Origin of the sequence: Streptomyces sp. NPDC053493 (assembly GCF_044544825.1) — a bacterium.
GTDB lineage: Bacteria > Actinomycetota > Actinomycetes > Streptomycetales > Streptomycetaceae > Streptomyces.
In genome coordinates this window covers 1-229,493 of sequence record NZ_JBITXS010000009.1, presented here as the reverse complement: position 1 = coordinate 229,493, position 229,493 = coordinate 1, and the positions used below count along the sequence as shown (strand labels likewise).

188 protein-coding genes, 1 tRNA gene, 1 rRNA gene, 3 pseudogenes and 1 riboswitch (1 of these 194 running past the window's edge) are annotated in these 229,493 nt (G+C 72.1%); of the genes and pseudogenes, 69 read left to right on the top strand and 124 right to left on the bottom strand.

Translation table 11 applies throughout. From position 1 onward, the window contains the following. The 3 genes in view from ACIGO8_RS25085 to ACIGO8_RS25075 are tightly spaced (at most 8 nt apart) and all read right to left on the bottom strand, a layout consistent with a single transcriptional unit that may run on beyond the window. A protein-coding gene (locus ACIGO8_RS25085) for a nucleotide disphospho-sugar-binding domain-containing protein (protein ID WP_399734780.1) crosses the window boundary here: on the bottom strand, positions 1-299 show its beginning. 919 nt of this gene lie to the left of the window's left edge; the window shows 299 of its 1,218 coding nt (coding positions 1-299); it begins with the start codon at positions 297-299; its stop codon lies beyond the left edge, outside the window. 8 nt (positions 300-307) lie between these two features. After that, positions 308-1,342: an LLM class flavin-dependent oxidoreductase gene (locus ACIGO8_RS25080; protein WP_399734777.1), complete on the bottom strand. Its 1,035-nt coding sequence runs from the start codon at positions 1,340-1,342 to the stop codon at positions 308-310. 7 nt (positions 1,343-1,349) lie between these two features. Beyond that, positions 1,350-2,351 carry a methyltransferase gene (locus ACIGO8_RS25075; protein ID WP_399734774.1) on the bottom strand — a complete coding sequence of 334 codons (1,002 nt, stop codon included), beginning with the start codon at positions 2,349-2,351 and terminating at the stop codon, positions 1,350-1,352. Between the two features lie 193 nt (positions 2,352-2,544). On the opposite strand from ACIGO8_RS25075, the gene ACIGO8_RS25070 reads away from it, so the two are divergent. The 7 genes from ACIGO8_RS25070 (at position 2,545) to ahcY (ending at position 11,885) form a co-directional block, all read left to right on the top strand. Next, on the top strand, positions 2,545-3,231 hold the full coding sequence (locus tag ACIGO8_RS25070; protein WP_399734771.1) for an SDR family NAD(P)-dependent oxidoreductase: 687 nt from the start codon (positions 2,545-2,547) through the stop codon (positions 3,229-3,231). A gap of 194 nt (positions 3,232-3,425) precedes the next feature. Further along, positions 3,426-3,773 (top strand): antibiotic biosynthesis monooxygenase family protein, encoded by a 348-nt coding sequence (locus ACIGO8_RS25065; protein ID WP_399734768.1) that lies wholly within the window; start codon positions 3,426-3,428, stop codon positions 3,771-3,773. A 117-nt stretch (positions 3,774-3,890) separates the two neighbouring features. Further along, positions 3,891-5,087 (top strand): methionine adenosyltransferase, encoded by a 1,197-nt coding sequence (gene metK, locus ACIGO8_RS25060; RefSeq protein WP_399734765.1) that lies wholly within the window; start codon positions 3,891-3,893, stop codon positions 5,085-5,087. Between the two features lie 39 nt (positions 5,088-5,126). Continuing rightward, complete coding sequence (locus tag ACIGO8_RS25055) at positions 5,127-6,113, top strand: carbohydrate kinase family protein (protein WP_399734763.1); 987 nt, start codon at positions 5,127-5,129, stop codon at positions 6,111-6,113. After that, the gene (metH, locus tag ACIGO8_RS25050) at positions 6,113-9,577 is read left to right on the top strand and encodes a methionine synthase (RefSeq protein WP_399734760.1); all 3,465 of its coding nucleotides are present in this window, start codon (positions 6,113-6,115) and stop codon (positions 9,575-9,577) included. Before ACIGO8_RS25055 ends, metH begins: the two co-directional genes overlap by 1 nt. Next, a complete protein-coding gene (gene metF / locus ACIGO8_RS25045) occupies positions 9,574-10,476 on the top strand; it encodes a methylenetetrahydrofolate reductase [NAD(P)H] (protein WP_399734757.1) in 903 nt (300 codons plus the stop codon). The genes metH and metF overlap by 4 nt, the downstream gene beginning before the upstream one ends. Positions 10,477-10,487: 11 nt before the next feature. After that, positions 10,488-11,885, top strand: coding sequence for an adenosylhomocysteinase (ahcY, locus tag ACIGO8_RS25040; protein ID WP_399734755.1), 1,398 nt, complete (start codon positions 10,488-10,490; stop codon positions 11,883-11,885). Between the two features lie 102 nt (positions 11,886-11,987). Here the strand turns inward: ahcY and ACIGO8_RS25035 are convergent, their stop codons facing one another. The 11 genes from ACIGO8_RS25035 to ACIGO8_RS24985 all read right to left on the bottom strand — a co-directional run bounded on the left by ACIGO8_RS25035 (position 11,988) and on the right by ACIGO8_RS24985 (position 20,350). Next, positions 11,988-13,631, bottom strand: coding sequence for an FAD-dependent oxidoreductase (locus tag ACIGO8_RS25035; RefSeq protein ID WP_399734752.1), 1,644 nt, complete (start codon positions 13,629-13,631; stop codon positions 11,988-11,990). A 1-nt stretch (position 13,632) separates the two neighbouring features. Then, positions 13,633-14,508: an NAD(P)-dependent oxidoreductase gene (locus ACIGO8_RS25030; RefSeq protein WP_399734749.1), complete on the bottom strand. Its 876-nt coding sequence runs from the start codon at positions 14,506-14,508 to the stop codon at positions 13,633-13,635. Between the two features lie 88 nt (positions 14,509-14,596). Further along, a complete protein-coding gene (locus tag ACIGO8_RS25025) occupies positions 14,597-14,908 on the bottom strand; it encodes an antibiotic biosynthesis monooxygenase family protein (protein WP_399734747.1) in 312 nt (103 codons plus the stop codon). Beyond that, a complete protein-coding gene (locus ACIGO8_RS25020) occupies positions 14,898-15,224 on the bottom strand; it encodes an antibiotic biosynthesis monooxygenase family protein (protein ID WP_399734744.1) in 327 nt (108 codons plus the stop codon). The genes ACIGO8_RS25025 and ACIGO8_RS25020 overlap by 11 nt, the downstream gene beginning before the upstream one ends. Beyond that, positions 15,224-15,979 carry an SDR family NAD(P)-dependent oxidoreductase gene (locus ACIGO8_RS25015; protein WP_399734741.1) on the bottom strand — a complete coding sequence of 252 codons (756 nt, stop codon included), beginning with the start codon at positions 15,977-15,979 and terminating at the stop codon, positions 15,224-15,226. Before ACIGO8_RS25015 ends, ACIGO8_RS25020 begins: the two co-directional genes overlap by 1 nt. A 28-nt stretch (positions 15,980-16,007) precedes the next feature. Next, complete coding sequence (locus tag ACIGO8_RS25010) at positions 16,008-16,469, bottom strand: anthrone oxygenase family protein (RefSeq protein WP_399734738.1); 462 nt, start codon at positions 16,467-16,469, stop codon at positions 16,008-16,010. A gap of 8 nt (positions 16,470-16,477) precedes the next feature. Further along, complete coding sequence (locus ACIGO8_RS25005) at positions 16,478-16,942, bottom strand: SRPBCC family protein (RefSeq protein WP_399734735.1); 465 nt, start codon at positions 16,940-16,942, stop codon at positions 16,478-16,480. 106 nt (positions 16,943-17,048) lie between these two features. Further along, positions 17,049-18,293 (bottom strand): ketosynthase chain-length factor, encoded by a 1,245-nt coding sequence (locus ACIGO8_RS25000; RefSeq protein ID WP_399734732.1) that lies wholly within the window; start codon positions 18,291-18,293, stop codon positions 17,049-17,051. 16 nt (positions 18,294-18,309) lie between these two features. Beyond that, a complete protein-coding gene (locus ACIGO8_RS24995) occupies positions 18,310-19,584 on the bottom strand; it encodes a beta-ketoacyl-[acyl-carrier-protein] synthase family protein (RefSeq protein WP_399734729.1) in 1,275 nt (424 codons plus the stop codon). After that, positions 19,581-20,018 carry a cupin domain-containing protein gene (locus ACIGO8_RS24990; protein ID WP_399734728.1) on the bottom strand — a complete coding sequence of 146 codons (438 nt, stop codon included), beginning with the start codon at positions 20,016-20,018 and terminating at the stop codon, positions 19,581-19,583. The genes ACIGO8_RS24995 and ACIGO8_RS24990 overlap by 4 nt, the downstream gene beginning before the upstream one ends. Next, the gene (locus ACIGO8_RS24985; protein WP_399734725.1) at positions 20,015-20,350 is read right to left on the bottom strand and encodes a TcmI family type II polyketide cyclase; all 336 of its coding nucleotides are present in this window, start codon (positions 20,348-20,350) and stop codon (positions 20,015-20,017) included. The genes ACIGO8_RS24990 and ACIGO8_RS24985 overlap by 4 nt, the downstream gene beginning before the upstream one ends. 185 nt (positions 20,351-20,535) lie before the next feature. Between ACIGO8_RS24985 and ACIGO8_RS24980 the strand changes: the two genes are divergently transcribed. Beyond that, the gene (locus ACIGO8_RS24980; RefSeq protein ID WP_399734722.1) at positions 20,536-20,916 is read left to right on the top strand and encodes a SchA/CurD-like domain-containing protein; all 381 of its coding nucleotides are present in this window, start codon (positions 20,536-20,538) and stop codon (positions 20,914-20,916) included. 95 nt (positions 20,917-21,011) lie between these two features. Here ACIGO8_RS24980 and ACIGO8_RS24975 read toward each other — a convergent pair whose 3' ends face one another. The 7 genes from ACIGO8_RS24975 to ACIGO8_RS24945 form a co-directional block, all read right to left on the bottom strand. Beyond that, entirely contained in the window at positions 21,012-21,464 is a 453-nt protein-coding gene (locus ACIGO8_RS24975; RefSeq protein WP_399734719.1) for a DUF1772 domain-containing protein, read from the bottom strand. Continuing rightward, entirely contained in the window at positions 21,461-21,850 is a 390-nt protein-coding gene (locus ACIGO8_RS24970) for a SchA/CurD-like domain-containing protein (RefSeq protein ID WP_399734716.1), read from the bottom strand. Before ACIGO8_RS24970 ends, ACIGO8_RS24975 begins: the two co-directional genes overlap by 4 nt. A gap of 55 nt (positions 21,851-21,905) precedes the next feature. Then, positions 21,906-22,166: an acyl carrier protein gene (locus ACIGO8_RS24965; protein ID WP_399735069.1), complete on the bottom strand. Its 261-nt coding sequence runs from the start codon at positions 22,164-22,166 to the stop codon at positions 21,906-21,908. A 50-nt stretch (positions 22,167-22,216) separates the two neighbouring features. After that, the gene (locus ACIGO8_RS24960; RefSeq protein ID WP_399734713.1) at positions 22,217-23,050 is read right to left on the bottom strand and encodes a BTAD domain-containing putative transcriptional regulator; all 834 of its coding nucleotides are present in this window, start codon (positions 23,048-23,050) and stop codon (positions 22,217-22,219) included. A 27-nt stretch (positions 23,051-23,077) separates the two neighbouring features. Further along, positions 23,078-23,893 (bottom strand): thioesterase II family protein, encoded by an 816-nt coding sequence (locus ACIGO8_RS24955; RefSeq protein ID WP_399734710.1) that lies wholly within the window; start codon positions 23,891-23,893, stop codon positions 23,078-23,080. Between the two features lie 65 nt (positions 23,894-23,958). Further along, positions 23,959-24,726, bottom strand: coding sequence for a 4'-phosphopantetheinyl transferase family protein (locus ACIGO8_RS24950; RefSeq protein ID WP_399734708.1), 768 nt, complete (start codon positions 24,724-24,726; stop codon positions 23,959-23,961). Between the two features lie 65 nt (positions 24,727-24,791). Continuing rightward, positions 24,792-26,513, bottom strand: a complete 1,722-nt coding sequence (locus ACIGO8_RS24945; RefSeq protein ID WP_399734705.1) for an acyl-CoA dehydrogenase — start codon at positions 26,511-26,513, stop codon at positions 24,792-24,794. A 517-nt stretch (positions 26,514-27,030) separates the two neighbouring features. On the opposite strand from ACIGO8_RS24945, the gene ACIGO8_RS24940 reads away from it, so the two are divergent. The 4 genes from ACIGO8_RS24940 (at position 27,031) to ACIGO8_RS24925 (ending at position 31,311) form a co-directional block, all read left to right on the top strand. Then, positions 27,031-27,651, top strand: coding sequence for an antibiotic biosynthesis monooxygenase (locus tag ACIGO8_RS24940; protein WP_399734702.1), 621 nt, complete (start codon positions 27,031-27,033; stop codon positions 27,649-27,651). Between the two features lie 256 nt (positions 27,652-27,907). Continuing rightward, the gene (locus ACIGO8_RS24935; protein WP_399734699.1) at positions 27,908-28,123 is read left to right on the top strand and encodes an acyl-CoA carboxylase subunit epsilon; all 216 of its coding nucleotides are present in this window, start codon (positions 27,908-27,910) and stop codon (positions 28,121-28,123) included. Between the two features lie 148 nt (positions 28,124-28,271). Continuing rightward, positions 28,272-30,017, top strand: a complete 1,746-nt coding sequence (locus ACIGO8_RS24930; RefSeq protein ID WP_399734696.1) for a fatty acyl-AMP ligase — start codon at positions 28,272-28,274, stop codon at positions 30,015-30,017. 58 nt (positions 30,018-30,075) lie between these two features. Continuing rightward, positions 30,076-31,311: an acyltransferase domain-containing protein gene (locus ACIGO8_RS24925; protein WP_399734693.1), complete on the top strand. Its 1,236-nt coding sequence runs from the start codon at positions 30,076-30,078 to the stop codon at positions 31,309-31,311. Between the two features lie 121 nt (positions 31,312-31,432). Here ACIGO8_RS24925 and ACIGO8_RS24920 read toward each other — a convergent pair whose 3' ends face one another. From ACIGO8_RS24920 to ACIGO8_RS24905, 4 genes are all read right to left on the bottom strand, one after another. Beyond that, positions 31,433-32,047 carry a DNA-binding response regulator gene (locus tag ACIGO8_RS24920; RefSeq protein ID WP_399734690.1) on the bottom strand — a complete coding sequence of 205 codons (615 nt, stop codon included), beginning with the start codon at positions 32,045-32,047 and terminating at the stop codon, positions 31,433-31,435. A 29-nt stretch (positions 32,048-32,076) separates the two neighbouring features. After that, positions 32,077-33,363, bottom strand: a complete 1,287-nt coding sequence (locus tag ACIGO8_RS24915; protein ID WP_399734688.1) for a sensor histidine kinase — start codon at positions 33,361-33,363, stop codon at positions 32,077-32,079. A 94-nt stretch (positions 33,364-33,457) separates the two neighbouring features. Beyond that, positions 33,458-35,734 carry a TOMM precursor leader peptide-binding protein gene (locus ACIGO8_RS24910; protein WP_399734685.1) on the bottom strand — a complete coding sequence of 759 codons (2,277 nt, stop codon included), beginning with the start codon at positions 35,732-35,734 and terminating at the stop codon, positions 33,458-33,460. Then, positions 35,731-35,910, bottom strand: coding sequence for a hypothetical protein (locus ACIGO8_RS24905; RefSeq protein ID WP_399734682.1), 180 nt, complete (start codon positions 35,908-35,910; stop codon positions 35,731-35,733). Before ACIGO8_RS24905 ends, ACIGO8_RS24910 begins: the two co-directional genes overlap by 4 nt. A gap of 317 nt (positions 35,911-36,227) precedes the next feature. Between ACIGO8_RS24905 and ACIGO8_RS24900 the strand changes: the two genes are divergently transcribed. From ACIGO8_RS24900 to ACIGO8_RS24880, 5 genes are all read left to right on the top strand, one after another. Next, positions 36,228-37,055: a BTAD domain-containing putative transcriptional regulator gene (locus tag ACIGO8_RS24900; RefSeq protein ID WP_399734679.1), complete on the top strand. Its 828-nt coding sequence runs from the start codon at positions 36,228-36,230 to the stop codon at positions 37,053-37,055. A gap of 271 nt (positions 37,056-37,326) precedes the next feature. Next, on the top strand, positions 37,327-38,976 hold the full coding sequence (locus ACIGO8_RS24895; protein WP_399734676.1) for an acyl-CoA carboxylase subunit beta: 1,650 nt from the start codon (positions 37,327-37,329) through the stop codon (positions 38,974-38,976). Between the two features lie 145 nt (positions 38,977-39,121). Next, positions 39,122-41,185: a hypothetical protein gene (locus tag ACIGO8_RS24890; protein ID WP_399734673.1), complete on the top strand. Its 2,064-nt coding sequence runs from the start codon at positions 39,122-39,124 to the stop codon at positions 41,183-41,185. Between the two features lie 148 nt (positions 41,186-41,333). Next, positions 41,334-41,888 (top strand): hypothetical protein, encoded by a 555-nt coding sequence (locus tag ACIGO8_RS24885; RefSeq protein ID WP_399734670.1) that lies wholly within the window; start codon positions 41,334-41,336, stop codon positions 41,886-41,888. A gap of 125 nt (positions 41,889-42,013) precedes the next feature. After that, complete coding sequence (locus ACIGO8_RS24880; protein WP_399734667.1) at positions 42,014-42,328, top strand: hypothetical protein; 315 nt, start codon at positions 42,014-42,016, stop codon at positions 42,326-42,328. Between the two features lie 786 nt (positions 42,329-43,114). On the opposite strand, the gene ACIGO8_RS24875 is transcribed toward ACIGO8_RS24880, so the two are convergent. After that, complete coding sequence (locus tag ACIGO8_RS24875) at positions 43,115-43,714, bottom strand: tyrosine-type recombinase/integrase (protein ID WP_399734665.1); 600 nt, start codon at positions 43,712-43,714, stop codon at positions 43,115-43,117. Between the two features lie 340 nt (positions 43,715-44,054). Beyond that, positions 44,055-44,525 carry a helix-turn-helix domain-containing protein gene (locus ACIGO8_RS24870; protein ID WP_399734662.1) on the bottom strand — a complete coding sequence of 157 codons (471 nt, stop codon included), beginning with the start codon at positions 44,523-44,525 and terminating at the stop codon, positions 44,055-44,057. 956 nt (positions 44,526-45,481) lie between these two features. Between ACIGO8_RS24870 and ACIGO8_RS24865 the strand changes: the two genes are divergently transcribed. Then, positions 45,482-46,042: a methyltransferase domain-containing protein gene (locus tag ACIGO8_RS24865; RefSeq protein ID WP_399734659.1), complete on the top strand. Its 561-nt coding sequence runs from the start codon at positions 45,482-45,484 to the stop codon at positions 46,040-46,042. Positions 46,043-46,191: 149 nt separating this feature from the next. Here the strand turns inward: ACIGO8_RS24865 and ACIGO8_RS24860 are convergent, their stop codons facing one another. Both ACIGO8_RS24860 and ACIGO8_RS24855 read right to left on the bottom strand, forming a co-directional pair. Then, on the bottom strand, positions 46,192-47,499 hold the full coding sequence (locus ACIGO8_RS24860; RefSeq protein ID WP_399734656.1) for a DGQHR domain-containing protein: 1,308 nt from the start codon (positions 47,497-47,499) through the stop codon (positions 46,192-46,194). A 26-nt stretch (positions 47,500-47,525) separates the two neighbouring features. After that, positions 47,526-48,041, bottom strand: a complete 516-nt coding sequence (locus ACIGO8_RS24855; RefSeq protein ID WP_399734653.1) for a GIY-YIG nuclease family protein — start codon at positions 48,039-48,041, stop codon at positions 47,526-47,528. Between the two features lie 744 nt (positions 48,042-48,785). On the opposite strand from ACIGO8_RS24855, the gene ACIGO8_RS24850 reads away from it, so the two are divergent. From ACIGO8_RS24850 to ACIGO8_RS24835, 4 genes are all read left to right on the top strand, one after another. Then, entirely contained in the window at positions 48,786-49,961 is a 1,176-nt protein-coding gene (locus ACIGO8_RS24850) for a cysteine desulfurase family protein (protein WP_399734650.1), read from the top strand. A gap of 61 nt (positions 49,962-50,022) precedes the next feature. Beyond that, a complete protein-coding gene (locus ACIGO8_RS24845; protein ID WP_399734647.1) occupies positions 50,023-51,129 on the top strand; it encodes a DUF4007 family protein in 1,107 nt (368 codons plus the stop codon). A gap of 2 nt (positions 51,130-51,131) precedes the next feature. Then, entirely contained in the window at positions 51,132-54,740 is a 3,609-nt protein-coding gene (locus ACIGO8_RS24840; RefSeq protein ID WP_399734644.1) for an ATP-binding protein, read from the top strand. Continuing rightward, the gene (locus ACIGO8_RS24835) at positions 54,737-55,573 is read left to right on the top strand and encodes a phosphoadenosine phosphosulfate reductase family protein (protein WP_399734642.1); all 837 of its coding nucleotides are present in this window, start codon (positions 54,737-54,739) and stop codon (positions 55,571-55,573) included. Before ACIGO8_RS24840 ends, ACIGO8_RS24835 begins: the two co-directional genes overlap by 4 nt. A 229-nt stretch (positions 55,574-55,802) precedes the next feature. On the opposite strand, the gene tyrS is transcribed toward ACIGO8_RS24835, so the two are convergent. The 4 genes from tyrS to ACIGO8_RS24815 all read right to left on the bottom strand — a co-directional run bounded on the left by tyrS (position 55,803) and on the right by ACIGO8_RS24815 (position 61,711). Beyond that, positions 55,803-56,660, bottom strand: a complete 858-nt coding sequence (gene tyrS, locus ACIGO8_RS24830; RefSeq protein ID WP_399734640.1) for a tyrosine--tRNA ligase — start codon at positions 56,658-56,660, stop codon at positions 55,803-55,805. A gap of 123 nt (positions 56,661-56,783) precedes the next feature. Continuing rightward, positions 56,784-57,191 carry a hypothetical protein gene (locus ACIGO8_RS24825; RefSeq protein WP_399734638.1) on the bottom strand — a complete coding sequence of 136 codons (408 nt, stop codon included), beginning with the start codon at positions 57,189-57,191 and terminating at the stop codon, positions 56,784-56,786. Continuing rightward, positions 57,188-59,320 carry an AAA family ATPase gene (locus tag ACIGO8_RS24820; protein ID WP_399734635.1) on the bottom strand — a complete coding sequence of 711 codons (2,133 nt, stop codon included), beginning with the start codon at positions 59,318-59,320 and terminating at the stop codon, positions 57,188-57,190. The genes ACIGO8_RS24825 and ACIGO8_RS24820 overlap by 4 nt, the downstream gene beginning before the upstream one ends. 231 nt (positions 59,321-59,551) lie before the next feature. After that, positions 59,552-61,711, bottom strand: a complete 2,160-nt coding sequence (locus ACIGO8_RS24815) for a DEAD/DEAH box helicase family protein (protein ID WP_399734632.1) — start codon at positions 61,709-61,711, stop codon at positions 59,552-59,554. A 574-nt stretch (positions 61,712-62,285) separates the two neighbouring features. On the opposite strand from ACIGO8_RS24815, the pseudogene ACIGO8_RS24810 reads away from it, so the two are divergent. Then, positions 62,286-62,570: pseudogene (locus ACIGO8_RS24810) on the top strand (transposase); the annotation flags it as partial. A gap of 664 nt (positions 62,571-63,234) precedes the next feature. Here ACIGO8_RS24810 and ACIGO8_RS24805 read toward each other — a convergent pair. Both ACIGO8_RS24805 and ACIGO8_RS24800 read right to left on the bottom strand, forming a co-directional pair. After that, positions 63,235-64,563 carry a class I SAM-dependent RNA methyltransferase gene (locus ACIGO8_RS24805; protein WP_399734629.1) on the bottom strand — a complete coding sequence of 443 codons (1,329 nt, stop codon included), beginning with the start codon at positions 64,561-64,563 and terminating at the stop codon, positions 63,235-63,237. 227 nt (positions 64,564-64,790) lie between these two features. Continuing rightward, positions 64,791-66,842, bottom strand: a complete 2,052-nt coding sequence (locus tag ACIGO8_RS24800; protein ID WP_399734626.1) for an APC family permease — start codon at positions 66,840-66,842, stop codon at positions 64,791-64,793. 233 nt (positions 66,843-67,075) lie between these two features. Between ACIGO8_RS24800 and ACIGO8_RS24795 the strand changes: the two genes are divergently transcribed. Together ACIGO8_RS24795 and ACIGO8_RS24790 are read left to right on the top strand one after the other, a co-directional pair. After that, positions 67,076-67,744 (top strand): TrkA family potassium uptake protein, encoded by a 669-nt coding sequence (locus tag ACIGO8_RS24795; protein WP_046911473.1) that lies wholly within the window; start codon positions 67,076-67,078, stop codon positions 67,742-67,744. Next, complete coding sequence (locus tag ACIGO8_RS24790; protein WP_399734622.1) at positions 67,744-68,421, top strand: potassium channel family protein; 678 nt, start codon at positions 67,744-67,746, stop codon at positions 68,419-68,421. The genes ACIGO8_RS24795 and ACIGO8_RS24790 overlap by 1 nt, the downstream gene beginning before the upstream one ends. A gap of 158 nt (positions 68,422-68,579) precedes the next feature. Here the strand turns inward: ACIGO8_RS24790 and ACIGO8_RS24785 are convergent, their stop codons facing one another. From ACIGO8_RS24785 to ACIGO8_RS24750, 8 genes are all read right to left on the bottom strand, one after another. Then, a complete protein-coding gene (locus tag ACIGO8_RS24785) occupies positions 68,580-69,428 on the bottom strand; it encodes a DUF3159 domain-containing protein (RefSeq protein WP_399734619.1) in 849 nt (282 codons plus the stop codon). A gap of 3 nt (positions 69,429-69,431) precedes the next feature. Continuing rightward, positions 69,432-69,830, bottom strand: a complete 399-nt coding sequence (locus ACIGO8_RS24780; protein WP_356066235.1) for an OB-fold nucleic acid binding domain-containing protein — start codon at positions 69,828-69,830, stop codon at positions 69,432-69,434. A gap of 82 nt (positions 69,831-69,912) precedes the next feature. Further along, positions 69,913-70,599, bottom strand: a complete 687-nt coding sequence (locus tag ACIGO8_RS24775) for a response regulator (RefSeq protein ID WP_399734617.1) — start codon at positions 70,597-70,599, stop codon at positions 69,913-69,915. A 78-nt stretch (positions 70,600-70,677) separates the two neighbouring features. Continuing rightward, positions 70,678-73,335, bottom strand: coding sequence for a DUF4118 domain-containing protein (locus ACIGO8_RS24770; RefSeq protein WP_399734614.1), 2,658 nt, complete (start codon positions 73,333-73,335; stop codon positions 70,678-70,680). 136 nt (positions 73,336-73,471) lie between these two features. After that, positions 73,472-74,140 carry an ABC transporter ATP-binding protein gene (locus ACIGO8_RS24765; protein WP_399735067.1) on the bottom strand — a complete coding sequence of 223 codons (669 nt, stop codon included), beginning with the start codon at positions 74,138-74,140 and terminating at the stop codon, positions 73,472-73,474. A gap of 247 nt (positions 74,141-74,387) precedes the next feature. Beyond that, positions 74,388-75,158 carry a DUF3710 domain-containing protein gene (locus ACIGO8_RS24760; RefSeq protein ID WP_399734612.1) on the bottom strand — a complete coding sequence of 257 codons (771 nt, stop codon included), beginning with the start codon at positions 75,156-75,158 and terminating at the stop codon, positions 74,388-74,390. Position 75,159: 1 nt separating this feature from the next. Then, a complete protein-coding gene (gene dut / locus ACIGO8_RS24755; protein WP_389645545.1) occupies positions 75,160-75,672 on the bottom strand; it encodes a dUTP diphosphatase in 513 nt (170 codons plus the stop codon). Continuing rightward, positions 75,672-76,256 (bottom strand): PaaI family thioesterase, encoded by a 585-nt coding sequence (locus tag ACIGO8_RS24750; RefSeq protein ID WP_399734608.1) that lies wholly within the window; start codon positions 76,254-76,256, stop codon positions 75,672-75,674. Before ACIGO8_RS24750 ends, dut begins: the two co-directional genes overlap by 1 nt. Positions 76,257-76,314: 58 nt before the next feature. On the opposite strand from ACIGO8_RS24750, the gene ACIGO8_RS24745 reads away from it, so the two are divergent. Next, positions 76,315-76,794, top strand: a complete 480-nt coding sequence (locus ACIGO8_RS24745; RefSeq protein ID WP_399734605.1) for a DUF3093 domain-containing protein — start codon at positions 76,315-76,317, stop codon at positions 76,792-76,794. Positions 76,795-76,876: 82 nt separating this feature from the next. Here ACIGO8_RS24745 and ACIGO8_RS24740 read toward each other — a convergent pair whose 3' ends face one another. The 4 genes from ACIGO8_RS24740 to ACIGO8_RS24725 form a co-directional block, all read right to left on the bottom strand. Continuing rightward, positions 76,877-77,887, bottom strand: coding sequence for a hypothetical protein (locus ACIGO8_RS24740; RefSeq protein ID WP_399734601.1), 1,011 nt, complete (start codon positions 77,885-77,887; stop codon positions 76,877-76,879). A gap of 12 nt (positions 77,888-77,899) precedes the next feature. Next, positions 77,900-78,196, bottom strand: coding sequence for a DUF4193 domain-containing protein (locus ACIGO8_RS24735; protein WP_003955561.1), 297 nt, complete (start codon positions 78,194-78,196; stop codon positions 77,900-77,902). 395 nt (positions 78,197-78,591) lie between these two features. Further along, on the bottom strand, positions 78,592-79,827 hold the full coding sequence (locus tag ACIGO8_RS24730) for a sensor histidine kinase (protein ID WP_399734599.1): 1,236 nt from the start codon (positions 79,825-79,827) through the stop codon (positions 78,592-78,594). Between the two features lie 4 nt (positions 79,828-79,831). Continuing rightward, complete coding sequence (locus tag ACIGO8_RS24725) at positions 79,832-80,485, bottom strand: response regulator transcription factor (protein ID WP_073907497.1); 654 nt, start codon at positions 80,483-80,485, stop codon at positions 79,832-79,834. Between the two features lie 392 nt (positions 80,486-80,877). On the opposite strand from ACIGO8_RS24725, the gene ACIGO8_RS24720 reads away from it, so the two are divergent. Beyond that, the gene (locus ACIGO8_RS24720) at positions 80,878-81,051 is read left to right on the top strand and encodes a hypothetical protein (RefSeq protein ID WP_399734594.1); all 174 of its coding nucleotides are present in this window, start codon (positions 80,878-80,880) and stop codon (positions 81,049-81,051) included. Between the two features lie 75 nt (positions 81,052-81,126). Here the strand turns inward: ACIGO8_RS24720 and ACIGO8_RS24715 are convergent, their stop codons facing one another. Beyond that, complete coding sequence (locus ACIGO8_RS24715; RefSeq protein ID WP_399734591.1) at positions 81,127-81,927, bottom strand: inositol monophosphatase family protein; 801 nt, start codon at positions 81,925-81,927, stop codon at positions 81,127-81,129. 13 nt (positions 81,928-81,940) lie between these two features. After that, positions 81,941-83,068: a ferrochelatase gene (locus ACIGO8_RS24710; protein WP_399734588.1), complete on the bottom strand. Its 1,128-nt coding sequence runs from the start codon at positions 83,066-83,068 to the stop codon at positions 81,941-81,943. 183 nt (positions 83,069-83,251) lie between these two features. Between ACIGO8_RS24710 and ACIGO8_RS24705 the strand changes: the two genes are divergently transcribed. Both ACIGO8_RS24705 and ACIGO8_RS24700 read left to right on the top strand, forming a co-directional pair. Then, on the top strand, positions 83,252-84,514 hold the full coding sequence (locus tag ACIGO8_RS24705; protein ID WP_399734585.1) for an MFS transporter: 1,263 nt from the start codon (positions 83,252-83,254) through the stop codon (positions 84,512-84,514). Continuing rightward, positions 84,453-85,793 carry a D-arabinono-1,4-lactone oxidase gene (locus ACIGO8_RS24700; protein ID WP_399734582.1) on the top strand — a complete coding sequence of 447 codons (1,341 nt, stop codon included), beginning with the start codon at positions 84,453-84,455 and terminating at the stop codon, positions 85,791-85,793. Before ACIGO8_RS24705 ends, ACIGO8_RS24700 begins: the two co-directional genes overlap by 62 nt. 3 nt (positions 85,794-85,796) lie before the next feature. Here the strand turns inward: ACIGO8_RS24700 and ACIGO8_RS24695 are convergent, their stop codons facing one another. Further along, a complete protein-coding gene (locus tag ACIGO8_RS24695) occupies positions 85,797-86,618 on the bottom strand; it encodes a hypothetical protein (protein ID WP_399734579.1) in 822 nt (273 codons plus the stop codon). 453 nt (positions 86,619-87,071) lie between these two features. Between ACIGO8_RS24695 and sepH the strand changes: the two genes are divergently transcribed. Further along, positions 87,072-88,127 (top strand): septation protein SepH, encoded by a 1,056-nt coding sequence (sepH, locus tag ACIGO8_RS24690; RefSeq protein ID WP_399734577.1) that lies wholly within the window; start codon positions 87,072-87,074, stop codon positions 88,125-88,127. An 89-nt stretch (positions 88,128-88,216) separates the two neighbouring features. Here sepH and ACIGO8_RS24685 read toward each other — a convergent pair whose 3' ends face one another. Further along, positions 88,217-89,044: a sulfurtransferase gene (locus ACIGO8_RS24685; RefSeq protein WP_399734574.1), complete on the bottom strand. Its 828-nt coding sequence runs from the start codon at positions 89,042-89,044 to the stop codon at positions 88,217-88,219. Between the two features lie 213 nt (positions 89,045-89,257). Between ACIGO8_RS24685 and ACIGO8_RS24680 the strand changes: the two genes are divergently transcribed. Then, positions 89,258-90,034 (top strand): VOC family protein, encoded by a 777-nt coding sequence (locus ACIGO8_RS24680; RefSeq protein WP_399734572.1) that lies wholly within the window; start codon positions 89,258-89,260, stop codon positions 90,032-90,034. 56 nt (positions 90,035-90,090) lie between these two features. On the opposite strand, the gene ACIGO8_RS24675 is transcribed toward ACIGO8_RS24680, so the two are convergent. Genes ACIGO8_RS24675 through ACIGO8_RS24665 form a run of 3 tightly spaced genes read right to left on the bottom strand, consistent with a single transcriptional unit; the run spans position 90,091 to position 95,102 of the window. After that, a complete protein-coding gene (locus tag ACIGO8_RS24675; RefSeq protein WP_399734569.1) occupies positions 90,091-91,386 on the bottom strand; it encodes a polysialyltransferase family glycosyltransferase in 1,296 nt (431 codons plus the stop codon). 2 nt (positions 91,387-91,388) lie between these two features. Further along, on the bottom strand, positions 91,389-92,354 hold the full coding sequence (locus ACIGO8_RS24670; RefSeq protein WP_399734567.1) for a glycosyltransferase family 2 protein: 966 nt from the start codon (positions 92,352-92,354) through the stop codon (positions 91,389-91,391). A gap of 39 nt (positions 92,355-92,393) precedes the next feature. Then, the gene (locus tag ACIGO8_RS24665; protein WP_399734564.1) at positions 92,394-95,102 is read right to left on the bottom strand and encodes a YfhO family protein; all 2,709 of its coding nucleotides are present in this window, start codon (positions 95,100-95,102) and stop codon (positions 92,394-92,396) included. A gap of 216 nt (positions 95,103-95,318) precedes the next feature. Here ACIGO8_RS24665 and ACIGO8_RS24660 point away from each other — a divergent pair, with 216 nt between their 5' ends. Continuing rightward, positions 95,319-96,383 carry a GlxA family transcriptional regulator gene (locus tag ACIGO8_RS24660; protein ID WP_399734562.1) on the top strand — a complete coding sequence of 355 codons (1,065 nt, stop codon included), beginning with the start codon at positions 95,319-95,321 and terminating at the stop codon, positions 96,381-96,383. Positions 96,384-96,391: 8 nt separating this feature from the next. On the opposite strand, the gene ACIGO8_RS24655 is transcribed toward ACIGO8_RS24660, so the two are convergent. The 4 genes from ACIGO8_RS24655 to ACIGO8_RS24640 all read right to left on the bottom strand — a co-directional run bounded on the left by ACIGO8_RS24655 (position 96,392) and on the right by ACIGO8_RS24640 (position 102,053). Next, positions 96,392-97,042: a thymidine kinase gene (locus ACIGO8_RS24655; protein ID WP_399734559.1), complete on the bottom strand. Its 651-nt coding sequence runs from the start codon at positions 97,040-97,042 to the stop codon at positions 96,392-96,394. Between the two features lie 75 nt (positions 97,043-97,117). After that, positions 97,118-98,323 (bottom strand): alkaline phosphatase family protein, encoded by a 1,206-nt coding sequence (locus ACIGO8_RS24650; protein WP_399734556.1) that lies wholly within the window; start codon positions 98,321-98,323, stop codon positions 97,118-97,120. Beyond that, positions 98,323-98,925 (bottom strand): DUF5998 family protein, encoded by a 603-nt coding sequence (locus tag ACIGO8_RS24645; protein WP_399734554.1) that lies wholly within the window; start codon positions 98,923-98,925, stop codon positions 98,323-98,325. Before ACIGO8_RS24645 ends, ACIGO8_RS24650 begins: the two co-directional genes overlap by 1 nt. Positions 98,926-98,978: 53 nt before the next feature. Continuing rightward, a complete protein-coding gene (locus ACIGO8_RS24640; protein ID WP_399734551.1) occupies positions 98,979-102,053 on the bottom strand; it encodes a GNAT family N-acetyltransferase in 3,075 nt (1,024 codons plus the stop codon). A gap of 175 nt (positions 102,054-102,228) precedes the next feature. Between ACIGO8_RS24640 and ACIGO8_RS24635 the strand changes: the two genes are divergently transcribed. Further along, positions 102,229-102,510, top strand: coding sequence for an HPr family phosphocarrier protein (locus ACIGO8_RS24635; RefSeq protein WP_391114908.1), 282 nt, complete (start codon positions 102,229-102,231; stop codon positions 102,508-102,510). A 229-nt stretch (positions 102,511-102,739) separates the two neighbouring features. Here ACIGO8_RS24635 and ACIGO8_RS24630 read toward each other — a convergent pair whose 3' ends face one another. From ACIGO8_RS24630 to ACIGO8_RS24615, 4 genes are all read right to left on the bottom strand, one after another. Continuing rightward, complete coding sequence (locus ACIGO8_RS24630) at positions 102,740-103,423, bottom strand: GntR family transcriptional regulator (protein ID WP_399734548.1); 684 nt, start codon at positions 103,421-103,423, stop codon at positions 102,740-102,742. A 164-nt stretch (positions 103,424-103,587) separates the two neighbouring features. Further along, entirely contained in the window at positions 103,588-104,358 is a 771-nt protein-coding gene (locus ACIGO8_RS24625) for a M23 family metallopeptidase (protein ID WP_399734546.1), read from the bottom strand. A gap of 12 nt (positions 104,359-104,370) precedes the next feature. Further along, positions 104,371-104,536: riboswitch (cyclic di-AMP (ydaO/yuaA leader) on the bottom strand. Between the two features lie 230 nt (positions 104,537-104,766). Next, entirely contained in the window at positions 104,767-106,134 is a 1,368-nt protein-coding gene (locus ACIGO8_RS24620) for a M16 family metallopeptidase (RefSeq protein ID WP_399735064.1), read from the bottom strand. Between the two features lie 26 nt (positions 106,135-106,160). Beyond that, the gene (locus tag ACIGO8_RS24615; RefSeq protein ID WP_399734543.1) at positions 106,161-107,519 is read right to left on the bottom strand and encodes a M16 family metallopeptidase; all 1,359 of its coding nucleotides are present in this window, start codon (positions 107,517-107,519) and stop codon (positions 106,161-106,163) included. 181 nt (positions 107,520-107,700) lie between these two features. Between ACIGO8_RS24615 and ACIGO8_RS24610 the strand changes: the two genes are divergently transcribed. Further along, a complete protein-coding gene (locus ACIGO8_RS24610; RefSeq protein ID WP_399734541.1) occupies positions 107,701-110,157 on the top strand; it encodes a DNA topoisomerase (ATP-hydrolyzing) subunit A in 2,457 nt (818 codons plus the stop codon). Positions 110,158-110,292: 135 nt separating this feature from the next. Here the strand turns inward: ACIGO8_RS24610 and ACIGO8_RS24605 are convergent, their stop codons facing one another. Beyond that, positions 110,293-111,048 (bottom strand): TetR/AcrR family transcriptional regulator C-terminal domain-containing protein, encoded by a 756-nt coding sequence (locus tag ACIGO8_RS24605; protein WP_399734539.1) that lies wholly within the window; start codon positions 111,046-111,048, stop codon positions 110,293-110,295. A gap of 94 nt (positions 111,049-111,142) precedes the next feature. On the opposite strand from ACIGO8_RS24605, the gene ACIGO8_RS24600 reads away from it, so the two are divergent. After that, the gene (locus tag ACIGO8_RS24600; RefSeq protein ID WP_399734536.1) at positions 111,143-112,615 is read left to right on the top strand and encodes an FAD-dependent monooxygenase; all 1,473 of its coding nucleotides are present in this window, start codon (positions 111,143-111,145) and stop codon (positions 112,613-112,615) included. A gap of 178 nt (positions 112,616-112,793) precedes the next feature. After that, positions 112,794-113,345, top strand: coding sequence for a hypothetical protein (locus ACIGO8_RS24595; protein ID WP_399734534.1), 552 nt, complete (start codon positions 112,794-112,796; stop codon positions 113,343-113,345). Here ACIGO8_RS24595 and ACIGO8_RS24590 read toward each other — a convergent pair. Further along, positions 113,309-114,355 carry a CobW family GTP-binding protein gene (locus tag ACIGO8_RS24590; RefSeq protein WP_399734531.1) on the bottom strand — a complete coding sequence of 349 codons (1,047 nt, stop codon included), beginning with the start codon at positions 114,353-114,355 and terminating at the stop codon, positions 113,309-113,311. The genes ACIGO8_RS24595 and ACIGO8_RS24590 overlap by 37 nt on opposite strands. A gap of 283 nt (positions 114,356-114,638) precedes the next feature. On the opposite strand from ACIGO8_RS24590, the gene ACIGO8_RS24585 reads away from it, so the two are divergent. Both ACIGO8_RS24585 and ACIGO8_RS24580 read left to right on the top strand, forming a co-directional pair. After that, positions 114,639-116,372, top strand: a complete 1,734-nt coding sequence (locus ACIGO8_RS24585; protein ID WP_399734528.1) for an ATP-binding protein — start codon at positions 114,639-114,641, stop codon at positions 116,370-116,372. Next, positions 116,369-117,070, top strand: coding sequence for a response regulator (locus tag ACIGO8_RS24580; protein WP_399734525.1), 702 nt, complete (start codon positions 116,369-116,371; stop codon positions 117,068-117,070). The genes ACIGO8_RS24585 and ACIGO8_RS24580 overlap by 4 nt, the downstream gene beginning before the upstream one ends. Before the next feature lie 116 nt (positions 117,071-117,186). On the opposite strand, the gene ACIGO8_RS24575 is transcribed toward ACIGO8_RS24580, so the two are convergent. From ACIGO8_RS24575 to ACIGO8_RS24565, 3 genes are all read right to left on the bottom strand, one after another. Beyond that, on the bottom strand, positions 117,187-118,779 hold the full coding sequence (locus ACIGO8_RS24575) for a cation acetate symporter (protein WP_399734522.1): 1,593 nt from the start codon (positions 118,777-118,779) through the stop codon (positions 117,187-117,189). Then, entirely contained in the window at positions 118,776-119,393 is a 618-nt protein-coding gene (locus ACIGO8_RS24570) for a DUF485 domain-containing protein (protein ID WP_399734520.1), read from the bottom strand. Before ACIGO8_RS24570 ends, ACIGO8_RS24575 begins: the two co-directional genes overlap by 4 nt. Before the next feature lie 193 nt (positions 119,394-119,586). After that, positions 119,587-121,704 (bottom strand): type IIA DNA topoisomerase subunit B, encoded by a 2,118-nt coding sequence (locus ACIGO8_RS24565; RefSeq protein WP_399734518.1) that lies wholly within the window; start codon positions 121,702-121,704, stop codon positions 119,587-119,589. 432 nt (positions 121,705-122,136) lie between these two features. Between ACIGO8_RS24565 and ACIGO8_RS24560 the strand changes: the two genes are divergently transcribed. Further along, positions 122,137-122,367 (top strand): hypothetical protein, encoded by a 231-nt coding sequence (locus tag ACIGO8_RS24560; RefSeq protein WP_189512043.1) that lies wholly within the window; start codon positions 122,137-122,139, stop codon positions 122,365-122,367. A 172-nt stretch (positions 122,368-122,539) separates the two neighbouring features. Here the strand turns inward: ACIGO8_RS24560 and ACIGO8_RS24555 are convergent, their stop codons facing one another. The 7 genes from ACIGO8_RS24555 to ACIGO8_RS24525 form a co-directional block, all read right to left on the bottom strand. Continuing rightward, positions 122,540-123,358: a serine protease gene (locus ACIGO8_RS24555; RefSeq protein ID WP_399734515.1), complete on the bottom strand. Its 819-nt coding sequence runs from the start codon at positions 123,356-123,358 to the stop codon at positions 122,540-122,542. 138 nt (positions 123,359-123,496) lie between these two features. Next, the gene (locus tag ACIGO8_RS24550) at positions 123,497-125,044 is read right to left on the bottom strand and encodes an RNA polymerase sigma factor (protein ID WP_399734512.1); all 1,548 of its coding nucleotides are present in this window, start codon (positions 125,042-125,044) and stop codon (positions 123,497-123,499) included. A 521-nt stretch (positions 125,045-125,565) separates the two neighbouring features. Beyond that, positions 125,566-126,450, bottom strand: a complete 885-nt coding sequence (locus ACIGO8_RS24545; RefSeq protein WP_399734509.1) for a FadR/GntR family transcriptional regulator — start codon at positions 126,448-126,450, stop codon at positions 125,566-125,568. A 160-nt stretch (positions 126,451-126,610) separates the two neighbouring features. Then, positions 126,611-128,431, bottom strand: coding sequence for an ATP-binding cassette domain-containing protein (locus ACIGO8_RS24540; RefSeq protein WP_399734506.1), 1,821 nt, complete (start codon positions 128,429-128,431; stop codon positions 126,611-126,613). Positions 128,432-128,551: 120 nt separating this feature from the next. Then, positions 128,552-129,322, bottom strand: coding sequence for an NUDIX domain-containing protein (locus ACIGO8_RS24535; protein ID WP_399734504.1), 771 nt, complete (start codon positions 129,320-129,322; stop codon positions 128,552-128,554). Positions 129,323-129,464: 142 nt separating this feature from the next. After that, positions 129,465-131,519 carry a glycogen debranching N-terminal domain-containing protein gene (locus ACIGO8_RS24530; protein ID WP_399734501.1) on the bottom strand — a complete coding sequence of 685 codons (2,055 nt, stop codon included), beginning with the start codon at positions 131,517-131,519 and terminating at the stop codon, positions 129,465-129,467. A gap of 265 nt (positions 131,520-131,784) precedes the next feature. Next, on the bottom strand, positions 131,785-133,275 hold the full coding sequence (locus ACIGO8_RS24525) for a DUF4192 domain-containing protein (RefSeq protein WP_399734498.1): 1,491 nt from the start codon (positions 133,273-133,275) through the stop codon (positions 131,785-131,787). A 133-nt stretch (positions 133,276-133,408) separates the two neighbouring features. Between ACIGO8_RS24525 and ACIGO8_RS24520 the strand changes: the two genes are divergently transcribed. Both ACIGO8_RS24520 and ACIGO8_RS24515 read left to right on the top strand, forming a co-directional pair. Next, positions 133,409-135,592, top strand: coding sequence for a RecQ family ATP-dependent DNA helicase (locus ACIGO8_RS24520; RefSeq protein ID WP_399734495.1), 2,184 nt, complete (start codon positions 133,409-133,411; stop codon positions 135,590-135,592). A gap of 215 nt (positions 135,593-135,807) precedes the next feature. Beyond that, positions 135,808-136,434 carry a hypothetical protein gene (locus tag ACIGO8_RS24515; protein WP_399734492.1) on the top strand — a complete coding sequence of 209 codons (627 nt, stop codon included), beginning with the start codon at positions 135,808-135,810 and terminating at the stop codon, positions 136,432-136,434. A gap of 219 nt (positions 136,435-136,653) precedes the next feature. Here the strand turns inward: ACIGO8_RS24515 and ACIGO8_RS24510 are convergent, their stop codons facing one another. The 3 genes from ACIGO8_RS24510 to ACIGO8_RS24500 form a co-directional block, all read right to left on the bottom strand. Further along, on the bottom strand, positions 136,654-137,289 hold the full coding sequence (locus ACIGO8_RS24510) for a hypothetical protein (RefSeq protein ID WP_399734490.1): 636 nt from the start codon (positions 137,287-137,289) through the stop codon (positions 136,654-136,656). 142 nt (positions 137,290-137,431) lie between these two features. Next, positions 137,432-138,142, bottom strand: coding sequence for a ribonuclease HII (locus ACIGO8_RS24505; RefSeq protein WP_399734487.1), 711 nt, complete (start codon positions 138,140-138,142; stop codon positions 137,432-137,434). Between the two features lie 149 nt (positions 138,143-138,291). After that, positions 138,292-138,975: a TetR/AcrR family transcriptional regulator gene (locus ACIGO8_RS24500; RefSeq protein ID WP_399734485.1), complete on the bottom strand. Its 684-nt coding sequence runs from the start codon at positions 138,973-138,975 to the stop codon at positions 138,292-138,294. A 134-nt stretch (positions 138,976-139,109) separates the two neighbouring features. Here ACIGO8_RS24500 and ACIGO8_RS24495 point away from each other — a divergent pair, with 134 nt between their 5' ends. Then, positions 139,110-140,663: an MFS transporter gene (locus ACIGO8_RS24495; protein ID WP_399734483.1), complete on the top strand. Its 1,554-nt coding sequence runs from the start codon at positions 139,110-139,112 to the stop codon at positions 140,661-140,663. 66 nt (positions 140,664-140,729) lie between these two features. On the opposite strand, the gene ACIGO8_RS24490 is transcribed toward ACIGO8_RS24495, so the two are convergent. The 4 genes from ACIGO8_RS24490 to ACIGO8_RS24475 all read right to left on the bottom strand — a co-directional run bounded on the left by ACIGO8_RS24490 (position 140,730) and on the right by ACIGO8_RS24475 (position 146,055). Beyond that, positions 140,730-142,304, bottom strand: a complete 1,575-nt coding sequence (locus ACIGO8_RS24490) for a DUF4153 domain-containing protein (RefSeq protein WP_399735061.1) — start codon at positions 142,302-142,304, stop codon at positions 140,730-140,732. A 517-nt stretch (positions 142,305-142,821) separates the two neighbouring features. Continuing rightward, positions 142,822-143,739, bottom strand: coding sequence for an ADP-ribosylglycohydrolase family protein (locus ACIGO8_RS24485; protein WP_399734480.1), 918 nt, complete (start codon positions 143,737-143,739; stop codon positions 142,822-142,824). Positions 143,740-143,751: 12 nt separating this feature from the next. Then, a complete protein-coding gene (locus ACIGO8_RS24480; RefSeq protein ID WP_399734477.1) occupies positions 143,752-144,411 on the bottom strand; it encodes a phosphoglycerate mutase family protein in 660 nt (219 codons plus the stop codon). A 33-nt stretch (positions 144,412-144,444) separates the two neighbouring features. Further along, positions 144,445-146,055: an ABC-F family ATP-binding cassette domain-containing protein gene (locus ACIGO8_RS24475; RefSeq protein ID WP_399734474.1), complete on the bottom strand. Its 1,611-nt coding sequence runs from the start codon at positions 146,053-146,055 to the stop codon at positions 144,445-144,447. A 99-nt stretch (positions 146,056-146,154) separates the two neighbouring features. Between ACIGO8_RS24475 and ACIGO8_RS24470 the strand changes: the two genes are divergently transcribed. Beyond that, the gene (locus ACIGO8_RS24470; protein ID WP_399734471.1) at positions 146,155-146,826 is read left to right on the top strand and encodes a TetR/AcrR family transcriptional regulator C-terminal ligand-binding domain-containing protein; all 672 of its coding nucleotides are present in this window, start codon (positions 146,155-146,157) and stop codon (positions 146,824-146,826) included. Positions 146,827-147,003: 177 nt separating this feature from the next. On the opposite strand, the gene ACIGO8_RS24465 is transcribed toward ACIGO8_RS24470, so the two are convergent. Both ACIGO8_RS24465 and ACIGO8_RS24460 read right to left on the bottom strand, forming a co-directional pair. Beyond that, entirely contained in the window at positions 147,004-147,609 is a 606-nt protein-coding gene (locus tag ACIGO8_RS24465; RefSeq protein ID WP_399734468.1) for a YdbC family protein, read from the bottom strand. A 32-nt stretch (positions 147,610-147,641) separates the two neighbouring features. Beyond that, positions 147,642-148,460, bottom strand: a complete 819-nt coding sequence (locus ACIGO8_RS24460) for an arylamine N-acetyltransferase (RefSeq protein ID WP_399734465.1) — start codon at positions 148,458-148,460, stop codon at positions 147,642-147,644. Positions 148,461-148,547: 87 nt separating this feature from the next. Between ACIGO8_RS24460 and ACIGO8_RS24455 the strand changes: the two genes are divergently transcribed. Further along, entirely contained in the window at positions 148,548-149,078 is a 531-nt protein-coding gene (locus tag ACIGO8_RS24455) for a TerD family protein (protein WP_399734462.1), read from the top strand. A gap of 163 nt (positions 149,079-149,241) precedes the next feature. Here ACIGO8_RS24455 and ACIGO8_RS24450 read toward each other — a convergent pair whose 3' ends face one another. Together ACIGO8_RS24450 and nrdR are read right to left on the bottom strand one after the other, a co-directional pair. Further along, a complete protein-coding gene (locus tag ACIGO8_RS24450) occupies positions 149,242-152,133 on the bottom strand; it encodes a vitamin B12-dependent ribonucleotide reductase (protein WP_399734459.1) in 2,892 nt (963 codons plus the stop codon). A 178-nt stretch (positions 152,134-152,311) separates the two neighbouring features. Continuing rightward, complete coding sequence (gene nrdR / locus ACIGO8_RS24445) at positions 152,312-152,821, bottom strand: transcriptional regulator NrdR (protein ID WP_399734456.1); 510 nt, start codon at positions 152,819-152,821, stop codon at positions 152,312-152,314. A gap of 469 nt (positions 152,822-153,290) precedes the next feature. Here nrdR and lexA point away from each other — a divergent pair, with 469 nt between their 5' ends. Then, the gene (gene lexA, locus ACIGO8_RS24440; protein ID WP_399734453.1) at positions 153,291-154,082 is read left to right on the top strand and encodes a transcriptional repressor LexA; all 792 of its coding nucleotides are present in this window, start codon (positions 153,291-153,293) and stop codon (positions 154,080-154,082) included. Positions 154,083-154,190: 108 nt separating this feature from the next. On the opposite strand, the gene ACIGO8_RS24435 is transcribed toward lexA, so the two are convergent. The 5 genes from ACIGO8_RS24435 to ACIGO8_RS24415 all read right to left on the bottom strand — a co-directional run bounded on the left by ACIGO8_RS24435 (position 154,191) and on the right by ACIGO8_RS24415 (position 162,237). Next, on the bottom strand, positions 154,191-156,164 hold the full coding sequence (locus ACIGO8_RS24435) for an ATP-dependent DNA helicase (RefSeq protein WP_399734451.1): 1,974 nt from the start codon (positions 156,162-156,164) through the stop codon (positions 154,191-154,193). A 50-nt stretch (positions 156,165-156,214) separates the two neighbouring features. Next, on the bottom strand, positions 156,215-158,080 hold the full coding sequence (locus ACIGO8_RS24430; RefSeq protein ID WP_399734448.1) for an IucA/IucC family protein: 1,866 nt from the start codon (positions 158,078-158,080) through the stop codon (positions 156,215-156,217). Positions 158,081-158,140: 60 nt separating this feature from the next. After that, the gene (locus ACIGO8_RS24425; RefSeq protein ID WP_399734445.1) at positions 158,141-158,851 is read right to left on the bottom strand and encodes a GNAT family N-acetyltransferase; all 711 of its coding nucleotides are present in this window, start codon (positions 158,849-158,851) and stop codon (positions 158,141-158,143) included. A gap of 64 nt (positions 158,852-158,915) precedes the next feature. After that, a complete protein-coding gene (locus tag ACIGO8_RS24420) occupies positions 158,916-160,769 on the bottom strand; it encodes an IucA/IucC family protein (RefSeq protein WP_399734443.1) in 1,854 nt (617 codons plus the stop codon). Between the two features lie 52 nt (positions 160,770-160,821). Further along, positions 160,822-162,237: a diaminobutyrate--2-oxoglutarate transaminase family protein gene (locus tag ACIGO8_RS24415; RefSeq protein ID WP_399734441.1), complete on the bottom strand. Its 1,416-nt coding sequence runs from the start codon at positions 162,235-162,237 to the stop codon at positions 160,822-160,824. Positions 162,238-162,560: 323 nt separating this feature from the next. On the opposite strand from ACIGO8_RS24415, the gene ACIGO8_RS24410 reads away from it, so the two are divergent. Both ACIGO8_RS24410 and ACIGO8_RS24405 read left to right on the top strand, forming a co-directional pair. Continuing rightward, positions 162,561-163,739 carry a trypsin-like serine peptidase gene (locus tag ACIGO8_RS24410; protein ID WP_399734438.1) on the top strand — a complete coding sequence of 393 codons (1,179 nt, stop codon included), beginning with the start codon at positions 162,561-162,563 and terminating at the stop codon, positions 163,737-163,739. A 150-nt stretch (positions 163,740-163,889) separates the two neighbouring features. Continuing rightward, positions 163,890-165,080 (top strand): trypsin-like serine peptidase, encoded by a 1,191-nt coding sequence (locus ACIGO8_RS24405; RefSeq protein WP_399734435.1) that lies wholly within the window; start codon positions 163,890-163,892, stop codon positions 165,078-165,080. Between the two features lie 129 nt (positions 165,081-165,209). Here the strand turns inward: ACIGO8_RS24405 and hflX are convergent, their stop codons facing one another. The 6 genes from hflX to miaA form a co-directional block, all read right to left on the bottom strand. Next, a complete protein-coding gene (gene hflX, locus ACIGO8_RS24400) occupies positions 165,210-166,706 on the bottom strand; it encodes a GTPase HflX (protein WP_399734432.1) in 1,497 nt (498 codons plus the stop codon). A 121-nt stretch (positions 166,707-166,827) separates the two neighbouring features. Beyond that, the gene (locus tag ACIGO8_RS24395; protein WP_399734429.1) at positions 166,828-168,360 is read right to left on the bottom strand and encodes a M1 family metallopeptidase; all 1,533 of its coding nucleotides are present in this window, start codon (positions 168,358-168,360) and stop codon (positions 166,828-166,830) included. 220 nt (positions 168,361-168,580) lie between these two features. Continuing rightward, positions 168,581-170,809 carry a RelA/SpoT family protein gene (locus tag ACIGO8_RS24390; protein WP_399734426.1) on the bottom strand — a complete coding sequence of 743 codons (2,229 nt, stop codon included), beginning with the start codon at positions 170,807-170,809 and terminating at the stop codon, positions 168,581-168,583. A gap of 140 nt (positions 170,810-170,949) precedes the next feature. Beyond that, a complete protein-coding gene (gene dapF, locus ACIGO8_RS24385) occupies positions 170,950-171,849 on the bottom strand; it encodes a diaminopimelate epimerase (protein ID WP_399734423.1) in 900 nt (299 codons plus the stop codon). Positions 171,850-172,033: 184 nt separating this feature from the next. After that, complete coding sequence (locus tag ACIGO8_RS24380; protein WP_399735059.1) at positions 172,034-172,498, bottom strand: hypothetical protein; 465 nt, start codon at positions 172,496-172,498, stop codon at positions 172,034-172,036. A 108-nt stretch (positions 172,499-172,606) separates the two neighbouring features. After that, the gene (gene miaA / locus ACIGO8_RS24375) at positions 172,607-173,545 is read right to left on the bottom strand and encodes a tRNA (adenosine(37)-N6)-dimethylallyltransferase MiaA (RefSeq protein WP_399734420.1); all 939 of its coding nucleotides are present in this window, start codon (positions 173,543-173,545) and stop codon (positions 172,607-172,609) included. A 113-nt stretch (positions 173,546-173,658) separates the two neighbouring features. On the opposite strand from miaA, the gene ACIGO8_RS24370 reads away from it, so the two are divergent. Together ACIGO8_RS24370 and ACIGO8_RS24365 are read left to right on the top strand one after the other, a co-directional pair. Then, complete coding sequence (locus ACIGO8_RS24370) at positions 173,659-173,955, top strand: hypothetical protein (protein ID WP_399734417.1); 297 nt, start codon at positions 173,659-173,661, stop codon at positions 173,953-173,955. Positions 173,956-174,026: 71 nt separating this feature from the next. Further along, positions 174,027-174,287: an antitoxin gene (locus ACIGO8_RS24365; RefSeq protein ID WP_399734414.1), complete on the top strand. Its 261-nt coding sequence runs from the start codon at positions 174,027-174,029 to the stop codon at positions 174,285-174,287. A gap of 130 nt (positions 174,288-174,417) precedes the next feature. Here the strand turns inward: ACIGO8_RS24365 and ACIGO8_RS24360 are convergent, their stop codons facing one another. The 5 genes from ACIGO8_RS24360 to ACIGO8_RS24340 form a co-directional block, all read right to left on the bottom strand. Beyond that, a complete protein-coding gene (locus tag ACIGO8_RS24360; protein ID WP_399734412.1) occupies positions 174,418-175,125 on the bottom strand; it encodes a class III extradiol dioxygenase subunit B-like domain-containing protein in 708 nt (235 codons plus the stop codon). Between the two features lie 159 nt (positions 175,126-175,284). After that, positions 175,285-176,805: a tRNA (N6-isopentenyl adenosine(37)-C2)-methylthiotransferase MiaB gene (gene miaB / locus ACIGO8_RS24355; protein ID WP_399734410.1), complete on the bottom strand. Its 1,521-nt coding sequence runs from the start codon at positions 176,803-176,805 to the stop codon at positions 175,285-175,287. 98 nt (positions 176,806-176,903) lie between these two features. Then, positions 176,904-177,569 (bottom strand): HisA/HisF-related TIM barrel protein, encoded by a 666-nt coding sequence (locus tag ACIGO8_RS24350; protein WP_399734407.1) that lies wholly within the window; start codon positions 177,567-177,569, stop codon positions 176,904-176,906. Between the two features lie 8 nt (positions 177,570-177,577). After that, the gene (locus tag ACIGO8_RS24345) at positions 177,578-178,717 is read right to left on the bottom strand and encodes a PdxA family protein (protein WP_399734404.1); all 1,140 of its coding nucleotides are present in this window, start codon (positions 178,715-178,717) and stop codon (positions 177,578-177,580) included. Then, on the bottom strand, positions 178,714-179,958 hold the full coding sequence (locus ACIGO8_RS24340) for a four-carbon acid sugar kinase family protein (RefSeq protein ID WP_399734402.1): 1,245 nt from the start codon (positions 179,956-179,958) through the stop codon (positions 178,714-178,716). The genes ACIGO8_RS24345 and ACIGO8_RS24340 overlap by 4 nt, the downstream gene beginning before the upstream one ends. A 131-nt stretch (positions 179,959-180,089) precedes the next feature. Here ACIGO8_RS24340 and ACIGO8_RS24335 point away from each other — a divergent pair, with 131 nt between their 5' ends. Continuing rightward, positions 180,090-181,076, top strand: a complete 987-nt coding sequence (locus ACIGO8_RS24335) for a LysR substrate-binding domain-containing protein (RefSeq protein ID WP_399734399.1) — start codon at positions 180,090-180,092, stop codon at positions 181,074-181,076. Between the two features lie 127 nt (positions 181,077-181,203). Beyond that, on the top strand, positions 181,204-182,202 hold the full coding sequence (locus ACIGO8_RS24330; RefSeq protein WP_399734397.1) for a TAXI family TRAP transporter solute-binding subunit: 999 nt from the start codon (positions 181,204-181,206) through the stop codon (positions 182,200-182,202). Here the strand turns inward: ACIGO8_RS24330 and ACIGO8_RS24325 are convergent. Both ACIGO8_RS24325 and ACIGO8_RS24320 read right to left on the bottom strand, forming a co-directional pair. After that, positions 182,181-183,656 (bottom strand): sensor histidine kinase, encoded by a 1,476-nt coding sequence (locus ACIGO8_RS24325; RefSeq protein WP_399734395.1) that lies wholly within the window; start codon positions 183,654-183,656, stop codon positions 182,181-182,183. The two genes, ACIGO8_RS24330 and ACIGO8_RS24325, sit on opposite strands and share 22 nt — an antisense overlap. A gap of 18 nt (positions 183,657-183,674) precedes the next feature. Further along, positions 183,675-184,379 carry a response regulator transcription factor gene (locus ACIGO8_RS24320; protein ID WP_399734392.1) on the bottom strand — a complete coding sequence of 235 codons (705 nt, stop codon included), beginning with the start codon at positions 184,377-184,379 and terminating at the stop codon, positions 183,675-183,677. A 272-nt stretch (positions 184,380-184,651) separates the two neighbouring features. Between ACIGO8_RS24320 and ACIGO8_RS24315 the strand changes: the two genes are divergently transcribed. The 8 genes from ACIGO8_RS24315 to ACIGO8_RS24280 all read left to right on the top strand — a co-directional run bounded on the left by ACIGO8_RS24315 (position 184,652) and on the right by ACIGO8_RS24280 (position 191,217). Next, the gene (locus ACIGO8_RS24315) at positions 184,652-185,437 is read left to right on the top strand and encodes an amino acid ABC transporter ATP-binding protein (protein ID WP_399734389.1); all 786 of its coding nucleotides are present in this window, start codon (positions 184,652-184,654) and stop codon (positions 185,435-185,437) included. A gap of 86 nt (positions 185,438-185,523) precedes the next feature. Beyond that, positions 185,524-186,441, top strand: a complete 918-nt coding sequence (locus ACIGO8_RS24310) for a glutamate ABC transporter substrate-binding protein (RefSeq protein WP_399734386.1) — start codon at positions 185,524-185,526, stop codon at positions 186,439-186,441. A 123-nt stretch (positions 186,442-186,564) separates the two neighbouring features. Continuing rightward, positions 186,565-187,212: an amino acid ABC transporter permease gene (locus ACIGO8_RS24305; RefSeq protein WP_399734383.1), complete on the top strand. Its 648-nt coding sequence runs from the start codon at positions 186,565-186,567 to the stop codon at positions 187,210-187,212. Beyond that, the gene (locus ACIGO8_RS24300) at positions 187,209-188,153 is read left to right on the top strand and encodes an amino acid ABC transporter permease (protein WP_399734382.1); all 945 of its coding nucleotides are present in this window, start codon (positions 187,209-187,211) and stop codon (positions 188,151-188,153) included. The genes ACIGO8_RS24305 and ACIGO8_RS24300 overlap by 4 nt, the downstream gene beginning before the upstream one ends. Before the next feature lie 169 nt (positions 188,154-188,322). Further along, positions 188,323-189,978 carry an FAD-dependent monooxygenase gene (locus tag ACIGO8_RS24295; protein WP_399734379.1) on the top strand — a complete coding sequence of 552 codons (1,656 nt, stop codon included), beginning with the start codon at positions 188,323-188,325 and terminating at the stop codon, positions 189,976-189,978. 93 nt (positions 189,979-190,071) lie between these two features. Continuing rightward, positions 190,072-190,119, top strand: coding sequence for a hypothetical protein (locus ACIGO8_RS24290; RefSeq protein WP_309506048.1), 48 nt, complete (start codon positions 190,072-190,074; stop codon positions 190,117-190,119). A gap of 70 nt (positions 190,120-190,189) precedes the next feature. Further along, entirely contained in the window at positions 190,190-190,729 is a 540-nt protein-coding gene (locus ACIGO8_RS24285; protein WP_399734376.1) for a cysteine dioxygenase, read from the top strand. A 77-nt stretch (positions 190,730-190,806) separates the two neighbouring features. Then, the gene (locus ACIGO8_RS24280; RefSeq protein WP_399734373.1) at positions 190,807-191,217 is read left to right on the top strand and encodes a rhodanese-like domain-containing protein; all 411 of its coding nucleotides are present in this window, start codon (positions 190,807-190,809) and stop codon (positions 191,215-191,217) included. A gap of 101 nt (positions 191,218-191,318) precedes the next feature. Here ACIGO8_RS24280 and recX read toward each other — a convergent pair. The 4 genes and pseudogenes from recX to ACIGO8_RS24260 form a co-directional block, all read right to left on the bottom strand. Further along, positions 191,319-192,029, bottom strand: a pseudogene (gene recX, locus ACIGO8_RS24275) (recombination regulator RecX); the annotation flags it as partial. Positions 192,030-192,099: 70 nt separating this feature from the next. Further along, positions 192,100-193,023: pseudogene (gene recA, locus ACIGO8_RS24270) on the bottom strand (recombinase RecA); the annotation flags it as partial. A 204-nt stretch (positions 193,024-193,227) separates the two neighbouring features. Then, entirely contained in the window at positions 193,228-193,668 is a 441-nt protein-coding gene (locus ACIGO8_RS24265; RefSeq protein ID WP_399734370.1) for a VOC family protein, read from the bottom strand. A gap of 65 nt (positions 193,669-193,733) precedes the next feature. Further along, positions 193,734-194,690 carry a GlxA family transcriptional regulator gene (locus ACIGO8_RS24260; RefSeq protein WP_399734367.1) on the bottom strand — a complete coding sequence of 319 codons (957 nt, stop codon included), beginning with the start codon at positions 194,688-194,690 and terminating at the stop codon, positions 193,734-193,736. A 92-nt stretch (positions 194,691-194,782) separates the two neighbouring features. Between ACIGO8_RS24260 and ACIGO8_RS24255 the strand changes: the two genes are divergently transcribed. The 5 genes from ACIGO8_RS24255 to ACIGO8_RS24235 all read left to right on the top strand — a co-directional run bounded on the left by ACIGO8_RS24255 (position 194,783) and on the right by ACIGO8_RS24235 (position 199,846). Continuing rightward, positions 194,783-195,376 carry an MBL fold metallo-hydrolase gene (locus ACIGO8_RS24255; protein WP_399734364.1) on the top strand — a complete coding sequence of 198 codons (594 nt, stop codon included), beginning with the start codon at positions 194,783-194,785 and terminating at the stop codon, positions 195,374-195,376. Between the two features lie 234 nt (positions 195,377-195,610). After that, positions 195,611-196,798, top strand: a complete 1,188-nt coding sequence (locus tag ACIGO8_RS24250) for a sensor histidine kinase (protein ID WP_399734361.1) — start codon at positions 195,611-195,613, stop codon at positions 196,796-196,798. Continuing rightward, a complete protein-coding gene (locus ACIGO8_RS24245; RefSeq protein WP_399734358.1) occupies positions 196,795-197,460 on the top strand; it encodes a response regulator in 666 nt (221 codons plus the stop codon). The genes ACIGO8_RS24250 and ACIGO8_RS24245 overlap by 4 nt, the downstream gene beginning before the upstream one ends. A 217-nt stretch (positions 197,461-197,677) precedes the next feature. Beyond that, on the top strand, positions 197,678-198,970 hold the full coding sequence (locus ACIGO8_RS24240) for a cytochrome ubiquinol oxidase subunit I (protein WP_399734355.1): 1,293 nt from the start codon (positions 197,678-197,680) through the stop codon (positions 198,968-198,970). A 96-nt stretch (positions 198,971-199,066) separates the two neighbouring features. Further along, a complete protein-coding gene (locus tag ACIGO8_RS24235) occupies positions 199,067-199,846 on the top strand; it encodes a cytochrome d ubiquinol oxidase subunit II (protein WP_399734353.1) in 780 nt (259 codons plus the stop codon). Here the strand turns inward: ACIGO8_RS24235 and ACIGO8_RS24230 are convergent. Next, positions 199,837-200,991 carry an AI-2E family transporter gene (locus ACIGO8_RS24230; protein ID WP_399735056.1) on the bottom strand — a complete coding sequence of 385 codons (1,155 nt, stop codon included), beginning with the start codon at positions 200,989-200,991 and terminating at the stop codon, positions 199,837-199,839. The genes ACIGO8_RS24235 and ACIGO8_RS24230 overlap by 10 nt on opposite strands. Before the next feature lie 394 nt (positions 200,992-201,385). Next, complete coding sequence (locus ACIGO8_RS24225; RefSeq protein ID WP_399734350.1) at positions 201,386-201,580, bottom strand: DUF3046 domain-containing protein; 195 nt, start codon at positions 201,578-201,580, stop codon at positions 201,386-201,388. A 79-nt stretch (positions 201,581-201,659) separates the two neighbouring features. On the opposite strand from ACIGO8_RS24225, the gene ACIGO8_RS24220 reads away from it, so the two are divergent. Further along, positions 201,660-202,595, top strand: a complete 936-nt coding sequence (locus ACIGO8_RS24220; protein ID WP_399734347.1) for a hypothetical protein — start codon at positions 201,660-201,662, stop codon at positions 202,593-202,595. A 19-nt stretch (positions 202,596-202,614) separates the two neighbouring features. Here the strand turns inward: ACIGO8_RS24220 and ACIGO8_RS24215 are convergent, their stop codons facing one another. The 3 genes from ACIGO8_RS24215 to ACIGO8_RS24205 form a co-directional block, all read right to left on the bottom strand. Further along, positions 202,615-202,923, bottom strand: a complete 309-nt coding sequence (locus tag ACIGO8_RS24215) for an AzlD domain-containing protein (RefSeq protein WP_399734344.1) — start codon at positions 202,921-202,923, stop codon at positions 202,615-202,617. Then, positions 202,920-203,777 (bottom strand): AzlC family ABC transporter permease, encoded by an 858-nt coding sequence (locus ACIGO8_RS24210; protein ID WP_399734342.1) that lies wholly within the window; start codon positions 203,775-203,777, stop codon positions 202,920-202,922. Before ACIGO8_RS24210 ends, ACIGO8_RS24215 begins: the two co-directional genes overlap by 4 nt. Positions 203,778-203,872: 95 nt before the next feature. After that, positions 203,873-204,886 carry an AraC family transcriptional regulator gene (locus tag ACIGO8_RS24205; RefSeq protein ID WP_399734340.1) on the bottom strand — a complete coding sequence of 338 codons (1,014 nt, stop codon included), beginning with the start codon at positions 204,884-204,886 and terminating at the stop codon, positions 203,873-203,875. A gap of 90 nt (positions 204,887-204,976) precedes the next feature. On the opposite strand from ACIGO8_RS24205, the gene ACIGO8_RS24200 reads away from it, so the two are divergent. The 3 genes from ACIGO8_RS24200 to ACIGO8_RS24190 all read left to right on the top strand — a co-directional run bounded on the left by ACIGO8_RS24200 (position 204,977) and on the right by ACIGO8_RS24190 (position 211,289). After that, a complete protein-coding gene (locus tag ACIGO8_RS24200; RefSeq protein WP_399734337.1) occupies positions 204,977-209,614 on the top strand; it encodes an ATP-dependent helicase in 4,638 nt (1,545 codons plus the stop codon). A 61-nt stretch (positions 209,615-209,675) separates the two neighbouring features. After that, complete coding sequence (locus tag ACIGO8_RS24195; RefSeq protein WP_399734334.1) at positions 209,676-210,473, top strand: Fpg/Nei family DNA glycosylase; 798 nt, start codon at positions 209,676-209,678, stop codon at positions 210,471-210,473. Positions 210,474-210,524: 51 nt separating this feature from the next. Further along, positions 210,525-211,289 (top strand): SDR family NAD(P)-dependent oxidoreductase, encoded by a 765-nt coding sequence (locus ACIGO8_RS24190; RefSeq protein WP_399734331.1) that lies wholly within the window; start codon positions 210,525-210,527, stop codon positions 211,287-211,289. Here the strand turns inward: ACIGO8_RS24190 and ACIGO8_RS24185 are convergent. From ACIGO8_RS24185 to ACIGO8_RS24140, 10 genes are all read right to left on the bottom strand, one after another. Beyond that, complete coding sequence (locus ACIGO8_RS24185; protein WP_399734329.1) at positions 211,237-211,518, bottom strand: hypothetical protein; 282 nt, start codon at positions 211,516-211,518, stop codon at positions 211,237-211,239. The genes ACIGO8_RS24190 and ACIGO8_RS24185 overlap by 53 nt on opposite strands. A gap of 95 nt (positions 211,519-211,613) precedes the next feature. Then, positions 211,614-212,084 (bottom strand): Dps family protein, encoded by a 471-nt coding sequence (locus ACIGO8_RS24180; RefSeq protein ID WP_399734326.1) that lies wholly within the window; start codon positions 212,082-212,084, stop codon positions 211,614-211,616. Between the two features lie 176 nt (positions 212,085-212,260). Continuing rightward, positions 212,261-212,644, bottom strand: coding sequence for a helix-turn-helix domain-containing protein (locus tag ACIGO8_RS24175; protein ID WP_019889909.1), 384 nt, complete (start codon positions 212,642-212,644; stop codon positions 212,261-212,263). A gap of 109 nt (positions 212,645-212,753) precedes the next feature. Then, the gene (locus ACIGO8_RS24170) at positions 212,754-213,296 is read right to left on the bottom strand and encodes a CinA family protein (RefSeq protein ID WP_399734322.1); all 543 of its coding nucleotides are present in this window, start codon (positions 213,294-213,296) and stop codon (positions 212,754-212,756) included. Beyond that, on the bottom strand, positions 213,293-214,123 hold the full coding sequence (gene pgsA / locus ACIGO8_RS24165) for a CDP-diacylglycerol--glycerol-3-phosphate 3-phosphatidyltransferase (protein WP_399734320.1): 831 nt from the start codon (positions 214,121-214,123) through the stop codon (positions 213,293-213,295). The genes ACIGO8_RS24170 and pgsA overlap by 4 nt, the downstream gene beginning before the upstream one ends. After that, positions 214,120-215,664, bottom strand: coding sequence for a 30S ribosomal protein S12 methylthiotransferase RimO (rimO, locus tag ACIGO8_RS24160; protein WP_399734317.1), 1,545 nt, complete (start codon positions 215,662-215,664; stop codon positions 214,120-214,122). Before rimO ends, pgsA begins: the two co-directional genes overlap by 4 nt. Before the next feature lie 83 nt (positions 215,665-215,747). After that, a complete protein-coding gene (locus ACIGO8_RS24155) occupies positions 215,748-216,587 on the bottom strand; it encodes a helix-turn-helix domain-containing protein (RefSeq protein ID WP_399734314.1) in 840 nt (279 codons plus the stop codon). A gap of 303 nt (positions 216,588-216,890) precedes the next feature. Next, positions 216,891-219,746, bottom strand: coding sequence for a DNA translocase FtsK (locus ACIGO8_RS24150; RefSeq protein ID WP_399734312.1), 2,856 nt, complete (start codon positions 219,744-219,746; stop codon positions 216,891-216,893). Positions 219,747-219,873: 127 nt separating this feature from the next. Then, on the bottom strand, positions 219,874-220,548 hold the full coding sequence (locus ACIGO8_RS24145; protein ID WP_399734309.1) for a two-component system response regulator: 675 nt from the start codon (positions 220,546-220,548) through the stop codon (positions 219,874-219,876). A 265-nt stretch (positions 220,549-220,813) separates the two neighbouring features. Next, complete coding sequence (locus tag ACIGO8_RS24140; protein ID WP_399734306.1) at positions 220,814-226,285, bottom strand: HAMP domain-containing protein; 5,472 nt, start codon at positions 226,283-226,285, stop codon at positions 220,814-220,816. Between the two features lie 286 nt (positions 226,286-226,571). On the opposite strand from ACIGO8_RS24140, the gene ACIGO8_RS24135 reads away from it, so the two are divergent. Next, positions 226,572-229,223 carry a SpoIIE family protein phosphatase gene (locus ACIGO8_RS24135; RefSeq protein WP_399734303.1) on the top strand — a complete coding sequence of 884 codons (2,652 nt, stop codon included), beginning with the start codon at positions 226,572-226,574 and terminating at the stop codon, positions 229,221-229,223. A 99-nt stretch (positions 229,224-229,322) separates the two neighbouring features. Here ACIGO8_RS24135 and ACIGO8_RS24130 read toward each other — a convergent pair. Together ACIGO8_RS24130 and rrf are read right to left on the bottom strand one after the other, a co-directional pair. Continuing rightward, positions 229,323-229,395 (bottom strand) — tRNA-Thr (locus ACIGO8_RS24130). Positions 229,396-229,400: 5 nt separating this feature from the next. After that, positions 229,401-229,493: ribosomal RNA gene (rrf, locus tag ACIGO8_RS24125) — 5S ribosomal RNA — on the bottom strand; the annotation flags it as partial.

The window sequence follows — 229,493 nt, the reverse complement described above, 5'->3', positions numbered from 1 at the left end:
GCGAACGCCACCAGGTCGTCCGCCATGGCGTCCGCGAGATCGGCGAAGAGCGACACCGCGCGCGGGCCGCGGCCCGCCTTCCCGGCCGACCGGCCCGGAATGTAGTCGCGGATGCGGGCCACCGCGTCCAGGTCCCGGCCGACCGGCACGAAGGGCAGGCCGGCGGAGGTGACCGGGGCCGCCAGGCCGGGCGGCGCGGCCACCCGTACCTCGTGGCCCGCCGCCCGCAGCGCCCAGGCCAGCGGCACCATGGGATAGAAGTGGGTCGGCCACGCCCAGCTGACGAACAGCACCCGCATCGCCCGGCTCACCCCTCCCGCCCCGGCAGACCGGCCTCGCGATGGGCGCGGGCCACCGTCTCCAGGACGGCGATCCGCTCCTCGGTGCTGCCGGCGTACGGCGAGATGCCCAGCGTGGTGACGCCGGCCGCCGCGTACTCGGTCAGCCGGCGCGAGATCCGGCCGGGCGGGCCGAGCAGCGAGGTGGCGTCGATGAACTCCAGCGGCACCGCGTCGGCCGCGCCCTGGAGGTCGCCGGCGACGAAACGGTCCTGGACCTCCACGGCCGCCTTCTCGTATCCCATGCCGGCGGCGAGCCGGAAGTAGAAGTTGCTCTCCCGGTCGCCGAGGCTCATGAAGCGGGCGACGTACGGCCTGATCGGCGCCGCGGCCGCCCGGACGTCCTCGCCGACCGCCGCCGGGGCGGACACGAAGGCGTCGAAGCCGTCGAGGTCACGGCCCGCCCGGCGGCGGCCGGTGCGCACCGCGTCGAGCGCCCGCTTGGCGTGGTCGGGGCTGCAGAACACCCCGACCCAGCCGTCGGCGATCTCGCCGGCCAGTTCCAGGCTGCGGGTGCCGACCGCCGCGAGATAGACCGGCAGGTCGCTCCTGACCGGGCCCGGGAGCCGGAAGGCGCCGGCGTCGCTGCCCGGCAGCGGGAGGGGATAGTGCGGCCCCTCGTTCGTCACCGGCTGCTGCGCCAGGGTGCGGCGCACGACCTCCACGTACTCCCGGGTCCTGGCGAGCGGCCGGGCGAACGGCGCACCGTGCCAGCCCTCGGTGACATGGCTGTTGGAGATGCCGAGGCCGAGGCGGAAACGCCCGCCCGACAGGCCGTCCAGCGTCGCCGCCGCCAGCGCCATGGCGACCGGGGTCCGCGCCGGGATCTGGATGACCGTGGACAGCAGGCCGATCCGGCTGGTCCGGGCGGCCACCCAGCCGAGCACCGAGATCGCGTCGGAGCGGAAGCCCTCCGGGGCGGCGGCGACGTCGAAGCCGAGCCGCTCGGCCTCCTGCGCCGTGCGGCCGCAGTCCTCGGGGACGAGGTTGATCCCGAGTCGCATGGCCGGGTCACCCTTCCTTGTGGCCGATGACCAGGGAGTCGGTGTTGCTCAGCACCTTCGCCTCGGTGCGGGTGAAGCCGGCCTCGGTCATCCAGCCGCGGCACTCCTCGACGGAGTACTCCGAGCCGCCGTGCGTGACCAGCAGCATGTCCAGGCTGATCAGCAGGTTGACCAGGTCGGCCGGCCGCTCGTCGACCATCCGGTCGTACACGAGCAGCGCGCCGCCCGGCTCGACGGCCTCGTACGCCTTGCGGATCAGGCCGAGGCGCTGCTCGGCGGACCAGTTGTGCAGCACGTGGCCCATCACGAGCACCTGGCCGGAGGGCAGCGGGTCCTGGAAGAAGTCGCCGCCGGTGAAGGAGATCCGGTCCGCGGTGCCGAGCCGCTTCATGTGGTCGTCGAAGGCGGGCGCGACGTGCGGCAGGTCGAAGACCCGGGCGGTCAGGTGCGGGTGCTCGGCGATGAGCAGCGCGGAGAGGTTGCCGCGGGCACCGCCGACGTCCACGAAGTCCGTACGGCCCGCCCACTCGAAGGCGGCGGCCAGCTTCGGGGCGACCTGGCTGTTGAGCGAGTCCATCATGGCCAGGAACTGGTCGAGGTGCTCGCGGCTGTTCGCCATCTGCGCGACGATGTCGCCGTCCTTGCCCTTGACCTGCGGCTCGCCGGTGCGCAGCGCGGCGGTGAGGTTCGTCCAGGCCGGGTAGAGCATGTTGTTGGCGCGCTCCAGGAAGCCGCCGGCGTACGAGTTCTTGCCGCGGTCCAGGAAGCGGTCGGCGGCGGCGCTGTTGCGGTAGCGGTCGCCGTCGGCCTCGAGCACGCCGAGCGTGACGAGGGCCGTGACGAAGTCACGGGCGCCGCGCGGGTGCAGACCGACGGCGTCGGACAGCTCCGGCAGCGTCAGCGGCTTCGCGGCGAGCGTGGAGAAGACGTCGAGTTCCAGTGCGCTGAGCAGGATCTTGGCATCGCAGAAGGCAGTACCGAGTCGGATGAGACCCTCGGGGCTGGACACATCCGCAGCAGAAGTGTGAGTCGTCACCGACAAGTCCTTTCTCCTGATGACGGGAACGCGTGGATGCTTCAGCACCCGCCTCGAAGCGCGCTGGAGCCGCGCTCCCGGCGCCCGCGGCACCAGCGCGAATCGAGTGGCCGGCGCGAGCATCCGGGCATCCGGGCGTCAGCCCGCCGACGAGAGGAGAGATGCGATGTCGGATCAGCGGGTGGCGCTCGTCACCGGGGCCAACCGGGGTCTGGGCCGGGCGGTGGCCGCCGAACTGCTCGGGCGCGGGCTGCGGGTGGTGGTGACCGCGCGGGACGCCGGCGCGGCGGCCGCCACCGCCCGCGAACTGGGGCCGGACGCCGAGGGTTTCGCCCTGGACGTGACCGACCCGCGCAGTGTCGGGCTGGCCCGGGATGCCGTGGGACCGGTGGACGTGCTGGTCGGCAACGCGGGTGTGCTCCTGGAGGACGGCGCGGGCGATCCGCTGTCGGTGCCGGTGGAGGTGGTGGAGCGGACGCTCGCGGTGAACCTGCTGGGCTCGTGGCGGGTGGCGCAGGCCTTCGTGCCGGGCATGGTGGAACGCGGCTGGGGCCGGGTGGTGTTCGTGTCCAGCGGCACCGGCTCCTTCAGCAACGGCCTGTTCACCGGCAGCCCGGCCTACGCGGTGTCCAAGGCGGGGCTGAACGGTCTGACGCAGATGCTCGCGGCGGCCACGGAGGGCACCGGCGTCCTGGTGAACGCGGTCAACCCGGGGCCCACCCGGACCCGGATGATGCCGCAGGGCCGGCGCAGCGCCGAGGAGGCCGCGGTGGACGTCGCGGACGCGGCGCTGCTCCCGGACGGCGGGCCGACCGGCACGTTCCGGCGGGGCGAGCAGGTGCTCGGCTGGTGAACCGCGCGGGGCGGGTCGCGGGGCGGGGGGCGGGTGATGAAGGCGGCGGGGCGGGCGGTGGGGCAGACGGTGGAGGCGGCGGAGGCGGCGGGCTGGCTCAGGCCTTGAGCCTTCCTCGATGCGGTGTCGGCACGGTGCACCGACCGGAGCCACCGAACGGACCGTACCGACCGTACCCACCGAGGAGTTTCGCCATGGACCACGGCGCAGACCCGCGCCCGCCCTTCCGGGTGCTGCTCAGGATGGAGATCCGCCCCGGCACGGAGCGGGAGTTCGAGCGCACCTGGCTCGACATCGGCACCCGGATCGCCGCCGAGCCCGCCAACCTCGGCCAGTCCCTCGTCCGGGACGTCGAGGACGACGGCGTCTACTGGGTCATCACCGACTGGACCGACGAGCCGGCCTTCCGCGCCTTCGAGACGAGCGCCGCGCACGTCGACAACCGGCGTCGGCTCCAGCCGTTCCGTACCGGCGGCGAGATGCGGCTCACCGAGGTCGTGCACCGGCTGGAACCGGTCGCCGCCGAGGCACCCGCCCGCTGAGCGTCGCCCGGCACCGCCGTACTACGCCGCACAGCGCCGTTCAGCGCCGTTCAGCGCGCCGTACAACGCCGTTCACCGCTGTCACCGCCGTCACCGACACCTCAAGGAGCATCTCCCGTGACACGTCGTCTGTTCACCTCGGAGTCGGTCACCGAGGGCCATCCCGACAAGATCGCCGACCGGATCAGCGACACGATCCTCGACGCGCTGCTCGCCCAGGACCCGCACTCCCGGGTCGCCGTGGAGACCCTGATCACCACCGGCCAGGTGCACGTGGCCGGCGAGGTCACCACCGGCGCGTACGCCGACATCGCCACCCTGGTCCGCCAGACCGTCCTCGACATCGGTTACGACTCCTCCGCGAAGGGCTTCGACGGCGCCTCCTGCGGGGTGTCGGTGTCCATCGGCGCGCAGTCGCCGGACATCGCGCAGGGCGTCGACACGGCCTACGAGGCCCGGGTCGAGGGCACCGGCGACGAGCTGGCGGCGCAGGGCGCGGGCGACCAGGGCCTGATGTTCGGCTACGCCTGCGACGACACGCCGGAGCTCATGCCGCTGCCCATCTCCCTCGCGCACCGGCTCTCCCGCCGCCTCGCCGAGGTCCGGCACGACGGCACGCTGCCGTATCTGCGGCCGGACGGGAAGACGCAGGTCACCATCGAGTACGACGGCGACAGGCCGGTCCGGCTCGACACGGTCGTCGTCTCCTCGCAGCACGCCGCCGACATCGACCTGGACGCGCTGCTGGCACCCGACATCCGTGAACTGGTCGTCGAGCCGGTCCTCCAGGGTCTGCCGATCGAGACGGAGGGCTACCGGCTGCTCGTGAACCCGACCGGCCGCTTCGAGATCGGCGGCCCGATGGGCGACGCCGGTCTCACCGGCCGGAAGATCATCGTCGACACGTACGGCGGCATGGCGCGGCACGGCGGCGGCGCGTTCTCCGGCAAGGACCCGTCGAAGGTGGACCGTTCGGCCGCCTACGCGATGCGCTGGGTCGCCAAGAACGTCGTCGCGGCCGGGCTGGCGAGGCGCTGCGAGGTGCAGGTCGCCTACGCGATCGGCAAGGCCGAGCCGGTCGGTCTCTTCGTCGAGACCTTCGGCACCGAGAGCGTCCCGCTGGAGCGGATCCAGCACGCGGTCCTGGAGGTCTTCGACCTGCGGCCGGCGGCGATCATCCGCGACCTGGACCTCAAGCGGCCCCTCTACGCGAAGACCGCCGCCTACGGCCACTTCGGCCGCGAGCTGCCGGAGTTCACCTGGGAGCGCACCGACCGCGCCGAGAAGCTGGCCGCCGCCGCGCGCGCCGTCTGACCCCACCACCCGATCCCGCAGGACCCGAGGAGGTACCCGGTGCGTATCGCTGTCACCGGCTCGATCGCCACCGACCATCTGATGACCTTTCCCGGCCGGTTCGCCGACCAGCTGATCGCCGACCGCCTGGAGAACGTCTCGCTGTCCTTCCTCGCCGACCGCATGGAGGTACGGCGCGGCGGGGTCGCGGCCAACATCGCCTTCGGGCTCGCCCGGCTCGGGCTCGGCCCCGTCCTGGTCGGCGCGGCCGGGCTCGACTTCGCCGACTACCAGGTGTGGCTGAAGCAGCACGGCGTGGTCGTCGACCACGTGCGGATCAGCGACACCCTGCACACCGCGCGCTTCGTCTGCACCACCGACCTGGACCAGAACCAGATCGCCACCTTCTACGCCGGTGCGATGGCCGAGGCCCGCGAGATCGACCTGCGGCAGGTCGTCGCCCGCACCGGGCGGCTGGAACTCGTCCTGGTCTCCCCGGACGACCCCGAGGCGATGCTCCGGCACTCCCGCGCCTGCCGCGAGCTCGGCGTGCCCTTCGCCGCCGACCCGTCGCAGCAGCTGGCGCGGCTCGACGGCGAGCAGGTGCGCGAGCTGGTGGACGGCGCGCTCTTCCTGTTCACCAACGAGTACGAGACGGCCCTGCTCCTGGAGAAGACCGGCTGGACGGAGGCCGACGTGCTGTCCCGGGTCGGCACCTGGGTCACGACGCTCGCCGAGGCCGGTGTCGCCGTCCGGCGCGCCGGCCACCCGGTGCTCACCGTGCCGGCCGTGCCGGCGCGGCAGGTCGCCGACCCGACGGGCGTCGGCGACGCCTTCCGGGCCGGTTTCCTCGCCGGGACCACCCGCGACTGGCCGCTCGAACGGTCCGCGCGGCTCGGCTGCGCGCTGGCCACCACGGTCCTGGAGTCCGTCGGCACGCAGGAGTACGCGCTGTCGGCGCGGGCCCTGCTCGACCGCCTCGCCGCCGCGTACGGCCCGCGGGCCGCCGACGAGATCGCGCCGGGACTGACGGGGGTGGCCGGCTGATGGGACGCGCACCGGAGGCGCTGCGCGAGGCCCTGGCCACCCGCGTGGTGGTGGCCGACGGCGCGATGGGCACCATGCTGCAGGCGCAGGACCCGACGCTGGACGACTTCCAGCAGCTCGAGGGCTGCAACGAGATCCTGAACCTGACCCGCCCGGACATCGTGCGGTCGGTGCACGACGCCTACTTCGACGTGGGCGTCGACTGCGTGGAGACCAACACCTTCGGCGCCAATCACGCGGCACTCGGCGAGTACGGCATCACCGACCGGATCTTCGAGCTGTCCGAGGCCGGGGCGCGCGTCGCCCGGGAGGCCGCGGACGCGCACACCGCGCGGGACGGACGAATCCGCTGGGTGCTGGGCTCGATCGGCCCGGGCACCAAGCTGCCGACCCTCGGCCATGTCACCTTCGACGTGCTCCGCGAGGGCTACCGGCAGAACGCGGCCGGGCTGATCGCGGGCGGCGCGGACGCGCTGCTCGTGGAGACCAGCCAGGACCTGCTGCAGGCGAAGGCGGCGATCCTCGGCTGCAAGCGGGCCCTGGACGAGGCCGGAGCCGACCTGCCGGTCTTCGCCCAGGTGACGGTCGAGACGACCGGCACGATGCTGCTCGGCTCCGAGATCGGGGCCGCGCTGACCGCGCTCGCGCCGCTCGGCATCGACATGATCGGCCTGAACTGCGCCACGGGCCCGGCCGAGATGAGCGAGCACCTGCGCCATCTGGCCGGGCACGCCGAGGGCCTGCTGTCGTGCATGCCGAACGCCGGTCTGCCGGTGCTCGGCAAGGACGGCGCCCACTATCCGCTGTCGCCGGCCGACCTCGCGGACGCCCATGAGGCGTTCGTACGGGACTACGGGCTGTCGCTGGTGGGCGGCTGCTGCGGCACGACTCCGGAGCACCTGCGGGCGGTGGTGGAACGGGTGCGGGGCCAGGCGCTCGCACCGCGCCGGCCGCGTCCGGAGGCCGCGGCGGCGTCGCTGTACCAGTCCGTGCCGTTCCGGCAGGACACCTCGTACCTCGCGATCGGCGAGCGGACGAACGCCAACGGTTCGAAGAAGTTCCGCGAGGCGATGCTGGCCGGTGACTGGCAGGCCTGCGTGGAGATCGCCCGCGACCAGATCCGCGAGGGCGCGCACCTGCTCGACCTGTGCGTGGACTACGTGGGCCGCGACGGTGTCGCCGACATGCGGGAGATCGCGGGTCCGCTCGCGACCGCGTCGACGCTGCCGATCGTGCTGGACTCCACCGAGCCGGACGTGCTGCGGGCCGGTCTGGAGAAGCTGGGCGGCCGCGCGGTGCTCAACTCGGTCAACTACGAGGACGGTGACGGCCCGGACACCCGCTTCGGCCGGATCGCCTCGCTGGCCCGCGAGCACGGCGCCGCGCTGATCGCGCTGACGATCGACGAGGAGGGCCAGGCGCGGACGGCGGAGAAGAAGGTCGAGATCGCCGAGCGGCTCATCGCCCAGCTCACCGGCGAGTACGGCGTGGCGGAGTCGGCGATCCTGGTGGACTGCCTGACCTTCACGCTGGGCACGGGCCAGGAGGAGTCGCGCAAGGACGGCGTCGCCACGATCGAGGCGATCCGCGAGCTGAAGCGCCGCCATCCGGACGTGCAGACGACGCTGGGCCTGTCCAACATCTCCTTCGGCCTCAACCCGGCCGCCCGCGCGGTCCTCAACTCGGTGTTCCTGGACGAGTGCGTGAAGGCCGGGCTGGACTCGGCGATCGTGCACGCGTCGAAGATCCTGCCGATCGCGCGGCTGGAGCCGGAGCAGGTCGAGGTCGCGCTCGACCTGATCTACGACCGCCGGCGGGACGGCTACGACCCGTTGCAGCGGCTGCTCGAACTCTTCGAGGGCGTGAGCACGGCCTCGGTGAGGACGTCCAGGGCCGCGGAACTCGCCGCGCTTCCGCTGGAGGAGCGGCTGAAGCGGCGGATCGTGGACGGGGAGCGGAACGGGCTGGAGGCGGACCTCGACGAGGCGCTCACGACCACCCCCGCTCTCGACATCGTCAACAACACGCTGCTCGACGGCATGAAGGTGGTCGGCGAGCTGTTCGGCTCCGGCCGGATGCAGTTGCCGTTCGTGCTCCAGTCCGCCGAGGTGATGAAGACCGCGGTGGCCCATCTGGAGCCGCACATGGAGAAGTCGGACGCGGAGGGCAAGGGCACGATCGTCCTCGCGACCGTCCGCGGCGACGTGCATGACATCGGCAAGAACCTGGTCGACATCATCCTGTCCAACAACGGCTACAACGTGGTGAACATCGGCATCAAGCAGCCGGTGTCGGCGATCCTGGAAGCCGCCGAGGAGCATGCCGCCGACGTGATCGGCATGTCGGGCCTGCTGGTGAAGTCGACCGTGATCATGAAGGAGAACCTGGAGGAGCTGAACGGCCGCGGGCTGGCCGAGCGGTTCCCGGTGATCCTGGGTGGCGCGGCGCTGACCAGGGCGTATGTCGAGCAGGACCTGCACGAGCTCTACCAGGGCGAGGTCCGTTACGCCCGCGACGCCTTCGAGGGCCTGCGCCTGATGGACGCCCTCATGGCCGTCAAGCGCGGTGACTCCGGCGCCACCCTGCCCGAACTCAAGCGACGCAGGGTCGCCACCGGAAAAACCACCCTCCGGGTCGACGAGCCGGCGTCGCCCGGCGGCCGCTCGGACGTCGCCACCGACAACCCGGTCCCGGCCCCGCCCTTCCTGGGAACGAAGGTGGTCAAGGGCGTTCAGCTGGCCGAGTACGCGTCCTGGCTGGACGAGACGGCGCTGTTCAAGGGCCAGTGGGGCCTGAAGGACAAGGAGACCATCGAGTCGGAGGGCCGGCCGCGGCTGCGGGGCTGGCTGGATCGGCTCCAGACCGACCAACTGCTGGAAGCGGCCGTCGTGTATGGCTACTTCCCGTGTGTGTCCAAGGGCGACGACCTGATCGTCCTGGACGAGGACGGAGGCGAGCGGACCCGCTTCTCCTTCCCCCGCCAGCAGCGGGGCCGCCGCCTCTGCCTGGCCGACTACTTCCGTCCCGAGGACTCCGGCGAGATCGACGTCGTCGCCCTGCAGATCGTCACCGTCGGATCCAGGATCGGCGAGGAAACGGCCCGGCTCTTCGCCGCCGACTCCTACCGCGACTACCTCGAACTGCACGGCCTGTCCGTGCAGTTGGCCGAAGCGCTGGCCGAGTACTGGCACGCCCGCGTCCGCGCCGAATGGGGCATCGCCGCCGCCGACCCGACGGGCCTGGAGGGCATGCTGCGCACCGAGTACCAGGGCTGCCGCTACTCGCTCGGCTATCCGGCCTGCCCCGACCTGGAGGACCGGGCCAAGATCGCCGAACTGCTGCGGCCCGAACGCATCGGCGTCCAGCTGTCGGAGGAGTACCAGCTGCATCCCGAGCAGTCCACCGACGCCTTCGTCGTCCACCACCCCGAGGCGACCTACTTCAACGCCGGAGGACGCGGATGACCTCACTGCGCGAGAGCCTCGCGAGCGGGACGCGCTCCTTCTCGTTCGAGTTCTTCCCGCCGAAGACGCCGAAGGGCGAGCGCACGCTGTGGGAGGCCGTCCGGCGGGTGGAGGCGCTCGCACCGACCTTCGTCTCCGTGACGTACGGCGCCGGCGGCTCCTCCCGCGACCGCACGGTGTCCATCACCGAGCGGATCCGCACCGAGACCACGCTCCGGCCGGTCGCCCACCTGACGGCCGTCGGCCACTCGACGACCGAACTGCGGCGCATCATCGGCCGTTACGCGGACGCCGGCATCCACGACGTGCTCGCGCTGCGCGGTGACCCGCCGGGCGATCCGCGCGGCGCGTGGGTGCCGCATCCCGAGGGCCTGCGCTACGCGGCCGAGCTGGTCGCCCTGCTGAAGTCCGTCGGCTCGTTCACCGTCGGCGTCGCGGCGTTCCCGGAACGCCATCCGCGGTCGTCCGACTGGGAGAGCGACATCCGGCACTTCGTCGCCAAGTGCCGGGCGGGCGCCGACTTCGCCGTCACGCAGATGTTCTTCGACCCGGAGGACTACCTGCGGCTGCGCGACCGGGTCGCGGCCGCCGGCTGCGACACGCCGGTCATCCCGGAGATCATGCCGGCGACCGGCTTCGACCAGATCCGCCGCTTCGCCGAGCTGAGCAACGCCACCTTCCCCGCGGATCTCGCCCGGCGCCTGGAGGCGGCCCGCGGCTGCCCCGAGGAAGGGCACAGGATCGGTGTCGCGCACGCGACCGCGATGGGCGAGCGGCTGCTCGCCGAGGGCGCGCCCGGCCTGCACTACATCACGCTCAACAGCTCGTCCGCCGCCGTGGAGATCCACCGCAACCTCGTTCCCGGCCGGACCTCTTCCCTGCTCACCGCTGTCCGATGACTGGAGTTGACATGCCGTCTTCCGAACCCGACTTCAAGGTCGCCGACCTGTCCCTTGCCGCGTTCGGCCGCAAGGAGATCACGCTCGCCGAGCACGAGATGCCGGGCCTGATGGCGATCCGCCGTGAGTACGCCGCCGCCCAGCCGCTGGCCGGCGCCCGGATCACCGGCTCGCTGCACATGACCGTGCAGACCGCCGTCCTCATCGAGACGCTCGTCGCCCTCGGCGCCGAGGTCCGCTGGGTCTCCTGCAACATCTTCTCCACGCAGGACCACGCGGCCGCCGCGATCGCCGCCGCCGGCATCCCCGTCTTCGCCTGGAAGGGCGAGACCCTGGAGGAGTACTGGTGGTGCACCGAACAGGCCCTGACCTGGCCCGGCGCCGACGGCCCCAACATGATCCTCGACGACGGCGGCGACGCCACGCTCCTCGTCCACCTGGGCGTCGAGTACCAGAAGACCGGCAAGCTCCCGGAGGCCTCCAACGAGGAACTCGCCGTCGTCCGCGCCCTGTTGGAGAACACGCGCCTCGACTGGTCCGCCCTCGCCGCCGGGATCCGCGGCGTGACGGAGGAGACCACCACCGGTGTCCACCGCCTCTACGAGATGATGCAGGCCGGCACGCTGCTGTTCCCGGCGATCAACGTGAACGACGCCGTGACGAAGTCGAAGTTCGACAACAAGTACGGCTGCCGCCACTCGCTCATCGACGGCATCAACCGCGCCACCGACGTCCTCATCGGCGGCAAGACCGCCGTCGTCTGCGGCTACGGCGACGTCGGCAAGGGCTGCGCCGAGTCCCTGCGCGGCCAGGGCGCCCGCGTCATCGTCACCGAGATCGACCCGATCTGCGCCCTCCAGGCGGCGATGGACGGCTACCAGGTCACCACCCTCGACGAGGTCGTCGAGACCGCCGACATCTTCATCACCACCACGGGCAACAAGGACATCATCATGGCGTCCGACATCGCCCGCATGAAGCACCAGGCGATCGTCGGCAACATCGGCCACTTCGACAACGAGATCGACATGGCCGGCCTCGCCAAGCTCCCCGGCGTCGTCAAGGACGAGGTCAAGCCCCAGGTCCACACCTGGACCTTCCCCGACGGCAAGGTCGTCATCGTCCTCTCCGAGGGCCGCCTGCTCAACCTCGGCAACGCGACCGGCCACCCGTCCTTCGTGATGTCGAACTCCTTCGCCGACCAGACCCTCGCCCAGATCGAACTCTTCACCAAGACCGCCGAGTACCCCGTGGGCGTCTACACCCTGCCCAAGCACCTCGACGAGAAGGTCGCCCGCCTCCACCTCGACTCCCTCGGCGTCAAGCTCACCACCCTCCGCCCCGAGCAGGCCGCCTACATCGGCGTCCCGGTCGAGGGCCCGTACAAGCCGGACCACTACCGCTACTGACCCGCACGGCACGCCGAAAGGCGCCGGCCGCCAAGGAGATTCCTTGGCGGCCGGCGCCTTTCCGGTGGTGCCCGCGGTGACCCGGTGGGCCCGGCGCGGACGTCAGCTCCGGGCGAGCAGGCGTATCAGCACCGCGCGCAGGGTGTCACGGGCGAAGATCGGCGCGTCCGCGCAGCGCCAGGCGACCACGCCGTCCGGCCGCACCAGGACCGCTCCGCGCGCCGTCACTCCGTACAGCTCCGGCCAGCGGTCGTCGACGTCGGTCAGCTCGGCGCCGATGCCGTGCACCGTCAGCGGCAGCTCCAGCTCGTGCGCGACGGTCCGGGCCGCCTCCTGCCAGGCCCGGTTGTCCGGACCGGTGAGCAGCACCGGCCGGTCGCCGAACAGGTCGAGCACGGACAGCTCGGCGCCGCCGCGGCGCAGCCGGAGGTGCGGGGCGCGGCCGCCGGGCCGGCCGTCGTTCTCCGCCGACCAGACGCCATGGCCGGGCAGCACGCCCTCGTCCCAGGGCGTCACCGCCGAGGAGCGGTAGCGCCAGGACAGCCACACCTGGGCGTCCTCGACGATGCCGGGATGCACGGGCTGCCGCTCGCCCTGCGTGCCGGTGAGCCGCGGCCGGTCCTGGGAGCGGAGGACGGCCTGCTCGACGGTGGCCTCGCACACCGGCCGGCGCTCCTCGTCGTAGCTGTCGAGCAGGGCGGGCCCGGCCCAGCCGTCGAGGACGGCGGCCAGCTTCCAGGCCAGGTTGTGCGCGTCCTGGATGCCGGTGCTGGAGCCGAAGCCGCCGCTCGGTGGCATCACGTGGGCGGCGTCGCCGACGAGGAAGACCCGTCCGTCCCGGAAGCGGCCCGCGGTCCTGGCCGCGCCCTCCCACGGGGAGACGGAGCGGATCCGCGGGCTCAGGCCGGGCACGCCGGCGGCCGCCCGTACGAGCGCGGCGCAGCGCTCGTCGGTGAACGAGGCGACGTCCGTCCGCTCCGGGTCGTACGCCACGTGCAGCAGCCAGTCGGAGGTGTTGTCCAGCGGCATCAGTGCGCCGCGCACCTCGTCGTTGGCGGTGTGGCACATGAGGAAGCGGCGGCCGGCGAGCTGTTCGGTGAGGTCGGCGTGGAAGTGGATGTTGACGTAGTGGCCGAGCGTCTCGCCTTTGAAGGGAATGCCGAGGGTGTCGCGGATGCCGCTGTGGGCGCCGTCGGCGGCGACGAGGTAGCGGGCCTGGATCGTGCGTTCGGTGCCCGTGACGCGGTCCCGGACCCGTGCGGTGATCCCTTCGTCCTCCTGCGTGAAGGAGACGAGTTCGGTGTGGAAGCGCAGCGCGACGCCGAGGCGTTCGGCGCGCCCGCGCAGCACGTCCTCCAGCTCGCCTTGGTGACACAGGCACCAGCCGGTCGGGGACAGCGGCCCGAGGTCGGCGCCGACGTCCATCACGTACTTCTCGTCGAGGGCGCCGAGTTCGGGACCGGCCAGGGAACGGGCGGCGATGACACCGGAGTTGCCGGCGAGCAGCCGGGCCGAGGGCATGGCGCGCAGTTCGTCCTCGACGCCGGCGGCGCGCAGCAGCTCCATCGCGCGCGGATGCACTCCGCGGGCGCGCGGGTGTCCGGACAGTTCGGGCCGCCGTTCGAGGAGCAGGCAGTCCACGCCCTGCCGGGCCAGGAAGACGGCGGCGGAGAGCCCCGCGAGCCCTCCGCCGGCCACCAGGACGTCGGTGTTCCGGAGCGTGCTCCGGGCGGTGCTCAGCACCATCTCACCCTCCTTGCCTCGGTTGGTGTTCGACGAGCACGGACGCGTCCTTGTCGCCGTCGCCGGCCGCGAGCACCTCGGCGAACCGCTCGCGCACCACGCCGAGGACGGGCATCGCGGCGCCGTGTCCGGCGGCCGCCTCCAGCGCGATCCGGATGTCCTTCTCCATGAGGGCGGACCGGAAGAACGCCGGTTCGTACGTCCGGTTGAGCATCAGATCGGCGCGGAAGCGCATCACGAGGGAGCTGAAGCCGCTCGCCGCGACGACGCCGATCAGCTGGTCGCGGTCCAGGCCGGCCGCGACGCCGTAGCCGACGGCCTCGGCGAGCGCGGCGACCTGGGCGCCGAGCAGCAGGTTCAGGATGAGCTTCAGGCTGGCCGCGGTGCCCGGGGCGCCGACGTGGACGACCTCGCTGCCGATCGCCTCGAGGACCGGACGGACCTCTTCCAGGTCTTCCGGCGCCCCGGACACGAACACCCGCAGCTCGCCCTTGCGGGCCTGCAGCGGGTTGCCGACGACACAGGCCTCCACCCGGCGCAGGCCCTTCCCGGCCAGCCGGGCGGCGGACTCGCGCGCGTAGCCGGGGGACACGGTGGAGGTGTCCACGATGAGCGTGCCCGGTTCGAGCACCGGGACCACCCGGTCGAACAGGACCTCCTCGACGGCCTTCTCGTCGCTGAGGCTGAGCAGGACGAGGCGGTGGCCCGCCGCCGCGCGCTCGGGCGCGTCGGCGAGCCGGGCGCCCGCCTCGGCGAGCGGGGCGGCCTTGGCGGCGGTCCGGTTGTGGACGGTCAGCGTGTGCCCGGTCTCCAGGAGGCGCCGGGCCATCCCGCCGCCCATGCTGCCGAGGCCGATGAACGCCAACGGACGTTCTGCCATGGTGGGTTCTCTCTCTTCCGGTCGGCCGGTCTTCCGGCAGCTGGGGGCGGGTGGGGTCGTCGGTCGGATCCGGACGCGCGCGGTGTGCTCAGTACGCGGCGTCCACCTCGTACACGGCGAACGGGGCGGCGGTGCGGGTGTCGCGGAAGGGCCGCAGCGGGGCGGTGTCCTGCCGGTGGTCGGCGCCGGCCTCCCAGGCGAGGAACGCCTCCATCGACTCCCAGCGGCTCATCACCGCGAGCGCGGACGGGTCGGCGGGGCTGCGCAGCAGCTCGTTGCCGAGCATGCCGGGCACCTTCGCCAGGCGCTCGCTCACCTGGTGGTAGGCCTCCCGGACCGCGGCGAGCTGCTCCTCGCCGTACGCGGCCTGGTAGACCACGACCCGGACCTCACCGGGCATCGGCGGCCGCCCTTCCCTTGATGCCGTGCATCACCCGCATGACGTGGAAGGAGCCGCCCTTGCGGTACGGGTGGAGGGTGGCCCGGTGTTCCAGGTGGGCCGGGCTGTTCTCGAACTCGCGGAAGCGCGGCTCGTCGACCCAGTCGCTGACGATGACGTACGTGCTGCCGGGCCCGGGTCCCTCCTCGCGGGCCAGCGACTGGCCCAGGTTGGCCGGGTGGCCGGTGACCGCCTCGGTGCCCTCGAGCCAGGCCTTCTCGAAGTCGGCCTCCTTGCCCGGCTCGATCTCCATGCGCAGCATCACCCGGAAGGTCATCAGGAGATCCCTCCGTCCACACCGATGGTGTTGCCGGTGACGTACCGGGACAGGTCGCTGGCCAGCCACAGCACGGCGCCGGACACCTCGTCGGGCGTGCCGAGCCGGCCGAGGGCGGTCTTGGCGCCGTAGCGCTCGGTCATCAGCTTCTTCTGGTCCGCGGGCAGCGCGTGGAAGTTCTCGGTCTCGATGACGCCGAGCGCGAGGATGTTGAAGCGGATGCCCTGCGGGCCGAACTCCTTGGCCAGCGAGCGGTTCAGGCCGGCCAGGGCCGCCTTGGTGGCGGTGTAGTGGGCGCGCAGCGGTATGCCGGCCTCGACGGCGCGGGAGCCGACCGTCACCACGGAGGAGCCGGCGCCGAGCAGCGGGACCGCGTGCTGGATGACGAGGTGGGCGCCGGTGACGTTGGTGGCGAAGATGCGCTGCCACTCCTCGAGCGACAGCTGGGTGTACGGGACGTGGCTGATCGCGCCGGCGTTGTTGACGAGCAGGTCGAGGCGGTCGCCGTGGCGTTCGCGGACCTCGCCGAGCAGGCCGGCGATCTCCTCGGGCCGGGACAGGTCGGCGCGCAGCACGTGGTGCTTGCCGCCGGTCTCCTTCAGTTCCCGCTCCAGGGAGGTGACGTACTCGCTCTCGCGCTGGTAGCAGGTGACGACGTCGACGCCGGCGCGGGCGAGCGCCAGGACGATGCCCCGGCCGACACCACGGGTGCCGCCGGTGACCAGGGCTTTCTTGCCCTTGAGGCCGAGATCCATGGGTGTACCTCCGTAAGCGGTAAGAGGGTCAGAGCAGGAAGCCGAGCGCCGCGCAGTTGGCGACGAGCGCCGCGATGGTGAGCAGGCTGCGGCGGCGGTTCCAGGCGCCCCAGGAGTCGCGGGTGTGCTGGAAGTCCGCCGGCAGGTCGTCCGGGTCGACGGTCCGCATCCATCGGTTGACCGGCGCGTTCTTGGTGAGCGAGATCAGCGCGGTGGCCGCGGCGAGCACGCCCGCGACGGCGAACAGCGTCCGTTCCGGCGCGGCGCCGCCGCCGACGCCCAGCGCGAGCAGCGCGTCCAGGACGACGGTGCCGAGCAGGCAGACCGGCATCGCCGGGTCGTAGCGCTGACCGAAGAACGCGTGGGCGTGCACGTAGCGGTCGGTGGGCAGCGAGGCGAGGTACGGGAAGCCGCCGAGCTGGGTGCCGAACAGGACGCCGGCGGCCAGGCCGTTGAACAGCAGCAGCAGAGGGGCGAGGACGTTCAGCACGGGTGCTCCTAGCGGGAGAGGGCGCGTGCCGCGGCCTCGACCCGCTCCTTGATGAGCTGCATCTGCACCTTGGTGTTGACGTTGAGGTGCTCGGTCATGGCCTCGTCGGTCGCCGGGGCCTGGGGCTTCATGTGGAAGTCCTGGACCCAGCGCATGCGCACGCCGCCGCCGGGCTCCTCGGTGTACTCCCAGTAGATGTTCATGTACTCGAAGGGGCCGGTCTCCACCCGCTCGGCGCGCACGGTGCGGGCGGTCGGGTCGCCGGTGCGCCTCGAGACCCAGCTCCAGACGTTGCCGTCCTCGTCCGGGTGCATGGTGAGGCGGAAGACGATCGTGTCGCCGTCGCGTTCGAGGACCTCGGCGGAGGCGTACTCGCTGAAGAGGTTCGGCCAGTTCGGGACGTCGTTGGTGATGTCCCACACCACGTCGATCGGGGCGTCGATGACGATGTGGTTGTCGGTGTGTCCAGCCATGGGAACTCCGTGGGTCGTCAGTCGTCGGTCGTGAGTCACAGGTCGTCGGAGCGTCGGTCGGTCCCGGTCGCCGGTGGTCGGTCCTCGGACCGTCCTGCGCCGCGGTTCAGCGGCCGAGCACCAGGGCCGAGGTGAAGCCGCCGTGGCCGCGCGCCAGGACCAGCGCGTGGCGCAGCGGCAGTTCCCGCGGGGCGCCGGTGACCAGGTCGATGTCGAGGCCGGGTGCCAGGTCGTGGACGTGCGCGGTGTGCGGGACGACGCCTTCGCGCAGCGCGAGCAGCGCGGTGGCCACGTCGAGCGGTGCCCCGCCGCCGTACAGCCGGCCGGTGAGCGTCTTGGGCGCGGTGACCGGGACGCCGTGCGGGCCGAAGACGGCGCTGATGACCGCCGCCTCGTCACGGTCGTCGTCGGGGACGCCGGAGGCGTCGGCGAAGACGACGTCGATGTCGGCGGGCGTGAGCCCGGCGTCGGCGAGGGCCTGTTCGACGGTACGGCGCAGGGCGCGCGGCCGTCCGGACCCGGGGGCCGGGTCGAAGCCGGCCGCGTGGCCGAGGACCCGTCCGTAGCCGTCGCCCGCGCCGCGTCCGGCGGCCGACTCGGCGCTCTCCAGGACGAGGATCGCCCCGCCCTCGCCGGGCAGGTGGCCGCTGGCCTCCGTGGTGAAGGGCAGATAGGCGCGCTCCGGGTCCGGGACGGTGGAGAGCCGGCCGGTGGTGAGCTGGGCCGTCAGGCCGTACGGGCAGAGGGAGGCGTCCGTGCCGCCGGTGACGACCAGCCGGGAGCCGCCGCGCAGCAGCCGCCTGGCCTGCGCGATGCCGTCGAGGCCGCCGGCCTGCTCGCAGGCGAGGACACCGCACGGGCCGCGCATCTTGTGCCGGATGGAGAGCTGTCCGGTGGTGGCGGCGTAGAACCAGGCGATCGACTGGTAGGCGCCGACCCAGCCGGGGTCGTGCTGGTAGAGGGCGGTCATCTCCTTCTGGCCGAACTCGGTGCCGCCGGACGACGACGAGGTGACGACGGCCATCTCGTACTCGCCGATGGCGTCGAGGTCGGCGCCGGAGTCGGCGAGGGCGGCCTCGCCGGCGGCCAGGGCGAGGTGCGTCCAGTGGTCGGTCTGGGAGATCAGCCGGCCCGGCACGCGCTCGGCCGCGTCGAAGCCGGGCACCTGCCCGGCGTGGCGCACCGGGTAGGGCGTGGGGTCGAAGCGGCCGATGCGGCCGATGCCGGACTTGCCGGCCAGGACCGAGGCCCAGTGGGCCTCGACGCCGATGCCGGTGGGCGCGAAGATGCCGAGGCCGGTCACGACGGGGGCGCCGGCGCCCTGTCCCGTGGTGGGCTTGGCGGCGGTCATGTGGGTCACTCCCCTTTCAGGCGGCGGCCGGGGCCGTGCCGGGCCGGGTGAGGACCATGGCGCTCTGGAAGCCGCCGAAGCCGCTGCCGACGGTGAGCACCGTGTCCATGGCGTGCTCCCGGGCGGTGACGGGCACGTAGTCCAGGTCGCAGAGCGGGTCCTTGGTCCTGAGGTTGGCCGTCGGCGGCACGACCTGGCGGTCGAGGGCGAGGGCGCAGGCGGCCACCTCGATGGAGCCGATCGCGCCCAGCGAGTGCCCGACCATCGACTTGATGGAGCTGACCGGGATGTCGTAGGCGTGCTGCCCCAGGCTGCGCTTGAACGCGGCCGTCTCGTGGCGGTCGTTCTGCTTGGTGCCGGAGCCGTGCGCGTTGATGTAGTCGACGGCGGTGGGGTCCAGCCTGGCCCGGTCGAGGGCGACGGTGACGGCCTCGGCGAGTTCCCGGCCGTCGGGCTTGAGACCGGTCATGTGGTAGGCGTTGCTGCGGCTGGCGAAGCCGGCGACCTCGGCGTAGATGCGGGCGCCCCGCGCGAGGGCCGCCTCCCGCTCCTCGATGACCATGACGGCGGCGCCCTCGCCGAGCACGAAGCCGTCGCGCTCGCCGTCGAAGGGCCGCGAGGCGTGCTCCGGGTCGGCGTTGTTCGGCGTGGTCGCCTTGATGGCGTCGAAGCAGGCGGAGGTGATCGGCGAGATGGGTGCGTCGGTCGCGCCGGCGATGACCACGTCGGCCGAGCCCTCCTCGATGAGCTGGACGCCGTGCCCGACGGAGTCCAGGCCCGAGGTGCAGCCGGTGGAGATCAGCGCGACCGGGCCCTCGGCGCCGGTCTCCCAGGCGACCTCGACCGCGAGGGTGGAGGGCACCATGTAGCCGTACAAGTGCGGCACGCCGTACTCGTGGTCGACGAGCCACTTCCGGCCGCTGTCGGAGAGGGTGACGTACTCCTCCTCCAGGCCCATGGTGCAGCCGACGGCGCTGCCCAGCGAGACCGCGATCCGTCCGGGGTCGAGGGACGGCAGCTCGATGCCGCTGTCCGTGACGGCCTCGCGGGCGGAGACGACGGCGAACTGGGCGGCCCGGTCCATGCGCCGGATCTGCCGGGCGGTGAGGCCGGCGGCGGCCGGGTCGAAGTCGACCTCGGCCGCGACCTGCGAGCGGAAGGGTGCCGGGTCGAACAGGGAGATCCGCCGGGTGGCCGTACGGCCCTCGGACAGCGTCCGCCAGAAGGCCTCACGGCCCACCCCGCCCGGCACGACCGCGCCGATGCCGGTGATGACGGCACGTCGGGTCACCGGGCACCGCCCACGTCCGGGTTGGCCTGCTCGGGGCGCTGCGCCGGTTCGGTGTCCACGTGGCCGAGCTCGGGGCGCGGCGCGAGCGGCGACAGGTGGAAGGCGCAACGGGCGGTGGTGTCACCGGTGTTGACGAGGCGGTGGCGTACGCCGATCGGCACGAGGAGGGAGTCGCCGGGGCCGAGCGGCACGACGTTGCGGCCGTCGAGGGTCATCTCCAGGGTGCCGTCGACGACGTGCAGGAACTCCTCGGAGTACGGGTGGTAGTGCTCGGTCACCCAGTCGCCGGGCTCCAGGGTCATGACGCCGCCGAAGCCGGAGGTGCAGCCGACCGTCTTGGGGCTGAGGGTGGTGCGTATGTCGCCGCCGCGCTTGGTGTTGGCCTCGACCTCGTCGGCGGCCACCTTCACGGTGCGGGTGATGGCGGTGGTCACTGGATCCGCCCTCCGTCCTTGGTCCAGATGTAGAAGGGCTCGGCCATCGCGTCCTTGGGCTCCTGCCAGTTCGGGTCGTAGGGCTCCACGCACTGGGCGAGCTTGGTGTTGATGTCGTCGTAGAGCGGGTGGCTGCGGGCCCGGTAGAGGTTCGGGCCGATGTCGCCGTCGGCCTCCACCAGGTGGAAGTACAGGCCGTGGAACCTGAACAGGGTGCGGCGGCTCACGCCGATCATGTGCGGCAGGTCGGTGGCGTCGGACTCCTCGAAGATCTTCGCGATGTCGTCCGTCTTGTCCGGCCGCAGCTTGGCCACGATCAGAGTGCGGTGCACGGGTCCCTCCCGATGGTCGGTGGTCACGGGAGAACGTCGCACCGCGGTCTGGAGAGCCGCTCGAAGTCCTCTCCAGCGCCGGCGGCGGTCCGGCGAGGGGACTTCGAGCGCGGCCCGAGGCGGTGCCGCTGTGCTGGCCGCCGGACCGACCGTCCCACCGACAGGCGAGGGAAAGGGCAACGGGCATGCCGTTCGCAGCGATCACGTACGACATCAAGCCGGGCTTCGAGAAGGAACTGGCGGCGATCTTCGGCGACTTCAAGCGGGTGCGCAGCAGCCGGGTCGAGGACGCCTCGGGCGAGCAGGCTGGCACGATCCTGGCCACCGCGGTCTTCCTGCGCGACGACACCCTGGTCCGGGTGATCGAGTACACCGGCGACCTGGAGGCCGTCGCCCGGCACATGGCGTCGCAGCCGGGTGTGCGCGAGGTCGAGCGGAAGCTGAAGCCGTATCTGAGCAGGCCGCGCGACACGGACACGGTGGAGGGCTTCGTGGCGACGTTCAAGCGCAGTCTGCTGAACACGGTCGCCCAGATCTCCGTACGGGACCTGCCGGCGCCGGCGTAGGGCGTATGGCACCGGCCGGCACCGGAGAACGCACCAGGCCGCACTCCCGGAGGTTCCGGGGGTGCGGCCTGGTGTGTGGGGAGCGCGGGCGGTGGTCAGAGCACGGTCAGGGCCGCCGCGTTGACCGCCAGGGCCACCACGGCCAGGACGGTGCGCAGATAGTGGTAGCGGCGCCACAGAGGACGCGGATCCTCCCAGTCCGGCGGGATGACCGCCGGGTCGGTGATCGCCTTGACGCGGCGGTTGATGGGGACGTTGCACAGGTGGGACACCCCGGACACGCCCAGCAGCAGCACCGCGCCGACCGCGAACAGCGCACGGGCGGCGTCCTCGGCCGCCACCGCGAGCACACCGTCGGCCAGGGTGCTGCTCAGCACGATGACCGGCATCGTGGGGTCCCAGTTCCGGCCCAGCAGCTGGTGCGCGTGGACGTAGGTGCCGGTCTCCATCGCGAACAGCGCGGGCAGCACGCTCAGCGCGACGGCGAACAGCACTCCGGCGGTGACACCGCTGCCGAGCACGGCCGCGACGGCCAGCACCTCGGTCATGACGCCGGGGCGCCCGCGGGGTGGGTGTCCACGGTCAGCTGGGCCACGGTGCGCATGGTGGCGTCGCGGAAGTACGCGGCGAACGCCTGCGGCGAGCTGGTGTCCCGCGGTTCGGCGAGGTAGGGCGCCAGCTCGGCCTCCGCGGTGTGGACGCCCTGCTGCGCGGCCATGTGCCGGCCGATGGCCGAGAAGTCGCCCTCGTAGTGGATGACCCGGACGACGATGTCGTCCTTCACGAACACGGCGGTGCCGAGCAGCCGGCCGGCCTGCTCGCCGCCGTCGCCGGTGAACTCGGGGCGGTCGACCCGCTGGAACTTGGCGAAGATCTCGGCGATCTCCTCCTCGTGGCCGGGTTTGACCCGGTAGGTGATGGCTGCGTAGGGCATCGGTCTTCTCCGTCGGTGTCGTACGGACAGGTGTACGGGGCCGGTGCGGCCGTGGTCAGCGGACGGCCCCGGCCCGCGGCGCCGTACCGATCAGGGCCAGCAGCATGCGCGGGGTCTCGGCCTCCATGACGGCGTCGTCGTCGAGGACGATCCCGTACTTGCGGTTGATCACGCTGGTGGCCTGGAGCAGTGCCAGGGAGTCGTAGCCGAACTCCAGGAACGGGGTGTCCAGGGCCTCCTCGCCCTCCAGCGCCATGCCCTCCTCGGGAGCGCCGACGCATTCGAGCAGGAGCGCTCCGAGCTCGGACAGGTTCATGTCAGTCACGATGCTTCCTCTCTGGGGAGACTTCGGGAGTCCTTGACGAGTCAGGTGGCTCTTGCCAGCTGCGGGCCCGGCGCGGCCGAGGGATCCAGCTCGAGCTGCGGCGAGGAGTCGAGCACCGCCCGGTGCAGATGCTCGACGCTGGGCGACGGGTCGAGCCCGAGGCTCTGGTTCAGACAGCGGCGCAGCTGCCGGTACACGGCCAGCGCGTCACTGCGGCGCCCGACCCGGTACAGCGCGAGCATCAGCTGCTCGTGCACCGCCTCGTGCAACGGATGGCGGGCGGCGAGCCCGGACAGCTCACCGACCAGCTCATGATGGCGGCCCAGCCTCAGGTCTGCCTCGATCCGGCGCTGAAGCACGCTCATCCGCGACTCGTCCAGCCGGGTGGCCTCCACCTCGAGCAGCGGCCCGCACTGGACGTCGGCGAGCGCGCGGCCGTGCCACAGGGCCAGGGCGCCGCTCAGGTACGTGGCGGCCGCCGGCCAGTCGCCCTGGCTCAGGGCCCGGTGCCCGGCCGCGGACAGCGCGTCGAACTCGTGGGCGTCGAGCAGCCCGCCGTGGATGTCGAGCCGGTAGCCGCCGGGCTCGGTGACGAGGACGCTCTTGGCGCCGTTCGGCAGGCCCTCGCCCTCGGTGCCGTCGGCGAGCGCGGCGGCGATGGCGTTGCGTATCTGCAGGATGTAGGTCTGCAGGGTGGTCTGGACGCTGCGGGGTGGATGCTCGCCCCACACCTCCTCCACCAGCGAGGCCACCGAGACGGCCTCGCCGGCCTGCAGGGCGAGCAGCGCGAAGACCTTGCGCGGTTTGACGGCGGTGAGGTGCACGGGCACTCCGGACAGGGTGGCCCGGAACGGGCCGAGCACGCTGATGTCCATGCGCGGATCTCCTTCGGGTTACGTGGATCAGCCGGCCTGGTAGGGCGTCGCGTCGGGCCGCGCCGCCTCAGGTCCTGTCGCCGCGGACCGCAGCGCCTCCCCCACCTCGCGGGGCACGTCCCTGCCCCGTACGAAGAAGTGGGTGCCGCGGACGGTCCGGAGCCGGAAACGGGTCGTCGTGCAGTGCTTCCACGCGTGCACCTCGGCCGCGGAGACCAGGGGATCGACCTCGCCCGCGAAGGCTTCGAGAGGGCACGGCAGCGCGGTCACGGGTGCGGACCGCAGGTTCTGCGCGAGAAGCAGGTCGGAGCGCAGGGTGGCGAGGGTGCCGGCCAGCCAGCCGATCCGGTTGCGCAGCGGGGCGGGGATGCTCTGCTGGTCGCCCAGGGACAGGATCAGCTGCTCGTCGGGGAGTTCGGGGCTGAGCAGGGTCTCGATCAGCGGCGCCGGGAGCTGGGGCGCCGAGCAGGCACCGACCGCGAGCAGCTCCGGCGGGCGCTGCCCGGAACGTATCCGGTGCTCCGCGAAGCGGTAGGCGACCAGGGCGCCCAGGCTGTGCCCGTAGAAGGCGTACGGCTCCTCGAGCAGCTCGCCCAGGTCCTCCTGGAGCTCCCGCATCAGCAGGTCGCCGTCGGTGATCCGTTCCTCGCGTCGCCGGGTCTCCCGGCCCGGCAGCCGCACCGGCAGCACGGACACGCCCGTGCCGATGCGGCGCTGCCAGCCGGCGAAGGTCATGGCTCCTCCGCCCGCGTGGTGGAAGCAGAACAGCCGGACACCGTCCCTGCCGGACGCCGGCCGGACCGCGAGATAGCGCTGCACCCGATCCCCCTTCGTCTGCCGCACCGTTGCTCCGCACCTTTTCGGTCAGATGCGCGATCCGAGGGTCACCGGAGGGCCTCGTTCATCACTCAACTGGCGCTGGAGCCAGGGTCCGTGAGCCTCAGCTCGCCGAAGTCCGGGTCGTGGACGGCGGCGCTGACCGTGTAGGCGTCCTCGACGAGCCAGCTGTGGAAGGACCACTCGTCCCCGGCGCCGGGTGTGCCGTCGGGGCGCAGCATGCGCACCCGCGCGTCCTCGGGCCCGAAGCCGAACTCGGTGAAGCGGAAGCGCAGTCCCTGGCCGATGGCCTTGCTGTAGGCCTCCTTCAGCGTCCACAGCCGCACCAGCTCGCGGTCGCGCCGCTCGGCCGGCACCCGCTCCAGCGCCTCCAGCTCGTGCGGGGTGCAGGCCATCGCCTCGGTGCCGAGCTCCAGCATCCGCCGGTCGGCGGGCTCGGTGTCCACGCCGATCCGCCCGAACCGGGTGAGGCCCACCACGAGCAGCCCCTCGGTATGGCTGAGCCCGACGTCCAGCTGATCGATCCCGCGCAGATACGGCCGCCCGCCCGGCTTGTACGCCAGCTCGAGCTCCCGCGGCCCGGCCCCGAGCACGGCGCCCGCCGCGGACTTCAGGAACAGCCGCGCGGCGACGAACCGGTCCCGGTTCCGCGAGGCCGGCATGCGCTCCAGGCGTGCGTGGTCCGCCCCGAGGTCCTCGGCGAGCGAGGCCGCGCCGAGGTCCGCCGGCACCCAGTCGTCGACCTCCGCGTACACCACGCAGGCCCCGTCGCCGGCCACCAGCGCGCACACCTCGTCCCAGCCTCCGCCGGGTCCGCCCTGCCGCAACGGCCGCCTCATCTGCCACCTCCTGTTTCGGGCGCCCGACGCGGGGCGCGTCTTCCGCCGTGCCGGGCCGGGGATCTCTAGCGTCCGATCGCCGTCGCGTACAGGTCGTAGCTGCGCGAGTCGTCGAAGCGGTGGAGGAGTTCGGCGAGGAGGCGGTCGGTGGACGGGGCCGGCGGGCGCGGGGAGGTGCGGTCCAGGCGGCCGGCCACGCGGCTGAGGGCGGTGGCCGCCCACGCCGGGTCGGCGAGGAAGCCGGCCGCGGGACGGTGGCGCCACACGCCGAGGCAGGCGGCTCCGGCGACCAGCAGGGCGTAACGGTCGGCCAGGGCGTAGGCGCGGGGACCGACGGCCTCGCCCAGGCCGGCGCAGCCCTCGCGCAGAGCCCGCAGCTGGTCGACGAGCACCGCGGCCGCGGCCCCGAGCGGCCCCTCGGCGTGCCGCGCCGACTCCTCCAGCGAGCCGAGCAGCGAGTCCTCCCCGCCCCGGCACGGCGCAAGCTCCGCGTCGAACGGCCGGAACAGCGGCGCGAGCCCGTCGCGGCCGCCGTCGCCGCCGGCGGCGTCCGCGGCGGCCTCGGCGGCCTCGGCGGCGGCTCCGACCGGCCGCGACAACCGCACCAGCCGGTCCACCAGCACGCCCCGGCTCGCCGACGCGCCCGCGCTGCCGAGTCCCAGCATCGGCAGGTCCCGCGCCGTCTTGTGGAAGATGCCGTAACTGCCGCCGGTCGCGTACGCCTCGGAGCCCAGCACGATCGACAGGTCGTCCATCGTCTCGTTGAGGATCGTCGGCAGCAGGTACTTGGCGACCGCGCCCAGCGTCCGGCTCTCGCCCGGCAGCACGTGCGTCGCCCGGGTCGCCACCAGCGCCAGGCAGTCGCACACCAGCAGGTCGGCGAAGGCGTTCACCAGCGCCGTGCGCGTCCGGGACGAGTGCAGCGACGCCGGGCTGCGCTGCCGGCGCGAGCGGGCGAACGCGGTCGTCGTGCGCAGGGCCGTGTCGGCGCAGCCGAGCGCCATCGACAGGCCGGCGCTGCGGGTCAGCGGAAAGACGAGCTCGGCCAGCCGGGTCCCGTCGCCCGCCGCTCCGAGCAGCCGCCCGGCCTCCAGCCGGTGGCCGTCGAAGGCGAGCCCCTGGACGGCGCAGCCGCGTACGCCGACGGTCGGGCGGCGCGGCAGCAGCCGGACGCTCCCGCCGCCGTCCCGCTCCCGCAGGGGACCGGGCACCAGGAAGGCGCTCAGCCCGTCCGGCGTGTGGGCGAACAGCACCGTCGCGTCGGCGCGGGCCGCGTTGTTGAGGGCCTCCTTGCGGCCGCTGAGGAGATAGCCGGGCCCGTCCGGCACGGCCGTGAGCCGGTTGCGCAGGAAGTCGTTGCCCTGGGGCGGCTCGGGATACGCGCACGCCATCCGCCCGTGCCCGAGCAGCAGCGCCGCCGTGTCCTGCCGCTGGCGCGCGGTGCCGGCCGCCCAGACGACGACCGCGGCGAGGTAGGAGGTGAGGCCGTAGCCGAGGCCGAGTGCCGCGTCGCGGCGGAACACCACGCGCAGCACCCGGGCCAGCGCGTCGAGCCGGTCGAGCCGGCCGCCCAGTTCCCTGGGCACGAACTCGGCGTTCAGTCCGAAGGAGTCGAGCAGCCGCTCGGCGGCCGGCAGCAACAGGCCCCGCCCGTCCGCGGCCAGGAACTGCTGGGCGCCGAGCGGATTGCCCGGGTCGTCGAGATCACCGAAGTCGTGTTCGAGCCGGGCGATGCGCTCCTGGACGGCGACCTCCGAGGAGTCGACCGCGTTCACCGTCGTCGTCATGCCATCCCTCCGTTCTCCACCCGGGGCCCGGGAGCCGTCCTCCCGCCGAGCGGCCGGCTCGGCCCGCCCGGCTCGCCCGGCCCGCTCGGCTCAAGACGCGCTCAAGGTCGTCCGGTCAGAATCCGTTCCGTCGGCTCCGCCGTCGACTCCGCCCGGCACCGGGAGAGGACTCACCGGCCGCGGAGCCGGTACGCCGGCCTGCCGGTACTGCTCCCAGAACGGGTTCTGGTCCACGGGCAGCCACATCGATCCGTAGGCCACCAGACAGGTCCACACCGCCCGGGCCAGACGTCCGAGTACGACTCGGGCGTCGGCACCGTCGGTGGGTGCGGTTGCGGGCATGTCGTGCCGTCCCTTCTGCGTACGGTCGGGACTGACCACGATCGCCGCGGCGGCTCGGCGGATCCTCGAGGAACTCTCGTGTGCGCGCGTCCGTGTGCGTTCTCGAGCGGTACTCGAGCGGGGTGTGATCGGATGCCTTGAAGTGTGCACACCGGGACGAGAAGGGGGGCCGGCGGTGTACCAGCGCGACCGAAACCCAGAGCTGACCGTGATGGGGCGCGTCCTGACCACCGCGCCTCCCGGGGAGTTCGAGCCCGAACTCCTCGCCTACGCCCGCTACCGGGAGTCCCGCCGGGGCTTCGTCTCCCGGGTGACCGCCGCCCTGACCGAGCGGCCGGGCGGCTACGTGTACCTCGACCGGTGGATCGGTCTGGACCGCCTGCTGCGGGCGGCGCATCCGGACCCGGCCGCGCCGGCGGGCCCGCGGCGGCTCGCCGCCGCCCTCCACGCGGAGGCCGAACTGATGGTCACGGTGGGGCAGATGACCGTGCAGGGCGGGCCGGCCGACGCCGCCCGGCTGCTGTTCGTGCGGGCCGTGGTGGCGGGTGACACGGAACGGTTCGAGCTGGACTTCGGCGCGCTGGTCGGCCGGTGCGTGCCCGAGGAGGGCTTCGGCGGCAGCAGTCTGCTGCGCTCGGTCGCCGACCCGTACGCCTACACGGGACTGCTGTGGTGGCGGGACGCGGCGGCCGAGGAACGGGTGCGCGCGAGCGCCGACTGGCGGGAGAGGCGGGCGCGTCTGGCGGACTCGGCCCGCCTCACCGAGGACCCGGCCCGCCCGCTCGACGAGCCCTGACCGCCCCGCGCCCTCCGCGCCCCACCGAAACCGCGCGCCCCGGCCCGTACGCCTGCCCAGACCGCGCCCCCGGCCCGTACGCCTGCCCTGACCGCCCACCCCGGCCCGTACGCCTGCCCTGACCCCGTACCCTTCCTCGCGCCCTGACGGGCACGCGCCCGGCCGCCTCGCGCGCCCGTCCCGGCCGGGCTCCCCGCGTCCCCGTCCCGACCCGTCCCCGAGGGCTTCTCCAGCGGGCGGTCGCAGCATCCGCGGCATGGACGAAGCCACTGAGAAGCCGCCCGCCTTCGTCGTCGTCCGCGGCCGGCCGGACGCCGACGAACTCGCCGCCGTGACGGCGGTCCTGCTGGCCAGACTGCGTGCGCCGGGTGCGGCGGAGGTGCCGGGCGAGGCGGCGGACACGCCGCCGAAGGCCTCCTGGGGCGCCCCGCGCCGGGCCCGGCCGCGCGTCGGCTGGACCGCGTCGGCCTGACCTTCCCGGCCGCTCCCGGGCCCCCGCACGCCTCCCCCGACCCAGCAGCGGTCGAGTCCCCTTCAAGAAGCCGTCCATACCGTGGTGTCGCGGGTGAACAGGCGCCGAGGACTGGGGCGTTCGCGCCCGTACGACACAGGGGGCCGGAATGAGCGACTACCGCACCTTTACCGAACTGATGATCGAAAGAGCCGAGCGGGAGCCCGAGCGCACCGCTCTGCTCCTGCTGCCGGACAGCGACGCACGCGGTCGCCCCGCCTCGGTTACGTACCGCGCGCTCGACGCCCAGGCCCGCCGGCTCGCCGGCCGGCTGTGTGCCGACGGCGCCACCGGGGAACCGGTGCTGCTGCTGCACGCGTCCCGGAGCCAGTTCGCGGTGTCCTTCCTGGCGTGTCTGTACGCCGGTGCGGTCGCCGTCCCGGTCCCGCCGTACGACGGCCGCAGCCACCACGAGGAGCGGGTGGCCGGGATCGTCCGGCAGACCTCGCCGAGGGTCGCGCTCACCTGCGCGGAACTCGCCCCGGACGTCTCCCGGCTGCTCGCCCGGCACGGCCACGGCTCGATCCCGTGCCTCGCCGCCGACGCGGTGTCCGGGCCGTACGGGGCCGCCGCCGAGCCGCTGCCCGAGGTCGGCCCGGACACGGTGGCCTATCTGCAGTTCTCCTCCGGCTCCACCGGCAGCCCGAACGGCGTGGTGGTCACCCACCGCAATCTGCTCGCCAACCAGCGGGCGCTGGCCGGACTGCTCGGCACCGGGCCGGACTCCCGGATCGGCGGCTGGCTGCCGTTCCACCACGACATGGGCCTGGTCGGCCAGCTGCTGCATCCCTTATGGCTGGGCGCCACCTCCGTCCTGATGTCGCCGGAGTCCTTCGTCCGCCGGCCGGTGCGCTGGCTGGAGGCGATCGGGCGGTACGGCATCGACGTGAGCGGCGCGCCCGACTTCGCGTACGACCTGTGCGTGCGGCGGGTCTCCGACGAGGAGCTGGCCGGCCTCGACCTGTCCGGCTGGCGCGTCGCGGTGTCCGGCGGCGAGCCGGTGCGGGCCGAGACGAGGCGGGCGTTCACCGAGCGGTTCGGGCGCGCGGGTCTGCGCCCGGAGGCGATGTACGCCGCGTACGGCCTGGCCGAGGCGACGCTGCTGGTCTCCGGCGGCCGGGCGGTGGACGGCGAGCGCTCGGTCGACGCCGACGCCCTGCAGCAGGGCCGGCTGGACGAGCCGAGGAGCGGGCGGCCCGCGCACACGCTGGTGTCGTGCGGCACGCTCGACGCGGCCGCCGGCCGGGTGCTGATCGTCGAGCCGGACACCCGCGAGGTGCTGCCGGACGGCCGGGTCGGCGAGATATGGGTGAACGGACCGGGTGTCGCTCCGGGCTACTGGCGCGACCGCGCGGCGAGCGCGGAGCGCTTCGGCGCCGTGACGGCCGACGGCACCGGCGGGATGCTGCGCACCGGCGACCTCGGCACGGTTCAGGACGGCCGGCTCTACGTCACCGGCCGGCTGAAGGACGTGATCATGGTCGCGGGCCGCAATCTCTATCCGCAGGACGTGGAGCGCAGTGTGCAGCGCGTCAGCGCGCTGTTCGGCACGGGATCCGCCTTCTCGGTCCCGGGGGAACGCGAACGGGTCGTCGTCGTCCAGGAGTTGCGCACACACCAGCGCTACGCCCTCGATCTGGAGGGGCTGGTGAAGGACGTACGGCGGCGTCTGAGCGAGGAGTTCGAGGTGGCGGTGGCGGGCGTCCTGCTCGTACGCCCCGGCACCGTCCGGCGCACCAGCAGCGGAAAGGTCGAGCGGGTCGCGATGCGCCGGCTGTTCCTGAACGGCGGTCTGCGACCGCTGCACCAGTATCTGGCCGATGACCTGGCCGGGACGGCGGGCCCGCGCCGTTAGCGGCGGGCGACCCGTCCGGCGGACCGCCGGCGGGAGGGAGCACAGACAGGGGGAAGATGTGAGCGGAACGGCACCGGGCGGCCCCGACGAGAGGGTCTTCGCCGCCTGGCTCTCCGAACGGGTCGCCCGATACGCGCGGCGCCGCGTCGGCGACGAGGAGGACCTGTCCCTCTGGGGACTCGACTCGGTGGCCCTGCTCAGCCTGGTGGGGGACATCGAGGCCGAGTTCGACCACCTCTTCGACCCCGCCGACATCTGGGGCCATCCGACGATCCGCGACCTGGCCCAGTACCTGGCGATGCGCCAGGGCATGTGCCGGCACTCCGGCCGGGTCAGGGCGGCGTTCGTCTTCACCGGGCAGGGCAGCCAGCATCCCCGGATGACCGCCGGGCTGCACCGCGAGCTGGCCGCCTACCGGCGCCATCTGGCCGCGGCCGACGAGGAGATCGCCCCGTATCTGGGCCGGTCGGTCGGCGAGCTGATCCTGGACGGTGATCCGCGGGTGCACCAGACGGCGCTGACCCAGCCCGCGCTGTTCGCCGTCGGCTACGCCCTGGCGATGACGCTGGTGGAGGCCGAGGGCGTGCGTCCGGTGGCCGTGCTCGGCCACGGCATCGGCGAGCTCGCGGCCGCCGTGGTCGCCGGGGCGCTGTCCCTTCCCGACGCGGCCCGGCTGGTGTGCTGTCGCGGCGCCTTCATGCAGTACCTGCCGTCCGGCGGCGGGATGATGGCGACGTGTGCCAGCCCGTTCGAGGCGGCCGACGCGGCCGCGGACGAACCGCTGGTGACCATCGGCGCGGTCAACGCGGCGCGCGCCACGGTGCTTTCCGGTCCGGTCGACGGCCTGGAGCGGGTGCGCGAACGGCTGGCCGCGGTGGGCATCGCGAGCACCTTCCTGGAGGTGACGCACGCCTTCCAGTCGCCGCTGATGGAGCCGGTGACGCCCCGCTTCGAGGCCGCGGCCCGGCATGTGTCGGGCGGGTCCGCCGTACTGCCGTACTACTCGACGGTGTACGGCCGTGAGTACGGCGAGCCGCTGACCACCTCGTACTGGACGGAGCAGATCACGGCGCCGGTACGGTTCGCCGACGCCGCCCGGCGGATGCTCGCCCAGCAGGCCCCGAGCCATGTGGTGGAGATCGGTCCCCGGGCGGTGCTCACGCCGTTCCTGCGGCGGATCGCCGGCCCGCGGGGGCCCGCGTGTCTGGCGGTGTGCCGCGGCCCGGAGAGTGACGCGGTGTATCTGGCGGGCGTGCTGTCGACGCTGGACGCGGGTCCGCTGGCGGAGGACTGACGCGACGCCGGACGAGGCGGGACGGGGGCCCGGCGCCGGACCGGCCGGGACGGGGGCCCGGCGGTCCACCACGGGTGCCGGGAGCGGCGGCCTCCGGGGCCTGCGCGGTGGTGCCGGCGCTCTACGGGATCCAGCCGGCCTCCTCGGCGATGCGGATCGCGTCGATGCGGTTACGCGCGTGGAGCTTGTCGACGATGGCCGTGAGGTAGTTCCGTACGGTGCCCTGGGTCAGATAGAGGTGATCCGCGATCTCCACGGCGTCGGCGCCGCGCGCCGCCAGCCGCAGCACCTGGGTCTCCCGGGGCGACAGCGGGTTGTCCGGCGCCTCCCAGGCGCTCAGGGCGAGTTCGGGATCGATCACCCGCTGACCGGCGGCGACCGAGCGCACCGCCTGGGCCAGTCGGGACGGCGGGGAGTCCTTGAGCAGGAAGCCCGACACCCGGGCGGCCATCGCCCGCCGTAGTGTCCCCGGCCTGCCGAGGCTGGTGAGGATGAGGGTGCGGCACTCCGGCGCCCGCTCGTGCAGCTCGCCCGCCGCGGTGAGACCGTCGACGCCCGGCAGGTCGATGTCGATGACCGCGACGTCCGGACGGGCCTGGAGCGCCGTCGGCACGATCAGGTCGCCGCGCGCCACCGAGGCGACGACCTGGAGGTCCTGTTCCAGTTCCAGCAGCGCGATCAGCGCGCCGCGGACCATGTGCACGTCCTCGGCAAGAAGGATCTTGATCAGCAGCATGTGGCTCCCCCGATGTGTCCAGTGTGCACTCAGACAGCGCGTCTGCCCGCTTCTCCGAGCCGGTCCGCCGCGCCACAGGCCGTCCGGTGTCCGTGGGCCGGCAGCAGCTCGGCCTCCTCGGCCTTCGGGGGCCGGAGCGGAGCGGTCGCCGTCAGCCGGAAGCGGTTCCCTGCGACGACTCCGGCCGTCATCTCGCCGCCGATCGCGGCGAGCCGGGCGCACAGGTTCCCGAGACCGCTGCCGCGGTCGGGGTCGTCCGGCCGGTCCGGCGCGACGACACCGTCGTTGACGAGCGCCAGCCGCACCGACTCCCCCTCGACCCGCACCGTGACGGTGCACGTCTGCACCTTGCTGTGCCTGAGCATATTGGTGACGCCCTCGCGCAGGGCGGTCGCGAGCACGGTGTCCACCAACGGGTGGAGCCTGCCGCAGTCGATGTCCACCTCCGTCTCGACGTCGGCCGCCGCCATGACCTCGGCCACCGACTCGGCCTCCGCCGTCAGCGACATGTCCCGGTAGCCGCTGGCCACCAGGCGTACGTCGGCCAGCGCCTGCCGGGCGACGCCGAGCACCGAGGCGACCTCCTCGCGGGCCCGTTCGGGATTCACCGGCACCAGACGGTGGATCAGCTCGCACTTCAGTGTGATGGCGGAGAGGCTGTAGCCGAGCAGGTCGTGCAGGTCGCGGGCGAAGCGCAGCCGTTCCTGCGTGACCGCCATCCTCGCCATCTCCGCCCGGGCGTCGTGGACTTCGCGCACCAGGTCGGTGAGCCGGGTCAGCCCGTAGATGACGAGCCCGGTCAGCGCGGTGGACACGGCGTAGTAGCCGGTCTCGAGCGCCGGGGCGCCGCCGCTGACGGACCAGCCGAGGATCGTGATCGGGACCGCGCCGTAGCAGGGCCAGGCGATCCGGCCGGGAAGCATGAGGAGAATCGATCCGGCGAGCGGTCCCGCCATGCTTCCCCAGGCGACGCCCAGCCACACCATGGGTGCGAAGGTGAGCGCCGCCTGCGTGCCGAGCACGACCGCCCTGCGCCGGCCCGACCAGCGGCGGGCCCGCGGTGAGGTGAGCAGCATCTGCACCGCGTAGAGCAGGACGACGGCGGCCGTGCACAGCACCAGGCCGGGTGTGGTGCGGACGACGTTCGAGACGTTCAGCAGGGTGACGACGCCGTATCCCGCGAAGACCACGGTGCTGATCCCCTGGGCGAACCGCGGCGCCAGCACGTCCCTGGCCCCGCCGCGACTCCTGCCTTCCTCCGGCAGGCCGTTGACGCGGATGAGGTCGTTGTCCGAAATCCGGAAACGGCCCGCCATGTGTCGACTCCTCGCGTGGATGTCGGGAGTGTGCAGGACCGAACTATAAGCCGACACCTGCCGCGTCCGGGACCTTATGGCGGCTTAACAATGACTACAGCGCGAGAGGTACGGGGTTCAGCTCCTCGTAGGGCGTTGACCGGCCAAGATGGCCGAGACGGACCGGTACGTCATAGAGCCGCCCGGGTGCGAATCTGGCGTAGAAGTGCCGTAGTCCCGGCACCAGGACCTTGACCACCGGAATCTCGACGTCCGGGCGGGTCTGGTCGAGAACCAGCAGGTCGAGGCCGTGCGCCGTGACGAGCGAGCAGATGTCCTCGACATCGGCGAGCAGGTCGCCGTTGCGTACGTACGGCCGGAACGAGCCGGGTGTACGGGCCGACTGCCCGGGATCGGGCAGGAGTTGGGGCTGCACGGGCACGGGCGGCGCCGCACCGGCGGTCGCCGGAGCCAGCAGCTGCACCATTTCGGTCACCGCCCGGCGCAGTGCGAGCCGGGGATCGAAGTGGGCCCCGAAGCCGTAGACGACGTCCGGTACGCCGTGAACATCCTGGATGTCCGTGGCGTCGGAGCCGCTGCGGCGGGAAGCCGCCACCACGACCGGGATGCCCAGATCGGAGGTGAGGTCCAGGGCCCACAGGTGGCGGCCCGCCCGTCCGAGCGCCTCGCGCAGCCCGGTCAGCCACGGCTCGTCGAAGGCGTCCAGGTCGATGCCCGGCTGGCGCAGCCGGTTGTACCACCACAGGGACACCGCGTCGCGCTCGACGAGCTCCAGGAAGCCCTGCACCAGGGCGTCCTCGAGGCTGCTGCCGGCCGCGTTGCCGTTGGAGTCGGCCCACAGCCCGTCCCGGGAGCCGCCCGGCGCGCAGTCGAAGTACAGCGTGGAGGTGGGCAGCAGCCGCTGCACACCGGCGGTGAGCGACCACACCGGCGTCCACTCGGTGGGCCGGCGCGGGTCGAAGGGCGCGCTCACGTGGTGGAAGGGGCTGTGGGAGGCGTTCCAGCGGTCCCGGTCGGCGTACTGCCGTTCATGGAACAGCTGGTACGTGTTGGGGTGGACGGCCGCGTCGCCGAGACCGGCCAGCGAGTCCGTGACGGTCGGCTCGTCGCCCTGCCGTGCACCGCAGTAACGTTCCACCGCCTCGCACAGCGCACTGGCCCGGGCCTCGGCCGCCGTCGTTCCCTTGCCCGAGCTGCGCGCCCGCAGCACCCGGTGGATCCCGGCCGGGGAATGCCCGCGCAGGGCGAGGTTGTGCCCGGAGTCGTAGGCGTGCAGGCCCTCGGGCAGCCCGCCCATGGGGCGGACCTCCGTCACGATGCCGGTGACCGGTCCGATCAGGTCCCCGTACCGCCGCAGCATCTGCTCGGCCGACAGCGCCCGGTCGTTGCTGCCCGCGCCCTCGGCCTTGGGCCGCGAGACCGGCACCACCGGCCGCCGGGTCCGCTCGGCGACCAGCGTGGGATCGCCGCAGACCGGGCACTGCGGGCGGCGCCGTACCGGATGGTGGGAGGTGCGCAGCGTGAGGCTGTCCAGGACGCACACGGCCCGCTGCTCCGGACCGCGCAGTCCCGCCAGCCACTTGGCCGTCTCCAGGACCGCGCTGTGCAGTCCGACGGCGCGCACGGCGGCCAGCGAGGGCGCCGGACGGACGCCGGGCCGGTCCAGGCCGAGGACCTGGCGCACCGACAGCTCGCCGCGGCGGTGCTCGCGCAGCCGGTGCGCCAGGCAGGACCAGCACGCGCCGTCACCGCCCGGCTCGAAGACCGGGCCGGTCCACGGCTCCGCCGCGAACGGCCTCGCCAGCAGCCACGGACGGCCCGCGGCCCGTAACCGGGCGGCGACGTCCGCGAGTTCCGGCATCAGATAGTCCTCGGCGAGGACGAGCGCGAAGTCGGCGTCGGCGTCCTCGCCGACCGGCGTGATCCCGGAGGCGCGGCACGCGGCCGCCGCCGCCGCGCCGTCCACGTCGCCGACCCGGATCAGCGCCACCGGCCGGCGGCACACCTCTCCGTCGGCCACCGCGCCGTCCAGGCCCGCGCGGTCCCAGTACGCCTCCGCCGAGTGGCGCTCGGGCGCGGCGGGCGGACCCGGCACGCCGTGGCGGTAGCCCAGGAGGTTGGCCTCCGCCAGCCGCCGCACCACCCGGCGCGCCACGTCCGCGGGCATCGACGCCGAGGCCTCCCGCAGCAGTTCGGGCAGCGTGCGGCTGCCGTCGAGCAGCTCGAACAGGGTCTCCGCGCCGGCGCCCCGCAGCGCGGTCACGTCCTCGTCGGACCACACGAACACGGCCTCTCCCGGGACGGACACGGCCCGCACGTGGCGCTTGAACGCCACGAACGGGCCGCGGGCCGGGTCCTGCCCCTCGGTCACGCACCCGCCCGGAGGTCGAGCACGGAGGAGATGCAGGTGCACCAGCTCGCGCGCCCGCCGTCCGCGCGGCTCAGGCTCTCGACGAGGATCTCCCCGAGCGGCCCGGCCGCCGGCCCGGAGTCCCCGGACCACGTCTCGGACTCGGAGAGACGAAGGATGTCTTCGGTGATGTTCATGCGTACCCCCAGTGAATGAACGAGACTGGCGGGCGGACGAGGCACTTGAGACGAGGCATCGAGAAGACGAACCGCGTCGCCCGCTTCACAACCGTCCGCGCCGGACCGGAAGGGGCCTCGGCGTCTGATTCGAAAGTCTGCTGTCCTGTTTCGAACTGCGGCAGTGCGACGCTCATCGGCGGCCCATGACATTTTCATGATTGGGGTCGTGCGCACCTCACTGGGCCCCGACCGGGCCCCGGTGCCAGTCTCATGGGCCGGACTCCGAACAGGGCCGTCACGGGGACGGACGGCCGTGGCCCAAGGGGGAGAAACGTATGGAGATCCAGATCCTGGGGTCGCTCGCCGCGCAGGAGCGCGGCGTTTCCGTGGTACCGAGCGCCGCCAAGCCCCGCCAGCTCCTCGCTCTGCTCGCCCTGCACGCCGACCGGGTGGTGTCGGTGTCCACTCTGATGGAGGAGATCTGGGGCGAGTGCATCCCGCGCAGCGCCTCCACCACGCTGCAGACGTACATCCTCCAGCTGCGCCGCCGGCTCACGCTGGCCCTCGACGGCGACGGCGGGGCCGCCGGCGACCTGGCGGGCGCGGGTCCGCGGCGCGACGCCAAGGACATCCTGGTCACCCGCTTCGGCGGCTATCTGCTCCGGGTCGAGCCGGGCCGGGTCGACGCCCACGAGTTCGAGCGGCTCGCCGCCACCGGCGGCACCGCCTTCGAGCTGGGCGACTACCGCGCCGCCTCCGACCTGCTGCGCCGCGCCCTCGCCCTCTGGCAGGGGCCCGCCCTGGTCGACGTACCGGCCGGGACGGTCCTCGAACTGGAGATCCTGCGGCTGAACGAGGAGCGCACCACCGCGCTCGAACGCCGCATCGAGGCGGACCTCCGCCTCGGCCGGCACGCCGAGGTGGTGCCCGAACTGCGCGTCCTGGCCGCCCGCAACCCGCTCCACGAGGGCTTCTGCGCCCAGCTGATGCGCGCCCTGCACCGTACGGGCGGCAGCTGGCGCGCCCTGGAGGCCTACCAGCGCCTGCGCGACTCGCTGGTCCACGAACTGGGCCTGGAGCCCTCCACGGCCCTGCAGGAACTCCACCGCGCGGTGCTGTCGGGCGACGCGGACCTGGTGCTGCACCGGGCGGCGGGCGGCTGAGGAGGCGGGGGCGGCGTCCGGCGCGCGCCGGACGCGGGGGCGGCCGGCGGCGGCGACCGGCGGCGGACGCGGCGCCGGGCGCGGCGGCAGCCGGCGGCGGGCGTCGGACGCACCGGACTCGGCATACTCGGCGGACTCGAAGGCCTCGGCGGACTCGGCGGACTCGGCGGACTCGGCGGACTCGGCGGACTCGGCGGCTCGAGGGTCCCTGTCGAGCGTTCCTCCAGGCGACGTGCCGGGAGCTTCGAGGAGCCCTCCCTACGCTGCGCCAATGACGACCTTCGACGAACTGCTCGCCCCGGCCTCGGCGCCCGCACCGGCGTCCGAGGTCGCGCCCGAGACCGCCTCCGAGACCGCCTCCGAGGCCGCACCGGATCTGGGCCGCTCCACCGACGAGCTGAGACGGCTGAAGGAGGAGCTGAGCCGGGGCCCCGATCCCGAGGCCACCCGGCGTCAGCACGCCAAGGGCAAGCTGACCGCACCCGAGCGGCTCGAACTCCTCTTCGACGAGGGCACGTTCACCGAGATCGAACCGCTGCGCCGGCACCGCGCCTCGGGCTTCGGCCTGGAGGCGCGCAAGCCGCACGGCGACGGAGTGGTGATCGGCTGGGGCCTGGTGCACGGCCGCACGGTCTTCGCGTACGCGCACGACTTCCGCGTCTTCGGCGGCGCCCTGGGCGAGGCCCACGCCGAGAAGATCCACAAGGTGATGGACCTGGCCGAGGCGGCGGGCGCTCCCGTCGTGGGCCTGAGCGACGGCGCCGGCGCGCGTATCCAGGAGGGCGTCACGGCGCTCGCCGGCTACGGCGGCATCTTCCGCCGCAACACCCGCGCCTCCGGTGTGATCCCGCAGATCAGCGTCATCCTGGGCCCGTGCGCGGGCGGCGCCGCCTACTCCCCCGCGCTCACCGACTTCGTGTTCATGGTGCGCGGCACCGCGCAGATGTTCATCACCGGCCCGGACGTGGTGCAGGCGGTGACGGGCGAGCGGATCACCCACGACGGCCTCGGCGGCGCCGACGTGCACGCCTCGCGCTCGGGCGTGTCCGGCTTCGCGTACGACGACGAGGCGGAGTGCCTGGCCGACGTCCGCCACCTGCTCTCCCTCCTGCCCGGCAACAACCGCGAACTGCCGCCCGTCGTCGCCACCGACGACCCGGCGGACCGCCGCACCGAGGCGCTGACCTCCCTGGTCCCCGCGGACCCGCAACGGGCGTACGACATCCGGGCGGTCATCGAGGAGATCGTCGACGACGGCGAGTACTTCGAGGTCCACGACGCCTGGGCCCAGAACATCGTGTGCGCCCTGACCCGCCTGGACGGCCACGTCGTCGGCGTGGTCGCCAACCAGCCCACCGCGCTCGCCGGCGTCCTCGACATCCACGGCTCGGAGAAGGCCGCCCGCTTCGTCCAGTTCTGCGACGCCTTCAACATCCCGCTGGTCACCCTGGTCGACGTGCCCGGCTTCCTGCCCGGCGTGGACCAGGAGCACAACGGCATCATCCGCCACGGCGCGAAGCTGCTCTACGCGTACTGCAACGCGACCGTGCCCCGCATCTCCCTGGTCCTGCGCAAGGCCTACGGCGGCGCCTACATCGTCATGGACTCCCGCTCGATCGGCGCGGACCTCTCCTTCGCCTGGCCGACCAACGAGATCGCGGTCATGGGCGCGGAGGGCGCGGCCAACGTCGTCTTCCGCCGCGAGATCGCCGCCTCACCCGACCCCGACTCCACCCGCGTCCGCCTGATCAAGGAGTACAAGTCCGAGCTGATGCACCCCTACTACGCCGCCGAACGCGGCCTGGTGGACGACATCATCGACCCGGCGGACACCCGCTCCACCCTGATCCGCTCCCTCGCCATGCTCCGCGCGAAGCACGCCGACCTCCCGGAACGCAAACACGGCAACCCGCCGATGTAGCCCCCGCCGCTCCCCTTCGCCCCAAGTGCACTCTTCCACCCACCCGTTGAGTTGGGCACGATTCCCACCGACCTCCCACTCTCGCCCCGCCTCTTCTGGAAGACTTGAACTCCTCAGCCGACCGGAAGCACGGGCACGGTGACACATGGACGATCTTGTCTCCTTCGACGAGCTCTTGACCCTCCTTCCCACCGGACGCTTCGTCGGCGAGGCCGGCGAAGCGTTCAGGATCGCGGAATCCAGGGACTCGTTCGTTCCACCCGACCTGAAGGTCGTGGAACGCAGCGACGCACCGAAGATCACGCTGATCTCCGCCCGGGGCGCGACCGGGAAATCGCGCCTCGCGGAGCAGGTCTCGTCCCTCAAGCAGGTGCCCCTCTGGCTGCTCGACAAGGACAAGGCGGTGAGCGGGGACGCCCTGCGGGCGCGGCTGCGGGACTACACGAGATCGTCGGACGCCCTGGAGGAACTCTCCGTGGACACGGGGCGGTTCCTCCTGGTCGACGCGCTGGACGAGGCGCGGATGCGGGTCTCGGGAGCGTCGTGGTACGAGTTCGTCCAGACGCTGCGCGAGACCTCGTCCCACAGCCACTCGCTCGTCCTGTTCGGCCGTGAACGGGTGCTCGAGGACATCTGGGCCCACCTCCCGGGCGGGAGCATCGACTGGTTCGAGATCTCCCACTTCGACGCGGAACAGCGCAACAAGTACGTGGACTTCCGGGTCGGCGACGCCCAGAACAAGGCCGGAGAGGCGTACATCGCCGCGCGCGACACGGTCATCGGCGCCCTCGCCGGAGCGGTCGAGGGCAGCGAATCCGAGTCGTTCGTCGGATACGCCCCGGTCCTCGACGCCGTCTCCCTTCTCCTGGAGAAGGGCGAGAACCTGCTGAGGATCCGCAGCGCCTTCGAGGCGGAGGTCGGCAACGGGCGCAGGATCGAGGTCCTCGAACAGATCATCCACCAACTCCTCAAGCGCGAGCAGAAGAAGGCCGACAAGCTCGCCGAGCAGCTCAACCTGTCGCCCGAGGCGATCTACACGCCGGCCGAGCAGATCGACTGGCTCGCCCGCGACCTGCTCGGTACGGCGCCTCCGGAGCTGGCCTGGTGCGAGGACTCCCTGAAAGGGGAGTACGCGAACAAGATCCGGCCCTTCGTCGAGGACCACCCGTTCCGCTCGGAGAACCGCTGGTCGAGCCCGGTCTTCTCGGCGTACATCGCCGCCGACCGCCTCGCGGACATCGCGATCCGCGAGAAGCTGCAGGAGGTGGGGGTGTCCACGGGCCTGCTCTTCGAGTTCGTCTCCGCCAAGGACGAGGAACTCCTCATCGACGAGTGGCAGTTCGCGGCACTCCACTCCTCGCTCATGGCGTCCGAGCGCCACGACGTGGAGGTCTCGGCCGGCATCTCGGGCCACGATCCGCACCTGGTGGCACCCGAGGACATCGACGAACCGACCGTGCCCGGCGAGCTGACCCTGTGGGAGAGCTCCGGGACTCCTCACGTCATCTCGTTCGAGCTCTTCCTCGACAAGGCCGGAGTGCTCGACCTGAAGGGCCCGCTGGCCTCCCTCTCCCTCACCTTCCCGTCCAAGGTCACCGTCGCCTCCTCCTCCGGCACCGCCAACTTCGGACCGGACTGCTTCATCCGCTGCAAGGACCTGCTGGTCTCCACCGACACGGTCCAGGTCTCGCTGCGCCAGAACGGCATGACGAACAGCACTCCCGACGGCGGCGCGAGCGTCACCTTCGAGGTCGCGGACCACTTCCTGTGCGAGGGACGGCTGGTCGGCAATCCGCCCAAGGACAGCTTCGAGATCCTGCTGCCCGAAGGAGTCTCCGTCGGCTACCCGTGGATCACCTACCAGCGCACCATGGAGCCCCCGGGTGCCGAACCCAACGAACGCGCCCTCCGCTTCGTCAAGATGCTGATGAACCTCGCCCGCAACCACGGCCACAAGGGAACGCCCGCCGTCTTCAACAAGAAGCTGGAGGGACGCCAGTCCATAAAAGGCGCCGAGTTCCGCAAAGTGATCTCCGTGCTCCAGAAACACGGCGTGGTGACCCTCGACGGCCCGATGATCCACCTGACACCCGACTGGGTCCCGCACCGCTTCTCCGGCAAGGAACGAGAAGGCGTCCTCACCTTCGACAGCAAACGCGACGTCTGGACCCCCATCGTCGACGCGGTGGCCCACGCCATGGGCCAGTGACGCCACTTTTCCGCATCCGGCTCCCGTGATCCGGCCGGAACGCCATCATGGCCCCATGGCCGCTCTCCGCCCCGTCCAATTGCTCAGCGCCCATGTCCGGTCCGTCCTGGGTGAGGGACCTTTCCCTCCGCCCGGTGGCTGGACTCACATGGGCGCCGTCATCTGCGATGTCAGCTTCCAGGCGCGCCGCAAGTACGAGTCGACCATCCGGCCGCGGCTCGTCCAGCTGCAGTCGGCATGGCCGGACGCCGTCACCGTCCGTGGCTTCCAGGCACGACTGGCCACGGAAGACCTCGGCGTCGCCATGAGGTTCAACAGCCCCGGCAGAGTCGCGACAGCCCATGCCCTCACCAGTTTGCTGGCCGCGCGAGGTGTCGACACCCGCGATGAACTCCACGAGTGGCTCGACCACACGGACAACCGTGCGGCCCTTCGACGGGTGAAGGGGATGGGACCGAAGAGCGTCGACTACATCGGCAACCTGGTCGGCCGGTCACAGGTCGCCGTGGACGTGCACCTTCGCGCCTTCGCTGCGGCTGCCGGCGTCCCCGGCCTCCCTTACGAGAAGCTGCGCGCCGTGTACGAGGAGACAGCGGCCTGCCTCGGCCACGAACCCGGCGGCCTGGAGCACGCCGTCTGGCGATTCCAGTCACGGCGCGCCGCCGGCGCGGCTCATGTACAGCCTGCCGCCCCGTGCACGTAACACTCCCGGCATGCTCCCACTAGTGGGGAAAACCGGGCGCGCGCAAGCCGCCGGGCGGGGCCATGATGGTCGTAGGCGCCAAGAACATGGGTGCGCGCCGCCCTGAACGAAGAGCGTGATCCGTCATGAGCATCCCTCCGGGGAGCACTCCCCCATGGCAACCACCCCCGCCTCCCCAGCAGCCCCTGCGCAAGAATCGCCGGATCTTCCTGTGGGTCTTCCTCGCCGTCCAGCTCCTCTTCCTCATCTGGCTGATCACCGGGATCGCTTCCGGCGCGGGCTCGCCTGAGGACTGTGACACGCTCGATCAGAAGACCTGCAACGATGCCGAGACCGTGGGCACCGCGATCGGCGTGGGTCTCATCCTCATCCTCTGGGCCGTCGTGGACGTCATCCTGGGCATCACGTACGCGGTGTACCGCTTCTCGAAGCGGTCGTAACCCTGTGCACCAGCCGATAGAGCCGGACCACACACGGGATCAGGTAAAGCCTCGTCGGAGGTCGAACTCCGGCCCACCGCCAGTCATGGGGGGCTCAGCCTTCCGCGTCCCGTTCCTCCTGACCCGCTCGCCGGCGGCGCGCCCGTTCGGCGATACCACTGGAGAGCTCGTCCTTCACCGAACTGGCCCTGTCGAGGGTTTCGTTGCCGAGGTTCCTGGCGGCATCGACACCCTTCGCGCCCGCCTCCAGCGCCCTGACCCTCACCTCAGCCGCCGCGACCGCCCATCGCCGCGTCTCCGACGACTGGCGACCGGACTCGATCCCGAGTCGCCTTTGCAGAAGACGCCGCCCTTGAGGCGCCACCCCTCAACTCCAGATCCAGCGAGGAGCCAGGGCCGGCCAACCCGCGCGGCAGTCGGCGTCATCGATCAGGCAATGCGCCGCTCGACAAGCCGGCGGGTCAGCGTGACTCCTACTTCACCGGCTCCAGGATCGCCACGCACTCCACGTGGTGGGTCATCGGGAAGATGTGGACCCCTGGGGTGGCGAACAAAGCCGCAGCTCAGAGCCTGTTTTCCTCTGCTCTCCGAGTGGCCGTGCGTCAAACGAGTCACCAGCGTCGGCGTGCGTCACGGGCTATCGCCACTCTTGCCGTACCGCCCTCGAGGGGTGCCCTGGCCAGGGTAGCGGAAACGGGTACGGCGCCGCCGGCCACACACGGAAAGGGGTGTGGCCGGCGGCGCCGGGGAAACGCCATGTGCGAGGTGGACGGGAGTTACCTACCGTCACCGACGGCGAGCATCCGTGGCCGGGCTCGAGTTGGCCCCCTCTGGAACGATCAGTTGGGAGTCCAGCCGCTGCCACGCTCCGAGGACCGCTTGGTGAGCATTGGGGGCGAGGTGCGCGTACCGCTGCGTGGTCTGGTAGCTCTCGCGCCCGAGCAGGTGCTGCACCTCGTACAGTGCCCCCCCCTTCTGAACCAGCCAGGACGCACAGGTGTGACGCATGGAGTGCGGCGGGTAGTGCGGAACCGGCCGGTTCGTCCCGTCAGGTTCTGTGTAGTGCGCGCGCTTGACCGCGGGCCACCATGTCTGGGTCCGCCAGTTGCCGTCGTCGAGCAACCGACCGGACCGGCCCTTGGTGACAGTGGTGAAGACGACTCCCGCGCGGTCGCGCCCGCGCATGAGGCGGGCAAGGGCGTCGAGAACGTGCTCGGGGATCGGGACCTCGCGGCGGCTCTTCGAGCTCTTCGGGTACTCCTTGATCCCTGACTTCGTGTTGACCTCCACGACGAACAGCCGACCCCGCCGCCAGTCGATGCGGTGCCTGTTGAGACCGGGCAGCTCTCCCCACCGCAGGCCGGTGTAGAAGGCGAGCAGCGCCATCGTCTGCCACGGCTCTTCGAGCTCATCGAGGATGGCGGGCCTCCTCGACGGTGAACCACTGCGGCGGCTTTACCGCCTCCCGGGGCAGGTCGATGCGCCTGCAAGGCGTCACGGAAATGAGATTCTCGTCGACCGCCGCTCGCATGATGGAGGACATCAGGTTGTAGGCCCGCCGGATCGCCGAGGCCCCCTACTTGTCCACGACCAGCTTCCGGACCCAGGACTGCACGTCCATGCGGGAAATCGCACGCACTTCCCAATAAGACCAGTACGGAGAGATATGGGTACGTATGCACGAAGCGTCTCCTCGCTGCGTATGGGGTTCCACGACGCGGGCTTTTCACCAGCGGTCGTGCCACTCCCCAAACTTGATCTTCCCCGCCTGCGGATCCTGATACGCATTCCGGCGGAGTTTCGCTTCCTGGTCCAGGCCCCACTCGCGGGCTTGCGACCGAAGGGGAAACGTTTCAGTAAACCGCTCGCCAGTATGGTTGCTGACAGTGGCCTGCCAATTTCCGGAGGCCAGCTTGCGCAGGTACGGCATATTCCCTTTCCGATTGTCTTCGGCATGACGACGGACCTCGCCACAACACGTATGGGTCGGGCTCAGCTCAGCGCGGGGCCAGGCGGCAGTGCGCCGCCGGACCAGTTCATGCACGTCCCTGCTCGGGATGCGGACACGCGAGCGCTCGTTGCCAGTGCGCAGGTCCACGACCGACAGCTCACCCGAGGAGATGTACCGGTAGACAGACCTCCGGCTGATGTCGAGAATCTGGGCAACGTGGGGGACAGAGAGCAGGGTTTCGCACATGGTCGGGTCTTTCACTTCGCCCTGGGGTTCCGACGACGCCTACGCAGTGACTGCGCAGGGCATGGTTCGGGCCGCAGCGGATATGGACAAGGAAGCCCGCACCACGCCACCGCCAAGGAGTCGGCGCGAACTACGTCAATAGTCTGGAGAATCCCCGGTTTGGCTAACCGGGGATCGTCGGTTATATGTATGCCGCCTCGCGGGTGCGAGGCGCCGTCCAGAGGAGTCAGGTGCCCAACCAGAGTGACCGCGGCGATCGCCATTGGGCCTCGTCTTCAGAAAGCACAATCCCGTCGCTGACAAGATGGTCGAGGTTTCGGGTGACTACCCTCTCCGAGCCCACCGCGCGGGCACCATGTCCGGGACTCACGCATGGGCTCGCGGCCACGCGGGCGAGGACCACTCGATGCTGGCGGTAGACATCTTGGAGAAGGTCGTCGGCGAAGAGGCCAGTCGCACAGACACAGGGACGAGTCGGGGCGGTCATGCCGCCTTGGCCAAGGGGCGGGCGCGAACCCCCTGCGCATAGCGCTGAGGGTGATCAGAAGGGGAGCCGTCAGGCGCAGAGAGACGAGAACGGGCTTGGGCAGAGGATCTCCTGAAGCGCTGGCGCAATCGAGGGCGCAGCGAGCCCGACAGCCGTGTAGAGCACCGGGGCCTTGCTGACCTAGGGTTTTCGTGGACGTTGTACGTTGACATCGTCCCAGCGCACATTCCAGTCCTTCGCGGCTCTTCTCCGTCTGCCAAGGGCGAACCTTCCGAGCGGGGTGGTGATTGGTGCCTCGAGCGGGAAACTTGCCACGGGGTCGGGCCAGCCTTGGCACGATCACACGCATGACGCCGCACCTCTCCTTGACGTCACCCAGGCTGCCGCAGTCGACGCCTACGTTGCGGTGGACGCGGCGGGCCCACCGATGCCGCGTCCCTAGTTTGACCGCGGCCGAGAGGCGTGAAGGATGTCGATCAAACGGGAGACGGCAGGCAGCCGGAAGAGGTACTGGAAGTGCCCGGTGGAGTCGGACGAAATGAAGCGCAGAGCGCTGCGCGCCGGGACCGAGGGGTTGGCCAACCTGTACGAGCAGGTCACCTTCGATGAGGTGCACCGCCAAGTGCTCCACCTGATTCCGGTTGAGCCAGCGAGAGTCTTGGAGATCGGAGCCGGCGCTGGGAGAGATGCAGCCGCCCTGTCGGCCCGGGGACACACAGTGGTTGCGGTAGAGCCCTCGGATGAGTTCCGAGGCATTGGGCAGCGCGTCCATGCCGGTCACAGAATCCAGTGGGTGAACGACAAACTGCCTGAGCTAGGCACCGTGGCTCGCCTGAATCGGCCTTTCCAACTGATCATGCTAACGGCCGTGTGGATGTTCCTTCACGGGGGCGAGCGAGATCGCGCAGTGAGCAGAATCCAAGAACTGCTAAGTGAAGGCGGCCGCCTCGGTGTGGTACTGCGCATCGGACCGGTGCCGTATCTGCGACGGAGACTGTATCTCTCGCCGCCGCTCGAGGGCTCAGCCTGATTCACGAGAGCACCCAGGCCGACTCGCTCGGGCGTCCGGACGTCACGTCAGCGAAGTTGGCCTTCAGGCGACGGCACATCGAGACACTCAACTCCCTGAGGCAGGGCAACGATCACATTGCCCTGCCTCAGGACGACGGGTCCCAACATTCAGGAGGCGTCAACCGACGGCAGATTCTTGGCGAGCTCGTCCGCGGCAATCGGGTATCGCTCGTTCTTCACGGTTCGGTACGTCCTCATCGCTCGTTCGATCTGCGCCCTGGAGTTGGGCGCCAGGTGAGCCAGCAAGAGCTCAAACAGGGCCGTGTTGTTGTCCTTGGCGGCGATCATCTTGCCCTTGCGACTGGCACTGTCAGGCGTTTCCTGCCAGACAGCGCTGAACGGGGGTGCAGACATTCGCCATTCCAGCTCGGACAGTCGCTCCAGCAGGCGCGGCCAGTCAAGGAGCCCCTGGTCAATGATGTGCCGGGCAGCACGCGCAACCTGTACCTGCACAGCAGGCCTCATGAACGGATGGCCTTCGCCGTCGCGGCCCTTCGGGGCACGCAGCTCCTTAGGCGCCGACTGTGCCTCGTAGCGTTCACGCATATTGCCGCACGCCTTGAGTAGCTCGTCGATGCGCACGGCCAGATCGTCGTAGCTCTCATCGAGCACGTCGTCTGCCGCCCGCTGCGACGTCTTGCTCATACTGTCGTGGAGTCCGAACCCGAGATCGGTGAGCAGGTCGTACAGCACACCGATCGTCGTCCAAGCGGTACCGGTTACTCCCACTTGGCGGGTGGCGAGCTTCAACTCTCCGTCTGCGCCGACCTTACTGAAGACCTGAACCACGCCGTCCTGCCGCAGGAACTCGTGATCGTCGAGAAGCCGGCGGGTCAGGATCGCGAAGCCGTCGTCCTCATCCAGAGCGATGTTCTCCTGCGCTGTCGTCTTGACCGCGTTGCGGTTGATGTTAGTGAAGAGGCGACGCGTGCGCCTCCGACCTTCTTCGTTGTCGAAGTGGGGCACGACGATGACGCTGATGTCTTCTCGGCCGAGCTCAGGATTGCGCTTCACGGCATCCTTGATCGCCTTCAGCCGGTGCTGACCGTCAAGGGCGAAGAACTGGTGGGTGCCGTCGAAGGTGAGGACGCCGAAGTTGCCGTCCATGCCGGACAGCACGTCGCTGTTCTCAGCCGTCTTCTCCATTTCCAGTGGGATGTACTCGGGCGCCCCCCCCCACGCTGCAACGATGATGGCGCCCAGGAACCGGTTCTCGTTCGTGAGCAGGTAGTTCGTGATCTCGGTGGTGCGAGCGCCTACACCGCGCTGGGTCATCGTGCCCAGGTCCTGGTTCCCACCTAGGTCATGAGCGAAGTTGATCTCTCGCGCCACTGCCGCGTAGCTCATGAGGCAGGAGTAGTACGTCCAGTTCCCAACCTTCGCTTCGAAGGCAGGAACCCACGTCTTGGAGGGCATCGTTTTCTCTTCCTACTGTGCGGTGATCAGGCTGACCAGGCGGAACGGGGACTACCGAGACGGGCTCGAAGCTTCGGCCGGCCGCGGTCGTTGAGCGGGGGGTTGTACAAGCGAATCAGCCTCTTCTCCAACCCCTCGATCCGGCTGCGCTCGGGAACCGTGGCGCACCAGAACTCCAGTGGCCGCAGCGAGAGATACCGGGTGAGACGCTGGTTGCGGTTCTCGGGCTCGGCCTGGGTCCAAAGATCCTCCGGATTGCCCCGCAGGTGGCGTCGGTAGTCCTTGTACCGCAGCCGGATCGTGTTGCCACGATCGTTGTTCGATGCACCTGCTTGCCCGATATACAACAATTGCGGGAAGCTGCCGTGCGTCGGCATCGTGCCAACGTGGAACTGGAACGGCGGCCGCCAAACGAACATGTAGAGCCCCGGATCGTCGGGCAGGGCCGGCGACAGCTCCTCCGTCGCCTGGTGGATCTCCCAGGGGCTTGCGAACTCTCTTAGGTCAGAGGCGAGTTGCTCAGAGTTCGTCGCGTCCAGCATCCGGAGCAGACCCACCTCGATCTGCAGGGCGGGGCTGTCATCCTCCCGGTACCTCTGAACGACCCGAGTGAGTGCGTCCGTACCCGAGATGCTTGAACTGGTCATGCCTGACGAGCCCCCCATGGCGTCGTAGTGGTGATCGTCAGTTTGCCAGGTGCCACTGACAAGTCATCAGGGGATGACAGGTATTGCTACCTTCAGGACAGCCGATTCACGCCACGCCGCCTCTACCGTGACGCCCCGGTCGCCCCCACCGCCAAGGCGGGGCAGCAATGGCCGAGGACAACCCTCCACACCCAGCCACTGCTCCGCCTCGCACAACGATGAGACCCTCGGCTTGATCGACCAAGAGGCACGCCAGCGCCGTTATCCACTAAATCGAATACACATTCGGGTACGGTATGGAAGCTGGCGGAGATTCTTGTGGCATCCAGCGAGCCGCCACGCCGCTCCTGGTGGACGACCGACACGAGCGCTAGCCATCCGCCAGGAGTGCAACTTTCTGCGGCAATGAGGGGCTGCCTCAGAGACCGCGTGACCATGGAAAGCGCAGGTCAGGCGTCTCTGTCGCCGTCAAACCGCAGGCGTTCCCCCCAGCCTCAGCCGACCCTTATCCACTCAAGCGGTCTCCGCGCCCTCGGGGCGTTAGATAGGATCTCAGTGCACTCCTGGTCGAAGATGAGCGCGGCCCGGCCTGAGCCGCCAGGAGTGCCCGAGGTGCACAGCGGCAAATGGGAGCGGAACATGGCAGGGGACCTGCAGGACGTAGACGTGGTGTACCTCGACTACAACGCCAGCGCTCCCCTGCGGCCAGAGGCCCTAGAGGCGACGCTCAGCGCACTGCGAAGCGTCGGCAATGCATCAAGCATGCACCACCCCGGCCGCGACGCGGCCACCCGGGTCGATGCAGCCCGCCGCAGCCTTGCTGACCTGCTGCATTGCACCCCAGGCGAGATCATCTTTACGTCTGGTGCTACAGAAGCAAACAACCTCGCTCTGCGGGCCGGCTACGCCCGCGGCGGCTTGCTGGTGACCACTGCTGCTGAGCACCTGGCCGTGGTTGAGACAGCCCGTACCGTCACATCAGAGCAGCCCGGCTCCCTGCTCATTCTTCCGGTCGACAGGGACGGCACGGTCGACCTTGAGCCTCTGGGTGCGGCGCTCGACAACCAGCGGGTGGCGCTCGTCTCCCTCATGCTGGCGAACAACGAGACCGGGGTGCTGACCGACCTGGCCCCGGTCTGTAAGGCCGCTCACGAGGTCGGCGCTCTGGTCCATACCGACGCTACACAGTTCGTCGGACGCCTCCCGCTCGACCTTGGGGAGCTCGATGTCGACCTGCTCTCCCTCTCAGCCCATAAGTTCGGCGGCCCGCAAGGTGTCGGTGCCCTCTTCGTGCGTCGTGGAACGCCCCTGCCGCACCGTCCACTACTCGTCGGCGGCGGGCACGAGCGTGGGTGGCGGGCCGGCACGCTCAATGTGGCTGGAATCACGGGGCTAGGGGCTGCTGCTCAAGCCGCTCGCCAACATCTTGCCGATGAGGTGGCCAGGGTCAGCGCATTGCGCGACGCCCTAGAAGCCGCTCTGACCGCCGAGATCGGCGACTGCTGGATCAACGGAGCCCGCGTTCCTCGTCTTCCGGGAGTAACCAGCATTACGTTCCCTGGCCTGCCTGCCGACGCAGTCCTCGCGGCCATGCCGCAGGTGGCCGCGTCCGACGGGAGTGCATGCTCGTCAGGAGCTCCTAGCCCCAGTCACGTGCTTCTCGCCATGGGGCACAGCCGTGACGACGCGGACTCCACTGTCCGCTTCTCCCTCGGCCACGCAACCACCGAACGCGACATCGAACGGGCCGCGGCTGCGGCCATCGACGCCGTTAGACACGTCCGGTCGGTCATGGCCGCGACGACCGAGCCCTGACCGGCGTTATCCCCACGCAGACACGTTCCCTCTCGATCTTGCTCTTGAAAGGCCCCCTCGCATGTCAGACAGCCGGCTCTCTGAAGCCGTGGAGCTCTCCTTTGGGCGCCACGAAACATTTGCCCCGCGTTTCGGCTGGCTGCACAAGGCGTATATGCAGGTCAAGCACGACCGTGAGATCTTCCACCGCGAGGATGCTCCTGTCCTGCTCGGCGTGGGCAAGAACATGGTGTATTCGATGCGCCACTGGTCGAAGGCGTTCAAACTCACCAAGGAGCACCCGCACGAGGACCCCTCCTACCGAGCCTTGATCGCATCTCCGACCTGGCGTGCCCGGTGGCTGCTCGACGAAGAGGGAGCAGACCCCTACCTCGAGGACACGGGCAGCTTGTGGCTGCTGCACTGGTGGTTGCTGTCGAATGACACTGAAGCCAAGTGCTGGGCGCCGAGCTGGTACATGATCTTCAACCTGGCACCCCGCTCCCGAGTCACCTCGGCGGAGATGACCAGCTTCATCACGCGCCACGTCCACGAGAACTTCGAGGAGAAGGACTGGCCCGCTGGCGAGTCCATCTCGCGAGATGTGGAATGCATGATCAAGATGTACGCACTGGACCAGGAGTTCAACCCGCTGTCGCCGGGTAGCTTCGAGGACCTTCTCATGTCCCCCTTCCGTGAACTTGGCTTGCTGGAAGGCCAGGGCAAGGGCAAGGAGCGCGCCTGGCGCTTCACAAACGGATCGCGTTCGAACCTGCCGGCGCCCGTTCTCGCGTACGCCTGTCTGGACTTCGCCGCGCGGTCCTCGGCGAACGCCGGATCCATCTCGCTGGCCCGACTCGCGCAGGACCCGGGATCTCCAGGCCGGGCATTCCGCATGCGGGAACCGGACCTGGCAAAGGCTATTGAATCTCTCGTCAGCGACCACCCGGACCTGCAGATCGTCTCGGCGCTCGGTCAGAGCAGCCTGGCCTTCTCCAAGGCTCCTCTGCCGCTTGCCTGGGACATCCTCGACGCACACTACGGACGCGTGCGCGAGCGCGAGGGATTCCCCACGCCCCAGGAATGGACCAAGAAGTACCCCGCGCTTGACTGCAACGCTCCCAAGCGGACGCGTAAGAAGATGCCCCAGCAGGTCGAGGCGCTGGACCTGATCGAGGAGATCGCGTAACCATGGCAACGAAGACCATTCAGCGCCCTCAGCAGGTCGCTCCTGTACAGCTGCCCGCGGGTATCTCCCTGGTCGGCTCGGAGCTGCGCTCCACCAACCTTGAGCGCGATGTCGAGGAGAAGCACCTCAACGACCCGTACGTGGGAGCCCGCGCGCTCGACGTACTTGATCGCGTCACCAACGCCGTGGCCAATCTCCGTCGCACGCGCGCCTGGTCGTTCACTGGTCCGTACGGTTCCGGCAAGTCCACCCTTTCGAACCTCTTCGATGCCTTCCTCGGCCACGACGAAACCCGACGTGCCGAGGCCGAGGCTGCGGTCAGGGCCAGCAACCCTGGACAGGCCGCTCGGCTCGCCCGTGTACGCGATGAGCTCAGCGACAAGGCAGGCTTCCTCGGCGCTGTTGCCACGGCTCGACGCGAACCTCTCGCCGCTACCGTGCTCCGTGCTCTCCAGACCGCGGTCGAGCGCAAGTGGAAGAAGCGGGTTCCGAAGGAAATCGGCCAGGCCCTGGCCGCCTGCGCGGAAGGCAAGGTCCCGAGCCACGAGAGCATCACCAACGCCGTCGCGGCCCTGTGTGACCGGCACCCTCTGCTCCTGATCATCGACGAGTTCGGCAAGAACCTCGAGTACTCCGCCGCTGCCGGCGACTCGGGTAGCGCCGCGAGCGACGTGTTCTTGCTGCAGATGCTAGCCGAGAGGGGCGCGGGCCCCTCGGGCATGCGGCTGTTCATGTTCACGCTGCAGCACCTTGCATTCACTGACTACGCGGCCCGTTCCAGCGCCATCCAGACCCAGGAATGGGCCAAGGTCCAGGGCCGCTTTGAAGACATCACCTTCGCTCCGAACCTCGGCGACGCAGTCCACCTGATGCGGCGGCGCCTCGATTTGACGGGCGTCTCGGAGCCGGGTCTCGAGCTCATCCGGCAGCAGGCCGACGCAGCGGCATACGCCTGGAAGCAGCACGCCCTGCGCGCCGTCGTGGATATCTCCGCGGAGATGTTCGCCGACCTCTACCCTCTGCACCCGCTCACCGCTGTCGCCGCGCCTCTGCTCGCCGCGCAGATCGGCCAGCACGACCGCAGCCTCACCGGCTTCTTGGCCAGCGACGAGCCGAACACGGTCCGCCGAGCCCTGGAGACCTTGTCGTCTGAGGCTCCTGAGCGGGCATGCACCATTCGCCTGCCGCAGCTGTACGACTACTTCTTTGCCTCAGGCCGTACGACCATCCTCGCCTCGACTAAGGCCAGCCGCTGGCTCGAGGTCGACAACCGTCTCAATGAAGCCCACGGATTGCCCACGGAGGACCAAGACGTCCTCAAGGTGATCGGCGTCCTCAACCTCATGGACGCCGACGGTGCGTTGGGCGCTACCCCGCCCATGATCCAGTTCGCGCTGAATGACCCGACGGACGCACTCGACCCGGATCGCTTCACTGCTCTGCAGGAGCGGTTGGACAGGCTTGTCGAGGATGGCTTCCTCGTTCACCGTGCCTACAGCGACGAGTACCGGGTCTGGCAGGGCACAGACGTCGACATCGATGCACGGGTTCGAGAAGTGGCCACGCGCATCGCCCCGGCCGACGTCATGAACTACTTCAGCAAGCACCTCGGGACTGTGCTCCCTGCGGCGGTCGTTGCTGGCGGACACAGCCAGCGCACCGGCATGTTGCGCTACTTTTCCACGGCGGTCAGCCACAAGAGCGAGAGGCTCAAGGGTCCTCAGGTTGTCCAGGATGCTGCTGACGGCCTGATCGTCTACCACCTTGGACCGCTGGAGACCCGCCCTGCGGTGCAGTCACCGCTGCCTGTGCTGATCGGCACCACGAAGAACCCGGAGGCCGTTCTCCAAGCAGGCATCGACCTCGTCGCGCTCGAGGAGCTCCTCGACGACGACACCATCGACCATGTCGCCACCCGCGAGATCGAGGAGCGTACAGCGCACCTGTCTCAGACCATCGGCGCCCGCTTGGACGAGGCGTTCAATCCTCTGAGCCCGCAGTCCAACTGGTACCTGTGGCACAAGGGTACTGAGGTCCAGGGTGATGACTGCGAGCCCATCGAGGCTCGCAGCTACGCCAACCTGGCGTCTCAGGCTTGCGACCGGGTATACCCGCATACCCCGCACATCCGCAACGAGATGGTGGGACGCCACCAGCTGACCAGCAACGGCGCCCGTGCCCGTCGTGAACTGCTGACTTCAATGCTGCAGCGTTCGGGCAACCCCCTGCTCGGATACGACAGGACGAAGTACACGCCTGAGCGGGCCATTTACCACGGCGTCCTGGAATACCTCGGGCTGCACCGCGCCGCCGGCGAGACTGAAGCCGGAACCGACACCACGAGCATCCTCACGCATGGTCTGTCGCGCCCCAACGCCGAGAAGAACCCCAGCATCATCAAGGCTTGGGAAGCCCTTGAGGAGGCCCTGACCGGCGCGAAGCAGGCCACGCCTATCGTCGACATCTACCAGCAGCTCATGGCACCGCCCTACGGTGTCAAGGCTGGCGTCGTTCCGATCCTTGTGGTTACCGCGCTCATCCTGCGGGCTCAGGACGTCGCCCTGTTCGAGGACGGCAACTACTGCCAGCGACTCACTCCGGAGATCGTCGAGAGGCTCAACGTCCCGTATCCGGATCGCTTCACGATCAAGGCTTCCCCCACGGGCCGCGGGCAGCGCCTCCTCGTCGTCAACAGTCTGGCCAAGGCACTCAATGTCGATACCCCGCGCTCCCGGGCTGCCCGTAACCCTGCGCTGCTCGGCGTGACTCGGGCGATGCTCGAGCGCGTCATGGTTCTGGAGCCCTATGCCCTGAAGACTCGTCGGCTGAGCGCCGAGGCGCTCGCGATCCGCGACGTGCTTTCTCAGGCCACCGACCCCGACGAGCTGGTCTTCACCTCTCTGCCCGCGGCGTTGGGCTTTGAGCCGATCGGGGCTACGGCACCTCGGGACGAAGAGGCAGCTAAGGCGTTCGTAACCAGCCTGACGGCAGCGCTCGACGATCTCACCGGTGCCGGCGCCGCCTTGCGCCAGGAGGTCGTGGCCACGATCGGCCGCGAGTTCCGTCTGCCAGCCGAGATCACCGGCCTTCGCACCGGACTCACCGAACGGCTGCTCGGTTTCGCCAACGCGCCGCTCGAGCTCAACCTGCAGGGCTTTGTCTCCCGTGTTCTCAACGAGAGCCTGCCGGACGAGGACTGGCTCGACCCGATCATCATCCGCCTGGCGAACCGAGCTCTAGGAGACTGGACCGACAAGGACGCCGCGACCTTCCCGCGTCAGGTCAAGGAGGTGGCCCGCGCGCTCGACCGTGTGAGCCACCTGTACGAAGCCCACACGGCTACCGATGAGGCCAAGGACGAGACGACCGCCTCCCGGCAGATCGACACCCATCTGCTGACGCTCACCACACCTCAGGGGACCGAGGAGCGCACCCTCATCCACGTCCCCAAGCAGTCCCGCCGGGTGGCCGACGAGCTCGTTGTCAGTGTTATCAGGCAGGCTGAAGAAGCACTGGGTCCCGACGGCGCACGAATCCTTCTCGCCGCCCTGGCCGAGCGCCTGGCCGTGCAGGACTCCGACGCGGCCCCGACGACGAAGGAGATGCTGTGACCGACACCAACAGCCCGGCGGGGCAGAAGCGCCACGTCCTCGGCCTGTCGGGAGGCAAGGACTCCTCCGCTCTCGCGATTCACATGCGTGACCGGGTGCCGGAGATGGAGTACTTCTTCTGCGATACCGGCGCCGAGCTGCCGGAGACGTACGAGTACCTCAACCGCCTTGAGGCCGCTGTCGGCAAGCCGATCGTGCGACTCAACGCGACCCGCGATTTCGACCACTGGCTCGAGGTCTACCAGGGCACGCTGCCCAGCCCTCAGATGCGCTGGTGCACCAAGAACCTGAAGCTCAAGCCCCTGGAGGAGTGGGTCGGCGATGACGAGGTGATCTCCTACGTCGCGATCCGCGCCGATGAGAACCGCCTCGGCTACGTCAGCACCAAGCCGAACATCTCCGCGGTCTTCCCCTTCCGGGAAGACGGTATCGACCGAGCGGGCGTCGACCGCATCCTCGAGGAGGCTGGCATCGGTCTGCCGGCGTACTACGAGTGGCGCACTCGCTCGGGCTGTTACTTCTGCTTCTTCCAGCGCAAGCACGAGTGGGTGGGCCTCAAGGACCGCCATCCGGAGCTGTTCGAGAAGGCCATAGCGTACGAAGAGAAGGTCAACTACCGGCGCACTGCGATGCAGGGCCGGGAGTACACCTGGTCCCAGGGCGAGTCGCTGCACGAACTGATCGCCCGCCGGGACGAGATCGAGGAAAAGCACCAGGCCGCGCTCGACCGCGCAGCCAAGCGTGTGAAGCCGAACCGCCCCCTACTTGAGATACTCGCTGACGCCCACGACGAGGATGACGACGAGGCCGGCTGCGCCGTGTGTCACCTGTAGAGCTCTTACACGTTGAAGGGCCTTGCTGATTTCGGTCTATGCCGAAGTCAGCAGGGCCCTTTCCGTTTGGATACGATTCATCAGGCAGTCTCCCCCCTTCCCGAGGTGCCCCTTTCCAAGGCATACCGCCAGATTTCTACCTGCCGAATCCTCAAATCCGCCGCGTCCAGGGCAGATCTAAGATTGCCAAATGACCAGGTGTGCCAGTAACTCAAGACTTCCATACAACTCATCGTTGACTTCTCCCCCATACGTGGGTTTGGTTGTACAGACCGAGACCTCGAAGGGGCCCAACTTGACCGAATTTGCAGTTACGCGCGACCTCGACCCGATTTTCGCGCATGAGCCGCAGAGCACACTGCAGGTCATCTCTCTGGAGGTTTAGGAGCTGGTCCACGCCGCCCAATTCGACATCGGCGGTGATGGCCACGGAGTCCATGGCCATGACGACCGAGTAGACGAACTCGGCAACGGACAGGCCCTGCCCCTCCGCGAGCCGGGTGCGGAAGTCCTCACGCTGGAGGGACATGGACACCGGCACGCGGGCCAGGATTTCCACGAGCTGGGGCAGGCTGACCCTGTTGAGCCACTCGCCGTTGAAGTGCAGATCGGCTCGCGCGAAGTCGATGAACGGCGTCACCTGCTGCTGGTAGGTGCAGAGATTCCGCGCGATGTCGTCGTCGGTGAGAGCGGGGCGCTCGGACGAGCACCCGGACGGGTCGCCGATCTTCGCTGTGACGTCACCGATGATGAAGACGACATGGTGCCCCATGCGCTGGAACCGGCTCGCGATGATGAAGACGACATGGTGCCCCATGCGCTGGAACCGGCTCGCGATGATGATCGGCACCGCATGGCCGAGGTGTACGTCGGGGGGCGTCGGGTCGATGCCGTACTTGATGACGAACTTCCGACCTGCCGCCTGGGCGGCCGTGATCTTCTCCGCGAGTGCCTCGGCTGAGGGGATCATGTTGATCGCGCGCCCTTCGACCAGGGCCGCCTGCTCCCGAGGGGAGAGGTCGGAGAGGTCGAGAGAGCGCCGGTTAGTCAAGCTGGGAAGCCACCGGTTAGTGCGCGCCGCTGCCACGAAGCGAACCATCGGAATGCACCGCCCCCGCACCCGCCCACCTCGCCGTGTCCGCGAGTTGGCATGCTGAGACTCAAAGCCTCGGACAGCCCATGGCTACTCCTGTCTGCGGCGGTCGGTCTCTCAGCCGGTGGGGACTTCGATCGCATTGAGTAGCGCCAGGATCGGTTCGTTAGCACCCAAGCAACGGTCTGCCACCCACTCAAGACCGTAGTCCGCGTAGCTGGAAGCAAGTCTGATGACTTCTCGGGGCTGCGTGAGGACCGCCTCGCCCATTTCGGCTATCGCAAGCAGCTCAAGGTGGACGATCCGCCAATCGTCACTTGCGAAGATGGTGCCATCGGCGAACTTTCGAATTTCGCTCGCACGCTGACGCTTCTGACCATGTTTGACGCCGATACACAGGCCAAGCCACCATGCATCGATCATTCGTCCGACCGGCTTGCCAGGCCCAAAAAACTGGCTGATCTTCGAATGCAGATCCGCCGGCATGGTCAGCTCAACAGACGCGTATGGGCTCATACCGCTCACGCCACAGATTCCTCTCTGAACCGCAAGCCGAGATCATTGTCATGACGCCGCGCACAGATACTACACTGCTCTCGGTGGCTGCAGCCACAGTTGCGCGAATACGGCTCATCTTCAGCCCATTTATTCACGAGATCGAGCGGGTAGTGCTGGCTACACGACAAGGTGCCGAAGGCTCCGGCCCTCTCGTCCAGGATGTCTTCCACGCCGGCGATCTCGGATCGAGTCAATAGCAGCACCACTTGGTAGGGCGTTTCATCGGGTGCCGGAGGGCGTGTAATGGCTTCCACCATGCGCTCCTTGGTGGTACCTGAGACCATCCCTAGCGGAGTGTCAATGAACCGCGGCGCGACCGTACCAGCGACTTCCATGAGCGACCATACGAATGCGAGTGTCAGCGCTCGCTGGGAGGCGCCGTTTACTTCAAAGTCAGGATCAAGGCTATTGCCATGCTGCGACGAAACAACGATATCAAAATTGCTAGTGATCGACGTCGAAGTGATGACGCCCGTGGTATCACCATTGTCAGCACCGACAATTTCTTTAAACATGCCGTCAAGACGTTTCGAGACCCGCTCGACATAGGGCCCTTCAAGCTGACCCTGCACCGCCCTCGCCAAGCTGAGGAGATCCAGTCCGACATCACGCCTAATAGCAAGATCTCGCGAGATGCCAGCATTACGCTCGGCGTTCCTTTTCTCTTCGCGCTTCTGGTCACAGTCGTACTGCGCAGTCCCGCGGCGAGTGTCCAGGTTACCTAGCTTGAAGTTGACGTCGCTCTTTTTTCGGTCGAGTTCGGTAAGCTCTTCGGTGAGCTCTCGCACCCTGGCATCGTCGATCAGGGAACGGCGCTCCTTTACTGCATGCAAAGCAGTCGTTTTACTCCGCACCGATTCCGCCAGCTTTGCGTAGTCTCCCAGGACCTCGGCGCGAACTTCCGCGAAATCCTGCCTGTTTAGACTGCGTAGTGCCCTTGCACCGTACCGTAGCTCCGTGAGTCGCTCCGCGATCGCATCTCGGTCCTGTTGCTCGGCCAGCAGCTTCGAAACCTCATCACGATGAGTCGATCCTGGGTCCAACCTCTCCCCACAGATGCAGATGCCGAGCTCAAGCCGGTCTTCCAATATCTGCGTTGAGGTCTTCGGGATCTTGCGGAGGTCCTTCAGCTCGTCCAGGCGCGTCAGGGCCTGCCTCAGCGGGGCACCCGCAAGAGTCCAGGACAGGGCTTCACTGCGCAGAAGGCCCTTCATCCTGTCGAGGTTCCTTTGCTGATAGCCCTCTACTGAAGCCAGATCTTCATTTAGCCCCTGAATCTCTTGATTGATGGCATCAAGATCACCGATGCCTCGGATGGATTCAAGCTCGCGCGCCTTACGGGCCTGATCCCTCTCGATGTTTGCGAGCCGAACTGCATGCTTTTCGTAGTCCTCGTCGATCTCTTTGAGTGCCAGTTCGAGCTTTTCGAGCTCGCCCGTGACCTTTTCCAGCTTGCCGCCGGCATCCCGGGCCGCCTTGCGGTCGAGGACGGCCTGTACCGCCTCAATGTCAAGGACTGCCGTCCGGAGCTGACGGATTCCGAGAAGGCTCTCGATCGCAAGGTGGACCTTCTCCTGCCGCACCCGAGCTTCTTGCTTGCCGGTGATGAACTTCTGAACGTCATCCCCGTTCGTGAAGAAGATGTCCACGAGCCTCTTCGGCAGCCACTGTTGTAGCCACGACTCCGGCTGGTCAAGATCCTCATCGCCTGATGCGGTGAGCTTTGACAGCTTCACAACTTCCCGGCCACGCTCCACCGATCCAGCCACCTGGGGGGTTTCCTGAACATGTCGCGTGAGCCGGTAGTGCACCGTGCCGGCCTCGTCGGTGATATGGAAATCGAGAACTACCTCGATGAATACCGGCGATCCGGCAGGTGTCGCCTTGGACGACAGCCTGATATCTGTGGGGCTGGCGACGCTCTTAAGAGCGTCCATCCCATACAAACCCCAGATAATTGCATAATGAAGGGACGTCTTACCGGACCCATTCTCGGCGCGTATGACTGTCAGTGGTTTGGCAGGATCGATCGACAATTGGATATCGACGTCTTTGAGCAGCTTGAAATTATGGACTCTGATCCGCTGGATTCTCATTGGCCGCTTCCACCACCAAGCGAGGACGCGAAACTCCCTACCTTCTCCACGCGCTTGGTGATGAGTTCCTGCCGCTGCCGACTCGTTGTCATATGCTCCTGCTGTCTCGCGATCAGATCAAGCACCTCAATGAGATCCTCATGATATCCGTCGTACCGCAGCGGAAGCTGTCTCACCTCGACGCTCGCGATTTCTCGTATTCGGGGAGTTGTTGCCATTTACAGCCCCTACCTATAGTGCGGTCTCATACTTGGCGATAATCTCGCGAGGACCGTCGTGATCGTATTCATTTTCCGCCGTATCGGCAAACTCCCGCACCCTGGCAAGCTCCCCCTTCAATACAGAACGCGCAGCTGCCGTATCAGTCCGCGGTGGGACAACCAGGAAGTCATGAAGCTCTGCGATCTTCTTCCCGGGGGATTGACGAAGGATCCTCCCTCTCCTTTGAATCCACTCCCGCCGGACAGTACTCGACGCGAGCAGGTATGCCGTGTCGGTCTGCGGAATATCCACACCTTCGTCGAGGACTTTCATCGCCGCGAGGACCTGATAGTCGCCTTTACCGAAGCGTTCAAGATATTGAGCAGCACTCGAACTGGAGGTTTCCGTGTTCGTGTACTGGTGGAAGCGGATTCCGAGTCGGCGGAGCACGCCGTTGACAAGGTGTATCTGGGATGGCCCTGGCAACGCCACTGGCTTGGCAGACGTATACATAAGTGTCCGAGCAACGTTCTCGGGCCCACCCGTTTCCAGCAGGTGCTCAAGTGTGGGAATCTTGGCCTGGGCCTGTTCAAGGACGGCTCGGCGCTTACGCAAGAGATGCTCAACGTGAGCGTCATGACCGAAGTCCTTGCCATCATCAGCCGCTATAAACCCTTTGCGCTGCAGCTGGCGCGTCAGGTCCTCGTACTCGGCCATCTCCCGCTCGGTTAGCACGACCTCGTGGACGTAATAGTTGTACGGCGTCAAGCAGCCGGCGTTGATGGCGTCCCGAAGTGTGAACTCGAAAACCGGGGCGCCGAAGAACTCGAAGAGCGCCTCTGTGCCCTCGACATCGTACTGACGAGTCGGTGTTGCCGAGAGGCCCAGACGAGCGTTGAAGCGGTGTGGCGCCTTCGCCATGAAGCCAGCCGAGCCGAGGTTGTGTACCTCGTCACCGACGAGGACAGCGTGCACCCCGTCGGGGAGCTCGGCGATGAAGCTGCGCATGTCCTCGTCTTCAGTGAACAGCTTTTGAGTGCAGAGAATGACCGCCGTGAATGGATCTCGACCAGAGAGTCCCGCCCGGACCTCCTCAAGGAGGCCGCGGCGCCGCGGGCCTGTCATAGCAATCGGTTGAAACGGCTCGACTCCAAAACCTCTGACGGCTTCTGCCCATTGCCGTAGTAAGGGTGTGCTCGGAACTATGATCACGACCAAGACGGGTCCCCGATGCCTGTCCTGCTCGTGAACTGCCGCGATCAAAGCAGTCTGTGTCTTGCCCCCACCTGTAGCGATGGCCAGAATCCCTCTAGACCCATTACCCAGGAACGCAGCCACCGCGCGGCCCTGATGGCCGAACTTGCCAGTTCGCCAATCTATTTTCTCCGGAATCGTGAGGCGTCGTGGGCCAGCCACGTCGATCCCAGGTGGGAGTGGCGGCTCAAGGCCACGTGTATGGTCGGCGTGCCAAGATCGCCAGAAATCCTCGATTGACGGGGGCGCTGCTCCGGTATTCCGACCGTCGATCGCCCGCAGCCCGTCCTTGAGTTCGACGCACAGGACGTGAGGGCTTGTATTCGCCCACTGGCTGTCCCACCGCGCCGCGAGCTTCGTCACGCGCGCTTGCGAGGCGGAACCGTCGGTCCACGGCCGGTCGACACTCATTTGTTCGCCATTGACCAGCAGGCCCCGGGCTGTTGCGTTGCCTGAGCCGTGTACCGCGGCCCAGGTTGAACCCGAACGCAACAACCACAGCTTCTTGTGGTACATCCCTTGCTTCATCAGCGCAAAGCGGACCACCAGGCGGTTGGAGGCGACGAGGTACGCAAGGCAGTCGAGGGTGTGATGGACTAGGGCATGCTGCGACAGGGAGGCCTCTTCGAGCAGTCGATCTACAGCCACCTGAATCGCTGCCTGGGGCGCTAGCGCCCCTCGGGCAAGTGCGTCCCGGTCGGCGTCGCTGATTGAGGGGCTGATAAGCAACTCAATAGTGCCCTGACTCCGCTTGAGGAACGAGGCCAGACCAGGAGCAATCTGCGCCAGGCACTGCGAACTGAAGAAGCCCGCTCCGACTCGGACATGGTCTGCCACCGCCATGGCCGGGATCAGAACTTCACCGATCAGGTCGTCCTCAGGGATGTCGTACAGAGACTCGACATCAGCGAGAGTTACTTCGAACTCGCTCGTCACTGATTCACCTTGGCGTGGACACTGGCGATGCTCTTGCCAGGAGCTAGGAGAGCCCACGCGACTGTGCCACCAGCCGCACAGCGCTCTCTCTTACCCCCCATGGCCCCTCCGACCAGCAACCCGGTTGACGCAGCCTCAAGTATACGTTCACGGTGCTCTGCGCCGCCCTGGATCGGGGTTGCTGACCTGGACACCCGATGGATCCAGAACGGTGGGGGTGCCGGATCGCTGCGCGACGCGTGAGTGAACTGGCAGGGACGCTCATGGAACTTGTCGTCATCGCCATTGGAGTCGGTGCGGCTGTGAACGGTTTCCGTGCTGCTGTCGGATCACGGGCGTGAGGACGTTGAGGCAGTCTCCGGCGTCTCCTTTGAAGGCCGTGGAGCCTGGTAGGCGGGCGGCCGCCGGGAGGCGCCGGCGAAAGGCGTCGCGGTGACGGAGTTCGACCAGCGTGTGCGCGGGAACGTCATGTCCCCGATCGCCTCTCGCAGCGCGCTGTGGTTCACCGTCTTCACCAGCCGCTTCACCATGAGGGCTTCACTGCCTTCCCGGACAGCTCGCCTGTCAGGCCAGCCGGAAGGTCCATGTGACCGCCGACGGGCACCCGGGCTACCGCTGTAAGGCGGTCTGCTCATGGCTCACCAAAGGAGCCGCACGCATCGAGCTGCACCTGGTGTCCGGCTACAGCCCGGAGCTGAACCCAGACGAGATCTTGAATGCGGACCTCAAGCTGCATGTCCACGCCTCACGCACCCGCTCAGTCGTCGACCTCGAGCACGAGATCTGCCGCTACCAACGCCAACCAGTCATCGTCCCCGGCTACTTCCACGCTCACCGCGTCCGCTACACGCTCCAGTAGAGAACTGGACCACTGCAGTTCGATATTTGCGTGTGACGTCTGCCGAGGGGGCCCGAGGGAGTCGAGGGCACCGGCCGGCCAGGGCGGCGGGAACGCAAACACACCCTGCCTGGTCCGTGCTCTTCCACAGCTGGCCAAAGCCACCGCCTCGAGGACCACGTGCCTCGTCGCCGAAGGACCGGCAGCGGTCCCGGGCGATCGAGCGCCGGGGGTCGCGGACCGCGTAGAGGCTGTAGCAGTTGGATCGGCCGCCACCCAGATCAGTCTCAGAGAACTCCACACCGCCCGTCCCTCAGCGGCCGCACCGAGCTGCCCCTCAGCCGTCCAGGCCCAACGCACCGGGATCCGAGGCTCTTTCCGAACCCAGTCAAGCGAGACTCCGCCGGCCAATTCAACTACAGAGCGTGACTGAGCGGAGAAACCAAGAAACCATGGGGGACGCTGACAGAGCAGGGCGCGTACTTTCCAGCCACGCGAAAGCCACCTCCCCCGGCGGGCAACACAGCCTGCTCTGGAGGCGGCTTTCTGCATGACTAACCGTCAGGAACCCCATCCGGCGTGCGTCAAACGTGCGTCACGCGTGCCTCACGTGCGTCAGATTTGCGTCAAGATTTCGCCCGTAACGCGCGTAGGGCACATAACGCACACTTGACGAAACCGCAGGTCAGGCGCCCTTTTCAGCAGGCTCCAGGATCGCCACGCACTCCACGTGGTGCGTCATCGGGAACAGGTCGAAGACGCGCAGTGTGCGGACGCGGTAGCCGCCGGCGCGGAAGTAGGCGAGGTCGCGGGCCAGGGCGGCCGGGTCGCAGGCGACGTAGGCGATGCGGCGGGCGCCCAGGGCGGCGAGCTGGTCGACGGTGGGCTTGCCGGCGCCGGCGCGCGGAGGGTCGAGGACGATGAGGTCGACCTCGGTGATGCCGGTGCGCGGGAGGACGGATTCGACCTTGCCCTGTTCGATGCGGACGCGCGGGAAGTGGGCCAGGTTGTGGCGGGCGTCCTCGACCGCGCGCTTGCCGGACTCGATGCCGAGGACGGCGCCCTGCTCGCCGACGCGGTCGGCGAGGGCGCCCGCGAAGAGGCCGACGCCGCAGTAGAGGTCGAGGGCGGTCTCGCCCTTGCGCGGGGTCAGGCCCTGCATGACGGCCAGCATGAGGGTCTGCGCGGCCTTCGGGTGGACCTGCCAGAAGCCGCCGTTGCCGACGCGGTAGGTGCGGTCGTCGGCGCGCTCGCGGACGAAGGGGCGGCCGTGGACGCGGTGGACGCCGCCGTCCTTCTCGCCGACGCGCAGGACGGAGACCGGCTTGTCGAGCTCCACGATGGGCAGGCGGGCGCCCGGGCGCGGGGTCAGGATGACCTGGCGGTCCTGCGAGCCGGTCGCCGCGACGGCCTCGATCGAGGCCATGCCCTCCCAGGTGCGCTTCTCGATGCCGAGTTCCGAGACGCCCTCGGCGGCGATCATGCAGTGGTCGATGACCTCGACCTCGTGCGAGCGGTGCTTGCGCAGACCGGCGTGGCCCTCGGCGTCGACCGCGTACTGCACGCGGGTCCGCCACTGCGGGACCTGCCCCGCCGGGAGCTTGTCGCCCTCGGCCGGCATGACGGTGCCGTCCCAGCCGGCCTCCTCGGGCGTGAGGCCCGCGAGCCGCTTGAGCTGCTCGGCGACGACCTCGCCCTTCAGCCGGCGCTGTGCTCCCGGCTTGGCGTGCTGCCAGTCGCAGCCGCCGCACTTGCCGGGCCCGGCGAACGGGCACGGCGCCTCGATGCGGTCCTTGGAGGCCTCCAGGATCTCGACCGCGTCGGCGCGCAGGAAGCGGGAGGTCTCCTCGCCCTCGGTCACCCGGGCCCGGACCCGCTCGCCCGGCAGCGCGTGGCGGACGAACAGGACGCGGCCCTCCTCGGTGCGGGCGATGCAGTGGCCGCCGTGGGCCACCGGGCCGACCTCGACCTCGTACTCCTCCCCGACCAGCGAGGCGACAGGGGTGTTCTGCATGGGAGACAGCTCCAGGTACGAGAGGCGAGCGACGAGAAGGTGGGCCGCCGATCAACGGCAGCCCACCAGTCTAGTTCCTGTCGGCGGTCCTCATCGACGGGGCGCTTCGGCAACCCTTTACGACGGACCTCATCGACGGGGCGTCGGGACGGGCCTTTCGGCGGCCCCCCGCAAGCGGCCACCGCCGGCCGGGCCGCCGCCGGCCGGTCGCCGTCAGCCGGTCGCCCTCAGCCGCTCTTCGTCGCCGATTCCTTCTGGCGCTTCTCCACCGGTCCGCGGCGCACCGAGCCCGGCGCGTTCCACTCCTGGCGCTTCCTCGCCCGCTTCTTCGCGGCCTCGGAGGACTGGAGCTGGTACGGCACCGAGGTCACCATCACGCCCGGCGTGAACAGCAGCCGGCCCTTGAGGCGCAGGGCGCTCTGGTTGTGCAGCAGGTGCTCGTACCAGTGGCCGACCACGTACTCCGGGATGTAGACCGAGACCGCGTCGCGCGGGCTCTCCTGGCGGAGGTTCTTCACGTACTCGACGACCGGGCGCGTGATCTCGCGGTACGGCGAGTCGAGGATCTTCAGCGGCACGTTGATGCCGCGCCGCTCCCACTCCGCCTTCAGCGCCTTCGTCTCGGCCGGGTCGACGCTCACGGTCAGCGCCTCCAGCTCGCTCGCGTGCATGAGCTTGGCGTACGCGAGCGCGCGCAGCGTGGGCTTGTGCAGCTTGGAGACGAGGACGATGGACCGGACCCGGGACGGACGGACGTACTCGTCCGGCCGCTCCTCGGCCGCCGCGATCTCCGCCGCGACGGAGTCGTAGTGCTTACGGATGGCGGTCATCGTCACGTAGAAGATCACCATGCCGAGCAGCGCGACCCAGGCGCCGTGGGTGAACTTGGTGGCGAGGACGACCACGAGGACCAGGCCGGTGAAGAAGGCGCCGAAGGCGTTGATCGCGCGGGAGCGGATCATGTGACGGCGCTTGGCCGGTTCCCGCTCGCTCGCCAGGTGGCGGTTCCAGTGCCGGACCATGCCGATCTGGCTGAGCGTGAAGGAGACGAAGACGCCGACGATGTAGAGCTGGATCAGCCGGGTCGAGTCCGCTCCGTAGATCCACACCAGCAGGGCGGCGGCGCCGGCCAGCAGCACGATGCCGTTGGAGAAGGCCAGGCGGTCGCCGCGGGTGTGGAGCTGGCGCGGCAGGTAGCGGTCCTGGGCGAGGATCGAGCCGAGGAGCGGGAAGCCGTTGTACGCCGTGTTGGCGGCCAGGAAGAGGACGAGCGCGGTGGCGGCGGCCAGCAGGATGAAGAAGAAGGTGTCCTGGCCGAAGACGGCCGCGGCGACCTGCGAGATCACCGGGTCCTGGACGTAGCCCTCGCCGACCGGCTTGCCGCCCAGCAGCAGGTCCTCGGTCGGGTTCTCGGCCATCCGGACGTCGGTCGCCATGGCCAGGAAGATGATGCCGCAGAACATGGTGACGGCCAGGCCGCCCATGAGCGCGAGCGTGGTGGCGGCGTTCTTCGACTTGGGCTTGCGGAAGGCCGGGACGCCGTTGGAGATGGCCTCGACGCCGGTGAGCGCCGCACAGCCGGAGGAGAAGGCGCGCAGCAGCAGGAAGACCAGGGCGAATCCGGCCAGGCCCTGGTGTTCGGCCTTGATCTCGAAGTCGGCGGTGGGCGCGCGCATGGTGTCGTCGAGGACGATCCCGCGCCAGGCACCCCAGATGATCATGACGAAGACGCCGAAGACGAAGACGTACGTGGGGATGGCGAAGAGGCCGCCGGACTCCTTCACGCCCCGCAGGTTCATCAGCGTCAGCAGCACGATCACCGCGATGGCGGAGGCCACCTTGTGCTCGACCACGAACGGCACCGCCGAGCCGAGGTTCTCGATGCCGGAGGCGATCGAGACGGCGACGGTGAGGACGTAGTCGACGAGCAGGGCGCTCGCGACGGTGAGTCCGGCCTTCGGCCCGAGGTTGGTGGTGGCGACCTCGTAGTCACCGCCGCCGCTCGGGTAGGCGTGCACGTTCTGCCGGTACGAGGCGACGACCGTGAACATCAGGACCACGACGGCGAGCGCGATCCACGGGCTGAAGTGGTAGGCCGACAGGCCCGCGACGGACAGGACGAGAAGGACCTCGCCCGGCGCGTACGCCACCGAGGACAGCGGGTCGGAGGCGAAGACGGGCAGGGCGATCCGCTTCGGCAGGAGGGTCTCGCCGAGCTTGTCGCTGCGCAGGGCCCGCCCGATCAGGATCCGTTTGGGCACGTCGGTCAGTTTGGACACAACAGAGGATCGTAAGCGTTCGAAAAGGGCCGCGCCGCCACGACCCCCGATCCCCACCGAATCTCCCTGGTTACCACCTCCGGTGAGGTCGCTGCCACCGTTGCCGCATAAGCTCGGACCGGACAGCACGAGCCGCTGTCCGACCGGGTAGGTGGCCGAAACTGGCCAGGAAAGTTGTGATCAGGGTGTTTTCGCAGGTCAGCAAGGCGATCAGGAGTGCGGGGTAAGGGGACGTGCACATCGTCATCATGGGCTGCGGGCGAGTGGGAGCCGCTCTCGCGCAGACCCTGGAGCAGCAGGGGCACACGGTCGCGGTCGTGGACCAGGACCCGACGGCCTTCCGCCGTCTGGGCTCGGGTTTCGGCGGACGGCGTGTCACGGGCGTGGGCTTCGACCAGGACACGCTGCGCGAGGCGGGCATCGAGGAGGCGGGCGCCTTCGCCGCGGTGAGCAGCGGCGACAACTCCAACATCATCGCGGCGCGGGTCGCGCGCGAGATGTTCGGCATCGAGAACGTGGCCGCCCGGATCTACGACCCGCGGCGCGCCGAGGTCTACCAGCGCCTGGGCATTCCCACCGTCGCGACGGTCCGCTGGACCGCCGACCAGATGCTGCGGCGGCTGCTGCCGTCCGGCGCCGAGCCGCTGTGGCGCGACCCCAGCGGCGGCGTGCAGCTGGCCGAGGTGCACACCTCCCCGGCGTGGATCGGCCACAAGGTCAGCCGCCTCCAGGAGGAGACCGGCGTGCGGGTGGCGTTTCTCACCCGGCTGGGCGAAGCGATTCTGCCGACCTCGCAGACGGTCCTGCAGGAGGGCGACCTCGTCCACGTGATGATGCGGACGGACGAGATCGACAAGGTCGAGGCGGCCTTCGCCGAGGGTCCCGAGGAGGGCGGTCACTGATGCGTGTCGCTATTGCCGGCGCGGGCGCGGTGGGCCGTTCCATCGCGGGCGAGCTGCTGGAGAACGGGCACGAGGTCCTCCTCATCGACAAGGCGCCCACCGCCATCTCGGTGGAGCGGGTGCCGCAGGCGGAGTGGCTGCTCGCCGACGCCTGCGAGATCACCTCGCTGGACGAGGCGGCGCTGCAGCGCTGCAACGTGGTCATCGCGGCGACCGGCGACGACAAGGTGAACCTCGTCGTCTCGCTGCTCGCCAAGACCGAGTACGGCGTGCCGCGCGTCGTCGCCCGGGTCAACAACCCGAAGAACGAGTGGCTGTTCAACGAGGCGTGGGGCGTGGACGTCGCCGTCTCGACGCCGCGTCTGATGTCGGCCCTGGTGGAGGAGGCGGTGAGCGTCGGCGACCTGGTCCGGCTGCTGCGCTTCAGCCACGGCGACGCCAACCTGGTGGAGCTCACGCTGCCGCCGGAGTCGGCGATCGCCGGCACCCAGGTGGGCGACGTGGCCTGGCCGCAGGACACCTCCCTCGTCACCATCATCCGCGGCTCGCGCGTGCTCACGCCGAGCGCGGAGGAGACCCTGGAGGCGGGCGACGAGCTGCTGTTCGTGGCCGCGCAGGCGCGCGAGGAGCAGCTGGAGGACCTGCTGTCGGTCCGCCGGGAGACCACCGAGTCCTGAGGGCGCGGCATCACCGCGGCCGACGCTTCGTACCGGCGTACGGGCGTACGGGAGTACGGCAAGGGGCCCGGGACCTGTGACAGGTCCCGGGCCCCTTGGCGTACGCGGAGGGCGCGGTCGGTACGGGCCGGTGCGGGTCGCGGCGGCGCGTCCGGCGATCAGGCGTCGGTACGGCCCCGGGGCTGCGCCTGGGCCTCATGGGCCTCATGGGCTTCCTGGGCCTCGGCACGCTCCTGGGCCTGGGCACCGGCCTGGAGCCCGGCCCGGCGGGCCTTCTCGGCCTTCTCCTCCGCCTCCATCTCCGCGAACACGTCGATCGGCGGCGGAGCCTTGGCGAGGAACACCCAGGTCAGATAGACCGCGAGCAGGAACGGCGGGATCTTCAGCGCGACCGACACCCAGCCGAACTTGGTCGGGTCGGCCCACCAGTACAGCGGGAAGAGGACCGCGCACTTGCCGAGCAGGATCAGGCCCCAGGCCCAGCTGGCCTTCGCGTACGCCTTCTTGCGGCCCGGGTTGCGGGTGCGCCAGGAGAGGTTCTCCTTGAAGACCGGGCCGAGGATCAGGCCGATCAGGGGCACGCCGGCGAGGGTCGTGACGATGTACGCGAGGGCGAGCCCGAGCGTGTAGAGCATGCCCGGCAGGTAGAAGTCCTTGGCGTTGCCGGTCATCATCGCGAAGACGACGCCGAAGGCCACGCCGAAGACGCCGCTGAAGGCGTGCTTGACGGTGTCGCGGCGGATCAGCCGGACGGCCACGAGCACCAGCGACACCGCGAGCGCGGCGATCGCCGACACGTGCAGGTTCTTGTTGACCGTGAAGATCGTGACGAAGAGCAGGCCGGGCACGATCGTCTCGATCATGCCGCGCACCCCGCCGAAGGCCTCGAAGAGCGCGGCCTCGGTCACCGCCTTGTCGGCCTGCGCCTGCTGGTCGGGCGCCGGCTGGGCGGCGGCCGACGGGTCGGCGGGCGACTGGTCGGTGGTCGGCTTGTCGACGGACGTCACCGGCTACTCCTGTCCGAGCGGTCGGAGCTCGTATTTGGGGTTGAAGAGGACCCGCCGGCCGTGGCTCATCGAGATGCGGCCGGAGGCGATCAGCTTGCGGCCCGGTTCGATGCCCACGATGGACCGGCGGCCCAGCCAGACGACGTCCAGCGGCGCCGTGCCGTCGAACAGCTCGGCCTCCAGCGCGGGCACCCCGGCCCTGGGACGCAGGGTGACCGTGCGCAACGTACCAGTCACCTTGACTATCTCGCGGTCGGAACAGTCGGAGATGCGCGTGCACCCCGACGCCGCGGAGTCCTCCTGGAGCTCCACCGACTCCAGTTCCTCCTGGGAGGTGGAAAGGCGGTCGAGCATACGGCGGAAGCGCCCGGCCGGCTTCTCTGTACGCGGTGCAGCACTCATACAGAAAGCGTACCGGCCCTCGTCCCCACCGAACCCGGCCCCGGACCGGCCGCGGGAGCAGGTGGGAGCGGCGCTGGCGCACTCAGTGTTCGAAGCGGTATCCCATGCCCGGTTCGGTGACGAAGTGGCGCGGATGCGACGGGTCCTGCTCCAGCTTCCGGCGCAACTGCGCCATGTACACCCGGAGGTAGTTGGTCTCGGTGCCGTACGACGGGCCCCACACCTCCTGGAGCAGCTGCTTCTGGCTCACCAGCCGGCCGCTGTTGCGGACCAGGACCTCCAGCAGGTGCCACTCGGTCGGCGTGAGGCGGACGTCCCTGCCGGCGCGGTGGACCTTCTTGGCGGCCAGGTCCACCGTGAAGTCCTCGGTCTCGACGACCACGACGCCGTCCTCGCCGCCGCCGACCGGCTCGGCCCTGCGGACCGCGGCGCGCAGCCGGGCCAGGAGCTCGTCCATACCGAAGGGCTTGGTGACGTAGTCGTCGGCGCCCGCGTCGAGCGCCTCGACCTTCTCGTCGGAGGTCTGCCGGGCGGACAGCACGAGGATCGGCACCCGGGTCCAGCCGCGCAGGCCCTTGATCACGTCGACGCCGTCCATGTCGGGCAGGCCGAGGTCGAGGACGACGACGTCGGGGTGCCGCTCGGCGGCGAGCCGGAGGGCGGTGGCGCCGTCGGGCGCCGCGTCGACCTCGTACTTGCGCGCCTTGAGGTTGATCACCAGGGCGCGGACGATCTGTGGCTCGTCGTCGACCACCAGGACCCGGGTCATGAACAGCTGCCTTTCTTTCCTTTGGTACGAGGGGTGGTACGGGACGCCGGCGTCGGCCGGCCGGGGCCGCGGCCCGGGTTACGTGAAGGTGTGCGCGGACGCCGCGGAGCCGGCGTCCTCGGGGTTCCCGGGCGGCGGCGCGGCGGCGGCCTCGGCGTCCTCGGGGTCGGCGTCCTCGGGCGGCGGCCCGGGGTTCTCGGGGCCCCCGGCAGCCTCGGCCGGCGGCCCGGCGGCGCCGCGGCGCGCCGTCGTGAGCGTGAGGACCATGGTGAGCCCGCCGCCCGGAGTGTCCTCGGCGGCGAGGGTGCCGCCCATGGCCTCCACGAATCCGCGGGCGACCGCGAGGCCGAGGCCGACGCCCGAGCCGCGCGGGGCGTCGCCGAAGCGCTGGAACGGCTCGAAGATGCCGTCCTTGCCCTCGTCGGGCACGCCGGGGCCGCGGTCGGTGACCCGCAGTTCGAGGCGCTCGCCGAGGACGCTCGCGCCGACGGCGACCGGCACTCCCTCGGGGCTGTACTTCACGGCGTTCTCGACGATGTTGGCGACGGCCCGCTCCAGCAGGCCCCGGTCCACGGCGACCATGGGCAGGGTCTCGGGGATGTCGAGTTCGACGCTGCCGTCGGGGACGCCGCCGAGGGCCATCGGGACGACCTCGTCCAGGTCGGTCGGGCGGATCAGCGGCGTGACGGTGCCGGTCTGGAGCCGGGACATGTCGAGGAGGTTCCCGACGAGGTGGTCGAGCCGGTCGGCGCCCTCCTCGATGCCTTCGAGGAGCATGGCCCGGTCCTCCTCCGACCACTCGACGTCGTCGGAGCGCAGCGAGGAGACGGATGCCTTGATGCCGGCCAGCGGCGTGCGCAGGTCGTGGCTGACGGCGGCGAGGAGCGAGGTGCGGATCTTGTTGCCCTCGGCGAGTTTGCGGGCCTCCTCGGCCTCGTCGACGAGGCGCTGGCGGTCGAGGACGACGGCGGCCTGGGCGGCGAACGCGCCGAGGACGCGCCGGTCCTCGGCGGGCAGCACCCGGCCGGAGAGGGCGAGGGCGAGGTGGTCGCCGACGGGCATGTCGACCTCGGCGTCCTCGGGCCGGGCGACGGGCCGGGGGCCGACGCTCGCCGCGCAGGTCCAGGGTTCGAGGTCGCCGGCGCGTTCGAGCAGGGCGACGGAGTCCATCGAGAAGGTCTCCCGGACCCGTTCGAGGAGGGCGTCGAGGCTGGTCTCGCCGCGCAGGACGCTGCCCGCGAGGTAGGAGAGGACCTCGGACTCGGCGCGCAGCCGGGCGGCCTGGTGGGTGCGCCGGGCGGCGAGGTCGACCACCGAGGCCACGGAGATGCCGACGCCGAAGAAGACGGCGATGGCCACGATGTTCTTGGGGTCGGCGACGGTCAGGCGGTGCAGCGGCGGGGTGAAGAACCAGTTGAGCAGGAGGGAGCCGAAGGCCGCGGAGGCGAGGGCCGGCAGGAAGCCGCCGAGCAGGGCGGAGGCGACCGTGAGGGCGAGGAACAGCAGCATGTCGTTGGCGAGCCCGAGGTCCGCGTCGACATGGGTGAGCAGCAGGCTGAGCAGCACGGGGCCGAGGACGCCGACCAGCCAGCCCCAGACGATCCGGGCGCGGCCGAGGCGGGCGCCGCGGGCGACGGGAAGGCCGCGTCCCTTGGCGGCCTCCTCGTGGGTGACGATGTGGACGTCGAGGTCGGGTCCGGAGTCGCGGGCGACGGTCTGACCGACGCCGGGGCCGAGGACGTACTGCCAGGAGCGGCGGCGGCTGGAGCCGAGGACGATCTGGGTGGCGTTGACGCCCCGGGCGAACTCCAGGAGGGCGGCGGGGATGTCGTCGCCTATGACGTGGTGGAACGTTCCGCCGAGGTCCTCGACGAGGGTCCGCTGGTCGGCCAGCTCCTTCGGGGACGCGGAGGTGAGGCCGTCGCTGCGGGAGATGTAGACGGCGAGGACCTCGCCGCCGGCGCCCTTCTCGGCGAGGCGGGTGGCGCGGCGGATGAGGGTGCGTCCCTCGGGGCCGCCGGTGAGGCCGACGACGATCCGTTCGCGGGCCTGCCAGGTGGAACGTATGTTGTGCTCGCCGCGGTACTGCCGCAGGTACTCGTCGACCCGGTCGGCGGTCCACAGCAGCGCCAGCTCGCGCAGCGCCGTCAGGTTGCCCGGCCGGAAGTAGTTGGACAGGGCCGCGTCGACCTTGTCCGGCTGGTAGACGTTGCCGTGCGCCATGCGCCGGCGCAGGGCCTGCGGCGACATGTCGACCAGCTCGATCTGGTCGGCGCGGCGGACGACCTCGTCGGGGACGGTCTCGCGCTGCCGCACGCCGGTGATCGCCTCGACCACGTCGCCCAGCGATTCGAGGTGCTGGATGTTGACGGTCGACACGACGTCGATCCCGGCGGCGAGCAGCTCCTCCACGTCCTGCCAGCGCTTGGCATTCCGCGAGCCGGGCACGTTGGTGTGGGCGAGCTCGTCGACGAGGGCGACGGCGGGCCGGCGGGCCAGGACGCCGGCGATGTCCATCTCGGGAAAGGTGCCGCCCCGGTACTCGATCGCGCGGCGCGGGACCTGCTCGAGTCCGTTCAGCATCACCTCGGTACGCGGCCGCCCGTGGTGCTCCACGAACGCCACCACGCAGTCCGTGCCCCGCTCGACGCGCCGATGCCCCTCGGAGAGCATCGCGTACGTCTTGCCGACGCCCGGTGCCGCTCCCAGGTAGATCCGTAGTGTCCCGCGTCCCATGGCTCGACCTTACGTCCAGCCAAAACGCCATCCCGCCCGCTCCGCACCCCCCGCCGCCGTCTTGACGTGATCCTGATGCCGCGAGGCTCCCGGCCCTCCGCGTCCTCCGACGAGGTCTCCGCTCCCCCGGCTCCGTTCAGTGTTCGATGATCTCGCCGTCGCGCAGCTCCAGCACGCGGTCGGCGAGGCCCAGGAGCTGGTGGTCGTGGGTGGCGACGAGGGCGGTGCAGCCCTCGCTGCGGACGACGGCGCGGAGGAGTTCCATGACGGCGAGGCCGGTTTCGGCGTCGAGTTGGCCGGTGGGTTCGTCGGCGATCAGCAGGGCCGGGCGGTTGGCGAGGGCGCGGGCGATGGCGACTCGCTGCTGCTGGCCGCCGGAGAGCTCTCCGGGGCGCTGGGCGGCGTGGTCGGCGAGGCCCACCAGGGCGAGCAGGAGGGCGACCCGCTCCTCGCGCTCCTTGGGGTCGGCCTTGCGCAGTCGCATCGGCACGCCGACGTTCTCCGCGGCGGTCAGGATCGGTATGAGGCCGAAGGACTGGAAGATGAAGCCGATGCGGTCGCGGCGCAGCTCCAGGAGGCCGTCCTCGCCCAGGTCGGCGAGGTCGGTGCCGTCGATGACGATGCGGCCCTGGTCGGCGCTGTCGAGGCCGCCCACGAGGTTGAGCAGCGTGGTCTTGCCGGAGCCCGACCGTCCCTTGAGGGCGACCAGCTCGCCGCGCGTGATGTCGAAGGAGACGCCGCGCAGGGCGTGGACGGCGGCGGCGCCCGTCCCGTACGAGCGGTGGACGTTCTCCACGCGGACCATGGGCGCGCCGGCCGGGTCCTCGACGACGGCCGTGCCGGTCCGCGCCTTGCTCTCACTCACCGTGATTCCCCCCTGGTTCGAACCTGTGCGCCGTCAGTATGTGCCGAGAGCGCGCGGCGCTGCCAGGCCTGTGGATAACCCGGGAGAAGCCGGAGGGCCGCGGAACGCGGAAAGCCCGGTGGGCCGCTCCCGTCGGGGAGCGGCCCACCGGGCCCTGCTCGCGTGCGCCGGCCGGGGCCGGCGGATGTCAGCGGATCTCGGAGATCTCCGGACCGCGCTGCAGCTGGCCCATGCCGCCCGAGAAGCGGGAGCCGGCCTGGTCCTCCTGCTGCACGCCGTCCGGCACCATCTGCGCGTCGTTGGGCAGCTTGAGGACGATCGGGTCGCGCGGGGCCATCGGGCCCTCGCCGCGGACGACCACGGTGTCGCGGACGATCTGCTCGAGCAGACCGGCGGCCTCGGGCTGCACCGCGCCCTGCCCGGAGATCACTCCGCGCAGGAACCAGCGCGGCCCGTCGACACCGACGAAGCGCACCAGCTGGACGCCGCGGTTGCCGTCCGGCAGCTGCACCGGGACCTGGGCGCGCAGCTCCCAGCCGAGCGGGCCCTCGACCTCCTCGATGGCGCCGCCCTGCTGGACGATGCCGCCGGCGATCTCGTCGCGGACCTCGCCCCAGATGCCTTCCTTCTTCGGCGCGGCGAACGCCTGGAGCTGCACGGCGCTGTCGCGCAGCACGACGGTGGCCGCGACGATCGCGTCGCCCGCCACCTCCACCCGGAGCTCCATGCCCTCGACACCGGGCACGAAGAGGCCGCCGAGGTCGACGCGGCCTTCCTCGGGCTTGCTGACCTCGGAGATGTCCCAGGGACCGTCGGGCCGGGGCGCCGGCGGAAGGTTCACCCGGCGCGACCCCTCGGCCGCGTCGGCCGCGTCCTCGGCGTCCACCGCGTCGACGACCTGCTCGGCCTCGCCCGCTGCGTCCTGAGCGGCACCGCTCTTCTTGCGACGTCCGAACACGTCACTGTCCTTCCCGGTCGGATACGACCGAAGCGTATCGATTCCCACCCGTTGTGCCGTCCACGGCGGCGTGACCGCCGGTGGACCCGAAGCCCCCCTCGGCCCGCGCGGAGCCGGGAAGCTCCGCGACCTCGTGGAAGCGCACCTTCTCGACCTGCTGGACGACCAGCTGGGCGATCCGGTCGAACCGTTCGAACCGCACGCTCTCACGCGGGTCCAGATTGACCACGATCACCTTGATCTCTCCACGGTACCCGGCATCGACCGTCCCCGGGGCATTCACGAGCGCGACGCCGCAGCGGGCCGCGAGACCGGAGCGCGGGTGGACGAAGGCGGCGTAGCCGTCGGGCAGGGCGATGGAGACGCCGGTGGGCAGGACGGCCCGCTCCCCCGGGGCGAGCTCGGCGGCCTCGGTGGTCACCAGATCGGCGCCGGCGTCGCCGGGGTGCCCGTAGGCCGGGATCGGCACCTCCGGGTCCAGGCGGCGGATGAGTACGTCGACGGGATTGCGCATCAGGGGTTCACCTCGAAGGCGCGGGCGCGCCGGACCTGGTCGGGGTCGGACATGGCGGCCTGGATCTCCTCCGGGCGGCCGTTGTCGATGAAGTGGTCGACCTTCACCTCGATGAAGAGGGCGTCGGCGCGGACGGCGACGGGGCCTTCGGGCCCGCCGATCCGGCCGACGGCGGTCGAGTAGATCTTGCGGCCGTGCACGGCGGTGACCTCGGCCTCCAGGTGGAGCACGGTGCCGACCGGGACGGGCCGTACGAAGTCGGTCTCCAGACGCCCGGTCACGGCGATGACCCGCAGCAGCCAGTTGAGCGAGCCGAGGGTCTCGTCGAGCGCGGTGGCGAGCACGCCGCCGTGCGCGAGGCCCGGGGCGCCCTGGTGGTCGGGGGTCACGGTGAACTCGGCGGTGACGGTCACGCCCTCGCCCGCGCGCGCCTCGAGGTGCAGCCCGTGGGGCTGCCCGCCGCCGCACCCGAAGCAGTACTCGTAGTGCGCACCGAGCAGCTCGCCGGGGGCGGGCGCGTCCGGGTGGCGTACCGGCGGTATGGCGTCGGCCGGCGGGGTGAGAGCGGCAGATGTTCCAGTCACAGGCGCAGACCTTACCCGCGCGGCCGGGCGGCGGTCGCGCCGTGCCAAGCTTGAGGGCATGCAGCAGCCTTCCGCGCCCTCGACCGTGCCCCGTTTCGACGAGCGTCTGACGGCGCCCCGTAGCTGGTGGGTGATCGTGGCGCTGCTCGGTCTGTCGGGCGGTCTGATCATGTTCCCGCTGGGGACGGTGCCGACGCTGGGCGGTGTGATCGCGGCGGCGGCGCTGGCCGCGGCGGCGGTCTCCTCCTACGGGTCGGCCCGGATCCGGGTGGTGGCCGGTTCGCTGGTGGCGGGTGACGCGCGGATTCCGGTGTCGGCGCTGGGCGCGCCGGAGGTCCTGGACGCGGAGGAGGCGCGCGCCTGGCGCACGTACAAGGCCGATCCGCGCGCCTTCATGCTGATGCGCAGTTACGTCGCGACGGCCCTGCGCGTCGAGGTGACGGATCCGGCGGACCCGACGCCGTACGTGTATCTGTCCAGCCGTGACCCGAAGGCGCTGGCGAAGGCCCTGGAGGCGGCCCGTTCCGAGGTCTCCTAGCCGGGCCTGGGCCGGGCCTGGGCCCGGCCTCCCCCGCGAGGCCCGGAGGCGGCCGGGAGCCGCCTCGAGGGGCCCGGGAGGGCTAGAAGTCGATGTCCTTGGGGTTCTCCGGCTGCTCCAGGGCGGGCTGGTGGCCGAGGGCGTGCCAGGGGATCTGCCGGGCGCGCAGGTCCTTGCGGATGTGCGCGGCGAGCTTTCTGGTGTCGCGCCGGTTCATGACGGCACCGACGGCGGCGCCCACCAGGAACGGCGTGAGGTTCGGCAGGTTGCGCACCAGGCGCTTGGTGATCTGCTGGCGCAGTTCGCGCTTGAGCTGGCCGCCGAGGGCCGCGTTGACGGTGGTGGGCTTGGTGGGGTCGATGCCGCGCTCCTCCGCCCAGGAGGTCAGATACGCGGTCGAGCGCTGGGCGAGCGTGCCGGGCGGCCGCTGGCCGTAGACCTCGTGCAGCTCGGCGATGAGCTTGAGCTCGACGGCGGCGACGCCGGTGATCTCCGCGGCCAGCTCGGCGGGCATCGCGGGCGGCACGGGCAGCATGGCCGCGGCGCCGATGCCGGCGCCGACGGTGGCGCTGGCGTGGGCCGCGCCGGCCACCAGCTTGTCGGCCAGTTGTTCGGGGCCGAGTCCGGGGAACTGCCGTCGCAGGGTGTCGAGGTCCCGTACGGGCACGCGCGGGGCGATCTCGATGACGCGGTCGACGAGATAGCCGAGCCCTGCCTTGGCGCCCTGACCGCCACGCCTGACTCCGCGCCGTACGGCCTCGATGCGGGCGCTGTCGAGCTTGATGCGGTCGAGCTGGACGCGTGCGGGGTTGGCCACGCGCTTGAGGACGCCGCCCTTGCGGGTGTCGTCCGGGGTGCCCGGGGCGGGCTGGTCCGGGTCGGGCCCGGGTCCGGTCCGGGGCGCGTCCGCTGCTTCGAGCGAGGCCGTGGGGCCTCGCCCGTCGTCACGTGCGCCAGGGGTGGGCAGGGGGGCGGAGTGCGCGGCCGAGGGAGCGTCGTGAACGCCCTCCGCCGGGCCCGAGCCGCCCTGGTACGCCTCCGGCCTCCCGGGGAGCCGGAGCCGCCGCTTCCGAGACGGTGTGTCGCCTGCCACGGCCACTCGATCTCAGTCGCAGTCGCGGCAGATCGGCTGGCCGTTCTTCTCCCGAGCCAGCTGGCTGCGGTGGTGCACCAGGAAGCAGCTCATGCAGGTGAACTCGTCAGCCTGCTTGGGCAGGACCCGGACGGCCAGCTCCTCGTTCGAAAGGTCGGCGCCCGGGAGCTCCAGGCCCTCGGCGGCCTCGAACTCGTCGACGTCGACGGTCGAGGTCGACTTGTCGTTGCGCCGGGCCTTCAGTTCTTCAAGGCTGTCCGAGTCGACGTCGTCGTCGGTCTTGCGTGGGGTGTCGTAATCCGTTGCCATGTCGCTCTCCCCCTCTGGGTGGTTTGCGGTGTCTCCAGCGCACGTAACGCGTGAGAGGCCGGACTTGTGCCCGACCCGAGGCGGAGATTTTGCCTCACATCAAGGTCTGTTACTCAATCGACACCCAATCCGCCCTCTCACGAGTGAGCGGCTTTGGGTGGCGAACCGGACCGTACACGGTCCTGCGGCGCTCCCTCACAGGTGCCACCCCGTGTACTTCCCGTCATTCAGACCCCCGGAAACCCGGACTTTTCCGGGTTTTCCGAAGGAATTCGCGATCACGGAGAGTGGAGAGCCGGACACTCGGCCCTGTGATCGATCACACAGGACCGTCTCAGAAATGAGCACCGGAGATTTCGCGCAAGGCGAACAAATCCGGTCGCTCGTGCGGCGTGTCACATCGGCAGAGTGACGCGCATCACGAGGCCTCCGCCCTCGCGGGGCTCCGCGATGATACGGCCGCCGTGGGCCCGCGCGACGGACCGCGCGATCGACAGGCCGAGGCCGACGCCCTTGTCGCTCCCGGTGCGCTCCTGCCGGAGCCGCCGGAATGGCTCGAAAAGGTTGTCGATCTCGTACGCCGGGACCACGGGCCCCGTGTTCGAGACCACCAGGACCGCCTGGCCGTTCCCGGTGTCGGTGGTGACCTCGACCCAGCCGCCGTCCGCGACGTTGTACCGCACGGCGTTCTGCACCAGATTCAGGGCGATCCGCTCCAGCAGGACGCCGTTGCCCTGCACCACGGCCGGCGCCCGCTCGCCGCGGAACCCCACGCCCTTGGCCTCGGCCTCGGCGTGCACCTGGTCCATGGCCCGCGAGGCGACCTCGGCCAGGTCGACCGACTTGCGCTCGACGATCTCGTTGTCGCTGCGGGCCAGCAGCAGCAGGCCCTCGACCAGCTGCTCGCTGCGCTCGTTGGTGGCGAGCAGGGTCTTGCCAAGCTGCTGGAGCTCCACCGGCGCCCCGGGGTCCGAGAGCTGGACCTCCAGCAGCGTGCGGTTGATCGCGAGCGGCGTGCGCAGCTCGTGGGAGGCGTTGGCGACGAAGCGCTGCTGGGCGCTGAAGGCCCGCTCCAGGCGTTCCAGCATCTCGTCGAAGGTGTCGGCGAGCTCCTTGAGCTCGTCGTCCGGCCCGTCCAGCTCGATCCGCCGGGACAGATCCGTTCCGGCCACCTGGCGGGCGGTGCGGGTGATCCGGCCGAGCGGGGACAGCACGCGTCCGGCCATCGCGTAACCGAAGGCGAAGGCGATGATGCTGAGGCCGAGAAGGGCGAAGAGGGAGCGGCGCAGCAGGTCGTCCAGGGCGAGGTCGCTCTGGTGCCGCAGGCACATGGAGACGGCGTTGTTCAGCTGCTCGCCGGTGGACTTGTCGGGCAGCTGGCACCAGTCCGTGGTGGCCGTGACGGTGCCGCTGACCACCTTGAAGGGCAGGTCGGCGGTGGTGTCCCTCAGGGCCTGGGCGGTGAACAGATAGATGATCGCCAGGAGCAGGATGCCGGCGATCAGGAACATCCCGCCGTAGAGCAGGGTGAGCCTTATCCGGATGGTCGGACGCAGCAGCGGCCGGACCGGGGTCCTGGGGTCCCAGGTCGGCTTCGGAGGCGCGTGCAGGATCGACGGGGACTGGGGCATCGGGTCAGATCCGGTATCCCGAGCCGGGAACGGTGACGATGACGGGCGGCTCGCCGAGCTTGCGGCGCAGGGTCATCACGGTGACGCGTACGACGTTGGTGAACGGGTCGGTGTTCTCGTCCCAGGCCTTCTCGAGGAGCTGCTCGGCCGAGACGACGGCGCCCTCGCTGCGCATGAGGACCTCCAGGACCGCGAACTCCTTGGGCGCCAGCTGGACCTCCTTGCCGTCGCGGAAGACCTCGCGGCGGTTGGGGTCGAGCTTGATGCCGGCCCGCTCCAGGACGGGCGGCAGGGGGACGCTGGTGCGGCGGCCGAGGGCGCGCACGCGGGCGGTGAGCTCGGTGAAGGCGAAGGGCTTGGGCAGATAGTCGTCGGCGCCCAGCTCCAGGCCCTCGACGCGGTCGCTGACGTCGCCGGACGCGGTCAGCATCAGGACGCGGGTGGGCATGCCGAGCTCGACGATCTTGCGGCAGACGTCGTCGCCGTGGACCAGCGGGAGGTCGCGGTCGAGGACGACGACGTCGTAGTCGTTGACGCCGACGCGTTCCAGGGCGGCGGCGCCGTCGTACACGACGTCGACCGCCATGGCCTCCCGGCGCAGGCCGGTGGCCACCGCATCCGCGAGCAGCTGCTCGTCCTCGACGACGAGTACGCGCACGTCCGTAAGTCCTTTCCTGGGCCCCGGTCCGCGCAAGGGGCTGCGCGCGGGCGGGGCGGTTTCACGCACTGACTGTGCGTGTCCATCCTGCCCCGAACGCGCGTAAACCGGCTGTAAGGCGGCGGTACGGAGGAGCCCGGGACCAGGTGGGAGGCGGGTCCGGGCGGGCCGCGACGGGGGCCGGTGGGGCGGGAGGGGAAGAATTCACCTGATTCGCGCGTGAGTTGAGGTTTCCGTCCGGGAGGGGGTGGGGAGGACGACTGCACACCCCGCGATCACGCCCCGTAGGTGGCGCCCGCCACCTACTGCTCTCTGTCCCCCAGAGGTAGCGGTGCGTGATCCATCACCCCCGGCACTCCCCGTGCCACCGACCCACGACGAGGGGGCGCACGATGGACGCTTTCACCGCTGGACTGCTGCACCGCATCAGGACCACGCAGTCGGACCTCACGCGCGCTCGTGAGACGGGCGACGACTTCCTCGCGGAGGTCGAGCAGGCCGAGCTCGACGACCTGCACCGCCTGGCCGCCGAACACGGCGTGGAGGTCGGCGCGGCCCGCGCCTGACCCCGTGGACGCGGAAGGGCCCCCGGAGCCGTCGGCTCCGGGGGCCCTTCCGCGTCGGCACGGGGCCGGCGGCCGTCAGTCGTGCCAGGCGCCCTCGGCCTCCAGGAAGTCCTGCAGCGGCGCGAAGAGGCCCGGCGAGGCCGCCAGGGTCAGCTCGCCGGAGGGACGCTCGCCCGGCCGGCCGCCGGTGAGGGCGCCGGCCTCGCGCGCGACGAGGTCGCCCGCGGCGAGGTCCCAGGGGTTGAGGCCGCGCTCGTAGTACGCGTCGAGGCGGCCGGCGGCGACGTCGCACAGGTCGATGGCGGCGGAGCCGGCGCGGCGGATGTCGCGGACCTGCGGCAGAAGGCGCCGGACGATGTCGGCCTGGTGGGCGCGGCGGGTCTGGACGTAGGCGAAGCCGGTGGCGACGAGGGCCTGGTCGAGCTGCGGCGAGGGCCGGACGGCGAGGCGCCGGTCGCCGAGCCAGGCGCCGCCGCCGAGGACCGCGTGGAAGGTCTCGCCGCGCAGCGGGACCTCGACGACGCCGACGACGGTCTCGCCGTCCCGCTCAGCGGCGATGGACACGGCCCAGGTCGGCAGCCCGTAGAGGTAGTTCACGGTGCCGTCCAGCGGGTCGATGACCCAGCGCACGCCGCTGGTGCCGGGGCTCGCCGCGCCCTCCTCGCCGAGCAGCCCGTCGTCGGGCCGGTGCTCGGCGAGGAAGCCGGTGATGAGCTTCTCGGCTGCGATGTCCATCTCGGTGACGACGTCGACCGCGCTCGACTTGGTCTTCGCGACGGTCAGGTCGTCCGGTCGCCCGTCGCGCAGCAGGGCGCCGGCCCGGCGGCCCGCCTCCAGGGCGAGGTCGAGGAGTTCGGCAAGCACGGGATCGGTCACGGGTGCGCTCTCCTTACGCGTACGGGCTGTCGGCGCCGGCGGCCGCGGGCCGCTCGGCCCGCGCGGGGCAGCAGCCGATCGGGCAGAGGTCGTGGGAGGGTCCGAGCGCGCCGAGGGCGCAGCGTTCGGCGCGTGCGCCCCGCTCGTTCGCGGCGCGCTCCAGGACGAGCTCGCGCACGGCCGCGGCGAAGCGCGGGTCGGCGCCGACGGTGGCCGAGCGCCGTACCGGCAGCCCGAGCTCGGCGGCCTTGGCGGTGGCCTCGGTGTCGAGGTCGTACAGGACCTCCATGTGGTCCGAGACGAAGCCGATCGGCACCATGACGACGGCCGGCGCCCCGGCGCCGTGCAGCGTCTCCAGGTGGTCGCAGATGTCCGGCTCCAGCCACGGGATGTGCGGGGCGCCGCTGCGGGACTGGTAGACGAGCTGCCAGGGGTGTTCGACGCCGGTCTCCTCGCGGACGGCGTCGGCGATCAGCCGGGCCACGTCGAGGTGCTGCCTGACGTAGGCGCCGCCGTTCCCGTGCTCGGCGACGGGACCGGAGGTGTCGGCTGCGGACTCGGGGATGGAGTGGGTGGTGAAGGCCAGGTGGGCCCCGGCCCGTACGGACTCGTCCAGCTCGGCGAGCGAGGCGAGGACGCCCTCGGCCATGGGGCGGACGAAGCCGGGGTGGTTGAAGTAGTGCCGGAGCTTGTCGACGCGGGGCAGCGGCAGGCCTTCCGCCTCCAGTTCGGCGAGCGAGTCGGCGAGGTTCTCGCGATACTGGCGGCAGCCGGAGTAGGAGGCGTAGGCGCTGGTGGCGAGGACGGCGATGTGGCGCCGGCCGTCGGTGACCATCTCGCGCAGGGTGTCGGTGAGGTACGGCGCCCAGTTGCGGTTGCCCCAGTAGACCGGCAGGTCGAGGCCGGCCTCGGCGAAGTCCGCGCGCAGGGCGGCGAGGAGGGCGCGGTTCTGGTCGTTGATGGGGCTGACGCCGCCGAAGAGGAAGTAGTGCTGCCCCACCTCTTTCAGTCGTTCCTTGGGGATGCCTCGGCCGCGGGTGACGTTCTCCAGGAACGGGACCACGTCGTCCGGGCCTTCGGGGCCGCCGAAGGAGAGCAGCAGCAGGGCGTCGTACGGGGCGGGATCGAGCTCGTCGGGCATGGCACCGATCCTCCCACCCTTCGCCCGCCCCCGGCCGCGAGGCCCCCGCCCGGGACGCCGGCCGGAACCGGCCGAAAAAAGGAAGTGACCGGATCAGTTCAAAGCCGTAGGCTTTAGCTATGAATTACACGTGTTGAGCTGACACGTGCGGACGCGCATGCCTGCCCGAGCCCGGAGATCCCCTTGCCCAGTCCCTATCGCGCGATCTTCGCGGCCCCCGGCACCCGGTCCTTCTCCGTGGCCGGCTTCGTCGGCCGTATGCCGCTGTCCATGATGGGCATCGGCATCGTCACGATGATCTCGCAGGTCACCGGGCGGTACGGGCTGGCCGGCGCGCTCTCCGCGACGCTCGCGCTGTCCGCCGCCGCGCTGGGCCCGCGCATATCCCGGCTGGTCGACCGCTACGGGCAGCGCCGCGTGCTGCGTCCCGCGACCCTCATCTCGCTCGTGGCGGGCGCGGGTCTGCTGCTCTGCGTGCAGTACGAGGCCCCGGACTGGACCCTGTTCGTGTTCACGGCCTGCGTCGGCTGCGTGCCGAGCCTCGGCGCGATGACCCGCGCCCGCTGGGCGGCCATCTACCGGGGCGAGGCCCGCAAGCTGCACACCGCGTACTCGTGGGAGTCGATCGTCGACGAGGTGTGCTTCATCTTCGGGCCGATCATCTCCATCGGCCTGTCGACGAACTGGTTCCCGGAGGCCGGGCCGCTGCTGGCCGGCGTCTTCCTCGCCGTCGGCGTCTTCTGGCTGACCTCGCAGCGCGCCACCGAGCCCGCCCCGCACCCGCGCGAGACGCACTCCGGCGGCTCGGCGCTGCGCTCTCCCGGCCTGCAGGTCCTCACGCTCGCCTTCGTCGCCACCGGCGCCATCTTCGGCTCCGTGGACGTGGTGACCGTCGCCTTCGCCGAGGAGCAGGGCCACAAGGGCGCGGCAAGTCTGGTTCTGGCCGTCTACGCGCTGGGCTCCTGCCTCGCCGGCGCGGTCTTCGGTCTGCTGCACCTCAAGGGCGAGCCGTCGGTCCGCTGGCTCGTGGGCGTCTGCGCGATGGCCGTGAGTATGATCCCCCTCCTACTGGCCGGGAACCTGCCGTTGCTGGCCGTGGCGCTCTTTGTCGCGGGCCTGTCCATCGCGCCGACGATGGTGACCACCATGGCCCTCGTCGAAGCGCACGTACCGCGCACCAAACTGACCGAGGGCATGACCTGGACAGGGACCGGGCTCGCGATCGGTGTGGCGCTCGGCTCCTCGGCCGCCGGCTGGGTGGTCGACGCGTCCGGGGCGGAGTCGGCGTACGTGGTGCCCGTGGTCTCGGGCGCGCTCGCGGTCGTGGTGGCGCTCCTGGGCACGCGCCGGCTGCGCAGGCCGGCACCGACGCGGGAGGGGCAGCGTGAGCAGGACGACCACACAGAGGTCGGGGAGCAGCGGGGCGGGGAACGCCACCTGGCGTAACTGGGCGGGGAACGTCACCTCCCGCCCGGTGCGGGAGGTGAGCCCGGCCTCCGCCGAGGAGCTCGCCGACGCCGTGCGCAAGGCGGCCGAGGACGGGCTGCGGGTGAAGACCGTCGGCACCGGCCACTCCTTCACCTCGATCGCCGCCACGGACGGGGTCCTGATCCGGCCGGGGCTGCTCACCGGCATCCGCCGGATCGACCGCGAGACCATGACCGTGACGGTGGAGTCGGGCACTCCGCTCAAGCGGCTCAACGTGGCGCTGGCCCGGGAGGGCCTGTCGCTCACGAACATGGGCGACATCATGGAGCAGACGGTCGCCGGGGCCACCTCGACCGGCACCCACGGCACCGGCCGCGACTCCGCCTCCATCGCCGCGCAGATCCGCGCGCTCGAACTGGTCACCGCCGACGGGCGCCTGCTGACCTGCTCGCCGACCGAGAACCCGGAGGTCTTCGCCGCCGCCAGGATCGGACTCGGCGCGCTCGGCGTGGTCACGGCGATCACCTTCGCCGTGGAGCCGGTCTTCCTGCTCACCGCGCGCGAGGAGCCGATGTCCTTCGACCAGGTGACCTCGGAGTTCGACGCGCTGCACGCGGAGAACGAGCACTTCGAGTTCTACTGGTTCCCGCACACCGACAACTGCAACACCAAGCGCAACAACCGCAGCGCGGGCCCGGCCGCCCCGGTCGGCAGGCTGAGCGGCTGGATCGAGGACGAGTTCCTCTCCAACGGCGTGTTCCAGCTCGCCTGCTCGCTGGGCAAGGCGGTGCCGCCGGTCATCCCGTCGCTGGCGAAGGTCTCCAGCCGGGCCCTGTCCGCCCGTACGTACACCGACATCCCGTACAAGGTCTTCACCTCGCCGCGCCGGGTCCGCTTCCTGGAGATGGAGTACGCGCTGCCGCGTGAGGCGGCGGTGGCGGCGCTGCGCGAGCTGAAGGCGACGGTCGAGCGCTCGCCGCTGAAGGTGAGCTTCCCGGTGGAGGTGCGCACGGCGCCGGCGGACGACATCGCGCTGTCCACGGCGTCGGGCCGGGAGACCGCGTACATCGCCGTGCACCTGTACAAGGGCACGCCGCACCGCGGCTACTTCACGGCGGTGGAGCGCATCATGACCGCGCACGGCGGCCGGCCGCACTGGGGCAAGGTCCACACCAGGGACGCCGCCTACTTCGAGAAGGTCTATCCGCGCTTCGCCGAGTTCACGGCGCTGCGGGACCGCCTCGACCCGGAGCGCCGCTTCGGCAACGACTATCTGCGCCGGGTCCTGGGCGACTGACGGTCACTCGGCCGGCGTGACCGGCCGGCCGGCCGCGTCGGTGGCGGACGGAGTGGTCGGAGGCGAGGACGGGGAGGGCGGCGGGGTCGTGGCGCCGTCGGTGGGCCGGGTGGAACCGGACGGCGCGGGCGTGGGCGTCGCGGTGCCGTCCGGCGTGGCGGTGCCGGTCCCGGGCGTGCGGCCCGGAACCGGTGTGCCCGTCCCGCCCGTTCGCTTCCCCGCTCCGCCGCCGGCGCTCGGTGGGGCGGCCGGCGTGCCGTCACCGGACGGCCGCTGCTCGCCCTTTCCCGCGCCGCCGCCGGCAGCGCCGTCGGCCTGGCCGCGGACCGCCGAGCCGAAGGTGGTGCTGCCCTTGGTGCCGCCGAGGTCCTGCCCCGAGGTCAGCTCGTAGGCGGTGATGCCGCCCATCGCGAGCAGGAAGACCACGGCCGCGCCGAGGACGGGTCGCTTCCAGCCACGCATCCGGGTGCCGTGCGTGGTCGGCTCGCCGAACTCCCCGCCGGGCCTTTCCTCGTACGGGACAGGTTCGACGTGCTTGACGGGCTCGGCGCACCTGGGGAGCCTGCCCGGCTTTCCGGCGGCGGCCGTGGCCCCGCGCATCTGCTCGCCGGTGCGCTTGAGGAGGTGCTGGAGGACCGGGCCGCCGCAGGTGGCGATGACACTGATCACACCGGCGCCGAGGATGGTGCCGTAGACGCCCAGCGTGGAGGCGAGTTTGGCGGCGAGCACCGCGGCGAGGGCACTGCCCGAAACCTGAGCCACACTCAGGTCGAATCGTTTCTTCTCCGGTGTGGCCTCCGTGCCGGCGTCCGGCGTGTGACGCATGTCCAACCCCTGCTTGTTCATTCGTTCCACCATGCACCCACAAGGGACATATGGGCGTAGGGATTAGTTCCGTTTCTGGCGTTTCTGTGAAGAGCGACACGCGGCCGCGGGCAGCACGGAGACTCAACTCCCGTACGGCCCGAGAAGTTGGGCGGCGCGCCGGTCCACCCAGGTGGCCCGAATGGAGTACTGTGGCGAGCCCTGGGGCCGGATTCCCTCGCGGGTGTCCGGAATCGACGGAAGGGGGCCGAAGGTGGCACTCGAACCGGCGGCGCCACGGCACCGCACGGGACCCGCGACACAGCGTGACGGCCGGTCACTCAGCGTCGCAATCAGGTAACCGTGCCATAACGGCGTCCCAGGGTCCATGCCCGACACGCCGGGCAACTCGGCAGGGTTGTGGCAGGCTGCACCCGGGCAGGCCACACTCGACTAGCGGAAGCAGCGACGCACGTGACGTCGGCAGGCACCACCCGGGAGGTTCCCATGCCCGAACTGCGTGTCGTGGCCGTCTCGAACGACGGCACACGACTGGTGCTGAAGGCTGCTGACAGCACGGAGTACACGCTTCCGATCGACGAGCGGCTGCGGGCCGCCGTGCGCAACGACCGCGCGCGCCTCGGGCAGATCGAGATCGAGGTGGAGAGCCACCTCCGCCCCCGCGACATCCAGGCACGGATACGTGCCGGTGCGACCGCGGAGGAGGTCGCCCAGCTCGCCGGCATCCCGGTCGACCGCGTGCGGCGCTTCGAGGGCCCGGTGCTCGCCGAACGCGCCTTCATGGCCGAGCGCGCCCGCAAGACTCCCGTACGCCGGCCCGGCGAGAACACCGGCCCCCAGCTCGGCGAGGCGGTGCAGGAGCGTCTGCTGCTGCGCGGCGCCGAGAAGGACACCGTGCAGTGGGACTCCTGGCGCCGTGACGACGGCACCTGGGAGGTCCTCCTCGTCTACCGCGTCGCGGGCGAGGTGCACACGGCGAGCTGGACCTACGACCCGCCGCGGCGGCTGGTGCAGGCCGTCGACGACGAGGCACGGGCGCTGATCGGCGAGACCGACGACACGCTCGCCGCCGTGCCGGAGCCCAGCTTCCCGTTCGTGCCGCGGATCGCCCGGCTGCCCCGGGACCGGCCGCTGGACCGCGCGCTCGACCGCCAGATGGACCGGACGCCCGTCCCGGCGCCCGAGCCGGAGGAGGAGCGCGACTCGCTCACCAGCCTCCTGGAGGCGGTGCCGAGCTTCCGCGGCGACATGGTGGTCCCCGAACCCGACGGCACCGAGCCCTCCGACGAGGTCGAGGCCGAGGAGCCGCCGGCACCGGCGGCCTCCGCGGGCGCCGGCTCCGCCTACGCCGACGTGCTGATGCCCCGCGCCGTCTCCGGTCACCGCGACCGGCTCATCGGCACCACCGACCGCCAGGCCGAGGCGGACGGCGTCCGCCCGGGCCGCCGGGCGGCGGTGCCCAGCTGGGACGAGATCGTCTTCGGCACGCGGCGCAAGAAGCAGGAGTAGCCCGGGCGCCTGGCGGCGAAAGCCGCGCCCGGCAGACCGAGGGCCCGCACCGGTTCGGTGCGGGCCCTCGGTCTGTCGGTGCGCCGGGGCTACTGCGGGTCCGGGCCCGTGGCCACCGGCCGGGCCGGGTCGGCGGACCATTCGGACCAGGAGCCGGCATAGAGGGCGGCGGGGAGACCCGCGAGGGTGAGGGCGAGGACCTCGTGGGCGCCGGAGACGCCCGAGCCGCAGTAGACGCCCACCTCCGTGCCCTCCGTGGCGCCCAGGGCCGCGAAACGGGCCGCCAGGGCCTCGGCAGGCAGGAAGCGGCCGTCCGCGGCCACGTTCTCCGTCGTCGGGGCCGACAGGGCGCCCGGGATGTGGCCGCCGACCCGGTCGATGGGCTCCACGTCGCCCCGGTAGCGCTCCGCGGCGCGCGCGTCGAGCAGCACGCCCGAGCGGGCCAGGGCCGCCGCGCCGTCCGCGTCGAGCAGACCCAGAGCGCCCGGCCGGGGCTCGAAGTCGCCCGGCGCCGGCTCCGGCACGTCCTTGGACAGCTCACCCGTCCAGGCCGCCAGGCCGCCGTCGAGGACCCGGACGTCCGGGTGACCGGCCCAGCGCAGCAGCCACCACGCCCGCGCCGCGCCCCACCCGAGGCCGCCGTCGTAGACGACGACCGGCGTGTCCGCCGAGACACCCGCGCGGCGCATCGCCGCGCCGAACGCGGTCACGTCCGGCAGCGGGTGGCGGCCGCCGCTCCCGGGCGGGCCCGCGAGTTCGGTGTCCAGGTCCACGTACACGGCTCCGGGCAGGTGCCCGGCCTCGTACTCGGGCCGTCCGGGCGGGCCGCCGAGGGTCCAGCGGACGTCCAGGAGCACCGGCGGCCGCGACCCGTTCGATTCGCTCACGAGTTCGCTTGCGGAGATGATGGGCTTCATGGGTGCCATCCTCGCTCAGCGCGCGCCCTGAGAACGGGCCCGCTTCGGGAATCGTCCGGGGCGCGCGGCCCGCTCCGCGGTGCAACCATCTCCACGGGACGTACCACCGGCCCATGTGTACGACGGGCGGACGGCGGGCAGGGACCCGCCGGAGAGCCGCCGTACGGCCCGCCGGCCCCACCTCGTACGTCCACTGGCGAGGAGAGAGTGACGATGACCGAGGCGACTCGGCGCACACCCGGTACACCCTGTTGGGTGAGCTTGATGGTGCACGGACTTGACGCGACGCAGGAGTTCTACGCGGCGCTGTTCGGCTGGGAGTTCGTGCCCGGGCCGCAGCAGCTCGGCCCGTACGTGCGCGCGCTGCTGGACGGCCGGGAGGTGGCGGGCATCGGTCAGCTGCCGCCGGACCGGCATCTGCCGATCGCCTGGACCACGTATCTGGCCACGGACGACGCCGACGAGACGGCCGAGACGATCCGCTGCTGCGGCGGCACCGTCGCGGTCGGCCCGCTCGACGCGGGCGAGGCCGGGCGCATGGCGATCTGCTCCGACCCGGCGGGCGCCGTCTTCGGCGTCTGGGAGGCCGAGGCCCACCACGGCACCGCGGCGGCCGGCCCGTCCGGGACGCCGGTCTGGAACGAGCTGCTCACGTACGAGACGGGCTCGGTCGGCAAGTTCTACCGCTCGGTCTTCGGCTACGAGGCCGAGCCCGTCGTCTCCGCCGACTTCGACTATCTGACGCTCCACCTCGACGGCCGCCCGGTCGCCTCGCTGCACGGCGTCGGCACGGCGCTGCCGCGGGACCGGGGCGCGCACTGGATGACGTACTTCGAGGTCGACGACGTGGACGCGGCCGCCCGTCTGGTCGTCGAGCTGGGCGGCCAGGTGCTGCGCCCGCCGCGCGAGGGCACGGCGGGCCGGCTCGTCCTGGTGACGGACCCGGAGGGCGCGGTCTTCACCCTCGTACGGTCGGCGGACCGCGCCTAGGGACCCGGGGGCCGCTGAGGCACGGGACCTGGCCCCATGGGCCCAGGTCCCGTGCCCTAGACCCGGGCGGGCGTGCGGAGGCCGAGTTCGGCGAGGCGTTCGGCCGGGAAGTGGAGATCGCCGCCGTGCTCCCGTTCCGCCAGGTAGCGGACGGTCTCGGCGCGCAGCCCCGGGTGGGCGGTCGGCCGCATGCAGTAGCCCACGGCCCTGACCAGCGGCGCCAGGCTCGCGGGCGCGGCGCCGGGCACGGCGGGCTCGGCGGCGCTCTCCAGGTCCGGCACGAGGTGCTCGACGACCGTCAGCGGGACGCGGTTGCTGTTCTCGTACGGGGTGAGCCGGGACAGCACGGTCCCGGTGCCCACGCGCGCGACGGGCACGCCGAAGTAGACGGCGGCGGTGAGCAGGGCGGTGGAGAAGCAGCCCACGACGAGCTGCGGCCGGCACCGCTCGTAGAAGGTCTCGGCGAGCAGCGGCCCGTCCAGGACGGTGAGGGTGACGCCCGTGCGGGAGGCCTCCTCCTGCAGGGCGGTCGAGTAGCTCGCGGGCGCCGTCGGGTGCGGCTTGAAGACGACCGAGCGGTGCCCGGCCGCGGCGGCGCCGCGCAGCATCCGCACGTGCAGGTCCTCTTCCTCCTCGGCGGTGAGGATGCCGAGGACGGCGAGGTACTGGCCGAGCAGCAGCGCGGTGGGCGCGGCCTCGGCGGCCGCGGCGAGCCGGGCCTCGTCGTCCGGGCCGGCCGCGGCGGCGATCTCGCGCAGCACCGCCCGGAAGGCGTCGTCGGGGACGAGCTCGGCGCCGACGCCGTACTCGGTGAGCAGCAGCGGGCGCAGTCCCGGCACCAGGTCGAGGTGGAGGACCCGGCGGATGCGGCAGGCGATCGACTGGGGCAGCTCGTCGCGGGTGGGGCCGTAGCTCATCAGCCCGTCGGCGTAGACCTGGACGGCGCTCTCGGCGAAGACGGCGGCCAGCGCCTTGGCCGGGTTGACCTGGATGGACTCGACGACGAGTTCGACGGTGGCGGATCCCAGTCCCCAGGCGGTGCGCAGGACGCGCTGCCAGAGCGGGGACTCCTCGGGGCGCGGCGCCCAGGAGCTGGGGTGGTGCGGGTGGACGGCCTCGTTCCAGTCGACGACCTCGTCGAAGCGGGCGGCGATCCGCTCGTAGCCGGTCATGGCGTCGAGGCGGACGGCGGTCTCGGGGATCTCGGCATTGTTCGAGACGAGCAGCAGGCGCCGCGCGTGGCCGGGGTCGCCGAACTGGCCCGCGTCGACCGCCGCGGCCACCGTGGCCGCGCCGTAGAGCGTCGACACCTGGAAGATCTGCACGCGGTCCGTGGGATCCGTGGTCGGCATGGTCAGGCGGCCTTTCCGGTGTCGCGCAGGCTCCGCAGGAGGGTGCTGCGCGGGATGTCCATGGTCGCGAGGGTCTCGTCGAGGACCGGCTGCGGCATCCTCCGCAGCGCCTCGGTGACGTCGCGCCGCAGCCGCTTGGCGACGGCCGGCTCGTACTGGTCGGCCTTCGCCGTGTGGAAGGCGATCATGGCGCAGTAGGTGCGGACGGCCTTCGGCAGGAACCGGTCGGCGTCGCGGTCCCGCGCCACCTCGTCGAGCAGCAGGTCGTAGGAGGGAATGAAGTCCAGCTGACGGTGGTCGGTGATCTGGGTCAGCGAGGTGGTGACACCGCGGCGGTAAAAGACTCCGTGCAGGGAAAGGGCCGCGTAGGTGCGGGCGGTGAGGTGGAGCCGCCAGATCCAGAGGCGGTCCTCCGCGGTGCGCAGTTTCGTCTCGAAGCGCGAGGCGCCGTTCTCGAAGAGCCGCGCGCTGTAGACGCCGAACGGCACGAACGGGTAGTCAACCATCGTCACCATGCTGGACGGGGCGATCCCGTCCCTCGGGTCCATGACGGTGTCGCGTTCCTTCGCCGGCGCGTAGCGGATCTGCCGGGTGCGCCCGGTCGACAGGACGTGGTCGGTGCGGGCGAAGTCGCAGCCCAGACGGTGGATGCCGGCCGTCATGGCGCGCAGATGGCCGGGCGCGTACCAGTCGTCGCCGTCGAGGAAGGTGAGGTAGTCGCCGCTCGCCGCGTCGATTCCGGTGTTACGTGCCTGGGCGACGCCGAGATTGGTCTCGTGCCGGATCACGGTGGCCTGCGGAATGCGGTCCTTCCAGCGGTCGAGGAGATCAGGCGTCTCGTCGGTGGAGTGGTCGTCGATCAGCAGGAACTCGGTGTCCGCATCCGCGTTGTCGGCGAGGCTGCGCAGGGTGTCGGGGGCGTAGGGCCCGACATTGTGGAAGGGCACGACGACGGACAGTTTCGGCACTCGGGAATCCCCTACTCGCGTTCGTTACTGGCGGGCAGACTAGGCGGCGCTTTTCTCCGCCGTACGAGCCGCGCGTGCACGGACGGTGAACTCTTCCCGTCCCGCGGGTTCGCGGGTGGGACGGCGCCGGTGGAGCAGTGCGGTGGCCAGGAGGGCGGCGAGGGCCGCGGCGCCGACCGCGCCGCCGAGCCGGAGGCCGGGCGGGCGGAAGGAGCAGGTCACGGTGGTGGCCCGGCCGTCGAGCGGGACGGCGAGCAGGCCGAGGCGGCTGTGCGCGGGGGCGAGCGGAGCGTCGCCGGCCGCGCAGCGCCAGCCGGAGATCCTCGGGACGGCCAGGACGGCGGTGCCGGTGCTGCCGGCGGGCAGTTCGGCGGTGATCGAGTGGCCGGTGGTACGCACGGAGGTGGCGCCGGTGGCGGTGAGCTGCCGTACGGCGCCGGCGAGCCGTTCCGGTACGAGGCAGCCGACGGGGCGGGCGGGCAGCTTGAGGCGGGGCTTGGCCTCGGCCTTGGGCCGCAGGTCGATGCGTACGGAGGTGGAGGCGGTGGCGGAGGAGGCGGCAGTGGTGGAGGCGGTGGTCGCGGCCGGGACGGTGCCGAGGCGCTGCATGGGAGCGAGGACGGAGGGCAGCTTGCCGGCGAAGTCGACGGCCGGGCCTCCGTCGAGGGCGGCGGTGCCCTGGTACTCGGGCGCCCAGAACCAGACCTCGGAGCCGGCGGGGCAGCGCACGCTGAGGGTCGAGGTGCCGTCCGGTGCGTCCGTACGGCTCGGGGCGGTCGGCACGTCGTACACCTGGTGGCCGAGGAGCTGCTCCTGGCGGGCGAAGGCGGAGTCGGCCGGGCCGGGCGGGCCGGGCGGTGTGCTCGGCCGGACGGTGACGAGCGGCGGCACGGGCGTGTCGGTGACGGTGACGGCCGCCTCGGGGAGCCGGTCGAGCGCGAGCGGGGCCTTCGGGACCGAGCGCATCCGGGTGCCGATGGCGAAGATGGCGTCGGTGACGGGCTGGTCGAGGCTGACCGGGTGCCGGCCCTTGGCGTAGAAGCCGAAGCCGAGCCCGGCGAGGGTGCGGGAGTACGTGTCGGCGGTGAGGCTGCTGTAGTAGTCGGCGCCCTCTCCGCCGACGAGCAGCACGTCGTTGCCGCCCGGCACCTCGCCGGGATCGGTGCGGTGGCGCGGCCAGGCGTCCTTCTCGGCGACCGCGCGGGTCATGTCGGTGTGCCAGGGCCCGATCCGGGGCGCCCAGGAGACCTTGCTCAGCTGCTGTTCCTCGATGCGCTTGCCGGTGACGAGGGTCTCGCCGGCCTGCGCGGCGAGCAGCAGTCCGACGGCGAGGACGGGCAGCAGACGGCCTGCCGGGCGGCGGCCGGCGAGCAGGCCGGCCACGGCGGCGAGTGCCGCCAGGCCCAGGGCGGCGGCGAGCGCCGGATAGGTCCAGCGGTCGATGTCGGGGCTGTCCCCGGCGGCCCGGGCGGCGAACGCGAGCAGTCCGGCGCCGCCGAGCAGCGCGGCCGGCCGGGGCAGCCCCTGGGCGGTGGACAGCCAGGCCGCCATGAGCAGCAGCCCGCACAGGACGAAGGTCTGGCGGTACGGGATGCCGTTGGGTGAGGCGCCGGCGTGCCAGAGCAGATGGGTCGGCTCCCACTGGAGGGAGAGCGTGACGAGGACGATCGCCACGGCCCAGACGGTGCGGACGCGGGCCGCGACGGCGCTGTTGAAGGGCAGGGTGAGCGCGAGGGCCAGGGCGGGCGTCCCGATGAAGAGCGCGGGAGTGGCGACGCTCGCGGTGGCCGGGAGGAGGCGGGCGAGGACGTCGGTCCAGTCGGCGGCGGCGAACGGGGTGGGCGGGGTCGGGTCGGCGACCTTGGTGGCGAGGTAGATGACGACGACGAGCGGTGCGGCGAGTCCGACGCCGATGAGGACCGTCCGGGCGGCCCGCAGCAGCGCCGCGAGCCGCGGGCGGCCCGGGGCGCGGGCTTCGTCCGTGCGTGGTCCGTCGGCGCGCCCTGCGTCGGCTCGGGCGGTGGCGGCGCGGAGCGCTTCCGCGCCGGTGTCGTCGGTGGTGAGGAGCCGGATCACGAGGACGACCGCGGCGCCGAGGGTGGCCATGTAGGCGGTGTAGAAGTTGGCGAACCAGACGACGGCGACGACCAGCGGCCCGAGCACCGGCCGGCGTCCCTTGCGGGCCCACTCCCCCACCAGGCACAGCAGCGGGAAGGCGACCAGGCCGTCGAGCCACATCGGCACGGTCGCGCCGTAGTTGAAGGTCCAGCCGGACAGGGCGTACGCGGTGCCGAGGACGGCGGCGACCGGCCAGGGCCCGCGCCGCAGCGTGAGCAGCAGGGCCGCCATGGCGGCGCCCGCCGTGGAGATCTTGACGGTGGTGATCACGTACAGCGCGAGTTCGGTGCGGTCGGCCGGGAAGAGCACCACGAGCAGGTCGAAGGGGCTGCTCAAATAGGTGCCGAAGTCGCCGAGGAAGTTGGAGCCGAAGCCCGAGCTCCAGTTGAGGAAGAGGTCGCCGTGGGTCTCTCCGACGAGCAGCTTCCTCCAGTAGGCGTGGAACGGGAGGTACTGCTGGCCCAGGTCGACGATGTTGCGGGTGCGCGGGCCGAAGGGATAGCTGCCCGCGAGCCGGCCGGCGAGGCAGAACAGCAGGCCGGTGAGCAGGGCCGCGCCGGCCGCCGCCCGCAGCCGCGGCCCGCGCCGCGGCCGGGACGGGAGGAGCTCGGTCTCGGCTGCGGGTGGCACACGTCCTCCTGAGGCGGCGGGGAGCTGGGCGGCTGGCGGCTGTGATCGTCGTAGAAACGCATTACCGCCGAGGCGTGCGACCTCCGTCCGATCGGGAGAAGGTCCCTGAGCGCACCTCAGGTGAACAGCCGGTGCCTCCGCCCGCCGTCGGCCCGCCGTCGGCCGGGCGCCACCCGCGCCGTCGCCGCCGTGACGCGCTCACCTACGATGCAGCTCATGAGCACCGTCGGCCGTCTTGTCGTCATCGTCCTCTTCGAGGGCGTCGACCTGCTCGACGTCACCGGCCCGCCGGAGGTGTTCGCCCTGCTGCGGCGCGAGACGGACGACGCGAGCGGCTACGAGGTCGTCCTCGCCGCGCGGTCCATGGACCCGGTCACCACCTCCGCGGGTGTCCGCGTCCTGCCCGACCTCACCTTCGAGGAGGCGGCCGGGCGGAGCATCGACACCCTGATGGTGCCCGGTGCGGTCGAGGTGGACGGCGAACGGCGGGTGCGCGCCCTCGTCGATCCCGAGGTCGTCGGCTGGGTGAAGCGGCTCGCCGGGCGGACCCGGCGGGTCACCTCCGTCTGCGTCGGCGCGCACCTGCTGGCCGCCGCCGGGCTGCTCGACGGCAGGCGCGCCACCACCCACTGGTCGACTGCGCCCCAACTGGCCGCCGACCATCCTGCGGTGGAGGTCGACGCCGACCCGATCTTCATCCGGGACGGCGACGTGTGGACCGGCGCCGGCATCAGCTCGTGCCTGGACCTGTCACTCGCCCTCGTCGCCGACGACTTCGGCGAGACCACGGCGCTGCGGGTGGCCCGGCAGCTCGTGATGTATCTGAAGCGGCCCAGCGGGCAGAGCCAGTTCAGCGTGCCGCTCGAACCGGTGTCGACCACGCGCCGGGTCGAGGACCTGCGGCACCACATCACACGCAACCTCGGCTCCCGGCTCACGCTCACCGATCTCGCCGCGGCCGCGCACGTCAGCGAGCGGCAGCTGACCCGTATCTTCAAGGCCGAACTCGGCACCACGCCGAGCGCCTACGTCGAGTCGGCCCGGGTGGAGCGGGCGCGCAATCTGCTGGAGTCCACGGACGCGACACTCGAACGCATCACGACGACCTGCGGGTTCGGCACCACGGACACGCTCATCCGGGCGTTCCGGCGCCGCCTCGACACGACGCCGATGGAGTACCGGCGCCGTTTCCGGGCCGTGCCGGACGGGTCCGTTGTGCCGGAAGTCGCGGAAGCTCCCGCCGTGCCGGCGGCCCTCCCCGACGCGCCCGACGTGCCGTAGGACGCGGTTCAGGACGTCTCGGCGACCGGCAGGACGTCCGGCGAGAGCGCCGCGGCGCGGGCGGTGGCGGCCGTCATCCGGCGCCGGTGGTGCCGGCGGCACAGCACCTCGTAGCCGACCTGGTCGCCCGCGTTGACGTCGCCGACGACGACCTGCGCGCCCTCGACGACCATCACCCCGCCCACGGTGCGCGCGTTGTGCGTGGCGCGGGCTCCGCACCAGCACAGGGCCTCGACCTGGAGGACCTCCACCCGGTCGGCGAGTTCGACGAGCCGCTGCGAGCCGGGGAACAGCTTGGAACGGAAGTCGGTGGTGATGCCGAAGGCGAAGACGTCGAGTTCGAGGTCGTCGACCACCCGCGCCAGCTGGTCGATCTGCTCGGGCGCGAGGAACTGGGCCTCGTCGGCGATGACGTAGTCGCAGCGGCCGCCCTTGGACAGATGGGCGACGAGGTACGCGTAGAAGTCGAAGCCCTCGGCGGCCTCGACGGCGTCGGTGACCAGGCCGAGCCGGGAGGAGAGCTTGCCCTCGCCGGCCCGGTCGTCCCGCGTGAAGATCATGCCCTGCAGGCCGCGGGCGGAGCGGTTGTGTTCGATCTGAAGAGCGAGGGTGCTCTTTCCGCAGTCCATCGTTCCGGAGAAGAACACCAGCTCGGGCATGGGAGGTCGATGACCTTTCGCGATCAGGGGAAGGAGGGACGGGGACAGGGCGGGGCGCGGTGGCGCGCGGGTCCGTCAGGAGCGTACTTCGAGGAGCGGCACGAGCTGCTCCGCCGCCGTCATGGAGCCGTGCATGCCGGTCATGGCGGACTCGTTCGGCTCGTTGACGGAGGCCGTGATGGCGAGGTCGTCGTGGGCGGCGGCGACGACGTCGCCGATCCTGCCGTACACCCGCTCGTCGACCCGGTCACCGAACCAGCCGAGGGCGACGGCCTCGTCGCGGCTCGCCACCCAGAAGCGGTCGCCGATGACCTCGCGCCAGCAGGTGAGGACGTCCGCCTGGGCGCCGGGCACGGCGTAGACGTGGCGGGCCCGGCCCTCGCCGCCGAGGAGGGCGACGCCGGCGCGCAGCTCCCAGTCCTCGTCGAAGTCGATCCGGTGGTCCTCGTCGAAGGGGATGTCGACCATGCCGTGGTCGGCCGTCACGTAGAGGGCGGCGCGTGGCGGGAGCTGCTCGGCGAGCCGCTGCACGAGCCGGTCGACGAACATCAGCTGGCCGCGCCAGGCGTCGGAGGCGATGCCGAAGCGGTGTCCGGCGCCGTCGAGCTCGCTGTAGTACGTGTAGACGAGGGAGCGGTCGCCGGCGGCGAGCTGCTCGGCGGCGAGGTCCATCCGCTCCTCGCCGGAGAGGCGGCCGTGGAAGGTCCCGCCGCTCAGCGCGATCTTGGTGAGCGGGGTGTCCTGGAAGACCGGCGAGGAGACCTGGGCGGTGTGGATCCCGGCCTCGTGCGCGAGCTGGAAGACGGTGGGATACGGCTGCCAGACCTTCGGCGGGGTCCAGGGCTTCCAGCGGAGCTGGTTCATCAGCTCGCCGGTGTCCGGATTGCGCACGGTGTAGCCGGGCAGTCCGTGGCCGCCGGGGAAGAGGCCGGTGCCGACCGAGGCGAGCGAGGTCGCGGTGGTGGCGGGGAAGCCGGCGGTGAGGGGGCGCCCGGTGCCGCCGCGCGAGGTGGCCAGCAGCGAGGTCAGGTAGGGCGCCTCGTCGGGGTGGGCCTTGATCTGCTCCCAGCCGAGCCCGTCGATGAGGAAGACACAGTTGCGGTCGGCGGGCGTCAGCTCCGCGATCCGTGCCTCGCAGCCGGGCACGCCCTGCCCGGCGACCAGCGTCGGGAGCAGGTCGGCGAGGGAGCCGTCGCCGTAGGCGGGGACCGGCGCGGTGGCGGCGTCGAGCGGGACCGGGTCGTCCGGCCAGCCCTGGGCGACGGTGGCGGGCTGGGCCATCAGCGGCTGGCCGGGTTCGACGCGGTGGCGGAGGTGGCCTCGGAGAGCGCCTGGGCGAAGGCGAGGGTCTGCCGGACGGTGTCCGGGCCGTCGCCGGCGTCGCTGACCCGCAGGCTGAGGTCGTCGGCCGTGGAGTTGCCGGTGTAGCCGTGGTCGGCGTCGCAGTTGGGGTCGCCGCAGGCGGCCGGCTCCAGGTCGATCCGGGAGACGGCGCCCCAGCCGATGGTGAGGACGACCTCGCGGGGCAGGGTGCCCGGGGTGTACGACTCGGGGTTGGCGACGACGCGGCTGACGACGATCGAGGAGATCCGGTCGAGCTTCACGGACTCGGTCGAGGTGGTGGCGTACGGCGTCGGGGAGCTGTTGTCGGCGGACTGCTCGTCGGTGTGGCTGACGATGAACCGGTTGGCCGTGAGGACGAGGACGGTGACGTGACGGCGGACCTCGTTGGCGTCGAAGGTCGTCTCCTGGTGGACCACGTACGACGTGACGGCCTCGCCGCCGACGGCGGCCTCCACCGCCTCGGCCACGAGGGCCGGGTAGTAGCCGCTGCGCTCGATCGCCGCGCGCAGCCCCTGGGTCGTCGTACCGGTCTTCGCCATGGGCTCCATCCTACGGGGCGGCGGCGGCCCCTCCGGCCCGTCGACGGCGTCCGTCACGACAGCGTCTCGTAGCTGGGGAGGCTGCGTGGACCGAGGTCGCTGCGGGGCGGCGGCGGGGCGAGGCGGACGGTGGCGCCGAGCACGGACAGGCCGCGCGGGGCGACCACCACGGGTTCGAGGGAGACGGCGACGACCTCGGGGTGGTCGTCGACGAGCCGGGAGACCCGCAGCAACAGCTCTTCGAGGGCGGGAGTGTCGACGGGCGCGGAGCCGCGCCAGCCGAAGAGGAGCGGCGCGGTGCGGATGGAGCGGACGAGCTCGGCGGCGTCCCGGTCGGTGGCGGGCACGAGCCGGTGGGACATGTCGCCGAGGAGTTCGGAGGGCGCGCCGGCGAGGCCGAAGGAGAGGACGGCGCCGACGGCGGGGTCGATGGCGGAGCGGACGACGGTGTCGACGCCGCGCGGCACCATGGCCTGCACGACGGGCTGGAGCTCCTCGGGCTTGCCCAGCGCCTCGGTGAGCTCGGCGTAGGCGGTGCGCAGCTGCTCCTCGCCGGTGAGGTCGAGGCGTACGCCGCCGAGGTCGGGGCGGTGGCGCAGGTGGGGCGCGGTGGTCTTGAGCGCGACGGGGAAGCCGAGCCGGGCGGCGGCCCGGACGGCCTCGTCCGGGGTGGGCGCGGGCAGCGTGGGCAGGACCTCGATGCCGTACCGGCCGAGCAGTTCGCGGGCGTCCTCGGCGCCGAGGGTCACGCCGCGCGTCTCGGCGCCCTGCTCGCCGAGCACCCGCGCGATGAGCGCGGCGGCCGCGCCTTCGTCGATCCGCTCGAACTCGGGCACCCGTCCGGGCTCGGCGGCGGCCTGCCGCCGCCACTGCGCGTACCGCACGGCCTCGGCGAGCGCCCGGACGGCCCGCTCGGCGGCGGGGTAGGCGGGGATGACACCGGGCTCACGGGCGTCCTCGCGGGCGGTCTCGCGCGAGGCCTCGTCGACGGGGCCGGGTCCTTCGGCGGCGGGCCTGCGGTCGGGTCCGGGCTCGCTGGCGGGGCCGGGGCCGGGCCTGGAGCCGGGAGGGCCGAAGGGACCTGGAGCGGCGAAGGGCCCTGGCCCGGAGCCCGGAGCGGCGTGGGAGCCGGGAGCCGTGACCGGAGCCGACACCGAAGCACGGGTCCCGTCGGGGCCGGGCGTTCCGGCCGTGGCTGCGGGCGTGGTGGCCGGCGGTGCCGGGCGGGCGGGCCGGGTGCGGGCGGCGGCGGAGAGGGCCTCGGCGAGGGCGCCCATCTCGACGTGGACGACGACGACCGGCTTGGCCGGGCCGGGCGCGGCGGTCACCGCGGAGCGCAGGGCCGCGGCGAGGACCTCGCCGTCGCCCGACTCGACGGCGCCGTTCTCGCCGACCCACGGGATGGCGGTGACGACGACCGCGTCGCAGGCGTCGTCGGCGAGGGCCGCGGCGAGCGCGGCGCGGAAGTCCGCGGGTGTGGCGCCGGTGGTCAGGTCGAGGGGCCGCAGCGGCCGCAGTCCTTCGGTGAGGCAGGCGTCGTACGTGAGCAGGCCGAGGGACTCGGAGTTGCCGAGGATGGCGACGCGCGGGCCGGCGGGCAGCGGCTGGTCGGCGAGGAGGACACCGGCGTCGACCAGTTCGGTGACGGTGTCGACGCGGATGACGCCGGCCTGTCGCAACAGCGCGGACACCGTGGTGTGCGGGATGCGGGTGACCGGCACCCGGTGGCCGGGCGGGGCGCTGCCGCTGTGCCGGGCGCCCTTGACGACGACGACGGGCTTGACGGCGGCGGTCCGGCGGGCGAGCCGGGTGAACTTGCGCGGATTGCCGATGGACTCCAGGTAGAGCAGGACGACGTCGGTGGCGGGGTCGTCGTACCAGTGCTGGAGGAGGTCGTTGCCGGAGACGTCGGCGCGGTTGCCGGCCGAGAGGAAGGAAGACAGTCCGGCGCCGCGCCGGTGCAGTCCGGCGAGGAGGGCGATGCCGATGGCTCCGGACTGGGTGAACAGGCCGATCCGGCCGGCGGCCGGCATCTGCGGGGCGAGCGAGGCGTTCAGCCGGACGGACTCGGCCGTATTGATGATCCCGAAGGCGTTGGGCCCGATGACCCGCATCCCGTACGAGCGGGCCTGACGGACCAGGGCGCGCTGGCGCTCGCGACCTTCGGGGCCGCTCTCGGCGTAGCCGGCCGAGAGGACGACCAGGCCCCGGACGCCGTGCGCACCGCAGTCGGCGACGGCCTCGGGAACGCGTTCGGCGGGGACGGCGACGACGGCGAGGTCGACCGGCTCGCCGATGTCGGCGACGGAGCGGTGGGCGGGCACGCCTTCCAGCTCGTACGGTCCCGCCTCCGGCGGTCCCAGGGCCGCGTTCACGGCGTGGACGCGCCCGGTGTAGCCGGCGTCGAGGAGGTTGCGCAGCACGGTCCGGCCGACGCCGCCGGGGTGGCGGCCGGCGCCGATCACGGCGACGGAGCCGGGAGTGAGCAGCCGCTGCACGGACCGGGCCTCGGCGCGCTGCTCGCGGGCGCGCTGGACGGCGAGGGAGCGGTCGGTGGGCTCCAGGTCGAGGTGGAGGCGGACGGCGCCGTCCTCGAAGCTGCGCTTCTGGGTGTAGCCGGCGTCGGTGAAGACCTTGATCATCTTGCTGTTGGCGGGCAGCACCTCGGCGGCGAAGCGCCGGATCCCGCGTTCCCGGGCGACGGCCGCGATGTGTTCGAGCAGGGCCGAGGCCACGCCCCGTCCCTGGTGGGCGTCCTGGACGAGGAAGGCGACCTCGGCCTCGTCGGCGGGAGCGGTGGCGGGCCGTCCGTGCTCGTTGATGCGGTCGTAGCGCACGGTGGCGATGAACTCGCCGCCGACCGTCGCCGCGAGTCCCACCCGGTCCACGAAGTCGTGGTGGGTGAAGCGGTGGACGTCCTTGGCGGACAGGCGCGGGTAGGGCGCGAAGAAGCGGTAGTACTTCGACTCGTCCGAGACCTGCTCGTAGAAGCTGACCAGGCGGTCGGCGTCGTCGGTGGTGATGGGCCTGATGCGCGCGGTGCCGCCGTCCCGGAGGACCACGTCCGCTTCCCAGTGGTCGGGGTACGCGTGCTCCGGCTGACCCGACTGTTCCGACGCGCTCTGCATGGGGCCAGCCTACGGCCGGGGTACGACGGTGGCACCGGTCGCGCACGGGGTGGCCGCCGGGCAAGGTAGGGAGCACCGAAGGGCCGTCCCGCCGGGGGCCGGAGCTCGGCAGGAGCACCTCGTCACCCATGAGAGACTGGTCTAGACAACCGCTGAAAGTTGAAGGGCAACCACCATGGCTGAGCGCCGCGTCAACGTCGGCTGGGCCGAGGGCCTGCACGCCCGTCCCGCCTCCATCTTCGTCCGTGCCGCCACGGCCGCCGGCGTCCCCGTGACGATCGCCAAGGCCGAAGGCAACCCGGTCAACGCCGCTTCCATGCTCGCGGTGCTCGGCCTGGGTGCCCAGGGTGGCGAGGAGATCGTGCTCGCCTCGGACGCCGACGGCGCCGAGGTCGCGCTCGACCGCCTGGCGAAGCTGGTCGCCGAGGGTCTCGAGGAGCTTCCCGAGACCGTCTGACCCGTCTCCTCCCCGACGACGGATCGCACGAGGCCGCGTCCCGCCGGATCCCCGGCCGGGCGCGGCCTTTTCCTCACCCGCCGACCCGGGCCGGTCCCGAAAAGCCCGAGCCGGTCCCGAAAAGGCGGAAAACGACGTCGGCCGCCGAATTCAGGGCAGCACGAAACAGGGCCGGTTATCGGAAACGACGGCCCGGAATTAAGCGCCCGACTTTTATACGGCCCGGGTGTTAATTCCCCGGTCCCGCACTGTTTACGGCATGTTGCGAAACCCTCACACGCGCCCGCTCGGGCCGTTTCAGCCGGTGCAGCGGGGCCGCCCGCTCCACGTGCAGCGCGGTCAGGGCGCGGGCCCGCTCGGCGTCGCCGCGCGCGACGGCGTCCACGATGGCGCCGTGCTCGGCCCAGGCCTCCACCGGCCGGACGGCCGGCTCGACCGCGTACATCCAGTCGATCTTGTGCCGCAGCTGGGTGAGCAGCGCCGTGAGCGGCGGGCTGCCGGAGGCCTGCGCGAGGGTCTCGTGGAACCAGCCGCCGAGCGAGGCCAGATCCTCGCCGCGGCCGCGTCCGGCCCGCTCCTGACCCAGTCTGACCAGGCCGCGCAGCACCTTGAGGTGGGCCTCGGTGCGCCGCTGCGCGGCCCGGGCGGCGCCCAGCGGCTCCAGCAGCGAGCGCATGTCGAGCAGGTCGGCGGCCTCCTGCTCGGTGGGCTCGGCGACATGGGCGCCGGCGTGGCGCCGGCTGACGACGAAGCCCTCGGACTCCAGCGTGCGCAGGGCCTCGCGGACCGGGACGCGGGAGACGCCGTAACGGCGGGCGAGACGGTCCTCGGTCAGCCGGGTGCCCCGCTCGAGGACCCCGGAGACGATGTCGTCCCGGATCGCCGTGCATACCGAGTGCGCGGGAATGCGCATGTCCGACCTCCGCTTTCGTCCGCGCGAATCCCCATCGAGCGGCATCTGTCCGGCGACTCTATTGCAGGACGCCGGAATTTCCGATGCCGCCCGGTGACAGGGAATGCAAAAAGCCCCGGCTCGAACGAGCCGGGGCTTCTTCAGGCATTCGGACGCCGAGTCGGTCAGACGTCGACGCCGCGGGCGCGGAGGTAGGCGACGGGGTTGATGTCGGAGCCGTACTCCGCGGTGGTGCGCGCCTCGAAGTGGAGGTGCGGGCCGGTGGAGTTGCCGGACGAGCCGGAGACGCCGATCTGCTCGCCCGGCGTGACCGTCTGGCCGACGTGGACGTGGATGGCGGAGAGGTGGCCGTACTGGGTGTACGTGCCGTCGTTCATCCGGATGACGATGTTGTTGCCGTACGCGCCGCCCCAGCCGGCCTCGACGACGGTGCCGGAGCCGACGGAGACGACCCTGGTGCCGTAGGAGGCGTGGAAGTCGATGCCGGAGTGGTGGCCGGAGGACCAGAGCGAGCCGCCGGTCTGGTAGCCGGTGCTCACGTACGAGCCGGCGACGGGGAGCTGGAAGGAGTTGAGGCGCTTGCGCTCGGCCTCGCGGGCGGCGCGCTCCTTGGCGGCGCGGACCTCCTTGGCGCGGGCCTCGGCCTTGCGCTTCGCCTCGGCGGCGGCCTTGGCGCGGGCGGCGGCCTCGTAGGCCTCCTTCTCCTGCGCGTCGGCCTGGGCGTCGACCCGCTCGGCGAGGGACTCCTCGGTGATCACCTGGGTGAGACCGGTGTCCTCGACGGAGGTCGTCTCCGTGTCGGCGGCGAGCGCCGGGGAGGCGAGGGTGCCGATGACGCCGGTGGTGGCGAGCGTCGCCACGCCGGCGATGCCGGCGCCACGGCGCGTCAGACGGCTCGGACCACGATGCTTCCCGGTGGCACGGGTGAACGCCATGTAGTGGCTGATCCTTTCCTTCCCTCTCGCCTACCGGGTTAGCTGACGGGTTCGGAGCAGGAAGGTCTCCTACGGGCCCCTCCGCGTCGCGCGAAGGCGTCCGATTCACCCCAGGGACTGCGTACGGGTCCCCGGCTCCCCAGGCTCGCGCCTTGCGGGGACTCGGCGATGACTGTCCGTTGCCGCGGGCGCGGCGTCGTACAACGGGCGGACAGCCGGATCGACGCTAGGCGGACCTTCCGTCAATCGCCAAACAGAGCACCCACTTTGTTAGACATGCCACAGGGCATACGATCACACCCTCCAGCAATCCGGACATAAAGGAGGACCCTGGCGATCCGGTTCGCCGGGGTCCTCCTTCTCGTCGCCGTCGCGCCGACTCCTCGCTGCCACGTGACGGCGGCTCAATCAGCCGGTGGCGACGGTCACTTCACCGATGCCGAGGGCCCGCACGGGCTCCTCGATCTGCGACGCGTCGCCCACCAGGACGGTGACGAGCCGGTCCACCGGGAAGGCGTTGACGACGGCCGCGGTCGCCTCCACCGTGCCCGTCTCGGCGAGCCGCGCGTACAACCGCGCCTGGTAGTCGTCGGGGAGGTGCTGCTCGACCTGGTCGGCCAGCGTGCCGGCGACGGAGGCGGCGGTCTCGTACTTGAGCGGGGCGACGCCGACCAGGTTCTGCACGGCCACGTCCCGCTCGGCGTCCGTCAGGCCCTCGGCGGCGAGGGTGCGCAGCACCTTCCACAGGTCGTCGAGCGCCGGGCCGGTGTTGGGCGTGTCGACCGAGCCGCTGATGGCGAGCAGGGAGGCGCCGTTGCCCTCGCCGTCGGAGCGCAGCACCTGTCCGAAGGCGCGCACGCCGTAGGTGTAGCCCTTCTCCTCGCGCAGGACGCGGTCCAGGCGGGAGGTGAGGGTGCCGCCGAGGCAGTACGTGCCGAGCACCTGGGCCGCCCAGACGCGGTCGTGGCGGTCCGGGCCGACGCGGCCGATCAGCATCTGGGTCTGAACGGCGCCGGGGCGGTCCACGATGACGACCCGTCCGGTGTCGTCGGCCGTGATGGGCGGCATGGGGCGCGGCGCGGCCGGCGAGCCCGTCCAGGCGCCCAGGGTCTCGGCGAGCACCTTGTCCAGGTCGACGTCGGTGAGGTCGCCGACGACCACGGCGGTGGCGGCGGCCGGCCGCACGTGCGCGTCGAAGAAGGCGCGGACGGCGGCGGCGTCGATCGCCTCGACGGTCTCCTCGGTGCCCTGGCGGGGCCGGGACATCCGCGAGTCGGCCGGGAACAGCTCCTTGGAGAGCTGCTTGGCCGCGCGGCGGGCCGGGTTGGCCGTCTCGTGCGGGATCTCGTCGAGCCGGTTGCGCACCAGTCGCTCGATCTCGTTCTCGGCGAAGGCCGGGGCGATCAGGGCCTCGGACAGCAGGCCGAGGGCCTTGGGCAGCCGGGAGACCGGCACCTCGAGGGAGACCCGTACGCCGGGGTGGTCGGCGTGCGCGTCGAGGGTGGCGCCGCAGCGCTCCAGCTCGGCGGCGAACTCCTCGGCGGAGTGCTGGTCGGTGCCCTCGGACAGGGCCCGGGCCATGATCGTGGCCACGCCGTCCAGGCCCTTGGGCTCGGCGTCCAGCGGGGCGTCGAGGAAGATCTCGACGGCCACCACCTGCTGGCCGGGGCGGTGGCAGCGCAGCACGGTCAGGCCGTTGTCGAGCGCGCCGCGCTCCGGGGCCGGGAAGGCCCAGGGCTTGGCGGCGCCCGGCCGGGGCTGCGGGTGGAAGGTCATGCTCGTCAAAGACGCGGCAGCGTCGGTCACTGGTCCGCTCCCTCTTCCTCGTCGCTGTCGCTCTCGTCGTCGCCGTCGGGGCCGCCCACCGGCTCGTAGACGAGCACGGCGCGGTTGTCCGGGCGCAGCTGGGCCCTGGCGGCGTCCCGCACCTCTTCGGCGGTGACCTCCAGCACCCGGTTGACCGCGGTCAGGGCCAGCTGCGGGTCGCCGAACAGCACCGCGTAGCGGCAGAGTTCGTCGGCGCGGCCGGCGACCGTGCCGAGCCGGTCCAGCCACTCGCGCTCCAACTGGGCCTGGGCGCGCTCCATCTCCTCGGGCGTCGGGCCCTCGGCGGCGAACCGGGCCAGCTCCTCGTCGACGGCGGCCTCGATCCGCGGCACCTCGACGCCGCCGGAGGTCTTCACGTCCAGCCAGCCGAGCGAGGGCGCGCCGGCCAGGCGCAGCAGGCCGAAGCCGGCGGCGACGGCCGTGCGGTCGCGGCGGACCAGGCGGTTGTGGAGGCGGGAGGACTCGCCGCCGCCGAGGATGGTCAGGGCCAGGTCGGCCGCGTCGCAGGCGCGCGTGCCGTCGTGCGGCAGCCGGTAGGCGGCCATCAGCGCGCGGGCCGGCACCTCCTCCTCGACGACCTCGCGCAGCTGCTCGCCGATGATCTCGGGCAGGTCGCCGGGGCGCGGCTCGGGCTTGCCGTCGTGGCCGGGGATGGAGCCGAAGTACTTCTCGACCCAGGCGAGGGTCTGCTCCGGGTCGATGTCGCCGACCACGGAGAGCACCGCGTTGTTCGGCGCGTAGTAGGTGCGGAAGAAGTTCCGGGCGTCTTCCAGGGTGGCGGCGTCCAGGTCGGCCATGGAGCCGATCGGGGTGTGGTGGTACGGGTGGCCCTCGGGGTACGCGAGGGCGGTGAGGCGCTCGAAGGCGGTGCCGTAGGGCACGTTGTCATAGCGCTGGCGGCGCTCGTTCTTGACGACGTCGCGCTGGTTCTCCATCGAGACGTCGTCGAGGGCGGTGAGCAGCGAGCCCATGCGGTCGGCCTCCAGCCAGAGGGCGAGCTCCAGCTGGTGCGCGGGCATGGTCTCGAAGTAGTTGGTGCGCTCGAAGCTCGTGGTGCCGTTGAGCGAGCCGCCCGCGCCCTGCACCAGCTCGAAGTGGCCGTTGCCGTGGACCTGCTTCGAGCCCTGGAACATCAGGTGCTCGAAGAGGTGGGCGAGACCGGTGCGGCCCTTGACCTCGTGGCGCGAGCCGACGTCGTACCAGAGGCAGACCGCGGCGACCGGGGTCAGGTGGTCCTCGGAGAGCACCACGCGCAGGCCGTTGGCCAGCCGGTGCTCGGTCGCTGTCAGGCCGCCGGAGCCGGCCTCGGCCTCGGCCGTGTGACCCATGGGCATGTACGTCCCTTCGATCGCGATCGGGAAAAGTCCTGCCACTGTATGCAAGCGCGCCGACACCTGGCGAAGTTCCCGGACGGATCGGATGTCCCTCTTCCGGGTCGAGGTCGGCGTTGTCGGTGGCACGGTCCACAATGGTCCGCGTCAGATCAACCTTGTTGGTGAAGGAGCCGCAGCCGCGATGGCCCGCCGCAGCACGAAGACACCGCCGCCGGACGACGCGTTCGAGGAGCGAATCCTCGACATCGACGTCGTTGACGAGATGCAGGGCTCCTTCCTCGAGTACGCGTACTCGGTGATCTACTCGCGCGCGCTGCCCGACGCCCGCGACGGCCTGAAGCCCGTCCAGCGGCGCATCGTCTACCAGATGAGCGAGATGGGTCTGCGGCCGGAGCGCGGCTTCGTCAAGTGCGCCCGTGTCGTCGGCGAGGTCATGGGCAAGCTGCACCCGCACGGCGACGCGTCGATCTACGACGCGATGGTCCGCATGGCACAGCCCTTCTCCATGCGCGTGCCGCTCGTCGACGGCCACGGCAACTTCGGCTCGCTCGGCAACGACGACCCGCCGGCCGCGATGCGGTACACCGAGTCGCGGATGGCGCCGGCCGCGCTGCTGATGACGGAGTCGATCGACGAGGACACGGTCGACTTCACGCCGAACTACGACGGCCAGGAGCAGGAGCCGGTCGCGCTGCCCGCCGCGTATCCGAACCTGCTGGTCAACGGCGCGTCCGGGATCGCGGTCGGCATGGCGACCAACATGCCTCCGCACAATCTGGGCGAGGTCGTCGCGGCCGCCCGCCACCTGATCCGGCATCCGAACGCCGACCTGGAAGCGCTGATGCGCTTCGTGCCGGGCCCCGACCTGCCCACCGGCGGCCGGATCGTCGGCCTGTCCGGCATCAAGGACGCGTACGAGACGGGCCGCGGCACGTTCAAGATCCGCGCCACGGCCACCGTGGAGACGGTGACGGCCCGCCGCAAGGGCATCGTCGTCACCGAACTGCCCTTCACCGTCGGCCCGGAGAAGGTGATCTCCAAGATCAAGGACCTGGTCGGCTCGAAGAAGCTCCAGGGCATCGCCGACGTCAAGGACCTCACCGACCGCAACCACGGCCTGCGCCTGGTCATCGAGGTGAAGAACGGCTTCGTGCCGGAGGCGGTCCTGGAGCAGCTCTACAAGCTGACGCCGATGGAGGAGTCCTTCGGCATCAACAACGTGGCGCTGGTCGACGGCCAGCCGCTCACGCTCGGCCTCAAGGAGCTCCTGGAGGTCTATCTCGACCACCGCTTCGACGTGGTCCGGCGGCGCTCGGAGTTCCGCCGCGGCAAGAAGCGCGACCGGCTGCACCTGGTGGACGGCCTGCTCGTCGCGCTCCTCGACATCGACGAGGTCATCCGGCTGATCCGCGAGAGCGAGAACTCGGCGGAGGCCAAGGCGCGGCTGATGGAGCGCTTCTCACTGAGCGAGATCCAGACGCAGTACATCCTGGACACGCCGCTGCGCCGGCTCACCAAGTTCGACCGGCTGGAGCTGGAGAGCGAGCGGGACCGGCTGAACGCCGAGATCGAGGAGCTGACCCGGATCCTGGAGTCCGACGCGGAGCTGCGCAAGCTGGTCTCGGCGGAGCTGGCGGCGGTGGCGAAGAAGTTCGCGACCGACCGGCGCACGGTGCTGCTGGAGTCGGCGGGCGCGCCGGTCGCGGCCGTGTCCCTGGAGGTCGCGGACGACCCGTGCCGGGTGCTGCTCTCGTCGACCGGTCTGCTCGCCCGCACCGTGACCGAGCAGCTGCCGCCCGCGGAGGACGGCAAGCGGTCCAAGCACGACGTGATCGTCTCGTCGGTCGCGGCGACCCAGCGCGGTGACGTCGGCGTGGTGACCTCGGCCGGCCGGCTGCTGCGGCTCGCGGTGATCGACCTGCCGCAGCTGCCCGACACGGCGAGCGCGCCCAGTCTGGCGGGCGGCGCGCCGCTCGCGGAGTTCCTGTCCCTGGAGCCGGACGAGACGGTGGTCTGCCTGACCACGCTCGAGGAGGCCTCGCCGGGTCTGGCGCTCGGCACGCTGCAGGGCGTGGTCAAGCGCGTGGTGCCGGACTATCCGGCCAACAAGGACGAGCTGGAGGTCATCACGCTCAAGGAGGGTGACCGGATCGTCGGCGCGACCGAGCTGCGTACGGGCGAGGAGGACCTGGTCTTCATCACCTCCGACGCCCAGCTGCTGCGGTATCCGGCCTCCCAGGTGCGGCCGCAGGGCCGTCCGGCCGGCGGCATGGCGGGCATCAAGCTGGCGGCGGGCGCCGAGGTCGTCTCGTTCACGGCCGTGGACCCGGCCGCGGAGGCGGTGGTCTTCACGGTCGCCGGTTCCACCGGCGCCCTGGACGCCACGGCCGGCACCTCGGCGAAGCTGACGCCGTTCGACCAGTATCCGCGCAAGGGCCGGGCGACCGGCGGCGTGCGCTGCCAGCGCTTCCTGAAGGGCGAGGACGTCCTGGTGCTCGCCTGGGCGGGCGCCACGCCGGTCCGCGCCGCGCAGCAGAACGGCACTCCGGTCGAGCTTCCGGAGCCGGACCCGCGCCGTGACGGCTCGGGTACGCCGCTGCCGAAGCCGGTGGCGGTGCTGGCCGGCCCGACGAGCTAGCCGCCGGCCTTCGCGCGGCCGTACGCCTTCCCCGGAGGCCGTACGCCCACGCCGTACGGCTTCCCGTACGCCCCCTGTTCCGCGCCGTCGCGCGGGGCGGGGGGCGTCGGCGTCTCGGCGCCGGTCAGCCGCTCGTCAGGCGCCGGCCGACGGGGCCGGGGCCGCGCCGGACCGCGCCTCGGGCGGCCCGTCGGACGGGCTGCCGGTCGACGCGGCGGCCGGTCCGCCGGCCTGGGCTCCGGGGGCGTAGAGCGCCTCGATACCCGCGACGATGAGGCGGAGGCCCTCCTCGAAGCGGCTGTCGTGGTCGGTGAAGATCTCCGCGCCGGCGGCCGCCGCGAGCGGGAACTCGGCGAGGCGTTCCGCGCGCTCCTCGACGTCGAAGCCCTCGCGGGGCTGCCCCGGCGCCGGTTCGATGCCCTGTTCCTCGGTGACGAAGCCGAGCGTGTACATGTACGCGGTGGTGCTGGCCCGCACCGCCTGGCGCAGCGAGAAGCCCGCGTCGATCAGCGCCCCGAGCTGCCGCTCCATCTCCACGGCGTGGTCGGTGCCGGTGAAGCGCGCCCCGCTGTAGACCTTGGCGCCGTCGCGGAAGCGCAGCAGCCCGGCGCGCAGGCCGCGGTTGGCCGCGAGGATCCGTTCCTGCCAGCTCACGTCGCCGACCGGGCGGGCCGCCGGGTCGGCGACCATCCGCCGGTACATCGCGGTCGCCATCTCGTCGAGCAACGCCTGCTTGTTCTTGAAGTGCCAGTAGAGCGCGGGTGCCTGGACGTTCAGCTCCTGCGCGATCGCGCGCAGCGTGAGTCCGTCGAGGCCCCGTTCGTTCAACAGGCGCAGGGCCGTGTCCGCGACCTGCGCGGGATCCAGCCGGTTCGTCTTCTTGCTCGCCACCCCGTCACCGTATCCCCTTGACAGCTTAACGGCGTTAAGGAGATGCTCCACCCCTCGGAACTTAACGGCGTTAAGGAAACGAAGGAGAGCGATCATGGAGACGGACGTCGTCATCGTCGGAGCCGGCCCCACCGGACTGGTGCTCGCCATCGACCTCGCCCGCCGCGGCGCACGCGCCCTGCTCGTGGAGAAGGCCGACCGCCTCTTCCCCGGCTCGCGCGGCAAAGGCCTCCAGCCCCGCAGCCTGGAGGTCCTCGACGACCTCGGCGTGCTGCCCGCGGTCCTGGCGGCCGGATCGCTCTATCCACGGATGCGCGGCTGGGAGGGCGCCGAGCGGCTCGCCGAGTGGGACATGGTGGAGCGCTCCGAGCCGAGCGAGCAGGTCCCGTACGCGAACACCCTGCTCATCCCGCAGTCGCGCACCCAGGAGCTGCTCCACGCGCGGCTGACCGAGCTCGGCGGCGAGGTCCGCTTCGGCGCCGCGCTCACCGGCCTGCGGCAGTCCGAGGACGGCGTCGAGGCGGAGCTCTCCACGGGAGAGACGGTGCGGGCGGCCTATCTGGTGGCGGCCGACGGCGGCCGGTCCACCGTGCGCAGGACGCTCGGCGTCGGCATGACCGGTGAGACCGTCGACCCGCGTCCGATGCTGGTCGCCGACGTGCGCCTGGCTCCCGGCACCGTGGTCGACCGCGGCAACTGGCACATCTGGCCGAAGGCGCCGGGCGGCGGCGTCGCCCTGTGCCCGCTGCCCGGCGGCGACGTCTTCCAGCTGATCGTCGCCTACGAGGACGAGACGGCCGTGCCGGACAGCACGCCCGAGGCGGTGCGCCGGACCGTCGCCGAGCGGACGCCGCTCACCGAGGAGGAGGTCGTCGAGGTGCTGTGGGCCTCCGACTTCCGCCCCCGCGCGGCCATGGCGGACCGCTTCCGCGACGGCCGGGTCTTCCTCGCCGGCGACGCGGCCCACGTCCACTCACCCGCGGGCGGCCAGGGCCTCAACACCAGCGTCCAGGACGCCTACAACCTCGGCTGGAAGCTCGGCCAAGTGCTCCGGCACGGCGCTCCGCCCGCGCTCCTCGACACCTACGAGGCCGAACGGCAGCCAGTCGCCGCCGGCGTCCTCGGTCTCAGCACCCGCCTGCACCGGCAGAACACCCGGGGCGAGGGCACCCAGCGCGGCACGGAGGTCCAGCAGCTCGGCCTCGGCTACCGGGACTCGTCGCTTGCCGTGGAGACCCGGCAGGGGATCGCGGAGGACGCGTTGCGGGCCGGTGACCGCGCGCCCGACGGCCCGTACGGCGACGGACGCCTCTTCGACGTCCTGCGCGGACCGCACTTCACGCTGCTGGCCGTCGGCGTCCCGGTGCCGGAGGAGGCGGCGGACGCGGCGGCCTGGGCGGCCGGTCCGGTGCGCACGGCCCGGCTCGACGCGTACGAGCCGTACGGCACGGGCCTCTTCCTGATCCGCCCGGACGGCTACGTCGGCTGGGCCGGCCACGACGCCGACGGCCTCGGCGACTACCTGGCGATGGTGGGCGCCCGGAGCCTCTCCCCGGCGGAGGCGTAACGCGCGGCTACGCGTCCGCCTCGGGTACGCGTGCGCCTCCGGTACGCGTCCACCTCCGGTACGCGTCCACCTCCGGTACGCGTCCGCCTCCGGTACGCGTCCGCCTCCGCCGCACGGCCGAGGCGGACCGCGCCGCGGGCGGACGCGCGGCCGCGGCGGCGTCGGCCAGCGTGGACCCATGCGAGAAGACACGACACCACGCTCCCTGCCCGGCGTCCCGCGCTGGGCACGCAACGCGGCGACGGGCGCCGCCCTGACCAACGTGCCGTCGGCGCTGTGGCGCCTCGCCGTCGCCCTGGGCGTCCCGGTGGGACTCGCCCGGTCCGAGTACGACGCCATGGGCGCGCCGGGCTGGGGCTCGCTCGCCCTCCTCGCCCTGAGCCTGTTCTCCGAGCTGCTCGCGTTCCTCACGCTCGGTCTGGTCCGCGGCTGGGGCGAGACCTGGCCGCGCTGGATCCCGTACCTGCGCGGCCGGAGCGTGCCGGTCCTGCCGGTCACCGTCGCCGCCGGTCTCGGCGCCGTCGCCACGAGCGTCTACGGCGTGCTGTTCGTCTACTCGGCCTTCCACGCCGAGATGGCGGCCTCGGCCTGGGGCATCTGGCTGATCAACGCCACGTACGCGCCGCTGCTCCTGTGGGGCCCGCTGCTCGCGGCGGTCACCGTGCACTACTACCGCCGCCGCTCGGGACCGGTTCAGCCGGCGGGCTCGTCCTCGCTGCCGGGGACGTAACGCAGGACGCCCCACATGCTGCGCTCGTCGGGCACGTCCTGCGGGCCGTTCTGTTCGCAGGCGGCCAGCTGCTTGCGCAGCGCGGCGGCGTCGACACCGCTGCCGATGAGGACCAGCTGCGTCAGCCGCTCCTCGCCCGCCGGCCACGGCTCGGGACGGAAGCGCAGGAAACGCCCGACCGCGTGGACGTTGTAGCGGTTGGCGGGATCGGCGGCGCCGAAGTCGACGAAGCCCTTCAGCCGGTACAGGCCCTCGGGGCGCGAGTCCAGGAAGGCCATGAGGCGGCGCGGGTGCAGCGGCGTCGCCGTGCCGAGCGAGACGGTGTCGTAGGCGGCGTGCGGGTGGGCGTGGGCGTCGTCGTCGCCGTAGAGGATGTCCTCGATCGACATCTGGCCGGCGATCTCGCCTTCCGGCACCACCCGGTCGAAGAGCAGCTCCGGGTCGATCCGCCCGTGCGCGGCCTCGACGACCGCCGCCCGGGGCGCGAGCCCGGCGACCGTCTCCCGTACGGTACGGAGCTCCCGCGCCGCCACCCGGTCCGCCTTGTTGACGACCACGAGGTCGGCGACCGCGAGATGGCGGTCGGTCTCCGGGTGCCGCTCGCGGGTGGCGGCGAACTCGGCGGCGTCGACCACCTCGACCAGGCCGCCGTACACGACCTGCTCGTTGTCGCTGGCCAGCACCATGCGCACCAGCTCCCGCGGCTCGGCGAGACCGCTCGCCTCGATCACGATCACGTCGAGCCGGTTCTCGGGGCCGGTCAGCGCCTCCAGGTAGGTGTCGAGCTCGCTCGCGTCCACCGCGCAGCACAGGCACCCGTTGCCGAGCGAGACGGTGGAGCCGACCTGTCCGGCGACGGTCATGGCGTCGATGCCGATGTCACCGAAGTCGTTGACCATGACGCCGATCCGCGTCCCGCGCGCGCTGCGCAGCAGATGGTTGAGCAGCGTCGTCTTCCCCGCTCCGAGAAACCCGGCGAGAACGACGACGGGGATCTGCTGGGTGGTCAAGGAACGTCCCTCCGAGCCGTCGATGCCGCCGATGCCGCCGATGCCGCCGATGCCGTCAAGGCCATCGGGTCCATCGGGTCCATCGGAGCCATCGATGCGTGCGCTGTGCGAAGCTCCCAGGATAGGCAAAGCCTCTGGAGGCCCCGGGCATCGGCGCCCGCCGACGGCCCAGGCCGACGCCGTCGGGGCGGCCCCCGGCCGGGGCGGGCCACGGCTGGCGCGGGCCCCGGCCGGGGCGGGCGGCATTTCCGGTCGGAGGCGGCGGCCCCGTACCGTTTCCGCCATGAGCCCCGCACCCACCCCTCCCGCGCGGCCGTTCGTCCGCCGGCGCAGGTTCGGGTGGCCGCAGCGGGTGTTCTCGCAGGTGCTGCTGATGCAGCTGGCCATCGCGACCGGCGTGACCGTGCTCGCCACCGGCCTGTTCCTGGCCCCGCTCAGCGCCCAGCTGGACGACCAGGCCATGCGCCGCGCCCTGGCCATCGCCCAGACGACGGCCTCGCCGCGGGTCGCCGGCGAGGTGATGACCAGCCGGCCGTCCGCCCAGGGACCGGTGCAGGCGGAGGCGGAGCGCATCCGCCGGTCGACGGGCGCCGAGTACGTGGTCGTGATGGACACCCGCGGGGTGCGCTGGTCCCACACCGACCCCGCCCAGATCGGCCGGGTCGTCTCCACCGACCCGAGCGAGGCGCTCGCCGGGCACGAGGTGATGGAGATCGACAGCGGCACCCTCGGCCGCTCGGCCCGGGGCAAGGCGCCGCTGCGCGACGGCCGCGGCGAGATCGTCGGCGCGGTCTCCGTCGGCATCGAGTACGACAGCGTCCGCGACCGCCTGGTGGCCGCGATCCCCGGCCTGCTCCGCTACGCCGGCGGCGCCCTCGCGGCCGGCGCGCTCGCCGCGTACCTGATCTCCCGCAGGCTCCAGCGGCAGACCCACGACCTGGCCTTCTCCGACATCTCGGCGCTGCTCGCCGAGCGCGAGGCGATGCTGCACGGCATCCGCGAGGGCGTCGTGGCCCTCGACCGCACGGGCAGGATCCGGCTGATGAACGACGAGGCCCAGCGGCTGCTCGGGATCGGCCCGGAGGCCACCGGGCGCCCGCTGGAGGAGGTCCTCGGCGAGGGCCGTACCGCGGACGTGCTCGCGGGCCGGGCCACCGGCGAGGACCTGGTGACCGTACGCGGCAGCCGGGTGCTCGTCGCCAACCGGATGCCCACCGACGACGGCGGCGCCGTCGCCACCCTCCGCGACCGCACCGAGCTGGAACGGCTCGGCCGCGAGCTGGACTCGACCCGCGGTCTGATCGACGCCCTGCGCGCCCAGGACCACGAGCACGCCAACCGCATGCACACCCTGCTCGGCCTGCTCGAACTGGAGATGTACGAGGAGGCGGCCGAGTTCGTCACCGAGGTGGTCGGGGTGCACCGCGCCACCGCGGAGCAGGTCACCGAGAAGGTCCGCGACCCACTGCTCGCCGCGCTCCTCGTCGGCAAGGCCGCCGTCGCCGCGGAGCGGGGCGTCTCGCTGCGCATCGCTCCCGGCTCGCTGCTCCCGGACCGGCTGATCGACCCGCGCGAACTGGTCACGGTCGTCGGCAACCTCGTCGACAACGCCCTGGACGCCGCCTCGGGCACCCTCCACGCGCGCGTGGAGGTGGATCTGCGGTCCGAGGGCCGGACGGTCGTCCTGCGGGTCACCGACAGCGGTCCCGGCGTGCCCGAGGAGCGGCGCGAGCTGATCTTCACCGAGGGCTGGACGACGAAGGAGCCTCCGGCGCACGGCAAGCGCGGCCTGGGGCTGCCGCTGGTGCGCCGGCTCGCGGAGCGGCGGGGCGGCAACGCCCGGGTCACCGCGGGCGCGGACGGCGGCGCGGAGTTCACCGTGGTCCTGCCGGAGGCGCTGGGCGAGCCGGAGCCGATGGCTCCGACGGCTCCCACGGCTCCCACGGCTCCGACGGAGCTCGAGGGACCGCCGGCCGGGCGCCCTCCGGCGCCCGCGCCCGCCGGGGAGGAGCGGTGATCGGTGTCCTGGTCGTCGACGACGACCGGCGCGTGGCGCGGATCAACGCCGCCTACGTGGCCAAGGTGCCCGGCTTCGAGGTCGTGGGCCTCGCCCACTCGGCAGCCGAGGCCTTGGCCCGGACCGCCGACCTCGCCGCGTCGGGCACGCCGGTCGACCTGATCCTGCTCGACCACTACCTCCCGGACGGCAACGGACTCGCCGTCGTACGCGAACTGCGCGCCCTCGGCCGGCCGTGCGACGTGATCATGGTGACCGCGGCCCGTGACGTGGCGACCGTGCAGGCCGCCCTGCGGCACGGCGCGCTGCAGTACCTCGTGAAGCCGTTCAGCTTCGCCGGGCTGCGCGCCAAGCTGGAGGCGTACGCGGCGCTGCGCAGGACCCTGGACGGCGGCGGGGAGGCGGAACAGGCCGAGGTGGACCGGATCTTCGGGGCGTTCTCGGCCGTCTCGACGGCGCCCGAACTGCCCAAGGGCCACTCCCCCACCACGGCCGAGCTGGTGCGGCAGGTGCTGCTCGCGGCGGACGGGCCGCTGTCGGCGCAGGAGATCGCCGAGCGGGCCGGGGTGAGCCGGCAGACCGCCCAGCGCTACCTCAAGCTCCTGGAGCGGACCGGGCGGGTGCGTCTCTCGCTGCGGTACGGCGAGACGGGCCGCCCCGAGCACCGGTACGTCTGGGTCGCCTCGGCCACCGGCTGAACCCGCCCGCACCGCCCGCCTGCCATGGCCGCGCACGGCCCGCGCGGCGCACGCCGACCCCGGCCGCGCACGGCCCGCGCCGACCCCGGACGCCCGCCCGGGCAGCGCGCGCCGGCCTAGACCGCGCCGGCTCCGGTGAGCGCCCGTACCTCCGTCTCGGCGTGCTTGGCCGCGTCCGGCGGCTCGGGCGAGGTGACGGTGCCGAGCCAGCCCGCGAGGAAGCCGAGCGGGATCGAGACGAGGCCCGGGTTCTGCAGCGGGAAGAGCTGGAAGTCGGCGCCGGGGAAGAGCGCCTCGGGGCCGCCGGAGACGACCGGCGAGAACACGACCAGCAGGACCGCCGGGATCAGTCCTCCGTACACCGACCAGACCGCGCCCCGGGTGGTGAAGCGGCGCCAGAACAGCGAGTAGAGCAGCACCGGGAGGTTCGCGGAGGCGGCGACGGCGAAGGCGAGGCCGACGAGGAAGGCCACGTTGAGGTCGCGGGCGAGCAGCCCTAGGCCGATCGCGGCCGCGCCGATCCCCGCGGCGGCGAGCCGGGCCACGGTCACCTCGCTGTACCGCTTGGCGCGCCTGCGGCGCAGCGAGGCGTAGAGGTCGTGGGCGACGGAGGCGGAGGAGGCGAGCGTGATCCCGGCGACGACGGCGAGGATCGTGGCGAAGGCGACGGCCGCGACGACGGCGAAGAGCACGGTCCCGCCGGTCGATCCGGGCCCGCCGCCGAGGTCGAGGGCGAGCAGCGGGACGGCGGTGTTGCCGGCGGCGTTGGAGGCGCGGACGGCGTCGGGTCCCACGACCGCGGCGGCGCCGAAGCCGAGCACGATCGTCATCAGGTAGAAGCTGCCGATGAGGCCGATGGACCAGACGACGGACCGGCGGGCGGACCGCGCCGTGGGCACGGTGTAGAAGCGGGACAGGATGTGCGGGAGTCCGGCGGTGCCGAGGACGAGGGCGATGCCGAGGCTGACGAAGTCGACGCGGGCGGTCCAGTCGCCGCCGTAGCGCAGGCCCGGGGCGAGGAAATCCCGGCCGTGGCCGCTGCGTTCGGCGGCGGTGGTCAGCAGCCGGCCGAAGTCACCGTGGAAGTGGACCAGGACGAGGACGGTGAGGGCGACCGTGCCGGCCATGAGGAGCACGGCCTTGACGATCTGGATCCAGGTGGTGGCCCGCATGCCGCCGAGCGAGACGTACACGACCATGAGCGCGCCGACGCCGATGACCGTCCAGGAGCGGGCGGCTTCGCTGGTGCCGCCGAGCAGCAGCGCGACGAGGCTGCCGGCGCCGACCATCTGCGCCACGAGATAGAGCACGGAGACGGTCACGGACGAGGCGCCCGCGGCGATCCGTACGGGCCGTTCGGCCATCCGGGAGGCGACGACGTCGGCGAGGGTGAAGCGGCCGCAGTTGCGGACGAGTTCGGCGACGAAGAGGAGCACGACCAGCCAGGCGACGAGGAAGCCGACGGAGTAGAGCATGCCGTCGTAGCCGAAGAGGGCGATCAGGCCGGAGATGCCGAGGAAGGAGGCCGCGGACATGTAGTCGCCGGCGATGGCGAAACCGTTCTCCATGGGTGAGAAGAGCCGGCCTCCGGCGTAGAACTCCTCGGCCGAGCCGCGCCGGTTGCGACCGGCCCAGGTGGTGATCGCCAGGGTGACGGCGACGAAGGCGCTGAACAGCAGCAGCGCCAGGGTCTGGTGGTTTCCGGTCATCGCCGCACTCCCCGGGTCATCTCCTGGGTGTCCCAGCGCAGTTCGAGGGCGAGCCGGTCCCGGCGCAGTCGGGCGTGCCGGGCGTAGGCCCAGGTCAGCAGGAAGGTGGTGGCGAACTGTCCGAGCCCGGCCACCATGGCGACGTTGACCGCGCCGACGACCGGGCGGCCCATGAGGCCGGGTGCGGCGGTGGCGGCGACCACGTAGGCCAGGTACCAGAGGAGGAAGGTGAGGGCGGCCGGGAAGACGAAGCGGCGGTAGCGGCCGCGGACCTCCTGGAAGGCGGGGCTGCGCTGGACGTGCAGATAGATGTCCGCCGCGCTGTGCGCCGGGTCCTCGCCGCCCCATACCTGGCCCCCGCCCTGGACCTCGGCCTGGCTCCCGGCCTGAGCCGCGGCCTGGGCCTGGGCGGCGGCCTGGCTCCCGGCCTGGCTCCTGGCCTGGGCCTGGGCCTGGGGCTCGATCTCGGCCTCGGCCTGCGTCTGTCGGCCGACGACGGCGGGGCGCCCGTCGGACGGGTCCCCGTCGTGCTCGCCCCAGCCGGCGGCCAACTCGTCGTACCAGGGGTCGTCGATCCGCACCGCCGCGGGGTCGCGCCCTTCCTGCTTCTCCACCGGTGAACTCTCCTTGTCAGCGAACCGTTTCGGCCGCGTGCCCAAGGATGGACAGAGTGGGTTGATCCCGGACTCTTCTCCCACCTCACTTCACCCCATTAGGTGATGGCGCCCTGAACGCGCCTGACCGGCCCGTCCGACAGTCGTATCGGGCGGGCCGGTCAGGAGGGTGTCCGGCGTGGGAGGTGACGCGTCAGGCGTCGATGCGCGAGCGGTCGAGGGTGGCGGCGGAGCTGGTGATGAACTCCTTGCGCGGGGCCACGTCGTTGCCCATGAGCAGGTCGAAGACCTGCTCGGCCGCCTCCAGGTCGCCGATGTTGATCCGGCGCAGGGTGCGGTGGCGCGGGTCCATGGTGGTCTCCGCCAGCTGGTCGGCGTCCATCTCGCCGAGACCCTTGTAGCGCTGGATGGAGTCCTTGTAGCGGATGCCCTTGCGCTGGAACTCCAGCAGCGTCTGGCGCAGTTCGTTGTCCGAGTACGTGTAGACGTACTTGTCCTGGCCCTTCTTGGGCTGGACCAGCTCGATGCGGTGCAGCGGCGGGACGGCGGCGAAGACGCGGCCCTGCTCGACCATGGGCCGCATGTAGCGCTGGAACAGGGTCAGCAGCAGCGTGCGGATGTGGGAGCCGTCGACATCGGCGTCGGTCATCATGATGACCTTGCCGTAGCGGGCGGCGTCGATGTCGAAGGTGCGGCCCGAGCCCGCTCCTATGACCTGGATGATCGCTCCGCACTCGGCGTTCTTGAGCATGTCCGAGACGGAGGACTTCTGGACGTTGAGGATCTTGCCGCGGATCGGCAGCAGCGCCTGGAACTCGCTGTTGCGGGCGAGCTTGGCGGTGCCGAGCGCGGAGTCTCCCTCGACGATGAAGAGCTCGCTGCGCTCGACGTCGTCGCTGCGGCAGTCGGCGAGCTTGGCGGGCAGCGAGGAGGACTCCAGGGCGGTCTTCCTGCGCTGCGCCTCCTTGTGCTGGCGGGCCGCGATCCGGGTGCGGGCCGCGGCGACGGCCTTCTCCAGGACGGCCCGGGCCTGGGCCTTGGCGTCGCGCTTGGTGGAGGTCAGGAACGCCTTGAGCTCCTTGGCCACCACGTTGGCCACGATCCGGCGGGCCGCGGAGGTGCCGAGCACCTCCTTGGTCTGGCCTTCGAACTGCGGCTCGGCGAGGCGCACGGTGACGACGGCGGTGAGGCCCTCGAGGGCGTCGTCCTTGACGATGTCGTCCTCGGCGACGCGCAGCATCTTGCTGGCGCGCAGCACCTCGTTGACCGTCTTGGTGATCGCCTGCTCGAAGCCCGAGACGTGGGTGCCGCCCTTGGGCGTGGCGATGATGTTGACGAAGGACTTGACGGTGGTGTCGTAGCCGGTGCCCCAGCGAAGGGCGACGTCGACGCCGAGCTCGCGGGTGACCTCGGTGGGCGTCATGTGGCCGCGGTCGTCGAGGACCGGGACGGTCTCCTTGAAGGTGCCCTGGCCGGTGAGGCGCAGCACGTCGCAGACGGCCTTGTCCTGGGCGAGGAACTCGCAGAACTCGCTGATGCCGCCGTCGAAGCGGAAGGTCTCCTCGCTCTTGCCCACGCCGTCGAGGTCGCGCTCGTCGCGGACGACGATGGTGAGGCCGGGGACGAGGAAGGCGGTCTGGCGGGCGCGCTGGTGCAGGGTCTCCAGGGAGAGCTTGGCGTCCTTGAGGAAGATCTGGCGGTCGGCCCAGTACCGCACCCGGGTGCCGGTGCGGGTCTTGGGGACGCGCTTGCCCTTGAGGAGACCGCCGGAGGGGTCGAAGGGGCTGTCGGGGCCGGCCTCGGTGAACATGCCGGGGACGCCGCGGCGGAAGCTGATCGCGTGCGTGGCGCCGTTGCGGTCGACCTCGACGTCGAGGCGGGCGGAGAGCGCGTTCACCACGGAGGCGCCGACGCCGTGCAGACCGCCGGAGGCCGCGTAGGAGCCGCCGCCGAACTTTCCGCCGGCGTGCAGCTTGGTCATGACGACCTCGACGCCCGACAGTCCGGTCTTGGGCTCGACGTCCACGGGGATGCCACGGCCGTTGTCACGGACCTCGACGGAGCCGTCCTCGTGGAGGATGACGTCGATGTGGTCGCAGTAGCCGCCGAGGGCCTCGTCGACGGAGTTGTCGATGATCTCCCAGAGGCAGTGCATCAGGCCACGGCTGTCGGTGGACCCGATGTACATGCCGGGTCGCTTGCGGACGGCTTCGAGCCCTTCGAGGACGAGCAGGTGCCGAGCGGTGTAGTTGGAACCGTCACGGTCTGCGGTCAGCAGCGCACTGGACGGCACGGACGTCTCGGCGGTCACGCGGTTCGCTCCTCGCTGAATTTGAAATCTGGCCCGGTGGGGTAAGGCCCGGCCTCGGTTACCGGTCAGAGGGTACCGATGCCTGGTAGAGCCGTTGTCACGCCACCCTCCTGATTCCTCATGCTAGTCCAGAGTCGCATGGATGTTCGATCCCTCGATGGGGTGACGTGAACATCACGTTCCCTTCCAGGCATGAACCATTTAGGCTCCGGGCACGTCCTCATGAACAACCGGCAACCCGCCGGGAGGATGCGACCACACACAGCAATGCGAAACCCGTAGAGCGACGCAATACGGCTCATTCGCCGCCAACCGGCAGCAGACAGCCACCTTGGGAAAAAGTTTCGAGGAAAAGCCACGAGCGGGAACGTTTTCGGCCTGGTTGGATGTTGACCCTGGTACGACAGCTCGTCGAGCTAGAGAAGAGGCGACGTGACTACTGTTCTGACCCCCGCGAGCCCCCTGACGGCCGCTGACCGCTGCGACCGCTGCGGCGCCCAGGCGTACCTGCGTGTCGTCCTGACCAGCGGCGGTGACTTGCTCTTCTGCGCCCACCACGGGCGCAAGTTCGAGCCGGAACTCAAGAAGATCGCCGCAGAGATACAGGATGAGACGGACCGGCTCACCGACGTGCCGGCCCGCACCATGGGCGACGACCACTGACGCCTCACATCCCCGACGAGCCAGCACCGGCCCTCTGACGGACCGGCCGACGGGCGGCCGCCCCCGCAGCACAAGGGGGGTGGCCGCCCGTTGTCCTACCGTGACCGGGAGATGACGCCGCGTCACGGGACGGTCGGAAGCGACCGGGCGACCGTCGCGTCGCGGCACCGTGTCAGAGACGCTCGGGCAGCACCGCCGAGACCCGCGTGTAGACGCCGGGGCTGTTCGCCTGCCCGCAGCCGCTTCCCCAGGACACCAGGCCGATCAGCCGCCCTTGGGCCACCAGCGGCCCTCCGCTGTCTCCCTGGCAGGCGTCCCGGCCTCCGTCGGGCTCGCCGGCGCAGAGCATCGTCCGACCGCGGTAGGCGACGCCGACGCCACCGGGGTAGGCGCGCTCACAGGTCTCGTCGCTCAGCACCCGCACGCGCGCCGAGCGCAGCGACGTCGCGTACGCGCCGTTTCCGGTCGTGTCGCCCCAGCCGTACACGTCGGCCGCCTCGCCCGGAGCCTCGGCCGGATCACCCGGGGCGGCGACCTCGATCACGTACGACGCCGGCAAGGCCTTCTCCAGCGTCAGCACCGCCAGATCGCCCGCGTTGGTCGCGGGGTCGTACGCGGGGTTGATCCAGGTGTCGGAGATCCGGACCTCCTGACCACCGCGCCCGCGCAGCGAACTGCGGCCCGCGATCACATGGAAGTCCGGCAGCTGCCAGGGCTCGCCGCCCAGCACCTCACGGCCCAGGCAGTGGGCCGCGGTGAGCACCTTGGTGGGGGCCACCACCACTCCTCCGCAGAACTGCCCCGCTCGCGTACCCCCGAACCGGTCACGGCTGGCGAGCGCCACGACCCACGGCGCCTCGGTGATCTTGGCCGGCCGCCCGCCGACCACGACGCTGTCGGCGGCCGCGGGAGCCGTGGCGGCCATCGGTGCCGCCGCCACGGCGATCAGGCCCAGGGCACCGGTCACTGCACGGGCGATGGGACGACGCATGGAGCCTCCTGACTCTCCGGTGATGTCGGTTCACCCAGCGTCGTCCAGACGGGCCCCGCCTGCACCCGCTCACACGCCGAAGGGCCCGGCCCCCGTACGGGGAATCCGGGCCCTTCGTTCGTCGTTCGCCGCTCTCGATCAGTCGAGGTAGTCGCGCAGCACCTGCGAACGCGACGGGTGACGCAGCTTGGACATCGTCTTCGACTCGATCTGACGGATGCGCTCACGCGTCACGCCGTAGACCTTGCCGATCTCGTCCAGGGTCTTCGGCTGACCGTCGGTGAGGCCGAAGCGCATGGAGACGACGCCCGCCTCACGCTCGGAGAGCGTGTCGAGGACCGAGTGCAGCTGCTCCTGGAGCAGCGTGAAGCTGACCGCGTCGGCCGGGACGACGGCCTCGGAGTCCTCGATGAGGTCACCGAACTCGCTGTCGCCGTCCTCGCCCAGCGGGGTGTGCAGCGAGATCGGCTCGCGGCCGTACTTCTGGACCTCGATGACCTTCTCCGGGGTCATGTCGAGCTCCTTGGCCAGCTCCTCCGGGGTGGGCTCGCGGCCCAGGTCCTGGAGCATCTGGCGCTGCACACGGGCGAGCTTGTTGATGACCTCGACCATGTGCACCGGGATACGGATGGTGCGGGCCTGGTCGGCCATGGCGCGGGTGATCGCCTGACGGATCCACCAGGTGGCGTACGTGGAGAACTTGTAGCCCTTGGTGTAGTCGAACTTCTCGACGGCGCGGATCAGACCCAGGTTGCCCTCCTGGATCAGGTCCAGGAAGAGCATGCCGCGGCCGGTGTAGCGCTTGGCCAGCGAGACCACGAGTCGGAGGTTGGCCTCCAGCAGGTGGTTCTTGGCGCGGCGGCCGTCCTCGGCGATGATCTCCAGCTCGCGCTTGAGCTTGGGGGCCAGCTTGTCGGAGTTCGCCAGCTTGTCCTCGGCGAACAGACCGGCCTCGATGCGCTTGGCGAGCTCGACCTCCTGCTCGGCGTTGAGCAGCGGGACCTTGCCGATCTGCTTGAGGTAGTCCTTGACCGGGTCGGCGGTGGCGCCGGCGACGGCGACCTGCTGGGCCGGCGCGTCGTCCTCGTCCTCGTCGGACAGGACGAAGCCCTTGCTCTCGCCCTCGGCCTCCTCCTCGTCACCCTTGCCCGGCGCGACGTCCTCGAGCAGGTCCTCGGCCTCGAGGAGCTCTTCGTCGTCCTTCTTGGCCGTGGTCTTCTTAGCGGCCGTCTTCTTGGCCACGGTCTTCTTCGCCGCCGTCTTCTTGGCGACGGTCTTCTTGGCGGCGGCCTTCTTGGCCGGCGCGCCGGCCTCCTCGGCCGGGTCCGCGCTCTCGGCCGCCGGGGCCGCGGTGGCGGCCGAGACGGTCTTCGTCACGGTCGTCCTGGCGGTGACGGTCTTGGTGGCGGTGCGCTTGGCCGGGCTCTTCGCTGCGACGCTCTTGCGGGCGCGCTTCGGCGACTCCGCTGCACTGACCATCAGCGTCACACCCTCTTCCTCGAGGATCTGATTGAGGCTGCGCAGAACATTCTTCCACTGGGTTGGCGGAATCTGGTCAGCCTCGAAGGCCCGACGCACGTCATCGCCGGCGATCTGCCCATCAGCCTTTCCCCGCTCGATGAGCGCCATCACAGACTCGGACTCGGCGATCTCCGGCGGGAGCGTACGGGATGTGCTGGCCGACACGAACAACCTCTCGGAACGATGGAAAACGGCTTCCGGCCCCGCCCTGGATCGGGCCGGAGCCGACGACCGTCGGCCGGGAATGTGCCGACGGCGCGGGCTGGACCGGGGAACTGCACAGCGCCCAGAGCGGCGGCTGTATTCCTTCCTCGGCTGTCACCTCTTAGGTCATCGCGCGGCTTCGAGGAGTGTTACGCCCAATCTGCGTGGCCCGAGTCACACCTCATTTGCGACGAATCCGTCATCAACCATACGGAACGCCCCTTGATCACCCGCTTGATCACCGGTCGGTCACCTCTTGACCGCCGCTCGATCGCCTTCTGATCGCCAACCGATCACCGCGCGATCACGACGTGGTCGCCGCATGACCGCCGCATGATCACCTCACCGACGCCCCGCGGACGCCCGCCGACGCGTGCCGGCAGACCCCGGCGCATCCGGGGACGGCGCTGCGTCCCCGGCTCCGCCCGGGTCCGGCGGCACGCGATGCATGCGGCACGGCGCTCCTGGCCACGGCTCGTGGATCAGTGCTCGCGCGGAGCCGGCACGACGCGCTCCACCTCGGGGTGGACGGTCAGCAGCTGGCGCATGGCCGTCTCGGCGCCGAGGGCGTCGCCGGCGGCGAGCGCGTCGACGATGCGGGCGTGGTGTCCGAGGCAGCTCTCGCTCGGGCGGTCGCAGCCGGTGGCGGCGGCGCCGGAGACCTGGAGGGCGGCGCCGACGATGCCGGAGAGGTGCTCCAGCATGCGGTTGCCCGCGAGCTGGATGAGCAGCGCGTGGAACTCGGCGTCGGCGCGGGAGAAGGTGATGCCGTCGCCCTGCGCGTACGCGTGGCCCATGATCTCGACCATGTCGGAGAGGCGCTGCTGGACGTCCTCGCGGCCGTGGCCCGCGGCGAGCCGCGCGGCGAGGGGCTCGATGGTCCAGCGCAGCTCGTTGAGCTCGCGGCGCTGGTCGTCGCGCTGGGGGCCGAAGGCCCGCCACTCGATGATGTCGGGGTCCAGCAGGTTCCAGTCGCTGACCGGGCGGACCCGGGTGCCGACGTTCGGGCGGGCGCTGACCAGGCCCTTGGCCTCGAGCACGCGCAGCGACTCGCGGACCACGGTGCGCGAGACCTCGAAGCGCTGGCCGATCTCCTCGGGCACGAGCGGTCGGTCGGCGCCGAGGTCGCCGGAGACGATCATCTGGCCGAGCTGCTGGACGAGCTGGCCGTGCAGTCCGCGGCCGCGGCTGCCGGCCGCCCTGCGGCCGACCCGGCCGAGGTCCTCGGTCCCTTCCCACGCGGGCGGGCCGACACGGTCGGCTCCTGGCGCCTCCGCGTAGGGGTAGCGGTCGAGGTCGCCCGGGGCGCCGAGGCCGGACTCGACGGGGCGGGCGGGGGTCATCATCGTGTGCGCAAGGGTACTCACGCATCCTTTGTCGGCGTGGCCCCCGAGCCCCTTGAGGTCTTTGGTGAAAAGCACACGAAAGGGTGATCGGCACCCCCTACACAATTGACGATTAATGGGACATAAGCGGCAATTTTTAAGGGAGTTGCCCTCTCATCGGATTCTTTCGATCCGGATGTGATCACCAACGCGCCCGGCTGTGACGGCCGGTGAGCACATAGGCGCAGAGCAGGACCGTCAACGTGAGCGCCAGCGCCACTCCCACGGGCTGCCCGACCACCCTCAGGGCGCCCATCAGCCACCGGTCGGCGTCCGAGGACCACTCGAGGCTCGCGAACTCGCGCAGGCGCGCGGGAAGTCCCGCGACGGAGCGGCGGGGCACACCGGAGAGCAGTCGCTGCAGCGGCGGGGCGAAGGCCACCGGCACGGAGAGCACTGCGGCGACGCCGGCGGCGGCGGCCCGGAAGACCCCGGCACCGAGCACGCCGGCCCAGCCGCAGCCGATCACCAGGCCGAACCAATTGGCCGCCATGACCGCCCAGTTCCCGGGGACCGGAATCAACTCCGCGCCGTAGACGAGACGCAGCGTCCCCAGGTCGGCAGCCACGGCCAGTGCCGCGAGGGCGGCCCCGACGGCCGCCGCGACCGCGAGCTTGGCGAGGAGCAGGCCGAGGCGGCGCGGGACGGCGCCGCGCCCGCTGGTCAGGGCCGGGTAGCGGTACTCCTCGCCGAACGAGAAGGCGCCGAGCAGGCCCGCCCCGAGGGCCGCGGGCGGCAGCGGCGAGATGCCAGGCCAGCCGGCGAGGAGCGCGGGCAGCGGCGTCCGCCCGCCGCGCCCGAGCAGCACGGCGAGGGTCACGGACACCAGCAGCACGCCCGCGACGACGAGCGGCGTGGACGGCACGCCGAGCAGGCGGCGGATCTCGTAGCGCAGCGGACGGAGCGGGGAGCGGTACGGGGCACGGTGCGACCGGCGGGCGGGTGCGGCCTTCTCCGCGGCTGCGGTACGGACGGGGGCCGGTGTCTCCCCGTCGGCGGTACGGGCGGGGGCCGGCGCCTGCGGGGAAGGGTGGGTGGCGACGGTGGCGGCGGTGGCGCGGGTGGGTCCCGGTCCCGCAGGGGCAGCGGGTCCCGCGTCGCCGGTCTCCTCGGCGAGGCGGTGGAGGAGCACGCCGTTGCGGAAGGCGCTCTCGCCGACGGTGGCGCAGTCGCTGCCGTAGACGGAGAGGCGGTTGCCGCCCTCCGCGACCACCTCCACGGCGCGGCGGGCGGCGCGGGACTCCTGGGTGAGGACGGCGGCGAGCCGGGCGGCGTACGGGGTGCGCACGGCGACCCGCGGGCGCAGCCGGGTGCGCGCGAACTCGACGGCGTCCTGGTCGGCGACGAGCCGGCCGCCGTCGAGGGTGACGACCCGGTCGGCGTTGCGGGCGGCGTCCTTGGGGTCGTCGGTGGCGTAGAGGACGGTGCCGCCCTCGTCGGCGTGGGCGCGCAGGAGTTCGTACAGCCAGCCGCTCTCGCGCACGGAGAGTCCGGCGGCGGGCTCGTCGAGGAGCAGCGCGTGCGGGTCGGCCAACAGGGCGGAGGCCAGGCCGAGTCGGCGGTCCATACCGAGGGGCAGGGTGCCGATGCGCTGGTCGTGGAGGCCGGTGAGGCCCACGGCCCGGAGCATGTCGTCGGCGCGGCTGCCGGGGACTCCGGCGGCGGCGCACAGCATGCGCAGCTGGCTGCGCAGGGTGCGGGAGGGGTGGCCGGGGACGTCGCCGAGCAGGACGCCGACCTCGCGGGCGGGGTGGGCGACCTGGTGCAGCTGCCGGCCCCGGAAGTAGGTGATGCCACGGCCCGGTTCGAGCTGCAGCATCAGGCGGAGCGCGGTGGTCTTGCCCGCTCCGGCAGGTCCGAGCAGGGCGGTGACGGTGCCGGGCCGGGCCTCGAAGGTGAGATCGTCCACGGCGGGCGGGCGGTCCCGGCGGGGGGTGCTGGTGAGTCCGATGGCCTGAAGCATCGCTTCTCTCGCGGGTAGGTGAGACCGCTCCGCGGCAGGGCGGCTGTCCCAGCAAGATAACGCCACATTTCGGACTTTTGGCGCAGGGTTGGCAGCTCGGAACGCCCGGAAGGCCGCCCGTCAGACCTCGGGCCGGAGCATCGGCGGGTTGAGGAGCGTGGCTCCACCAGCGCGGAACAGCTGGGCCGGACGGCCGCCCTGACGGGTCGTGGTGCCGCCCGCCGGAACGAGGAAGCCGGGCGTGCCGGTCACCTTGCGGTGGAAGTTGCGCGGGTCGAGGGCCACTCCCCACACCGCCTCGTAGACCCGGCGGAGCTCGCCGACCGTGAACTCCGGCGGGCAGAAGGCGGTGGCCAGGGAGGAGTACTCGATCTTGGAGCGGGCCCGCTCCACGCCGTCGGCGAGGATCCGGGCGTGGTCGAAGGCGAGCGGCACCGGCGGTTGGGCCTCGGACTCGCCGCTCCCGTCCTGGCCGAGCAGCTCCTCGACGGGCGCCCAGCGCGCGCTGTTGGCGTCGCCGCCCGCCCGCGGCGCCGGCAGGTCCGGCGCGAGCGCCAGGTGCGCCACGCTGACCACCCGCATCCGCGGGTCCCGGTCGGGCGCCCCGTAGGTCGCCAGCTGCTCCAGGTGCGCACCGTTCCCGCCGGCGGGCTGCGGGGCGCCGGGGTCGTGGACGCAGAGCCCGGTCTCCTCGACCAGTTCGCGCGCGGCGGCGGCGTCGAGGTCCTCGTCGGCCCGGACGAAACCGCCCGGCAGTGCCCAGCGGCCCTGGAAGGGCGCCTCGCCCCGTTTCACGACGAGGGCGCACAGGGCGTGGCGCCGCACGGTGAGCACGACCAGATCGACGGTGACGGCGAAGGGCGGAAAGGCCGACGGGTCGTAGGGAGGCATGCCCGCGATCATAGTCGTCTTCCTGACGATAAACACGCCCGGCGGAAGGATCGGTGCCACTTCTTCTCCGGCCCCGCCCCCTCCCCCGCCCCGCTTCTTCCGCTCGCGCTCGCCGCCCGCCGTCGAAACGCCCGCCGGAGGGTCAGCCGCCCAGCTGGAGACCGGGCGCGGCCTCCTCGACCATGCCGAGCCCGAGCCGTCCGACGCGGGCCGCGAACGGTTCGCCCGCGACCAGGAGACCCGACAGCCGCACCTCGCCGAGCGGCGCGGAACGCAGCGGCTGCAGGGCGACCGTGCGGCCGGGCGCGTCCGGCCGGACGCCGACGACCGTGGTCAGCAACTGCACGCCGGCCGCGGCGGCCACCGCGGCGGGCCTGCAGGCCGCCGGGTGCGGCGTCGGCACGGCTCCGGCGGTCCGCCGCTCGCCCGCGTACATCTCCGGGAGCCGGTGACCGAAGGCCTCCGCGGCGTCGAGGATCCCGCGCAGCAGCGCCGTCGCCTCGCGCTCGTACCCGGCCGCGGCGAGCCCGGCGACGGCGACGGCCGTCTCGTGGACGCGGACCGCGCCGGACCGGTGCCCGAAGGGGTTGTAGCCCGGCTCCTTCTCGCCGAGGCCCCGCAGGCCCCAGCCGGAGTCCAGCGCCGGAGCGGCGAGCAGCCGGGCCAGCCGCTCGGTCCGCGCCTTGTCCAGGAGTCCCGGCGCGGGCCGCCCGGCGGCGGTCAGCCCGGTGTCGAGGAGGTGTGCGGCCCAGCCGCCCGGGTGGGGCAGCGGGCGGCCGTCGGGCAGGAGGGCGAGCACGGGCCGGCCGCCCGCGGGGTCGTCGAGCCAGAACCGCGCCCGGAAGCGTGCGCGCAGCGCCTCCGCCCACTCCCGCCACGCGTCCCCGCCCGGCCGGCCGCAGGCGTCGAGGAGATCCGCGCCGAGCACGGCCGCGCGGTGCGCGTGCGCCTGTGTCTCGGCCCGCGACGGCCCGGCGGGCCACGGGTCCGGCACGAAGCCGCCGTCGTCCACGCAGGCGCGCAGCCGGTCGAGGCACCGCTCCGCGACGGGAAGCAGCTCCGCGAGGTCCTGCTCCGGCAGTCCCCAGCGGTGGGCCTCGGCGAGGACGGCGGGAAAGGCGAGGGTCGCCTCGATCCCGGTGCAGCGGGGCGGCAGCAGCGGGCCCGCGTCTCTGAGCGGCCCGGGAATGCGCCCCGAATCGGGACCCGGGCCGCGGAGTTGGGTGCGGGCGAGGGCGCGCAGTGTGGTGACGGCGAGCCGGGTGCCGAGGGGCAGGGCCATCCGGGCGGCCCAGAGCGCCTCGGCGGTGACGGGCCCGCAACGCCAGGGCACTCCGGCCGCGAGGTGGACGTCGGCGGGGTGGGCGGCGTCGCGCTGGAGCAGCGCGCGCAGGTCGGCGACGGAGTTGCGCAGGAGGGGCCCGAGCCGTGGGTCGTCGCCTTCGGCGACGGCGTCGGCGACGACGTGCCCGCCGGGCCTGCCGGCGCCCGCGGGCTGTCTGCGGTCGGTCCGCTCGGGGCGGATCCGCACGGTGAGGACGAAGCGGCCTGCGGGGGCCAGCTCGGCGTCCCATCGGAGCAGTCCGGCCGCCGCCAGCGCTTCGCTGGGCGGTGGGTCGGCCGAGACGGCGACGGCGGCTCCGTCGGGGGCCGTCCAGCGCAGGCCGGTGCCGTGGACGCTCGCGGAGAGTTCGGGTCCGGGCCGGCCGCCCGCCACCGCGCCCAGGTCCGCGAGATCCGTGCCCAGAGCGAGCTCCACGGGGAGCCGAAGCGGCCGGGCCGCGGAGCTGCGCAGGGTGATCCGCTCGGTCCCGTCGGCCTCCCTGCTCCGCTCGACGACGAGTCCGGGGTCGGGTCCGGTGTCGCCGGGCGTGCGCAGGACGCCCAGGAATTCGGCGCGGTCCGCGGCGGTCGACCGGCCCTGGAGGGTGACGGGCTCACGGCCGCTGACCCGCAGGACGCAGCGGGCGAGGAGCCGCCGCCCGGCGGCGAAGACTCCTTCGAGGCCGTTGCCGGTGAGCTGTCCGTGCCGGGGGCTGAGGGTGAGGGCGGGCAGAGCGACGGCGACGAGGGTGTCGTGGACGGGGGGCAGGTCGCCGGGGCGGGCCGCACCGGCTGCCGTTCCCGGTGGCGGGCCTCCGGTGAGGGACGGGTGTCCGGCGGTGGGTCCGGAGGCCTGGGCGGGGCTGGGGGCCATGGCGGGTGTGCGGCGCTTCCTGTGCGGTCCGGTCGGCTCGGCCGCGCCCGGGGGCGAGCGTGGCGGGGCGCGCTCGGCCCGTTCCGGTCCGCGAGGTCGGCCGTGGGGCGGCGGCACGGCTCCTGCGGGACCGCCACCCAGCTGAACGCCCTCGTGTGCCGACGGGTCACGGCCCGGCCCGTCCTCGGCCGGAAGAGGCTCCTCGTCCAGGAGCCGTGCGCCGGGCGCGGCCGGGAGGAGGTGCCCACCAGGGCTCCGGTCCGCCTCATCCGCCGCTCCTCGCCCCGCGTCGTCCGGTCCGCCGCACCGCCGCGGCCCTCGGCGGCCTGGGTCCGGTGCCGCTCCGCCGGGCGGTGGCGAGGGCACGCGAGGGGCTCCGGCCGGCCCCGGCGGCGCGCATGCCCGCCTGTCGGGTGGTCCGCCGCGCGGCCTGCCGGGCCCTCTGCCGCCGGCGTTCCCGGGTGCCCTCGGAGGCCGGTGCGTGGTCCGGGCCGGCGGTCGGATCGGCCGTCGCCGCATCGGGGCCGGCTTTCTGGCTCCTTCCGGTGCCGTCGGACGCGGCTGCGGCGGAGACGCGCGCGTCACGCTCCTTGCGCAGGCACTCGCGCAGGGACTCCGGGTCGAGGCCCTCGTTGCAGGCCTGGTGGAGCAGCCGGGCGAAGAGGTAGTCGGGATCGGTCTCCAGGGCCAGTCCGAGAGCCACCCGGGCGGAGGGCTCGTCTCCGGTGGACCAGGCGACCCAGCCGGCGAGGGTCAGCGGGGCCGCCGCGTACTCCTGGTACGGCGCCACGCAGCGGCGGGACAGGGCGCGCCAGAGCCGCAGCGCCGCAGGCGCCTGCGGTCCTTCCATCCATTCGGCGGCCTGGTCGCGGGTGTCGCGGTCCTGGAGTCCGAGGATCACGGCGGCGGCCTCCTCGGGCGTCAGCAGGCCGTCGTCCCTGGCATCGGCTCCGGCCGTGCCCGCACCGGTCGCGGTCCCGCTTGCCGTCGCGGCGGCGAAGGAGTCGGGCGGTGCGGAGAAACGGTCGATGAGCCGGCGGACGAGGGCGAGGGTGGTGTCGCGGGTCTCCTGCCGTGCCAGGCCGCCCGTCGGGCCGTCGAGGATCCGCGGCACGACGACCGCGGCGGCGTCGTTCAGCGCCGCGCGCTGCGCCGCTTCGTCGCCGCCGGATCCGCGCGGCTTCAGCCGTGCCTCCATCTCCTTGAGGGTGCCGCGCACCTGGATTCCCGCGTAGGCGGCGGAGGCGGCCATCACCGACGTGCCGGACAGGGCCAGCGGTGTGCCGTCGGGCGGGCAGCAGCGGGCGTCGGGGCAGCAGTAGGAGAAGTAGAGACCGTCGGAGATGCAGAGGGCTTCGAGCACGGGAATGTCGAGCGCGCCGCAGGCGGTGCGCAGGCGCTGGGCGAAGGGCCGCAGACGCTCCATGACCCGCCGCCCGGTCTCGCCGGGCGCGGGTTCCTGGCAGAGGAAGACGACGATGGCGTCGGGGCGGTCGGCGCGGCGGGTGCAGCCCTCGACGAGGGTGTCGGCCAGGTGGTCGGCGGTGGCGGCCCATTCGTACGACGAGCTCGGGATGCCGACCCGGACCCGGCCGCCGAAGCGTCCGCGCTCGCCGTGCAGCGCGACGAGGACGACCGAGTCGCTGGGGTGGAAGCCGAGCATGAACGGCAGCGCGTCGGCCAGCTCGGCCGGGCCGCGCAGGGTGATCTGCGGAGTGGTGGACGGGCCGTGGGATTCGTGGTGGTTCGTGTTCATGGTCACGACGGTGCCGCGACCACCGCCGGTCGCGAAACCCCTGTGGATAACTCCCGCGCCGAGGGTCCGGGAGTTATCCACAGCCTCGGCGGCTCGTTCGCGCAATGTCGGAGCGATCGGGTTGCATGGAGGCATGACCAACGCAGACCGCCCCGAGGACCGCGCCGCCCTGCGCGCGGCCGCCGACTCCGTGCTCGCCCGTCTCGTCTCGGACCCGACGGGTGCGGCGAGACTCCGCGAGGACCAGTGGCGCGCCATCGAGGCGCTGGTGGCGGACAGACGCCGGGCGCTGGTCGTGCAGCGGACCGGCTGGGGCAAGTCGGCGGTGTACTTCGTCGCGACCTCGCTGCTGCGCGAGCGCGGCGCGGGCCCAACCGTGATCGTCTCCCCGCTGCTGGCGCTGATGCGCAATCAGGTGGACGCGGCCGCCCGCGCGGGCATCCGCGCCCGCACGATCAACTCGTCGAACACCGAGGAGTGGGAGACCGTCCAGCAGGAGGTGGCGGCGGGCGAGGTCGACGTGCTGCTCGTCAGTCCCGAGCGGCTCAACAATCCCGACTTCCGCGACCAGGTGCTGCCCCGCCTCGCGGCGGCCACGGGGCTGCTCGTCGTCGACGAGGCACACTGCATCTCCGACTGGGGACACGACTTCCGGCCGGACTATCGCCGGCTGCGCACGATGCTCGCCGACCTGCCGGCCGGCGTGCCGGTGCTCGCGACGACCGCCACCGCCAATGCCCGGGTGACCGCGGACGTCGCCGAGCAGCTGGGGACGGGCGTCGAGGGCGACGCGCTGGTGCTGCGCGGGCCGCTGGACCGCGAGAGCCTGAGCCTCGGCGTGGTGCGGCTGCCCGACGCGGCGCACCGCCTGGCCTGGCTGGCCGAGCACCTCGGCGAGCTGCCCGGGTCGGGCATCGTCTACACACTGACGGTGGCCGCGGCCGAGGAGGTGACCGCCCATCTGCGCCAGTGCGGTTACGCGGTCGCCTCGTACACGGGCCGGACGGAGAACGCCGACCGGCAGCAGGCCGAGGACGACCTGCTGGGCAACCGGGTCAAGGCGCTCGTGGCGACCTCGGCGCTGGGCATGGGCTTCGACAAGCCGGACCTCGGTTTCGTCGTGCACCTCGGTTCGCCGTCCTCGCCCATCGCCTACTACCAGCAGGTGGGCCGGGCCGGGCGCGGTGTGGAGCACGCGGAGGTGCTGCTCCTGCCGGGCAAGGAGGACGAGGCGATCTGGCAGTACTTCGCGTCGGTGGCCTTCCCTCCGGAGGAGCAGGTGCGCCGCACCCTGGACGTGCTGGCGCAGGCCGGCCGTCCGCTGTCCCTGCCCGCTCTCGAACCGCTGGTCGAGCTGCGCCGGACACGGCTGGAGACCATGCTCAAGGTGCTCGACGTGGACGGGGCCGTCAAGCGGGTCAAGGGCGGCTGGGAGAGCACCGGCCGCCCGTGGGTCTACGACACGGAGCGGTACGCGTGGGTGGCCCGGCAGCGGCAGGCCGAGCAGCAGGCGATGCGGGAGTACGCGGCCACGGACGGCTGTCGCATGGAGTTCCTGCGCCGTCAGCTGGACGACGAGGCCGCGGCGCCGTGCGGTCGTTGCGACAACTGCGCGGGCGTCAGGTTCGACGCGAAGGTGTCGGACGCGGCGCTCGACTCGGCGCGGGGCGAGCTGGGCCGGGCGGGCGTGGAGGTGGAGCCGCGCAAGATGTGGCCGACCGGACTCGCCGCCGTGGGCGTGGATCTGAAGGGCCGTATCCCGGCGGGTGAGCAGTCGTACGCGGGGCGGGCGCTCGGCCGTCTCTCGGACATCGGCTGGGGCAACCGTCTGCGCCCGATGCTCGCCGACTCCGCGCCGGACGCCGAGGTGACGGACGACGTGGTGCAGGCCGTGGTGCGGGTGCTCGCCGACTGGGCGAAGGGGCCCGGAGGTTGGGCCTCGGGCGCGCCGGACGCGGCGCCCCGGCCGGCCGGCGTGGTGACGGTCGCCTCGCACCGCAAGCCGCGGCTCGTGGGTTCGCTCGGCCGGCGGATCGCCGAGATCGGGCGGATGCCGCTGCTCGGTTCGGTGGAGTACGCGCCGGAGGCGGAGGAGCTGCGGATCTCCCGGACGAACAGCGCGCAGCGGGTCGTCGGTCTGCAGCGGGCCCTGGTCGTCCCGGACGAGCTGGCGCAGCGGCTGGCCGCGGCGGGCGGCCCGGTGCTGCTCGTGGACGACTACGCGGACAGCGGCTGGACGGTGGCGGTGGCGGCGAGGCTGCTGCGTCGCGCGGGGGCGGAGGGAGTGTTCCCGCTGGTGCTCGCCGTCCAGGCATGAAACGGCGAGTGAATAATGGGTAACTGGGCAGGGATATGAGAGTCATACCGGTTCATTCCCGTCAGCGGCCTCATTTGCTCGTTGCCGCCCGCGCGCGGGCCGGGAAGAATTGGGAATCCGCCCCGCACGGCCCCAACGCGGTCTGGTTGACCGTGCCGTGGTGCGCCCTCACCCGACCCTGCCCGCGGAGCGGGCGCGTATCCGAAGGGAGGATCGTGACCCTCGGATTCGCTCCGTCCTCAACCGCTCCGGTCAACTCGTCGTCCGGGTCGGCCAGCCGCCTCGCTCGGATGCTCGAACCCGCGGAATGGGCCGCGGCCGGGATCCCGTTGCTGCGCAACCCTCGTGAGGTTGTCAGCGGCCTGCACTCCCGTCACATGCCCACCCCTTCGACGGCGGTGGTGGCCGTTCTGGACCACGAGGAACGGCTCGCCGCCAGCGCCTCCTTCACCCGCAGGCCCGCTCCGGCGGACGGCTGGGAGTTCCGCAACGCGCTCCTCGCCCATCTGCGCCGGGTCATCCCGCACGACCTGCGCCGGCGTGCTCCGGTCCGCACGGCGGTGCTGCTCTACTGCCGGGACGGCGACGAGCGCTGGACCGAGGAGGACGGGGCCTGGATGTGGGGGCTGCGGGACGCCTGCACGCTCCACGGGCTGCGCTGCGGTGCGTACATCACGCTGACCCGGGGAGGCTGGCAGGTGCTCGGCGAGGGCCGGGGCGGGCGCAGGCCCGGCTCCGACTCGCGTCCGACTCCGCTGGGCGAGGACTCGGCGCTGGACCGGCTCCTGCCCCGTATCGCGAGCGGCGCTCCCGAGCCCCTGCGCCGGGCGGCCGCCCGCTGAGCGATCCCGCCCGCGGACCCGTAGGCGCACGACGACCGCACGACGACCCGTACGACCCCATACGCTCTGCAGGACGCCGTAGGACGCCGTACGACTCCACTCCGTACGGCCCTGTGCCGACGGCGTACGGCCCGCACGCGCGAGCGTCCCGACCCGCCTGCTGGGCGCCGGGAGTCCGCCCGGCCGCCCGTGGGGCGGCCGGGACGCGGACGGGCGGGGTCAGACGCCGGCGCCGAGGGCGGCGTTGACGCGCTGCGGGTCGCCGCAGACGATCAGCAGGGCCGTGGCCCGCTTCATCGCCTCGGGCAGCCGGCGGGCGACGTCCTCGTCGGAGCCGCCGTCGACCGCCACGACGACCACGGGCCGGGCGGCGGCACGGGCGACGGAGTCGGCGTGCGCGAAGAACACGTCCTCGCGGGCGTCCTGCTGGGCCCAGTAGGCGGCCTCCCCGAAGGACAGCTCGTGCGCCGCCCACGGGTGCTGCTCGCCGGTGGTGAGCACCAGCACGTCGCCGGGGGCGCGGCCGGACTCCAGGAGGAGGTCCACCGCCTCCTCGGCCGCGTCGACGGCCCCGTCGGCGGGCGCGGGGATCAGCTGGACCTGCGGCAGGGACCGCTCGTCGGAACGATTCTCCGCACGGGCCACGGCGGCCGGCTCGGCAGCGGACGGGCGCGGTACGGGCGGCGCCGGCGGTGCGGGCCTGGCCGGACCGGGGCCCGGACGACCGGGACGCGGAGAGGCCGCGGAACGCGGGCCGGGTACGGGTCGTGGGGTCGGCACGGGTCGGCCGGCGGCCGTGGTCGCGGGACCCTGGGCACTCTCGTGAATCTGAGGCTCCTCGGGGATGAGAGGCATGGGTGGATGTCTATCAAACGCCGTCGCGCGTGGCTCCGGCGGGTGGGCGCACCGTCGCGCCCCGGCTGCTGAAACGGCTCTGCCGGAGAGGTCCCTGACGGGCCTCGCCGGAGAATCCGGAACCGGTTGCAGAAGCCGGAAGTCAGAAGTCGAAGCCGAGTTGGCCCCCGCTTTCCAGAGCGGCCGCTTCGGCGGAGAGCCGGACCTTCTTGAGATGCCGCCAGCGGGGCATCGCGTCGAGGTAGGCCCAGGAGAGCCGGTGGTAGGGCGTGGGCCCACGCTCCTCCAGCGCCGCCTTGTGGACCGGGGAGGGATAGCCCGCGTTGGCCGCGAAGGCGTACGGGAGGCAGTCCGCCGCCTCGGCCTCCAGCTGGGCCATCAGCGCGTCGCGCCGCACCTTGGCGATCACGGAGGCGGCGGCGACGGCGACACAGGACTGGTCGCCCTTGATCACCGTACGGACCTGCCAGGGGCTGCCCAGGTAGTCGTGCTTGCCGTCGAGGATCACGGCGTCGGGGCGGACCGGCAGGCCCTCCAGGGCGCGGATCGCGGCCAGCCGGAGCGCCGCCGTCATGCCCAGGTCGTCGATCTCCGTGGGCGAGGCGTCGCCCAGCGCGTACGCCGTGACCCACTGCTCGAGTTCCACGGCGAGCGCGGTGCGGCGCTTCGGGGTGAGCAGTTTGGAGTCGGTGAGCCCGGCGGGCGGGCGGCGCAGGCCGGTGACGGCTGCGCACACCGTGACGGGACCGGCCCATGCCCCGCGTCCGACCTCGTCGATACCGGCAATGATCTTGGCGCCGGTGGTCGCTCGGATCGAGCGCTCGACACTGTGGGTGGGTGGTTCGTACGGCATGGCGCTGACAGGTTACGCCGCGGGACACCTCCCCCGGTACCCGGATTCCCCACGACCGTCCGCGCGGGCCCGGATCCACCGCGGCGCCGGGCCCGTACGCCTCGCGCGATCGACCGGATCCGGCCCCGCCGCAGACCGAAAACCGCTGCTTACCGGCCCGTCGCTCCGCGAGGCGCGAGTCCCCCGCTCGCGTCACCCGCCTGCGGCGCCGCGGCCTGGCGTCGCAGCAGCGGCACCATCACGTGGTCGATCATCCCGGCGATCTCCTCGTCGGTCCATTCGCTGCCGCCAACCTTCGCGCGGTACATCATCATCGCCGGGACCACGTCGTAGACCATCCCGTCGGCCGCGTCCTCGCGCACGTCGCCGCGCTCGATACCGCGCTCCACCACCTCACGCAGCAGTCGCCGGGACGGTTCGATCACTCCGGTGACGATCAGCTCGTGGAAGCGTTCGGCGGCCTCGTGATCGCATTCGTGAAGGACCGCCCGCAGCGCGATACCGGGCGTCGAGTACATCGCGGCGCGCACTCTGCGGCACAGCTGGAGCAGGTCCTCGCGCACACTGCCGTGGTCGGCGGCCTCCCGCAGGTCGGGGAGCCCCGTCATGAGCGCGTCCGCGACCAGGTCCTCCTTGGACGACCACCGGCGGTAGACCGCGGCCTTTCCGGTCTGCGCGCCGACCGCGACCCCCTCCATCGTCAGCCCGTTCCAGCCGACGGTGCCGAGCTGCTCGAGGGCGGCTTCCAGAATGGCGCGTTCCAGGACCGGGCCGCGCCGTCGCGGCGTCGCTCCGTGCGGCCGAGCGGCGGCCTCGGAGTGCGAAGTACCCATCAAAACCTCTCTGTTGAGACACGTCGGGACGCCCGGCAGTGCTCAGTGAACGGTTGCGTTCCTTGAGGGGGACTCACTACCGTGGGCGACAGTGAACGAGTGCGTTCACTAAATTCTTCCGTGGGGGATTCATAGTGACAACATCTCCGGTGGCCACCCGGACCGATCCCGGCACCGCCCGCTATCCGAATCGGCCGGGAATCGCCCTTGCCGTCATCGCCGCCTGCCAGTTGATGGTCGTGCTCGACGCCACGATCGTGAACATCGCGCTCCCGCACATCCAGGAGGCGCTCTCCTTCTCGACCACCGACCTGTCCTGGGTGCTGAGCGCGTACACCCTCACTTTCGGCGGTCTGCTGCTGCTCGGCGGTCGCGCCGGCGACATCCTCGGCCGCCGCCGGGTGTTCCTGACCGGCATCCTGGTCTTCACGCTCGCCTCCCTGCTCGGCGGCTTCGCGCAGGAGCCGTGGCAACTCCTCGCCGCCCGCGCCCTGCAGGGCGTCGGCGGCGCGATCGCCTCGCCGACCTCGCTCGCCCTCATCACCACGACGTTCCCGGAAGGCCCCGAGCGCAACCGGGCGTTCGGCGTCTTCGCGGCCGTCTCGGCCGGCGGTGGCGCGATCGGTCTGCTCGCCGGCGGCATGCTGACCTCGTGGCTCGACTGGCGCTGGGTGCTGTTCGTGAACGTCCCGATCGGCCTGCTCATCGCGTACCTGACGCCACGCTTCATCAACGAGTCCGAGCGTCACCCGGGCCGCTTCGACCTGGCCGGCGCGCTGTCCTCCACGCTCGGCATGGCCGCCCTCGTCTACGGCTTCATCCGCACCTCGGAGGAGGGCTGGAGCGACTCCCTGACGATCGGGTCGTTCGTCTCCGCCGTGGTGCTGCTCGCCGCCTTCGCCGTCGTCGAGTCGCGGGCGCGCGAGCCCATCACGCCGCTGCGGATGTTCGCCGACCGCAACCGCTCCGGCACGTACGTGATCATGCTCAGCCTGGCGGCCGCCATGTTCGGCATGTTCTTCTTCATCGTCCTGTTCGTGCAGAACGTGCTCGGCTACTCGCCGATCCGCGCCGGTGTGGCCTTCCTGCCCGTCACGCTCGCGATCGGTGTGGGCGCGGGGCTCGCCCAGCGGCTGCTGCCGGTCCTCGGCCCCAAGCCGTTCATGGTGACCGGCGCGGCGCTCACCGGCGCCGGACTGTTCTGGCTGACCTTCATCACCCCGGACAGCTCCTACGTCACCGGAGTCCTCGGTCCGATGGTCGTCTTCGGCTTCGGCATGGGCCTCAACTTCGTGACCCTGACGCTGACCGCCGTCTCCGGGGTCGGACAGCACGAGGCCGGCGCCGCCTCTGGCCTGCTCAACGCCATGCAGCAGGTGGGCGGTTCGCTCGGTCTGTCGATCCTGGTCACGGTCTTCGGGAACGCCAGCAAGGACGAGGCGAAGCAGCAGCTGCCGGACTTCCTCGCGCGGGCGACGCCGGAGCAGAAGGCCGGGTTCTTCGAGGAGCAGCAGCTGCCGGCGCCTTGGTCCCACGAGGTGCTGACGGCCGGCATCTCGACCGCGTTCACCGCCGCCGTCGTCATGGTGCTGATCGCGCTCGTCACGGCGGTGGTCGTGATCCGGGTCCGCAAGAGCGACCTGGAGGCCCTGAGCGGCAAGGCGGAGGCGGCCGGACCGGTCGCCTGACGCGGTCGGCGTGCCCTTCTCCCCGCACAGGAGGAGGGCACGCCGAGTGTTCCGTACGCGCCGAGGTCAGGGCGCGTACGGGTCGTACGGGTCGTAGGTGTCCAGGTCCGGGTCCGCGTCCGGGTCGTACTGCTCTTCCCGGCTCGGCCGGCCGCACGACACCGGCGGCGTCACCGCGTGCTCGGCGAGGATGTCCCGGGCCCGGGCCTCGGCCAGGCTGGTCGCGTACCAGCTCTCGTCCTCGTCGTCGCGCAGCCGGTCGGCGATGTCCCGGAGCGCGCAGGAGCGAAGCGGCTCGGGAAGCCGGTCGAGCGCGGGCACCGCGTCGGCCGACAGGCCCTCCAGGTAGTGCACGTCGATCTTGCCGAGCCGTTCGTGACGCTCGACGTTCTGCGCGGCGATGACGGCGTCCGGCTGGATCAGGCCGAAGACGAGGACGAAACCGGCGGCGCTGGCGGCGAGGGCACGCGGCAGCAGCCGGGCGCCCCAGATCCCGGCCGCCATGATCAGGAGGATCGCCACGCCGAGCCAGATCTCCATGGTGGTGACGGAGATCCGCAGCCGCGTCAGTCCGTACGCGTCCACGTACAGGTCCATCCGGCGCAGCGCCGAGGCGACCACGACCAGGGTGAGGACGCACAGGGTGCCGAGCACCGCCCGGACGAGCCGGCGGTCACCGGCGCCGGCGCGGGGCGCCCAGCGCAGCGCCAGGCCGATCACCGCCAGGGTGAGCAGCGTGGCCGTGAGCAGCTGCCAGAAGCCCTGGCGTGCGTACTCGGCGTAGGTCAGACCGGTCTCGCTGAGGACCTTGTCGTAGCCGCCGAAGAGCACGGTGAGCTGGATGGCGTTGAAGGCGGCGAAGAGGAGGTTCAGGACGATCAGCGGGAGCGCCCACTCCAGGCGGCCGCGCGCCGGGCCCGGCTTGAAGGCCATCTTGTCCCAGCGCAGCGGGGCCGCGGCGGTGCGGGCCACGGCGAGGGCGCCGAACAGGCCGATCAGGAAGCACAGCAGCCGCCAGGGCGCCTGGTCGAGCGAGACGTCCGGGACCAGCGAGCCGATCAGGTCGGCGAAGGCGGCGTCGGCACCGGCGAAGAGCGCGCCGAAGACGACGAGAAGCCCGGCGGCGATCAGTACGGTACGGAGCACGGGCCCCCACCGGCCCTGCGAACCGCCCGCGCGCTGACGGGCGCCGCGCCAGCCCCACATCATGCCGGTGCCGACGGAGTCGAAGAGTCCGACCGGTCCGAGCAGCATGCTGGGCCAGCCGCGGCCGCCGTGCAGGGCAAAGCCGGTGAGGCCGATGGCGGCGACGATCGCGAGGAAGGCCGGCCAGCCGGCGTCGCTGAGCGCGGGCACGGCGAGCAGCGCCGCGCCGCCGATCGCCCAGACCAGCGTCCAGGGCCGGAGACGGCGACCGGCGGCGCGGGCGGCGAAGGCCCCGGCGACGGTGGCGGGCACGGCCACGAGGAGCAGGTTCGTGCCGGCGCCGTCGCTGAGGAGGAGCGCCGCGAACAGCGCGGTGGCCAGGACCGCCCAGAGCGTGGCGGCGGTCGGGTGGGCCGGTGCCGGCGGCCTCAGCCGGCTCGGCGCGGGCTTCCTCGGCGGCGCCCAGGTCTGGTAGGCCGGGTGCGCCCCGTACATCCCGGGCGGCGGCCCGCCCGGGAAACCGGCCCGCGCGGGCGCGTACGGGGTCGCCGCGGCGGGCCCGACGGTGCCGCGCGGCGCGGCGGACGCGGACGGGGTGGCCGCGGCAGCCGGCTGCTGCGCCTTCGGCGCGGCGTCCTTGGGCGCCGCACCGGGCACGGCGTCCTCGGGCGCGGCCGCACCGGGCACGGCGTCGGCAGCCTTCTGCGCGCCGTCGCGTTTCTGGGCGGCGTCGCCCTTGGGCGCGTCGTTGCCCTTCGGCGCGGCGTCGTCCTTGGGCGCGGCGTCCTTCGGTGGTACGGCGTCCTTGGGCGGCTCGGCGGACGGTGTGTCGGTCACGGGACCCCCTCCCGGCCCGGTCCGCGCGGCCAGGGGCCTGAAGTGGCCTGAATCGGCGGTTCCGGGTGTCTCGTCGGCACGCTGTTGTCATGATCAGCGCTGCGGAGTGGCCGACTCTAACGGCGCCGGGCCCCGTTGAACCGCCCCGCCCGCACCTGTGGCAGGACCGTGACAGTCAGCCCTGGTGACGCGGCCGGGTGGGCAGCCAGTCGGGCAGGTCCTCGGTCTGCTCCAGCCACGCGGCGGGCGGAGTGCCGCCGGGGCCGGCGGCGACGACGCCGGCGGCGATGGCGCAGGTGGTGTCCACGTCACCGCCGACATTGGCCGTCGTCCAGAACATCCGCTCGAAGTCGCCGAGCGCCCGGGCGGCGGACCAGAGCGCGAACGGGACGGTGTCGTGCGCGCTGGTGCGCCGGCCGCTGCCGAGGACCGCCGCGACGGTGCCGGGGTCGCCGTAGTCGAGCATGTCGCGGGCCCGGCGCAACCCGGCTCCCACCGCGCTGCGCGGCACGAGCGCGATGACGCCGTCGAGCAGCGCCTCGGGCGTGGGCGGACCGCCGGGGTCGGCGGCGAGGGCGGCCGCGGCGGCGACGGCCATCGCCCCGACGACGGCCTCACGGTGCTGGTGGGTGGTGTACGCGGAGATCTCGGCCTGGTGGGTCGCCTGTTCCGGGTCGTCGGCGTACCAGGCGCCGAGCGGTGCGATCCGCATGGCGGCGCCGTTGCCCCACGATCCCTGCCCGTTGAAGAGGGCGGCCGCGAGCTCCCGCCAGTCGCCTCCCTCGCGGATGAGCCGGAGCATGCGGTTGACGGCGGGGCCGTAGCCGCGGTCGAAGTCGTGGTTGCGGGCGAACGACTCGGCGAGCGCGTCCTGGTCGATCCGTCCGTGACCGACCAGCACGGCGAGGACCGAGCAGGCCATCTCCGTGTCGTCGGTCCACTGCCAGGGACCGGCCGGCGGCTCGTGGCGCTTGAGGAGGGGATAGTGGGCGGGAACGAAGTACTGGGAGCCCAGGGCGTCTCCCACGGACAGCCCGCGCAGGCTGGCCAGGGCGCGGTCGAAGCGCCGGTCGAGAGTGGAGTCAGCGGTCATCGCCCTGCCACTCTATCCGGTGGGTCCGTACGGTTCCGGGGTACGCCAGCGTTCGAAGGGCCGGTCGAGGCGGTACTTCCCGTCCTCGCCGAGCAGCAGCATCCTGGTCTCGCCGTTTCCCGGGTTGGCCAGCGACTCGAACTCGGCGACCGTCCAGTGGAACCAGCGCATGCAGAACAGGCGCATGGTCAGCCCGTGGGTGACGATCAGGACGTTGGGCGGGTGGTCGGGCGCCTCGAAGCTCCGGTAGAGGCTCTCCAGGAACGCCCCGACCCGGTCGTAGACGTCGGCTCCCGACTCGCCCTGCGCGAAGCGGTAGAAGAAGTGCCCGTACGCGTCCCGGTACGCCTTCTGGAGGCGCACGTCCTCTCTCTCCTGCCAGTTGCCCCAGTCCTGCTCGCGCAGCCGCGGCTCCTCCCTGACCCGGACGCGACGGGGATCGAGCTGGAACGCGCGCAGTGTCTCGTGCGTGCGGCGGTAGGGCGACACGTAGACACTGACCCGCTCCTCGCCGAACAGCTCCCGCAGCCGCTCCCCCGTCTCCTCCGCCTGCCGCCACCCGGTCCCGGTGAGCCGGAGGGCGTGGTCGGGCTCCCGCTCGTACACCGTGTCGTCGATGTTTCCTTCGGACTCTCCGTGCCGTACGAGGACGATGCGCCGCGGTCGTGCCATGTCACGACCCTAGACGGCGTTCCGCCGGACGGCTCAGTCGAGCAGACGTCCGGAGTCCATCCGGCGTATGTGCCCGGTGAACCGGCGGCGCAGCTCCCGGTCGTGGGAGACGACCACCACGGCCCCCTGCCACTGCTCCAGGGCCGCTTCGAGTTCTTCGACGAGGCCGAGGGCCAGGTGGTTGGCGGGCTCGTCGAGGAGGAGCAGATCGGCGGGCCGGGCCAGCAGGCGGGCGAGCGCGAGGCGGCGTCGCTGGCCCGCGGAGAGGCGGCCGACCGGCACCTCCAGGTCGGCCGGGCGGAACAGTCCGTACGAGAGGAGCAGTTCGGCCTGCTCCTCCTCGGTGAGGGCCAGCCCGCGGCCGAACGCGGCGCGGACCCGCTCGGCCGGGCGGTGCGCCGGTATCTCCTGGGCCAGGTATCCGATGCGTCCGCTGCGCCTGATCCGCCCGGCGTCCGGCTCGACGAGGCCCGCCATGAGACGCAGCAGGGTGGACTTGCCGGCGCCGTTGGCACCCTGGACGAGCAGCCGCTCGCCCGCTGCGACGGTGAGGGTGTCGACGGCGAGCCGGTCGGCGACCCGGATGCCGTCGAGCGTGACAAGTGCGCCCTCGGCCCGGCCCGCGACGGGCCGTGCGGTGAAGGCGAGCGGCTTCGGAGGCTCGGGCACCGGGTCGTCCCGGAGCCGCCGCAGTCGTTCCCGGGCGTTGCGCACGCGCCCGGAGACCGAGGCCTGCACCCGGCCGCCGGCGCGGTCGTACGCCATCTTGTTGTTGTCCTTGCCGGCCCGGCCGGCGGCGACGCCGAGCGCGGTCGTGCGGGTGTACTCCTCCAGGCGGGCGGTCTGCGCGCACCACTCCGCGTGCGCCTGCTCCCAGCGGCGGCGGGCGGCGGCCCGCTCGGCGCGGAAGCCCGCGTACCCGTCGCCGTACCGCACGACGGTGCGGCGGTCGGCGTCGACCTCCAGGATGGCCGTGGCGACGCGCTCCAGCAGGACCCGGTCGTGGGAGACGGCCACGACCGTGCCGCGGTGGGCGCGAAGGGCGTCCTCCAGCCAGTCGAGCGCCTGGGCGTCGAGGTGGTTGGTGGGCTCGTCGAGGAGGAGCACCTCGGGCGCGGCGGCGAGGGCGCAGGCGAGCCCGAGGCGGGCCTGCTCGCCGCCGGAGAGGCTGCCGAGCCGGCGCTCTCGGCCTATGTGGGCCAGGCCGAGTCCGTGCAGGGCCTTGTCGACGCGCGCGTCCGCCTCGTACCCGCCGCGCAGCTCGAAGGCGGTGAGCAGCTCCCCGTACTCGCGGAGGGCACGCTCGCCGGCCGTGCCGAGCTCGGCCTCCCGCTCGTGGAGCTGTCGCTCCGTCGTCCGCAGGTCCGCGAGCGCGGCGTCGATCGCGTCGGCGACGGTGGCGTGGGCGGGCAGTTCCGGCGTCTGGGCGAGCATCCGTGCGCCGCCGTCCGCGACGGTGACGACCTCACCGAAGTCGGGCGCGTCGAGCCCGGCGAGCAGGCGCAGCAGGGTGGACTTGCCCGCGCCGTTCTCCCCCACGACGCCGATCCGCTCGCCGGGGCGCACGGTCAGCGAGACCTGGTCGAGGAGCAGTCGTTCGCCACGGGTCACGGTCACGTCGTGAAGAGAGAGCTGCGTGGGCAAGGGCGCCTCCGGGGGCACGAGGAAATCAGCTAACGCAACGGATGTCGCGTTACGACGAGTGTGGCACACTCGTACCGACTAACGCAACGGGAGTAGCAATTGAATGCATCGCGCAGGCCGGCGCACGAGGAAGAACCCACCGCCTCGGCCACCGCGGCCGCCCCGGGCAGCCGACGGCCCGGCGGACGCACCGCCCGCACCCGCGCCGCGGTCCGTGACGCCGTCCTGACCGGACTCGCCGAGCACGGCTATCCCGCCCTCACCGTCGAATACGTGGCGGAGCACTCGGGCGTGCACAAGACGACGCTGTACCGCCGCTGGGGCGGAGTGGAGGGCATGGTCGCCGACGCATTGGAGCTGGCGGGCGAGGACGAGTGGACCGCCCCGGACACCGGCAGCCTCGCCGAGGACCTCCGGGCGCTCGCCCGCGAGGTGGTCGACGCCTTCGCCGATCCGGGCCAGGCGGCCGCGCCGACGGCGTTCGTCGCCGCCGCGTTCCAGTCGCCGCGGGCCGCCGACTCCCTGCGGGCCTTCTACGAGGAGCGGTTCAGGCGCTGCGAGAGCGTGGTCGACCGGGCCGTGGCCCGCGGCGAGGCGCCGGCCGGCACGGACGCGGGCGCGGTGGTGCGAGCGGTCTCCGCGCCCCTCTTCCTGCGCCTCTTCGTCACCCGCGAGCCGGTCGACACCGATGTGGCGGACCAGGCGGCGCGTACGGTCCTGGCCGCCGTGGAAGCGGGCGCGTTCACCCGGCAGGACGCCCGGCCCGCGTAGGGCAGAGCCGGCCGCCCGATCACCTGCTCACCGGCCGGCCGCCCGCCCCGGCGTACACGTACCAGCCGGCCACGCGCCGCAGCGCGCGCCCTCGGCCTCACACCGCCCAGGCCTCACACCGCCCAGACCTCTCACCGCCCAGACCTCGCACCGCCCAGACCTCGCACCGCCCGGGCCTCACACCGTCCAGGTCGGTTCGAGCCGCACCACGTCGCCCGACATTGCCGCCACATCGGCCTCGGTCTGCGCCCGCAGGCCGAGCCGTTCCACCCGCTCGACCCGGTACTTGCCGTGCTCCGCCGCGGAGTTCCACATCGAGAGCACCAGGAACTCGTGCCCCGGCGCCTCACCGAAAAGGCCCCTGAGCATGCCGGGAGACCCGGCCATCGCCGGATTCCAGACCTTCTCCTGCATCAGGGCGAAGTGCTCCACCCGCTCCTCGTGGACCCGGCAGTGCGCGACCCGCGCCACGTCGGCGTCGGCGAACCGCGGCTCGAAGCCCGTCTTCACGTCGAAGCGGTGGTCGAACAGCTTGACCTGCGCGTTCCGGAAGGTGCCGACCTGAGCGGCCGCGAGCCGGTCGTGCGAGCGCGCCATGAACGAGTCGTAGAAGGCACGGCTCTCCCAGAACGCGAAGACATGGGCGACATCCGGCCGCCGCCGGCTCCATCCCCCGCCCTGCCCCCGGAATCCCGGCTCACCGAGCAGACCCGCCCACTTCCGCTGCCCCCGCTCGAACCCTCGACGGTCCACCACGGTGCAGCGAATCCACTTGACCAGCACCGCGCCATGGTACGGGGCGGAGCGACGCGCCGTCAGACCTCGGCCGAGTGGACCCGGACCAGACCGGCGGCCTCCTCGTCGTCCAGTTCGATTCCGAACACCTTGGAGAGCGTCGCGATCAACTCCTCCGGTCCGACCCGGCGTTCCTCGCGCGTCCCGTCCGCCCGGACCGTGAGCAGTCCGTCGCGGACCAGCGCCGTCCGCACCTCGGCACCGGGCTGGTGCGCCACCACCTGGCCGAGGAAGCGCGACCGCGGGTGGCTGGAGCTGTAGTGGTTCATCAGCTCGAAGTCCACCGGGTAGAGGGTGTGCGGGGCGAAGGCGTAGAGGTCGGTCCATCCTTCCGGGCGAAGCGCCCGCAGGACATGGACGCCCTCCGGCCCGATGGCGACGCCGAAGACCCAGCCGTCCTGCTCGACGCGCGCCCCGTCGGCCAGCGGCACCGGCTCCAGCGGTCCCTGCCAGCCGAACCCCGCGTCCAGGAGCCACTCTTCGCCGTCGAGCGCCACGACGAGCAGTCCGTGCGTGATCGGCGTCAGCGCGTCTCCACGGGTACGGTTCCGGGCGCCGCGCCCGGCGACCTGGAAGCCGATCCGCTCCAGGGCCGCGGCGAGCAGGGTGTTCTGTTCGTAGCAGTAACCGCCGCGCCGCCGGGCGACGAGCTTGGCCTGCAGGCTCGCCAGGTCGAGGCGGACCGGGCGGCCGAGGGCCACGTCCAGGTTCTCGAACGGAAGGGCCTCCACATGGGCCCGGTGCAGCGCGCGCAGCGTCACGAGATCGGGAGCGACCTCACCGACGTGTCCGATCCGCGCCAGATATGCGTCCAGATCCAGCTCTTCCCCGCCCCACATGCCGCACTCCCCCTCATCCGATGACATGTTGATCACATGACACCATGAACAGCTCGTCAAAAACGGTTCAGAGAGAGGGGATTCACGGTGAGCGGACTCAACAAAGGGGTCGACAAGGTCGAGGTGTCGCTCAAGTGGGACCCCAGTCCGGCCGGCGCCGCCGCGCACGACCTGGACATCGTCGCCGCGGTCTACACGGCGGACGCGCCCTACGGTCCTCCGGACCACCTCGTGCACTTCGACAGCCGTTCTCCCGACGGCACCATCACCCTCCACCGCGACAGCCTCACCGGCCAGGGCCTCGGCTACGACGAGGCGATGACGTTCGAACTGACCCGGATGGCGCCCCGCTACGCGCGCGTGGTGGTGGGCGTGGCCATACAGCAGGGCGGCGGACGGCTGACCTTCGGGCAGGTGGCACGGACCGGTGTCCGGGTGCGCGAGGGCTACACGGACCTGCTGGTCGACGACCTCGCGTCGGTGGCGGACGCGACGGCGGCCACGGTCGCCGAGTTCGTCCGCGACGACACCGGCGAGTGGGCCTTCCGGCCGTTCTCGCACGGCTTCGACACCGATCCGCGGGACTTCGGCGCCCTGATGGGCGCAGAGCGCTCCTGAGCACAGGGCGCGAACGTACGACCACACGACCACGCGACCGCTCGTGCGCACGACCGCACGACGAAGGGGACCGGCCGACGGCCGGTCCCCTTCGTCAGCTGCTGGTCAGCCGCGTGTACGGGCCGCGCCGGACGTCACGCCCGGCGCGATCCCGCCCGCGCCGTCAGCTGCAACCGCTGGTCGAGCCGCAGCCCTCGCAGATGTAGCAGGAGCCGGCGCGCTGCATCTTCGTACCGCAGGAGAAGCAGAGCGGGGCGTCCGCGCTGATGCCGAGCTGCATCTCGACGAGCTCCGCGGAGGTGTGGGCCTGCTTCGGAGCCGGGACCTCGGCCTTGGCCACCGGGGCGGCCACGGCCTTCAGCTCCTGGGCGACCGGCGCGGACTGGGCCAGACCCTCGACGTCGACGTCCTCATCGGCCGGCTCGTAGGAACCGGTCTCCAGGTGACGCTGGCGCTCCTCGGCGGAGTGGATGCCGAGCGCGGAGCGGGTCTCGAAGGGCAGGAAGTCCAGCGCCAGGCGGCGGAAGATGTAGTCGACGATCGACTGCGCCATCCGCACGTCCGGGTCGTCCGTCATGCCGGCCGGCTCGAAGCGCATGTTGGTGAACTTCGAGACGTAGGTCTCCAGCGGCACGCCGTACTGCAGACCGACCGAGACGGCGATGGAGAAGGCGTCCATCATGCCGGCGAGCGTCGAGCCCTGCTTGGACATCTTCAGGAAGACCTCGCCGAGACCGTCGTCCGGGTAGGAGTTGGCGGTCATGTAGCCCTCGGCGCCACCGACGGTGAAGGAGGTGGTGATCCCCGGGCGGCCCTTCGGGAGGCGCTTGCGGACCGGGCGGTACTCGACGACCTTCTCGACGGCCTCGCGGATCGTCGCCTCGGTCTTCGCGGTCACCTCGGCCTTCTCGTCCTCCTTCTTCTTCGCGGAGAGCGGCTGGCCGACCTTGCAGTTGTCGCGGTAGATCGCGAGCGCCTTGACGCCCATCTTCCACGCCTCGAAGTAGATCTCCTCGACCTCCTCGACGGTCGCCGTCTCCGGCATGTTGACCGTCTTGGACAGGGCGCCCGAGATCCAGGGCTGGATGGCGGCCATCATGCGGACGTGGCCCATCGCGGAGATGGAACGCTCGCCCATGGCGCAGTCGAAGACCTCGTAGTGCTCGGTCTTCAGGCCGGGAGCGTCGATCACGTTGCCGTGCTCGGCGATGTGGGCGACGATCGCCTCGATCTGCTCCTCCTGGTAGCCCAGGCGGCGCAGGGCCTGCGGGACGGTGCCGTTGACGATCTGCATCGAGCCGCCGCCGACCAGCTTCTTGAACTTGACCAGGGCGAGGTCGGGCTCGAGGCCGGTGGTGTCGCAGGACATCGCGAGACCGATGGTGCCGGTCGGGGCGATGACCGAGGCCTGGGAGTTGCGGAAGCCGTTCTTGGCGCCGAGGCGGATCACGTCCTGCCAGGCCTCCGTGGCGGCGGCCCAGATCGGGGTGTCCAGGTCGTCCATGCGGACGGCCTTGGCGTTGGCGTCGGCGTGCTGCTTCATGACGCGCTGGTGCGGCTCGGCGTTGCGGGCGTAGCCGTCGTACGCGCCGACGACGGCGGCGAGCTCGGCGGAGCGCTTGTACGAGGTGCCGGTCATCAGGGAGGTGATGGCACCGGCCAGGGCGCGGCCGCCGTCGGAGTCGTACGCGTGGCCGGTCGCCATCAGCAGGGCGCCGAGGTTGGCGTAGCCGATGCCGAGCTGGCGGAAGGCGCGGGTGTTCTCGCCGATCTTCTGGGTGGGGAAGTCGGCGAAGCAGATGGAGATGTCCATCGCGGTGATGACGAGCTCGACGACCTTGGCGAAGCGCTCGACGTCGAAGGACTGGTTGCCCTTGCCGTCGTCCTTGAGGAACTTCATCAGGTTCAGCGAGGCGAGGTTGCAGGACGTGTTGTCCAGGTGCATGTACTCGCTGCACGGGTTCGAGCCGTTGATGCGGCCGGACTCGGGGCAGGTGTGCCAGTGGTTGATCGTGTCGTCGTACTGGATGCCCGGGTCGGCGCAGGCCCACGCGGCCTCGGCCATCTTGCGGAAGAGCGCCTTGGCGTCGACCTCCTCGATGACCTCGCCGGTCATGCGGGCGCGCAGACCGAACTTCCCGCCGGTCTCGACGGCCTTCATGAACGCGTCGTTCACGCGGACGGAGTTGTTGGCGTTCTGGTACTGGACGGACGTGATGTCGTCGCCGCCCAGGTCCATGTCGAAGCCCGCGTCGCGCAGGGCGCGGATCTTCTCCTCCTCCTTGACCTTGGTCTCGATGAAGTCCTCGATGTCCGGGTGGTCGACGTCGAGGATGACCATCTTGGCGGCGCGGCGGGTGGCGCCGCCCGACTTGATCGTTCCCGCGGAGGCGTCGGCGCCGCGCATGAAGGAGACCGGGCCGGAGGCGTTGCCGCCGGAGGAGAGCAGCTCCTTGGAGGAGCGGATGCGGGAGAGGTTCAGGCCGGCGCCGGAGCCGCCCTTGAAGATCATGCCTTCTTCCTTGTACCAGTCGAGGATCGACTCCATGGAGTCGTCGACGGACAGGATGAAGCAGGCGGAGACCTGCTGGGGCTGCGGCGTGCCGACGTTGAACCACACCGGGGAGTTGAAGCTGAAGATCTGGTGCAGGAGGGCGTAGGCCAGCTCGTGCTCGAAGATCTCGGCGTCGGCGGGCGAGGAGAAGTAGCCGTAGTCCTCGCCGGCCTTGGTGTAGGTCTTCACGATCCGGTCGATGAGCTGCTTGAGACCGGTCTCGCGCTGCGGGGTGCCGACGGCCCCGCGGAAGTACTTGCTGGTGACGATGTTGACCGCGTTCACCGACCAGAAGTCGGGGAACTCGACGCCGCGCTGCTCGAAGTTGATCGAGCCGTCGCGCCAGTTGGTCATGACGACGTCACGGCGCTCCCAGGTCACCTCGTCGTACGGATGCACGCCGGGGGTGGTGTGGATGCGCTCGATACGCAGGCCCTTGCTCGCCGCCTTGGCTCCCTTGGCGCGGGAACCACGTGCCGGACCGCTCGCCGTCTCTGTCATGCCGCCTCCCATATACGGGCAAAACACCCTGGAGCACCCAGAAAATTCCAGGGCTCCGTTTTCTGTACTGCTGTCTGTACTGCTGTTGCCACGAGCGCCTCACGGACGGCTCGGGGCACGTCTTTCCCTCGGCCGCGCGACGGCCGGTCGCCGGACCGCCGCCGGTCCGGCCCGCCGGTCAGTCGGCGGCGGTGGCGGGAACGGGGACCCCGGGGGCCGGTCCGGTCCCGCCGCCCTCGGCGGGAGGCCGCTCGCGGAGCTCCGCGATGGCGGCCTCGAAGTCTTCCAGGCTGTCGAAAGCCTTGTAAACGGACGCGAAACGCAGGTACGCGACGAGGTCGAGCTCCTGCAGCGGGCCGAGGATGGCCAGACCCACGTCGTGGGTGGTCAGCTCGGCGCTCCCGGTGGCGCGCACCGCCTCCTCGACCCGCTGGCCGAGCTTGGCGAGGGCGTCCTCGGTGACGGGCCGTCCCTGGCATGCCTTGCGCACGCCGGAGATGACCTTGGTGCGACTGAAGGGTTCGGTGACCCCGGACCGCTTGACCACCATGAGCGAACAGGTCTCCACCGTCGTGAAACGACGGGAGCAGTCCGGGCACTGGCGGCGACGGCGGATCGACGTCCCGTCGTCGGTGGTGCGACTGTCGACGACGCGGCTGTCGGGGTGCCTGCAGAAGGGGCAGTGCATTGGTAAAGACCCTCCCTCACGGCACGACTGAATAGCCCCGCCGGGGCCGTCAAGGCCCCTCGAAGCGACCACCAGCATAGGCGATGCGGAGGCCCCCGAAAGACCAGGGACCACTACTTCTGGGTGGCCGATGCAATCCAACCACTAGATCTTGGGTTGGCGCTTGATTGCGGCCCCCTGCGCGTGTCGCGTGCGCGGCCGGCCACAAAGGTACGGGAAGGGCGCGGCGACGCGGACGGCGGGGTCGTCGGTGCGACACTGGGAGGGCACCTCGCTCCTCACCGGTCCGGCGCCGAAGACTACCGTAATGACCGATTTAGGAATGCGGCCCGGGTCGGCATATACACCCACCTACGCAGGCACGTAAGGCGAACTGCGAATTTTCACTCGAACGTGTGTTTGGCGCAACCTTTCGAAAGCCACTACCGTTGTGCCAGCCAGGGAGAGACATTCGAGAGGGGCCGACGACGTGACCACGACCGCAGACAGCGCCACCATCACCGCCCAGGACCGCTCCCAGGGCCGACTCGAGCGAGTGCACGCGATGAACGACGCAGCCATGAACGGGGAAGGGGAGCCCGGCCGACCCGCGCGCTCGCTTCCCGGGCGACCTCCGGGGATCCGGGCCGACAGCTCCGGCCTGACCGACCGGCAGCGCCGGGTCATCGAGGTCATCCGCGACTCCGTACAGCGCCGTGGGTACCCGCCGTCGATGCGCGAGATCGGCCAGGCCGTCGGCCTCTCCAGCACCTCCTCGGTGGCGCACCAGCTCATGGCCCTGGAGCGCAAGGGCTTCCTGCGCCGTGACCCGCACCGCCCCCGGGCGTACGAGGTGCGCGGCTCCGACCAGCCCAGCACCCAGCCGACGGACACCACCGGCAAGCCCGCCGCCTCCTACGTCCCCCTGGTCGGCCGTATCGCGGCCGGTGGCCCCATCCTGGCCGAGGAGTCCGTCGAGGACGTCTTTCCGCTCCCCCGGCAGCTGGTCGGTGACGGCGAGCTGTTCGTCCTCAAGGTCGTCGGCGACTCCATGATCGAGGCCGCCATCTGCGACGGCGACTGGGTCACCGTCCGCCGTCAGCCCGTCGCCGAGAACGGCGACATCGTGGCCGCCATGCTCGACGGCGAGGCCACGGTCAAGCGCTTCAAGCGCGAGGACGGTCACGTCTGGCTGCTGCCGCACAACGCCGCGTATCAGCCGATCCCGGGCGACGAGGCCACCATCCTCGGCAAGGTCGTCGCCGTGCTGCGACGGGTGTGACTCCACCTCGTCGGCCCTGAGCCGGGCCCCGGGACCCACTGCGCCGGTCCCGGGGCCCTGTCGTGTCTCCAGGGCCCCGCGCCGAATCGGACGACGGGCGATGACCGGTTACGACTCCGCCGCCGTGGCCGCCGCGTCGATAGCCGCCAGCGACCTGCGCACCTGGTTCCGGTCCGTCGTGTACCAGAAGTCCGGCAGCGAGGCCTTCAGATAGCTGCCGTACCGAGCCGTCGCCAGCCGCGGATCCAGCACCGCCACCACACCGCGGTCACCCGATGCCCGTACGAGACGGCCGGCGCCCTGCGCCATGAGCAGCGCCGCGTGGGTCGCCGCCACCGCCATGAACCCGTTGCCGCCGGCGTCCTCGACCGACTTCTGCCGGGCGCTCATCAGCGGGTCGTCCGGGCGCGGGAAGGGGATCTTGTCCATGACGACCAGCTGACAGCTCGGCCCGGGGACGTCCACGCCCTGCCAGAGCGACAGCGTGCCGAACAGACAGGTCTTCGGGTCGGCGGCGAAGTTCTTGATCAGCTCACCGAGCGTGTCCTCGCCCTGGAGCAGGATGGGCAGCTCGGGAATCCGGGTCCGCAGCTCCTCGGCCGCCTGCTGCGCGGCGCGCATCGAGGAGAACAGGCCGAGCGTCCGGCCGCCGGCGGCCTGCATCAGCTCGGTCAGCTCGTCGAGCATGTCGCCGCGCTCGCCGTCCCGCGCGGGCCGGTTCAGATGCTTGGCGACATAGAGGATGCCCTGCTTCGGATAGTCGAAGGGCGAACCGACGTCGATGCCCTTCCAGACCGGCAGGTCGTCGCCCTGGACGCCCTCGGGAGCCAGGCCCAGCGAGGCGCCCACGCCGTTGAAGTCGCCGCCCAGCTTGAGCGTGGCCGAGGTCAGCACCACGGAGCGGTCCGCGAACAGCTTCTCGCGCAGCAGGCCGGAGACGGTCAGCGGCGCGACCCGCAGCGAAGCCCCGAAGCGGTCGTGCCGCTCGTACCAGACGACGTCATACTCCGAGCCCTGGGTGATCCGCTCGGCGACGCCGTGGACGGTCTCCACCGAGGCGAGCGCCTGCTTGCGGACGGCGTCCTCGTCCTGGACCGAGCGGTCGCGGGTGGAACCGAGGGCGGTGATCACCGCACGGGAGGCGTCGCGCAGCGCCGCCAGCGCGTAGGCCAGGTCCTCGGGGATCTTCTCCAGACGGCCCGGCAGCGCCAGCTCCATCAGCCTCTCGAAGCCCTCGGCGGCGGTCTGCAGCTGGTCGGCGACCTTCTCGTCGACCAGCTTCGCGGACCGGCGCACCGCGCGGTTGACCTGGCCGGGAGTGAGCTCACCGGTGGCCACGCCGGTCACCCGGGAGACCAGCTCGTGCGCCTCGTCGACGATCAGCACCTCGTGCTGCGGCAGCACCGGAGCGCCCTCGATCGCGTCGATGGCGAGCAGCGCGTGGTTGGTGACGACGACCTCGGCCAGCTTGGCCCGCTCACGGGCCGCCTCGGCGAAGCACTCCGCCCCGTACGCGCACTTGCTCGCGCCCAGGCACTCGCGCGAGGAGACCGAGACCTGGGCCCAGGCCCGGTCGGAGACGCCCGGCGTGAGGTCGTCCCGGTCTCCGGTCTCGGTCTCGTCGGACCAGTCCCGCAGCCGCAGGAGGTCCTGGCCGAGCTTGCTCGTGGGCGCGGCCGCCTCGAAGGGGTCGAAGAGGCCGTCCTCCTCGTCCTGCGGGACGCCCTCGTGGAGGCGGTGCAGGCACAGATAGTTCGACCGGCCCTTGAGCATGGCGAACTCCGGACGGCGGCGCAGCTGCGGGTGCAGCGCGTCGACGGTCCGCGGCAGGTCGCGCTCGACGAGCTGGCGCTGGAGCGCCAGCGTCGCCGTCGCGACCACCACGCGCTCTCCCTGCGCCAGCGCCGGCACGAGATAGCCGAGGGACTTACCGGTGCCGGTGCCGGCCTGGACGAGGAGGTGGGAACCGTCGTCGATGGCCTCGGCCACGGCCTCGGCCATGGTGACCTGGCCGGGGCGCTCCACACCGCCGACGGCGGAGACGGCGGCGTGGAGGAGATCAGGGAGGGATGGCTTCGTCATAGCCCCTCCACCCTACGGGGCGGCACTGACAGCCGGGGCCGTCCCGGCGATCACGCGAGCGGGTTCGCAACGGTCCCGTGGACGGCCGCGTGGGGCCGCTCGGGGCGGTCGCGGTAGCCGTCGAGGTGGAGTCGGTTCCGGTTCAGGCAGAGCCGCTCGATCCGCGGCACGAGCAGGTCGAACAGCTCGAACCGTTCCTTCAGCTCCGGGAAGCCCGCCTGGTGGCGGAGGATCTCGGCGCGTACCAGCGTCCAGAACTCCTCCTCGGGCACGTCCAGTTGCTCCTCGCACAGCGGCGCCAGGTAGCGGAAGACGCCCACGAACAGACCCGAATGGATGAACTGCGTGAGGAAGTCGGGTTCCTCCGTGAGCAGCACGGCCCGCACGTCGTCGGGCATGCCGGTGTGCTCGGGGAGCGGTACGGCGCTGATGTTGACGTCGTCGACGAAGTCCTTGATCGCGAGGCGTACGGGCACGTCCTGCTCGTCGTAGACGACGATGGCGTTCTCGCCGTGCGGGGAGAAGACGGTGCCGTACTGGTAGAGGAAGTGCAGCAGCGGCGGCAGCAGGGCGGCGAAGAGCCGCTGGAGCCAGGCGCGCGGCGCGAGTCCTGAGCGCTCGACGAGTTCGGCGACGAAGGCCCGGCCGTCCGGGTCTGTGTGGAGCAGGGCGGCGAGGGTGCGGGCGCGCTCGCCCGGCGGCAGGCGCAGGGGCTCGCGCCAGATGGCGCCGAGGAGTTCCTTGTACTGGTAGGGCACCTCGGGCAGCTGGTCGTAGAGCGGGTGCTCGACGGTCACGGAGGCGACCTCGCCGAGGAGGATCACGCCGCACTCGTCGCGCAGGAAGGGGTCGGCGTCGCGCAGCCCGTGGACCCAGGCGGTGACGGCCGGGGCGGCGAGGGTGCGCTCGGTGGGCAGTCCGCGCCAGACCAGGGTGTTGAGGACGGACAGCGGCAGTTTGACGGTGTGCCGGTCGGGCCGTGTGGTGTTGAGGAAGGTACGGACGGACTGCTGCGGCAGCCTGAGGTCGGTGTCGGCGGGGAGCGGGACGACCGCTCCGGAGGCGATGGCGGGAGCGTAGAGCGGCAGCACGATCTCGTCCCACTGCCAGGGGTGCACGGGCAGCAGGAGGTAGGCGTCGGGGTCGAGGCCGCGGGCGCGCAGCGTGTCGCGGAAGGTGTCGCGGGTCTCCGGGTCGAGTTCGCGGGCGTAGAGCAGGTCGGGGGTGTCGAGGCCCGGGACGCCGCGGTAGGCGGCCATCCGGCTGCTGACCGCGATCCACGGGAGGCGGGCGGGCCGGCGGGCCTCGGGGGCCCAGTGGGCGGTGTCGGCGGCGGAGAAGCCGATCCGGCCCTTGTTGAGGACGAGCCACGGGTGGCCGGTCTGGTGGCCTTCGAGTTCCGCGTAGCCGAGGTCGGCGAGGTGGGCGGCGGGCAGCGCGGTGTGGTCGAGGCGGGCGTCGGCGGCGAGGGTGGTGGTGAGCTCGCGGATGAGGTGGCCGAGGGTCGCGCCGTCGAGGTCGAGGAGGCGGCGGGCGCGGACGAGGAAGGCCAGCGGGTCCGTGGCGGGCCGGCCGTCGACGGTGATCGAGCCGGGGTCGATCCGCCAGCTGCCGTAGGCGCCGCGGCGGGCGGTGAAGGCGAGGGTGCCGCCGTCGTCGAGGGTGAGGGTGTAGCCGCCGGGGCGGTCGGGCGCGGTCGCGGCGGGGTCGGCCGGGCGGGGCTCGACGATCTCCTCGTAGGCGAACTCGGCGACGGCCTTGGCGAGCAGCCGGGCGGCGGCCCGGTTCCAGGCGGTCGGGTTGAGTTCGGGAGGACAGCCGGGGACAGGCGTGGCGGGCTGGGCGGGCGTGGCGGACGCGGACGTGGTGGGCGTTGCGGGCAGTGCGGAGTCGTGGGGTGCAGGGGACGTCGACACGAGGACTCCTCGGGGTGGGAACCGCTGTGGGTCGAGCGGTGTATGTAAGGCAGAGGGTGTTCACAGAACGTGACGCAGGGCCCGGTCGCGGACCATGAGCGCCGCTCGTTTGTCGGGCAGGTCGACTTCCGCGGAGAGGCGGAAGCCGGCGGCGAGGAACGCGGATACGGAAGGGGTGTTGCGCAGGTCGGGTTCGGCGAGGACCCGGGTGCACCGGGGCCGGTGGTCGAGGACGAGGTCGGCGACGGCCCGCAGGAGCGTGGTGCCGAGGCCGCGGCCGCGGTCGGCGACGCCTCCGATGAGGAGGTGGATGCCGGTGTCGTGCGGGCGCGCGGGGTAGTGACGGGCGAGCGGGTCGAGGTCGGCGCGGTAGATCTCGAAGTAGCTCATGGGCGTGGAGTCGAGGACGCCGAGGCAGGGCACGCTGCGGCCGTCGCCGTCGAGTTGGGCGCGGATGTGGTCGGCGGTGACGCTCTCGGGGCCCTGGAGCTCCCAGAAGGCGGCCACGGCCGGGTCGTTCATCCAGCGGGTGACGAGCGGCAGGTCGCGGTCGAGGCGGACGGGGACGAGTTGGAAGCGGCCGGCCGGTGTGGTGGCCGGCTGCCAGGAGGGGAGGTCGTCGAGGAGGTCGCCGTCGGTGTCCGGTCGCTGCTCGGCCGGGGTGAGGAGGGCGAGGAGTTCCTCGGGCAGGTGGAGGTCGAGGGTGTCGTCGGCGTCCGGGTCGGCACCGGGTGGGTTCGCGATGCCGGGCTGCGCTTCGGTGGGAGGCACGGAGGTGCTCTCCTCTCGGCGGGTCGGTGGTGGGCGGTGTGCGGTGTGCGGGGACAGCGGTGAGTCAGGCGCGGAGGGGGTTGGTGATGGTGACGTAGACGGACTGGGTGTCGACCGGGCCGACGAGTTCGTCGAGGCCGTGCAGCCGGGTGAGGAGGTTGGCCTTGCAGCGCAGGGTCGCGGCCTCCAGGAGCCGATGGGGCAGCGGGGAGCCGAGACCCGTCGCGGTGGTGAGGAACCGGCGCAGGGCGGCGAGCAGGACGCGTTCGTCGGCGAGGTGCTGGGAGCCGAAGGCGCCGATGAGGCCGAGGACGTTGTTGATGCCGAGGTAGTAGGCGAAGCGTTCGTCGGTGACCTGGTCGGAGACGAAGGTGTCGCTGACCGCGCCGATGCCGGGGAGGCGGGCCTCCAGCTCGTCGCGGCGGGATTCGCGGAAGTAGTAGCCCTGGTTGTCGCGGTAGCGGCCGCCGGCGGGCCATCCCTCGGGGTCGAGGAGGACCAGGGTGTTCTGCTGGTGGGCTTCCAGGGCGACGCCGGCGTGGCCGTCGAGCCAGAGGACGGGGCGGACCACGAGGTCGAGGTAGCGCAGGAACCACTCGGCGGCGACGGCCGTGGTGGGTCGGCCGGTGCGGGCGGCGAGCCGGAGGATCAGTTCGGCGAGGCGTGAGCGCATCCGGGGAGAGCCGGGCCAGGGGCGCGGGGAGGTGAGCGAGGCGAGGCAGACGGCGTCGTCGCCGGTGGTGAAGGGGTTGTGCCGGATCATGACGTCGAGTCCGGGGACGGGCCGGCCGTCGGCGGTGTCGACGGCGATCCAGGCCGGGTCGCGGACGATGTCGAAGCTCGGGTGGGCGGCCTGCCACTGGTCGACGAGGCCGGTGCGCAGGAGGCGGTGGACCTCGACGCCGCGGTGGAGTTCCTTGCGGAGGTTCTCCCGGCGGGAGTTGGTGATCCGTACGCCGAGGGAGAGCTTGAGCATGGCCCGGGCGCCGGGGCGGTGCACGGTGCGGACGGAGGAGGTGGGGTGCCAGGGCGAGCCGTGGGGGCCGAGGTCGTGGAGGAGGCCGGCGTCGAGGAGCGCGGCGACGGCGGGCCGGTGGCGCAGTTCGCGGGCCTGCCAGGGGTGGAGGGGCAGGGCGGTGGTGCCGGCGGGGAGTGCGAGGCCCTGGGCGAGTCCGGCGGTGAGCTGGGCGGCGGCGACGGCGCGGCCTTGTTCGGTCCAGGCCGAGTCGGTGGCGAGGACGGAGGGGTCGACGGCCATCCAATGGAGAGGGAAGGAGCCGTGCAACTCGGGTGAGTAGAGGCGGGCTTCGGCGTCGGAGAGTCCTTCGCGGCTCTTGGGCGTGGGGTGGAGCGGGTGGCCGAGCAGCAGCGACTGCTCGGCGGTGAGGAAGAGGTCGGCCTCGGGCCGGGGCCGGGGATCGCGGCGGCGCTCGGCGATGAAGTCGGCGGTGCGGCGGGCGGAGTCGGCGACGCGGCCGACGAGTTCGGTGCCTTCGGGGCGGCCGGTCTCGCGGCTGAGCAGGGCGGCGACGGTGACGGCGTCGACGGACGGGGCGGTGGCCGGGAGGCCTTCGAGGGCGGGGGCGCCGAAGCGGTGCCAGCCGGTGGGCGACCAGTGGCGGACGGGGACGAGGAGGGCGGTGCCGCTGGCGTCGAGCGGGATGCGGAGGGGGCCGGTGCCGTCCGGTGCGGGCAGGTTCTTCTCCCGTACCCAGCAGCGCAGCAGGTTCTCGACGGCGGCGCTGTCGGCGGCCCGGGCGGGGTCGGGGTCGTCCAGCGGGTCGGGCGCGGGGGCCTCGGCGAGTGCCGTGGCGGCGGGGCCGGTGTGGGACGCCTGGTACTGGCGGGGCACCGTGGGTTCGGCGGTGAGGGGGCCGGTGGCGGGGCTTTCGGGGGCAGGGGCGGGGGTGGGGTTCACGGGGGCTTCCTTGGGAGGGGGGAAGGGGCCGGGCGGGGTCGGTTGTCCGGGTTCAGGGGGACGGCTCGGACGGTCGGGGCGTGGGGTCCCGTTCGGCGGCGGCCAGGGCGTCGGCGAAGCGGTCGAGGACGGCGTTCGCCTGCTCGTCGGTGAGGGTGAGCGGGGGCAGCAGGCGGACCACCGCGTTGTGCCGGCCGCCCAGTTCGACGATGAGGCCGCGGTCGAGGCAGTGGCGCTGGACGGCGCGGGCGAGGTCGGGGTCGGGCGGCGGGACGAGGTCGTCCGGGCCGGTGGCCTCGGGGTCGACGAGTTCGATGCCGATCATCAGGCCGCGGCCGCGGACGTCGCCGATGCGCGGGTCGGCGGCGGCGAGGCCCTGGAGCTGTCCGAGCATGCGGGCGCCGAGGGTGCCGGCCCGTTCGGCGAGCTTGTTCTCCCGTACGTAGGCGAGGGTGGCGCGGCCCGCGGCCATGGCGAGCTGGTTGCCGCGGAAGGTGCCGGCGTGGGCGCCGGGTTCCCAGGCGTCGAGCGAAGAACGGTAGACGACGACGGCGAGCGGGAGGGAGCCGCCGATGGCCTTGGACAGGACCATCACATCGGGAACGACGCCGCTGTGTTCGACGGCCCAGAAGGCGCCGGTGCGGCCGACGCCGGTCTGGACCTCGTCGGCGATCAGTGGGATGGAGCGGTCGACGGTGATCTTCCGCATGCGGCGCATCCAGCCGTCCGGGGCGGGGATGACGCCGCCCTCGCCCTGGACGGGTTCGAGGATCATCCCGGCGGGCGCGGGGATGCCGCTCTTGGGGTCGTCGAGGGCGTTCTCGGTCCAGCGGGCGGCGAGTTCGGCGCCCCGGTCGCCGCCGATGCCGAAGGGGCAGCGGTAGTCCCTGGGGTAGGGAAGGCGGGCGACGCGGACGTCGTCGGCGCCGCCGGAGACGTCGAGGGCGCCGGCCGTCATGCCGTGGTAGGCGCCGCTGAAGGCGAGGACGCCGCGCCGGCCGGTGGCGGTGCGGACGAGTTTGAGGGCGGCTTCCACGGCGTCGGTGCCGGCGGGCCCGCAGAACTGGATGCGGGCGTCGGCGGCGAGTTCGGCCGGCAGGGTGGCGAACAGCTCGGTGACGAAGGCGTCCTTGACCGGCGTGGCCAGGTCCAGGACGTGCAGGGGCGCGCCCGAGTCGAGGACCTTGCGGACGGCCTCCAGGACGACGGGATGGTTGTGGCCGAGGGCCAGGGTCCCGGCGCCGGAGAGGCAGTCCAGATAGCGGCGGCCGTCGGCGCCCTCGATCGTGAGGCCCCGGGCCCGGACGGGGACGATCGGCAGCGAGCGCGCGTAGGTGCGGGCGGCGGACTCGCGTTGCGCCTGGCGGCGCAGGATGCCGTCCTGGACGCCCCCTTCGACGGTCGTGCGATGGTCCTCGCAGGTCCGCGCGGCCGCCGCTACGGCCGGAGCTGGTTCGGTCACGGCCACGCTCGGTGTCCTCCCGCTGTAACGGTTGCGTTGCACATCGGTACGTTGCAGGACCGCCCCGCGGACGGTCCTGAAGGTTGCCGGTGAATCCCCCGTACGTACCAACGACGGGGTTTGCCGGGGATCACGGGCGGCGGCCAAGTTCCTTGGCGTGTCCCGGATCACGGCACGGCAACGGCCCGCCGGTGCCGGAACCGCGGCCCTGCCTCCTGCCGTCCCCTCCGGCACCGGCATAGTGGGGGCTTCACGCGGCGCGGGGTTCCGTGCCGCCGCTGTTCACTGATGCAAGACAAAAGTTGACGTAGTCCCAGGGGGATCACGAGATGCGATCGATTCGTCCGCTGCTGGCCGCAGCGTCCGCCGTCGCGGCGTTGACGCTGACGGCGACCGCCTGCGGTCCGACCGAGGACAACGCGGGGGGTGACAAGCCCAGCGCCTCCGTGACCCCGTCCACGGGCGGCAAGATCACGATTCCCGAGGACCTGAAGAAGCGTCTGAAGGACCACGGCATAGACGTGGACAAGTGGCGCGGCGGCGAGTGGAAGAACTGGGACAGGGACAAGTGGCTGCGGGAGGCCAAGGACTTCGTCAACCCGATCATCGAGGACCTCTGGGACCCGGACCGGATGCGGGACGCCGAGCGCCCCGACAAGCCGGTCGAGGAGGAGGACATCTCGGGTGACAAGGGCGTGACCGACCCGACGCCGTCGCCGGTGAGGGCGAAGCCCGTGGAGCCTCCGTACCACTCGACGGAGCCCGCCTCCGGCAAGGTCTTCTTCGACGGGCCCGAGGGTTCGATGGTCTGCTCGGCGACGGTCGTGCGGGACCCGGCGCACCCGGGCCGGTCCAACATGGTCTGGACGGCCGGGCACTGCGTGCACGCCGGCAAGAAGGGCGGCTGGTACCGCAACATCGCCTTCGTCCCGTCGTACAACGACGCGGGCAGGTCGACCTCGGCGCTGGAGAACGCGACGCGCGAGGAGATCGCGCCGTACGGCGTGTGGTGGAGCGACTGGGCGCAGACCTCCCAGCAGTGGATCGACCAGGGCGGCCAGACCGGCGGCAAGGGCGCGCCGTACGACTTCGCGGTGCTGCACGTGACGCCGGAGAAGGGCGGCAACGGCAAGTCCCTGGAGGAGACGGTCGGTTCCGCGCTCCCGGTGGACTTCAACGCCCCGGCGGTCCCGAAGATCGCGAGTATGACGGCGACCGGTTTCCCGGCGGGCAAGCCGTTCGACGGCCAGAAGATGTACCAGTGCGCGGACAAGCCGGGCCGGTTGTCGGTGAAGGCCGACCAGCCGACGATGTACCGGATCGGCTGCACCATGACCGGCGGTTCGTCAGGCGGCGGCTGGGTGGCCACGGGCAAGGACGGCAAGCCGGCGCTGGTGTCGAACACCTCGATCGGTCCGGTGTCGGCCGGCTGGCTGGCCGGTCCGCGGCTCGGCGCCGACGCGAAGGCGCTCTTCGACGGCGTGAGCAAGAAGTACGCGAACCAGTAAGGGCCTTGGCAGGCGTGGGCGGGACCCGAGCGGTCCCGCCCGCGCCCGTGCGGGCATACTGTGCAACCGCTAGTGACGCGTCCATGGCAATCCTTGACGAGGCCTGTCGGCCGGCCGGACGCGCGAAACATCCCAGGGGGACATCACTTCATGCGTTCCATACGACTCCTGCCCGCCGTCTCCGGCGTGGCGGCGGCGCTCGCGCTCGCGCTGACCGCCACCGCCTGCGGTCCGACGGAGACGCCGGCGGCCGACAAGCCGGCCGGCACGACCGCCGACGCGAGCCCCGCCGACGCCGGCTCCGGCTCGGACGCCGGCTCCGGTTCGGCTCTGCCGAAGGACCTCGCCGACAAGCTGAAGAAGCACGGCGTCGACATCGACAAGTGGAAGAACGGCGACTGGAAGAACTGGGACAAGGACACCTGGCTCCGTGAGGCCGAGGACTTCGTCAACCCGGTGATCGACGGCCTGTGGAACCCGGAGCGGATGCAGTCCGCCAAGAGTCCCGACCAGACCATCACCGCGCAGGCCGGCACCGGCGGCACCGACCCGACGCCCCGGCCCGTGACCGCGCAGCGCGAGAAGACGCCGTACCACCGCTACGCGGCCCCGGTCGGCAAGATCTTCTTCGACGCCCCGGAAGGCCACATGGTCTGCTCCGGCACCATCGTGAAGGACCCGCGCCACCCCGGGAAGTCCAACCTGGTGTGGACCGCCGGTCACTGCGTGCACGCGGGCAAGCGGGGCGGCTGGTACCGCAACATCATGTTCGCGCCGGCCTTCAACGACCTGGGCAAGTCGCCCGCCGCGCTGCGCAACGCCCAGCCGCACGAGGTCTACCCCTACGGCCAGTACTGGGCCGACTGGGTCGTGACCTCCGGTGACTGGATCCAGAGCGGCGGCACCAACCAGGCCTGGCCGTACGACTACGCCATCCTGCACGTCCAGCCGCAGCAGGGCCGCAAGTCCCTGGAGGAGACGGTGGGCGTGGCCCTGCCGGTCGACTTCTCCGCGCCGCAGCCCGCCCAGGCCGGCACCGTCGGCGCCTGGGGCTACCCGGCCGCGCCGCCGTACAACGGCATGATCATGCACAAGTGCCTCGACCGCCCCACCCGCCTGACCACGGCCCCGGCCACGCCGGTGATGTACCGGATCGGCTGCACCATGACCGGCGGTTCCTCGGGCGGCGGCTGGTTCCGCGTGCTGCCGAACGGCACCACGGCGCTCGTGTCGAACACCTCGATCGGCCCGGCCGGCAGCAACGGCTGGCTGGCCGGCCCTCAGCTGGGCAAGGGCGCCAAGGCGGCCCACGAGATGATCAGCAAGAAGTTCGCCCGCTGATCCACCGCTCCGGCGACCGGCGGTGACTCGCAAAGGCGCCGGCCGTGACACGAAAAGGCGCCGGCCGTCTCCCTCACGGGAGGCGGCCGGCGCCTTCGTCGTTCCGGCCCGGGCCGAGCCGGGCGGGCGTCAGTGCGCGGCGGGGACGAACGGCGCGAGCAGCGCCGCCAGTTCCTCGTGCACCCGGCCCTTGAGCAGCGTGCCCTCCGGGGTGTGCTCCTCGGAGATCACCTCGCCCTCGGCGTGCACCCGCGAGACCAGGCCGCCCTGCGTGTACGGCACGAGGACCTCGATCTCGACCTGCGGCCGCGGCAGCTCGGCGTCGATCAGCGCGAGCAGCTCCTCGATGCCCACACCCGACCGGGCGGAGACCGCGAGCGAGTGCTTCTCCGTCCGCAGCAGACGCTGGAGCACCAGCGGATCCGCCGCGTCCGCCTTGTTGATCACCACGATCTCCGGCACGTCCATCGCGCCGACGTCGCGGAACACCTCGCGCACCGCCGCCAGCTGCTCCTCCGGAGCCGGGTGCGAGCCGTCGACCACGTGCAGGATGAGATCGGCGTCGCCGACCTCCTCCATCGTGGAGCGGAACGCCTCGACCAGGTGGTGCGGCAGATGGCGGACGAAGCCGACGGTGTCGGCCAGGGTGTACACCCGGCCGGTCGGCGTCTCGGCCCGCCGGACGGTCGGGTCGAGTGTGGCGAACAGCGCGTTCTCCACCAGCACGCCCGCGCCCGTGAGGCGGTTGAGCAGGGACGACTTGCCGGCGTTGGTGTATCCGGCGATGGCGACCGACGGCACCTTGTGGCGGCGCCGCTCCTGCCGCTTGATGTCGCGGCCGGTCTTCATCTCCGCGATCTCCCGGCGCATCTTCGCCATCTTCTCGCGGATCCGGCGCCGGTCCGTCTCGATCTTGGTCTCACCGGGACCACGGGTGGCCATGCCGCCACCGCCGCCGCCACCCATCTGACGGGAGAGCGACTGACCCCAGCCGCGCAGGCGCGGCAGCATGTACTGCATCTGCGCCAGGGCGACCTGCGCCTTGCCCTCTCGGGACTTGGCGTGCTGGGCGAAGATGTCGAGGATGAGGGCGGTCCGGTCGACCACCTTCACCTTGACGACGTCCTCGAGGGCGATCAGCTGGCCGGGGCTAAGCTCACCGTCGCACACGACGGTGTCGGCGCCGGTCTCGAGCACGATGTCCCGCAGCTCCTGCGCCTTGCCCGAGCCGATGAAGGTGGCCGGGTCCGGCTTGTCGCGGCGCTGGATCACGCCGTCGAGCACCAGGGCACCCGCCGTCTCGGCGAGGGCCGCGAGCTCCGCGAGGGAGTTCTCCGCGTCCTGCACCGTCCCCGAGGTCCACACACCGACCAGCACGACGCGCTCGAGGCGCAGCTGCCGGTACTCGACCTCGGTGACGTCCTCGAGCTCGGTGGAGAGGCCCGCGACACGGCGCAGAGCCGCACGCTCGGAGCGATCGAACTGCTCGCCGTCCCGCTCTCCGTCGATCTCGAAGCTCCAGGCGACGTCCTCTTCCATCAGGGCATCGGCCCGAAGGCTCTCGGTGCGGCTCGTCTCCGCGAAGCTCTGCTGCTTGTCCTGGGAAGAAGATGAAGAGGAGGTCATTTGATCCTTACGTCGAAGAAAAGTCCGTTACGGCAATCACAACGTGTGACGCCCGGAAGTAATTCCCGGGGCCCGGCCGCGCCGCCGACCAGAAGATGGTGTCACGGCCGGGCCGGGCCCGTCACCCCGGTTTCGCCGCGCCCGCCGCGGTCCGCCCGGCGGCGGGCGACCGCCAGTCGGGGTGCCCGGGCATGGGCGGCGTCCTCTCGGCGTAGAGCCAGTCGGCGAAGAAGCGGGTCAGGTCGCGGCCGGAGACCTCGGCCGCCAGGGCCGTGAAGTCCGCGGTGGAGGCCGTGCCGTCCCGGTGCTCGCTCACCCACCTGCGCTCCAGCCGCTCGAAGGCCTCGGCGCCGATCTCGTGGCGGAGCGCGTACAGCACCAGCGCGGCCCCGTCGTAGACGACGGGGCGGAAGAGGCTGATCTTCTGTCCGGGCTCCGGCGGCTTCGGCGCGGCCGGCGGGCCGCCGTCCGCCCGCCACCGGTCGGAGGCGCCGTAGGCGGCCTTCATGCGCTGCTCCAGGGTCGGGCCGCCCTTCTCCTCCGCGTAGAGCGTCTCGTACCAGGTGGCGTGCCCCTCGTTGAGCCACAGGTCGGACCAGGCGCGCGGCGAGACGCTGTCGCCGAACCACTGGTGGGCCAGTTCGTGCAGCATGACGGAGTCGACGTACCACTCCGGGTAACCGGGCTCGGTGAACAAGCCGCGCTCGAAGAGCGAGAGCGTCTGCGTCTCCAGCTCGAAGCCGGTGTCGGCGTCGGAGATCAGGACGCCGTAGTTCTCGAACGGGTACGGGCCGAGCCGGCTCTCCAGCCACTCCAGGTGACCGGGAGTGCGCCGCAGCCACGGCTCCAGGACCTCCCGGTCGGCGGTCCGCACGACGTCCCGTACGGGCAGATCGTGCGGGCCCTTGCGGTGCACGACGGTGGACGTGCCGATGGAGACCTGGGCGAGCTCGGTGGCCATCGGGTGGACGGTGCGATAGGTCCAGGTCGTGGTGTCGCCGTCCCGGACCCGGCTCTCGCGCAGACCGTTGGCGACGGCGGTCAGCGTGCTGGGGGCGGTGATCCGGAAGGTGAAGTACGCCTTGTCGGACGGGTGGTCGTTGGACGGGAAGACCCGGTGGGCCGCGTCGGCTTGGTTGGCCATGGCGAGTCCGTCGCTGGTGCGGACCCAGCCGCCGGAGTCCTCCGGCCCGCTCGGGTCGCTGGTGTGGTCGACGGTGATCTCCAGCGCCTCGCCCTCGGCGACCGGCCGGGCCGGGGTGATCACCAGGTCCTCGCCGCTGCTGGTCCACTCGGCCGGCTCGCCGTCGACGGTGACGGCGGACACCGTGCCGTGGGTGAAGTCGAGGTTGATCCGGTCCAGGTCGGCGGTGGCCAGCGCCTCGATCCGGGTGACGCCGGCGAGCGGGGCGGTGTTGCGGCCGGGGTAGGTCAGGCCGATGTCGTACGTCAGGACGTCGTAGCCGGGATTGCCGAGCTGCGGGAAGAGCGGGTCGCCGATGCCCAGCGGCGTGGGCGCGGAGGCGGGCAGCGTGGCGGCGACGAGGCCCGCGGAGAGGGCGACGAGCACGGCGGAGCGCAGCCTGTGCGATCGGGCGCCGCGCGCGCGGGGCGACGGATTCGGGGTGCGGCTGGCGTGGGAGGGGAGCGGCATGGGCTACCGCTACCAGGGCGCGAACCGCCGCCCCGGGCGACGCGCGCGCCCGCCACTCGAAGGGGTCACGGGCGGCTTCGGATCCAGGATCCAAGACCTTGGATCCTGGACCTTGGATCCGGGATATCGGATCCGAGGTCCCGGCCCCGGGCTCGCGCCTTCGGATCCTGGATCCAATATCCGGGGTCGGAATCCGGGATACCGGATATTGGATCCCGGATCACAGCTCCGGTGACGCCGGGTGCCGGGCCCGGCCCACGTCGTACACGCCCGGCACGTCCCGCATGGCCTTCATCAGGGCGGGCAGGCCCGCCGCGTCGGGGAGTTGGAGGGTGTACGTGTGGCGGACCCGCTGCTCGCTGGGCGGCGCGACGGTGGCGGAGACGACGGCGGCGCCCTCGGCGGCGATGGCCTCGGTGAGGTCGGCGAGCAGCCCGGGCCGGCCGAAGGACTCGGCGACGAGCGTGACGCGGCATTCGGCGGTGTCGCCCCAGTGCACGGTGACCGGTGTGCGGCCGAGCCGTCGCATGGTGTCGACGGTGGCGCAGCCGGTGCGGTGGACGGTGACGGCACCGCCGCGGACGACGAATCCGGTGATCTCGTCGGGCGGTACGGGAGTGCAGCACCCTGCCGGCCGGACCGCCGCCGCCCCGGTGCCCGCCCCGGCGCCGGCACCTCCGGAGCCTTCCGGACCGTCGGGAAGTTCGGCGCGCAGCCGGGTGCCCGAGCGCCGGTCGGCGGTGACGCTGGCCGGCGGGCGCGGAGCCGCGGCGGGCGCCTTGGCGGCCTCCGGATGCGCCTGGAGCCAGCCGGTGATGGCGATCCGCGCGGCGGGAGTACGGGCGTGGTCGAGCCACTCCGGCGAGGGCCCGGAGGCGGCGTCCTGGGCGAGCAGCAGCTGGACGGTGTCGCCGTCGTGGAGGACGGTGCTGAGCGGCGCGAGCCGGCCGTTGACCCGCGCCCCGAGACAGCCGTGGGCGGCCTCTCCGTGCTGGGCGTACGCGGCGTCGACGCAGGTGGCACCGGCGGGCAGGCTGATCGCGGTCGTGGCGCCGCCGTCCGTGCGGAAGACGGTGATCTCCTGGTCCTGGGCGAGGTCGGCGCGCAGCGAGCTCCAGAAGGTGTCCGGGTCGGGAGTGGACTGCTGCCAGTCGAGGAGCCGGGAGAGCCAGCCGGGCCGGGTCGGGTCGACGCGCTCGCCGTCTCCCGCACTCTCGGTGCCTTCGCCGGGCTCGCCGCCCTCGCCGCCCTCGCCTGCCTCGGGACCGTCGGGCGCCGCCGCGTACGGGTTGCCGAGGGCGACGACGCCGGCCTCGGCGACCCGGTGCATCCGGTGGGTGCGGATGAGGACTTCCGCGACGGCCCCGTCGGGCGCGGCGACGGCGGTGTGCAGCGACTGGTAGAGGTTGAACTTGGGCGCGGCGATGAAGTCCTTGAACTCGGAGATCACCGGCGTGAAGCAGGTGTGCAGCTCGCCGAGGACGGCGTAGCAGTCGGCGTCCTCGGCGACCAGGACGAGGATCCGTCCGAAGTCGCTGCCGCGCAGTTCGCCGCGCTTGCGGCGGACCCGGTGGACGGACACGAAGTGCCTTGGCCGGACGAGGACTTCCGCTCCGATGCCGGCCTCGCGCAGCACGCCGGAGACCTGGTCGGCGATGGCGGCGAGGGCGTCGGGCGCGTCCGGGTTCGCGGCGATGAGGGCGCGGGTCGTCTCGTACTCCTCGGGATGGAGGATGGCGAAGACCAGGTCCTCCAGCTCGGTCTTGAGCGCCTGGACGCCGAGGCGCTCGGCGAGCGGGATGAGGACGTCGCGGGTGACCTTGGCGATGCGGGCCTGTTTCTCGGGGCGCATCACGCCGAGGGTGCGCATGTTGTGCAGCCGGTCGGCGAGTTTGATCGACATGACCCGGACGTCGCTGCCGGTGGCGACGAGCATCTTGCGGAAGGTCTCGGGCTCGGCCGCCGCGCCGTAGTCGACCTTCTCCAGCTTGGTCACGCCGTCGACGAGATAGGCGACCTCGTCGCCGAACTCCGCTCGGACCTGGTCGAGCGTCACCTCGGTGTCCTCGACGGTGTCGTGGAGCAGCGAGGCGGTCAGGGTCGTGGTCTCGGCGCCGAGTTCGGCGAGGATCAGGGTGACCGCGAGCGGGTGCGTGATGTACGGCTCGCCGCTCTTGCGGAACTGGCCGCGGTGCGAGGACTCGGCGAGGACGTAGGCCCGGCGCAGCACGGCCAGGTCGGCGTCGGGATGATGGGCGCGGTGGGCCTCGGCGACGTGCCCGATGGCGTCGGGCAGCCGGTCGCGTACGGCGGGCCCCGCGGTGGCGCCGAGCAGCGCGGCCCGGCCCAGCCGGCGCAGGTCGATCCTCGGGCGGGCTCGTCTGCGGCCGGGAGCGTCGGGGCCGGTGGCCCCGGCCTCGCTCACGGGATTGGTGGCCTCTGCGCTCATGGGGGCACCTCCGGCGGCGTCGACCGGCGGTGGCCGGGCAGGCGTGCCCGGCGGGCCGGTGCTTGATGCTACCGACCCCACCACGCAGGGCAGTCCCGCTCGCGCCGAGCGCGAACCGGATCACCCATTCGAGGGACGAATCAGTCGTTGACGGTTTCGAATCCGGCGGTTTCGCCGAGCCAGGCCGGGTCGACGGTGCCCTCGGCGACGATCACGGCCGGGCCGGTCATCTCGATCTCGCCGTCGGGGTGCTCGGTGATGGTGAGGGTGCCGCCGAGGACGTCGACCGTGTACGTGACCGGGGTGCCGGTCTCGGCCGGGTCGACGCCGTCGCGGCGGGCGGTGGCGACGGCGACCGCGCACGCGCCCGTGCCGCAGGAACGGGTCTCGGAGGCGCCGCGCTCGTGGACGCGCATGGCGACGTGGCGGGGACCGCGGTCGGCGACGAACTCGATGTTGACGCCGTCCGGGTAGACCGCGGCCGGCTCGTAGGGCGGCTCGGTGAACAGGGTGCCGGCGTGGTCGAGGGACTCGACGAAGGCGACCGCGTGCGGATTGCCCATGTTCACGTTACGGGCGGGCCAGCTGCGGCCGTCGACGGTCACGGTGACTCCGGCCTCGGGCAGCAGGGCCCTGCCCATGCGGACGGTCACGGAGCCGTCCTTGTCGAGGTGGACGCGCTTGACGCCGCCGCGGGTGGCGACGGCGACCTCGCCGGCCGTGACGTGGCCGGCGTGCTGCAGATAGCGCGCGAAGACCCGTACGCCGTTTCCGCACATCTCGGCCACGGAGCCGTCCGCGTTGCGGTAGTCCATGAACCACTCGGCCTCGTCGGCCATCTCCCGCGCCTCGGGATGCGCGGCACTGCGCACCACGTGCAGCACGCCGTCCCCGCCGATCCCGGCCCGCCGGTCGCAGAGCCGGACGACGGCGGCCGGAGGCAGGTCGACGGCGTTGTCCGGGTCGGGGACGATCACGAAGTCGTTCTCGGTGCCGTGGCCCTTGAGGAAGGCGAGGGGCGAGGTCTGCGTGCTGGTCACGGGATCAACTGTACGGGTCGGCTACGACAGGGGCCGCGACGGTCCACGGAGCGGTACGGGGCGGGACGGGGGCGGTACGGGGCGGGGCCGGGGCGGTACGGGGCCGGGGGCGGCCGCAAACCGGCGCGGGCTGCGGCGGACCGGCCGGCCGACCGGGCACGCCTCCTGCCCGGGGCCCGGGCCGTCAGCGGAGGCGGGCCACCCGCCAGACCGCCAGGACCACCAGGAGGGCGCTGAAGGCGACGTACAGGGCGAGGACGCGCCAGTTCGGGCGGGCGCCGGAGCCGCGGGCGGGAAGGCCGGGCCAGGTGTGGCCGACGCGGCGGGCGGCCATCATGCCCCAGCCGGCCGCGCAGGAGCTGATCAGCAGGCCCAGCATGGCGACGACGGCGCCGCCGTCGCCCGAGCCGAAGGCGAGCGGGAAGGCGAACATCAGGGAGCCGACGGCCGCGAGCGCCACGATGGGAGCGAGCTGCCAGATCCTGAGGCGGCGCTGCGGGCGCAGTTCCACCTCGACTTCCGCCGCGTCCACCTCGACGGCGCTGCCTTCGGCCTGATCCGGGCCGTCCGGCGTCAGACCGGGCGCCTCACCGGGGACTTCGCCCCGGACGGCGCCCTGCTGCTCGGTGTCGCGAGGGCCGGCCTCCATCGCCACGCGCCCTCCCAACTCGGACTCCACTTGGTCGATCGATGCTCGATGATGGCACGCCGCCGACCCCCTGAATGACGGGCATGACGTCCCGATGCCATCACGTGATCAGGCTGTGACCGCTCGTTCGACCAACGCCAGCGCCCGTCGCGGGAGTTCCCCGCGGTCCGCGGCGGCGCCGCTGAGCCAGTGCACCCGCGGGTCGCGCCGGAACCAGGAGTCCTGACGGCGCGCGAAGCGCTTGGTGGCGCGCACGGTCTCGGCGCGCGCCTCGTCCTCGGTGCACTCCCCCGCGAGCGCGGCGAGCACCTGCTGGTACCCGAGCGCGCGGGCGGCCGTGCGCCCCTCGCGCAGCCCGACGGCCTCCAGGGCGCGCACCTCGTCGACCAGTCCGGCCTCCCACATGCGGTCCACCCGGGTGGCGATCCGCTCGTCGAGCTCCGGGCGGGCGACGTCGACGCCGATCTGGACGGTGTCGTAGACGGAGTCGTGGCCGGGAAGGTTGGCCGTGAACGGCTTGCCGGTGATCTCGATGACCTCGAGGGCCCGGACGATGCGCCGGCCGTTGCTGGGCAGGATCGCGCGGGCGGCCTCGGGGTCGGCGGCGGCGAGACGAGCGTGCAGGACGCCGGAGCCGCGCTCCTCCAGCTCGGCCTCCAGGCGGGCCCGGACCTCCGGGTCGGTGCCGGGGAAGTCGAGGACGTCGATCGCGCCCCGCACGTAGAGCCCGGAACCGCCCACCAGGATCGGGCTGCGGCCCTCGGCGAGCAGCCGGTCGATCTCGGCGCGGGCGAGCCGCTGGTACTCGGCGACGCTGGCGGCCTCGGTCACGTCCCAGATGTCCAGGAGGTGGTGCGGGACGCCGCCGCGCTCCTCCAGCGTCAGTTTGGCGGTGCCGATGTCCATCCCTCGGTAGAGCTGCATCGAATCGGCGTTGACGACCTCGCCGCCCAGCTGCTGGGCGAGGAAAACGCCCAGATCGGACTTTCCGGCCGCTGTGGGGCCGACGACGGCGATGACCCGCGGGGCGGGAGCTGCACTTCTCACCGCCCCAGTCTCGCAAACCTCACGGCGCGTCCCCGAATGAGCGACGTGACGGCCCTCGTCCGGCTTCGTTGCCTGTTGCGGAAATCCGACCCTGAGTACGCTAGGGAGCAGATATGGGCGTTTTCGCATTGTTTCGCCGGAAGAGTAAGGATTCCAAGGATTCCGTCGAAGAGGCCGCCGGGACGGCGGCCTCGACGGCCGTCACGGAGGACGCGGAGACCGCCGCACCGGAGGGCGCGGAGGCCGCCACCGAGCCCGCGCGGCCGGCCGAGGCCGTGGACGTCACGGAGGCCTCCGTGATCACCGATGCCGCTGAGGTTACCGAGGTCGCCGAGAGCGTGGAGATCCCGAAGCAGCAGTCGGCGGAGGAGGCCGCGGACAACGAGGCCGGCGAAGGCGCCCGTCAGTAGGCGAGCCCAGAAGGCACGGCTCGAACGGAACGGCACGGACCCGCTGGGTCCGTCGGAGGGATGGTGACCCCATGGGTCTCCTGGATTCACTGAAGGCCAAGCTCGCCCCGGCGAAGGACAAGGTCTCCGACCTCGCGCAGCAGCACGGGGGAAAGGTCGAGCACGGCCTGGAGAAGGCCGCCAGGAAGGTCGACGAGAAGACCAAGGGCAAGTACAGCGACAAGATCGAATCCGGTACGGGCAAGGCCAAGGAGGCCATCGAGCGGCTGGCGCACAAGGACGGGGGCACTCCCCCGCCGTCGGCCCCGCCGCCGACGCCGCCGACTGCCTGACAGTCCCTCCGCAACGGCGGACGGCCGTGGAGCACCGCGCTCCACGGCCGTCCGCCGTTCTACGGGTGGGGGCGGGTGTCGTCCGTTCTAACGGTTCAGCCCTTCCACGGCTTCAGCCGCTCCGCGGGTTTCAGCTCCAGGCGGCGACGAAGTAGCCCACGCCGTACGGGGCGTCCTCGTAGAGCAGCCGGCCCGCGAGGCCCGCGCCCTCGGCGGCGCCCGCGAGGACCTGCCAGGGGGCGCGGCCGGCCGCCTTCAGTGCGTACGCGAGTTCCGCGTCCAGGGCCAGGAGCGCGGCCGGGTCCGCCGTGCCCAGGGCGCGGGCCGCCTCCGCGTCGAACGCCTCGGCTCGATCGTCGAGGTATCCAGGTGCCTTCAGGGTGCGGCAGGCGCTGCCGTCGCCCATCACGAGCAGCGCCACCCGGTCCGCCGACGCGGCGATCTCCCGGCCGGTGGCCGCGCAGCGCTCGGCCTCCAGGGGCTCGCCGACGCCGAGGCCCTCGACGGGCGCGGCGGCCCAGTCGGTGTGCTCCAGGAGCCAGGCGGCCACGGCGAGCGACGCGGGCAGCGGGCGGTCGCCGCCGGGCCCGCTGCCGAGCCGTACGGACTGCTCCACGCCGAAGGAGGCGAAGGACCCGGCGGAACCGGCCGGATACGTGCCCCGGGCGCCCTCGCCGGCGGGGCCGACGACGACGAGCCGGTCGGGACGGGAGGCGGCGAGCACCCCGAGCGCGTCGGAACAGGCCGTACGCGCCTCGGCGAGCTCGAAGGCGGCACCGGCCGCGACGGCGGGCACGAGCAGCGGAGGGCAGGGACAGACGGCAGCGGCGACAAGCATGATCCGCAGCCTACTGCGCCGGACGCACGGGCAGCCGGAGACCGGCGCCTCCATGAAGGCTCCCGCGGAAGCCGCCACGGAAGCCGCCCCGCCCGGCGGGCCCGGCGAACAGGGCCGGCGTCAGCGGCGAGCGGACCGGCGCCCGCTCGCCGCCTGCCGTCAGTGGCTTCCGCAGGCCGGCGCGTCCGCGACCGGGAGCGGCTCCGGGACGCCGATCTTCGGGAGGCCGAGCAGGACGCCGGACGGCTTCGCCTGGGCGGCGGCGGTGCGCTTCTCCCAGGCGTCGCCGGCGCGGGTGCGGCGGACGGAGGTGACGGGGCCCTCGGCGAGGAGGTGGTGCGGGGCCGCGTAGGTGATCTCGACGGTCACCACGTCGCCGGGGCGGACGTCCTCGTCGGGCTTGGTGAAGTGGACGAGCCGGTTGTCGGGCGCGCGGCCGGACAGGCGGTGGGTCTCGCCGTCCTTGCGGCCCTCGCCCTCCGCGACCATGACCTCCAGGGTGCGGCCGACCTGCTTCTTGTTCTCCTCCCAGGAGATCTCCTCCTGGAGGGCGACCAGACGCTCGTAGCGCGCCTGCACGACCTCCTTCGGGATCTGGCCCTCCATGGTCGCCGCGGGCGTGCCGGGGCGCTTGGAGTACTGGAAGGTGAAGGCGTTCGCGAAGCGGGCCTCGCGGACCGTGTGCATGGTCTGCTCGAAGTCCTCCTCGGTCTCTCCGGGGAAGCCCACGATGATGTCGGTGGAGATGGCGGCGTGCGGGATCGCGGCGCGCACCTTCTCGATGATCCCGAGGAAACGCTCCTGGCGGTACGAGCGGCGCATCGCCTTCAGGACCGTGTCCGAGCCGGACTGGAGCGGCATGTGCAGCTGCGGCATCACGTTCGGCGTCTCGGCCATGGCCGCGATGACGTCGTCCGTGAAGTCGCGCGGGTGCGGCGAGGTGAAGCGCACCCGCTCCAGGCCCTCGATGGTGCCGCAGGCGCGCAGGAGCTTGGAGAAGGCCTCGCGGTCGCCGATGTCGGAGCCGTACGCGTTGACGTTCTGGCCGAGCAGGGTGATCTCGGAGACGCCCTCGCCGACCAGGGCCTCGATCTCGGCGAGGATGTCGCCGGGCCGGCGGTCCTTCTCCTTGCCGCGCAGCGCCGGGACGATGCAGAACGTACAGGTGTTGTTGCACCCGACGGAGATGGACACCCACGCGGCGTACGCGGACTCGCGGCGGGTGGGCAGCGTCGACGGGAAGGCCTCGAGGGACTCCGCGATCTCGACCTGCGCCTCCTCCTGGACGCGGGCGCGCTCCAGCAGGACCGGCAGCTTGCCGATGTTGTGCGTGCCGAAGACCACGTCGACCCAGGGCGCCTTCTTGACGATGGTGTCGCGGTCCTTCTGCGCGAGGCAGCCGCCGACGGCGATCTGCATGCCGGGGCGCGAGGCCTTGCGCGGGGCGAGCCGGCCGAGGTTGCCGTACAGCTTGTTGTCGGCGTTCTCACGCACCGCGCAGGTGTTGAAGACGACGACGTCGGCGTCGCCGTCGGCGCCCTCGGGAGCCTTGACGTAGCCGGCCTCCTCGAGGAGGCCGGAGAGCCGCTCGGAGTCGTGGACGTTCATCTGGCACCCGTAGGTGCGCACTTCGTAGGTTCGCTGGACGTCCACTGTCTGGCTCCGGTCGCTGCTGCTCATGCAACAAGGGTATGCGGTGCCGGGCGCTGCCCTGTCCGGTGCCGGCGGAGGCTCCGGCTCCGCCGCGACGGCGGACCTGCGGGCTCGGGCCGCCGGGTTCAGGCCGCCGCCGTGAGCGCCTCCGTGAGCTGGGCGGCGAGCGAGCCGGCGTCCGGGCGCAGGGCTCCGGCGAAGGCCGCCGAGCCGACGGTGAACGCGTCGGCGCCGGCCTCGGCGAGGGCCTGGATCTGGGCGGAGGTGGTGAGCGAGCCCGCGACGACGAGGCGGCCGGCGGTGGCGGCGCGGGCCGCGCGCACCAGGTCGAGCGGGTCGGCCTCGGTGGCGCGGTGGGCGAGCAGGTCGACGCCCGCGCAGCCGGCGGCCTCGGCGCGGCGGCAGTCCTCGGCGATACGGGCCGGGGTGCCGGCCAGGCGGGTCGGGTGGCCGTGGGGCTCGCCGGCGAAGGGCAGGTAGCGGACGGCGGTGCCGGCGAGCAGGTCGAGGGTCTCCTCGATCCAGGTGCCGCCGAGGAGCCAGTCGACGCCGAGGTCGGCGGCGGTGCGTACGGAGTCGAGGGCCTGCGCGCGGCCGGTCGAGACGACCTCCAGGTGGCTGGTCGCGCCGAGCGCCCGGATCTGCTCGTGGAGGCGGCGCAGGGTGGCGGTGTCGACGCCGACGTCCTTGAAGCCGATGTGGGTGATGCCGAGCTCGCGGACGGAGTCGAGGACATGGAGGCAGTCGGTGACGGTCCGGTCGTCGCGGGTGAGCATGAAGACGAAGTCCATCGGTTCCCTTACGGACGTGCGGACAGCTGGTCGGCGTGACGCAGGGCGGTGAGCAGGCTGGTGTGGTCGGCGGTGCCGGTGCCCGCGAGGTCGAAGGCGGTGCCGTGGTCGACGCTGGTGCGCACGAACGGCAGGCCGAGGGTGATGTTGACGCCGTGCTCCAGACCCAGGTACTTGACGGGGATCAGGCCCTGGTCGTGGTACTGGGCGACGACGGCGTCGAACTCGCCGGCCCGGGCGCGCATGAAGACGGTGTCGGCGGGCCAGGGTCCGCTCGCGTCGATGCCCTCGGCGCGGGCGGCGGCGACGGCCGGGGCGATGACGTCGAGGTCCTCGCGGCCGAAGAGGCCGTTCTCACCGGCGTGCGGGTTGAGGGCGGCGACGGCGATCCTCGGACGGGTCCCGGTCCCGGTCCCGGCCGCGCCTCCGGCCCCGGCGGCGCTCACGGTCCCGGCCGGGATTCCAGGCCCGGCCGCGCCTCCGGCCTCGGCAGCGCTTACGGTCCCGGCCGCGCCTCCGGTCCGGGTCGTGGCCGCCGTCCCGGAGGAGGGCGTCGTGCCGCGCAGGGCCCGGTCGGTCAGCCGGATGACGTCCAGTTCCCGCTCGACGGTGAGCGCGTCGATCGCGGTGCGCAGTGACTGGTGGACGGTGACGAGGACGATCCGCAGTTCGTCGTTGGCCATCATCATCGCGTAGCGCTCGGTGCCGGAGAGCTCGGCCAGGATCTCGGTGTGGCCGGGGTGGGGCACGCCGGCGAGCCGGAGCGCCTCCTTGTTGATCGGGGCCGTGGTGAGCGCCCGTACCTCTCCGGCGAGCGCGAGTGCGACGCCGCGGCGGACGTACGCGTAGGAGGCGGCTCCGGCGCGGGCGTCCACGGTGCCGAGGGCGAGGTCCGCGGGCAGGCAGGGTCCTTCGGCGAGGACGTCGAGGACGCCGGGCGTGCGGCCGGCGCCGGCCGCCGGGCCCGTCGCGTCGAGCTCGCGCACCTGGAGCCGGACGCCGGTGGTGCGGCAGGCGCGGGCGAGGGTACCGGGATCGCCGATGACGAGGACGGGTGCGGTGCGGCGCGGGTCGGCGCAGGCGCGGACGGTGATCTCCGGGCCGATGCCGTGCGGGTCGCCCATGGTGACGGCGATGGGCCGGGTCATCGGTGCGCTCCGCGGGTGAGGAGGGCGTGGAGGCGGACGAGGGTGCCGTCGTCGCCGAAGCCGCCCGCCTTGACGAGGACGGGCAGGCGGGGCACGGCGGGCCCGTGGAGGGTGCCGCGGGCGATGCCGGGCTCGGGTTCGTCGTGGAGTTCGATGCCGGTGGCGCCGAGCGCGCCGAGGACGGCGGCGGCGGTCTCGCCGCCGGTGAGGACGAGCCCGTCGGCGAGGCCGGCGGCGGTCGTCCGCGTCACCTCCTCGACGAGGCGGCGCAGCGGTACGGCGGGATCGTGGTCGCGTTCCTCAGGCGTGTGGAGGGCGGCGACGGCCGGGCCGGAGGTCGCGTGCCGCAGGGCGGCGAGTTGGCGGCGGCTCGCGGGGTTGGCGCTGCCGACGACCGCCAAGGGACGGCGCGCGGCGGGCAGTTCAGGGAGCGGGTCGGCGGGATGACGGGTGTGACGGCGGGCCAGCGCGCCGGCGAGGCCCGGGGAGCCGGCCCAGAGGACGTCCTCGGGGCGGGGCACAGCGGCGACGACCGCGTCGAGGTCGGCCTCGGTGGCGGCCGAGCACGCGAGCACCCGGCCCGGACCGCCGACGCCTCCCTCCACCAGTCCGGCCAGGTCGGCGAGCCGGTCGGGTTCGACGACGAGGGCTTCCGGCAGGAGGCGGGCCAGGTCGGCCGTACGCACCGGGTGGGCCGGGTCGCGGGCGAACTCGCTCGCGTCGACCCGTACGCCCCGGACGTACTGCACGCCGCGGACCGTCGTACGGCCCTCGCCGGGGAAGGCGGGAGCGAGGATCGCGGCGCGCCGGCCGGAACCGGCGAGGGCGGCGCGGAGTTCTGCGGCCACATGGCCGCGCAGGGTCGAGTCGACGGTCTTGAGGAGCAGGTCCGCGCCGGCGTACGCGCGGGCCGCGCGCTCGGTCCGGGCGTCGGCCTCGGTCACGTCGACGACGCGGGTGCCGAGGTCGACGGCGGTGACACCGCCCTCGTACGCGGCGCCCGCCCCGTCCTCGGCGCCCCAGGCGCCCGCGCCGTCCTCGGCGCTCCCGGCGTCCTCGGCGCTGCTGACGCTCCCGGCGCTCCCGGCGTCCCGCGCGCTCCCGGCGCTCCCGCCCCCGCCGTCGAAGAGGACCAGGGCTCGGTGGCCGGACCTCCGGAAGGGCGCGGCGCCGTCGGCGGCGCTGGTGAGGTCGTCGGCGAGGATGACGACGGTGGACGGCGGCATCGCTGGGATTCCCATCTCTCGGATCACCCGATGTGACGGGATCAACCCTGTCTTCCCGTGAAGCCGCAGGACAAGCGATTCCTTCTCACTCCACCGGTGAGGATTTTTCACACGTCCTCACCGGCCCCGGCCGCTAGGTTGCACCCATGAGCCGGCCCGACCTGCCCCCGCTGAACACCCTGCTCCCCTTCGAGGCGACCGTGCGCCACGCGAGCATGACCCGCGCCGCCCGGGAACTCCACGTCACCCACGGGGCCGTCAGCCGCCAGGTGCAGCATCTGGAGAAGGCCCTCGGAACGCTCCTGTTCGAGCGCCGTCCGCGCTCCCTCCACCCGACGCCGCAGGCCCGGCGCCTCGCCGCGGCCGTGCGTGAGGCGCTCGACCTGATCGAGGCCGCGGCCGTGGAGGCCTCAGGCCGGCGGCGCGGCGGCCCGCTGGCGCTGTCCTGCGAGCCCACGCTGCTGATGCGCTGGCTCATCCCGCGCCTGCCGGACCTCTCCGCGCGGCACCCCGAACTGACCGTGCACCTGTCGGCGGGCGGCGGTCCGCCGGCGTTCGCGCGGGACACGGTGGACGTGGCGCTGCGCCGGGACGACTTCCCGGTGCCGGAGGGAGTGAGCCGGGTGCCGCTCTTCGCGGAGTGGATCGGCCCGGTCTGCCGCCCCGAACTCGCCGGCCGGCTCACCGGCGGTGGACCGGTGACCCGGCTGCACTCCGCCACCCGGCCGTCCGCCTGGGCCGACTGGCACCGGCTGTCCGCCTCCCGTGGCCCGGTCGGCGGGAGCACGGCCCGCGACCGGAGCACGGCCCGCGACCGGAACGCGGCCCCCGCCCTCGGCGCGCCGGGCGGCGGCCGGGAGCAGACCTTCGAGCACTTCTATCTGGCGCTCCAGGCGGCCGTGGCCGGCGTGGGCGTCGCCGTCGGCCCGTACGCGCTCGTCCACGACGATCTCGTACGGGGCCAGCTGGCGGCCCCGTACGGGTTCGTGGCGGACGGAACGGACTACGGGCTGCTCAGCCCGCGCCCGCCAGAGCGGGACGGGCGGATCGCCGCGCTGCTCGGCTGGCTGCGGGAGCAGACGGCGGCCCTGACGCCGCCCGAGGAGCTGGTCCCGCACGCGGTGTCCGGCTGAGGCGCGTCCCGGCGGATCCGCGCCGGTCCGCGACCGAGCCGGGTGGATCAGTGGCTCGGCGTGACGGCCCCGGTCCCGGCCGGGTCGGCCCTGGCCAGGACGGGGAGCGAGCTGGCAGGATCGCGCCATGCCCGCCGCGCTCTCCCGTACCGCCCGCCGTCGCCTCCTCCAGGTGTCGGCGGCGCTCCTGGTGCTGGCCGGCCTTCTCGTCTGGTGGCTGGTTCCTTTCGGCGCGAAGGCGCCGAGCGGGCACATCACCTTCAGCACCGGCGTGCCCACGGGCGTCTACCAGCGCTACGGGGAGCTGCTCCAGCAGACCCTCGCCCGCGACCTTCCGGACGTGTCGATAACGCTGAGGAACAGCGAGGGCTCCCAGCAGAACCTGGCCCGGCTCGCCTCGGGCGAGGCCGATTTCACGGTGGCGACGGCGGACGCGGTGGCCCAGTACCAGCGGGACCGCCGGCCCGGCTTCGAGCGGCTGCGCGGCTGCGCCCGCCTCTACGACGACTACGTCCAGCTGGTCGTCCCCAAGGGCTCCCCGGTCGAGACGGTGTCCGATCTGCGCGGCCTGCGGGTCGGCGTCGGCCAGCCGGGCTCGGGCGTGCGGCTGATCGCCGACCGGGTGCTCGCGGCGGCCGGGCTGACACCGGACGTCGACGTCGTCCCGGTCTCGGCCGGCATCGACACCATGCCGGGCCTCATGGAGCGACGGCGGCTCGACGCCTTCTTCTGGTCGGGCGGTCTGCCCACGCAGGGCGTGCAGTCGCTGTCCGAGCGGCTGCCGGTGCGGCTGGTGCCGCTGGACGACGCGCTGGTGCAGAGCCTGCACGACGTGGGCGAGTCGACCCGCCACTACCGTTCGGCGACGATCCCGGGAGACGCGTACAGCCTCGCCCAGAGCGGCAACCCGGTGGACACCCTGGCCGTGGCGAACATCCTGGTCACCACGGACGCGGCGGACCCGGACCTGGTGGAGGGACTCACCCGTACGGTGATCGCGAGCCGGGACCGGATCGGCAGCCAGGTCCATCCGGCGCAGCTGGTGGACCTGCGGACGGCGATCTACACCGACCCGCTCCCGCTGCACGAGGGCGCCCGGCGCTACTACCGCTCCGTAAAGCCCTGACCCCGCTTCCGGTCGTCGCCCGCTCCGAGGTCCCTCCTCGCCGGGCCCTCCTCGGCGGGCCTCGGGTCGTTCCTCGGGACGCGCACGGTCACCTTCAGGCCGTGCGGCGGGTTGTGGGCGTACGCGATGCTGCCGCCGCCCGCCGTGAGCAGCACGCGCGAGATCGACAGGCCGAGGCCCGAGCCGTTGACGTTCTGGTGGCGGCCGGAGCGCCAGAAGCGGTCGCCGATCCGCTCCAGCTCCTCGTCGGTGAGGCCGGGGCCGTGGTCGGCGATCTCGATCTCGACCGTCTCGCCGCCCGCCGCGAGGCGGGTGACGACGGTGACGTCGGCCCCGGTCGGAGTGAACTTCAGGGCGTTGTCGATCACCGCGTCGAGGGCGCTGGAGAGCGTCACCGGGTCCGCCCAGGCGGTCACGGCGGCGGTGTCGGCGCTGATCGCGACGCCCTTGTCGTCAGCGACCGGCCGCCAGGACGCGACCCGCTCGGCGGTGAGCGCGCCGATGTCGGTGAGCCTGAGCTCGGCGGCGGTGTGCTCGGCGAGCGCGAGGTCGAGCAGGTCGTCGAGGACCTGGGCGAGCCTCTTGCCCTCGGTGCGCACGGAGGCGATCTCCTCGTTGCCCTCGGGCAGTTCGAGGGCGAGCAGCTCGATCCGCAGCAGGAGCGCGGCGAGCGGGTTGCGCAGCTGGTGGGAGGCGTCGGCGACGAAGGCCCGCTGCTGTTCGAGGACGTCCTCGACGTGGTCGGCCATCTCGTTGAAGGAGTCGGCGAGCCGGCGCAGTTCGGGCGGTCCGCCGGCGGCGGCGACCCGGGAGTTCATCCGGCCGGTGGCGATGTCGTGGGTGACGGTGTCGAGGACCCGGACGGGCTTGAGCACCCAGCCGGTGAGCCGGAAGGCGGCGCCGACGGCGAGCAGCATCGCGGCGGCCTCGCCGGCGAAGATCAGCAGCCAGCCGCGCAGGATGCGGGAGCGCAGCTCGCCGGTGGGCGAGTCGGTGACGACGACGGCGACGACGTCCCCGTCGCGTACGACCGGGGAGGCGATGGTGAGCCGGGCGTGGCCCTGCCAGGGCCAGACCTGCGGCGGGTCATGGCTGCGGCGGCCGAGCAGGGCCTCGTTGAAGGCGCGCCTGCCCTCGCCCTCGTACGGGACGACCCAGTCCTCGGGCGCGGCGGCCATGGACCGGTTGTCGCGGTAGAAGATGCCGGCCCGGATGCCGTACACCTCGTGGTAGCTGGCGAGTTCGGCGCCGAGGGTGCTGCGGCGTTCGTCGGGGCCGAACCTGCTCTCGCCGACGAACTGGGCGAGCGCGGCGAAGCGGGCCGCGTCGTCGAGCCGGTCGACGACCACGCGCTGCTGCTCGGAGGCGGCGGTGCTGGCGGCCAGCGGGAAGCCGAGGGCGAGCAGGACGCCCGCCATCAGGACGATCAGGAGCGGAAGGAGCCGGGTGCGCACGTGCGGTCGGGTCCGCGGTCAGGCGGGAGGCGCGACCAGGCGGTAGCCGACGCCCCGCACGGTCTCGATCAGGGCGGGCATGCGCAGCTTCGAGCGCAGGGAGGCGACGTGGACCTCCAGGGTGCGGCCGGTGCCCTCCCAGTTGGTGCGCCAGACCTCGCTGATGATCTGCTCGCGGCGGAAGACCACGCCGGGCCGCTGGGCGAGCAGGGCGAGCAGGTCGAACTCCTTGCGGGTGAGGGGGACGGCGTCGCCGTCGACGCTGACCCGTCGGGTGGGCAGCTCGATGGTGACGGCGCCGAGGCGCAGGGTGCTGTCCTCGCCGGTACCGGTCGGGTCCTCGCCGGCGCCGCTGCGCCGGCTGACGGCGTGGATGCGGGCGAGCAGCTCACCGGTGTCGTAGGGCTTGACGACGTAGTCGTCGGCGCCGAGGTTGAGGCCGTGGATCCGGGAGCGCACGTCGGCGCGTGCCGTCACCATGATCACGGGGGTGCTGGTGAGCTTCCGGATGCGGCCGCAGACCTGATAGCCGTCCTGGTCGGGCAGGCCGAGGTCGAGCAGGATCACGCCGTACGAGGGACGCTCGCCGTGCGCGGCGGGCAGCACGGCCTGGAGCGCCTCCTCGCCGTTGCGGGCGTGGGTGACGCTGAAGCCGTGCCGGGCGAGGATCGCGGAGAGCGCGGCGGCGACGTGGTCGTCGTCCTCGACGAGCAGCAGTCTCATGGCCCTCCTCCGTGATCTCTCGGCGCGGTCCGCGCCGCGGGTGCCGTCCGCGCCGTCGGTGATGACCTTCTGTCTACCAGGGCATCAACGCCGATGGTCACGGTCACAGTCAAGTGTTGTTATCCACCCGGTACGGCCAGGGCCGCCCCGTTCACGCAGAGTGTCCGGTTGCGACCGGATCGTTATCCTCAAACTTCGCTCAGATGTGATGACGCTCCGCACACCCGGTCTCTAGTGTCCTCCCCAACCGAGCAGGACGGAGCGAGATGCCGATGAGCGGAGTGTCAGTGACCAAGGGTTCGGAGGGCGCCGCGCCGGCCGTGGACGACCTGGTCGTGCTGTCCGACGTGAACAAGCACTTCGGCGCGCTGCACGTGCTGCAGGACATCGACCTGACGATCCGTCGCGGCGAGGTCGTGGTGGTCATCGGACCGTCCGGTTCCGGCAAGTCCACGCTGTGCCGCACCATCAACCGTCTGGAGACGATCGACTCCGGCAGCATCACCATCGACGGGAAGCCGCTGCCCCAGGAGGGCAAGGAGCTGGCGCGACTGCGGGCGGACGTCGGCATGGTCTTCCAGTCCTTCAACCTCTTCGCGCACAAGACGGTGCTCGAGAACGTGATGCTGGGTCAGATCAAGGTCCGGAAGGCGGAGAAGAAGGCGGCGGAGGCCAAGGCCCGCGCCCTGCTCGACCGGGTCGGCGTGGGCACGCAGGCCGACAAGTACCCGGCGCAGCTCTCCGGCGGCCAGCAGCAGCGCGTCGCGATCGCCCGCGCGCTGGCGATGGACCCCAAGGTCATCCTGTTCGACGAGCCGACCTCGGCACTCGACCCGGAGATGATCAACGAGGTCCTCGAGGTCATGCAGCAGCTGGCCCGGGACGGCATGACGATGGTCGTCGTCACCCACGAGATGGGCTTCGCCCGTTCGGCCGCCAACCGGGTGGTGTTCATGGCCGACGGCCGGATCGTGGAGCAGGCCGCCCCGGACGAGTTCTTCAGCAACCCGCGCAGCGACCGCGCCAAGGACTTCCTGTCGAAGATCCTGCACCACTGACGCCACGCGGCGACAAGTCCTTAGCCGCCGCCCGCGACGTGCTGCACACTGACGATCAACTACCCACGACCTGAGGGATGTTCACGATGAAGCTCCGCAAGACCGCGGCCGTGGCCGTTGCCGTGCTCGCGCTGACCGCGACCGCCTGTGGCGGCAAGGAGGGCTCGGCCGGCGACAAGCCCGCCACGAAGCCCGGCGACGCCAGCGCCCCCAAGCTCCCCACGTACACCGTCGCGAGCGGCGTGGATCTGAACTCGCCGACCTTCAAGAAGGCCAAGGAGCGCGGCAAGCTGGTCATCGGCTCCAAGGCCGACCAGCCGTACCTCGGCTTCGAGGACCAGGCCACCAAGAAGCGCTCCGGCTTCGACATCGAGATCGCCAAGATGATCGCCGCCGACCTGGGCTTCTCCGAGGACCAGATCGAGTGGAAGACGGTCGACTCCAAGCTGCGTGAGACCGCGATCTCCACGGGCCAGGTCGACTACTACGTCGGCACCTACACGATCAACGACAAGCGCAAGGCGCAGGTCGGCTTCGCAGGCCCGTACTACCAGGCCGGCGCCGACCTCCTGGTCCGCAAGGACGAGACCGCCATCACCGGTCCCGAGGGCGTCAAGGGCAAGAAGGTCTGCTCGATCACCGGCTCCACCCCGCTCCAGGAGATCAAGAAGCCGGAGTACGGCGCCGAGACCGTCGAGCTCGGCAAGTACTCCGACTGCGTCCAGCAGCTGCTCACCAAGCAGGTCGACGCCGTCACCACCGACGACTCGATCCTCAAGGGCTACGCGGCCGCCAACGCCGGCAAGCTCAAGGTCGTCGGCAAGCCGTTCACCAAGGAGCCCTACGGCGTCGGCATGAACAAGGAGGACAAGGTCCTTCGCGACAAGGTGAACGACATCCTCGAGAAGTACGAGAAGGACGGCACCTACAAGAAGATCTACGAGGCCACCCTCGGCCTCTCCGGCTCGTCCTACACCGAGCCGCCGGCGGTCGTCCGCTACTGATCGCCACCGGCCGGCCGCCGACCCTCTGCCACCTCCCCGGCACGGTCGGCGGCCGGCCGGTCACCCCACCTCGTCCACGAGCTTGCCCCCAAGCCTGCCGCTGACTGCCGACGCGGAGTCCTCATGAACGTACTGCTCGACCATTTCCCGGAGTTCCGCGACGGATTCATAGGAACCGTGTCGATCACCGCCGTCAGTTCGGTCATCGCCGTGGTCCTCGGCATCGTCATCGCCGGCTTCCGGGTCTCGCCCGTCCCGCCGCTGCGCTTCTTCGGCACCGCGTGGGTGACGCTGCTGCGCAACACCCCGCTGACCCTGCTCTTCCTGGTCTTCTTCTTCGTCGTCCCGGAGATCCTCTTCCCGGGCATGAGCCCCTTCGTGCTCGGCTCGCTCGCGCTCGGCTTCTACACCTCCTCCTTCGTCTGCGAGGCCGTGCGCTCCGGCATCGGCACCGTGCCGCTCGGCCAGGCCGAGGCGGCCCGCTCGCTCGGCATGACCTTCTCGCAGACGCTGCGGCTGATCGTGCTGCCGCAGGCCACCCGGACCGTGCTGCCGCCGCTGAGCTCGATCCTCATCGCGCTGACGAAGAACTCGGCCATCGCCGGCGCCTTCAGCGTCACCGAACTCTTCGGCTGGCAGACGCTGATGAGCGAGCAGGGCTACGCCATCGCCCCGGTCTTCCTCTGGGTCGCCGTCGCCTACCTCGTCATCACCTTCGCCATCAGCGGACTCTTCCGTCTCCTTGAGCGCAACCTGGAGGTCGCCCGATGAGCGCCAGCGTTCTCTTCGACGCCCCCGGCCCCAAGGCACGGGTCCGCAACCGGATCTACGCCGTCGTCGGCATCCTCGCCATCCTCGCCCTCCTCGCGGTCAGCGTGATGCGGCTGAGCGACAAGGGGCACCTCGCCCCCGAGATGTGGGACATCTTCAACTACGCGGGCATCCGGCAGAACATCGCCGACGCGCTGCTCGCCACCCTGAAGGCGTTCGCCCTCGCCGCCGTCGGCTCCCTCGTGCTCGGTGTGCTGCTCGCCGTCGGCCGGCTCTCCGACCACAAGCCGGTCAGCTGGCTGTGCACCGGCTTCATCGAGGTCTTCCGCTCGCTGCCGCTGCTGATCACCATCTACGCGGTGTGGGTCGCCTTCCTCACCGACTACTCGATGTGGGCGCTGGCGATCGGCCTGTCGATCTACAACGGCTGCGTCCAGGCCGAGGTGCTGCGGGCCGGCGTCAACGCGGTGCCGCGCGGTCAGCGCGAGGCGGCGTACGCGCTCGGCATGAGCAAGACCCAGGTGATGACCAGCGTCCTGCTGCCGCAGGCGGTCCGGGCCATGCTGCCGACGATCATCAGCCAGCTGGTGGTCACCCTCAAGGACACCTCGCTCGGCTTCGTCATCCTCTACCCCGAGCTGCTCTACTCGGCCCGCCTGATCGCCTCCAACACGCTGGTCAACGGCCAGTACCCGTACGTCTCCGTGATCGTCGTCTTCGGCGCCATCTACATCGCGCTGTGTCTGGCGCTGTCCGCGCTCGCCACCTGGATCGAGAAGCGGGGCCGCCGGGCCAAGACGGGTGTCCTGGCCTCCGACGCCGACGCCAAGGCGGTGGTGCTGGGCGCCGACGCCGCCCAGGCCACGATCACCGCCGGTGGAACCGCCGGTGGAACCGCCGACGGCGGACCCGCCGACGGGCACGGAATCACGAAGAACTGACGGTATGTGACATCATCCGGGGGCAGTGGCGACGCCGCTGCCCCCGTCACTTGACGCATGCACCCCCAGTCGGTTGCATACGTTCTGTGATCAAGCACCCGGCGCGCGCCGCACTCCGCTGTGCTTCCCGCATGACCGTACGGCCTCGCACGCCCTCAGGAGCCGCGCCGTGGACCCGGTGATCATCGTGGGCGCGGGGCCGGTCGGCCTCGCGCTCTCCCTCGCCCTGGCCGCCCAGGACGTGCCCAGCGTCGTGCTCGACGAGAGCCCGGGCAAGGAGGAGCCGAGGCCCGCCCGCACGGTCGTGCTGCGCGCCGACATGGCCGCCCTGGTGGAGCGGCTCGGCTGCGCCACGCTGCGTGACGAAGGAGTCCGCTGGGTCGGCTGGCGGGCGATGCGCCGCCGACAGCAGACCCGGCACGTGCCGCTCGACCTGGGGTCGGGCGGGGACGCCGACGCGGAGGACGGACACGCCGGACCGGCCGCCCCGCTGCACATCCCCCAGCACGCCCTGGCCCGCGGCCTGCGCGACGCCATCGCCCGCCGCCCGCTGATCACGCTGGTCACCGACTCCCGCGTCGACACCGTCGAGCAGGACCCGCACGGCGTCAGCGCGCACACCCGCGGCCCCGACGGCACCTGGTGGCGCGGCAGCCATCTGATCGGCTGCGACGGCGCCCGTTCGACGGTGCGCAAACTGCTCGGCGTCCGCTTCCCGGGGCGTACGGCCGTGGAACGGCACGCCGTCGCCGCGCTGCGCACCGAACTCCCGTGGGCGGGCGAGGCCCTGCTGCACCGTCAGCCGCCGTGGCGCGGCTCCGGCGACGAGATCGCGGCCCGGCCGCTGCCGGACGGCGTGTGGCGGATCGACTGGCTGCTGCCGCCGCGCGGCGACCTGGTCACTCCCGACGCGCTCGTGACCCGCATCCGCGACACGCTCGCCGGCTGGTGCGAGGGCGTGACCCCGCCGTACGAGCTGATCGACACCGGCGTCCACACCGTGCACCACCGGCTGGCCCGGCGCTGGCGGGTGGACCGGGTCTTCCTCGCCGGCGACGCGGCGCATCTGCTGGGCGCGGTCGGCACCCAGGGGCTCGACGAGGGGCTGCGGGACGTCGACAACCTGGCCTGGAAGCTGGCGTACGCCTGGCACCACAGGGACGCCTCGCCGGCGCTGCTCGACAGCTACCAGAGCGAGCGGCGGGCGGCGGTGGCCGGCCTGCTGCGCGCCGCCGACCAGGTGCTGCCCGGGCTGCGCGGCGGCAAAGGGCTGCGCACCTATCTGTCGGGCGGCGGACGCGGCCACGACATCCTGCTCACCGACGGGCACCTCGGGCGCGGTCCGCTGGGCGCCCTGCCCGCGTATCCGCACTCGCCGCTGGCGCCGGAGCCGTCGGAGGGCCGCATCCCGGTGGGCACGCCGGACGGCGGGCCGGTCGAGGACGTGCGGGTGACGGCTCCCGACGGGACGACCGTGCGGCTGCGGGACCGGCTGGGGCAGGGGCGGCTGCTGGTGCTGCTCGTCGCCCCGGGCACCGGTGTGTGGGACCGGCGGCACTGGATGAGCGCGGGCGTCATGCCCCGGCTCGCCGAGGCCGTGGAGGCCCTGCCGGCACCGGCCGAGCTGCTGGTCACGGAGGCGTATCCGGGCGCGCCGGCCCACGCCGTGCTCCTGGTCCGCCCGGACGGCCATCTGGCCGCCGCCTTCGCCGGTGTGCGGCCGGAGGAGCTGCACGCGGCGGCGGACGCGGTACGGGGCGGGGCCGAGGCCGTCGCCGCGGAGGACGCGCCGTCGGACAGCGACCGTACGGCGGACGTCAACTGACCCTCGGGTGACCGTCGATTGACCGCCGCAGGTGTCCGTGGTGTACTCCGGAGCGTGACCGACACCGATGTGCGCCTGTGGCGGAGGGTCCATATGGACCTCGTCCGCTACGCGGGCTGCGTGTGTCGCCCGTCCTGCTGATTCGCCTTCCCTCTTCCCAGCGCGCGCCGTTTCGTCGTGCGCTCTTTCGCGAACCTCAGGACGGTCACCCGTGCCCCAGCAGCATGCCACCGCTGTCTCCCCGCCTCCTTCACCTCGCCCTCCGACCGAGGCCGATCTGCTGGACTTCGTCCGGCGCACGGCCGCCGACACCGACCTCGTCGCCTCGCTTCCCCTCGATCCCGAGGGCCGTACCTGGGTGCGGCTCGACGGGCCGGGCGGCAGCGAGGCCTGGCTCATCGGCTGGCCGCCCGGCACCGGCACCGGCTGGCACGACCACGCCGAGTCGCTCGGCGCCTTCGCCACCGCGCGCGGCACCCTGCGGGAGAACTCCCTCGCGGTGCGGCTCCCGGCGAGCGGCTGGAAGACCCTGGAGCTGGCCGACGGCGTCGACCGCGGCCGCGAGCTGCCGGCCGGCCGCGGCCGGGCCTTCGGCCGCCACCACGTGCACGAGGTGCTCAACGAGTCCCGCGACGAGCACGCGGTCTCGGTGCACGCCTACTATCCGCCGCTCCCGCTGATCCGGCGCTTCAGCCGGTCGGGTGCGGTGCTGCGTCTGGAACAGATCGAGCGCCCGGAGGACTGGCAGTGAGCGACGTACGCGACGACGAGCGCGCCGGGGTCGATGGACGCGTGGGTGAACGGGTGGCTGAGCGGGTGGGAGAACGAGTGACTGAACGAGTGGGCATCGACGAGCTGTTGGAGCGCGTGCGGGCCGGTCTCGACCGGATCGACGCGCGCACCGCGTACGAGGCGTACGAGGCGGGTGACGCGCTCCTGGTCGACACCCGCTACGCGGCCCTGCGCGAACGGGACGGCCTGATCCCGGGCGCGCTGGTCGTCGAGCGCAACGAACTGGAGTGGCGGCTCGACCCGCTGGGCAGCCACCGCGCTCCCGAGGCCGACAGCCACGATCTGCGGGTCGTGGTGCTCTGCAACGAGGGCTACGCCTCCTCCCTCGCGGCCGCCTCCCTGCACCAGCTGGGCCTGCACCGCGCGACGGACGTGATCGGCGGCTTCCAGGCCTGGAAGGCAGCGGGCCTCCCGGTCCTGCTCCCAGCGGCAGGCCGCACGGCCTGAGCCCCGGGAGGGCCAAGGGCCGAGGGCCCGGGAGCGCCGGCGCCGACGGCCGAAGGCGGCGTCGGTCGCCGGAGGTTCGAAGGTGCCGAGGGGTCGGGGAGCTAGAAGGGTTCCTCCAGGCCCTCGGTGTCCTCGCCCTCGTTCTCCAGGGCCTGGCGCACCACCCGCAGCGCCATGCCCTCCGGGTATCCCTTGCGGGCGAGCATGCCGGCGAGTCTGCGCAGCCGCCGGTCGCGGTCGAGGCCGCGGGTGGCGCGCAGCTTGCGCTCGACGAGCTCGCGGGCGCGCGCCTCCTCCTGGTCGGAGTCCAGCCGGTCGACGGCCTCCTGGATCAGGCCGGGGTCGACGCCCTTGGTCCGCAGCTCCCGGGCGAGCGCGCGGCGGGCCAGGCCCCGGCCGTGGTGGCGGGACTCCACCCAGGCCCCGGCGAAGGCGGCGTCGTCGATCAGCCCGACGTCCTCGAACCGGGACAGCACCTCGTCGGCGATCTCGTCGGGGACCTCCCGCTTGCGCAGGGCGTCGGCGAGCTGCTTGCGGGTGCGAGGGGTTCCGGTGAGCAGGCGCAGGCAGATCGCCCGCGCCCGCTCAGCCGGATCCTGGGACGACAGCTCCTTCTCGGCCCTCGACGAGTCGGGGCTGTCGTCCGGCCATTCGGTGCGACCGGTCACCGGGTCAGCTCTTGGCCGTGGTGGCCTTGGTCGCCTTGACGGCCTTGGCCGGGGCCGGGACGGACTTGCCGGCCTCGTCCGTGGCCGCCGTGTCCGTGCTGGTCGCCGCGTCCGTGCCCGGCTCGGCCGAGGGCTCCTCGGGCCGGACGCCGACGCCCAGCTTCTCCTTGATCTTCTTCTCGATCTCGTTGGCGAGGTCGGGGTTGTCCTTGAGGAAGTTGCGGGCGTTCTCCTTGCCCTGGCCCAGCTGGTCGCCCTCGTACGTGTACCAGGCGCCGGCCTTGCGGACGAAGCCGTGCTCCACGCCCATGTCGATCAGGCCGCCCTCGCGGCTGATGCCCTGGCCGTAGAGGATGTCGAACTCGGCCTGCTTGAAGGGCGGCGCGACCTTGTTCTTGACGACCTTGCAGCGGGTGCGGTTGCCGACCGCCTCGGTGCCGTCCTTCAGGGTCTCGATGCGGCGGATGTCGATGCGCACGGAGGCGTAGAACTTCAGGGCGCGGCCACCGGTCGTGGTCTCGGGCGAGCCGAACATCACGCCGATCTTCTCGCGGAGCTGGTTGATGAAGATCGCGGTGGTCTTGGACTGGTTGAGCGCGCTGGTGATCTTCCGCAGCGCCTGGCTCATCAGACGGGCCTGGAGACCGACGTGGGAGTCGCCCATCTCGCCCTCGATCTCCGCGCGCGGGACGAGCGCGGCGACGGAGTCGATGACGATCAGGTCGAGGGCGCCGGAGCGGACCAGCATGTCGACGATCTCGAGGGCCTGCTCGCCGTTGTCCGGCTGGGACAGGATGAGGTTGTCGATGTCGACGCCCAGCTTGCGGGCGTACTCCGGGTCGAGGGCGTGCTCGGCGTCCACGAAGGCGACCTGGCCGCCGGCCTTCTGCGCGTTGGCGACGGCGTGCAGGGTCAGGGTCGTCTTGCCGGAGGACTCCGGGCCGTAGATCTCCACGACACGGCCGCGCGGCAGGCCGCCGACGCCCAGGGCGACGTCGAGGGCGGTCGACCCGGTCGGGATGACCTCGATCGGCTCCTTCGAGCGCTCGCCCATGCGCATGACGGCACCCTTGCCGAATTGCCGTTCAATCTGTGCGAGCGCGGCGTCGAGCGCCTTCTCGCGGTCGGTTCCTGCCATGGGTTCCACCCGGTTTGCTTGAGTCGATCGCTTCATGTGAAAGACGCTAACCCCTGCCACTGACAACGGGCCCCGGCGTCCCTCCCGACCTGTGGATAACTCGGCGACAACCCCGTGATTCCAAGGCCTGCCACCCCATGAGAATGGATGTTCGATTTTCGTGTCAAGCGCACCACGCCGCGGCGGGCCGGGGGCGCGGCGGGCTCAGCGGAGCTCCTCGGCGAGCCCGACGACGATGCCCTCGGGGCCCCGGACGTAGCAGAGCCGGTAGACGTCCTCGTACCGCACCACCTCGCCGACCAGCTCGCCTCCGTGGCCGCGCAGGCGGGCGACGGTCTCGTCCACGTCGTCGACGGCGAACATGATCCGGCGCAGGCCCAGCGTGTTCGCCGGCGCGGCCTCGGGCTCGGCGCGGACCGCCTTCGGCGTGCGGAACCTCGCCAGCTCGATCCGGCCGTGACCGCCCGGGACCCGCAGCATCGCGACGTCCTGCCGGACCCCGTCGAGCCCGATCACCCGCTCCACCCACCGTCCCTCGACGGGCATCGTGCCTTCCAGCTCCATGCCGAGTGCGACGAAGAACGCGACGACGGCGTCGAGGTCGTCGACCACCACGAGGACGTTGTCCATCCGCCGGATCGCCATGCCGGACCTCCTTGCCGTGACACGGCCCCGCCGGCCGCGCGCACGCTCGAGTGACGCATACCACGCTACGGCGCGCGGCCGAAGGCGCGCCGGTAGGAGCGCGGCGGCACGCCCCGGCGCCGTACGAACTGCTCGCGCAGCACCGCCGCGCTGCCGTAACCGACCAGGCGGGCGATCTCCTCGACCGGCAGGTCCGTGGTCTCCAGGAGTTCCTCGGCCCTGCTCAGCCGCAGTCCGCGCAGCCAGGCGTGCGGAGTGGTGCCGGTCGCCGCGGTGAAGCGGCGGGCGAAGGTGCGCCGGCTCATCATGGCGCGGCGGGCCAGTTCCGTGACGGGCAGCGGCTCGTGGAGGTGTGCGCGGGCCCAGGCGAGGACCTCGGCGAGCCGCTCGTCCTGCCCGTCGCCGGGCACGGGCGCGGCCAGGTACTGGGCCTGTCCGCCCTCGCGGTGGGAGGGCAGCACCATGTCCCGGGCGACGGCGTTGGCCAGCGCGGCGCCGTGCTCCCGCCGCAGCAGGTGGAGGCACAGGTCGAAGCCGGCGGCGGCTCCCGCGCCCGTGACGACGTCGCCCTCGTCGACGTAGAGCGCGTCGGGCTCGACGGTGACCCGCGGGTGGCGGCCGGCGAGGAGTTCGGCGAACCGCCAGTGGGTGGTCGCCCGCCGGCCGTCGAGCAGTCCGGCGGCGGCGAGCGCGAAGGTCCCGACGCAGTGGGCCGCGACCACGGCGCCGCGCCCGTGCGCCGACCTCAGCGCGTCGAGGACGGCGGGACCGGGCGGCGAGCGGAAGCCGGCCCCAGGCAGGGCGAGGACCAGGTCGGCGCCGGCGAGCCGGTCGAGGCCGTGGGCGACGGAGAGCGGTACGCCGCTGTCCGTGGGCACCGCGCCGGGCCGGTCGGCGCACAGCGCGAAGTCGAAGCCGGGCACCGCCGCTCCGTGCGGCCCGAAGACCTCGGTGACGATGCCGACGGCGAGGATGCCGACGCCGGGCGGGGCGTACGCGGCGACGGTACGGAAGGGAGGCACGGGCCGCAGTGTCGCACGGGTGGCACGAATCCTGCGATCGTAGGCAGTGGTGCCACTCGTCCGTCCGCGCCGCCCGCGGAAGGATCAAGGCCATGACAGACGCACCGCTCGGCCGCAGCGCCGCATTCGAGGTCCTGACCACCGGCTACGTGGGCTCCACCGGCCCCGGAGTCGCCGCCACCGTCTCGTACGTGTCCGACGCGGGACGGCACGTGATCTTCGACCCGGGCATGGTGGCGAGCCACGACGACATCCTCGGCCCGCTCGCGGAACTCGGCCTGGGCCCCGAGGACATCACCGACGTGGTGCTCAGCCACCACCACCCGGACAACACCATGAACGCGGGCCTCTTCGGCCGTGCCCGGGTGCACGACCACAAGGTGGAGTACCAGGGCGACCAGTGGCGGAACCGGGACGCGGAGGGCTACGCGCTCACGCCCTCGTTGCGGCTGATCCGCACGCCCGGCCACAGCGCCGAGGACATCACGCTGCTCGCGGGCACCGCCGAGGGCGTGGTGGCCTTCGCCGGCGACCTGTGGTGGCACGCCGACGGCCCGGCGGACGACCCGGTGGCGCCGGACCGCGAGGTCCTGCGCGCCTCACGGGCCCGGGTGCTGGCCGCGGCGGATCTGATCGTGCCGGGCCACGGCGGCCCGTTCACGGCCGAGGACAATCCGCCGCTGTAGGCCCTCGCCGTCGCCGTCGCCGAGCCAGGCCGGGACCGATCAGGCCGCGCGCGGCAGGCGCCACCCGGCCGCCGCCCGGCCAGGTCCCGCCCGGCCAGGTCCAGCCCGGCCAGTCCTGGACCGTCAGGCCCCGCCCAGCCGGGCCAGGACCGATCAGGCCAGACCAGCACCGATCAGGCCCCGTCCGCTCCGATCCGGCCCTGGGCCCCGGGCCCGCCTCCTATCCTTCCTGGCATGCCCCTCCCCCTCCGCGCGCGCGACGCCGGCGTGACGCTGCTGGTCCTCCTCGTCGTGGCGGTCTGGACGCTCGTCGCCGCCCACTACAGCGACGAGCCGGCCTCCCGCACCGCGCTCGGCTGGGTGCTGATCCTGATCGGCTGCGGGGCCCTGTACTTCCGCCGCCGGCAGCCCGTGGCGGTCGCCGTCGTGACACTGCTCGCCAGCGTCGTGTACTACCCGCTGTCCGAGCAGGACGGCCCGCTGCTCATCGCCTTCGCCCTCGCGCTCTACACCACCGCCGCCGAGGGCCGGTTCGCCGCCGCCGTCGCGCTCGCGGCCGTGACGCTGCTCGCGGTCGGCCTCGGCGAGATCCGCCAGCAGCCGGGGCACCGGCAGATCGACGACACCTCGCTGGCGATGCTGGCCGGCTGGCTGATCAGCCTGGTCGCGGTCGGCCGCGCCCAGCGCAACCGGGTCGCCTATCTGCGCGAGGTGGAGCAGCGCGCGCTGGCCGCCGAGCGGGAGCAGGAGGCCAGGGCCCGGCAGAGCGCCACCGAGGAGCGGCTGCGGATCGCCCGGGAGCTGCACGACATCCTCGGCCACAGCGTCTCGCTGATCAACGTCCAGTCGGGCGCCGCGCTGCACCGCCTCGGCAAGAACCCGGCGCCCGAGCAGGGCCTCGCGACCGCGCGGGAGGCGCTGCAGGCCGTACGGGACACCAGCAAGGAGGCGCTGCGCGAGCTGCGGGCGACCCTCGGGGTGCTGCGCCGGGCCGACGAGGAGGCGCCGACCGCGCCGGCGTCCGGGCTCGCGCTGCTGCCCGAGCTGGTGGAACGGGCCGCGAGCACCGGTCTGGACGTCCGGATCCGGGCCGAGGGCACGCCCGTGGCGCTGCCGCCGCCGGTCGACCTGGCCGCGTACCGGATCGTCCAGGAGTCGCTGACGAACGTGACCCGGCACGCGGGCGCGCGTGCGGCGCTGGTGGCGCTCGACTGGGGCGCGGACGGGCTGCGCCTGCGGATCGAGGACGACGGCGCGGGCGCGCCGGAGGACCGGCCGGCGCCGGGCAGCGGCATCCGGGGCATGGCCGAGCGGGCCCGCGCCTTCGGCGGCGAGCTGACGGCCCGTAACATTCCCGGCGGCTTCCGGGTCGACGCCCGGCTCCCGTTCACCTTCCCCGCCGACAAGGGAGAGACCGCATGATCCGCGTCGTGCTCGCCGACGACCAGACCCTGGTCCGGGCCGGTTTCCGCTCGATCCTGGCCGACGAGGACGACATCGAGGTGGTCGGCGAGGCGGCGGACGGGGAGCGCGCGGTCGCGCTCGCCCGCGAACTGCGGCCTGACGTGGTCCTGATGGACGTCCGGATGCCGGTCCTCGACGGTCTGGAGGCCACCCGCCGCATCACCGGGGACCCGGGGCTCGAGGGCGTCCGGGTGGTCATCCTCACCACCTTCGACGTCGACGACTACGTGTACGGGGCGCTGCGCGCCGGCGCGAGCGGCTTCCTGGTGAAGGACACCGAGCCGATGGAGCTGCTGCACGGAGTACGGGTGGTGGCGCGCGGCGACGCGCTGATCGCCCCGGCGGTGACCCGCCGGCTGATCGCCGAGTTCGCGGGCCGGGTGCGGCAGCCGGATCCGAGTCCACGGCTCAACGCGCTGACGGAGCGGGAGCGGGAGGTGATGGGCCTGGTGGGCGCGGGCCTGTCCAACGACGAGATCGCCCGGCGTCTCGTGCTGTCGCCCGCCACGGCGAAGACCCATGTCAGCCGGATCATGACGAAGCTGGACGTGCGGGACCGGGCGCAGTTGGTGATCCTGGCGTACGAGTCGGGGATGATCACGCCGGGCTGGCTGGCCTGACCGGCCTGACCCGGCCCGGGCCTGGGCGGGTCAGGACGGGCTGGACGGGCCTGGTCGAGGAGAGAGCCCCTAGGGGATCACCCTGCCCTTAGGGGCTACGGGGCGGCCGGCGCAACTCCTGGGGTACGCGCGCGGGGAGCGGCGCAACCGCCGGGGTAGGCCGGGTGTCCACCGCCGGCCGACGCGGTGCCCCGGGCCGTACACCGACGCTTGCTGCGTGAATCCGGACGTACTCGATCTCGCGCGCTGGCAGTTCGCCCTCACGGCGGGCGGCCACTTCCTCTTCGTCGCCCTCACCCTGGGACTCGCGACGGTCGTCGCCCTGCTCCAGACCCGGGCGACGTTCTCCGGCAAGCCTCTGCACGCCCGAATGGTGCGGTTCTGGGGCCAGTTGTACGTGATCAACTACGCGGTCGGTATCGTCACCGGCATCGTGATGGAGTTCCAGTTCGGGATGAGCTGGAGCGGGCTGACGCACTACGCGGGCAACGTCTTCGGGGCCTCGCTCGCCGTCGAGACGATCGTGGCCTTCTTCGTCGAGTCGACCTTCCTCGGCCTGTGGATCTTCGGCTGGCACCGGCTCAACCGCTGGGTCCACCTGGCGGCGATCTGGATCGTCATGATCACCGCGTATCTGTCGGCCTACTGGATCCTGGTCTCCAACGGCTTTCTCAACCACCCGGTGGGTCACCGGGCCGAGGGCGGCGTGCTGGTCCTGGACGATCCGGTCGCCCTGCTCACCAATCCCTCCGCGCTGCTCGCCTTCGGGCACGTGGTCGCCGGGGCGCTGGTGACGGCCGGGTTCTTCATGGCGGGAGTGAGCGCCTACCACCTCTTCCGGCGCACGTCGGAGGCGGAGTTCTTCACGCGCAGCCTGCGGATCGGGGTGTTCGTGGCGTGTCCCGCGCTGTGGGTGGCGGCCGTCTTCGGCGGTCTGCAGCTGGCGACCCTGAGTACCTTCCAGCCCATGAAATCGGCCGTGTTCAGTCAGAAGACCGCCGAAATCGCGCAGATCCAGGCGGACATGACCGCCCGCTTCGGGCCGGGAGACTACATCCCGTCGATCGGCCTGACCCGCGGGGCCGGCCTGGTCATGCTCCTCTGCTTCGGCCTGATGATGTACCTCACCTTCGCGGGCGTGATCCTCGCCTGCTTCAAGAAGGTCGTCCTGCGCTTCCGGCTCTGGCACCTGACCCTGATGGCGGCCGTGCCGCTGCCCTACATCGCCATGATCAGCGGCTGGGTCTTCCGCGAGGCGGGCCGCCAGCCCTGGGTGGTCTACGGGCTGCTGAAGACCGAGGACGCGGTCTCGGACCTCTCGGCCGGCACCATGCGCCTGTCGCTGACCGTCTTCGCCGGGCTCTTCCTGCTGCTCGCCGTCCTCAACGCCTGGCTGCTCGCCCGGCACGCCCGCCGAGGCCCCGTCGACGCCGGGCTCGGTCACGACGACCGGCCCACGACCGACGCCGCGCCGGATCCCGTCGACGCCCTGCCCGCCCTGCGCTACTGACCGTCCCCGGAACTTCCCCCGACCTCTCCTCGCGGAACCCGCCGTTCCCGCGCCACCGACCGTCCCCGCGCCACCGATCGTCCTGAGGAGCCGACCGTGGACACCCTCGCCCTCGCCCTGCTCGCCTTCTTCGCCGCCGGCTGGTTCGTCCTGGCCGGCGCGGACATCGGCACCGGGATGCTCACGCCGTACCTCGGCCGCACCGACCACGAGCGGCGGCTGGTCATCACCTCCTTCGCGCCGTTCTTCCTCGGCAACGAGGTCTGGCTGATCGCCACCGCCGGCGTGCTCGCCGGCTGCTTCCCCGAGCTCGAAGGCGCCCTCCTGGCCGGCCAGTTCCCGGTGCTCCTCCCGCTCCTGGCCGGCTGGATCGTGCGCGACCTGGGGCTCTGGACGCGCGGCCGCGGCCCGGGCCGCCGCTGGCGGGCGCTGTGCGACGGAGCCGTGACGGCGGGCAGCTGGGCCGTGGCGCTGGCCACCGGCTGGCTGCTCGCGGCACTGCTGACCGGTCGTCCCTACGAGCCGGCCTCCGGGCCCGGAGCCGTGCTCGTCGCCGTCGCGGTGGCCGCGCTGTTCGCCGCGCACGGGCTCGGCTTCGCGACCCTGCGCCTGACCGGGCCCGCGTACGAGCGTGCCCGCCGGCTCGTCGGGAGGGCCCGGCGCCCCTGGCACTCCTTCGCCCTCACCGCCGTCCTGCTGGGCGGGCTGCCGCTCGTCACCGGAAGCGCTCTCGCGCCCGGGTCCCAGGCCGCCGATTCCGGCACCCTCGTACTGCTGGTCCCGGCGCTGCTCGTGGTCACCGTGCCGCTCGTGGCCGTGCAGGCGTGGATCTGGCACACCTTCCGGCACCGCGTGACCGGACCCTCCTACCTCTGACGCCCTCCCGGGCGCCGGTCCCGGTGTTCCTGCTGCTCCTTCTTGTGGTGCAGGGCCTTGTGGAGGCGGGCCACGACGGCCTCGCCGTACCGCCGGTGGCCGTGGACGCGCGGATCGTCGGTCACGTCGTACCGCTTCACATAGGCGCCGAGGAAGGCCTGCAGGGTGGCGACGGCGGGGATCGCGATCAGGGCGCCGACGGCGCCGAGCAGCGCGGTGCCGGCGATGACCGAGCCGAAGGCCACGGCCGGATGGATGTCCACGGTCTTCGAGGTCAGCTTGGGCTGCAGCATGTAGTTCTCGAACTGCTGGTAGACCACGACGAAGACGAGCACCCACAGCGCGTACCACGGGTCCACGGTGAAGGCGATCAGCATCGGCAGGGCGCCCGCCAGATAGGTGCCGATGGTCGGGATGAACTGCGAGACCAGACCGACCCAGACGCCCAGCGCGGGCGCGTACGGCACGCCCAGGATCTCGAAGAGCACGAAGTGCGCGACGCCCGAGATCAGCGCCATCAGACCGCGCGAGTAGAGATAGCCGCCGGTCTTGTCGACGGCGATCTCCCAGGCCCGCAGCACCTCGGTCTGCTTCGCGGGCGGCAGCACGGAGCACAGGGCCCGGCGCAGCCGTGGCCCGTCGGCGGCGAAGTAGAACGCGAAGAGGAAGATCGTCAGGAGCTTGAAGAGGCCGCCGAGGAGGGTGGCGGAGACGTCCAGGACGCCGGCCGCGCTGTTCTGGACGTACTTCTGGAGCCAGCCGGAGCGCAGCACGCTGTCCTGGACCTCGACCCGGGACAGCTCGGTGTGGAAGTGCTCGTTGGCCCAGTTGATCAGCGAGTCGAGGTACTTGGGGAAGTTCTCGACCATGTCGACGATCTGGCCGGCGAGCATCGAGCCGAGGAGCACGACGAAGCCGACGCCGACGATCAGGACGCCGAAGAAGACGATGAACGTGGCGAGGCCCCGGCGCATGCCGCGCGCCGCCATCCGCCCGACGGCCGGTTCGATGGCGAGGGCCAGGAAGAACGCGAGCAGGATGTTGACGAGCAGCCCGATGAGCTGGTGGAAGGCCCAGCTGCCGAGCTGGAAGCAGGCGTAGAGCGCGAGGGCGAGCACCAGGGCGCGGGGCAGCCAGCGCGGCATCCGCCCGGCCGGGCCCGCGGCGGTGGCGGCGGAATCGGCGGGGCCGTGCGGACCGGCGGGGCCTTCCGCGGCCGTGGGACCTTCCGCACCGGCGGGGCCTTCGGGAGCTGCGGGGCTCTCGGGAGCTGCGGGGCCCTGGGGGCCGGTTTCCACGGCCCTGCCGCCGCCCTGGGCGGGCGTCACGGCTCCGCCCGGCGCGGCGCCGGTCAGCCCGGCGTCCCGCCCCGGCGGTGTGCTCGGGGCGGTCGGGGCAGGGCGGCCCGAGGCCGGCGTCGCGCCGGCCTCGTCGTCGCCATGGGTCTCGTCGCTGCCATCGGTCTCGTCGTTCGCGTCAATCGGGGCCACCCCGCCAGTCTCGCGCACCGCGCGGACAATCCGGCCAGGACCCGTCACATCATCGTTTCTCGGCCGGCACGCCGACGGCGGTGCAGACCGCCCGCCACACGTCCTTGGCCTCCCACCCCGCGTCCAGCGCCTGGTGCACCGTACGCCCGCCGAGTTCCGCCATCACATGGTCCCGGGCGAAGGTCTCGGCGTAGGACGCGCCGAAGTGCTCCGTCATCCGTTCCCAGAAAATCGTCAACCGCATGAACCCAGTATCCCGCCCTGACGAGTGCAGCCGGGGCCGTAGACCTTGTCATCCGCGCTGTCGCGCCTACGGTCGGAACATGGCCGGAAAACCTCCAGAAACCTCCGCTCCGTCCGCGTCTCCTCTGGCGCGGGCCGAGCACTTCGTCTGGCTGACTGCCCGCGTGCTCGAACAGCGCCGGTTCGCCTACCACTTCCTGCGCGGCGGCGCGGACCCCGTCGAGGCCGCGCTCACCGCCTACCTCAACGAGGACGGCGGTTACGGCCACGCCCTCGAGCCCGACCTGCGCGGACCGGTCAGCCAGCCGCTGCACACCGCGTACGCGCTGCGCGTGCTCGACTCGATCGGCCGGTGCGGCGGACTGCGGGTGGAGCGGATCTGCCGCTATCTCACCGAGGTGTCGACCCACGAAGGCGCGCTGCCCGCCGTCCATCCCTCGCAACGCGGCTATCCGGCGGCCCCGTTCGTCCCGGTCGAGGACGCGCCGGCCGGCGAGCTGCTGTCCACCGGCCCCGTGGTCGGCCTGCTGCACCGCAACCAGGTCTGGCACGCCTGGCTGTTCCGGGCCACCGAGTTCTGCTGGGCGGCGGTGGAGTCCCTGGAGAAGTCCCATCCGTACGAGGTCCAGGCCGCCGTCGCCTTCCTGGACGGCGTTCCCGACCGGGCCCGCGCCCAGGCGGCGAGCGACCGGCTCGGGCGGCTGGTGCGTGAGCAGGGGCTCGCCGTGCTCGACCCGGACCGGCCGGAGGACTACCCGGTGGCCGACGGCTACGCGCCGGGAGAGCACCACTATCCGCACGACTACGCGCGCGTGCCGGACTCCCTGGCGCGGCGCTGGTTCACGGACGAGGAGATGTCCCGTTCCCTGGACCACCTCGCCGCCTCGCAGCAGGAGGACGGCGGCTGGCCGGTCACCTGGCGCCAGTGGGCGCCCGGGCCGGCCCTCGAGGCCCGGCCGACGGTGACCGTGGAGGCGCTGCGTACTCTGCGCGCCCACGGTCGCCCGATCGGCTGAGGCGGCCGTCCGGGCCCTGTCAGCCGCCCAGGGCCCGGACACCGGCCGTGACCAGCACGGCCGCGCCGACCACCGCCAGGAACGGCGCCCTCAGGAGCAGGGCGAGAGCCGCGGCGCCGAGTCCGGCGGCGCGCGCGTCGAGGACGAGGGCGCCCTCGGCGCTGAAGGTCTGCTGGGCGGTCAGGGCGGCGAGCAGGGCGACCGGGACGAGTCCGGCGAGGCGCCGGACGAGCGGCCGCTCCAGGGCTCCGGCCGGGACGAGCAGGCCGAGCAGCTTGACCAGGTAGCAACCGGCCGCGGTGAGCGCGACGGCGATCCAGACGTTCATCGGGCGTCCTCCTCACGGACCTTGTCGGCGCGGCCGCCGGTTTCACGGGCCTCGTCGGCGCGGCCGCCGGGTTCCTGGGTCTCGTCGGCGCGGACGCCGGTTTCACGGGCCTCGGCTCCACGGGCCTCGTCGGCGCGGGGCTCGGCGGCGCCGCGGCCCCGGAGCCAGAGCACGGCGGGCGCGGCCAGGCCGGCGGCCAGGACCGGGACACCGGCCGGCAGGACGGGCAGCAGCCCGAGGCCGAGCAGTACGGCGAGGGCGGCGGTGGCCCGCTCCGTGCCGGTCCGCAGCATCGGCGCGAGCAGCGCCAGGAAGACGGCGGGCCCTGCCGCGTCCAGGCCCCAGGCGTCGGTGTCGCCGATGGCCTCGGCGCCCAGCGCGCCGAGCAGCGTGGTGACGTTCCACAGCACGTACAGCGAGACCGCGGTCACGGTGAAGCCGAGCCGCGCGGACCGCCGGTCCGGCTGGGCGAGGGCGACGGCCGTGGTCTCGTCGATGACGGCCTGGGCGGCGAACGGCCGGACCGACCGCCGCAGCGCGAGCAGCTGGGACAGGCGCAGCCCGTAGAAGGCGTTGCGGGTGCCGACGAAGAAGGCCCCGGCGGCGGCCGTGAACGGGTTCCCGCCCGCCGCGAGGGCGCCCACCAGCGCGAACTGCGAGGCGCCGGTGAACACGAAGAGGCTCAGCGCACAGGTCTGGAGCAGGCTGAGGCCCGCTCCCGCCGAGGTCACGCCGAAGGCGAAGCCCGAGAGTCCGACGGCGACGCCGACGCCGAGCGCGTCGCGGACGACGGCGGCGTCGGGCTTGGAGACTGGTTCTGCACGTATCGCGGGAGGTGCTGTTCGTTCTGCCACCTCACCGACGCTACGAGCCGGGGCCGGGCCGGTCTTGTACGTTCTTGCGCCCCGCCCAGCCCCTCACCGCCCCACCCCGCCCGCCCCGCACGCGCCTAACCGGCCCGTTTCCCGGCCGCCCGGGCCCGCTGGTACGCGCCCGGAGGCACGCCCACGCTGCGGGTGAAGTGCCGGTTGAGGTGCGGCTGGTCCGTGAAGCCGACGGCGACGGCGGCCTCGGCCGGAGGCGTCCCGGCGTCCAGAAGGCGCCGTGCCCGCCGGACCCGGGCGTCGGTCAGCCAGGTGTGCGGCGGCATGCCGTACGCGGCGCGGAAGGCCCGCAGCAGGGCGAACGGGCTGGTGCCGAGCTCGGCCGCGAGGCGTTCCAGGGTCGGCGGCTCGGCCATCCGCTCCTCCAGGACGGCACGCGCGCGGGCCGCGTCCCGGGCTCCGGCGGCGAGCGGCGCCAGCGGCCGGACCCGGCCGCCGTGACTGCGCAGCATCCGCTCGGTGACCAGTCGCAGCAGACTGTCGGCGGCGAGCGCGTTGCCCTCCTCGGCGGCCCGGTGGACGCCGACGACCAGCTGGGCGGCGTACGGGTCGTCGACGACGGGATCGGTGAACCCGACGTCGCCGCGCAGCGCGATGGTGTCGGCCGCGATCTCCCGGATCAGTCCGGCGTCCGGGTAGATCGTGCGGTAGGTCCATCCCTCGGGCACGCCGGCCTGGCCGGTGTGCGGGGTGTCCGGGTTCACCAGCGCGATCTGGCCCGGACCGGCCCGGACCAGGTCGCCGCCGTAGTGGAAGGCCTCGACGCCCTCGGTGATGGCGGCGAACACGAAGCTCTCGTGGGTGTGCCGGGAGAAGGACTTGCGCACGTAGTGGGCGTGCAGCAGATCCACCTGGGGCAGTCCGTCCGGACGCCAGTAGCGGGCCCGCTCGCCACGGCCGACGCCCGGGCCGGCCGGTCCGCCGGCGGGCGCGCCGCTCCGGTCGCCCTCGGCGACGGCGTGCCCGCGCGCCGAGGCCGCCCGCGCCGCGGCCGCCCGGGCCACGGAAGTCCGGGCCGCCTGGCCTGAGTGAGCCTCACCGGTGTGCGCGTCGCCGGTGTGCGCGTCGCCGCTCGCCATGCGTCCATTCTGCGTCACGGCGCCGGGCCGCCACGACTCGGTTTCCGCAGGTCCGGGCGGTTGTCAGTGGTGGGGTGCACGATGGAGGGCATGGTCAGGTCCGCGCTCGACGACTTCTCCCCCGCGACCCGCAGCTGGTTCACCGGGGCCTTCACCGCGCCCACCGCCGCGCAGGAGGGCGCCTGGCGGGCCATCGGCGCGGGTTCGGACGTGCTCGTCGTCGCGCCGACCGGTTCCGGCAAGACGCTGGCCGCGTTCCTCGCCTCGCTCGACCGGCTCGCGGCCACGCCGCCGCCCGCCGACGCCAAGAAGCGCTGCCGGGTGCTGTACGTGTCGCCGCTGAAGGCCCTCGCCGTCGACGTGGAGCGCAACCTGCGCTCGCCGCTGACCGGCATCCGCCAGGAGTCGGTCCGGCTCGGGCAGCCCGAGCCGGACGTGAAGGTCGGCATCCGCTCCGGTGACACTCCCGCCGCCGAGCGGCGGGCGCTGGCCACCCGGCCGCCGGACATCCTGATCACCACACCCGAGTCGCTGTTCCTCATGCTGACCTCGGCCACGCGTGACGCGCTCGCGGGCGTCGAGACGGTCATCCTGGACGAGGTGCACGCGGTCGCGGGCACCAAGCGCGGCGCCCACCTGGCGCTCTCCCTGGAGCGGCTCGACGAGCTGCTGCCCCGGCCGGCCCGCCGGATCGGCCTGTCGGCGACGGTGCGGCCGGTGGAGGAGGTGGCGCGCTATCTCTCGCCGCAGCGGAAGGTGGAGATCGTCCAGCCGCCGTCCGGCAAGGAGTTCGACCTCTCCGTGGTCGTGCCCGTGGAGGACATGGGCGAGCTGGGCGGCTCGCCCGCCTCGGAGGGCACCGACGGCGGCGACAAGCCCTCCATCTGGCCGCACGTGGAGGAGCGGATCGCCGACCTCGTCCAGGCGCACCGCTCGACGATCGTGTTCGCGAACTCCCGCCGCCTGGCCGAGCGGCTGTGCAACCGGCTGAACGAGATCGCGTACGAGCGGGCGACCGGCGAGGCCCTGCCCGACGACGCCCCGCCCGCCGAGATCATGGCCCAGTCGGGCGCGGCCCAGGGCGCGCCGCCGCTGCTCGCCCGCGCGCACCACGGCTCGGTCTCCAAGGAGCAGCGGGCGCTGGTCGAGGAGGACCTGAAGGCCGGCCGGCTGCCGGCCGTGGTGGCCACGTCCAGCCTGGAACTGGGCATCGACATGGGCGCGGTGGACCTGGTCGTCCAGGTGGAGTCGCCGCCGTCGGTCGCCTCCGGTCTCCAGCGCGTGGGCCGCGCCGGCCACCAGGTGGGCGCGGTCTCGACGGGCGTGGTCTTCCCGAAGTACCGGGGCGATCTGGTGCAGTCGGCGGTGGTGACCGAGCGGATGCGGAGCGGCGCGATCGAGTCGCTGCGGGTCCCGGCGAATCCGCTGGACGTGCTGGCCCAGCAGCTGGTGGCGATGGTCGCCCTGGACAGCTGGCAGGTGGACGACCTGCTGGCGACGGTCCGCCGGGCGGCGCCGTTCGCGGCGCTGCCGGAGTCGGCGTTCACGGCGGTCCTGGACATGCTGGCCGGGCGCTATCCCTCGGACGCCTTCGCCGAGCTGCGCCCGCGCGTGGTGTGGGACCGGGTGACGGGGACGGTCACGGGCCGGCCCGGCGCCCAGCGGCTCGCCGTCACCTCGGGCGGCACGATCCCGGACCGTGGCCTGTTCGGCGTGTTCCTGGCCGGCGCCGACCCGAAGAAGGGCGGCGGCCGGGTCGGTGAGCTGGACGAGGAGATGGTGTACGAGTCGCGGGTCGGCGACGTCTTCACGCTGGGCACCACGTCCTGGCGCATCGAGGACATCACCCGCGACCGGGTCCTGGTCTCGCCCGCGCCGGGCGTGCCGGGTCGGCTGCCGTTCTGGAAGGGCGACCAGCTGGGCCGGCCGCTCGAGCTGGGCCGCGCGGTGGGCGCGTTCCTGCGCGAGGTCGGCGCGCTGGCGCCCGACGACGCCCGGCTGCGACTGCTCGCCGCCGGGCTCGACGCCTGGGCGGCGGAGAACGTGGTGGCCTATCTGGCCGAGCAGCGCGAGGCCTGCGGCCATGTGCCCGACGACCGGACGATCCTGGTGGAGCGGTTCCGCGACGAGCTCGGCGACTGGCGGGTCGTCATCCACTCGCCGTTCGGGGCGCAGGTGCACGCGCCGTGGGCGCTGGCCCTGGGCGCCCGGCTCGCCGAGCGGTACGGGATGGACGCGCAGGTCATGCACGCCGACGACGGCATCGTGCTGCGCCTGCCCGACGCGGACCTGATGGGTCTCGACCTGCTGGACAGCGAGCCGGTGGACCCGGGCCGGTTCGCCGACACCGCCTTCGACAGCGAGCAGGCGCCCGTCGGCGCGGCGGACGTCGCCTTCGACAAGGGCGAGATCGAGCAGATCGTCACCGACCAGGTGGGCGGCTCCGCGCTGTTCGCCTCCCGCTTCCGGGAGTGCGCGGCGCGCGCCCTGCTGCTGCCCAAGCGGAATCCGGGCAAGCGCACTCCGCTGTGGCAGCAGCGGCAGCGGGCGGCGCAGCTGCTCCAGGTGGCGAGCGAGTTCGGCTCCTTCCCGATCGTGCTCGAGGCGGTCCGCGAGTGCCTCCAGGACGTCTTCGACGTCCCGGGCCTGCGCGAGCTGATGGGTGACATCGAGTCCCGCCGGGTGCGTCTGGTGGAGGTCACCACTCCCGAGCCGTCGCCGTTCGCCCGTTCCCTGCTCTTCGGGTACGTGGCCCAGTTCCTGTACGAGGGCGACTCGCCGCTCGCGGAGCGGCGGGCGGCCGCCCTCTCGCTGGACTCGCGGCTGCTCGCCGAGCTGCTGGGCCAGGCGGAGCTGCGCGAGCTGCTCGACGCGGACGTGCTCACCGAGCTGGAGCGGGAGCTCCAGTGGCTGACCGAGGACCGGCGGATCAAGGACGCGGAAGGCGTCGCCGACCTGCTGCGGGTGCTCGGGCCGCTGACGGACGCGGAACTGGCCGCGCGCGGCGCCGGGACGGACTGGGCCGAGCAGCTGTCGCGGGCCCGGCGGGCGATCCGGGTGCGGATCGCCGGCGCGGACCACTGGGCGGCGATCGAGGACGCGGGCCGGCTGCGGGACGCGCTGGGCACCGCGCTCCCGGTGGGCGTGCCGGAGGCGTTCACGGAGCCGGTGAAGGACCCGCTGGGCGACCTCCTCGCCCGCTACGCCCGCACCCACGGCCCGTTCACCTCCTCCGAGGCCGCGGCCCGCTTCGGCCTGGGCTCCGCCGTCACCGACGGCGCCCTGCAGCGCCTGGCCGCCGCCGGCCGGGTGGTCCAGGGCGAGTTCCACCCGTCCGGCATCGGCCAGGAATGGTGCGACGCCGCGGTCCTGCGCCGGCTGCGCCGCCGCTCGCTGGCCGCCCTGCGGCACGAGCTGGAGCCGGTGCCGCCGGCCGCGCTCGCCACGTTCCTGCCCCAGTGGCAGCACCTCGGCAGCAACAGCCTGCGCGGCATCGACGGCCTGGCCCGCGCGATCGAGCAGCTCCAGGGCGCGCCGGTGCCGGCGTCGGCGCTGGAGAAGCTGATCCTGCCGTCCCGGGTGCGGGACTACTCCCCCGGCCTCCTGGACGAGCTGACCACCACCGGCGAGGTCGTCTGGGCGGGCGCAGGCGCGCTGCCCGGCAAGGACGGCTGGATCTCGCTGTATCTGGCCGACGCGGCGCCGCTGCTCCTGCCGCCGCCCCATCCGCTGGAGCTCACCGGGCTCCACGAGTCCGTCCTGACGATCCTGTCCGGCGGATACGGGCTGTTCTTCCGCCAGATCGCCGACCAGGTGCGGGCCACCACCCATCCGGACGCCACGGATCCGCAGCTCGCGGACGTGCTGTGGGACCTGGCCTGGTCGGGACGGCTCACCAACGACACCGTGGCCCCGCTGCGCTCGCTGCTCGGCTCGGGCCGCACGGCCGGCTCCACGGCGCACCGTGCCCGGCGCACGGTCCCGCGCGGGCGGTACGGCACGCTGAGCGCCGCCGCCCGACCGGCCTCCCGCACCGGCCCGCCCACGGTCAGCGGCCGCTGGTCCCTGCTGCCGCCGCCCGAGCCGGAGCCCACCCACCGGGCGCACGCCCTGGCCCGCACGCTCCTTGACCGGCACGGCGTGGTGACGCGCGGTGCGGTGGCCGCCGAGGGCGTGGAGGGCGGCTTCTCCGCCACGTATCGGATCCTGTCGGCGTTCGAGGACAGCGGGCAGGCTCGCCGCGGCTATGTGGTGGAGGGTCTCGGCGCGGCCCAGTTCGCCATGGACGGTGCCGTGGACCGGCTGCGCGCCGCGGCGAACGCCCGGGACCGGGGCGCCGAGGAGGGCGCGGGCCCGCGCGCGGTGGTCCTGGCGGCGGCCGACCCGGCGAACGCGTACGGGGCGGCGCTGTCCTGGCCCGAGCCGCCGTCCGGCGCCGGTCACAAGCCGGGCCGCAAGGCGGGCGCGATGGTGGTCCTGGTGGACGGAGAGCTGACGCTCTACATGGAGCGGGGCGGCAAGACGCTGCTGTCCTGGCAGGCCGAGCCGGAGTCCCCGGCGTTGCGGGCGGCGGCGGAGGCCCTGGCCGCGGCGGCGTCGGCGGGCTCGCTCGGCACGGTCACGGTGGAGCGGATCAACGGCGCGACCGCCCTGACCTCCCCGCTCTCCCGCCCGCTGGAGTCCGCCGGCTTCCACGCCACCCCGCGCGGCCTGCGCCTCCGCGCCTGAGCCGACCGCCGGCGCCCCGGCCCTCAGCGCCCCCGGCAGCCCCGCACGGCATCATGGCCCCATGCCCGAAGGAGACACCGTCTGGTACGAGGCGCACCGGCTCGACACGGCGCTCGCCGGGCGGGTGCTCACGCGGTCCGACCTGCGTGTGCCCCGCTTCGCGACCGCCGATCTGACCGGGCGGCGGGTCCTCGACGTCACGCCGCGCGGCAAGCATCTGCTCGCCCGGGTCGAGGGCGGGCTCACCCTCCACTCGCACCTGCGGATGGACGGGGCCTGGCGGGTGTACGCCACGGGAGAGCGCCCGCGCGGCGGCCCCGCCCACCAGATCCGGGCGATCCTCGGGAACGTGGAGTTCACGGCGTACGGCTACCGCCTGCCGGTCCTGGAGCTGATCCGTACGGCCGAGGAGGAGCGGGTGGTCGGCCACCTCGGCCCGGATCTGCTCGGCCCGGACTGGGACCCGGCCGAGGCCGTGCGCCGTCTGTCCGCCGACCCGGCCCGCACGCTCGCCGAGGCCCTGCTCGACCAGCGGAACCTCGCCGGCATCGGCAACGTGTACAAGTGCGAGCTGGCGTTCCTCGCCGGCGTCACGCCCTGGCTGCCGGTCGGCGACCTCGCGCCGGGCGTCCCTGAGCGGCTGGTCGCCACCGCGCACCGGCTCCTGGAGGAGAACAAGGAACGGCCCGGGATGCGCACGACGGCCACCCGCCGCCCCGGCGGCGAGCGCCTGCACGTCTACGGCCGCGAGGGCCGCCCCTGCCCGCGCTGCGGCACGCCCGTCCGCAAGGCGGAGCTCGCCGACCGCGTGACGTACTGGTGCCCCGGCTGCCAGAAGGGCCCGCAGCGGGAGCCGTAAAACCGGGCACGCCAATTGACGACCCGTCAGATCCGGTCGTACGGTCCGGGCATGGCCCTCACCGCGTACGACCTCACCGGCCGCACCGCCTTCGTCACGGGCGCGGCCAGCGGCATCGGCCGCGCGACCGCCGCCCTCCTCGCCAAGGCCGGGGCGACCGTCCACTGCGCGGACCGCGACGCACCCGGCCTGAAGGAGACCGCGGCCCTGATCGGCGAACGCGGCGGCACCGCGCACACCCACGCCCTGGACGTCACCGACCGCGCCGCCCTCGCCGCCGCCGTACGCGCCGCCGGCCCGCTGCACGTGATGGCGGCCGTCGCCGGCATCATGCACACGAGCACGGTTCTGGAGACCCGCGACGAGGACCTCGACCGGGTCCTCGCGGTGAACTTCAAGGGCGTGCTGCACGCCTGCCAGGAGGCCGCCCGCTCGATGATCGAGCACGGCGTGCGGGGTTCCGTCGTCACCATGGCCTCGGGCGCGATGGACGCCGCGAGTCCGGGTCTGCTCTGCTACAGCGTCGCGAAGGCGGCCGTGGTACAGCTGACGAAGACGCTGGCCGCCGAGGTCGGCCGGCACGGCATCCGGGTCAACGCGGTCGCTCCGGGCTGGATCCGCACGCCCATGACCGACCGTCACGAGCCGGCCGCCCAGGAGCAGGCCGAGGCGGCGATGGTGCGCGTCTCGCCCCTGGGCCGGGTCGGCGAGCCGGAGGACATCGCCCACGCGGTCCTTCATCTCGCCAGTGACGCCTCGTCGTTCACGACGGGTCAGATCCTCCGCCCCAACGGCGGCGTCGCGATGCCCTGGTGATCCCGGGGATGCCAAGGGTCCCGGGCGCGCGCGGCGGGCGGGACGAGGCGGCCACGTGCACCGGCAACAGGCTCAGCCCCCAGCCGCCCGCGGCCACCGCCCCCTCGACCGGTCCCGTGTCCCCCGGCACCAGCAGCAGGCGCACGACCGCCCACCACCAGAGCCCACCGGCCACCAGTCCGGCCGCGCCCAGCATGAGCGTCACCAGCGGAACCCGTCGCCGTACCATGGCCGCCTCCTCCGGTCGACGCTAGTCCCGCCGGATCACTCGGCGGGAGGGCGCACAGGAGGCAGACCGGGCGCACACCACGCGTATCGCCACGGTCAGGCGCTCTCGGCCTGGAACATCCAGGCGTGCTTCTCGAGGTCCGCAGTGAGGCCGATGAGGATGTCCTGGGTCACCGGGTCCGGCTGCTCGGTCGCCTCGATGCGCTCACGCATCCGCGCCGTCACGGCGCCGAGCGCGTCCACGAGGATCCGTACCGCCTGGTCGTCCTTGATCCAGCCCTCCGGCACGGCTCCGATCGCGCTGCCCGAGGCCACCGTCGCCGCGCGCCCGTCCGGGTTCACGCCGATCGCCGAGGCGCGCTCGGCCACCGTGTCGGAGTGGGTCCGGGCGGTGGTGACGACCTCGTCGAGCTGGAGGTGGACGGAACGGAAACGGGGCCCGACCACGTTCCAGTGGACCTGCTTGGCCACCAGCGCGAGGTCGACCAGGTCGACCAGCGCACCCTGCAAGGCGTTGCCGACCGTCTTCAGGTCGGCGTCGGACAGGGAGCTCTTCACGACAGACATGCGCACTCTCTCCGTTCGGTCGTACGGGGGTTCCCCCACCATGGCACGCATGACCGGAATCCGGCATCTCAAACGCAATCAACTGATTACCGGACCAAAGTCCCGAGCGGAAAGGAGAAAAGCCCCGGCCGGGCCCACGACGGGGCACCGACCGGGGCTTGACCCCGTTTCGGTTCTCAGGCGGCGACGACGTCCACGGCCTCGGCGGGCGCCTTGATGGTCACCCGCTCGGTGGGCACACCGGCCACCGACGTCACCGACACCGAATTGAGCATCGGTCGCACCGGCGCCGGCACCGGTTCGCTCGCCGCTGCCGACTCGGCCAGTTCGGCCAGCGACAGCTCGTCGCTCACTTCACGCATGAGCTCGGACATCCGTACGTCCAGCGCGTCGCAGATCGCGGAGAGCAGCTCGGAGGAAGCCTCCTTCTGCCCCCGCTCCACCTCGGAGAGATAGCCGAGTGAGACTCGGGCGGACGAGGAGACTTCGCGCAGAGTACGGCCCTGGCGCTGGCGCTGCCGACGCAGCACGTCACCCAACAGGCGACGGAGCAGAATCATCGGTGGCTCCCTCCTCGGACCGCGTAGCCGCATCCTTCACGCCCCACCGTACCGCCTCGCGCCGCGGCCGTGCGGGGAGCGATGTCGTGTTCACTCATGGCTGCAAACATCAATCTCCCCCGTTCTGTTCCGTATCCTGTGCCCGCGCATTTTCCGAGTGTTCGTCGCCGAGCAGTTCACCCAGCAATTCGAGCACGCTCCGTACACTCTCTCTACGGATTTCCGCTCGGTCGCCGTTCAACCTCAACGCGGCCACCTTCCCCGCCCCGGCGGCTCCGGACTCCGGCCCCGGCGGACCGGCGACGGCCACGTACACCGTCCCCACCGGCTGCCCGTCCTGCGGCTCGGGCCCCGCCACACCGGTGGTCGAGACGCCCCAGTCGGCGCCGAGCCGGTCGCGTACACCGGCCGCCATCTGCAGCGCCACCTCCGGGTCGACCGCCCCGCGCTCCGCGAGCAGGGCCCCGTCGACGCCGAGCAGTCGCTCCTTGAGGGCCGTGGCGTAGGCCGTGACGGAGCCGCGGAAGGACGCCGAGGCTCCGGGCACTCCGGTGAGCTCCGCGGCCACCAGACCGCCCGTGAGGGACTCCGCGACGGCCAGCGTGTGACCACGCTCCGCGAGCAGCTCCAGCACCCGGGCGGCCTCGTTCATCGCGCGTCGGCCCCCGAGCCCGTCGCTCCCGGCCTCGGCGCCCCCGAGGCCGTCGCTCCCGAGGCCGTCGCCTCCGTGCGCTCCGGCCGCGCCCCGGCCTCCGCCGGCGCCGCTGCGGCCTCCGCCTGGGCCAGGGCGTCCGGCTGCGGCTCCGGCCGCGCCGGAGCGGCGCCGGCGGCCTCCGCGCGCTCCGCCGCGAGTCCCCGGCGGCGCAGCACGACGGCCTGTCGCACATAGTCCAGACCGGTGACGACCGTCAGCACGACGGCGACCGCCATCACCCAGAAGCGGAAGGTGGCGAGTGGACCGGTGAGCGCGAGCACGTACATGCCCACCGCCGTGCCCTGCGCCAGCGTCTTCATCTTGCCGCCGCGGCTGGCCGGAATGACCCCGTGCCGGATCACCCAGAACCGCATCAGCGTGATCCCGAGCTCACGCGCGAGGATCACTCCCGTCACCCACCACGGCAGGTCGCCGAGCGAGGACAGACAGATCAGACCGGCCGCCATGATCGCCTTGTCGGCGATCGGGTCGGCGATCTTCCCGAAGTCCGTGACCAGGTTGTACGCCCGGGCCAGGTGCCCGTCGAAGACGTCCGTGATCATGGCCACCGCGAACGCCGCCCACGCCCAGGCGCGCCACACCGGGTCGTGTCCGCCGTCCTGGAGCAGCAGCACCACGAAGCCCGGCACGAGCACGAGCCGGATCATGGTCAGGATGTTTGCGATGTTCCACAGGCTGGCCTGGTTGACGGCCGCAGTGCCCAGCTTGCCGCGGGGCGCCGGCCTACCGGTCCCGCCCGTCGCGGATGCCGGGACTCCGGTCATCTGCCCGCCTCCTCGAAGAGACACTCGGCCACCAGGTCGACGCCCTCGGTGTCGACGACCTTGGCCCTGACCATACGGCCCGGGGCCAGGTCGAGGCCCTCGGCCGAGTCCGCAGGCAGGAGCACCTGGCCGTCGGTCTCGGGCGCCTGGTGCGCGGCCCGGCCGATCCAGCCGTCCTCCTCCTCGTCGAAGGACTCGACCAGTACTTCCAGGGTCTCGCCGATCCGCTCTTCCGCGCGCTGGGCGGTCAGCTCCTCGGCGAGCCGGGACAGGTGGGCGAGGCGGGCGTCGACCACGTCCTGGTCGAGCTTGTGCTCGTAGCCGGCGGCCTCGGTGCCGTCCTCGTCGGAGTAGCCGAAGACGCCGATGGCGTCGAGGCGGGCGTGGGTGACGAAGCGTTCCAGCTCGGCGAAGTCCGCCTCCGTCTCGCCGGGGAAGCCGACGATGAAGTTGGAGCGGGCGCCGGCGGTCGGAGCCTTGCTGCGGATGGTCTCCAGGAGCTCCAGGAAGCGGTCGGTGTCGCCGAAGCGGCGCATCGCCCGCAGCACGTCCGGGGCGCTGTGCTGGAAGGACAGGTCGAAGTAGGGCACGACCTTCTCGGTCGAGGTGAGCACGTCGATCAGGCCGGGGCGCATTTCGGCGGGCTGGAGGTAGCTGACCCGGACGCGCTCGATGCCGTCGACGGCCGCGAGCTCGGGCAGCAGGCTCTCCAGGAGGCGGATGTCGCCGAGGTCCTTGCCGTAGGAGGTGTTGTTCTCGGAGACCAGCATGACCTCCTTGACGCCCTGCTCGGCGAGCCAGCGGGTCTCGTTGAGCACGTCCGAGGGGCGGCGCGAGACGAAGGAGCCGCGGAAGGACGGGATGGCGCAGAAGGAGCAGCGCCGGTCGCAGCCGGAGGCCAGCTTCACGGAGGCGACGGGGCTGGTGTCCAGGCGGCGGCGCAGCGGCGCGCGCGGCCCGGAGGCGGGCGCGAGGCCCTCGGGGAGGTCCGTCAGGTCGGCGGCCTCGTCCTCGGGCGCCACGGGCGCTGCGGGCGCCACGGCGCCGGAGGCGGCCTCCGTGGCGGCGTCGCCGTGTCCGGGCAGGGCCACGGTCGCGGCCGCCTTCTGGCGCTCCACCGGGGACAGCGGCAGCAGCTTGCGCCGGTCGCGCGGGGTGTGGGCCTCGACGCTGCCACCGCTGAGGATGGTCTGGAGGCGGGTGGAGATGTCGGCGTAGTCGTCGAAGCCGAGCACGCCGTCGGCCTCGGGAAGGGCTTCGGCGAGCTCCTTGCCGTAGCGCTCGGCCATGCAGCCGACGGCGACGACGGCCTGGGTGCGGCCGTGGTCCTTCAGATCATTGGCTTCGAGGAGGGCGTCGACGGAGTCCTTCTTGGCGGCTTCGACGAAGCCACAGGTGTTGACGACGGCGACGTCTGCGTCCTCGGCGTTCTCGACGAGCTCCCAGCCGTCCGCTGCCAAGCGGCCTGCGAGCTCCTCCGAGTCCACCTCGTTACGGGCGCAGCCGAGAGTGACAAGGGCGACGGTACGGCGTTCGGGCATGGACTCAAGACTACTTCGTCCCGGCCGTACCTCCGTCGCGCAGGGTTCACCCGCGCGACGGCCGTCACATACGGTCGCGGCGGTCAGCCGGCCTGGGGGTCGCCCTTGGTGTAGGACAGGCGCTCGACCTGGCCGGACTCGAACGAGTCCTCGATCTTCTTGCCGTTGACGTAGAGCTCGATCGGCCCGGCGTTGCCGAGGATGAGGTCGATCCGCTCGTCGTCCTGGAAGGTCTTGGACTCGCCCGCGTTCAGGAGCCCGTCGAAGAGCAGCTTGCCGTCGTGGGCCTTGGCCGAGATCCAGCTCTTGTCGTCGGTCGCGGTCAGCTTGACGGTGACCTTGTCCTGCGGGACCGCCGCGATGGCGCTGTCGGACGGCGCGGGCTTGGGGTTCGGCCTGGCCGGCTTGGGCTTGGCGGGGGCGGCGGCGGACTTGGTGGCCGGGGCCGGGCCCTCGGCGACCGCGCCAGGGCCGGCCTGCCCGTCGGTCCCGTTGAACATCGTGAAGCCGACGAAGCCGACGACGGCCACGATCGCCGCGACCATGGCGGCGGTCCAGTTGGGCCGGCGGGGCTCGGGGCGGATGCGCTCCGCCTCGAACAGCGGTGCGGCGGGAGTGGGCGACGGGCGGCCGCCGTGCTCGGCGTCGTACTGCTCGACCAGCGGTGCCGGATCGAGCCCCACGGCGCGCGCGAGCGTGCGGATGTGCCCGCGGGCGTAGACGTCGCCGCCGCAGCGCGAGAAGTCGCCCTCCTCGATCGCGTGCACGATCGGGACGCGCACCCGGGTGGAGGCGCTGACCTCTTCGACGGTGAGACCGGCGGCGACACGGGCCTGCTGAAGGGCACGACCGATCGAATCCCGGTCATCTGCCGGGAAGTTCCGGTCGTCTTCGGGGGATTCGGGGGAGTTGCCGATGGACACGAGAGCGCCTTTCGAGCGTGTAGCCACCTGCTGGACGTTCAGTCTATGGGTGGTACGAAAGGGTGGGGCAACCGGGCGGGCGTCGTTTGTACGCCATGAGGCTGGGACATGGTGCTGTCCCTCCCTCCAACTTGACGTACGGCCAAGGGAAACGGTTGCCCTGGTTCCCTTACGAGTGAGTCTCGGCCGGGTCTCGTTACGGCAGCCACCCGCCGCCGGAGGCCCGCGGTCGCCCACCGCCGGGCGACCGCTCCCCCGCCCTCGCCGGACTCGGCCCAGGCTCTCGCGTCTCCGCCGGACGGCCTAGGCTCCCCCGTCCCCGCCCCGGATGACGTCGAGCACCGCGTCCAGCTCGTCCGGCTTGACCAGCACGTCCCGCGCCTTGGAACCCTCGCTCGGGCCCACGATGTTGCGCGACTCCATCAGGTCCATGAGCCGGCCGGCCTTCGCGAAGCCGACGCGCAGCTTGCGCTGGAGCATCGAGGTGGAGCCGAACTGGGTCGACACGACCAGCTCGGCGGCCTGGCACAGCAGGTCGAGGTCGTCGCCGATCTCCTCGTCGATCTCCTTCTTCTGCTTGGTGCCGACGGTGACGTCGTCCCGGAAGACGGGCGCCATCTGGTCCTTGCAGTGCTGGACGACGCCGGCGACCTCGTGCTCGGTGACGAAGGCGCCCTGCATGCGGACGGGCTTGTTGGCGCCCATCGGCAGGAAGAGCCCGTCGCCCTTGCCGATCAGTTTCTCGGCGCCGGGCTGGTCGAGGATGACCCGGCTGTCGGCGAGCGAGGAGGTGGCGAAGGCGAGCCTGGAGGGCACGTTCGCCTTGATCAGACCGGTGACGACGTCCACGGAGGGCCGCTGGGTGGCGAGCACCAGGTGGATGCCGGCGGCGCGGGCCAGCTGGGTGATGCGCACGATCGCGTCCTCGACGTCCCGGGGCGCGACCATCATCAGGTCGGCGAGCTCGTCGACGATCACCAGGAGGTACGGGTAGGTCTTGAGCTCGCGCTCGCTGCCCGGCGGCAGCTGCACCTTGCCGTCCCGGATCGCCTGGTTGAAGTCGTCGATGTGCCGGAAGCCGAAGGCGGCCAGGTCGTCGTAGCGCAGGTCCATCTCGCGCACCACCCACTGCAGGGCCTCGGCGGCCCGCTTCGGGTTGGTGATGATCGGCGTGATCAGGTGCGGGATGCCCTCGTACGCGGTGAGCTCGACCCGCTTGGGGTCGACGAGGACCATCCGGACGTCCTCCGGGGTCGCTCTTATCATCACCGAGGTGATCAGGCAGTTGATGCACGAGGACTTGCCGGATCCGGTGGCGCCGGCGACCAGGATGTGCGGCATCTTCGCCAGGTTGGCCATCACGTAGCCGCCCTCGACGTCCTTGCCGAGCGCCACCAGCATCGGGTGGTCGTCCTCCGCCGCCTCGGCCAGGCGCAGCACGTCGCCGAGCTTGACCATCTCGCGGTCGGTGTTCGGGATCTCGATGCCGACCGCGGACTTGCCCGGGATCGGCGAGATGATCCGCACGTCGGGGCTGGCCACGGCGTACGCGATGTTCTTGGTGAGCGCGATGATCTTCTCGACCTTGACGGCCGGGCCGAGCTCGACCTCGTACCGGGTGACCGTCGGGCCGCGGGTGAAGCCGGTGACGGCCGCGTCGACCTTGAACTCGGCGAAGACGTTGGTGAGCGACTCGACGACGGCGTCGTTGGCGGCGCTGCGGGTCTTGCCGGGGCCGCCGCGCTCCAGGAGGTCCATGGAGGGCAGGGCGTACGTGATGTCGCCGGCGAGCTGGAGCTGCTCGGCCCGCGGCGGCAGGTCGGTCGGCTGGGGCGCCGGCTTCGTCAGGTCGGGCACCGCGCCGGCCGGCCGCTCCTTGACGGCGCCGGCCGCGCCCCGGGCGGTCGGCACCCGGCCCTCCGGGGCCTCGCCGTCGGCCGTCGGGTCGGCCGCCGGGTCCGCGTCCTGGTCCGTCTCCGCCTCGCCGGCGGCCAGGGCGGCGGCCCGCTCGGCGGTGACGTCACGGGTCAGGTCGGCGACGAGCGGGGACGGCGGCATGCCGTTGAGGACGGCGCCGTCCAGCGCGGCGGCCGCGGCGGCGGCCACGTCGACCGGATCGAGCCCGCCGGTGTCGAAGGACGACGCGGACGGCGTACGACGGACCCGGCCGCGCCGCTCCAGGGCGGCGGCCTCGGCGCGGTCCGGGTCGTATCCGTCGGCGCCCGGACCGGCGCCGGGCGCGCGGCGCCGCGGCCTGGCCGGCCTCGGGCTCTCGTCGCGCCAGTCGTCGCCGTAGCCGTCCGGGGCCGCTTCCTCCTCGAGGTCGTAGGCCGGTTCGACGAGGCCGAGCCGGGCGCCGAGGGCGCGCAGCCGCTGCGGGATGGCGTTGACGGGCGTGGCGGTGACGACGAGCAGCCCGAAGATCGTCAGCAGCAGGAGCAGCGGCACGGCGAGGACCTCGCCCGTCATGAAGACGAGCGGCTTCGAGGCGGCCCAGCCGATCAGCCCGCCCGCGTCCTGCATGGCCTCGGTGCCGTCGTCCCGGCCGGGCGAGCCGCACGCGATGTGGACCTGCCCGAGCACGCCGATGACCAGCGCGGACAGACCGATGACGATCCGGCCGTTGGCCTCGGGCTTCTCCGGGTAGAGGATCAGCCGCACGCCGATCGCGCCGACCAGCAGCGGTACGAGCAGGTCGAGCCGTCCGAAGGCGCCGGTGACGAGCATCTCCACCAGGTCGCCGACGGGCCCGCGCAGATTCGACCAGGTGCCGGCGGCGACGACCAGGGCGACGCCGAGCAGGAGCAGCGCGAGTCCGTCCTTGCGGTGCGCCGGGTCGAGGCCCTTGGCGCCCCGCCCTATGCCCCGGAACATGGCGCCCACGCCGTGCGCGAGGCCGAGCCAGAGGCCGCGCACCAGCCGGTAGATCCCGCCGGTGGGCGACGGCGCGGGCCTCTTCGCCGCGGTCTTGCGCGCGGGCGCGCGCTTGGCGGGCGCGGCCTTCCTGGCCGGCGCCTTCTTCGCGGGAGGCTTCGCGGGGGACTTGGCGGCTGACGTGGCGGGCGCCGCTTTCTTCGCGGTGCCGGTCGTACGGCCGGCGCGCGGCTTCGCGGTGCCCGCCGTGCCCTGGGAACCCTTGCCGGACGTACGTGAGGCCATGATGCTGAGGTTACCTGCGTACACCGCCGGTGAAACAGCGCAACCGGCGCTCACCCGTTCGTGTCGTGCCCACGACGGCGGGAAACTGACGCCCGCTCACGGCCGGCGCCGGCGCGGTGACCCGGCGTCAGTTCTGCGAGGGCAGCGGCGGCACTCCGCCCGTGCCCGGCTCCAGCGCGTCGAGGGCCCGGCGCAGTCCGGTGAGCTTGCGCTCCAGATGCGCGGCGGTGGCGACGGCCGCCGCGTCCGCGGAGTCGTCGTCGAGCTGCTTGGACAGCGCCTCGGCCTGCTCCTCGACCGCCGCGAGCCGGGCGGACAGCTCGGCGAGCAGTCCGGCGGACTGGCTGCCCTGGCCGCCGTTGGCGCCGCCCTCCAGCTGGAGCCGGAGCAGCGCGGCCTGTTCGCGCAGCTGACAGTTCTTCATGTACAGGTCGACGAAGACCGAGACCTTCGCGCGCAGCACCCACGGGTCGAAGGGCTTCGAGATGTAGTCGACCGCGCCCGCCGCGTAACCGCGGAAGGTGTGGTGGGGCCCGTGGTTGATGGCGGTGAGGAAGATGATCGGGATGTCCCGGGTCCGCTCCCGCCGCTTGATGTGCGCCGCCGTCTCGAAACCGTCCATGCCGGGCATCTGGACGTCCAGCAGGATGACCGCGAAATCGTCCGTCAGCAGCGCCTTGAGCGCTTCCTCCCCGGACGATGCCCGCACCAGTGTCTGATCGAGCGCGGAGAGAATGGCCTCCAGCGCCAGCAGATTCTCCGGCCGGTCATCGACCAGGAGGATCTTGGCCTTCTGCACCATGCCCCGTCCTCCTCGCCCCGGCACTGTCTCCCGCCGGCTCCGCGAGCCGGGGGAAGCACCGGGCGCCGCCCCAGAAGACGACTCCCATGCGCCGTCCGTCCTTGTGCCGGTCATCGTAGCCGCACCCCGCCCGTCGCCACACCCTGTCACCGCATTGTCACGGAGCACGCAATCCGTGCCCCTCCTTCGAACGCGGTGGGAGACCAGAAGGTTCCCCGTCCGGCGGGCTCTCACACCCGTGTGGCGACGGCCCGTCATCGGCGTCTCAGCGGCCCTCGCCCCGCATCCACTGCTCCATCACCGTCAGCAGGTGATCGGGATCGACGGGCTTCGTCACGTAGTCCGACGCTCCCGACTCGATCGCCTTCTCCCGGTCGCCCTTCATCGCCTTGGCGGTCAGCGCGATGATCGGCAGCCCGGCGAACTGCGGCATCCGCCGGATCGCCGTCGTCGTCGCGTAACCGTCCATCTCCGGCATCATGATGTCCATCAGCACCACCGACACGTCGTCGTGCTGCTCCAGGACCTCGATGCCCTCCCGCCCGTTCTCCGCGTACAGCACCGCCAGACCGTGCTGCTCCAGCACGCTGGTCAGCGCGAACACGTTGCGGATGTCGTCGTCGACGATCAGCACCTTCTCGCCCGCGAAGGAGAAGACCGGACGCGGATCGGGCTCCGGTCGCTCCTCGCCGGCGGCGGACTGGCCGTCCTTGCCCGGCTGCCCGGGCAGCTGCGCCCGCTGCTCCACGCTCTTGCGGCGGTGCCGGAACAGCGCACCAGCACCGGACCTGGCCTCGGTGCGCACCGGGGCCGGCGCGAAGGGCAGCAGGCCCTCGCCCGTCTCCGCCTCGGTCCCGGAGTGGTCCTCCGGGTCCTGCTGGTCCTGGCCCTGGCCGCCGTACGCGGGCGCGGTCGGGTTCAGCGGCAGGTACAGCGTGAAGGTCGAGCCGCGGCCCGGCTCGCTCGCCGCGTAGATCTCGCCGCCCAGCAGCCGGGCGATCTCCCGGCTGATCGACAGACCGAGGCCGGTGCCGCCGTACTTGCGGCTGGTGGTGCCGTCGGCCTGCTTGAACGCCTCGAAGATCACCCGCATCTTGCCGGCCGCGATGCCGATGCCGGTGTCCGTCACCGAGAACGCGATCATCTCGGCCTCCGGGTCGCGCAGCGCCCCGGCCTCCAGGAGCTGCTCCCGGATCGACTGCGGCACGTCCGCGCCCGCCGGCCGGATCACCAGCTCCACGGCCCCGGTGTCGGTGAACTTCACCGCGTTCGACAGCAGGTTGCGCAGCACCTGCAGCAGCCGCTGCTCGTCGGTGTGCAGCGTCGCCGGCAGCTCCGGCGAGACCCGCACCGAGAAGTCCAGCCCCTTCTCCGCGGTCAGCGGCCGGAAGGTGGCCTCCACGTAGTCGACGAGCTGCACCAGCGCGATCCGGGTGGGCGAGACGTCCATCTTGCCCGCCTCCACCTTCGACAGGTCGAGGATGTCGTTGATCAGCTGGAGCAGGTCGGAGCCGGCCCCGTGGATGGTCTCGGCGAACTCGACCTGCTTGGGCGTCAGGTTCGTGTCGGCGTTGTCGGCGAGCAGCTTCGCCAGGATCAGCAGCGAGTTGAGCGGCGTGCGCAGCTCGTGCGACATGTTCGCCAGGAACTCGGACTTGTAGCGCATGGAGACCGCGAGCTGCTCGGCACGCTCCTCCAGGACCTGCCGGGCCTCCTCGATCTCGGTGTTCTTCACCTCGATGTCCCGGTTCTGACGGGCGAGCAGCTCCGCCTTGTCCTCCAGCTCCGCGTTGGAGTTCTGCAGCTCCTTCTGCCGGTGCTCCAGCTCCGCCGACCGCTCCCGCAGCTGCTCGGTGAGCTCCTGCGACTGCTGGAGCAGCACCTCGGTGCGGGTGTTGACGCTGATGGTGTTGACGGTGGTCGCGATGAGCTCGGCGATCTGGTTGAGGAAGTCCCGCTGGATCTGCGTGAACGGCTGGAAGGACGCCAGCTCGATCACACCCAGGACCCGGCCCTCGAACAGCACCGGCAGCACGATCACATGGGCCGGCGAGGCCTCGCCCAGACCGGAGGAGATCTTCAGATAGCCCGGCGGCACGTTGACCTGGATGGTCCGCTTCTCCTCCGCGGCCGTTCCGATGAGCGTCTCGCCCGGCCGGAACGACGTCGGCATGGAGCCGGCCGAGTAGCCGTAACTGCCGCGCATCCGCAGCTCGTACGAGCCCTCGCCCTCGCCCACCGGTTCGGCGTCGCTGTTGGCGGAGCCGGTCGGCATCGCCACGAAGAAGGCGCCGTGCTGCGCGGAGACCACCGGTGTCAGCTCGCTCATGATGAGCGAGGCGACGTCGTCGAGGTCACGACGGCCCTGCATCAGACCGGAGATACGGGCCAGGTTGCCCTTCAGCCAGTCCTGCTCGTCGTTGGCGAGCGTGGTGTCGCGCAGGTTCGCGATCATGGTGTTGATGTTGTCCTGCAGGGCCTGGATCTCACCGGCCGCGTCCACACCGTCGATCTTGACGTTGAGGTCGCCGCGGGTCACCGCGGTGGCGACGGCGGCGATGGCGCGCACCTGACGGGTCAGGTTCCCGGCCATCTCGTTCACCGACTCCGTCAGGTCCCACCAGGTGCCCTCCACGTCCCGCACCCGCGCCTGACCGCCCAGCTGCCCGTCCGTGCCCACCTCGCGGGCCACGCGCGTGACCTCCTCGGCGAAGTTCGACAGCTGGTCGACCATCGTGTTGATGGTGCTCTTCAGCTCCTGGATCTCGCCGCGCGCGTCGATGTCGATCTTCTTGGTGAGGTCGCCCTTGGCGATGGCGGTGGTGACGGCCGCGATCTGACGCACCTGGCCGGTCAGGTTGTCGGCCATCGAGTTCACCGACTCGGTCAGGTCCTTCCAGGTGCCCGAGACACCGGGCACCCGGGCCTGGCCGCCGAGGATGCCCTCGGTGCCCACCTCCCGGGCCACCCGGGTCACCTCGTCGGCGAACGAGGACAGGGTCGTCACCATCGTGTTGACGGTGTCGGCGAGCTCGGCGACCTCGCCCCGCGCCTCGACCGTGACCTTCTTCGTCAGGTCGCCGTTGGCGACGGCCGCGGAGACCCGGGAGATGTTCCGCACCTGACTGGTCAGGTTGTTGGCCATCAGGTTGACGTTGTCGCTCAGGTCCTTCCAGATGCCGGTCACGCCGCGCACCCGGGCCTGACCGCCGAGGATGCCCTCGGTGCCCACCTCACGGGCCACCCGGGTCACCTCGTCGGCGAAGTTCGACAGCTGGTCGACCATCGTGTTGACGGTCGTCACCAGCTCCAGGATCTCGCCCTTGGCGTCGACGGTGATCTTCTTCGACAGGTCACCGCGGGCGACCGCGGTGGTGACCTCGGCGATGTTCCGGACCTGGAAGGTCAGGTTGTTCGCCATGAAGTTCACCGACTGGGTCAGGTCCTTCCAGGTGCCGGAGACGCCCTGCACCTCGGCCTGACCGCCCAGGATGCCCTCCGTGCCCACCTCACGGGCCACCCGGGTCACCTGCTCGGCGAAGCTCGACAGCTGGTCCACCATCGTGTTGAGGGTGTTCTTCAGCTCCAGGATCTCGCCGCGCGCGTCCACGTCGATCTTCTGCGACAGGTCACCGCGCGCCACCGCGGTGGCGACCTGCGCGATGTTGCGCACCTGGGCCGTCAGGTTCCCGGCCATGCCGTTCACCGAGTCCGTCAGGTCCCGCCACACACCCGCGACGCCCGGCACCTGCGCCTGACCGCCCAGCCGGCCGTCGGTGCCCACCTCGCGGGCCACCCGGGTCACCTGGTCCGCGAACGCCGAGAGCTGGTCGACCATCGTGTTGATGGTGTTCTTCAGCTCCAGGATCTCGCCGCGCGCGTCCACGTCGATCTTCTGGCTCAGGTCGCCCCGGGCCACGGCCGTCGTCACCTGGGCGATCTGCCGTACCTGCGACGTCAGGTTGCCGGCCATGAAGTTCACCGAGTCGGTCAGCTCACGCCACCGGCCCGACACACCGTCCACCCGCGCCTGACCGCCGAGGCGGCCCTCGGTGCCCACGTCCCGCGCCATCCGCGTCACCTGGTCCGCGAACGACGACAGCTGCGACACCATCGTGTTGACGGTGTTCTTCAGCTCCAGCATCTCGCCGGCCACGTCCACCGTGACCTTCTGCGACAGATCACCGTTCGCCACCGCCGTGGTCACCTGCGCGATGTCCCGCACCTGACCCGTCAGGTTGCGGAACGCCGTGTTCACGGAGTCCGTGAGGTCCTTCCACGTGCCCGCCGCGCCCGGCACCTCGGCCTGGCCGCCGAGCAGACCCTCGACGCCGACCTCCCGCGCCACCCGGGTCACCTCGGAACCGAACGCGGACAGCTGGTCGACCATTGTGTTGACGGTGTTCTTCAGCTCCAGCATCTCGCCGGCCACGTCCACCGTGACCTTCTGCGACAGATCACCGTTCGCCACCGCCGTGGTCACCTGCGCGATGTCCCGCACCTGCGTGGTGATGTTCCGGAAGACGGTGTTGACCGAGTCGGTCAGGTCCTTCCACGTGCCCGCCGCGCCCGGCACCTGCGCCTGACCGCCGAGCAGACCCTGCGCGCCGACCTCGCCCGAGACACGGGTCACCTCGTCCGCGAACGTCCGCAGCGTCTCCGTCATCTGGTTGATCGTGTCCGCGAGCTGCGCGATCTCACCGCGCGCCGACACCCGCACCTTCTGCGACAGGTCGCCGTTGGCCACCGCCGTGGTGACCTCGGCGATACCCCTCACCTGATTGGTCAGGTTTCCCGCCATCGTGTTGACGGAATCCGTGAGGTCCTTCCACACACCGGCGACACCGGCCACCTCGGCCTGACCGCCCAGCTCGCCCTCCGTGCCCACCTCACGGGCCACCCGGGTCACCTCGGACGAGAACGACGACAGCTGGTCCACCATCCGGTTGACGGTGTTCTTCAGCTCCAGCATCTCGCCGGCCACGTTCGCCGTGACCTTCTGCGACAGATCACCGTTCGCCACCGCCGTCGTGACCAGTGCGATGTCCCGCACCTGCGCCGTCAGCCGGTTCGCCATGGTGTTGACCGAGTCCGTGAGGTCCTTCCACGAACCGGACATGCCGCGCACCTGGGCCTGACCGCCCAGAATGCCCTCCGTGCCCACCTCCAGGGCGACCCGGGTCACCTCGTCCGTGAACACCGACAGCTGGTCGACCAGGTTGTTCACCGTACGGGCGACCTTCAGGAACTCGCCCCGCAGCGGCCGCGTCAACCCGTCGACGCCCTCCGAGCGCAGCTCCATCCGCTGCCCCAGATCACCCTCGGCCACCGCCGAGAGCACCCGCCCGACCTCGGACACCGGCCGCGCCAGCTCGTCCACCAGCGCGTTCGCCGCCTCGACGGCCGCCGCCCAGGCGCCCTCACCGGCCCCGGTCTCCAGCCGCTCCGACAGCTTGCCCTCGCGGCCCACCACCCGGCGCACCCGCGAGAGCTCACCGGTCAGATGCGTCTGCCGGTCCGCGACCTCGTTGAAGACGGCGGCGATCTCCGCCATCGTCCCGTCGCCCGAGACCGTCAACCGCTTGCGGAAGTTCCCGTCCCGCATCGACACCAGAGCGGCCAGCAGCCGGTGCAGGGCAGCGGCGTCGACCTGCACCGTGCCCCCGCCGCCCCGGGACCGGCTGCCGCCCTTCGTCCGCGCGCCGCCACCGCGACGCGTCGTCGTGCCAGACTCCACCGTGTCCCTCCCGAAGGGGTCGACCGTACCGTTCGGTCCTCGCTACCAGCCTGCCCAGTCAGCCTGCCCAGTGTTTCACCGGGGCCGAACCAGGCCATAACAGTTCGGCAGCTTCGCACAACGTCCCCACGTCCGAGAGACGGAAACAGCGGGAACCGGCATCCGCTGGGACAGCGAAGGTAAGTAACCTGGCATCCGGCTGTCCAGCGCCCCGGTCGCCCGGCGGGGGCGGGACGGCGCGAACGAGCGCGAGACGAGCACGGACAGCGGGAGGGGCAGACCGACCATGGCAGAGCCGGGCGTCGAGACGCGTACGAGGAGTTCAGTGATCACCGCGCGGGCGGCTGCCAGTTTCGAACCCGTCGGACGGTCCGTCGCGACCGCCCGCGCCTTCGTCCGGGACACCCTCCAGGGCTGGGGCTACGGCGAGGTCGTCGACGACGCCGTCGTCCTCACCAGCGAACTCGTCACCAACGCCGTCATCCACGCCGGCACCGCCGCCGACGTCCTGTGCCTGCGCGGCGACGACGGCGTCCGCATCGAAGTCGCCGACCGCTACCCCGAGCGCGAGATCCCCGTCCAGCACGGACGGTCCATGGGCAGCCCCGACCGTGAGAACGGCCGGGGCCTTCTGCTGTGCGCCGCCCTCGCCTCCCGCTGGGGCGTCGACTACAGCCCCACCCGCAAACACGTCTGGTTCCACCTCGACCTGCCCGAGCGCCCCGTCGGCACCCGCTCCGCGGGCCCCGTCCTGCCCGACCCGCTCCTCCCGCTCGCCGACAGCCGCGTCCGCGTCGCCGTCGCCCAGATCGACGGCAGCGGCGCCATCACGGCCTGGAACGAGGACGCCGAGGAGCTGTTCGGTTACAGCTCCGAGCAGGTCACCGGCAAGCCGCTGGGCGACCTCGCCGCCTGGCCCCACACGCCCGGCATCGGCACCGGCCTCGCCGAGGCCCTCCGCCTCTCCCGCTGGGAAGGCAGCTACGGCATCCGCTGCGCCGACGGCCGCGTCATCCCCGTCTACGCCTCCCACCTGCGCGTCCGCGACGCCCAGGGCGAGCCGTCCACCGTCTGCCTCCTCGTCCGCGAACACGAGCGCGCCGTCCTCCAGACGCCGCAGCGCTCCGCGGGCTCCGACACCGGCGCCGACAGCCGCACCAGCGCCGACCCCTTCGAGGTCTTCATCGGCTCCCCGGCCCCCGACGACCTCGACGGCCTCCTCCAGCGCACCGTCGAACGCGCCCGCGACATGCTCGACGGCGACTCCGCCTTCCTGCTCCTCGCCACCGACGACGAGACCGAACTCGAGGTACGGGCCACCACGGGCCTGCCCTCCGCCCGCCAGCGCTTCGCCCGCGTCCCCGTCGAGACCGGCGCCAGCCGCTACGGCTCCGCCCGCATGCCCGCCGTCCACGAGGACCTGGCCGCCGTCCCCGGCGCCGTACCGCTCCTCGAGGGCACCGGCATGCGCTCGGTCGTCACGGTCCCGCTCAAGGTCGAGGGCCGCCTCACCGGCTCCCTCGGCGTCGCCGCCGAAGGCCCCAACCGCTACTCCAACGAGGAGGCCCTGCGCCTCCAGTTCGCCGCCGACCGCATCGCCCTGGCCGTCGAGTCCGCCCGCCTCGGCGAACTCGAACGCCTCCGCCGCGGCTCCCTCAGCTTCCTCGTCGAGGCCTCCGACCTGCTGGCCGGCACCCTCGACCGCGACCAGACCCTGGCCCTCATGGCCCAGATGACGGTCCCCACCCTGGCCACCTGGTGCGCCGTCTACACGATCGCCGACCAGGCCTCCGACCCGTACCTCTCCTACGTCCTGCACGAGGACGAGGACCTCATCGACGGCCTGAAGGCCCTGCTCTCGTCCATCTCACCGCCCGACCCGGTGCCCACTCCCGGCGCCCGCGTCTGGACCGCTCCCGGCGACGCAGCCCACCGCGCCGCGCTCGGCGCCTCCATGCGCGAGCTCGGCGGCCCCGGCAGCCCGGTGTCCTCGGGCATCAACACGACGCTCGCCACGGCGGCCGCCGTCGGCGGCGAGACCGTCGTCCTGCCGCTCGTCGCCCGCAACCGCGTCATCGGCATGCTCACCCTGGGCAAGCCCACCGACGACCACTTCCGCCAGGAGATCCTCGAACTCGCCGAGGACCTGTCCCGCCGGGCCGCCCTGGCCCTGGACAACGCCCGGCTCTACTCCGAGCGCGTGGCCATCAGCCAGTCCCTCCAGCGCAGCCTCCTGCCGCCCGGCCTCCCCGACATCCCCGGCGTCGAGGTCGACGTCATCTACCGCGCCGCGGGCGAGGGCAACGAGGTCGGCGGCGACTTCTACGACCTGTTCCCCATCCGGGACGGTACCTACGGCTTCGCCATCGGCGACGTCTGCGGCACGGGCCCCGAGGCCGCCGCCGTCACCGGCCTGGCCCGTCACGCCCTGCGCCTGCTGGCCCGCGAGGGCTTCGGCGGCCCGGCCGTCCTGGAGCGCCTGAACGCGGCCATCCTCGACGAGGGCGCCCGCAGCCGCTTCCTGACGCTGCTGTACGGCGAGCTGCGCCCGCAGGAGGACGGCTCGGCCGTCCTGAAGGTCGTCTGCGCCGGCCACCCGCTGCCGCTGCGCCTGAGCCAGGACGGCGTCGTCCGCCCGGCGGCCGACCCGCAGCCGCTCCTCGGCGTCATGGACGACCTGGAGCTGTACGAGCAGACGGTCACCCTGGACCCGGGCGACGTCCTGCTGTGCGTCACGGACGGCGTCACGGAACGCCGCGAGGGCACCCGCATGCTGGGCGACGACGGCCTCACGGAGGTCCTCAGGACCTGTACGGGCCTGACGGCCGGCGCGGTCGCCGCCCGCGTCCTGCGGGCCGTCGAGCGCTTCGCCCAGGAGCCCGCCTCCGACGACATGGCCATCCTGGCCCTCCGCATCCCGGAGCCCCACCACCAGTGAGGAGGCCGGCCCCTTCGGGGGCCGGCTTTCCCCGTGCCGGCTTCTTCCGGTCCGGAAACGCAAAAAGGCCCCCGCCAGATGGCGGGGGCCTTTTCTCTGAGCCCTTTAACGGAATCGAACCGTTGACCTTCTCCTTACCATGGAGACGCTCTGCCGACTGAGCTAAAAGGGCGGGTTGTTCGGCGGCGTCCTACTCTCCCACAGGGTCCCCCCTGCAGTACCATCGGCGCTGAAAGGCTTAGCTTCCGGGTTCGGAATGTAACCGGGCGT

Excerpts from the sequence above, each read along its gene's own strand:
- ACIGO8_RS25080 (WP_399734777.1), bottom strand. The coding sequence starts at position 1,342 with ATGCGACTCGGGATCAACCTCGTCCCCGAGGACTGCGGCCGCACGGCG.
- ACIGO8_RS25070 (WP_399734771.1), top strand. The coding sequence starts at position 2,545 with ATGTCGGATCAGCGGGTGGCGCTCGTCACCGGGGCCAACCGGGGTCTG.
- ACIGO8_RS25065 (WP_399734768.1), top strand. The coding sequence starts at position 3,426 with ATGGACCACGGCGCAGACCCGCGCCCGCCCTTCCGGGTGCTGCTCAGG.
- metH (WP_399734760.1), top strand. The coding sequence starts at position 6,113 with ATGGGACGCGCACCGGAGGCGCTGCGCGAGGCCCTGGCCACCCGCGTG.
- metF (WP_399734757.1), top strand. The coding sequence starts at position 9,574 with ATGACCTCACTGCGCGAGAGCCTCGCGAGCGGGACGCGCTCCTTCTCG.
- ahcY (WP_399734755.1), top strand. The coding sequence starts at position 10,488 with ATGCCGTCTTCCGAACCCGACTTCAAGGTCGCCGACCTGTCCCTTGCC.
- ACIGO8_RS25035 (WP_399734752.1), bottom strand. The coding sequence starts at position 13,631 with ATGGTGCTGAGCACCGCCCGGAGCACGCTCCGGAACACCGACGTCCTG.
- ACIGO8_RS25030 (WP_399734749.1), bottom strand. The coding sequence starts at position 14,508 with ATGGCAGAACGTCCGTTGGCGTTCATCGGCCTCGGCAGCATGGGCGGC.
- ACIGO8_RS25025 (WP_399734747.1), bottom strand. The coding sequence starts at position 14,908 with ATGCCCGGTGAGGTCCGGGTCGTGGTCTACCAGGCCGCGTACGGCGAG.
- ACIGO8_RS25020 (WP_399734744.1), bottom strand. The coding sequence starts at position 15,224 with ATGACCTTCCGGGTGATGCTGCGCATGGAGATCGAGCCGGGCAAGGAG.
- ACIGO8_RS25015 (WP_399734741.1), bottom strand. The coding sequence starts at position 15,979 with ATGGATCTCGGCCTCAAGGGCAAGAAAGCCCTGGTCACCGGCGGCACC.
- ACIGO8_RS25005 (WP_399734735.1), bottom strand. The coding sequence starts at position 16,942 with ATGGCTGGACACACCGACAACCACATCGTCATCGACGCCCCGATCGAC.
- ACIGO8_RS25000 (WP_399734732.1), bottom strand. The coding sequence starts at position 18,293 with ATGACCGCCGCCAAGCCCACCACGGGACAGGGCGCCGGCGCCCCCGTC.
- ACIGO8_RS24980 (WP_399734722.1), top strand. The coding sequence starts at position 20,536 with ATGCCGTTCGCAGCGATCACGTACGACATCAAGCCGGGCTTCGAGAAG.
- ACIGO8_RS24975 (WP_399734719.1), bottom strand. The coding sequence starts at position 21,464 with ATGACCGAGGTGCTGGCCGTCGCGGCCGTGCTCGGCAGCGGTGTCACC.
- ACIGO8_RS24970 (WP_399734716.1), bottom strand. The coding sequence starts at position 21,850 with ATGCCCTACGCAGCCATCACCTACCGGGTCAAACCCGGCCACGAGGAG.
- ACIGO8_RS24965 (WP_399735069.1), bottom strand. The coding sequence starts at position 22,166 with ATGAACCTGTCCGAGCTCGGAGCGCTCCTGCTCGAATGCGTCGGCGCT.
- ACIGO8_RS24960 (WP_399734713.1), bottom strand. The coding sequence starts at position 23,050 with ATGGACATCAGCGTGCTCGGCCCGTTCCGGGCCACCCTGTCCGGAGTG.
- ACIGO8_RS24950 (WP_399734708.1), bottom strand. The coding sequence starts at position 24,726 with ATGAGGCGGCCGTTGCGGCAGGGCGGACCCGGCGGAGGCTGGGACGAG.
- ACIGO8_RS24945 (WP_399734705.1), bottom strand. The coding sequence starts at position 26,513 with ATGACGACGACGGTGAACGCGGTCGACTCCTCGGAGGTCGCCGTCCAG.
- ACIGO8_RS24935 (WP_399734699.1), top strand. The coding sequence starts at position 27,908 with ATGGACGAAGCCACTGAGAAGCCGCCCGCCTTCGTCGTCGTCCGCGGC.
- ACIGO8_RS24930 (WP_399734696.1), top strand. The coding sequence starts at position 28,272 with ATGAGCGACTACCGCACCTTTACCGAACTGATGATCGAAAGAGCCGAG.
- ACIGO8_RS24920 (WP_399734690.1), bottom strand. The coding sequence starts at position 32,047 with ATGCTGCTGATCAAGATCCTTCTTGCCGAGGACGTGCACATGGTCCGC.
- ACIGO8_RS24915 (WP_399734688.1), bottom strand. The coding sequence starts at position 33,363 with ATGGCGGGCCGTTTCCGGATTTCGGACAACGACCTCATCCGCGTCAAC.
- ACIGO8_RS24905 (WP_399734682.1), bottom strand. The coding sequence starts at position 35,910 with ATGAACATCACCGAAGACATCCTTCGTCTCTCCGAGTCCGAGACGTGG.
- ACIGO8_RS24900 (WP_399734679.1), top strand. The coding sequence starts at position 36,228 with ATGGAGATCCAGATCCTGGGGTCGCTCGCCGCGCAGGAGCGCGGCGTT.
- ACIGO8_RS24895 (WP_399734676.1), top strand. The coding sequence starts at position 37,327 with ATGACGACCTTCGACGAACTGCTCGCCCCGGCCTCGGCGCCCGCACCG.
- ACIGO8_RS24890 (WP_399734673.1), top strand. The coding sequence starts at position 39,122 with ATGGACGATCTTGTCTCCTTCGACGAGCTCTTGACCCTCCTTCCCACC.
- ACIGO8_RS24885 (WP_399734670.1), top strand. The coding sequence starts at position 41,334 with ATGGGCGCCGTCATCTGCGATGTCAGCTTCCAGGCGCGCCGCAAGTAC.
- ACIGO8_RS24880 (WP_399734667.1), top strand. The coding sequence starts at position 42,014 with ATGAGCATCCCTCCGGGGAGCACTCCCCCATGGCAACCACCCCCGCCT.
- ACIGO8_RS24875 (WP_399734665.1), bottom strand. The coding sequence starts at position 43,714 with ATGGCGCTGCTCGCCTTCTACACCGGCCTGCGGTGGGGAGAGCTGCCC.
- ACIGO8_RS24870 (WP_399734662.1), bottom strand. The coding sequence starts at position 44,525 with ATGTGCGAAACCCTGCTCTCTGTCCCCCACGTTGCCCAGATTCTCGAC.
- ACIGO8_RS24865 (WP_399734659.1), top strand. The coding sequence starts at position 45,482 with ATGTCGATCAAACGGGAGACGGCAGGCAGCCGGAAGAGGTACTGGAAG.
- ACIGO8_RS24860 (WP_399734656.1), bottom strand. The coding sequence starts at position 47,499 with ATGCCCTCCAAGACGTGGGTTCCTGCCTTCGAAGCGAAGGTTGGGAAC.
- ACIGO8_RS24855 (WP_399734653.1), bottom strand. The coding sequence starts at position 48,041 with ATGCTGGACGCGACGAACTCTGAGCAACTCGCCTCTGACCTAAGAGAG.
- ACIGO8_RS24850 (WP_399734650.1), top strand. The coding sequence starts at position 48,786 with ATGGCAGGGGACCTGCAGGACGTAGACGTGGTGTACCTCGACTACAAC.
- ACIGO8_RS24845 (WP_399734647.1), top strand. The coding sequence starts at position 50,023 with ATGTCAGACAGCCGGCTCTCTGAAGCCGTGGAGCTCTCCTTTGGGCGC.
- ACIGO8_RS24840 (WP_399734644.1), top strand. The coding sequence starts at position 51,132 with ATGGCAACGAAGACCATTCAGCGCCCTCAGCAGGTCGCTCCTGTACAG.
- ACIGO8_RS24820 (WP_399734635.1), bottom strand. The coding sequence starts at position 59,320 with ATGAGAATCCAGCGGATCAGAGTCCATAATTTCAAGCTGCTCAAAGAC.
- ACIGO8_RS24805 (WP_399734629.1), bottom strand. The coding sequence starts at position 64,563 with ATGCAGAACACCCCTGTCGCCTCGCTGGTCGGGGAGGAGTACGAGGTC.
- ACIGO8_RS24790 (WP_399734622.1), top strand. The coding sequence starts at position 67,744 with ATGCGTGTCGCTATTGCCGGCGCGGGCGCGGTGGGCCGTTCCATCGCG.
- ACIGO8_RS24780 (WP_356066235.1), bottom strand. The coding sequence starts at position 69,830 with ATGAGTGCTGCACCGCGTACAGAGAAGCCGGCCGGGCGCTTCCGCCGT.
- ACIGO8_RS24775 (WP_399734617.1), bottom strand. The coding sequence starts at position 70,599 with ATGACCCGGGTCCTGGTGGTCGACGACGAGCCACAGATCGTCCGCGCC.
- ACIGO8_RS24770 (WP_399734614.1), bottom strand. The coding sequence starts at position 73,335 with ATGGGACGCGGGACACTACGGATCTACCTGGGAGCGGCACCGGGCGTC.
- ACIGO8_RS24765 (WP_399735067.1), bottom strand. The coding sequence starts at position 74,140 with ATGGTCCGCGTGGAGAACGTCCACCGCTCGTACGGGACGGGCGCCGCC.
- dut (WP_389645545.1), bottom strand. The coding sequence starts at position 75,672 with ATGCGCAATCCCGTCGACGTACTCATCCGCCGCCTGGACCCGGAGGTG.
- ACIGO8_RS24745 (WP_399734605.1), top strand. The coding sequence starts at position 76,315 with ATGCAGCAGCCTTCCGCGCCCTCGACCGTGCCCCGTTTCGACGAGCGT.
- ACIGO8_RS24735 (WP_003955561.1), bottom strand. The coding sequence starts at position 78,196 with ATGGCAACGGATTACGACACCCCACGCAAGACCGACGACGACGTCGAC.
- ACIGO8_RS24730 (WP_399734599.1), bottom strand. The coding sequence starts at position 79,827 with ATGCCCCAGTCCCCGTCGATCCTGCACGCGCCTCCGAAGCCGACCTGG.
- ACIGO8_RS24720 (WP_399734594.1), top strand. The coding sequence starts at position 80,878 with ATGGACGCTTTCACCGCTGGACTGCTGCACCGCATCAGGACCACGCAG.
- ACIGO8_RS24710 (WP_399734588.1), bottom strand. The coding sequence starts at position 83,068 with ATGCCCGACGAGCTCGATCCCGCCCCGTACGACGCCCTGCTGCTGCTC.
- ACIGO8_RS24695 (WP_399734579.1), bottom strand. The coding sequence starts at position 86,618 with ATGCGTCACACGCCGGACGCCGGCACGGAGGCCACACCGGAGAAGAAA.
- ACIGO8_RS24685 (WP_399734574.1), bottom strand. The coding sequence starts at position 89,044 with ATGAAGCCCATCATCTCCGCAAGCGAACTCGTGAGCGAATCGAACGGG.
- ACIGO8_RS24680 (WP_399734572.1), top strand. The coding sequence starts at position 89,258 with ATGACCGAGGCGACTCGGCGCACACCCGGTACACCCTGTTGGGTGAGC.
- ACIGO8_RS24675 (WP_399734569.1), bottom strand. The coding sequence starts at position 91,386 with ATGCCGACCACGGATCCCACGGACCGCGTGCAGATCTTCCAGGTGTCG.
- ACIGO8_RS24660 (WP_399734562.1), top strand. The coding sequence starts at position 95,319 with ATGAGCACCGTCGGCCGTCTTGTCGTCATCGTCCTCTTCGAGGGCGTC.
- ACIGO8_RS24655 (WP_399734559.1), bottom strand. The coding sequence starts at position 97,042 with ATGCCCGAGCTGGTGTTCTTCTCCGGAACGATGGACTGCGGAAAGAGC.
- ACIGO8_RS24650 (WP_399734556.1), bottom strand. The coding sequence starts at position 98,323 with ATGGCCCAGCCCGCCACCGTCGCCCAGGGCTGGCCGGACGACCCGGTC.
- ACIGO8_RS24645 (WP_399734554.1), bottom strand. The coding sequence starts at position 98,925 with ATGGCGAAGACCGGTACGACGACCCAGGGGCTGCGCGCGGCGATCGAG.
- ACIGO8_RS24640 (WP_399734551.1), bottom strand. The coding sequence starts at position 102,053 with ATGCAGAGCGCGTCGGAACAGTCGGGTCAGCCGGAGCACGCGTACCCC.
- ACIGO8_RS24635 (WP_391114908.1), top strand. The coding sequence starts at position 102,229 with ATGGCTGAGCGCCGCGTCAACGTCGGCTGGGCCGAGGGCCTGCACGCC.
- ACIGO8_RS24630 (WP_399734548.1), bottom strand. The coding sequence starts at position 103,423 with ATGCGCATTCCCGCGCACTCGGTATGCACGGCGATCCGGGACGACATC.
- ACIGO8_RS24625 (WP_399734546.1), bottom strand. The coding sequence starts at position 104,358 with ATGGCGTTCACCCGTGCCACCGGGAAGCATCGTGGTCCGAGCCGTCTG.
- ACIGO8_RS24620 (WP_399735064.1), bottom strand. The coding sequence starts at position 106,134 with ATGACCTTCCACCCGCAGCCCCGGCCGGGCGCCGCCAAGCCCTGGGCC.
- ACIGO8_RS24615 (WP_399734543.1), bottom strand. The coding sequence starts at position 107,519 with ATGCCCATGGGTCACACGGCCGAGGCCGAGGCCGGCTCCGGCGGCCTG.
- ACIGO8_RS24610 (WP_399734541.1), top strand. The coding sequence starts at position 107,701 with ATGGCCCGCCGCAGCACGAAGACACCGCCGCCGGACGACGCGTTCGAG.
- ACIGO8_RS24600 (WP_399734536.1), top strand. The coding sequence starts at position 111,143 with ATGGAGACGGACGTCGTCATCGTCGGAGCCGGCCCCACCGGACTGGTG.
- ACIGO8_RS24595 (WP_399734534.1), top strand. The coding sequence starts at position 112,794 with ATGCGAGAAGACACGACACCACGCTCCCTGCCCGGCGTCCCGCGCTGG.
- ACIGO8_RS24585 (WP_399734528.1), top strand. The coding sequence starts at position 114,639 with ATGAGCCCCGCACCCACCCCTCCCGCGCGGCCGTTCGTCCGCCGGCGC.
- ACIGO8_RS24575 (WP_399734522.1), bottom strand. The coding sequence starts at position 118,779 with ATGACCGGAAACCACCAGACCCTGGCGCTGCTGCTGTTCAGCGCCTTC.
- ACIGO8_RS24555 (WP_399734515.1), bottom strand. The coding sequence starts at position 123,358 with ATGCGTCGTCCCATCGCCCGTGCAGTGACCGGTGCCCTGGGCCTGATC.
- ACIGO8_RS24540 (WP_399734506.1), bottom strand. The coding sequence starts at position 128,431 with ATGCTTCAGGCCATCGGACTCACCAGCACCCCCCGCCGGGACCGCCCG.
- ACIGO8_RS24535 (WP_399734504.1), bottom strand. The coding sequence starts at position 129,322 with ATGCCTCCCTACGACCCGTCGGCCTTTCCGCCCTTCGCCGTCACCGTC.
- ACIGO8_RS24530 (WP_399734501.1), bottom strand. The coding sequence starts at position 131,519 with ATGGCCCCCAGCCCCGCCCAGGCCTCCGGACCCACCGCCGGACACCCG.
- ACIGO8_RS24525 (WP_399734498.1), bottom strand. The coding sequence starts at position 133,275 with ATGAACACGAACCACCACGAATCCCACGGCCCGTCCACCACTCCGCAG.
- ACIGO8_RS24520 (WP_399734495.1), top strand. The coding sequence starts at position 133,409 with ATGACCAACGCAGACCGCCCCGAGGACCGCGCCGCCCTGCGCGCGGCC.
- ACIGO8_RS24510 (WP_399734490.1), bottom strand. The coding sequence starts at position 137,289 with ATGCCTCTCATCCCCGAGGAGCCTCAGATTCACGAGAGTGCCCAGGGT.
- ACIGO8_RS24505 (WP_399734487.1), bottom strand. The coding sequence starts at position 138,142 with ATGCCGTACGAACCACCCACCCACAGTGTCGAGCGCTCGATCCGAGCG.
- ACIGO8_RS24500 (WP_399734485.1), bottom strand. The coding sequence starts at position 138,975 with ATGGGTACTTCGCACTCCGAGGCCGCCGCTCGGCCGCACGGAGCGACG.
- ACIGO8_RS24490 (WP_399735061.1), bottom strand. The coding sequence starts at position 142,304 with ATGTACGGGGCGCACCCGGCCTACCAGACCTGGGCGCCGCCGAGGAAG.
- ACIGO8_RS24485 (WP_399734480.1), bottom strand. The coding sequence starts at position 143,739 with ATGACCGCTGACTCCACTCTCGACCGGCGCTTCGACCGCGCCCTGGCC.
- ACIGO8_RS24480 (WP_399734477.1), bottom strand. The coding sequence starts at position 144,411 with ATGGCACGACCGCGGCGCATCGTCCTCGTACGGCACGGAGAGTCCGAA.
- ACIGO8_RS24460 (WP_399734465.1), bottom strand. The coding sequence starts at position 148,460 with ATGTGGGGCGGGGAAGAGCTGGATCTGGACGCATATCTGGCGCGGATC.
- ACIGO8_RS24450 (WP_399734459.1), bottom strand. The coding sequence starts at position 152,133 with ATGACAGAGACGGCGAGCGGTCCGGCACGTGGTTCCCGCGCCAAGGGA.
- nrdR (WP_399734456.1), bottom strand. The coding sequence starts at position 152,821 with ATGCACTGCCCCTTCTGCAGGCACCCCGACAGCCGCGTCGTCGACAGT.
- ACIGO8_RS24435 (WP_399734451.1), bottom strand. The coding sequence starts at position 156,164 with ATGACGAAGCCATCCCTCCCTGATCTCCTCCACGCCGCCGTCTCCGCC.
- ACIGO8_RS24410 (WP_399734438.1), top strand. The coding sequence starts at position 162,561 with ATGCGATCGATTCGTCCGCTGCTGGCCGCAGCGTCCGCCGTCGCGGCG.
- ACIGO8_RS24405 (WP_399734435.1), top strand. The coding sequence starts at position 163,890 with ATGCGTTCCATACGACTCCTGCCCGCCGTCTCCGGCGTGGCGGCGGCG.
- hflX (WP_399734432.1), bottom strand. The coding sequence starts at position 166,706 with ATGACCTCCTCTTCATCTTCTTCCCAGGACAAGCAGCAGAGCTTCGCG.
- ACIGO8_RS24395 (WP_399734429.1), bottom strand. The coding sequence starts at position 168,360 with ATGCCGCTCCCCTCCCACGCCAGCCGCACCCCGAATCCGTCGCCCCGC.
- ACIGO8_RS24390 (WP_399734426.1), bottom strand. The coding sequence starts at position 170,809 with ATGAGCGCAGAGGCCACCAATCCCGTGAGCGAGGCCGGGGCCACCGGC.
- ACIGO8_RS24380 (WP_399735059.1), bottom strand. The coding sequence starts at position 172,498 with ATGGAGGCCGGCCCTCGCGACACCGAGCAGCAGGGCGCCGTCCGGGGC.
- ACIGO8_RS24370 (WP_399734417.1), top strand. The coding sequence starts at position 173,659 with ATGGGCGTTTTCGCATTGTTTCGCCGGAAGAGTAAGGATTCCAAGGAT.
- ACIGO8_RS24365 (WP_399734414.1), top strand. The coding sequence starts at position 174,027 with ATGGGTCTCCTGGATTCACTGAAGGCCAAGCTCGCCCCGGCGAAGGAC.
- ACIGO8_RS24360 (WP_399734412.1), bottom strand. The coding sequence starts at position 175,125 with ATGCTTGTCGCCGCTGCCGTCTGTCCCTGCCCTCCGCTGCTCGTGCCC.
- miaB (WP_399734410.1), bottom strand. The coding sequence starts at position 176,805 with ATGAGCAGCAGCGACCGGAGCCAGACAGTGGACGTCCAGCGAACCTAC.
- ACIGO8_RS24350 (WP_399734407.1), bottom strand. The coding sequence starts at position 177,569 with ATGGACTTCGTCTTCATGCTCACCCGCGACGACCGGACCGTCACCGAC.
- ACIGO8_RS24345 (WP_399734404.1), bottom strand. The coding sequence starts at position 178,717 with ATGACCCGGCCCATCGCCGTCACCATGGGCGACCCGCACGGCATCGGC.
- ACIGO8_RS24340 (WP_399734402.1), bottom strand. The coding sequence starts at position 179,958 with ATGGGAATCCCAGCGATGCCGCCGTCCACCGTCGTCATCCTCGCCGAC.
- ACIGO8_RS24335 (WP_399734399.1), top strand. The coding sequence starts at position 180,090 with ATGAGCCGGCCCGACCTGCCCCCGCTGAACACCCTGCTCCCCTTCGAG.
- ACIGO8_RS24330 (WP_399734397.1), top strand. The coding sequence starts at position 181,204 with ATGCCCGCCGCGCTCTCCCGTACCGCCCGCCGTCGCCTCCTCCAGGTG.
- ACIGO8_RS24320 (WP_399734392.1), bottom strand. The coding sequence starts at position 184,379 with ATGAGACTGCTGCTCGTCGAGGACGACGACCACGTCGCCGCCGCGCTC.
- ACIGO8_RS24315 (WP_399734389.1), top strand. The coding sequence starts at position 184,652 with ATGAGCGGAGTGTCAGTGACCAAGGGTTCGGAGGGCGCCGCGCCGGCC.
- ACIGO8_RS24310 (WP_399734386.1), top strand. The coding sequence starts at position 185,524 with ATGAAGCTCCGCAAGACCGCGGCCGTGGCCGTTGCCGTGCTCGCGCTG.
- ACIGO8_RS24305 (WP_399734383.1), top strand. The coding sequence starts at position 186,565 with ATGAACGTACTGCTCGACCATTTCCCGGAGTTCCGCGACGGATTCATA.
- ACIGO8_RS24300 (WP_399734382.1), top strand. The coding sequence starts at position 187,209 with ATGAGCGCCAGCGTTCTCTTCGACGCCCCCGGCCCCAAGGCACGGGTC.
- ACIGO8_RS24265 (WP_399734370.1), bottom strand. The coding sequence starts at position 193,668 with ATGGCGATCCGGCGGATGGACAACGTCCTCGTGGTGGTCGACGACCTC.
- ACIGO8_RS24255 (WP_399734364.1), top strand. The coding sequence starts at position 194,783 with ATGACAGACGCACCGCTCGGCCGCAGCGCCGCATTCGAGGTCCTGACC.
- ACIGO8_RS24250 (WP_399734361.1), top strand. The coding sequence starts at position 195,611 with ATGCCCCTCCCCCTCCGCGCGCGCGACGCCGGCGTGACGCTGCTGGTC.
- ACIGO8_RS24245 (WP_399734358.1), top strand. The coding sequence starts at position 196,795 with ATGATCCGCGTCGTGCTCGCCGACGACCAGACCCTGGTCCGGGCCGGT.
- ACIGO8_RS24230 (WP_399735056.1), bottom strand. The coding sequence starts at position 200,991 with ATGCCGCGCTGGCTGCCCCGCGCCCTGGTGCTCGCCCTCGCGCTCTAC.
- ACIGO8_RS24225 (WP_399734350.1), bottom strand. The coding sequence starts at position 201,580 with ATGCGGTTGACGATTTTCTGGGAACGGATGACGGAGCACTTCGGCGCG.
- ACIGO8_RS24220 (WP_399734347.1), top strand. The coding sequence starts at position 201,660 with ATGGCCGGAAAACCTCCAGAAACCTCCGCTCCGTCCGCGTCTCCTCTG.
- ACIGO8_RS24215 (WP_399734344.1), bottom strand. The coding sequence starts at position 202,923 with ATGAACGTCTGGATCGCCGTCGCGCTCACCGCGGCCGGTTGCTACCTG.
- ACIGO8_RS24205 (WP_399734340.1), bottom strand. The coding sequence starts at position 204,886 with ATGGCGAGCGGCGACGCGCACACCGGCGACGCGCACACCGGTGAGGCT.
- ACIGO8_RS24200 (WP_399734337.1), top strand. The coding sequence starts at position 204,977 with ATGGTCAGGTCCGCGCTCGACGACTTCTCCCCCGCGACCCGCAGCTGG.
- ACIGO8_RS24195 (WP_399734334.1), top strand. The coding sequence starts at position 209,676 with ATGCCCGAAGGAGACACCGTCTGGTACGAGGCGCACCGGCTCGACACG.
- ACIGO8_RS24190 (WP_399734331.1), top strand. The coding sequence starts at position 210,525 with ATGGCCCTCACCGCGTACGACCTCACCGGCCGCACCGCCTTCGTCACG.
- ACIGO8_RS24185 (WP_399734329.1), bottom strand. The coding sequence starts at position 211,518 with ATGGTACGGCGACGGGTTCCGCTGGTGACGCTCATGCTGGGCGCGGCC.
- ACIGO8_RS24180 (WP_399734326.1), bottom strand. The coding sequence starts at position 212,084 with ATGTCTGTCGTGAAGAGCTCCCTGTCCGACGCCGACCTGAAGACGGTC.
- ACIGO8_RS24175 (WP_019889909.1), bottom strand. The coding sequence starts at position 212,644 with ATGATTCTGCTCCGTCGCCTGTTGGGTGACGTGCTGCGTCGGCAGCGC.
- ACIGO8_RS24170 (WP_399734322.1), bottom strand. The coding sequence starts at position 213,296 with ATGAACGAGGCCGCCCGGGTGCTGGAGCTGCTCGCGGAGCGTGGTCAC.
- pgsA (WP_399734320.1), bottom strand. The coding sequence starts at position 214,123 with ATGACCGGAGTCCCGGCATCCGCGACGGGCGGGACCGGTAGGCCGGCG.
- rimO (WP_399734317.1), bottom strand. The coding sequence starts at position 215,664 with ATGCCCGAACGCCGTACCGTCGCCCTTGTCACTCTCGGCTGCGCCCGT.
- ACIGO8_RS24150 (WP_399734312.1), bottom strand. The coding sequence starts at position 219,746 with ATGGCCTCACGTACGTCCGGCAAGGGTTCCCAGGGCACGGCGGGCACC.
- ACIGO8_RS24145 (WP_399734309.1), bottom strand. The coding sequence starts at position 220,548 with ATGGTGCAGAAGGCCAAGATCCTCCTGGTCGATGACCGGCCGGAGAAT.
- ACIGO8_RS24135 (WP_399734303.1), top strand. The coding sequence starts at position 226,572 with ATGGCAGAGCCGGGCGTCGAGACGCGTACGAGGAGTTCAGTGATCACC.